At 61.5% G+C, this 230686-nt stretch carries 193 protein-coding genes and 15 pseudogenes (1 of these 208 running past the window's edge); 88 read left to right on the top strand and 120 right to left on the bottom strand.

Going from position 1 to position 230686, the window contains the following annotated elements; all coding sequences use genetic code 11:
- From IVA88_RS28080 to IVA88_RS28155, 16 genes are all read left to right on the top strand, one after another.
- On the top strand, positions 1–44 hold the end of the coding sequence (locus IVA88_RS28080; RefSeq protein ID WP_247500464.1) for a thioesterase domain-containing protein. The gene continues 808 nt to the left of window position 1, outside the view; only the last 44 of its 852 coding nucleotides appear in the window; its start codon lies beyond the left edge, outside the window; it ends in the stop codon at positions 42–44.
- Positions 45–48: 4 nt separating this feature from the next.
- Positions 49–1053 carry an NAD(+) synthase gene (gene nadE, locus IVA88_RS28085; RefSeq protein WP_247500465.1) on the top strand — a complete coding sequence of 335 codons (1005 nt, stop codon included), beginning with the start codon at positions 49–51 and terminating at the stop codon, positions 1051–1053.
- A gap of 5 nt (positions 1054–1058) precedes the next feature.
- Positions 1059–3083, top strand: coding sequence for an asparagine synthase (glutamine-hydrolyzing) (gene asnB / locus IVA88_RS28090; protein ID WP_247500466.1), 2025 nt, complete (start codon positions 1059–1061; stop codon positions 3081–3083).
- Positions 3077–4639 (top strand): class I adenylate-forming enzyme family protein, encoded by a 1563-nt coding sequence (locus tag IVA88_RS28095; protein ID WP_247500467.1) that lies wholly within the window; start codon positions 3077–3079, stop codon positions 4637–4639. The genes asnB (IVA88_RS28090) and IVA88_RS28095 overlap by 7 nt, the downstream gene beginning before the upstream one ends.
- Before the next feature lie 50 nt (positions 4640–4689).
- On the top strand, positions 4690–4968 hold the full coding sequence (locus IVA88_RS28100) for an acyl carrier protein (protein ID WP_247501209.1): 279 nt from the start codon (positions 4690–4692) through the stop codon (positions 4966–4968).
- A gap of 238 nt (positions 4969–5206) precedes the next feature.
- The gene (locus tag IVA88_RS28105) at positions 5207–6016 is read left to right on the top strand and encodes a sugar phosphate nucleotidyltransferase (protein WP_247500468.1); all 810 of its coding nucleotides are present in this window, start codon (positions 5207–5209) and stop codon (positions 6014–6016) included.
- A gap of 45 nt (positions 6017–6061) precedes the next feature.
- Positions 6062–7201 carry a DegT/DnrJ/EryC1/StrS family aminotransferase gene (locus IVA88_RS28110; RefSeq protein WP_247500469.1) on the top strand — a complete coding sequence of 380 codons (1140 nt, stop codon included), beginning with the start codon at positions 6062–6064 and terminating at the stop codon, positions 7199–7201.
- Positions 7198–7935, top strand: a complete 738-nt coding sequence (locus tag IVA88_RS28115) for a sugar transferase (RefSeq protein WP_247500470.1) — start codon at positions 7198–7200, stop codon at positions 7933–7935. The genes IVA88_RS28110 and IVA88_RS28115 overlap by 4 nt, the downstream gene beginning before the upstream one ends.
- A 12-nt stretch (positions 7936–7947) precedes the next feature.
- Positions 7948–8988 (top strand): NAD(P)-dependent oxidoreductase, encoded by a 1041-nt coding sequence (locus IVA88_RS28120; protein ID WP_247500471.1) that lies wholly within the window; start codon positions 7948–7950, stop codon positions 8986–8988.
- A 67-nt stretch (positions 8989–9055) separates the two neighbouring features.
- Entirely contained in the window at positions 9056–10327 is a 1272-nt protein-coding gene (locus IVA88_RS28125; protein WP_247500472.1) for a polysaccharide biosynthesis/export family protein, read from the top strand.
- A 426-nt stretch (positions 10328–10753) separates the two neighbouring features.
- Positions 10754–11284 carry a helix-turn-helix transcriptional regulator gene (locus IVA88_RS28130; protein ID WP_247500473.1) on the top strand — a complete coding sequence of 177 codons (531 nt, stop codon included), beginning with the start codon at positions 10754–10756 and terminating at the stop codon, positions 11282–11284.
- A 266-nt stretch (positions 11285–11550) separates the two neighbouring features.
- A complete protein-coding gene (locus IVA88_RS28135) occupies positions 11551–12738 on the top strand; it encodes a glycosyltransferase (protein WP_247500474.1) in 1188 nt (395 codons plus the stop codon).
- Entirely contained in the window at positions 12735–13991 is a 1257-nt protein-coding gene (locus IVA88_RS28140; RefSeq protein ID WP_247500475.1) for an O-antigen ligase family protein, read from the top strand. The genes IVA88_RS28135 and IVA88_RS28140 overlap by 4 nt, the downstream gene beginning before the upstream one ends.
- Positions 13992–13994: 3 nt before the next feature.
- Positions 13995–15983 (top strand): asparagine synthase (glutamine-hydrolyzing), encoded by a 1989-nt coding sequence (asnB, locus tag IVA88_RS28145; RefSeq protein ID WP_247500476.1) that lies wholly within the window; start codon positions 13995–13997, stop codon positions 15981–15983.
- Positions 15984–15994: 11 nt separating this feature from the next.
- Positions 15995–17860 carry a hypothetical protein gene (locus IVA88_RS28150; protein WP_247500477.1) on the top strand — a complete coding sequence of 622 codons (1866 nt, stop codon included), beginning with the start codon at positions 15995–15997 and terminating at the stop codon, positions 17858–17860.
- Between the two features lie 146 nt (positions 17861–18006).
- Positions 18007–20739: a non-ribosomal peptide synthetase gene (locus tag IVA88_RS28155; RefSeq protein WP_247500478.1), complete on the top strand. Its 2733-nt coding sequence runs from the start codon at positions 18007–18009 to the stop codon at positions 20737–20739.
- A 142-nt stretch (positions 20740–20881) separates the two neighbouring features.
- Here IVA88_RS28155 and IVA88_RS28160 read toward each other — a convergent pair whose 3' ends face one another.
- Positions 20882–21418, bottom strand: a complete 537-nt coding sequence (locus IVA88_RS28160) for a DsrE family protein (protein WP_247500479.1) — start codon at positions 21416–21418, stop codon at positions 20882–20884.
- 194 nt (positions 21419–21612) lie between these two features.
- Between IVA88_RS28160 and IVA88_RS28165 the strand changes: the two genes are divergently transcribed.
- The 4 genes from IVA88_RS28165 to IVA88_RS28180 all read left to right on the top strand — a co-directional run bounded on the left by IVA88_RS28165 (position 21613) and on the right by IVA88_RS28180 (position 26014).
- Positions 21613–23583 (top strand): hypothetical protein, encoded by a 1971-nt coding sequence (locus IVA88_RS28165; RefSeq protein ID WP_247500480.1) that lies wholly within the window; start codon positions 21613–21615, stop codon positions 23581–23583.
- Between the two features lie 46 nt (positions 23584–23629).
- Positions 23630–24652, top strand: coding sequence for a TAXI family TRAP transporter solute-binding subunit (locus tag IVA88_RS28170; protein ID WP_247501210.1), 1023 nt, complete (start codon positions 23630–23632; stop codon positions 24650–24652).
- A complete protein-coding gene (locus tag IVA88_RS28175; RefSeq protein WP_247500481.1) occupies positions 24649–25266 on the top strand; it encodes a hypothetical protein in 618 nt (205 codons plus the stop codon). Before IVA88_RS28170 ends, IVA88_RS28175 begins: the two co-directional genes overlap by 4 nt.
- A gap of 61 nt (positions 25267–25327) precedes the next feature.
- Entirely contained in the window at positions 25328–26014 is a 687-nt protein-coding gene (locus tag IVA88_RS28180; protein WP_247500482.1) for a class I SAM-dependent methyltransferase, read from the top strand.
- A gap of 97 nt (positions 26015–26111) precedes the next feature.
- Here IVA88_RS28180 and IVA88_RS28185 read toward each other — a convergent pair whose 3' ends face one another.
- The 3 genes from IVA88_RS28185 to IVA88_RS28195 all read right to left on the bottom strand — a co-directional run bounded on the left by IVA88_RS28185 (position 26112) and on the right by IVA88_RS28195 (position 30947).
- Positions 26112–27614: an HlyD family type I secretion periplasmic adaptor subunit gene (locus tag IVA88_RS28185; protein ID WP_247500483.1), complete on the bottom strand. Its 1503-nt coding sequence runs from the start codon at positions 27612–27614 to the stop codon at positions 26112–26114.
- Positions 27614–29455 carry a type I secretion system permease/ATPase gene (locus IVA88_RS28190; protein WP_247501211.1) on the bottom strand — a complete coding sequence of 614 codons (1842 nt, stop codon included), beginning with the start codon at positions 29453–29455 and terminating at the stop codon, positions 27614–27616. Before IVA88_RS28190 ends, IVA88_RS28185 begins: the two co-directional genes overlap by 1 nt.
- 208 nt (positions 29456–29663) lie before the next feature.
- A complete protein-coding gene (locus IVA88_RS28195; protein ID WP_247500484.1) occupies positions 29664–30947 on the bottom strand; it encodes a calcium-binding protein in 1284 nt (427 codons plus the stop codon).
- A 2547-nt stretch (positions 30948–33494) separates the two neighbouring features.
- On the opposite strand from IVA88_RS28195, the pseudogene IVA88_RS28205 reads away from it, so the two are divergent.
- From IVA88_RS28205 to IVA88_RS28230, 6 genes and pseudogenes are all read left to right on the top strand, one after another.
- Positions 33495–33731 (top strand): annotated as a pseudogene (locus IVA88_RS28205) (IS5/IS1182 family transposase); the annotation flags it as partial.
- A gap of 1251 nt (positions 33732–34982) precedes the next feature.
- Positions 34983–35207 (top strand): hypothetical protein, encoded by a 225-nt coding sequence (locus IVA88_RS28210; protein ID WP_247500486.1) that lies wholly within the window; start codon positions 34983–34985, stop codon positions 35205–35207.
- A gap of 813 nt (positions 35208–36020) precedes the next feature.
- Positions 36021–36163, top strand: a pseudogene (locus tag IVA88_RS28215) (SOS response-associated peptidase); the annotation flags it as partial.
- A gap of 2036 nt (positions 36164–38199) precedes the next feature.
- A complete protein-coding gene (locus IVA88_RS28220; protein WP_247500487.1) occupies positions 38200–39264 on the top strand; it encodes an IS110 family transposase in 1065 nt (354 codons plus the stop codon).
- A gap of 2096 nt (positions 39265–41360) precedes the next feature.
- On the top strand, positions 41361–41978 hold the full coding sequence (locus IVA88_RS28225; RefSeq protein WP_247500488.1) for an NYN domain-containing protein: 618 nt from the start codon (positions 41361–41363) through the stop codon (positions 41976–41978).
- A gap of 2634 nt (positions 41979–44612) precedes the next feature.
- Entirely contained in the window at positions 44613–45068 is a 456-nt protein-coding gene (locus IVA88_RS28230; protein WP_346657653.1) for a hypothetical protein, read from the top strand.
- 35 nt (positions 45069–45103) lie between these two features.
- Here the strand turns inward: IVA88_RS28230 and IVA88_RS28235 are convergent.
- From IVA88_RS28235 to IVA88_RS28275, 9 genes and pseudogenes are all read right to left on the bottom strand, one after another.
- Positions 45104–45316, bottom strand: a pseudogene (locus IVA88_RS28235) (integrase core domain-containing protein); the annotation flags it as partial.
- 255 nt (positions 45317–45571) lie between these two features.
- Positions 45572–46450, bottom strand: a pseudogene (locus IVA88_RS28240) (Ku protein).
- A 79-nt stretch (positions 46451–46529) separates the two neighbouring features.
- Complete coding sequence (locus tag IVA88_RS28245; RefSeq protein WP_247500490.1) at positions 46530–47540, bottom strand: M23 family metallopeptidase; 1011 nt, start codon at positions 47538–47540, stop codon at positions 46530–46532.
- Between the two features lie 51 nt (positions 47541–47591).
- Positions 47592–48638: a helix-turn-helix transcriptional regulator gene (locus IVA88_RS28250; protein ID WP_247500491.1), complete on the bottom strand. Its 1047-nt coding sequence runs from the start codon at positions 48636–48638 to the stop codon at positions 47592–47594.
- Positions 48639–48816: 178 nt separating this feature from the next.
- Positions 48817–50163 carry an HlyD family type I secretion periplasmic adaptor subunit gene (locus tag IVA88_RS28255; RefSeq protein WP_247500492.1) on the bottom strand — a complete coding sequence of 449 codons (1347 nt, stop codon included), beginning with the start codon at positions 50161–50163 and terminating at the stop codon, positions 48817–48819.
- Positions 50160–51875, bottom strand: a complete 1716-nt coding sequence (locus IVA88_RS28260) for a type I secretion system permease/ATPase (RefSeq protein ID WP_247501212.1) — start codon at positions 51873–51875, stop codon at positions 50160–50162. Before IVA88_RS28260 ends, IVA88_RS28255 begins: the two co-directional genes overlap by 4 nt.
- Before the next feature lie 128 nt (positions 51876–52003).
- On the bottom strand, positions 52004–53305 hold the full coding sequence (locus IVA88_RS28265) for a calcium-binding protein (RefSeq protein WP_247500493.1): 1302 nt from the start codon (positions 53303–53305) through the stop codon (positions 52004–52006).
- Positions 53306–53715: 410 nt separating this feature from the next.
- A complete protein-coding gene (locus IVA88_RS28270; RefSeq protein WP_247500494.1) occupies positions 53716–53940 on the bottom strand; it encodes a hypothetical protein in 225 nt (74 codons plus the stop codon).
- A 928-nt stretch (positions 53941–54868) separates the two neighbouring features.
- Positions 54869–55063, bottom strand: a pseudogene (locus tag IVA88_RS28275) (H-NS histone family protein); the annotation flags it as partial.
- Between the two features lie 3210 nt (positions 55064–58273).
- On the opposite strand from IVA88_RS28275, the gene IVA88_RS28280 reads away from it, so the two are divergent.
- Positions 58274–58453 (top strand): hypothetical protein, encoded by a 180-nt coding sequence (locus IVA88_RS28280; RefSeq protein ID WP_247500495.1) that lies wholly within the window; start codon positions 58274–58276, stop codon positions 58451–58453.
- Positions 58454–59722: 1269 nt separating this feature from the next.
- On the opposite strand, the gene IVA88_RS28285 is transcribed toward IVA88_RS28280, so the two are convergent.
- The gene (locus IVA88_RS28285; protein WP_247500496.1) at positions 59723–60028 is read right to left on the bottom strand and encodes a hypothetical protein; all 306 of its coding nucleotides are present in this window, start codon (positions 60026–60028) and stop codon (positions 59723–59725) included.
- 354 nt (positions 60029–60382) lie between these two features.
- On the opposite strand from IVA88_RS28285, the gene IVA88_RS28290 reads away from it, so the two are divergent.
- The 6 genes and pseudogenes from IVA88_RS28290 to IVA88_RS28315 all read left to right on the top strand — a co-directional run bounded on the left by IVA88_RS28290 (position 60383) and on the right by IVA88_RS28315 (position 67669).
- Positions 60383–60595 carry a hypothetical protein gene (locus IVA88_RS28290; RefSeq protein WP_247500497.1) on the top strand — a complete coding sequence of 71 codons (213 nt, stop codon included), beginning with the start codon at positions 60383–60385 and terminating at the stop codon, positions 60593–60595.
- A gap of 218 nt (positions 60596–60813) precedes the next feature.
- The gene (locus IVA88_RS28295) at positions 60814–61992 is read left to right on the top strand and encodes an IS481 family transposase (protein WP_247500498.1); all 1179 of its coding nucleotides are present in this window, start codon (positions 60814–60816) and stop codon (positions 61990–61992) included.
- A gap of 845 nt (positions 61993–62837) precedes the next feature.
- Positions 62838–63153, top strand: a pseudogene (locus IVA88_RS28300) (CopG family transcriptional regulator); the annotation flags it as partial.
- Positions 63154–64212: 1059 nt separating this feature from the next.
- Positions 64213–64524, top strand: a complete 312-nt coding sequence (locus IVA88_RS28305) for a hypothetical protein (RefSeq protein WP_247500499.1) — start codon at positions 64213–64215, stop codon at positions 64522–64524.
- A gap of 2026 nt (positions 64525–66550) precedes the next feature.
- A complete protein-coding gene (locus tag IVA88_RS28310) occupies positions 66551–66796 on the top strand; it encodes a DUF2939 domain-containing protein (RefSeq protein ID WP_247500500.1) in 246 nt (81 codons plus the stop codon).
- A gap of 567 nt (positions 66797–67363) precedes the next feature.
- Positions 67364–67669, top strand: coding sequence for a hypothetical protein (locus tag IVA88_RS28315; protein ID WP_247500501.1), 306 nt, complete (start codon positions 67364–67366; stop codon positions 67667–67669).
- Here IVA88_RS28315 and IVA88_RS28320 read toward each other — a convergent pair.
- A pseudogene (locus IVA88_RS28320) lies at positions 67670–67902 on the bottom strand (cold shock domain-containing protein).
- Positions 67903–68109: 207 nt separating this feature from the next.
- Here IVA88_RS28320 and IVA88_RS28325 point away from each other — a divergent pair.
- The 3 genes from IVA88_RS28325 (at position 68110) to IVA88_RS28335 (ending at position 68875) form a co-directional block, all read left to right on the top strand.
- Complete coding sequence (locus tag IVA88_RS28325; RefSeq protein ID WP_247500502.1) at positions 68110–68316, top strand: hypothetical protein; 207 nt, start codon at positions 68110–68112, stop codon at positions 68314–68316.
- A gap of 81 nt (positions 68317–68397) precedes the next feature.
- Entirely contained in the window at positions 68398–68610 is a 213-nt protein-coding gene (locus IVA88_RS28330) for a hypothetical protein (RefSeq protein WP_247500503.1), read from the top strand.
- Positions 68611–68692: 82 nt separating this feature from the next.
- A complete protein-coding gene (locus IVA88_RS28335; RefSeq protein WP_247500504.1) occupies positions 68693–68875 on the top strand; it encodes a hypothetical protein in 183 nt (60 codons plus the stop codon).
- 1289 nt (positions 68876–70164) lie between these two features.
- Here the strand turns inward: IVA88_RS28335 and IVA88_RS28340 are convergent.
- The 3 genes from IVA88_RS28340 to ligD all read right to left on the bottom strand — a co-directional run bounded on the left by IVA88_RS28340 (position 70165) and on the right by ligD (position 73232).
- A complete protein-coding gene (locus IVA88_RS28340) occupies positions 70165–70743 on the bottom strand; it encodes a hypothetical protein (RefSeq protein WP_247500505.1) in 579 nt (192 codons plus the stop codon).
- 159 nt (positions 70744–70902) lie between these two features.
- The gene (locus IVA88_RS28345) at positions 70903–71409 is read right to left on the bottom strand and encodes a hypothetical protein (protein ID WP_247500506.1); all 507 of its coding nucleotides are present in this window, start codon (positions 71407–71409) and stop codon (positions 70903–70905) included.
- Between the two features lie 5 nt (positions 71410–71414).
- On the bottom strand, positions 71415–73232 hold the full coding sequence (gene ligD, locus IVA88_RS28350; RefSeq protein ID WP_247500507.1) for a DNA ligase D: 1818 nt from the start codon (positions 73230–73232) through the stop codon (positions 71415–71417).
- Between the two features lie 493 nt (positions 73233–73725).
- Here ligD and IVA88_RS28355 point away from each other — a divergent pair.
- Positions 73726–74194 (top strand): annotated as a pseudogene (locus tag IVA88_RS28355) (hypothetical protein).
- A gap of 13 nt (positions 74195–74207) precedes the next feature.
- Here the strand turns inward: IVA88_RS28355 and IVA88_RS28360 are convergent.
- Both IVA88_RS28360 and IVA88_RS28365 read right to left on the bottom strand, forming a co-directional pair.
- Positions 74208–74485, bottom strand: a pseudogene (locus IVA88_RS28360) (hypothetical protein).
- A 1-nt stretch (position 74486) separates the two neighbouring features.
- Positions 74487–74711 carry a hypothetical protein gene (locus tag IVA88_RS28365; RefSeq protein ID WP_247500508.1) on the bottom strand — a complete coding sequence of 75 codons (225 nt, stop codon included), beginning with the start codon at positions 74709–74711 and terminating at the stop codon, positions 74487–74489.
- Between the two features lie 168 nt (positions 74712–74879).
- Here IVA88_RS28365 and IVA88_RS28370 point away from each other — a divergent pair.
- Positions 74880–75802 (top strand): annotated as a pseudogene (locus IVA88_RS28370) (Ku protein).
- Positions 75803–76058: 256 nt separating this feature from the next.
- Positions 76059–77273: pseudogene (locus IVA88_RS28375) on the top strand (erythromycin esterase family protein); the annotation flags it as partial.
- 291 nt (positions 77274–77564) lie between these two features.
- Here IVA88_RS28375 and IVA88_RS28380 read toward each other — a convergent pair.
- From IVA88_RS28380 to IVA88_RS32375, 3 genes are all read right to left on the bottom strand, one after another.
- Complete coding sequence (locus tag IVA88_RS28380; RefSeq protein WP_247500509.1) at positions 77565–78017, bottom strand: Hsp20 family protein; 453 nt, start codon at positions 78015–78017, stop codon at positions 77565–77567.
- Positions 78018–78498: 481 nt separating this feature from the next.
- Positions 78499–79044 carry an MFS transporter gene (locus IVA88_RS32370; RefSeq protein WP_253075363.1) on the bottom strand — a complete coding sequence of 182 codons (546 nt, stop codon included), beginning with the start codon at positions 79042–79044 and terminating at the stop codon, positions 78499–78501.
- Positions 79001–79615, bottom strand: a complete 615-nt coding sequence (locus IVA88_RS32375) for an MFS transporter (protein ID WP_346657654.1) — start codon at positions 79613–79615, stop codon at positions 79001–79003. Before IVA88_RS32375 ends, IVA88_RS32370 begins: the two co-directional genes overlap by 44 nt.
- Positions 79616–79889: 274 nt before the next feature.
- On the opposite strand from IVA88_RS32375, the gene IVA88_RS28390 reads away from it, so the two are divergent.
- Positions 79890–80156, top strand: a complete 267-nt coding sequence (locus tag IVA88_RS28390; protein WP_247500510.1) for a hypothetical protein — start codon at positions 79890–79892, stop codon at positions 80154–80156.
- A gap of 187 nt (positions 80157–80343) precedes the next feature.
- Here the strand turns inward: IVA88_RS28390 and IVA88_RS28395 are convergent, their stop codons facing one another.
- Complete coding sequence (locus IVA88_RS28395; protein WP_346657655.1) at positions 80344–80997, bottom strand: MarC family protein; 654 nt, start codon at positions 80995–80997, stop codon at positions 80344–80346.
- Positions 80998–81271: 274 nt separating this feature from the next.
- Here IVA88_RS28395 and rpoH point away from each other — a divergent pair, with 274 nt between their 5' ends.
- Entirely contained in the window at positions 81272–82192 is a 921-nt protein-coding gene (rpoH, locus tag IVA88_RS28400; protein ID WP_247500512.1) for an RNA polymerase sigma factor RpoH, read from the top strand.
- 111 nt (positions 82193–82303) lie between these two features.
- Here the strand turns inward: rpoH and IVA88_RS28405 are convergent, their stop codons facing one another.
- The 3 genes from IVA88_RS28405 to IVA88_RS28415 all read right to left on the bottom strand — a co-directional run bounded on the left by IVA88_RS28405 (position 82304) and on the right by IVA88_RS28415 (position 85651).
- Positions 82304–83224, bottom strand: a complete 921-nt coding sequence (locus tag IVA88_RS28405) for a division plane positioning ATPase MipZ (protein WP_247500513.1) — start codon at positions 83222–83224, stop codon at positions 82304–82306.
- A gap of 730 nt (positions 83225–83954) precedes the next feature.
- The gene (locus IVA88_RS28410) at positions 83955–84317 is read right to left on the bottom strand and encodes a response regulator (RefSeq protein WP_247500514.1); all 363 of its coding nucleotides are present in this window, start codon (positions 84315–84317) and stop codon (positions 83955–83957) included.
- The gene (locus IVA88_RS28415; protein ID WP_247500515.1) at positions 84281–85651 is read right to left on the bottom strand and encodes an ATP-binding protein; all 1371 of its coding nucleotides are present in this window, start codon (positions 85649–85651) and stop codon (positions 84281–84283) included. The genes IVA88_RS28410 and IVA88_RS28415 overlap by 37 nt, the downstream gene beginning before the upstream one ends.
- A gap of 16 nt (positions 85652–85667) precedes the next feature.
- On the opposite strand from IVA88_RS28415, the pseudogene dnaK reads away from it, so the two are divergent.
- The 9 genes and pseudogenes from dnaK to IVA88_RS28460 form a co-directional block, all read left to right on the top strand.
- Positions 85668–87170: pseudogene (dnaK, locus tag IVA88_RS28420) on the top strand (molecular chaperone DnaK); the annotation flags it as partial.
- Positions 87171–87229: 59 nt separating this feature from the next.
- Positions 87230–87856, top strand: a complete 627-nt coding sequence (locus tag IVA88_RS28425) for a nucleotide exchange factor GrpE (protein WP_247500516.1) — start codon at positions 87230–87232, stop codon at positions 87854–87856.
- Entirely contained in the window at positions 87823–88728 is a 906-nt protein-coding gene (locus tag IVA88_RS28430; protein ID WP_247500517.1) for a J domain-containing protein, read from the top strand. The genes IVA88_RS28425 and IVA88_RS28430 overlap by 34 nt, the downstream gene beginning before the upstream one ends.
- 16 nt (positions 88729–88744) lie before the next feature.
- On the top strand, positions 88745–89107 hold the full coding sequence (locus IVA88_RS28435; protein ID WP_247500518.1) for a chaperone modulator CbpM: 363 nt from the start codon (positions 88745–88747) through the stop codon (positions 89105–89107).
- A gap of 280 nt (positions 89108–89387) precedes the next feature.
- Complete coding sequence (locus IVA88_RS28440; RefSeq protein ID WP_247500519.1) at positions 89388–90797, top strand: Do family serine endopeptidase; 1410 nt, start codon at positions 89388–89390, stop codon at positions 90795–90797.
- A 1449-nt stretch (positions 90798–92246) separates the two neighbouring features.
- Positions 92247–93380: a glycosyltransferase family 4 protein gene (locus IVA88_RS28445; protein ID WP_247500520.1), complete on the top strand. Its 1134-nt coding sequence runs from the start codon at positions 92247–92249 to the stop codon at positions 93378–93380.
- Positions 93381–94186: 806 nt separating this feature from the next.
- Positions 94187–94462 (top strand): hypothetical protein, encoded by a 276-nt coding sequence (locus IVA88_RS28450; protein ID WP_247500521.1) that lies wholly within the window; start codon positions 94187–94189, stop codon positions 94460–94462.
- Between the two features lie 359 nt (positions 94463–94821).
- Positions 94822–95559 carry a glucose 1-dehydrogenase gene (locus tag IVA88_RS28455; protein ID WP_247500522.1) on the top strand — a complete coding sequence of 246 codons (738 nt, stop codon included), beginning with the start codon at positions 94822–94824 and terminating at the stop codon, positions 95557–95559.
- Positions 95560–95817: 258 nt separating this feature from the next.
- The gene (locus tag IVA88_RS28460; RefSeq protein WP_247500523.1) at positions 95818–95973 is read left to right on the top strand and encodes a hypothetical protein; all 156 of its coding nucleotides are present in this window, start codon (positions 95818–95820) and stop codon (positions 95971–95973) included.
- 1358 nt (positions 95974–97331) lie between these two features.
- Here IVA88_RS28460 and IVA88_RS28465 read toward each other — a convergent pair.
- The 20 genes from IVA88_RS28465 to IVA88_RS28560 all read right to left on the bottom strand — a co-directional run bounded on the left by IVA88_RS28465 (position 97332) and on the right by IVA88_RS28560 (position 117526).
- Entirely contained in the window at positions 97332–98678 is a 1347-nt protein-coding gene (locus tag IVA88_RS28465) for an amidase (protein WP_247500524.1), read from the bottom strand.
- 8 nt (positions 98679–98686) lie between these two features.
- Positions 98687–99067 carry a cupin gene (locus IVA88_RS28470; RefSeq protein WP_247500525.1) on the bottom strand — a complete coding sequence of 127 codons (381 nt, stop codon included), beginning with the start codon at positions 99065–99067 and terminating at the stop codon, positions 98687–98689.
- Positions 99068–99079: 12 nt separating this feature from the next.
- On the bottom strand, positions 99080–100615 hold the full coding sequence (locus IVA88_RS28475) for a 4-hydroxyphenylacetate 3-hydroxylase N-terminal domain-containing protein (RefSeq protein WP_247500526.1): 1536 nt from the start codon (positions 100613–100615) through the stop codon (positions 99080–99082).
- Positions 100591–101079, bottom strand: coding sequence for a flavin reductase family protein (locus IVA88_RS28480; RefSeq protein WP_247500527.1), 489 nt, complete (start codon positions 101077–101079; stop codon positions 100591–100593). The genes IVA88_RS28475 and IVA88_RS28480 overlap by 25 nt, the downstream gene beginning before the upstream one ends.
- 169 nt (positions 101080–101248) lie before the next feature.
- A complete protein-coding gene (locus IVA88_RS28485; RefSeq protein ID WP_247500528.1) occupies positions 101249–103255 on the bottom strand; it encodes a methyl-accepting chemotaxis protein in 2007 nt (668 codons plus the stop codon).
- Between the two features lie 44 nt (positions 103256–103299).
- A complete protein-coding gene (locus tag IVA88_RS28490) occupies positions 103300–103983 on the bottom strand; it encodes a DUF2848 domain-containing protein (RefSeq protein ID WP_247500529.1) in 684 nt (227 codons plus the stop codon).
- Positions 103911–104657, bottom strand: coding sequence for an ATP-binding cassette domain-containing protein (locus IVA88_RS28495; protein WP_247500530.1), 747 nt, complete (start codon positions 104655–104657; stop codon positions 103911–103913). The genes IVA88_RS28490 and IVA88_RS28495 overlap by 73 nt, the downstream gene beginning before the upstream one ends.
- Positions 104657–105406 carry an ABC transporter ATP-binding protein gene (locus IVA88_RS28500; protein WP_247500531.1) on the bottom strand — a complete coding sequence of 250 codons (750 nt, stop codon included), beginning with the start codon at positions 105404–105406 and terminating at the stop codon, positions 104657–104659. The genes IVA88_RS28495 and IVA88_RS28500 overlap by 1 nt, the downstream gene beginning before the upstream one ends.
- A complete protein-coding gene (locus IVA88_RS28505; protein ID WP_247500532.1) occupies positions 105403–106326 on the bottom strand; it encodes a branched-chain amino acid ABC transporter permease in 924 nt (307 codons plus the stop codon). Before IVA88_RS28505 ends, IVA88_RS28500 begins: the two co-directional genes overlap by 4 nt.
- On the bottom strand, positions 106326–107225 hold the full coding sequence (locus IVA88_RS28510; RefSeq protein WP_247500533.1) for a branched-chain amino acid ABC transporter permease: 900 nt from the start codon (positions 107223–107225) through the stop codon (positions 106326–106328). Before IVA88_RS28510 ends, IVA88_RS28505 begins: the two co-directional genes overlap by 1 nt.
- Before the next feature lie 29 nt (positions 107226–107254).
- Positions 107255–108553 (bottom strand): ABC transporter substrate-binding protein, encoded by a 1299-nt coding sequence (locus IVA88_RS28515; RefSeq protein WP_247500534.1) that lies wholly within the window; start codon positions 108551–108553, stop codon positions 107255–107257.
- 261 nt (positions 108554–108814) lie between these two features.
- Positions 108815–109399 carry a MarR family transcriptional regulator gene (locus IVA88_RS28520; protein ID WP_247500535.1) on the bottom strand — a complete coding sequence of 195 codons (585 nt, stop codon included), beginning with the start codon at positions 109397–109399 and terminating at the stop codon, positions 108815–108817.
- A gap of 220 nt (positions 109400–109619) precedes the next feature.
- Complete coding sequence (locus IVA88_RS28525) at positions 109620–110996, bottom strand: amidase family protein (protein ID WP_247500536.1); 1377 nt, start codon at positions 110994–110996, stop codon at positions 109620–109622.
- Positions 110993–111742: an ABC transporter ATP-binding protein gene (locus IVA88_RS28530; protein ID WP_247500537.1), complete on the bottom strand. Its 750-nt coding sequence runs from the start codon at positions 111740–111742 to the stop codon at positions 110993–110995. The genes IVA88_RS28525 and IVA88_RS28530 overlap by 4 nt, the downstream gene beginning before the upstream one ends.
- Positions 111739–112512 (bottom strand): ABC transporter ATP-binding protein, encoded by a 774-nt coding sequence (locus tag IVA88_RS28535; RefSeq protein WP_247500538.1) that lies wholly within the window; start codon positions 112510–112512, stop codon positions 111739–111741. Before IVA88_RS28535 ends, IVA88_RS28530 begins: the two co-directional genes overlap by 4 nt.
- Positions 112513–112516: 4 nt before the next feature.
- Complete coding sequence (locus IVA88_RS28540; protein WP_247500539.1) at positions 112517–113527, bottom strand: branched-chain amino acid ABC transporter permease; 1011 nt, start codon at positions 113525–113527, stop codon at positions 112517–112519.
- 2 nt (positions 113528–113529) lie between these two features.
- Positions 113530–114378 (bottom strand): branched-chain amino acid ABC transporter permease, encoded by an 849-nt coding sequence (locus IVA88_RS28545; RefSeq protein WP_247501213.1) that lies wholly within the window; start codon positions 114376–114378, stop codon positions 113530–113532.
- A 49-nt stretch (positions 114379–114427) separates the two neighbouring features.
- Positions 114428–115627 (bottom strand): ABC transporter substrate-binding protein, encoded by a 1200-nt coding sequence (locus IVA88_RS28550; protein ID WP_247500540.1) that lies wholly within the window; start codon positions 115625–115627, stop codon positions 114428–114430.
- A gap of 24 nt (positions 115628–115651) precedes the next feature.
- The gene (locus IVA88_RS28555; protein WP_247500541.1) at positions 115652–116434 is read right to left on the bottom strand and encodes an FCD domain-containing protein; all 783 of its coding nucleotides are present in this window, start codon (positions 116432–116434) and stop codon (positions 115652–115654) included.
- A 195-nt stretch (positions 116435–116629) separates the two neighbouring features.
- Positions 116630–117526: a LysR family transcriptional regulator gene (locus tag IVA88_RS28560; RefSeq protein WP_346657656.1), complete on the bottom strand. Its 897-nt coding sequence runs from the start codon at positions 117524–117526 to the stop codon at positions 116630–116632.
- Positions 117527–117651: 125 nt separating this feature from the next.
- On the opposite strand from IVA88_RS28560, the gene IVA88_RS28565 reads away from it, so the two are divergent.
- From IVA88_RS28565 to IVA88_RS28580, 4 genes are all read left to right on the top strand, one after another.
- Positions 117652–119073, top strand: coding sequence for a P1 family peptidase (locus IVA88_RS28565; RefSeq protein ID WP_247500542.1), 1422 nt, complete (start codon positions 117652–117654; stop codon positions 119071–119073).
- A gap of 113 nt (positions 119074–119186) precedes the next feature.
- Positions 119187–119933, top strand: coding sequence for a LuxR family transcriptional regulator (locus IVA88_RS28570; RefSeq protein WP_247500543.1), 747 nt, complete (start codon positions 119187–119189; stop codon positions 119931–119933).
- Positions 119934–120000: 67 nt separating this feature from the next.
- Positions 120001–120633, top strand: a complete 633-nt coding sequence (locus IVA88_RS28575) for an acyl-homoserine-lactone synthase (RefSeq protein ID WP_247500544.1) — start codon at positions 120001–120003, stop codon at positions 120631–120633.
- Between the two features lie 90 nt (positions 120634–120723).
- Entirely contained in the window at positions 120724–121644 is a 921-nt protein-coding gene (locus IVA88_RS28580; protein WP_247500545.1) for a LysR family transcriptional regulator, read from the top strand.
- Here the strand turns inward: IVA88_RS28580 and IVA88_RS28585 are convergent.
- The 11 genes from IVA88_RS28585 to trbB all read right to left on the bottom strand — a co-directional run bounded on the left by IVA88_RS28585 (position 121614) and on the right by trbB (position 131146).
- Complete coding sequence (locus tag IVA88_RS28585; protein WP_247500546.1) at positions 121614–121856, bottom strand: DUF2274 domain-containing protein; 243 nt, start codon at positions 121854–121856, stop codon at positions 121614–121616. The two genes, IVA88_RS28580 and IVA88_RS28585, sit on opposite strands and share 31 nt — an antisense overlap.
- A gap of 4 nt (positions 121857–121860) precedes the next feature.
- On the bottom strand, positions 121861–123069 hold the full coding sequence (locus tag IVA88_RS28590) for a TrbI/VirB10 family protein (RefSeq protein ID WP_247500547.1): 1209 nt from the start codon (positions 123067–123069) through the stop codon (positions 121861–121863).
- A complete protein-coding gene (trbG, locus tag IVA88_RS28595) occupies positions 123066–124100 on the bottom strand; it encodes a P-type conjugative transfer protein TrbG (RefSeq protein ID WP_247500548.1) in 1035 nt (344 codons plus the stop codon). The genes IVA88_RS28590 and trbG overlap by 4 nt, the downstream gene beginning before the upstream one ends.
- The gene (trbF, locus tag IVA88_RS28600; protein ID WP_247500549.1) at positions 124097–124780 is read right to left on the bottom strand and encodes a conjugal transfer protein TrbF; all 684 of its coding nucleotides are present in this window, start codon (positions 124778–124780) and stop codon (positions 124097–124099) included. The genes trbG and trbF overlap by 4 nt, the downstream gene beginning before the upstream one ends.
- Positions 124781–124878: 98 nt before the next feature.
- Positions 124879–126108 carry a P-type conjugative transfer protein TrbL gene (gene trbL, locus IVA88_RS28605; RefSeq protein WP_247500550.1) on the bottom strand — a complete coding sequence of 410 codons (1230 nt, stop codon included), beginning with the start codon at positions 126106–126108 and terminating at the stop codon, positions 124879–124881.
- Positions 126105–126461 (bottom strand): putative entry exclusion protein TrbK-alt, encoded by a 357-nt coding sequence (gene trbK-alt, locus IVA88_RS28610; protein ID WP_247500551.1) that lies wholly within the window; start codon positions 126459–126461, stop codon positions 126105–126107. The genes trbL and trbK-alt overlap by 4 nt, the downstream gene beginning before the upstream one ends.
- Positions 126461–127192: a P-type conjugative transfer protein TrbJ gene (gene trbJ / locus IVA88_RS28615; protein ID WP_247500552.1), complete on the bottom strand. Its 732-nt coding sequence runs from the start codon at positions 127190–127192 to the stop codon at positions 126461–126463. The genes trbK-alt and trbJ overlap by 1 nt, the downstream gene beginning before the upstream one ends.
- Positions 127189–129630 carry a conjugal transfer protein TrbE gene (trbE, locus tag IVA88_RS28620; RefSeq protein ID WP_247500553.1) on the bottom strand — a complete coding sequence of 814 codons (2442 nt, stop codon included), beginning with the start codon at positions 129628–129630 and terminating at the stop codon, positions 127189–127191. Before trbE ends, trbJ begins: the two co-directional genes overlap by 4 nt.
- A gap of 10 nt (positions 129631–129640) precedes the next feature.
- A complete protein-coding gene (locus IVA88_RS28625; protein WP_247500554.1) occupies positions 129641–129904 on the bottom strand; it encodes a VirB3 family type IV secretion system protein in 264 nt (87 codons plus the stop codon).
- Positions 129904–130230: a TrbC/VirB2 family protein gene (locus IVA88_RS28630; RefSeq protein ID WP_247500555.1), complete on the bottom strand. Its 327-nt coding sequence runs from the start codon at positions 130228–130230 to the stop codon at positions 129904–129906. The genes IVA88_RS28625 and IVA88_RS28630 overlap by 1 nt, the downstream gene beginning before the upstream one ends.
- Position 130231: 1 nt before the next feature.
- Positions 130232–131146 carry a P-type conjugative transfer ATPase TrbB gene (gene trbB, locus IVA88_RS28635; RefSeq protein ID WP_247501215.1) on the bottom strand — a complete coding sequence of 305 codons (915 nt, stop codon included), beginning with the start codon at positions 131144–131146 and terminating at the stop codon, positions 130232–130234.
- A 433-nt stretch (positions 131147–131579) separates the two neighbouring features.
- On the opposite strand from trbB, the gene IVA88_RS28640 reads away from it, so the two are divergent.
- Together IVA88_RS28640 and IVA88_RS28645 are read left to right on the top strand one after the other, a co-directional pair.
- Entirely contained in the window at positions 131580–131831 is a 252-nt protein-coding gene (locus tag IVA88_RS28640) for a helix-turn-helix domain-containing protein (RefSeq protein WP_247500556.1), read from the top strand.
- Positions 131831–133150, top strand: coding sequence for a type II toxin-antitoxin system HipA family toxin (locus IVA88_RS28645; RefSeq protein ID WP_247500557.1), 1320 nt, complete (start codon positions 131831–131833; stop codon positions 133148–133150). The genes IVA88_RS28640 and IVA88_RS28645 overlap by 1 nt, the downstream gene beginning before the upstream one ends.
- A 10-nt stretch (positions 133151–133160) precedes the next feature.
- Here the strand turns inward: IVA88_RS28645 and IVA88_RS28650 are convergent, their stop codons facing one another.
- From IVA88_RS28650 to IVA88_RS28665, 4 genes are all read right to left on the bottom strand, one after another.
- On the bottom strand, positions 133161–134495 hold the full coding sequence (locus IVA88_RS28650) for an MFS transporter (RefSeq protein WP_247500558.1): 1335 nt from the start codon (positions 134493–134495) through the stop codon (positions 133161–133163).
- A gap of 112 nt (positions 134496–134607) precedes the next feature.
- Positions 134608–135036, bottom strand: a complete 429-nt coding sequence (locus IVA88_RS28655; protein ID WP_247500559.1) for a CopG family transcriptional regulator — start codon at positions 135034–135036, stop codon at positions 134608–134610.
- 6 nt (positions 135037–135042) lie between these two features.
- On the bottom strand, positions 135043–137028 hold the full coding sequence (locus tag IVA88_RS28660) for a conjugal transfer protein TraG (protein ID WP_247500560.1): 1986 nt from the start codon (positions 137026–137028) through the stop codon (positions 135043–135045).
- A 36-nt stretch (positions 137029–137064) separates the two neighbouring features.
- Positions 137065–138828, bottom strand: a complete 1764-nt coding sequence (locus tag IVA88_RS28665; protein ID WP_247500561.1) for a DUF3363 domain-containing protein — start codon at positions 138826–138828, stop codon at positions 137065–137067.
- A gap of 573 nt (positions 138829–139401) precedes the next feature.
- Here IVA88_RS28665 and IVA88_RS28670 point away from each other — a divergent pair.
- From IVA88_RS28670 to IVA88_RS28680, 3 genes and pseudogenes are all read left to right on the top strand, one after another.
- Positions 139402–139965 (top strand): transposase, encoded by a 564-nt coding sequence (locus tag IVA88_RS28670; RefSeq protein ID WP_247500562.1) that lies wholly within the window; start codon positions 139402–139404, stop codon positions 139963–139965.
- The gene (gene tnpB, locus IVA88_RS28675) at positions 139962–140315 is read left to right on the top strand and encodes an IS66 family insertion sequence element accessory protein TnpB (protein WP_247500563.1); all 354 of its coding nucleotides are present in this window, start codon (positions 139962–139964) and stop codon (positions 140313–140315) included. Before IVA88_RS28670 ends, tnpB begins: the two co-directional genes overlap by 4 nt.
- A 69-nt stretch (positions 140316–140384) precedes the next feature.
- Positions 140385–141914 (top strand): annotated as a pseudogene (locus IVA88_RS28680) (IS66 family transposase).
- Between the two features lie 106 nt (positions 141915–142020).
- On the opposite strand, the gene IVA88_RS28685 reads toward IVA88_RS28680, so the two are convergent.
- From IVA88_RS28685 to IVA88_RS28720, 8 genes are all read right to left on the bottom strand, one after another.
- Positions 142021–142920, bottom strand: a complete 900-nt coding sequence (locus IVA88_RS28685; RefSeq protein WP_247500564.1) for a lytic transglycosylase domain-containing protein — start codon at positions 142918–142920, stop codon at positions 142021–142023.
- Positions 142917–143429: a S26 family signal peptidase gene (locus IVA88_RS28690; protein ID WP_247500565.1), complete on the bottom strand. Its 513-nt coding sequence runs from the start codon at positions 143427–143429 to the stop codon at positions 142917–142919. The genes IVA88_RS28685 and IVA88_RS28690 overlap by 4 nt, the downstream gene beginning before the upstream one ends.
- The gene (locus tag IVA88_RS28695) at positions 143426–143890 is read right to left on the bottom strand and encodes a DUF2840 domain-containing protein (RefSeq protein WP_247500566.1); all 465 of its coding nucleotides are present in this window, start codon (positions 143888–143890) and stop codon (positions 143426–143428) included. The genes IVA88_RS28690 and IVA88_RS28695 overlap by 4 nt, the downstream gene beginning before the upstream one ends.
- Entirely contained in the window at positions 143887–145068 is a 1182-nt protein-coding gene (locus IVA88_RS28700) for a replication initiator protein A (RefSeq protein ID WP_247500567.1), read from the bottom strand. Before IVA88_RS28700 ends, IVA88_RS28695 begins: the two co-directional genes overlap by 4 nt.
- Positions 145069–145084: 16 nt before the next feature.
- Positions 145085–145366 (bottom strand): helix-turn-helix domain-containing protein, encoded by a 282-nt coding sequence (locus IVA88_RS28705; RefSeq protein ID WP_247500568.1) that lies wholly within the window; start codon positions 145364–145366, stop codon positions 145085–145087.
- Between the two features lie 133 nt (positions 145367–145499).
- Complete coding sequence (locus tag IVA88_RS28710) at positions 145500–145859, bottom strand: DUF2285 domain-containing protein (RefSeq protein WP_247500569.1); 360 nt, start codon at positions 145857–145859, stop codon at positions 145500–145502.
- Between the two features lie 218 nt (positions 145860–146077).
- Complete coding sequence (locus tag IVA88_RS28715) at positions 146078–146272, bottom strand: DUF6499 domain-containing protein (RefSeq protein ID WP_247500570.1); 195 nt, start codon at positions 146270–146272, stop codon at positions 146078–146080.
- A 168-nt stretch (positions 146273–146440) separates the two neighbouring features.
- On the bottom strand, positions 146441–146710 hold the full coding sequence (locus tag IVA88_RS28720) for a DUF2285 domain-containing protein (protein WP_247500571.1): 270 nt from the start codon (positions 146708–146710) through the stop codon (positions 146441–146443).
- Between the two features lie 229 nt (positions 146711–146939).
- Between IVA88_RS28720 and IVA88_RS28725 the strand changes: the two genes are divergently transcribed.
- Positions 146940–147167, top strand: coding sequence for a helix-turn-helix transcriptional regulator (locus IVA88_RS28725; protein ID WP_247501216.1), 228 nt, complete (start codon positions 146940–146942; stop codon positions 147165–147167).
- Between the two features lie 246 nt (positions 147168–147413).
- Here IVA88_RS28725 and IVA88_RS28730 read toward each other — a convergent pair whose 3' ends face one another.
- The 6 genes from IVA88_RS28730 to IVA88_RS28755 all read right to left on the bottom strand — a co-directional run bounded on the left by IVA88_RS28730 (position 147414) and on the right by IVA88_RS28755 (position 152528).
- The gene (locus IVA88_RS28730) at positions 147414–147734 is read right to left on the bottom strand and encodes a DUF736 domain-containing protein (protein WP_247500572.1); all 321 of its coding nucleotides are present in this window, start codon (positions 147732–147734) and stop codon (positions 147414–147416) included.
- 739 nt (positions 147735–148473) lie between these two features.
- Entirely contained in the window at positions 148474–148779 is a 306-nt protein-coding gene (locus IVA88_RS28735) for a hypothetical protein (protein ID WP_247500573.1), read from the bottom strand.
- Between the two features lie 134 nt (positions 148780–148913).
- Positions 148914–149834 carry a DUF2493 domain-containing protein gene (locus IVA88_RS28740; RefSeq protein WP_247500574.1) on the bottom strand — a complete coding sequence of 307 codons (921 nt, stop codon included), beginning with the start codon at positions 149832–149834 and terminating at the stop codon, positions 148914–148916.
- A gap of 334 nt (positions 149835–150168) precedes the next feature.
- Complete coding sequence (locus IVA88_RS28745) at positions 150169–151230, bottom strand: toprim domain-containing protein (RefSeq protein WP_247500575.1); 1062 nt, start codon at positions 151228–151230, stop codon at positions 150169–150171.
- Positions 151230–151469 carry a hypothetical protein gene (locus IVA88_RS28750; RefSeq protein ID WP_247500576.1) on the bottom strand — a complete coding sequence of 80 codons (240 nt, stop codon included), beginning with the start codon at positions 151467–151469 and terminating at the stop codon, positions 151230–151232. The genes IVA88_RS28745 and IVA88_RS28750 overlap by 1 nt, the downstream gene beginning before the upstream one ends.
- Positions 151470–151592: 123 nt before the next feature.
- Complete coding sequence (locus tag IVA88_RS28755) at positions 151593–152528, bottom strand: zincin-like metallopeptidase domain-containing protein (protein WP_247500577.1); 936 nt, start codon at positions 152526–152528, stop codon at positions 151593–151595.
- Positions 152529–154240: 1712 nt separating this feature from the next.
- Here IVA88_RS28755 and IVA88_RS28760 point away from each other — a divergent pair.
- Positions 154241–155308, top strand: coding sequence for a hypothetical protein (locus IVA88_RS28760; RefSeq protein ID WP_247500578.1), 1068 nt, complete (start codon positions 154241–154243; stop codon positions 155306–155308).
- A 45-nt stretch (positions 155309–155353) separates the two neighbouring features.
- Here the strand turns inward: IVA88_RS28760 and IVA88_RS28765 are convergent, their stop codons facing one another.
- Both IVA88_RS28765 and IVA88_RS28770 read right to left on the bottom strand, forming a co-directional pair.
- On the bottom strand, positions 155354–156136 hold the full coding sequence (locus IVA88_RS28765) for an enoyl-CoA hydratase/isomerase family protein (protein ID WP_247500579.1): 783 nt from the start codon (positions 156134–156136) through the stop codon (positions 155354–155356).
- 133 nt (positions 156137–156269) lie between these two features.
- A complete protein-coding gene (locus IVA88_RS28770; RefSeq protein WP_247500580.1) occupies positions 156270–158360 on the bottom strand; it encodes a molybdopterin-dependent oxidoreductase in 2091 nt (696 codons plus the stop codon).
- A gap of 249 nt (positions 158361–158609) precedes the next feature.
- Between IVA88_RS28770 and IVA88_RS28775 the strand changes: the two genes are divergently transcribed.
- The 4 genes from IVA88_RS28775 to IVA88_RS28790 are packed head-to-tail and all read left to right on the top strand — an operon-like array spanning position 158610 to position 162876.
- Complete coding sequence (locus IVA88_RS28775; protein ID WP_247501217.1) at positions 158610–159566, top strand: tripartite tricarboxylate transporter substrate binding protein; 957 nt, start codon at positions 158610–158612, stop codon at positions 159564–159566.
- 15 nt (positions 159567–159581) lie between these two features.
- On the top strand, positions 159582–160052 hold the full coding sequence (locus IVA88_RS28780; RefSeq protein ID WP_247500581.1) for a (2Fe-2S)-binding protein: 471 nt from the start codon (positions 159582–159584) through the stop codon (positions 160050–160052).
- Positions 160049–162181: a molybdopterin cofactor-binding domain-containing protein gene (locus IVA88_RS28785; RefSeq protein ID WP_247500582.1), complete on the top strand. Its 2133-nt coding sequence runs from the start codon at positions 160049–160051 to the stop codon at positions 162179–162181. The genes IVA88_RS28780 and IVA88_RS28785 overlap by 4 nt, the downstream gene beginning before the upstream one ends.
- Positions 162178–162876: a substrate-binding domain-containing protein gene (locus IVA88_RS28790; protein ID WP_247500583.1), complete on the top strand. Its 699-nt coding sequence runs from the start codon at positions 162178–162180 to the stop codon at positions 162874–162876. The genes IVA88_RS28785 and IVA88_RS28790 overlap by 4 nt, the downstream gene beginning before the upstream one ends.
- 9 nt (positions 162877–162885) lie before the next feature.
- On the opposite strand, the gene IVA88_RS28795 is transcribed toward IVA88_RS28790, so the two are convergent.
- The 4 genes from IVA88_RS28795 to IVA88_RS28810 form a co-directional block, all read right to left on the bottom strand.
- Positions 162886–163692 carry an SDR family oxidoreductase gene (locus IVA88_RS28795; protein ID WP_247500584.1) on the bottom strand — a complete coding sequence of 269 codons (807 nt, stop codon included), beginning with the start codon at positions 163690–163692 and terminating at the stop codon, positions 162886–162888.
- A 22-nt stretch (positions 163693–163714) separates the two neighbouring features.
- Positions 163715–165007 carry a TRAP transporter large permease gene (locus IVA88_RS28800; protein WP_247500585.1) on the bottom strand — a complete coding sequence of 431 codons (1293 nt, stop codon included), beginning with the start codon at positions 165005–165007 and terminating at the stop codon, positions 163715–163717.
- Complete coding sequence (locus IVA88_RS28805; RefSeq protein ID WP_247500586.1) at positions 164998–165546, bottom strand: TRAP transporter small permease; 549 nt, start codon at positions 165544–165546, stop codon at positions 164998–165000. The genes IVA88_RS28800 and IVA88_RS28805 overlap by 10 nt, the downstream gene beginning before the upstream one ends.
- Before the next feature lie 70 nt (positions 165547–165616).
- The gene (locus IVA88_RS28810; protein WP_247500587.1) at positions 165617–166588 is read right to left on the bottom strand and encodes a TRAP transporter substrate-binding protein; all 972 of its coding nucleotides are present in this window, start codon (positions 166586–166588) and stop codon (positions 165617–165619) included.
- Positions 166589–166909: 321 nt separating this feature from the next.
- On the opposite strand from IVA88_RS28810, the pseudogene IVA88_RS28815 reads away from it, so the two are divergent.
- Positions 166910–167685: pseudogene (locus IVA88_RS28815) on the top strand (cyclase family protein).
- Here the strand turns inward: IVA88_RS28815 and IVA88_RS28820 are convergent.
- The 3 genes from IVA88_RS28820 to IVA88_RS28830 all read right to left on the bottom strand — a co-directional run bounded on the left by IVA88_RS28820 (position 167682) and on the right by IVA88_RS28830 (position 172327).
- Positions 167682–168410, bottom strand: coding sequence for a Crp/Fnr family transcriptional regulator (locus tag IVA88_RS28820; protein WP_247500588.1), 729 nt, complete (start codon positions 168408–168410; stop codon positions 167682–167684). The pseudogene IVA88_RS28815 and the gene IVA88_RS28820 sit on opposite strands and share 4 nt — an antisense overlap.
- Before the next feature lie 314 nt (positions 168411–168724).
- Entirely contained in the window at positions 168725–171418 is a 2694-nt protein-coding gene (locus tag IVA88_RS28825; protein ID WP_247500589.1) for a bifunctional acetate--CoA ligase family protein/GNAT family N-acetyltransferase, read from the bottom strand.
- A 69-nt stretch (positions 171419–171487) separates the two neighbouring features.
- Complete coding sequence (locus IVA88_RS28830; protein ID WP_247500590.1) at positions 171488–172327, bottom strand: universal stress protein; 840 nt, start codon at positions 172325–172327, stop codon at positions 171488–171490.
- 191 nt (positions 172328–172518) lie between these two features.
- Between IVA88_RS28830 and IVA88_RS28835 the strand changes: the two genes are divergently transcribed.
- Positions 172519–174081 (top strand): bifunctional aminoglycoside phosphotransferase/ATP-binding protein, encoded by a 1563-nt coding sequence (locus IVA88_RS28835; protein ID WP_247500591.1) that lies wholly within the window; start codon positions 172519–172521, stop codon positions 174079–174081.
- Positions 174082–174092: 11 nt separating this feature from the next.
- The gene (locus tag IVA88_RS28840) at positions 174093–175064 is read left to right on the top strand and encodes a CHAD domain-containing protein (RefSeq protein ID WP_247500592.1); all 972 of its coding nucleotides are present in this window, start codon (positions 174093–174095) and stop codon (positions 175062–175064) included.
- A gap of 75 nt (positions 175065–175139) precedes the next feature.
- On the opposite strand, the gene IVA88_RS28845 is transcribed toward IVA88_RS28840, so the two are convergent.
- From IVA88_RS28845 to IVA88_RS28855, 3 genes are all read right to left on the bottom strand, one after another.
- Complete coding sequence (locus tag IVA88_RS28845; protein ID WP_247500593.1) at positions 175140–175604, bottom strand: RidA family protein; 465 nt, start codon at positions 175602–175604, stop codon at positions 175140–175142.
- Between the two features lie 15 nt (positions 175605–175619).
- Positions 175620–177311: a benzoate-CoA ligase family protein gene (locus tag IVA88_RS28850; protein WP_247500594.1), complete on the bottom strand. Its 1692-nt coding sequence runs from the start codon at positions 177309–177311 to the stop codon at positions 175620–175622.
- Positions 177312–177458: 147 nt separating this feature from the next.
- On the bottom strand, positions 177459–177980 hold the full coding sequence (locus IVA88_RS28855) for a MarR family transcriptional regulator (RefSeq protein WP_247500595.1): 522 nt from the start codon (positions 177978–177980) through the stop codon (positions 177459–177461).
- A gap of 249 nt (positions 177981–178229) precedes the next feature.
- Here IVA88_RS28855 and IVA88_RS28860 point away from each other — a divergent pair, with 249 nt between their 5' ends.
- Together IVA88_RS28860 and IVA88_RS28865 are read left to right on the top strand one after the other, a co-directional pair.
- Complete coding sequence (locus IVA88_RS28860; protein WP_247500596.1) at positions 178230–179405, top strand: ABC transporter substrate-binding protein; 1176 nt, start codon at positions 178230–178232, stop codon at positions 179403–179405.
- 28 nt (positions 179406–179433) lie between these two features.
- Positions 179434–179889 (top strand): cupin domain-containing protein, encoded by a 456-nt coding sequence (locus IVA88_RS28865; RefSeq protein WP_094891387.1) that lies wholly within the window; start codon positions 179434–179436, stop codon positions 179887–179889.
- 2 nt (positions 179890–179891) lie between these two features.
- On the opposite strand, the gene IVA88_RS28870 is transcribed toward IVA88_RS28865, so the two are convergent.
- The 4 genes from IVA88_RS28870 to IVA88_RS28885 form a co-directional block, all read right to left on the bottom strand.
- The gene (locus IVA88_RS28870; RefSeq protein WP_028156622.1) at positions 179892–181142 is read right to left on the bottom strand and encodes a flavin-dependent oxidoreductase; all 1251 of its coding nucleotides are present in this window, start codon (positions 181140–181142) and stop codon (positions 179892–179894) included.
- 55 nt (positions 181143–181197) lie between these two features.
- Positions 181198–183549, bottom strand: coding sequence for a bifunctional salicylyl-CoA 5-hydroxylase/oxidoreductase (locus IVA88_RS28875; RefSeq protein ID WP_247500597.1), 2352 nt, complete (start codon positions 183547–183549; stop codon positions 181198–181200).
- A gap of 94 nt (positions 183550–183643) precedes the next feature.
- The gene (locus IVA88_RS28880) at positions 183644–184480 is read right to left on the bottom strand and encodes an enoyl-CoA hydratase family protein (RefSeq protein ID WP_247500598.1); all 837 of its coding nucleotides are present in this window, start codon (positions 184478–184480) and stop codon (positions 183644–183646) included.
- A 43-nt stretch (positions 184481–184523) separates the two neighbouring features.
- A complete protein-coding gene (locus tag IVA88_RS28885) occupies positions 184524–185285 on the bottom strand; it encodes an SDR family oxidoreductase (RefSeq protein ID WP_247500599.1) in 762 nt (253 codons plus the stop codon).
- Positions 185286–185500: 215 nt separating this feature from the next.
- On the opposite strand from IVA88_RS28885, the gene IVA88_RS28890 reads away from it, so the two are divergent.
- From IVA88_RS28890 to IVA88_RS28910, 5 genes are read left to right on the top strand one after another with little or no spacing between them, the layout of a single operon-like run.
- Positions 185501–186298 carry an alpha/beta hydrolase gene (locus tag IVA88_RS28890; protein WP_247500600.1) on the top strand — a complete coding sequence of 266 codons (798 nt, stop codon included), beginning with the start codon at positions 185501–185503 and terminating at the stop codon, positions 186296–186298.
- Between the two features lie 12 nt (positions 186299–186310).
- A complete protein-coding gene (locus IVA88_RS28895; RefSeq protein WP_247500601.1) occupies positions 186311–187600 on the top strand; it encodes an acyl-CoA dehydrogenase family protein in 1290 nt (429 codons plus the stop codon).
- Between the two features lie 2 nt (positions 187601–187602).
- Positions 187603–189126 (top strand): long-chain fatty acid--CoA ligase, encoded by a 1524-nt coding sequence (locus IVA88_RS28900; RefSeq protein ID WP_247500602.1) that lies wholly within the window; start codon positions 187603–187605, stop codon positions 189124–189126.
- Positions 189123–190211, top strand: coding sequence for an NAD/NADP-dependent octopine/nopaline dehydrogenase family protein (locus IVA88_RS28905; RefSeq protein WP_247500603.1), 1089 nt, complete (start codon positions 189123–189125; stop codon positions 190209–190211). The genes IVA88_RS28900 and IVA88_RS28905 overlap by 4 nt, the downstream gene beginning before the upstream one ends.
- A 3-nt stretch (positions 190212–190214) precedes the next feature.
- The gene (locus IVA88_RS28910; RefSeq protein ID WP_247500604.1) at positions 190215–191207 is read left to right on the top strand and encodes a 3-hydroxybutyryl-CoA dehydrogenase; all 993 of its coding nucleotides are present in this window, start codon (positions 190215–190217) and stop codon (positions 191205–191207) included.
- On the opposite strand, the gene IVA88_RS28915 is transcribed toward IVA88_RS28910, so the two are convergent.
- The 6 genes from IVA88_RS28915 to IVA88_RS28940 all read right to left on the bottom strand — a co-directional run bounded on the left by IVA88_RS28915 (position 191204) and on the right by IVA88_RS28940 (position 197553).
- The gene (locus IVA88_RS28915; RefSeq protein ID WP_247500605.1) at positions 191204–192250 is read right to left on the bottom strand and encodes a peptidase M29; all 1047 of its coding nucleotides are present in this window, start codon (positions 192248–192250) and stop codon (positions 191204–191206) included. The two genes, IVA88_RS28910 and IVA88_RS28915, sit on opposite strands and share 4 nt — an antisense overlap.
- Before the next feature lie 37 nt (positions 192251–192287).
- Entirely contained in the window at positions 192288–193055 is a 768-nt protein-coding gene (locus IVA88_RS28920; RefSeq protein WP_247500606.1) for an ABC transporter permease, read from the bottom strand.
- A complete protein-coding gene (locus tag IVA88_RS28925) occupies positions 193052–193837 on the bottom strand; it encodes an ABC transporter permease (protein WP_247500607.1) in 786 nt (261 codons plus the stop codon). Before IVA88_RS28925 ends, IVA88_RS28920 begins: the two co-directional genes overlap by 4 nt.
- Positions 193834–194634: an ABC transporter ATP-binding protein gene (locus IVA88_RS28930; protein WP_247501218.1), complete on the bottom strand. Its 801-nt coding sequence runs from the start codon at positions 194632–194634 to the stop codon at positions 193834–193836. Before IVA88_RS28930 ends, IVA88_RS28925 begins: the two co-directional genes overlap by 4 nt.
- A gap of 168 nt (positions 194635–194802) precedes the next feature.
- Positions 194803–196497 (bottom strand): dihydroxy-acid dehydratase, encoded by a 1695-nt coding sequence (gene ilvD / locus IVA88_RS28935; RefSeq protein ID WP_247500608.1) that lies wholly within the window; start codon positions 196495–196497, stop codon positions 194803–194805.
- 69 nt (positions 196498–196566) lie between these two features.
- The gene (locus IVA88_RS28940; protein ID WP_247500609.1) at positions 196567–197553 is read right to left on the bottom strand and encodes an ABC transporter substrate-binding protein; all 987 of its coding nucleotides are present in this window, start codon (positions 197551–197553) and stop codon (positions 196567–196569) included.
- A 122-nt stretch (positions 197554–197675) separates the two neighbouring features.
- Here IVA88_RS28940 and IVA88_RS28945 point away from each other — a divergent pair, with 122 nt between their 5' ends.
- Entirely contained in the window at positions 197676–198653 is a 978-nt protein-coding gene (locus IVA88_RS28945) for an NAD(P)-dependent oxidoreductase (protein ID WP_256466859.1), read from the top strand.
- Between the two features lie 25 nt (positions 198654–198678).
- On the opposite strand, the gene IVA88_RS28950 is transcribed toward IVA88_RS28945, so the two are convergent.
- The 8 genes and pseudogenes from IVA88_RS28950 to IVA88_RS28985 form a co-directional block, all read right to left on the bottom strand.
- Positions 198679–199224 carry a flavin reductase family protein gene (locus tag IVA88_RS28950; RefSeq protein WP_247500611.1) on the bottom strand — a complete coding sequence of 182 codons (546 nt, stop codon included), beginning with the start codon at positions 199222–199224 and terminating at the stop codon, positions 198679–198681.
- Positions 199225–199233: 9 nt separating this feature from the next.
- Positions 199234–200439 carry an acyl-CoA dehydrogenase family protein gene (locus tag IVA88_RS28955; protein ID WP_247500612.1) on the bottom strand — a complete coding sequence of 402 codons (1206 nt, stop codon included), beginning with the start codon at positions 200437–200439 and terminating at the stop codon, positions 199234–199236.
- Between the two features lie 129 nt (positions 200440–200568).
- On the bottom strand, positions 200569–201837 hold the full coding sequence (locus tag IVA88_RS28960; protein WP_247501219.1) for a CoA transferase: 1269 nt from the start codon (positions 201835–201837) through the stop codon (positions 200569–200571).
- Between the two features lie 234 nt (positions 201838–202071).
- Positions 202072–202498, bottom strand: a pseudogene (locus IVA88_RS28965) (GNAT family N-acetyltransferase).
- 64 nt (positions 202499–202562) lie between these two features.
- Positions 202563–202862, bottom strand: a complete 300-nt coding sequence (locus tag IVA88_RS28970; RefSeq protein WP_247500613.1) for a hypothetical protein — start codon at positions 202860–202862, stop codon at positions 202563–202565.
- The gene (locus IVA88_RS28975; protein ID WP_247500614.1) at positions 202859–203242 is read right to left on the bottom strand and encodes a phage terminase large subunit; all 384 of its coding nucleotides are present in this window, start codon (positions 203240–203242) and stop codon (positions 202859–202861) included. Before IVA88_RS28975 ends, IVA88_RS28970 begins: the two co-directional genes overlap by 4 nt.
- Before the next feature lie 18 nt (positions 203243–203260).
- Positions 203261–203545, bottom strand: coding sequence for a hypothetical protein (locus IVA88_RS28980; protein ID WP_247500615.1), 285 nt, complete (start codon positions 203543–203545; stop codon positions 203261–203263).
- Positions 203523–203894: a hypothetical protein gene (locus IVA88_RS28985; RefSeq protein ID WP_247500616.1), complete on the bottom strand. Its 372-nt coding sequence runs from the start codon at positions 203892–203894 to the stop codon at positions 203523–203525. The genes IVA88_RS28980 and IVA88_RS28985 overlap by 23 nt, the downstream gene beginning before the upstream one ends.
- A gap of 525 nt (positions 203895–204419) precedes the next feature.
- Between IVA88_RS28985 and IVA88_RS32495 the strand changes: the two genes are divergently transcribed.
- Both IVA88_RS32495 and IVA88_RS28990 read left to right on the top strand, forming a co-directional pair.
- On the top strand, positions 204420–204542 hold the full coding sequence (locus IVA88_RS32495; RefSeq protein ID WP_256466860.1) for a hypothetical protein: 123 nt from the start codon (positions 204420–204422) through the stop codon (positions 204540–204542).
- A 295-nt stretch (positions 204543–204837) separates the two neighbouring features.
- Positions 204838–206376: an FAD-dependent monooxygenase gene (locus tag IVA88_RS28990; RefSeq protein WP_247500617.1), complete on the top strand. Its 1539-nt coding sequence runs from the start codon at positions 204838–204840 to the stop codon at positions 206374–206376.
- Positions 206377–208051: 1675 nt separating this feature from the next.
- Here the strand turns inward: IVA88_RS28990 and IVA88_RS28995 are convergent.
- Both IVA88_RS28995 and IVA88_RS29000 read right to left on the bottom strand, forming a co-directional pair.
- Positions 208052–208483: a DUF1629 domain-containing protein gene (locus IVA88_RS28995; RefSeq protein WP_247500618.1), complete on the bottom strand. Its 432-nt coding sequence runs from the start codon at positions 208481–208483 to the stop codon at positions 208052–208054.
- 396 nt (positions 208484–208879) lie between these two features.
- Positions 208880–209656: a DUF4261 domain-containing protein gene (locus IVA88_RS29000; RefSeq protein WP_247500619.1), complete on the bottom strand. Its 777-nt coding sequence runs from the start codon at positions 209654–209656 to the stop codon at positions 208880–208882.
- A gap of 400 nt (positions 209657–210056) precedes the next feature.
- Between IVA88_RS29000 and IVA88_RS29005 the strand changes: the two genes are divergently transcribed.
- The 3 genes from IVA88_RS29005 (at position 210057) to IVA88_RS29015 (ending at position 210785) form a co-directional block, all read left to right on the top strand.
- A complete protein-coding gene (locus IVA88_RS29005; RefSeq protein ID WP_247500620.1) occupies positions 210057–210200 on the top strand; it encodes a hypothetical protein in 144 nt (47 codons plus the stop codon).
- Between the two features lie 181 nt (positions 210201–210381).
- A complete protein-coding gene (locus IVA88_RS29010; RefSeq protein ID WP_247500621.1) occupies positions 210382–210582 on the top strand; it encodes a hypothetical protein in 201 nt (66 codons plus the stop codon).
- A complete protein-coding gene (locus tag IVA88_RS29015) occupies positions 210579–210785 on the top strand; it encodes a hypothetical protein (RefSeq protein WP_247500622.1) in 207 nt (68 codons plus the stop codon). Before IVA88_RS29010 ends, IVA88_RS29015 begins: the two co-directional genes overlap by 4 nt.
- Here the strand turns inward: IVA88_RS29015 and IVA88_RS29020 are convergent.
- The 5 genes from IVA88_RS29020 to IVA88_RS29040 all read right to left on the bottom strand — a co-directional run bounded on the left by IVA88_RS29020 (position 210779) and on the right by IVA88_RS29040 (position 213540).
- Positions 210779–211048, bottom strand: a complete 270-nt coding sequence (locus IVA88_RS29020; protein WP_247500623.1) for a hypothetical protein — start codon at positions 211046–211048, stop codon at positions 210779–210781. The two genes, IVA88_RS29015 and IVA88_RS29020, sit on opposite strands and share 7 nt — an antisense overlap.
- A 430-nt stretch (positions 211049–211478) precedes the next feature.
- On the bottom strand, positions 211479–211727 hold the full coding sequence (locus tag IVA88_RS29025) for a hypothetical protein (RefSeq protein ID WP_247500624.1): 249 nt from the start codon (positions 211725–211727) through the stop codon (positions 211479–211481).
- 675 nt (positions 211728–212402) lie between these two features.
- Positions 212403–212579 carry a hypothetical protein gene (locus tag IVA88_RS29030; protein WP_247500625.1) on the bottom strand — a complete coding sequence of 59 codons (177 nt, stop codon included), beginning with the start codon at positions 212577–212579 and terminating at the stop codon, positions 212403–212405.
- A 478-nt stretch (positions 212580–213057) separates the two neighbouring features.
- Positions 213058–213237 carry a hypothetical protein gene (locus IVA88_RS29035; protein ID WP_247500626.1) on the bottom strand — a complete coding sequence of 60 codons (180 nt, stop codon included), beginning with the start codon at positions 213235–213237 and terminating at the stop codon, positions 213058–213060.
- Between the two features lie 84 nt (positions 213238–213321).
- On the bottom strand, positions 213322–213540 hold the full coding sequence (locus IVA88_RS29040; RefSeq protein WP_247500627.1) for a hypothetical protein: 219 nt from the start codon (positions 213538–213540) through the stop codon (positions 213322–213324).
- Positions 213541–213796: 256 nt separating this feature from the next.
- On the opposite strand from IVA88_RS29040, the gene IVA88_RS29045 reads away from it, so the two are divergent.
- From IVA88_RS29045 to IVA88_RS29055, 3 genes are all read left to right on the top strand, one after another.
- A complete protein-coding gene (locus IVA88_RS29045) occupies positions 213797–213982 on the top strand; it encodes a hypothetical protein (RefSeq protein ID WP_247500628.1) in 186 nt (61 codons plus the stop codon).
- Between the two features lie 216 nt (positions 213983–214198).
- Positions 214199–215485, top strand: a complete 1287-nt coding sequence (locus IVA88_RS29050) for a divalent metal cation transporter (RefSeq protein WP_247500629.1) — start codon at positions 214199–214201, stop codon at positions 215483–215485.
- 160 nt (positions 215486–215645) lie between these two features.
- The gene (locus IVA88_RS29055) at positions 215646–216860 is read left to right on the top strand and encodes a mandelate racemase/muconate lactonizing enzyme family protein (RefSeq protein WP_247500630.1); all 1215 of its coding nucleotides are present in this window, start codon (positions 215646–215648) and stop codon (positions 216858–216860) included.
- On the opposite strand, the gene IVA88_RS29060 is transcribed toward IVA88_RS29055, so the two are convergent.
- Positions 216857–217153 carry a hypothetical protein gene (locus IVA88_RS29060; protein ID WP_247500631.1) on the bottom strand — a complete coding sequence of 99 codons (297 nt, stop codon included), beginning with the start codon at positions 217151–217153 and terminating at the stop codon, positions 216857–216859. The genes IVA88_RS29055 and IVA88_RS29060 overlap by 4 nt on opposite strands.
- 156 nt (positions 217154–217309) lie before the next feature.
- Positions 217310–220594, bottom strand: coding sequence for a response regulator transcription factor (locus IVA88_RS29065; RefSeq protein ID WP_247500632.1), 3285 nt, complete (start codon positions 220592–220594; stop codon positions 217310–217312).
- A gap of 129 nt (positions 220595–220723) precedes the next feature.
- Here IVA88_RS29065 and IVA88_RS29070 point away from each other — a divergent pair, with 129 nt between their 5' ends.
- A complete protein-coding gene (locus IVA88_RS29070) occupies positions 220724–221044 on the top strand; it encodes a nuclear transport factor 2 family protein (RefSeq protein ID WP_247501220.1) in 321 nt (106 codons plus the stop codon).
- 194 nt (positions 221045–221238) lie between these two features.
- Here IVA88_RS29070 and IVA88_RS29075 read toward each other — a convergent pair whose 3' ends face one another.
- Positions 221239–221445 (bottom strand): hypothetical protein, encoded by a 207-nt coding sequence (locus tag IVA88_RS29075; RefSeq protein WP_247500633.1) that lies wholly within the window; start codon positions 221443–221445, stop codon positions 221239–221241.
- Positions 221446–221671: 226 nt separating this feature from the next.
- Between IVA88_RS29075 and IVA88_RS29080 the strand changes: the two genes are divergently transcribed.
- Entirely contained in the window at positions 221672–222076 is a 405-nt protein-coding gene (locus IVA88_RS29080) for a hypothetical protein (RefSeq protein WP_247500634.1), read from the top strand.
- 189 nt (positions 222077–222265) lie between these two features.
- Here the strand turns inward: IVA88_RS29080 and IVA88_RS29085 are convergent, their stop codons facing one another.
- Complete coding sequence (locus tag IVA88_RS29085; RefSeq protein WP_247500635.1) at positions 222266–222604, bottom strand: hypothetical protein; 339 nt, start codon at positions 222602–222604, stop codon at positions 222266–222268.
- A 526-nt stretch (positions 222605–223130) separates the two neighbouring features.
- The gene (rocF, locus tag IVA88_RS29090; protein WP_247500636.1) at positions 223131–224108 is read right to left on the bottom strand and encodes an arginase; all 978 of its coding nucleotides are present in this window, start codon (positions 224106–224108) and stop codon (positions 223131–223133) included.
- A gap of 243 nt (positions 224109–224351) precedes the next feature.
- Here rocF and IVA88_RS29095 point away from each other — a divergent pair, with 243 nt between their 5' ends.
- Positions 224352–224636 (top strand): hypothetical protein, encoded by a 285-nt coding sequence (locus IVA88_RS29095; RefSeq protein ID WP_247500637.1) that lies wholly within the window; start codon positions 224352–224354, stop codon positions 224634–224636.
- A 98-nt stretch (positions 224637–224734) separates the two neighbouring features.
- Here IVA88_RS29095 and IVA88_RS29100 read toward each other — a convergent pair whose 3' ends face one another.
- Positions 224735–227476 (bottom strand): EAL domain-containing protein, encoded by a 2742-nt coding sequence (locus IVA88_RS29100; protein ID WP_247500638.1) that lies wholly within the window; start codon positions 227474–227476, stop codon positions 224735–224737.
- 56 nt (positions 227477–227532) lie between these two features.
- Positions 227533–228759: a FecR family protein gene (locus tag IVA88_RS29105; RefSeq protein WP_247500639.1), complete on the bottom strand. Its 1227-nt coding sequence runs from the start codon at positions 228757–228759 to the stop codon at positions 227533–227535.
- Positions 228760–228889: 130 nt separating this feature from the next.
- On the opposite strand from IVA88_RS29105, the gene IVA88_RS29110 reads away from it, so the two are divergent.
- Positions 228890–230686, top strand: coding sequence for a POTRA domain-containing protein (locus IVA88_RS29110; RefSeq protein WP_247500640.1), 1797 nt, complete (start codon positions 228890–228892; stop codon positions 230684–230686).

The following is a 230686-nucleotide window of genomic DNA, read 5'->3' on the forward strand; positions in this document are numbered from 1 at the left end:
AAACCTACTCCACTGCCGAATTTCCCGAGCGAGAGGCGGACTGATCCCGTGACATTGCAAGCAGCTCACAGCCCAACTGAACCCGCGTTTGACGCACTGGTCCTGGACGCGCCAGCGGAGGTCGCGCGCATCGTCGCGTTCTTGCGCGACCGTGTCCTCGGCGTGCTTGGCCGACGGGGAGCCATCGTCGGACTTTCTGGCGGCATCGACAGCTCCGTAGTCGCAGCGCTCTGTGCACGCGCATTTGGGAGTACGAAGGTCCTCGGTCTGCTGATGCCCGAACGGGATTCGTCTGCCGATTCGCTGAGGCTCGGGCGGGCCGTTGCCGCGCAACTGCGCCTCACGACGGTCGTCGAAGACATTGCACCGGCTCTCGAAGCATTGGGCGCATACCGCAGGCAGCAAGACGCGATTCAAGCCGTCGTACCCAAATACGGAAAGGATTGGAAATGCAAGCTGGTACTCGGCTCGGGTTCGGGGAGCGCTGGCATGAATATCACTCGTCTCACCGTCCAAGATCCGGACGGCGAAACCTCCACCGTGCGTCTTCAGCCCGAAGTCTACCTGCAGATAGTTGCTGCCACCAACTACAAGCAACGCGTCCGCAAGATGACCGAGTACTATCACGCCGACCGTCTGAAATACGCGGTAGTAGGTACGCCGAACCGGCTTGAACACGATCAGGGCTTCTTCGTGAAGCAGGGGGACGGGGATGCGGACGTCATGCCGATCGCGCATCTCTACAAAAGCCAGGTCTATCAACTGGCCGAATACCTTGGCATTGACGACGAGATTAGGCGACGGCCGCCGACGTCTGACACATTCTCGCTGCCGCAGAGCCAGGAGGAGTTCTATTTCGCTGCCCCCTATCGGTTGACTGATGTTTGCATGTACGCCGTCAACCACGGCATTTCTGCCGACAAAGTGGCCGAGGCCCTGGGTATGGCCACAGCGCAGGTTCAGAAGGTCTTCAAGGACATCACTTCCAAACGTCGGGCGACGCGCTATCTTCACACCCGGCCTCTACTCGTTGATGCGGTAATTGAGGACTAAACGACATGTGCGGCATCGCCGGCATCGTGGCGCTGAGTGCCAACGCTCCGAGTCCTTCGCGGAAAGCGCTCTTGCGGATGGTCGGGGCGCTTGCACATCGCGGGCCGGACGAGCGGGGTCTCTACCGCGACCAACGCGCGGGCCTGGCGCACGCCCGGCTCTCGATCATCGACGTAGAGGGCGGACAACAACCACTCTCCGATGCCGGCGGAACCTCCTGGATCGTGTTCAATGGCGAGATCTTTAACTATATCGAACTTCGCGAGCAGCTGATCTCGCTCGGCCATCGCTTCCGCAGCCGCAGTGACACGGAGGTCGTCATTCAGGCCTATCGCGCCTGGGGCGAAGCAGCATTCGAACGGATGAACGGGCAATGGGCCCTTGCCATCTGGGATACCTCCGCCAACCGCCTCGTTTTGTCCCGAGATCGGACCGGAATCTGTCCTCTCTATATCTGCGACCATCAAGGTCAACTTTACTTCGCCAGTGAGATCAAGGCGATCTTCGCAGCAAACCTGGCAATTTCTCGGGCGTTCAATCCAGCAGGCATCGACCAGACTTTCACATTCTGGAGTAGTGTGCCGCCTCAAACCGTGTTTCACGGGATCACGGAACTTGAACCGGGACACGTACGCAGTTACGGGCGCGGCGCTATTCGGGACCGCGCATTCTGGACTCCGTGCTACGCTACCCGGTTCGAAGAGCATCGCATTGTGTCCGCCGGCTGCAATGACGTCGTGATCGATGCTGTGCGTACGGCATTGGAGCGGGCTACGGCGCTCCGAATGGTGCGGTCCGACGTCCCCGTGGGAAGTTATCTCTCCGGTGGTCTCGACAGTTCGCTTATTGCGACAATGGGAAGCCGGTTTGCAGGCAGGCGCTTGCAGACGTTTTCCGTTCGCTTTACCGACGCTGAGTATGACGAGACCTCCTATCAACGTCTAATGGCGCGCACGATCGCGAGCGAGCACCACGAACTCTTGGTCTCACGGCAGGATATCGCCAAGGCATTTCCGAAGGTCATCTATCACACTGAGCGTCCAATTCTGAGAACCGCCCCTGCACCGCTCTACCTGCTATCAAACTTCGTGCGCGAGCGCGGCATCAAGGTCGTCCTGACCGGCGAAGGCGCAGATGAGATGTTCGCCGGCTATGATGTGTTTCGGGAAGGCAAGATCCGACGCTTTTGGAGCCGCCAGCCGGCCTCAACGCGGCGAGCCGCCCTCCTGAGCCGGCTCTATCCCTACATCTCGCGATCGCCGGTCCACATGCAGGCCATCGCGATAAAGTTCTTCGGGCACGGAATTTCTGTCCCTGATATGCCCGGCTTTGCTCATTCGCCGCGTTGGCGCAGCACTAGCGCGATCAAGCGTCTGTTCTCAGACGACATGCGAGCGGCCACTTCAAGATCCGACCCGGTAACCGAATTACTCGATCGTCTGCCATCGGATTTCTCCCGCTGGACGCCGCTTGCACAAGATCAGTACCTGGAGACCAAAACGCTCCTCTCCGGCTACCTGCTCTCCTCACAGGGAGACAGGATGCTGATGGCGCACTCCGTCGAGGGACGTTTTCCATTCCTCGATGACGATGTCGTCCAGCTGGCGAACTCACTTCCCGATGCCTGCAAACTGCGCATCCTTGACGAGAAACACGTCCTTAAGCGTTTGGCGCAGTCGCAGGTTCCACCAGAGATCGTCACACGGAAGAAGCAGCCCTACCGGACCCCCAATGCGCTCTGTTTCGCCGACAAGAATGCTCCCTCTTACGTCGACGAAGCCCTCTCAGGCATGAGCATCCGCACCGCGAACATTTTCGATCCGCTGGCGGTCGAACGGCTGCGCGCGAAGTGCCAAGCTCATGCCCACGCTGGCGACCTGTCCAATTTCGACAACATGGCGCTGGTCGGCGTCTTGTCCACCCAGCTGCTGTTCCAGCAGTTCGTCGCGGGCGAGCCGCGGACCCAGCACGACCTGGAGCTTACCGTTGACGTCGACCACCAAGCCGTGCCGGGAGTTGAGGCATGGTAAACGATCCTGTGCCCCTCCTGCATGACTACCTAATCCATGCGGCCCGTCGAAAGGGCGCCAAGGTTGCGCTCGTATGCGACGGTCATCGGGTCACCTACGACCAGCTCGAGGTGTGGTCGAATGCGGTCGCGCACCACCTGGTCGAGGCCGGCGTCCAGCGGGGCGACCGTGTGATGATCTTTGCTGACAACGCCGTCGAGGCGGCCGTAAGTTTCTGGGCCATCCTTAAGGCCAACGCGATCGTGTGTCTTATCAATCCTCTCACGAAAGCCGACAAACTCGGTTATCTCCTCAACGACTGCGAGCCAACTGCGCTCGTTACGCAAATGCGCCTCTACGCGACGTTCCGCGAACCTGCGCGACATTGCCCATCCTTACGCCGTGTGATCGTGTCCGGCCCCATCAACGACGCCGATTTGAACGCGCTGCCACATGCCGCGCGATGGAACTCCGCAACGGCCACCGAGCACCACGGAGCACCCGCGCGCCGCGGAATCGACATCGATCTCGCCGCCATTATTTACACCTCGGGCTCGACTGGGGAACCGAAAGGGGTGATGCTTACGCACCGGAACATGATGACAGCGTGTACGTCAGTTGCCTCATATCTGGACGTGCGTGATGATGAGGTGATCCTAAACGCTCTACCGCTCGCCTTCGACTACGGCCTGTATCAGATGATCATGGCCATACGCGCCGGCGCTCGCCTTGTTCTCGAACGCTCGTTTGCTTTCCCCGCCGATACGCTTCGTCGTGTTGGTGAAGAGAGCGTTACGGGTTTTCCCGGCGTGCCTACGATGTTCTCGACTCTGCTGCAGCTTGGGTCGTTGACGAGTTACGATCTGAGCAGCATTCGCTACGTGACAAGCACTGGTGCGGCACTGCCGGTACGGCACCTGCTCCAGCTGAGAAACACCTTCTCCGGCGCACGCATTTACTCCATGTACGGTCTTACGGAATGCCAACGCTGCACCTATCTGCCGCCGGAGGACCTCGACCGGAAGCCATCGAGTGTAGGAATTGCCATCCCGAATACAGAAATGTGGATCGTCGACGAGCGCGATCAACGAGTCGGCGCCGGCATCGCCGGGCAGCTTGTGATCCGCGGCGCGACCGTCATGAAGGGGTATTGGCGAAAGCCGGAAGCTACTGCGAGGAAACTCAAGCCCGGACCGCTTCCTGGCGAGCAGGTGCTTTACACCGGCGACCACTGCCAAATGGACGCCGATGGATATCTGTATTTTGTCGGCCGGAGCGACGAAGTCATCAAATCACGTGGTGAGAAGGTCGCGCCCAAGGAAGTGGAGAGCGCTTTGCTGGACATTCCCGGTGTCAGCGAAGCGGCAGTGGTTGGTGTTCCGGACGATGTGCTCGGCCACGCGATCAAGGCGTTCGTAGTCGTCGACCAGGTGCGACCGCTCGACGCTCAGCAGATTCAGCGGGAGTGTCAGAAGCGCCTCGAGAGCTTCATGGTCCCGAAGTACATCGTTATCGTGCCGGAACTGGCGCGTACGGATACGGGCAAGATCAACAAGAGAGAGCTCATCAACGAATAGCTGTGGACCACCAATTGACGCACTGCTTTTTCAAATGGAGCACCAACGCAATGACACTGGTCTTGGCACCCGCCCGCTGCAAGGAGCAGATCCGCGCTTTTCTGACATCGAATTTCTACATCAGCGATATCGCGGCGCTGAACGACGATGCTTCCCTGCTCGACCAGGGGATCATCGATTCGACAGGAGTGCTCGAGGTGGTTGGGTTCATCGAGATGACATTCGGCATCGCCATCGACGACAACGAGATCCTGCCCGAGAATCTCGATTCCATTCAGGGCATGGCACGTTACATCGCCAGCAAGGTCAACTCGGCCGCCGATACCTGACCTGCCGGCGAGCTTGGCAGCGAAAGGAAGCAAGCTATCCTGCGGCCCGATTGCGGCCTGGCGCTCGGACTCACTGGGGCCGAGTGCGGCGCTTTCGCTGTTCCCGAACCTGCCCCTTCCGGATTAGTACCTCACTCACGGCGGAGCCCGGTTCCGGTTCTTCCGGAGAGTACGCCTCACTGCACGACTGTGTGGACGACCCGGCAGCATTTTTCTGCCGTTCGATTCCAACGCTCTCATGCAAACGAACGAAGACGCAGGCATGATTTGCTCCTACTTTTTTCCTGAGGAGCATATTCGAGCGCATTTTCTTGAGTACATGGAGGTTCAGATGAAAGCGGTAGTTCAGTGCGGCGGCAGAGGAACTCGACTTCGTCCACATACGTCCATTTTGCCAAAACCTCTCATGCCCATCGGCGCCCGTCCCGTCCTCGAGCTCGTTCTCAAATGGTTGAGACGAAACGGGATCGGAGAAGTCTTCGTCACCACCGGCTATCTCGGCCATCTGATCCGTAGCGTCTGTGGTGACGGCAGCCAGTGGAACATGCAGATCACCTACACGCAGGAGCTCGAGCCGCTCGGCACGATCGGTCCGCTGTCATTGCTGCGAGAGCAACTCAATGAGCCTTTCCTGGTCCTCAACGGCGACGTCCTGACAGACTTGAACCTGAACCAGCTGATTCACAATCACCGAAAATCCGATGGCAACATCACTATCGCGACCTCCGTTCGGAGCACGAAGATGGACTTCGGTGTGATTGATGAAACCGATGGACGAGTGATTGGATTTCGCGAGAAGCCAGAGCTGACAAACCTCGTCAGCATGGGAATCTACTGCATGAATCCGGTCGTCCTTGAACGCATTCCGTCAGGCGTCCCCTTCGGATTCGACGACCTGATGTTCCAGATGCTCGAGGAAGAGGCCCGCGTCAACGTCTTCAAGCACACTGGTCTGTGGCTCGACATTGGCCGGGTCGAGGATTTCTTGAAAGCCCAGGACATTGCGTGGGACGAGCAATCGTCTGCATTCGCGACTGCAGCTGCGTGACGGAGCGCCGCCCTTCGCATCGGGAATGAACGGGAAGAGGAACACATGCTGTTGGTATCAGAACCGGCCCTTGGAATTGACGAAAAGGAAGCTCTTGCTGCCGTGATCAATAGCGGCTGGATCACCATGGGGGATCGCGTACGGGAGTTCGAACAAACGTTTGCACGCATGCATGGCGCCGAGGACGCGGTCGCAGTCGGATCATGCACGGCCGCACTTCACCTCATCCTGCATGCGCTCGGAGTCGGCCCCGGCGATGAAGTCCTCGTTCCATCTCTCACGTTCGTTGCCACGGCCAATGCCGTGCTCTACGTCGGAGCACGACCCGTATTCGTCGATGTCCAGTCGGGGGGAGTTCCTCTCATGTCCGCGGCCGACGCGCTCCGCAAGTGCACCTCGCGGACGAAAGCGGTGATCCTGATGCATTTTGGGGGCTACATCGCTGACCGAGAGGAGTGGCAGGCCTTCGCTCGCAGCAAGGGTCTGCTCCTGATCGAGGACGCCGCGCATGCGCCCGGCGTCAAGGGGGTCGGCACGTTTGGCGATGCAGCCGCGTTTTCCTTCTACGGCAACAAGAACATGACGACTGCTGAAGGCGGCGCAATCATAACGCGTCACCGGATCTTGAACGACATGATCAAGCGCGCCAGGTCGCATGGTATGACCACCAACACGCGCCAGCGCCTCGTCAGCCGCAGCCCCGAATACGACGTGACGCTTCTTGGATTCAACTACCGCATGGACGAATTGCGCGCCGCGGTCGGCCTGGTGCAGCTCCGTAAGTTGCCGGGTTGGAACGACATCAGGCGGCATCTGTCGCTGCACTATCGGCTGCGGCTCGCCGAGCGTTGCCCTTCGATCGTGGTGCCATTCAACGCGTCGTGGGTATCGGCCCACCATCTGATGCCCGTCGTTCTCCCTGTGGCAAGCGCGCGACAGCCCCTGATCGAGCACCTGAGCAAGCGCGGCATTCAGACGACCATTCACTATCCCCCGGTGCATCGGTTGACGTTCTACCAAGATCAATATCCCGGCATCAGCCTACCCAACACTGAGGATTTTTGCGGACGTGAGCTCACCTTGCCTCTCCATCCCGCGATGACTCCCGCCGACGTCGATCACGTGGCAAACAGCCTCGCTGATGGACTTCGGGCAACCTGTCCCGCGGAGGTCGTACAGGCATGAGCGAAACGGTCAATACGGGATGCGTTCGGCCGGCAGCTCCGGCCCTGCGTTTGCGGCGCCTCGTCGATGTCCTCTGTGCTGGGATGGCCATAATGGCCTCGCTGCCAGTCCTGTTAGTTATTGCGCTTGCAGTCTGGATCGAAGGCGGGCGACCGATACTGTTTTCGCAACTTCGTCTCGGGCTGAACGGGTCGCCGTTCCGCATGTACAAGTTCAGGAAGTTCAGAGCCGATTGCGACGATCGCGGAAGTCCGCTCACGATGGTGAATGACCACCGCATGACGACGATCGGGGGGCTGCTGGCTTCATTCAAGCTGGATGAGCTACCTCAGCTTTGGAACATCCTGCGGGGTGACATGTCTTTTGTCGGCCCCCGACCTGAGACCCTGGTATTTGCCGACTGTTTCAGGGACGGGTTCGAAAAGATTCTGGAGCACCGGCCAGGCCTCGTCGGGCCATGCCAGGTTCTCTTCCGGCATGAAAATACGCTGTTCCCGCCGGACGGCAATGTGGCGGAATTCTATCGGGAGGTTCTGTTTCCCGCCAAGGCGAAAATCGACCTGGCATACTATACCAATCGGACCATCACGTCCGATCTCCGATGGATCGTTCAGGCCGCCTGGATCGCCGTGGGGGAGCCGCTTCTCAACCGCATGCGAAGACCCCGACCGGACGCCCAGAGCGGCATAGCGCCAACTGGCGCATCTGTCGGTGCGAACTTATTTCAAAAGTAGACGGGTGCTCAAATGGCGAATGAAAAACGAACTGTGCTTCTGGTAGGTGGTGCTGGTTACGTAGGCTCCGTGATCACGGGCCATCTCCTGAAAAAGGGTTGGCACGTCCGCTGCCTGGATCAGCTCATCTATAAGAACGAGAGCTGTGCATGGCCCTATCTGAGCGTTCCGCAATACGAGTTCATGCAAGGCGATATTCGCGATCCGCGTTTCGCCGCTGAAGCATTGAAGGGCGTGGATGACGTCGTTATCCTGGCTGGGCTGGTGGGCGACCCGATCACGAGCAAGTACCCGGGCGAAAGTCACGCCATCAATCGGAATGGCGTCGCGTCTTTCATCGATGCGATGCAGCACCATCCGGTCGATCGGCTCATCTTTGTGTCCACCTGCTCGAACTATGGGCTAGTGGAAGAAGACAAGGCCGTCGACGAGAATTACCCGCTCGCGCCACTTTCCCTCTACGCCAAGCACAAGGTGGAGATGGAGCAGAAGATCCTGGGTCTCAAGGGAAAGGCCGGATTCCATCCAACGGTTCTCCGCTTTGCAACCGCTTTTGGTCTTTCCTCGCGAATGCGCTTCGATCTCACGGTGAACGAATTTGTGCGTGAACTCCATCTGGGAAAAGAGCTGCTGGTATTCGATCCCAAGACTTGGCGTCCCTACTGCCATGTTCGTGATTTTGCCCGCGCGATCGAGCAAGTGCTCCGCGCGCCCGTCGACAAGGTCGCCTTCGAAGTCTTCAATGTGGGCTGCGAGGAAAACAACTTCACCAAGCTGATGGTCGTCGAGGAGATCATGAGGTACATTCCGCGATCGAAAGTGACGTATCAGGAGCGTGGTGCCGATCCCCGGAATTACCGCGTGAATTTCGACAAGATCCGTCGGGTACTCAATTTCACCCCTGAAATCAGCGTTCAGCAAGGGATCAGCGAAATCCTCGCTGCCCTGAGCCAAGGCTTGTTCGACCACGTCGAAGAGCAGAGGCACTTCTTCGGAAACTACGAGATCTTTCTTCCAGCGGCCCGGGTGGCGGATTTGAAGCGGGCCGGCTGAGAAGGATCCTCCAGCGGTATCCCTAAATCGCGAGCGGCGAAGGCTCGGTTGTATCGGGAGTTCGTCCATGAAGCGCAAGAAGCAAGGCCGGTCCTGTTCCCACCACCTGCTGGGTCGATGCGCGGCAGTTCTGTTTTTCGCGACAAGCGGGCTATCCATTGCCGCGCCATACAAGCTCGGACCGGGTGATACCATCGAGATTTCCATCGGCGGCCTCCCCGATCAACGCAACCGCACGCAGATCCAGATCGACGGCACGATCCCGCTTCCGGGAGGTGGGACGGTAGAGGTTGCGGGCCTGACCCCGGCGCAGATGCAGAACCGCATCGAGACGCTGCTACAGGCACGGATACTGCGCCAACGCCTGACCGACGGACGCGACCAGGCATTTGTGGTCAAGCCCGGCGACGTCATGGCAAGCGTCGTGGAGTATCGGCCGGTCTATGTTTCCGGCGATGTGCTCACCCCCGGACAGCAGACCTATCGGGCTTCAATGACCGTGCGCCAGGCCGTGGCAGTAGCCGGCGGCTTCAGCCTGTTACGATCGCGTGGCATGCAACCCGGCGCCACCGACCCTGTGGATCTTGTACGGGACTACCAGTCTCTCGCCACCGAATACACCAAGGAGTATTTCCATATCGTCCGAGCCGGCGCGGAGCTTGATGGCCGCGACACGTTCGACGCGACACCTCCAAGCGACATTTCGCTGCCTGCGAGCGTGATCGGTTCGGTCGTTCAGTCTGAGAGGGACTCTCTGAAGACCTCGCAAAGCGACTACCGCACAGAACAACGCTTTCTGGACGACGCCGTAAAGCAGACGGACGCGCAGTTCGCTACGCTCAAGAAGCAACAGGAAGGTGAAGAGAAGGGAGTGCAGGCCGACGAGGAGGAGCTCGAGCGGGTCATGAAGGCGTTCGGCTCCGGCCTGCTGGCAAGTCCTCGCGTCAGCGAAAGCCGGCGCGCCCTGCTGCTGTCGTCGACGCGACGCCTCCAGACGAGCGTCGAACTCATGCGACTCCAGCGTCAGCGTGAGGACTTCCTGCGGCAGGCGGGACGTGTCAGCAGCCAGCGCACGATCAATCTGCTCAGGGAGCAGAAGGACTCGAATGTTCGATTGGCGGATTTGCGCGTGAGAATGCAGGCGCTCAGTCAAAAACTGCAGCCGATCGGCGGCTCCGGTGCCATCCCCGTCAATTCAGGCGAGCTCAATCCCGACGTGGTCGTCGTGCGGCGGCTCGGTCAACAGTGGGACAGGATACCCGCATCCGTCGACTTCGACGTGGAGCCCGGCGACGTGATCGAAGTCACATTGCGTCCCGCGGCGACCTTCTCGAACTGACCCCGGGCAGAGGTACCCCCTTCAGAGTAAACAGGGCGCTCCTTCCGGAGTAGCTTCGGCGTACCACCATGGCTGCTCCCGCGAGGCTTAAACCCGCCTTGCTACCCCTTCAACCCGCCTTGCTACCTCTTCGTTGATCACGCCGGGCCGATACCCGGAAGACTCGGCGACTTTTAAGCCCTCTGACCGCTGCGGGGTTACCCCCCATTCAACGTTTACAGGCTCGGCAGAAGTTTGGAATCTTTGCGGCTCGTTCACTCCATCGGGTCAGCGCGGCCGGGGGATAAAATGTTGAACTCAAGCCAAGCATTGCCACGGACTACCATTGCTCTGCAGCCTCATTCTTCTTCTTCCGAATCGATATTCAATCTTTCTAATCCTGTGTCATCTGCTCACTCTGAAGCCCAGCCCCCCAAGCAGGACGGCTTGCGCGGGGTGCTCGCGCGGATCGGCTGCGGACAGGTCTTGCTCAGACGTGGCAAGGTCATCGAACTCAGTCCGGCCGGCCGCGCAATATTGGAACGCGAAGCGCGCGTCGATGCGAGCCACGAAACGCTCTATGGCGCCGTCAAGCAACTGGTCCACCGCGCAGGCGCGCAGTTTCCGGCGGGCTCGACATCCTGGTTGGCGACATCCACCAAGGACGGCTTTACCGCGCTGATCAACCAAGTCGCGAACGCATGGTCCGACGAGACCATCGCATTGATCCTGCTGGATCTCGACGCGCATCCGGAGCCTTCGCCGCGGACGCTGCAGCGGCTGTTTGGATTCACCGCTGCCGAAACCCAGCTTGCTCTTGAGCTGGCGCGAGGCAACAACGTGATCGACATTGCTCGTGCGCGACGATTAAGTCGAACGACAGTACGCTCCCAATTGGCTTCCCTGTTTGTCAAGACACAGACACGCCGGCAAGCCGACCTGATCGCGTTGCTGGGCCGCCTCGCTGTCCTGCCCTAGCGCGAACGGGGGACACGGTGTCGCGCAATCTCGAACACTCTTACACCGACGTGGTTCGGCGTTCGACAAAATGCACTCACGCCGCGTCGTCTCTTCAGCCCTGTTCGAGCTCCTCCGCCCACCGCTCACTTCCGCTGTCATGCGAATGAATGAAGACAGGCCGCGGCCACGTCTTAACCTGATCCTGTCAAACTTTCGCCGGGAAGACCGAGGGCTTACAAGATTAACATCTTGGCGGGATTGCTCAAAGGCTGGGAGGAACCAACATGGCGCTGCGCCTGCTTTGCGTAGGAGGCGAGGATCACGCTCTGCGCATTCCGTTCCTGGCGGCTCTGCAGAGCCGCGGCCTGCGGGTGAGCGCGGCAGGCACTGGTGCAGGATCGGCATTCGCGAAGGCCGGGATCCCGTATCATCAATATCAGTTCGACAGATTTGGCGTGGGCTTTGCCGATCACGCAGCCATGGGCCAGCTGGCGCGGCTCGTGAAGAGCGCCTCGCCCGATGTGATCCAGACGTTTGATACCAAGCCCAACCTTTTTGCGCCGCTGGCGCTTCGCGGCTCCGTCCCCGTCGTGCGCACGATCAACGGAATGGGATGGGTATTCTCATCGACAGAACTGAAAGCCTTGGCCTTCCGCCCCGTCTATCTAGCGATGCAACGCCTGGCTGCTTGCTGGACCGCAGCGACGGTTTTCCAGAACAAGGCCGACAGCAGTTTCTTTCAACGGCACCGCCTGCTTGGAAAGAGCTCATCTGTCATCATCGGAAGCTCGGGGATCGATGTCGGCGCCTTCGAGGCCGCGCAAGCGCGGACGACCTCGCCTGCCGAGCTACGCGCCGAATTCGGGTTGGGCGACGCCGAGATTGTCCTTACCGTAAGCCGATTAACTTTACAAAAGGGAATCACAACGCTCCTCGAAGCAGCGAAGCTCGTGCATGAGGTCCGCCCGAAGGTCCGCTTTTTGCTCGTCGGCCCGCGCGAAAGCGAGGGCCCGTTCGCTGTAGCTCAGGCGCTGATCGAGGCGCACGCACCATACGTGATTGCGACCGGCGCAAGATCCGATATTCCCGCACTTCTGCGTGTCGCGAAGCTCTTTGCTTTTCCGACCGAATATCGCGAAGGCATTCCCCGTGTTCTATTGGAAGCCGGATTGGCCGGCGTGCCAATCGTAGCCTCCCGCATGCCAGGGTGTGATGACGTGGTCCGCGAGGAGTGGAACGGCAAACTTGTACCCCCGCGCGACCCGCGCGCGCTCGCGGCCTCAATTCTCGAGCTTCTTCAGGATTCCGCGCGTGCAGAGATGATGGGGCAACGCTCGATCAATGTTGTGCGCAAGGAGTTCGACCTAAACGTCGTCGCCGATCGCTATGAAGAGCTTTACACGCGGCTGCATTCCCACAGCCATGCCAGTGGCTGGCAGGCTGCGGCGCACAGCATCAGTGAGATACGATGATTAGCAGTGCCCTTCTTGCGCTAGGCCTCGTGCTTGGGACGGCCTCGCAGCTGCGCCTTCCCAACTTCCCCTTGGGAATAGGAGAAGCCTGCCTCGTCGTGTGGCTCGGTCTTGCATCCCTGCATCTCTTGGCGGGTTCAAGAATTTGCAATCCGCGAGCTCTGCTCTGGCTTTCTGCATTCTGGAGCTGCTTTATCTTGATCCAGAGTTTCGGAGCCTTCCTTGCATTGCTGCGCCCGGAGATCGTCGACCCACAGCTCGTCGTGCATGACATCTTCGCATATCTCCTAGTGGCGACCCTCACTTGCCTGGTGGCTGCAACGTTGAGACCCGAGGGTACCCTACGCCAGTCGCTATGGTTCCTGATCGGATTTTGGATCGTCGCCGTGGCGGTGCAACTTGCATTGGGTTGGGGCTACCTTGGCATCTCGTCGGTCAATCCTTGGTACTGGGACCGGTTTCGCGGGTGGTCGGAGAATCCAAACCAGCTTGCAATCTACTGTGCGGTCTTGACACCGCTTTCGCTTCACATGGCCCTTACCGCGAAGCCGTTTGGCCGGCTCATTGCAGTGTTGAGCTGCATCGCAACGTTCGTCGTGGGCCGGCTGACGAAGAGCGATACCTTTCTTATCTCGATGTCGCTTTCGATACCGTTACTCATTGCGCTGCGCTTCCGAGGCTGGCTAACATCACCCGAACATCGATGGAGTCTGCGTTTCGCAGCTGCAGCGATCGCCGTTCTAGCCATAGTTCCCCTTTTGCTCTCACTACTCCCCTACGGGGTGGCAACCGCGAATGATGTCGAGGGGCTGGCCGCCGGCATGATGAAGGACCGCGGCGGTGAGGCAACGAAGGCAACTACCAATCTGCGGCTAAGTCTTTGGAAGGATGCTTTGCATGCCGGACTGGAGTCTGGTTCGCTTGGCCTTGGGCCCGGGCCGCATTTGGAGAAGCCAACCGGCATCACGGACAAGGGCGTACCACTCCCGGTGGAAGCTCACAGTACCCTGCTGGACGTATTCACCCAAGGCGGATTGCTTGGCGTGATTGCCATTTTCAGCCTGCTTGCCGGCACGTTTGTGCTCCTGCTCCGCGCGCGGCTCGACGCCTTGGCTGTCTTGATCTTTGCACTCGCCGTCTTCAGCATCAGCCATTTCATTCTGCGGCACCCCACCGTGTGGTTTGCCGTCACGCTGGGCCTTATCCTGGGCTCGGATCGGCGCTCAGTGGCGCAAGCGCGAGTTGGAAATTAAGTCATGTGCGGAATTACAGGAATACTTCAGGCGCCGGATGCTTCTCGATCCGCCGACCTAGCGGCGATCGGGCCGATGACGGCTCGCCTGCGCCAGCGCGGTCCTGATGCGGACGGGTTCTGGAGCGATCGTGACGCCGGCGTTGCGTTCGGACATCGCAGGCTGTCCATCATCGATCTCTCCGATGCGGGCCGGCAGCCAATGCTTTCGAGCGACGGCCGCTTCGTCATCACGTTCAACGGCGAGATCTACAACTACAAGCCGTTGCGGCGAGAGCTCGAGTGCGCAGGCAAGCACTTCACCGGCAATAGCGATACGGAGGTCCTGCTGGCCCTGATCGAGAGATGCGGCCTGGAGAAGGCCCTCCAACGCTGCAATGGCATGTTTGCAATCGGCTTGTGGGATCGCCGGAACCGCACGCTGCACCTGGCCCGCGATCGAATGGGAAAAAAGCCGCTCTACGTCGCGCGGACGTCGAATGCGGTGGTGTTCGCGTCGGAGTTGAAGGCGATCGCGGCATTCCCCGGCTTTCATCAGGAGATCGCCCCAGGGGCGGTTGCGGAGTTTCTAACGCGCGGATGGCTGCCGGAAGACCAGTGCATATGGCGCGGCGTCTTCAAGATTCCACCCGGGGGCGCTCTAACGATCCGTGCCGATGACCTCTCGGTTTGCCGGGATGCCGCAGCGCTGCAAGAACGCGTGCGCTCCTGGTGGTCATTGACCGATGTGGCACACGCGGGCCGCGCAGCGCTGTCCACTGCGGATGACCAGCAGCTCGTTTCCCACGCTTGCGATCTGCTCAAGGCCGCGGTTGCCGACCGGATGGTTGCCGACGTTCCGGTCGGGTTGTTCCTCTCGGGCGGAATAGACAGTTCGGCCGTCGTGGCCCTGATGCAGGCCCAATCGGCGAGCCCGGTACGGACGTTTACGATTGGATTCGGTGAGCGCGCCTTTGATGAAACGGCTAACGCTGCGGCCGTGGCGCGGCACCTCGGCACCAGCCATACCGAACTACGTCTCACCTCCGCGGACGCCAGAGCGGTCATACCCGAACTTCCAACCATCTGGGACGAGCCGTTTGCGGATGAATCGCAGGTCCCGACACTGCTTCTATCTCGACTTGCACGGCAGGAAGTCACCGTTGCACTTTCGGGCGACGGAGGTGACGAGTGCTTCGGAGGGTATTCCAGGCACGTCCTTTCCGCCCGTTTAGCCCCTCTGCTGAATTCCAACCGGTCGATACGGACCATGGCCGCGAGCGGTGTGGCGCTGCTCGGGCGCGGCATGCGCGAAAGCGTTGTCGAAAAACTTCGTCTTCCGGGTTGGTTGCAGCGGATGACACACGGCGATCGGATCAACCGCCTGGCAGACCTTATTGGCAGCAACGACATCTGCGAGATGTACCGTCGGTCGACGAGGCTCTCCGAACTCCAGTTAACGCGGAACCAAGCTGGCTCGGCGCCTGACTCCATCCCGCCGCTCAACGATCTGCTGTCTGATTTTATCGTTCGGGATATGCTTGGATATCTTCCGGGCGATATTCTCGTGAAGCTCGATCGCGCTAGCATGGCCACGAGCCTGGAGGCTCGCTGCCCGCTTCTGGATCATCGGGTGGTTGAGTTCAGCTGGACACTACCGAATTCGGCGAAGGTGCGTCATGGTCAGGGAAAATGGCTCCTGCGCCAGGTCCTCCGCCGGTACCTACCGCGCCCCCTCTTCGAGCGGCCAAAACAGGGCTTTGACGTACCGATCGGCTCCTGGCTGAAGGGACCTCTTCGCTCGTGGGCGTCAGACCTCCTTTCGGAGTCGCGCCTTCGCAACCAGAATCTTCTGGACGTTTCCCGCGTGCAGGAGTGCTGGCTTCAACATCTTAGCGGTCGCCGCGATTTCTCACGACCGTTGTGGGCCGTCTTGATGCTGCAGTCCTGGCTCGACTCAGCAGTTGCCTCCGGGCCTTCCCGTACAGCGGGCGTGATGGAGCCGGCGCAGTAGAGGAGCGTGTGATGGAAGCGTTCACAAGTAAGCGGATTCTGCCGGTGACTGTCCTGTCCCAGGACCGGTCGAAACGCGACGAGTCACCTCCCGACGACGCCATCGCGGCATTCAAGCATGTCTTCGAGAGCATCAGGCGATACAAGCTCTTCATCGTCAAAATGATCAGCGCGGGCGCGCTGCTCGCAGTGCTCGGTAGTCTTTTTATGTCCCCGACCTACCTCGCGACGGCACAGCTTGTCCTGAGCGCTCGAAGCGGGGGAGCAGCCGACACTGCCGGCGCGCCCGGCAATGCTGCGCCGACTGGCGGTTCGGACGACCCGACAATCGATACGCACGTGACGGTCATGTCATCCGATGCCTATCTGCGGCGTCTGCTGCCGGCACTGAGGTTGATCGATAACCCTGCCCACGAGAGCGGCTCGGCTGCGCTGCTCGGCACTGCCTTGTCAAAGATAAAGGGGTTCCTCTCATTCCGGAAAGACCAACCGAGCGACGGCGCGGCGGTGGCAGCATTGAAAGGGCGTCTCAAGGTCAGCCAGGAGCGCCGGTCCAGAGTTATCAGCGTAATTGCCAGCGACTTCAATCCGCAACGGGCCGCAGATGTCGCGAATCTGGTCGCCCGATCCTACGCTGACGAGCTAGTCAGGCAAAAGCGAGCTGTGGAGCTCCAAGCTCTGGACGCCATCGCAGCACAATCGGCTAACGTTCAGCGCGAATTGTCAACGGCGAAAGCGGAATGGGACGCCAGTCACTCAGGTCAGCCTTCATCACAGACAGCTGCGGCCTTGGAGTGGAAAATCACCACGCTGGCGCAGCAATATGAGACACTCATACGAAAGCGGCAGGATCTTACCACGAAAGGCGTCGTCGCTGAGCCAGACGTGACCGTCATCGCGGACGCCTCGCCGCCTGACCTTCCGAGCTCGTTGAACCCGTTCCTCCTCGTCCCGCCAATCACGATCGTCTTCGCTCTACTAGCATGTCTCCTCGCGATCATCCTGAAGCACTTCGATCGGAGTCTGCACACAGAGGCAGAAGCTGCAGAGGCATTGGACATCCCGTGCCTTGGATTGATCCCGTCGATCCCGCCGGAGCTGAGCATCTCGCCGCAGCGGTTTGTAAAGCAATCGGCTCTCTCACATAACAGGGCCGTTCGATCGACCGTCGTATCTCTCATGACCGCCGATCCAGACTCGCCACTGCCGCCGTATGTTGTCTTGGTGACATCCAGCTTGCAGGGTGAAGGCAAGAGCGCGATCGCCTGGAGTTTTAGCTTTTGCGCGGCTCAGCTCGGGCAGCGCGTTCTGTTCGTGGACTTCTCCCAAGTACCGCGGCGGGTCGGTGGTGAGGCTGCGGACCTGTTCAAGCTGCTGGCGCACGACGGAGCGGCAGCCAAGGCCGTCCAGCACATCCCGGAGCTCGGAATCGACTACATCTCGTCGAGATTGTCCGAGGGCAGTCGCCTTGGGCCGTTGGCCAGTCCGAAAGTCGCCTCGTTGTTCGAGCACTTCAGAAACACCTACGATCTCGTCGTCATCAGCGCACCATCTCTGGATGACGCGCCGGAAGTGCGCCTCCTCGCCTCCTGGGCAGATCACGTTCTGCTCGCTGTCCGCGCCGGGAGCACGAGCCGCGACGTCGTACGGAGCACCCTGAATCGGTTTGCCGGGACGTCGGATCTCGATGCGCGTCTCAAGCTCTGGTGTGTCCTGACGCACGGAGTAGCGTCCGAGCTCGCGCCTTCGACTCTCGAGCCGTCATCAACATCGACTTTTATGCGTTACTGTCGCCGCCTTAAATCAGGGGCGGTACGGTGGACAAGCATCGAACCTGAAATCAATATTTCCGAGCAGGCTGAGTCTGGGCCGAGATGACTGCAATGACCACCAGGCGGACTGGGTTAATAGCCTGGGTCTTTCGATATGGCAGCCAGCCGATCGGCCAGATGGTGGCTGCGAGCCAGCATCCTTCGTTTGAAGTATGCGTCCCCAAGCCTGATTGAATACGTTGGTACAGGAAAATGACGGGTACCGTGATGCGGCTTGAGATATCTGGCGATCCGCCCGGTGGTCCATGCGAGACCCTGGAGGCGTACCTGCCCTCGAATTTTCAGCAACTTCACCGGACGCTGAGCTGGGTAAGCCCGCTGGAAGTGCCTCTCGATCTGAACGGTCCAGTCGATCGACCATTCGATGCCCTCGAAGCCGGCTTTGCCGGCGTCGCCGCCATCGAACACCTGATTGCGGTCACGGCGAAGTTCGCCGACAGGGTCGCAATCAGCGACGGCAATCACAGCTTCACGTACGCGCAGCTGTTGTCCCGAGTCTTGACCCTGGCCCAGGCGATCAGCGCACTTATCCCGGAGCATGAAGCCGTCGGATGGCTATTGCGCAGCTCGGCGTGGCAGCCGATCGCTATGCTAGCGTGCATGGCAGCCGGACGAGTCCTCGTCCCGCTCAATCCCCGCGATCCAGTTCAGCGGCTCACCGCTATCGCCGCGGCGTCCCAGATTTCCGTGCTGATAGGGCAGGACGGCGACAGTTCCGCCGCGTGGATCAAGCAGCACGGCCTACTCTGGCTCGACGTCGCCAGCGCCAGCAACCCTTCCGAAGCAACTTCAACAATCGCCCAGGTTTCGGTCGATGCCCCTGCCGTAGTGCTCTATACCTCGGGCAGCACCGGAGCGCCGAAGGGGGTCGTGAACAGCCAACGCAACCTGCTCCAGCGCGTCCAGCAATATGTGGACGCTTGCCACATAAGTGCGACAGACGTCTTCATGCCCCTGAGCGGCCCCACCACGATCGCGGGTTGCCGGGAAATGTTGTCGGCCTTGTTGACCGGAGCGAAACTGCACATCGTCGACGTCGAGGCGCTCGGATTGCGCGGCGTTCTTCGCCAGATCACCACGCAACGTGTGACTATTACATACGTTGTACCCGCCTTGCTGCGTGCACTGATCAACGCAAGCCGGCCAGGCGATTTCGATTCCCTTCGCACAATTCGGATCGGCGGGGAGAGGGTCCTGTGGACCGATATCGCACTCGTTCGGCGAGCAGTACAACCGGGCTGCTTCATCCAAGTCAGCTATTTGTCGACGGAAACCACCGGCACCCAATGGTTTCTCCCCAAACAATGGCGGGAGGACGGCGTCAGCGTTCCTGTTGGCTACCTGCTCCCCGGCATATCGTACGGCGTGCTCGATGAAAGTGGGAAACCCGTCCTGCAGGGTGAAGTCGGCGAACTGGTGATCAAGAGCAGGTACGTCATGCTCGGATACTGGGAGGATGGACGGCTTTCTCCGGCATCGTCCGCCCCGGATGACCCACAGTCTCGCATCTATCGGACCGGCGACCTCGTCAGCATGGATACGCACGGACTGATGCGGATCGTTGGACGGAAAGGACGCCAGCTTAAGATCAATGGGCAGCGTGTGGAGCCAGCCGAGCTCGAGAGTGCGCTGCGCAAGCTCACCTATGTGAAGGACGCTGTCGCCGTCGTGACGGACGCGAACGAGTTGGTCCTGTTTGCATCGCCCACCGATCCGCTAAGTCCGCACTTCCAGGCCGACGTTCGCAACAGCATCCGGCAGGCTGTTCCTGCGGCTTTGCATCCGACCAGGATCCACGAGATACCGGAGATTTTTCGCCTGCCAGGAGGTAAGATCGATGACGCCAAGCTGAAGCTGCTCGATCTGCAGGTTAAAAGGACGGCGCCGGCGCCTGCGCCGCAGACGAAAGGAATGGCCGAAGCCAACCGGATCGTGCAGCAGGTGTGGAGCAGCATCCTGGGCGTGCCGGAAGCTGTCGGACGATGGGATGAGGCCGGCGGCGATTCCCTAAAGCTCCTGCGCTGTGTCATGGATCTCGAAGACCTCATCGGCCGCGAGGTCAGCATGGAAGCGTTCACGATCGATATGAGCGCCGAAGACATGATCGGGGCAATCGCGACGGTGCCTCCACGGGTGCAGCAGCGTCTAAACGACCAGAGTCTCCCAAGTCTTGTCATACTGCCCGGCTCCATGGGGTATGGCCCCAGCATGGCAGCATTTGGCGCTCAGCTCGGCAAGGTGGCGCGGGTGATACCGATCCGCTATCCGGACCTGACCTGGAGCCTCGCGGGCAGCGATTCCGTGCAGGAAATGGCCGCGGTGGCTCTCGAACAGATCAACGCAGCCCAACCACGCGGCGACGTCCGAATGATCGGCTATTCCCTGGGCGGCGGCGTCGCCTTCGAAGTCGCAAGACGGTTGATCGAACAAGATCGTAAAGTCAAATTCCTGGGCATCCTCGACACTAATGTCGGCCCTCGCAGAGCAAATCACCGAGAAGCCTTCTCTCGCGCGCTACAGCGGATTCGATCCCATCGAGTGACGATCTACCGCATGTTCTGCCGCTCGGTGGCGAAGTTCGCCGCTCGCTTGGGCCAGGAGGTTCGATTCTGCAGGCTCATCGACACCATTACATGGCCTCGCGTGGCAAACACGCGCTTCATGCTGAAGCTCGAGCTCGAGGAAATTCTCCGGATGCGCGCGTTCGGACGCTGGGTCGAAGATACCAAGCCTCGTCTCGCTATCAAGGGTACTGTCTTTGCCTGCCATCGGCCTGGCGTGACGCCGCGCCTTGGATGGGACTCCTTGTTTGAGGAACTGGACGTGATTCCGATCGCCGGTGGACATCTTGACCTGGTGGTCGAGCCCCACCTCTCGATCAATCGGCCCGTCATCGAGCGCGCATTCGGGACGTCCTGCTCCTGAGCCACAACACAAATGCTTGCAACACAATGCTTTTTCAGGGGCCGGTGCTGCGCACCACAGGTCATCACCGAGCACCACGCGGGTTCAGCCCAAACTTAGCTCGAAGCCACTGCTTCGCGCATGGGAGTGCCGCCTGCGATCATCAGGGCCGCAGGTAGCTCCAGCCTTGCTCTTGAAGCTCCATCAGGCGGACAACTCCGGATTTGGTGACCTTCGCTTGCGTGATGAGAGGCACTTCTTTGCCCTCGTTCTTGGTCATGTTCTCACGTGTATTTCCGCAGGCCGAGAACGTCAGCTCAGGCGTTGTCTCGCTCATCATTTTGATGCGCCCTTTCACAGGAGAGGTATCGTCTCGCAGCATGTGCAGTCCTGGCCCGTATGCGACGACTTCGACTTCGACTTTTTGACTGAGGTCGCCGTAGTGCTGAACGACGTTGCTGACGTTGTTGAGAGTGAGATTCATGACGGCCGGATCATTGACGTCAACATGGATGGCAAGTCGATGAGGCGGCTGCCTCTGAAGCGTTGCAACACCCATTTTAGCATTTGCGTTCCTGGCGTTAGTGCCGGGATTCTTGGTGGAGAGGGCGGATTGTGCGGAACCGCGGGTTTCGACGCCGCTCATGAGAACAAGTCCGACGGCCGCCACGCCGGCAAAAATGACAAATGATCTGCTCATTGCTCTGCTTCCTGCGTGTGTGACGAGGTGTGCAACTCACAAGCTATTTAAGCACAACCGTCCGGGCAAGCAGCTTTGGGCAGGGGTCCGCCCAATCTACTTAATTCCCATCGTCGGCGTACTACTCCGTTTTGGCTACCGCAACTGCGACATCGACATCGCGTCGATGAAAGCGCCGTCATAAACGACATGCCATGATCGCTACCAAGAAGTTGAGCGTCGCAATGGGGGTACACGGATTCAATCTGCCGAAACGAACAGCCGTTTTGCTGAGCAGAACTGCGCGCCGGGCCAGGCACCGGCATTTTGCATTCCGCGGACTAGGGTTGTTCGACATAGGGTTGTTCGACATCGGTGACACGTCGCGCGCCAGCGACAGAGCCGGCCAGATCATCGTGGTTGTGATCACCTGCTTTCTGCCGGTTCTGATTGGAACTGCCGATGCTAAATCCTGGGCCGACGGCGATCATGGCGGCACGCCGGCGCTGCTCGATCAATGCAGATGCCCGCGCGAACCAGAGCAGTTCGACGGGATCAAACAAAGGCTGAAGCTCGTCCAGCGCGCGGACGAGGCTCGATCTGTCGCGACACAGCCCGCTGGAAGCCGACCCGCGGCGGCCGGATCACGCGGAGGGAGGACCGGGACCGAGCCGCCCCGCGTGGCTGCGGATGTCGCTGCGCAGGAAATGACGTCTACGCCACCCCCGGTGTCAAATGCGGCTCAAGCTGCTTCCGAGGCGGAACAGCTCAACCAGAACCTGTCGCTGGATCAGGAGCGGCAACGAGCGAACAAGCTTGCGCGCGAACTGGCTGCGGCTCGAGTGGAACTCGACGCGGCGCGTCAGACGCAGACGCATACTGTCCGTGCCATCGAGATTGGTATTCAGCAAACCCAGGCGCTCGAGCAGGAGCGGCAAAAGACTGATAATCTGTCGCGTGAGCTCTCTTTCCTGAAGGCAGAGCTCGACGTCGCAAGGGTTGCGGCTTCAAAGGCGATGCAGGCGCCCGAGCCCGAGCCCGAGCCGAAGCAGGAGCGTCCGGTCGAGCGACGGAACGGAGCCAAGCGCTTTGCCCTTCAGCTTGCCTCGCTTCGCTTGGAGCTGGAGGCGGCGCGGAGCGCAGCATCAGAAGCCACGAACTCCGTCGCGGCGGAGGCCGCACGAAGGCAGGCTCTCGAGCGCGAACTAAAGCAGGGGCAGGACAAGACAGAAGCCCTGACCAACGAACTCGGCACCCTTCGGATCGCGGCCTCCGAGACCGCGAGGCTCGGCACTGCAGATGTCGATCAAAAGCTGATGCTGACCCGCGAGCTAGAGAAGCAGCGGGACAGAGCTGAGAGCGCGGACCGCCAGCTGCAGTCCCTTCAGGCCGAACTCCGCGAATTCAAAGCCGCTAGCTCCGAGCTGGCGGCGGCCCGAGCTGCAGACGCCGAGCAAAAACCGGCCCTGAAACGCGAGATCGAACAGCAGCGCGGACGTGCGGACGCTCTCGCGCGCGAGGCAGCGTCGCTGGAGGATCAACGCGACCTGGCGCGAGCTGAAAAGTCAGAGATTGCACGAGCTGTCGCGGCAGCCGCAAAGGCCGAAGCCAACAAAGGCGAAAAGGAGCGACCGGGTAGCGCCACCGCACTGCTCCCAACGTTCGCATCCGTCGGGAATCAGCTTGCCGCATGGAATGCTTCCGCAGTTGTGACGGCACCATCGCGTGAGCCCCCCGGCCGCGCGTCGAGCCAGAGCAGCCTTCAGCCTGCCGCTTCGCCCGTACCCGCACCTTCGGCCTCCGCCCCAGCTCAACCGAGCCCGCAGATCGCAAAGGGGACTGCTCCAACAGGCGCCGAGTCGACGTCCATGGCCTCCATGGAGCGACAGGCCGCCGCGAGCGGAGCTCCGCGCCCGCTTGCCAACGAGGAGCGCCTGCTCGCGCGCGCCAGCGCATTGTTGCGGCAGGCCGACATCAACGGTGCCCGCGAGTTGCTGGCCTACGTGCTCGGACATGGCAGCGCGCAAGCAGCCTTTATGCTAGCCGAAACTTACGATCCTGATGTGCTGCAATCTTGGGACGCTCGCGGCGTCGCCGGCGATTCCGCGAAGGCGCGCGAGCTGTATGAACGAGCCCAGGCGGGCGGCATTCGAAATGCAGAAGGACGGATCAAGAGGCTCAAATAGCTGCTGGAGCGAGCCCCGGAAGCCAGACCAGAGAGTGGAGAGGCCCATGTCATTGAGTAGGCTCGCGTTCACGGTCGCATTGGCACTGGCCGGCCTGCAGCTTGCTGCCAACGCCCAATCTCGTTCGCCGCGCGACCTGCCGGTGCCGACTGCGCCACGGAATGCTGATACGACCGCAAAGGAACGTATCAATGCATGGACGGTGGGGCTCGCTGGAGGACTTATCGAGGGCGCACCGCTCCGGCTCGCGGCAGAGATTGCACGCATCGTCAATGAGGAGAACAAGCTTCACGTCATTCCGATCGTGACGACCGGTGCGACCGAGAACGTCAACTCGCTACTCTATCTCAGGGGCGTTGATGCCGCGATCATCAACATGGATGCGCTTGACGAATACAAGGCGCAAGTTCCGTCGATCGAACGGCGCATCGTCTATGTTCTCAACCTCTTCCCGGCCGAGCTGCACGTCTTCGTACGTCCAGAGATCAAGTCGCTCGACGACCTCAACGGAAAGAAGGTCAACTTCAACACCCAGGGTACAGCAGCCGCATATTCTGGTCCGCTGATCTTCAGCCGGCTGGGACTCAACGTCGAAAAGATGTTCATTCCCCACCAGGTCGCATTGCAGCAGATGAAGAGCGGCGAAATCGCAGCGGTCGTCTTCATCACATCAAAGCCGGTCGACGCCTTCTTGAAGGGACATTGGGATGATGGATTCAAGTTCTTGCCGATCGAATACGATCCCAAATTTGAAGACTACTATCTGCCGTCGTCCCTCGATTCACAGGACTATCCGAACCTGGTGCCAGCGGGCAAGCGGATCGCGACCATTGCCGTGCCGACGATTCTTGCCGCCTACAATTGGCAGCCGCAGACCGATCGCTATCGACGGATGGTGCGCTTCGTTGATCACCTGTTCGGACGGCTCGACCGGTTGCAATCCGCTGGCTTCGATAGAAAATGGAAGGACGTGAATCTCCGCGCCAGCGTGCCCACTCTGGCCCGCTTTGGTCCGGCGCAGGAATGGCTCGATCGCTCGTCCAGCGCGACGGTCGGATTATCGCGATGAAGCAAACCGGTACCCTTGCCGCCTCCTTGCTCGCGGGTATCGGTCATCTAAGTTGCGCGCAAGCCGGCGACACGCCGGATCGTTCGAGAGCATGTGCGCTGTTTCAGGGAATGGCGCACATGACATGCATCGACGAGCAGGTTGGGGAGGCACCTGAGCAGTCCCTCCAGGCTCCGCCGCAAACTCCGAACTGGATCTTGAGCGAAACGACATCACCCGTGGACTACAAGCCGCAGATCGCCGCCCGGACCACCGCACGAGCCGGATCGAAGGATGGGCCGTCGTCTCTCGCCATCCATTGTCGCGCCAATCGGACCGAGCTGTTGCTCTCCGCGGCGAGTACCTGGACCAGAACCCCGGCGATGGACATTCGGGTCGTGTTCCAGATCAACAATCGACCGCCTGTCGATCACCGCTGGAGGGTTGCTGATGGCGGACGAAGTCTCACCTTTCCGGGCGATGTCATCCGCCTTATCAACTCCATTCCAGGGACAGGCCCGCTTCTGGTCAAAGTGTATGCTGGAATGGCTGCGCCCTACGAGGAAACATTCGAACTGACAGGTCTGGAAGCCGTCCGCCGGCGATTTGCAAAGGTCTGCGTCTGGCCGGGCTGAATAGCCGTAAGTCGGGCTGAACGGCTGACAGCGAAGACGTCACGCGTGAGGTATGGATGCGATGAGCGAGACGATCAATGTAGCCGAAGCTTACGAGCGAGGACGTACTCAGTTCATGGGAATCGAACTGCTGGTTGCTCCCGGGGCGCTGGTGCCCCGGCCCGAGACGGAGCTGCTTGGAAGGACGGCGGTTGAAGCACTGCACCGAGCACATCTCCCCGGCCCGCGCGTCGTCGACATGTGCTGCGGCGCCGGCAATTTGGCATGCGCGATCTCACTCAATCTTCCCGACGCTCGCGTCTGGGCGAGCGACCTGACTGAGGGATGCGTTGAGCTCGCGCGACGCAATGCCGACAGGCAGGGCGCCGAGTCCCGCATCACCGTGCTGCAGGGCGATCTGTTTGAAGCCCTCGCAGGGCTGCAACTCGAGCGTACCATCGATATGATCGTGTGCAACCCGCCCTATATTTCGGAATCCCGGCTCAAAGGCGAGCGCGCTTCTCTGCTCACGGACGAGCCGCGCGAGGCATTCGCCGCCGGGCCCTACGGACTGAACATCCATATGCGCGTTACGAAAGACGCGCCTCGCTACTTGCGGCCGGGAGGACTTCTGCTGTTCGAAGTGGGTCGCGGCCAAGATCGACAAGTGGCAACCCTGCTCGAACGCAACAATGCTTACGAAAATGTCCGCGTGGTCCTGGACGACGCGGGCGCCGGTCGCGTCGTCCAGGCCTGCGCGACGGGATAGCCAGGTTCGTCCAACCCCATGATCATTGGCATTCAGCGTAGCACCCTGGACCCAGCGGCCCATGCACGGGGCCCGCTCAGAGAGAGGCAGCTCGTTCTCAGCTCTCCCGCATCCCGCGCCGGATCGCGTCCGTGATCGGTTGCGTTAGATAAGCAAGAATGGTGCGTTCTCCGGTGGCGATCAGGACGTCGGCCATCATGCCCGGCTTGAGCTTATCGCGGACTTTCTCGGGAAATTGTGTGACCTGGACCGAGACTTTCACCTCGTAATAGGGCTGATGGGTGACCTCGTCGCGCGTGGCGTCGGCCGAGATCGAGAGAACCTCGCCGACAGCGATCGGAGTGGAGCGCGCCTTGAACGAGGGAAGCCGCACCTCTGTCGGAAGGCCGAGCTGAACGTGGTTGATATCAAGCGCGGACACCCTTGCAGCTACCACGAGAACGTCGTTGTCTGGCACGATCTCCATCAACACATCGCCCGCCTTGATCACGGCACCGATCGTGTGAAGCTTGAGGTTCACAATCCGCCCCGACCGCGGCGCGCGTACTTCCATGCGGGCCAGAACGTCGACCGCGACGCGCAGCTTCTCACGCGCATCAGCAAGCTGGGCGCGCGTGTCGGCGAGCTTGCCGGTCGCTTCCTCCAGCACCTTCTGCCCGACCTGATCAATCTGGAGGCGCGACTCGTCGATGATGCGGCCATACCGAGCGATATCCGCTTCATATGCACCGATCTTGCCCTCGAGGTCGGCTCTGGAGCGCTCCAGCGTAGCGACACGCGTGAACGGTACAATGCCCTGATCAACGAGCGGCTTGAGCTTGATGTATTCCTGACTGACGCTGTCGAACTGCGCGCGCGCCCCCTTGTTTTGCGCGGTGTTCCCCTGGATCTGCCGTTCCGCCTGCGCGATGCGCTCCTCGAGGATTGATATCTCGATCTTTCGTGCAGCGCGACGTTCATCGAAGCGCCGCTTTTGGTCACCCATTGCCCGTAGCGCGCCCGGATCAGAGGTCTTCTGGAGCAGCTCGGCCGGAAACGTGATGCTGTCCTTTCCTTCGGCTTCCGCCTGCAGGCGCGCCTCCTCGGCAACCGCCGAGTACACCGCCGAGCGAGCGATCTCTTCCCTAGCCCGCTCCTGGGTCGGATCGAGCCGCAACAGGATCTGACCTTCGGTGACATGAGAGTCGCCTGTGACCAACAGGTTCTGGACGATTCCACCCTCGAGATGCTGCACCACCTTACGGTCGCTTTCCACAACGACGGAGCCGGGAGCCACCACGGCACCGTCGATCGATGCGAGCGCGGTCCAGCCGCCGAATACGCCAAAGGTGAGGAAGACAACCAGGAAGCCCCGCCGCGCGGGTGTCTGCCAATCGCCCGAAGGATCCTCATCGTTGCCCACCGACCCTCGGGGCCACAAGGTCGGCAGTTTCGCCTTGGCAAGGTCGACCAGCGACTTTGTGACCGTCTCGGCCTTTGCAAGGAGTTTGCTGGAAGGTCGCGACTCCTTCGCCGCCTTATCGGTTCTGTTGAATTGCTTCAAAAGCTCCGCCAGTTCATCGTGAAGAGCGTCCGTTCCCGGCCGCAATAGCTTGTCCATTATTGCCTCGTCGCGTGCGCCTGACGCACTTGATGTGAAAGCTGGGGCTGACGGTGAGCGCCGTCAGTACGGTAGCTGCCGTCGGCCTGGCGATGATGATCCGCGCGATGATGTTCAGCAGGCTCGCGCACGTCTCGCCGCATCGGCGCGACCGTTTTTCCGAGCAGCGCGGGCAGCATTTCGTCGCGCGAGCCGATTTGCCTGAGCCGTCCCTCGTGCATGAACACGATCTTGTCTACTGCCGCGAGCAGGTTGGGCCGGTGATTGATGATCACGATCGTCACCTTGCTCTGCCTCAATCGCTGAATTGCATCGGCTAGGGCGCGATCGCCGTCGCCATCGAGACTTGCATTCGGCTCGTCGAGCACAACCAGCACTGGCTTGCCGAACAGAGCGCGCGCGAGCCCAATGCGCTGCCGCTGACCGCCAGAAAGACCCGCGCCATTATCCCCAATAGCGGTGTCGTAGCCATTGGGAAGACGCTGGATCATCATGTGCGCCGACGCCAACTGCGCCGCCTCGACGACCGCCTCGTCGGAAGCGTCGTCGCGGAACCGCGCAATGTTGTCGCGCACCGTACCGGCGAACAGTTCGACGTCCTGCGGAAGGTAGCCGAGGTTTTGTCCAAGGAAATGGGGATCGAAATGCCTGACGTCGTTGCCGTCGATGCGGACGCAGCCGTGCACCAACGGCCAGGCGCCGACCAGGGCCCGTGCCAGCGACGATTTACCGGAGCCGGACTGGCCAACCACGGCGACGACTTCACCAGGAGCTAGCCGGAACGAGACGTCGGCGATCGCTGGCAATTGGGATCCGGGGACGAGCACCGTCACGGCCTCGACGGAGATTTCGCCGATCAGGGGCGGCAGCCGTGTCGGCTGTCGCTCAGGCGCGCGGGTCGCAAGCGCGCGGTCCAGCCGGGCATATGAAGTACGCGCGGCAACCAGCGCCTTCCATTGCGACACCGCAGCCTCGACGGGCGCGAGCGCACGTCCCATGATCAGCGAGGCGGCGAACAGAACGCCGCCGGAAATCTCTTGCTGGATCGCGAGATAAGCGCCCACTCCCATGATGGCCACTTGAATCGCCATCCGCAGGAATTTGGATATGGCGAGCAACGTCCCGCCCCGTTCTCCGGCCGTCGCGCTTTCTAGCAGAGCCTGACCATGAGTTTCCGCCCAGGCGGCGCGGACCGCGGGTCCCATTCCAAGCGCGCGGATCGCTTCTGCGTTGCGCAGCGAGGACGTTAACCGGTCCAGTGCGTAAAGGTTCTTCGAGGCCGCCGCATTCAGCGGCACCTTTGTAACACGCTCGTTGAGGAAGGCGAGCGTCAGGATGATGATCGCACCGATCAGGGCGACCAGGCCGATCAGCGGATGGAGCAGGAAACACATCGCGAGGAAGATCGGCGTCCACGGCACGTCCATCAGCGACGTGATGACGCCCCCCGACAGCACCTCACGCAAGGTGTCGACGTCGCGCAGCAGCTGAACATGATGCGAGCTGCTCGTGCTCAGCGCCTGTCCGAGCGCGGTCTCGAAGGTCTCGCCCGAGAGGGATCGGTCGAAACGCAATCCGGTCTGCACGAGAACCCGGCTGCGAAAATGCTCGAGCGTCGCGTAGCTGACAAAGAGCGCGAGCGCGATGAGCGAAAGCAGTAGCAGCGTCATCCCGTTTCGGCTCGTCAGCACGCGATCGTAGATCTGCATGGTGTAGATCGGCGACACGAACACCAGCAGATTGATAAAGATGGATAGTCCGCCGGCCGCGAGCAGACCGGGGCGTATCCGACGGAAGGCATCCGTGAGCGCAGACTGTTTTGCCGAAGCGTGCATGTGCATATCCGGGCCGCCCTTGGCCGGGCGGCGGTAAACGGTTGAAAAGAATTGCATGCGATCGAGCGTCAAGGCGCCCGCATTTCAACATTCCGCCGTGCGCGGAATGGCACCCCGCCTCTCGACCGACCCGTGGTCGCGAGGAACTCCCCAGAGTGGACATGCGCGCGGCGCGCCGCGCGCATGTCCTTGTCGATGTAGACGAACTACGAGCTTAAGAGTGCCAGGCGTGATGATCGCTGTGGTGAGACATCAGATCAGCCACATGCGCAACGAACGAGCCTGTGTCCGGCGTATCCGTCTGCCTAGAATCGGCATCCGCAGACGTGTTCGACGTTGCAGTTGGACCCCGCCACCACGAGTGATCTCCGGTTGCGGCCGACGACGTTCCGGCATTGAGCCACTGCGAGAAATCGAGTCCACCACGGCCGTGGTTGTGCCCACCATCACCGCCCACCGTGAACGAAGACGAACCGTCCGACCAGCCGCCGTGGTGATGATCACCCCAGCTGCCACTATCCGTCGTTCCGTCCGAGCCCGATACGGAAGGGGTGCTTCCGATGCTACCGCCAGCATCCGCAACAGGCGGCGTGGTGTCGCCCGTGCCGGTGCTACCGCCACTGTCCACCGGCGGCGGAGTTTTGCCGTCCGTCCCACTGCTGCCACCAGCGTCCACCGGCGGCGTGTCGGTCACCGGATCGGTAACGGGCGGAGCCGTCGTGCCACCCGTCGAGGTGCCATCGCTCGTATTGTGCGCAAGGAACACCTGCTGCAGCTCCGGCGAACTCTCGAGCGCAGTATCGCCATTCTGCGAACCCCACGCGTAAGCATAGTCAAAGGCCGGATTGGGAACGAGTTGCGCCCAATGATCGATCATCGCCTGCTCTTGGGCGGCAGTCGGCATCACGACCTTGCTGCCGGTTTCGGTGGACCAGTCGCCGCCCCCGAACGCCTGATAAACCGGAACGATGGACTCGAGCGATATCCCGGCTTGCTCCGCGGCAGAGACGTACTTGTCGATAGTGCTGAGGTCGACGTTCGAACGGTCCGACCACACCGGATACCAATCGAGACCGAAGTAGTCGATGTGTGTGTTCGCCGCGTTGTAGGTGTTCATGTAGTTTGGATCGTCCGATGACCCTGTGTTCATCAGGACCGTGAACGTCTTCGCCCCGAGATCATGCTGATGAATCCAGTCGGATTCAGCCTTTAGATCCGCAGCGCTGGCCTGCGGTCCCCACTCTCCGGTCAGATCGGGCTCGTCCACAAGGTAAAAGCCGAACACTTTTGGATTGTTGAGGAACGGCGTCACCTGGTCGATGAACTCCTGAGTCGCGCCTTGGTACTGGTCGAGCCAGACCAGACCCTGCACGCCGTCTGGCAGTGCGTTTACCTGGTCAACGTACTGGACATCTGCGAGATTGAAGCCAGCTTCCGCTGGTGCGAAGCTACCTTGCGAGTCCAGTCCCCCGCCCGCTGCGTAGTGTAAAGTTGCCAATGATATTCCCCTGTCTGTGTTGAAAACCCCCAGTGACCCGTAGGTCTGAGCGCTCGACAACCGATCGTGCGTCCCACTGCGTTAACGTATGTTTAGATTTAAGGCAGGAATCTCCGTTCCATCAGGCGGAACCAAGGGCTTATTGTGCCCGAATCTTGGACCCCAACTCACAGGCGCTGTCTTCGCCTAATTTCAATGAAGCAGGAGATTCAACTGCATGCGACCGATTAGGGCCCAGAAATACATTGTAGCCCGCGGCAAAAGGCGGGCGGAATCGCTCAATGTGGCAAGCGCCTGCAGTCGGCGGAGACGGACAACCTCGATCCGAAGCTCGCGGGGTACCCCTGACGGAGGATGTTTCCATCAAGGCGCTTCCGGTACTCAGTGAGGGACACCCTTCGGCGAAAGGGAGGAATTTAGTCATAGAGCGCGCTGATGAGGGCTCTCCAGCATGTCCTCCCAGCTCTATTTCCATGGTCGGAAGCGTACGAGCCATTTTTGCCGAACGTGCGCTGTTCGACCAAACTGCGCACCGGTCCTTTGGCTCAAGGACCTGCTAGAGAATTGGTGGCGTGGGCTTATCGTCTTAAGGAAGATCATGTCAGGATCCGCCCAAAGCAACCTCAACTTTCCGCCGGGCTCACGAATTCAGGTGAAGCCCACAGCCGGCCCTCGCCTGGCCGGAAGGACAGGGACTGTGATCGGAGCCGGCCAATATTCGAAGAGTCTCCGCGTGGTGTTGGACGGATCAAAGGGGCCAATCACTCTTCATATGGACTACGTGGCCATGATCGACAGCTGAAGCGAGCGCGCCCTCGCCGAATGCGCGCAAAGGCGCTCCTCAAGCGATCGGCGCGTTGCGAGTTACCCCTGAGGGATAGTCGGCCTCGAATCCAGAATTCGGCCGCTCTTTAAACCCATTTCAGCCAAGTGCCGTCGTTTGTTCTGTGGCCCGGGGCAGGATCCATCAAACCCGGAGTCCTGCGATGTTAAAACAATCCGTTTGTGCGTGTTGCTTCGTTGTAGTCACTTCAGCCTCTTCGGAGGCACGAACATATCGTATGGATCACGCCGCCGAATGCAATGTCACGATGCCGTGCGACTTCTCGTCCTACTCACGAGCGCCGGCCCAGCGTAGCTTGCAACGCTCCTTGTTGACACACCAGTCAAAACAAGTCCCGTTCGTCGCTGCCGCAAGAGCGCCGCTTGATGTTGCTTCTAGCGAGAAGGTCGTCGGGGGCCGACCGGCGGGTTGCCCCTCCTCGTTCTGCGGTTGTGCCGCGGCGTTGCACCTGTTCGGCCGCATCGTGCCGGAATTAAACCTAGCAGCCAATTGGCTACGCTTTCCCCGGACACCGCCAGCGCCCGGAATGGTCGCGGCAAGACGCGGACACGTCTTTGTTCTTGAACACCATATCGGAGGCGACGTGTGGATGACATATGATGGCAACTCTGGCGGGCGGGCAACGAGAATACACGCGCGTTCATTGAAGGGGTACACAATTGTCAACCCGCGAGTTGCGTTTTAAATGCATCATCGAACGGGCGTCGCAGTCGCAGAGCACCTGCGTGCGTCACCCAGACGAATCGTAATCATCCTAACTCGCATCTTGCGGCCCCAAGCGGTCATCGCAATGGTCCTGTGAAATGCCCGGAAGCCGTCGGGAAGCGTCTTTTCTTTCCCCGACGCCACCGCACTGGCCTGGCAGGATCAGCTTGATTCACCAGTTGCGCAGGCTCTCTACCAGATCCTGGTCAACGAGATCGCCGCCCGTGGTAGTGTGAACGACGCCCTTGGGAGCACCGGTTGGGCCCGATGTGTAAAGAAGGAACACGGGTGTGCCGGCGTATCCTCCACCGCGCGCAGTGCCGTTCCGCTCGAAGGCGATCGATGGGCTCTTCTTCGCTCGCTACCGGTGCACTGATCGGCTGGAAGCTGCTTCAGCGCGAGGCTCACATTTTCATTCGTTTCACGACCGATTACACCGTCCCCCCAGCCGGCCGAGCCACCTCTACGTTATCAACTAGGAGACCAGAACTGGATCTTGGGAGCCCCTGTTCAACGCCAACCGCAAAGCACTTTGCTCGCTACTCAAGGAACTGCGTCCCACAGGAGGTCTGATGTTACGGCGTGATGGCAGCAGTCTTCCTTGGTCTGGCAAGGGCGAGATGCTGACTCAAGCCCAGCGCATTACGAAAACGATTCTCTCGGCTGCAGGTTTACGGCCCGAGCTGACTTTCACCTCATTTGGTCGCCACGGCGGCACCACCGAAGCAAGCACATCCGAGCTAACGGCACACAGCTGATGAAGAGGGTCAGTGGTCGTCGACAATCGCGATGGCGCACTATCTGCACGACCATGACGAAGCCAAGCAGCAAATGAAACGCATCAAGCGGCGTGCAAAACAAGGGGAAGGGAAAGTGAAGGTTCAGAATGGGAATGCGCGACTTGTCAGAATGAAAAGGTCTGGATGCGCTAAGCTATTGAAACCATTGGAGCGGGTGAAGGCAATCGAACCCTCGTATTCAGCTTGGAAGGGTGGCCGCGCTCGATCTACGAAGGCGCTCGCGACATGGCGCGCGAGATCGCAAGATCGTGGGCAGGCCACACTTCACCTCGACTCCGGAAGAAGATCGAGATGCTGTTCGCGCACCTCAAACGCATTCTCAAGCTCGATCCTTTGCGTTTGCGAGGACCAAACGGCCTGCCCGACGAGTTCACGCTCGCAGCCACCGCCCAGCCCCTCCGCAAGATGGCCAAGCTGATCCCAATGCCCAACTAAGAACGGCGGAGCCCTTCGACTGCTTCGGGGGGGACGCCAATACTCGGGATTACTTCAACGGAATCGGCCCTTACTGGGAAAGGCAGTAGCGGTCTAGTGCCTCGACGCGCCGAAGATGTATTTGCGGTCGCGGGTACCTCTGAAGTGGCAGGAGGGGTGCATGGGTAACTGGCTCGTTGTTACCAAAGGGACAAGCTTGGCAAGGCGGACCCGAGCGCGGCGCCCTGCGCAGTACGTTCGAATATCATTGTCGGGATTACAAAATTGAGCGGCGTCGAGGCGGGCGTGCCTGATTGCCAGCGCTCGCACAAACCGGACCAAGCACTCGGAAGGGGTCCGCCTCAAGCAGGAAATGGAGCGGCTGAGGAAACATGAAGACGAACAACAGTTCTTCCGCAAAGAGCTGCGTGCGCGCCAGGGTGGGTTCGAATGTTCTCAGGAGGTTGGCTTCTCAATGGCATCTATCAATTGTCGAGTGGTTACAGCGATAGCATCTGGCTTCCGACGGTTTGGTTGATTCGGCTCTTCGCCGCAGGCATCGCGGTGTTCGCACATGCACCTTTGTGCGCAGGCAAGCCAATGCTGCTCCAGCTCGCCGTTCGCCTCGGTTTGCTTTCTTTCTGCCTGATAAACGCGAGATAGTTGCGATTTCAGAGATGGCAGCATGTCTCTCAAACTGGACGGATGGCGTCAGCACTGCTCAATCCCTGTCCGGCGTGGTGCTGCTTGTTTTTGCTCGGCTTGGCGAGGCGTTAACCGGCACCAAATGAAATGAACCTGGAAGCCGCCTTGGCGGGTGCCGCCCTCAAACCATCCTTCATCAATGCGGAAGCCGCAATGCATCGGAGGCATCAATTGTCATCGCGGTAACTTCGGGACAGCTCGGCGGAATTCGATTTCCATGCACCGGACGCAAATCAGCTCGCCGTCCCCGTGCGGCGGTGGAGGATGGTTAGCTCTTCTGGGGCGAACTCGTCTTTGCAGTGATCACAGCGGGGGATTTCGAACATTTGCGGAATCGCCCACGCAGTCGTGGCGGAAATTCGGTAAGGCTCTTCAAATCGAGCGACCTGCAGAGTTTGGTCACCCCATGGCCGAGCTTGCACCAGGTCGTTCCTAAACCGGAACACGCTGAAGAAGTCTCGAACGTTGCACATTTACAACCCGCAAAGCCATTCGAGACACTAAGCTGGTCGAGAGACCACTAAAAATATTTCGTGCTTACTTCTACATTATTGACGGGGGCAAAAGGTGTTTGACGTTTATCGCAATGACAAGCGCGACTTCCTCGTTCTAAGTACAGGCTCTGCCATACCCGTGCTTTACTCTGCGCATAAATGGCGCAAGAGCAGAAAACGAGTTCTCAAGGTCAGCGACGAAATCAAATCAGCGGTTCAGGCGCGAGGCTATTACCTCCGCAGCCTGCGGGCCAGCAAGGAGCGGATGATCGACGTGCGTAAGGTCGGACGCCGGTGACGGCATCATTACCAGCCGAGCCGCCATCCTCGCGCTCAACCGAGTTGTGCGCCTATTTTGGTCGCACCCTTACTTAGGGTTTCGTTCGAGGAGGTTGCGTCCCGTTGAACGTTTTCCTCTGCCGCCGCCTGCGAGGTTCTGGTTGTGGGGCCTCAAACACCGCAATGCGCCGATCAAGCTGCCACAGCTCGATGTCGTTGGCACTAACTAGCTCCTGAACACGTTCCGGTGCTTCCTGCTCGTCGGCGCAGTGCAAATTGGCAACGCTTATAACGTGGCCGTCGTGATCCAAAAAGTAAGCTCGTTAGTGCGCCATCCCACCCCTCATCCATCAGTGTCCGGCCGATGTGCTCGGCTCATGCCCTGTCGAATTGATCCCCGCCAGATCCTGGCGGGCTTGATCCATCGGACCATCACCTCAATATTTCAATGAGCGTTCTCCAGCTGAACGCATCGTTCGCCGTCAGAAGCGAACTGCCAATCCCTGCCAAGTAGTTTGGCAACTCGCAATGGGACGCGCGTTCATATTCCCGACAAACGACGGCGATCGAGTTCTTTAGGGTCACCTCGGTCGAGATGATCGAAAGCTCGCTGCTTGCACGGCTCGACATATTGTCGCGCGTCATCTCAATTAACAGGAACGGTCCATTCTGCCTCCCCAACCGATGACTGCTTCCACTGGTGAAGTTGGAGCGGAGTGGATGTGGCCCGTTGTTCGAAAGGCGACAAACGGATGCGCTTTTGGTCGCAACCGTGGGAATTAGACACAGACACACATCGCACAGCCTGTCGGCACCGGGCGGATCACGGCACAAGTTCAAGCCGATCTCAGGCCCGCACCTTGTCTATAGTTCCTGATGACTACGCCGAACGCCATGGTTGAACCGACCCATCCGAAGCCGATGCCGGTGAATCTCACGACGGATGAAGAGCGCGATATCGGGATGCGAGCGCCACGGACGGGGAATAGCCATTTTGTCGCAAGCGGCGGTCCGTTGGTAGAAGGCGCCAATCCAGTTGGCTCGATGGCTGCAACTGGAACCGACCTATGGTTTTGCCGGGGCAACGTTCAGAAGCTGAGCGACGGCGGTGACAACCTGAACTGGTGCGAGCGGTTTGGTGAGAAGGATGTTGCCCGGCCCGCCGTGGGAAGGCCACTCGCCGCCGAGACACCAGTCCCTGTAGATCACCGGCATGTCGGGCTTGATCTCGCGCACGCGCTTGGCGACCCTTCAACCGCTCAATCGACCGCCCAGATTGACATCTGTCAGCAGAGCGCGAAACGCTTCCGCGATAGAACGACGGCCTACACGCGAAACGCGGCTGATCTCGCGCACAAGCCTAAGCGCAGCCTCAGTATTGCGCCATAGACGAGCGTCTGATCGAACTGAGATAAAATGCCCAGTGCAAATAGCGCGATAGCAATGCCCTTAATCATAGTTGTGGACAGGGTGAACAATGCTGCGCAAGTTCAAAGCGGCCCCAGCCGCAGGTTGGGAGACAGCCGGGGCCGGCATTCCCATTCCATGAGCCGCAATCAGCGGTAATCGGCACGCTGCCAGTTAGCCACATGAACGCTAACGAACTCTAAGTTCGAGGTCGCGCACGGTGGCGAGGTACGCCTGCTTGAATTGGGCCTTTGCCTCATCGAGGCAGCCGCGCTGCCGAACCGCGAGCCCGGGTTGGCGATAGGGATATGCCAGACCCAAACTGCCGGTGTGGGCTCAGTGGCACAGCAAAGCGACAAGTTCCCAGTGCGGAACGAAGGTCCGGCCGGCAGCGCACCGCGCGTGAACCAATGCGAAGCTGAACCGAAAGTCTTCCGCAGCAAGCGCGCCATCAACCGACTGGACGACGATCGAACGAACGTAAATATACTTCTAGATCATAATTATAATGACTCTGACGCAAAAACAGAAAATAAGGTGGGGAAAAGTTAGAAAACGAAGGGAGGAAGGCATGAAAGCTGTACGCCGGTTGCGCGCAATGGCCTCGTTGTGCCGACAGAGCGCCGCATATCATCCTGACAGAAGCTGGAACCTACTCGCCGAGGCGGAGTACTGGGACCACCTAGCCGATGGTAAGCTTCTTGAGCTCTACAAAGAATGCACGGGCAGCTCAATACAAGATGGCTGCCTAAGGAGACATGCATCCAATATCCCGCCTCCCAACCTTTGATCCCAAAGAGGCTTTCAGAATGTGAGTATGCTGCTCGTTGGAGGTGAGGCAAGGCTCCGTCGTCGCGCTGTTTGCGGGCGAATGCCGCGAGTGGCGCTGAACCGAAAGAGCCCCCGCAAAGAGGGAATCCTACGCCTTGTCCTCCGTCCAAATGTGCTCGCCGCAGGCGCATTTGAACATACGGACTATTTTGCCATTTTTGGGATTCAACAGCCTCAAAGCCAGCGCCGGCTTTGCGCCGCAACCGCTGCACCGTGGTAGCGGGTTAGGCTCAACGGCAGAAGAAGACCTCGTCCTTGAAATCGTCATTCACGCAGCCACCTCGCCATTACGAATGCCGAGTACAGTGAACACATTGAGGAAATACTTCCTGGCAGATGACCTGGCGAAGGCGCTTCGGAGCAGGTCGACTGCTTCCCGTGCTGCCCTGATCATCCGCACCCGCTCATATGTCCCGAGCGTATGTTTACCGATTTGGATTTCTCGGTGCACGCCAAATCCGACTAAGAACTACATACGAAGGTCTACACGCTACGAGTATCGCCTGTAACGCTACCTAGCGTCCGACTGGATCGCCTCCACCAGTCGCTGGATGGCTCATCCCCTATGTCACTCACGCCCGGGTGGTGAATGCGCTTTCTGAGGGTCAATGTCGCCGGAAGGTCGAGACGCTCAGCTGCGGTCTCTCTAACTAGACCAAACCTGATCACTATCGATTCCCGAAGCGAGGGTCTGCTAATGGGATGGTCCGGCCGTGCTCCTGCCCCGCCAGTAAGCGAAGCTGGCAAGGGGCGCCAAAGACAAGGAGCACGCCATGTCTCAGACACCCAATACCGCGATCGCCGTGATCGGCATCGATATCGGCAAGAACTCGTTCCACGTCGTGGGCCACGATGCGCGCGGCGCCATCGTGCTGCGGCAAAAGTGGTCGCGTGGCCAAGTGGAAGCGCGGCTCGCCAATATACCGCCTTGCTTGATCGGCATGGAAGCCTGCGTCGGCGCACATCATCTGAGCCGCAAACTCGCATCGCTTGGTCACGATGCCAGATTGATGCCGGCCAAATATGTCCGCCCCTATAGCAAGGGACAGAAGAACGACTTCAATGATGCCGAAGCGATTGCCGAAGCCGTGCAGCGCCCGACGATGAAGTTCGTGGCGACCAAGACCGCGGAGCAATTGGATCTGCAGGCGCTGCACCGGGTGCGCGAGCGGCTGGTGTCGCAACGCACCGGCATCATCAACCAGATTCGTGCCTTCATGCTGGAACGCGGGATCGCCGTGCGCCAGGGTATCGGCTTCTTGCGCATGGAACTGCCCACCATTCTTGCGACGCGCACCGATGCCATGTCGCCACGCATGTTGCGTGTCATCGAGGAGTTGGCAGGCGACTGGCGCCGGCTCGACCAGCGCATCGATGGCCTATCCTGCGAGATCGAAGCACTGGCCCGTCAAGATCAGGCATGCTCGCGCCTGATGACGGTGCCTGGCATCGGGCCAATCATTTCGAGCGCCATGGTGGCCGCGATCGGCACTGGAGACGTATTCTCCAAAGGCCGCGACTTCGGCGCTTGGCTCGGACTGGTGCCCAAGCAGATCTCGACGGGAGACCGCACGATCCTCGGCAAAATCTCGAGGCGCGGCAACCGCTACCTGCGCGTTCTGTTCGTGCAGGCGGCATGGGTTGTGCTGGTCAGGATAAAGAACTGGGAACGCTACGGGCTCAAGTCCTGGATCGAAGCCGCCAAAAGGCGGTTGCACCACAACGTGCTTGCGATCGCGCTCGCCAACAAGCTTGCCCGCATCGCCTGGGCGGTGCTGGCCAAAGGACGCGCCTTCGAGCTGACGAGGACCGACGATGCAGGCGTCCGACCCGCTTGATCCTCGCGCCGTGCTCGGCGCGGTCAAGGCGCAGCCTGGCAACGCCCGAGCCAGCCGCAAGCCAAACGCGACGGCTGGCCTTGACCGCCCTTGCGCGCGACGCGATGGACGTTCTGCGGGCCGGGACGAAGGAACGGCCCTTGGCTCGAACAAAGGAACTGAGCGATATGAGGAGCAAGCGATGACGTAGCCCTATGAACTATTTCCAGCCGAGGTCTGCGAGAGGATGACACGAGATGGAGGTTCGGTCTTCCCGGCGCATGCGAACACTGGTGACCCAAATGGCCCAATCGAGGCCTGTCCGCTAACGAGAACGCACGCGCGCTGATATCCATGATGGCCCGGAGCATATGCTCCAATCGGAGGCCGGATACATTGATGCAAGACCGCTCACCACTAACCCGACGAATTCTTCTTGCGACGCGCGGCCGGACCATACATTTGGGGTCAAAAAGGCGGTGGTCCGGCGCTCGCATATGGCAGGTCTGATGTATCCTTGATAGCGGACCTACGCAAAACCAGGGCGCCCGCCATCCCTGCGCCGATCCGATCTCCAATAGAGTTTCGCGCAATAACCGGGACGTTGCGCACGCCCATCTCGCGAGCGCCACAGCCGCCGCACCGATGAGCGTCGTAGCGGGCACCACCACCCGTAAATAGCCGAAGTGTTGGCAACCAGGCGTACTGGTTTGTGGTTTCCGGCAGGTTGTGAGCGCCGCACAATGAAAACACCGAAGCCAAAGCAATGGGCCGAGCGCGAGATTCAGCAATCGTTCAAGCTGGCCCAGGCAGGAGCTGGCGTATAGAGATAGCTGCCGAACTCGGCCGGTACGCTGGGCCAGTGAGGCGAATGGCCGCGAAGGAAGGGCTACTGTTGAAGAAGTAGTCGTCGAGCGACCTTGAGCAGCGCCGACGATCTACAGCCCAAACCCTCAGCTCATGTCCGCTTGTTGAGCCCGGGTGGAGATAAACCGCCCGGGCTCGTTGCTGGGACCGCGCAGATTTAGTGTGGCTGAAGTTCATTAGGCACTACCAAAGCGGGGTTCGCATCCGACATTGGGAATGCTAGGGGAGGCTCGCAAGTTCGTGGCAAGTTACCGACCAATCGGATGCAAAGCAGCACGTTCAGGTGCCGGTCAGTCAGATCTCGCCCGCGCAGCAATCTCGTTGACCTTCGTCAGCGTTCGTTCGAATTCCGATCGAAGATACTGCTCGTGCGCGAGGTCTGTTGGCTGTGCCAGAAATGCGACTTTCACGAGGAAGCGGTTCAACAGCGATGTAATTGGAAGGTTGCCCGAGTGTTTCGAACGGAGCGCCGTAAGTTGGCGGCGCATCTCGATGAGATCAAGCGTTTCGCGGTCCGGCTGCTCTCTCAAATGAAGCTCTCGCGACTATCCCGAAACGAAGTCGTTGCACCGACTATGATGGTGCGGCGACTTCGCTGGGTGGACCGGACAAGGGCAATGTCCGTGTGCCCAAACCTAATCCTCTGGAGCGCGGCCGCAATCACGGTCTGGAATTAAGCTTGATGTTCGTGTTGCAAGTTAATTCTGGAACTGTGCGCCAAGGCGAGCGGTAGGATTACTGTTGAACTTCCGATTGAGCGGATGCAATTGGATGCGCTGCCCAGCGCGGTGCCTTCAATGTCTGCGCAGCGCCGACACTGCCCGTCCGCCGCTGCGCTGCGCTTCCTTGCGACGGCGTACACGCCGAACTCGTCAGGAGCAGGCTGACTCAAAACCAGTCGCGATGTTTCAAATAGTCGCTTCCAGCGCGGTGACGCCCCGAAGCCGCCATCCGACAGCGCGGTTGGCCTCAGAGGAGGCTTGACCACAGTGGCGGCGCCGGGTGGCGCGAGCGCCCTGAAATAAAGCACCTGGAAATAGACAAGACACATTACAACTCTGACAGCCCAACTTTCGGCTAGTGTCAGGATTCCTAGGCGTGATACCATTTGAAACAAGTAGAAGGTTGAACCGTCCGTCTACTCGACGTCTTCGGTAGTGATCTATATAGAATGCGACCGCCCATGCGCATCGCGTATCGGAGATGCTTCCAAGCTTGCTCCGAGCTGCTCCACTGAAGGCGTGAATCGAATGTCAGCTTCCTCTACGGACAAGATCGCGCTCTTCATCGATGGAGCCAATCTCTATGCGACCGCGAAAACTCTCGGCTTTGACATCGATTACAAGCGCCTGCTGAAGGAATTTCAGAGCCGCGGGACGCTGCTTAGGGCCTTCTACTACACCGCCATCATCGAGGATCAGGAGTACTCCTCGATCCGGCCCCTGATCGACTGGCTCGACTACAACGGCTACACCGTCGTCACCAAGGCGACCAAGGAGTTCATCGACGCCTCCGGCCGCCGCAAGGTCAAGGGCAACATGGACATCGAGCTCGCCGTGAATGCCATGGAGCTCGCCGAGCATATCGACCAGATGGTGCTGTTCTCGGGCGACGGCGACTTCCGCTCGCTGGTCGAGGCCGTTCAGCGGCGCGGCGTGCGGGTCACCGTGATTTCCACGATCGCCAGCCAGCCGCCGATGATCGCCGACGAGTTGCGCCGCCAGGCCGACGTCTTCACCGACCTCCTTGAGCTGCAGTCCAAGCTCGGCCGCGACCCGTCCGAACGCCCGGCTCCGCGCGATCGCGAAGCGCGTGCACACCTGCCAAAATTCTTGCAAGAGCCGAAAGGAAACGACCCACTCGATTAGACTGCTAAGGCGGCGCACGCTTCGATCAATTTGGGCAGGTTAATCATCATTCATTTCAGAAGAAAAGAAACGCAGCCCGCTTAATAATCTGCGGCCGGCAGCTTCCCAGCCCCGGGGAATGAGCAAAATCCCGGTGGCAAATCCGGGGCATAAGCCGTGCCAAGATTTAGCGTCGGTTCTGGCCTTCTATGTCGGCGTCCCTGGCACCTCTCTTGCTTCGTCGCCCATCAACAAACAGGCGCGCAAGCGCGCCTGTTTGTTGATCGAGCGATCACATGCACCCACAATCCCATTTCGACGCAACCACATCATTCACGTCCACACTCTTATCTTGCGACTTGGATCGACAGGTCCGCATGCTCGAGAGCGATCCCAAGAGGAGGAGCGAAAGGCAGGAAATCCCGACCCAGCCAACCTCTCCTAACCCATGCTCGCGCTGAACCTCCGAGCTCGGTGCGCCAATCTTCAGGATACGATCGCGATGCCCGAACGCAACTTTAAGCGTCGTCCCGAGTTGGCGCGTGCGGCATAGGGGCCGGCAACCAGCATTTGGCCTCTCTCGATTATCGCTTATGAAGGTGCTAAGAATGTCGGACGGTCTTCTTAGATGAGGTCGATCCATGCGTCGCCTAGTAACACGCCGCGCTTTGCTGACCAGCGACATTGCAGGTCTGTTCCAACGATCTCGAATGCCGAGACATTGCGCCAGCGGTGCGTAGGTTACCTTGACTCCGGAAGGTCCGCGATTGGCGTCAGTACCCTGAGAGCCGCGCTGCGCAAACTGGAGTATGTGGAAAGAAGGAACCTGGTTATTGACGTTAGTGAAGCGAACGGGAAGTACGCCCTCCAGCGGGCTCTAGCAGAGGATGGTCGCGCTGAATCCTGATGTTATCGTGGCAAACGCAACGCCTGCCATCGCAGCAGCCCAGAAGTCCACGTCAACAATCCCGATCGTCATGGCCCCGGCGACGAATCCCCTCGAATCTGGTTTCGTCCGTACCTTCACCCAGCCAGGCAGAAGCATAACTGGATGTGGGGTAGTAGTCGAGCTGCGCCCGCGGCCGACGTATCCGGCATGATACAGGCGACGTAGTCGATCATTGGCGCGATCGAGTGAGCGGCCAATGAGCGCTGCAACATGAGTGGATGGCAAGAAGCGATAGCGCGCCAGTCGCCGCAAGATAAGCGTGTCACCGTCCGTGATCCGAAACGGAACGGGCTCTGACGAACGTCGGAAGCGAGCCCGACGTTTCGTAGCTGACGCTAAGGTCAAATGCAAATGTATCAGATGCCCGTGCATGCGGACGGTCCATCGCGCGCCCAACAAACCGGTGAAGCCGTTACTGTGACTCGCCCAGCAACATATCGGTACATAGCACAACAACGCGCCGAAGCGCCTAGCGCTGAAATGGGCAGCCGAACGACGCCGCAGCGGCTATCTATTGCGGTTGGTGCACATGGAACTGGACAGCAAGATCGCGCGAGTTAATGAGCTTATCGCGAGACGCGAAGAATTGGATCCCAAACTCGGCGAGCCTCTTGGCGGCGCGGTTCGCGAGCCCCGTGTTGCCAAGTGCTCGATGTGCAACGGACCCGGACACCGGGCGAGCACGTGCTCGTTGCAACCTGCAGCCGCAGCGGACTAATCGGAAGGCCCAGCATCGGCGGGTTCTTTTTTGTTGAACGCACCACCACACGCAGAGCTTGGCGCCAATCCCTAGTGGGTTCGATCTTGCATCCCGCTCCCTGCTAAGAAGCGCGATTCTCGATCGCGGCGCAGAGAGCCGTACATTCGGTCACAGCACCCCTGAGATCGGGTTCAACTTGACGACTCGACCGTTCCGGCAAGAAACGGAGACATACTTCTATGAAGGAGAGACGACAACGGCTCAACTGGTTGTCTCTCCGCCCTGTACGCTCACAATCCAGCGCGTGAGGCGCAGCTTCCTGCAAGCGAGCCTGTCATTCAGCCGCTCTCATCAATCACGGCGGCTATCGCGCTCGTAAGAGTTGCAGCCTACCTCGAAATAGGTACGTCAGTCATGGCTAGGCGGCATAGGATAGCGCGCAGACGAACGACCGACACTGCTGTGCAAGAGCAGGCGTTTTCCTCGGAGCTCTCCATCACAAGCAAAACGAGCGACTTAGAAGCGGGTCTCTCAACCAATTGTGCTGGCGGACACACCGAACCGACAATCGAAGGCGGCGACGATGATCATCAACGAGGCGCGGATCCGGCAGCCGGATGAGAAAGGAAGTCGGCGGCGGGTTCGACGGCTTCTTCGCTCACATACCCTCTCAGTTGGATGATACCGGCCCGCGTGCGATGTCGCGGAAAGCGGGGCGAACCGCCTCCCTATTTGACTATTTGATGGTCCAGCAAAATTGCGACGGAGAAATACGATGTGCATCTTTCAACAAATTGCGAAGGTCGCGAGTATGGGAGCCTTCGCAGTCCTGCTTGCCGTCCCGACGGCAGCGGCGGAGCAAGGCGGACGATACTGGGTAACGAAGACGACAAGCGCCGGCCCATCCTGGAGACCGTCAGCCCAGGATTCCCAGCCAACAACAATGACGCCTGCAGCTCCATCCTCTGAATTGATGACGCATCCATCCCCGCATGGGCGATGGCTGGTGAAGAACTCGACCAAACGGCTTGCTGCTAAACAGTCGCGGACGCGATCCTCTCTCGCTGCGACGGCTCGGATCGCTCCCGTTTCCGAAACGCACCGTTTGATCCTGCAGGTCAACACCAATGACGCGGCCGCGATGAATCTCGCGTTGAATAACGCGACGAACGTTACGGAACATTATAGGGAACTCAGGGAGGAAGTGAAAATCGAGGTGATCACGTTCGGGCCTGGTCTGCATATGCTCCGCGATGACACGTCGCCTGTGAAAGCTCGAATTGAGCAGATGGCGCTGAGCACGCCGGAGATATCATTCAAGGCATGCGGTAACACCCAGGACAAAATGCGCCAAGCCGAGCACAAGGACGTACCCATTGTTTCTCAGGCGCAGGTGGTAAAGTCAGGCGTTGTGCGCGTGATGGAACTGCAGGAGACGGGTTGGACCTACGTAAAACCGTGACGAGGTAGGTGTTTAGTCCCGGCATTTTGCTGGAGCGGATTGAGATTGAATCGTTGTGGCTGGGAGGTCCAGCATTTGCAGATGTATTCGTAAGGCGTGAGGCCCTTCAGGGTTTTCAGCGGCCGAGCGTAGTTGTAGGCGGTGATGAAGTCGGCAAGGTGTGCCTTGAGCTGATCGTGTCGGTCGTAATGATAGCGTTGGACGGTCGCTTCCTTGATCGTCCGGTTCATGCGCTCGACCTGGCCATCAAAGCTTGGGACCAAACAGGCGGCTGCGGAGACTTGGTATACCGTCTTGAATGTCGGTGCGGATGCCCCGGTGGATCGAATCAAGTCAGCTTATCGCGAGGGAATGAAGCAATACCACCCCGATCACTTCGAAGGCCGCGGACAGAAAGTCAAAGATCTCGCAAATCAAGAAACACGACGAATAAACGCGGCCTATCACGCTGTCAGAGAAGCACGCCAGTTTTAATCAGAGGAGCATCCCACCTCCCGGATACTTCACGCTGACTTGCGCTGCGGCCTCGCCGGCTTCTTCGCCGCGAGTTGCTTCGTAGGTTTCGTGCCCGCGATTGGCATCAGCATTTCCTTCTGACCCGCTGCAGGCTTTTTCGTGGCCTTGGTCACGGGGGCGGGGCTGCCGACACTCTTGCGCAGCGCATCCATCAAGTCGATGACATTTCCGCCACGGACGCTCTTTGGGCGTGATCGTCTTACCGGCTCGCTTCTGATTGATTAGTTCGATCAGAGCGCTTTCGTACTGGTCTTCGAACTTCTCAGGCTCGAAGCGGCCAGCATTCTGATTGGCGATGTGCCTGGCGAGGTCGAGCATATGTTTGGTTACTTTGACGTCCTGGATTTCGTCAAAATAGCCCTGCTCGTGCGCACCTCGTATAGGAAACCCAGAAAGGTGCCGACCAGACCCTTATCCGTTGGTTCAAGCGCGATGATGTGCTTTCGGCTGGTCAGGACCACCCGCCCGATCGCTACCTTGTTCATCTCTCGGATGGTCTCTCGATGACAGCGAAAGCATCGTGCCCGATCTTGCCGTCGCGACGAAGGTAATACCGTCTAATCAAGTAACGATGTCGGGACTTGTCGACGAACTCGTCAATCCGATTGTGCGCGTAGATTCAAGCGCGACTTCCTCAAGTTCTTCCTTCGTGACGTCTATGAATTGGTCCTTCTCGATCTGGTAGCCTTTGACGATGCCTCGTTCGGCACCTCGTCGCCAGTGTCGGCATCCACCTTGAGATATTGGACCCGTTGGCCGGTCGCGCGGTTGACTTGATTGTAGGAGTTCTTCTCGGATTCGGAGGTGGCCGGGTAAAGCGCCACCGGGCGGGTTGTCAATCGGCTAGCAAATATTGCAGGCCGAATGACAGGAGCGGGCCGTTCCGGCAGCCGATCAGACCTTAAAAGGCCCGTGGAGTCAGGCCCCCCGAGCACAGGCACAGCGCTAGAGCATGAGCTCCAGGTCTTTCCTGAGCACGACCTGGCCATCGCGCTCTACAACGTAAGTGGCCTTGTAGGACCCGCGTTCCCAACCCCCAGGAGGTCGCTTCTTCCCCGCAAAGAGCATGAATTGCGCCTTGTTGGCCTGAAGTGGCGCAGACCGAGTTTCCGCAATGACGTTCTCGAGAGGATCCTTCATGACCAGCCATTGCGCATCGCCTGCCTTGAGCCCGATAGCCCGCACGAATGCGACGATTGCTATCGAACTGGCAGACGGCATTTGCCTCTCGGCACTGCCGTCCTCGATGAGTTCCATCGTGACCGGACCCGTCGTAAAGCCCGCATTGAGGATGGCTCGTTCCTGATACTCGAGTTTCGAGCGCAAGGCAGTAAGCCAGAGGGATTGACCGCCTTGGCAAGACTCAGGACGAACGCCATACGCAAAGGGATCGACGACCACGCCATTGTGCCTCACGGTGAAATGCAGGTGAGGATACTCCGTGAGGCCGGAGAGACCGACACGGCCGATCGGCTGTCCAAGTTCGACCTTGTCTCCAAGTTTGACCAACACACTTCCGGCGGCCAGGTGGCAGTACTGGGTTTCCCACTGCTCCGCGTGTTCGATGACGACGCCATTGCCGCATTCGGCCTCGCGCACCGCTTCGCGCCCCGATTTTGTAAAAGACCCGTCTGGAGCGTCAATGCGGATACGAAGAATGCGGCCGCCTGCCGCTGCGCGCACTTCCACGCCAGCCTTTTGCACTGCCAGTGAGGGCAAGCGAAAGTCGGTGCCGTTGTGTTCGTCATAAGTCAGCGTGCCGCACTTGTAATCTCTCGCCGACCGAGACGGATCGAGATCCGTGTAGTTCTGGATGTAGCAGGTATGGCCAGGCTCGCAGGCAATAGGAAGCGCCAATTGAATCCTCTGGGCATCGGCATGAAAGCCGGCCCCAACCAATACCAGGGCGGCAAACGCCCAGTGGATCAAACCTGCGCAGCTCATGCGACTCGACATCACGGAGACCCCGTACTCAGTCAGGCGAACGCTTGCACGCCCTCCGCAATCTCATTGGACCTCTTTGTCCAATCGCCAGTCGGAGGCCAGCCGGCTGACCGAATTTTCCCGCCTGCCAGCGCCAAAAGGCGACTGGGTGAGATGATACAGAAGAAAGAATTCCGACTGTCGATTGATCCCTAATTTCAGCATGATCCGCTTGGTGTAGGTTCGCACCGTTGCCTCGGTCAGCCGAAGCTCGGCTCCAATATCGCGAGGGCACTGGAATTGAAGAATCCGGGTGACGATTCTTTCCTCAGCCCAGTTCAATCCGAAGGCAGATGCAATGCAGTGCGCACCCTGCACGTCGTCGAATTGCGGCACGACAATGAGGGCCTGTCCCAGCTTGGCATTCGTCGGAACAACGCCGATCTTGGCGAAGGCGAACTGCTGACGATCCATCGAGAGCGGTACCGTAGTATTGAACCGTCCATGAGTCTCGCTCTCGATCAACACCTTCCCGACTGCCTCCCGCAAGCTCTCGGTCACGGAACCGCATGAGCCCGCGAGCCTGCCCCCGTCCACCCTTAGCAGCTGGCGCTTGGCAAGCAGTACTCGTCCACCACGATTGACTGCGTAAATGTGCAGGCTCTGGTCCGCGAGGATGGCGGGAAAGGTCAGCTCTTCGAGCCAGAGTTGCGCATCGACATGCCCCGCCGTTTGCCGGGCAAGTGCATGAGCGGCCTTCCATAACGGGCGCACGGTATGCGCCAAACCAGGAATCTCGGCTGCCGCAAGCGCGGCCGGCCGCCATCCGGCCACGAATACGACTGTGGCTCGCTCATCGGAAGCAAACCTGCCAATGACTGAATGACTCTTTACCGGGGGTTCCGCACCGATCAACTTGCGGACGAACGAGGTCCGGGAATTGATCGGCTCGAGCGAGGCGACGTCCTCGGGGGTGCCCGTGCGCGCAATTCGCTCAACTATCGTCGTGCATGACGGGTCGGTTGGGGCCTCTCCGATTCTGACTTCTTCAAGCCCGGAGGAGGATATCATGGCAACGTAGCAGCTCCGGCAACCGAGCAATTCCGCCATGGCCTTCGCGAAATATTCCATTGCGATCTGTGGCGGGCGCGGCTCCGGACAAGGCCCTGATCGACCACATCCGTCATTGCCTTGCTTCGAGGCGCGCTCGACGCAACCGGAACGAAAATCATCCTGTGCGGACGGTAGTGCCTTACTGCACTCATGCACGGTCGCCTCCCTGGTAGGCCGGCCTACCCCTCACCAGCGCTTAATTCTCCCTGAACGCACGGTTGATCCGTAGCGTCATCGGCTGCAAAAGATATTCCGCAAAGGTTCGTTCCCCCGTCTCGACAAATATCTCGACAGGCATTCCGGGCATCAATGTGGAGATGTAGGAGGCCGTCGGCGCGTTGGGGTCCAGCTCAACCTCGGCCAAATAGGAGCTCTCGCCGGAACGGGTGTCGGTCAGCGCGTCTGCCGCAACGCCGACGACCCTTCCCTCGAGCATCGGCCGGCGACGAACGTTCAGCGCGTGAACCCGCACACGCGTCATCTGTCCGACATAGACCTCTTCCCGATCGGCAGGCTTCAATGTCGCCTCGATGACAAGCCGATCTTGCGTCGGAACGATTTCCAAAAGGGTTTCTCGAGGTCCAAGCACGGCATTGAGGTCCCTGCTGTTGAGGCCGACGATCCTTCCACTTTCCGGGGCACGCAATTCGGACCGGACAAGCTGGGCACGCAACGCGGCAATTCGATGTCTGAGGTCACCGATTTCCTCGCTCGTCGCATGCCGCTGTTTGGCGATATCCTGATTTTGGTTGAACCCTAGCTGCCGGCGTCTGTCCTGCAACTCCGAGATCTTGCCCTGCATCTCCGAAATCGATGCGGCATTGCGATCGACCTGGCCGGCAGCCTCGGCTTCCGCGCGTTGTAACGCCAACACGCGTGGTTTGCGGGCGAGGCCCTTTGCGAGGAGATAGCTCGTGTCGGCTATCTCTTCTCGCAGCAGTTTGAGTTGCTGTTCAAGTCCTTGAGTGTTGCTCTCCAGGCCGCGGATGGCGTCCGCGTTTTGGAGCATCTGCTGATCGATCACCTTGCGCTCGTTTTCAATCGCGGCCAGTCGCGCGGCAAATTCAGCCTCCTGGGTTTGAATGGCGATACGTGCGGAGAGACGGGTCGCACTTTCCCGCAATTCGGCCGGAAACCGGATTGACTTTGCGGCGTCTTGCTCCGCCGCCAGCCGGGCCTCCATCGCTAGGTCAGCAAAGAACTTTGTTTCGAGGGAACCAAGGGTCGCTTCGATCTGCGCGGTGTCGAGCCGTGCAATGAGTTGACCGGCTTCGACGTGATCGTTCTCCCGAACATAGATCGATTTGATGATTCCGCCTTCCAGATGTTGCACCGCCTTGCGCTTTGAATGGACCTTGATGAATCCTGGTGCTACGACGGCGCCGCGGAGCGGAACCGTGGTTGCCCACAAGCCGAAGCCGCAAAATTGCAGGACGAGCAGCACACAACCCCATGCGATGATCCGTCGCATGTCAGATCGCGGCTGCTCCGTCGGCCACGTCTTCGAGCCGAGGCCGGCAACAGCATGACCGGTCTGCGTCATGGAAGGATCCTCCTGCCTGGCAGCTTCTGAGGTTCGACATTGCGAGGGAGCCCAGCCGAACCCGGTACCGGTGCCGGCCGCTGGGCGCGAAGAACTTCAAATGGCGGTCCGAAGGTGATCTGGTTGCCGTCCCTCAACAGCAGCACAGCATCGGCGATGGTCAACAGCCGCGGCCGGTGGGTGACGATGACCGATGCTGCGCCGCGTGCTTTGGCTGATTGAATGGCGGAGCACAACGCTTCTTCGCCGTCCGGGTCGAGATTGGCATTGGGCTCATCCAACAGGATCAATTTGCGATCGCCGAAGAAAGCGCGTGCAAGACCAATGCGCTGACGCTGGCCGCCAGATAGCCTGCTGCCGTCGCGGCCGATCTCGGTCTGATAGCCGGCCGGAAGGGACAGGATCATTTCATGCGCCTGCGCGAGCATGGCCGCGGCGACGATAGCCTCGTCCCTTGCGCATTCATCAAACCCGGCAATGGCTTCGGCCACCGTTCCACCCAAGAGCTGCACGTCCTGGGGAAGGTAGCCGATGAATTGCCCAAGCTGGTCGGCATCCCAGGTATGGAGTGCTGCGTGGTCCAGCCGGATTGTACCGCTGCTCGGCCGCTCGAGGCCTGCCATCAAGCGCAGCAATGTGGATTTTCCAGCGCCGGTCGGTCCGATCACGACGACAAGTTCGGATGGCCGGCATTGAAATGATATGCCCGCGAGAATGGGACGCTGCGTCCCGCCAATCCGGAATGTCACCCGTTCGACCTGGAGAATGCCGGATGGCGGCGGAAGCAACGTCTTCTGCGCACGTGCAAGAACCGGCATCGCAGCGTTGCTGACTTGCGTCCAGGCGTCCTGCGCAGATGCCAACGCGCGCCAAGCCGAGACCAACCCTTCCATGGGCTGCAATGTGCGAGCTATCAGGATTGAACTCGCGATCAGACTGCCGGAGAGCACCTCGTTCCGGAGCACGAGCCAGGCACCGGCGCCGATCGCGGCAATCTGCAGAATCGTCCTGACCATTCGCGCGGCGGCCGCAATCGTGTAGATGCGTTCGCTGGCCCGCACGACCGGAGATAGGGCTTCGTCATTGAGGCTCATGAAGGCGCGGATGGCGCCTCGGGTCCAGCCCATCGCCCGCACCACGCTGGAGTGACGGACGATTCCATCGAGCATCGCCTGCGTCTTCAACGCGGCTTGCGAAGCCTGCGCAATTTCCCCGCGCGCGATCCAGTGGCTTGCAACACCCATCGCCAACAAGACCCCCACCCCAATCAGTACTATGACGCCATACCAGGGGTGCAGGAAAAACAGGATGAGAATGAACACCGGGAGGAATGGAGCATCTATCAGCGATGTGACGGTCCCGCTCGACAGGAAAGTTCTCAACTCGCGAAGCTTGACGAGATCAAGCTGCCGGCCGTCGCCCGGCGCCGTGCCGATAATGCTGCCCTCAAGGATGATCGGAGCGAGGCAATGCTCAAACCCAACCGCGAACCGGCTCAACAGTCGGTTACGAAACGTGTCGAAGGCGGCGCTGAAGGCGAGAGCGCCCACGGCGATGACGGTGAGGCCGACAAGCGTCTCAACGCTACCGCTGCTGAGCACACGGTCGAACACTTCGATGGAATAGAAAGGTACGACCAGCAGCAGCATGTTTACGCACACGCTGAAACACACGATCCACATCAACGCGAATCGTCCCGGAATCAAGGTCACCAGCAATCTTTGGCCAGATGCTGGGATCGCCCCACGGTTACGCGAATACATAACTGGCCGACACTATCACTGACTCAAAACATGCAGACGGCGGGGCGGCCTGATAGCCGCCCCGCTGCTAGTCGGCGCTAAACAACCTCGATCGCCGTATAACCGGCGGCATTGTTGATGTCATCGATGGACTCGAACGGTGTCGCACCGCCCGAGACGCCGTCGAGCTGGATAGTGCCGAAGCCGAAATCAAGCACGGTGTTGGTGCCGTCGTCGTCCACGACGACCGTGGCCGGGTCAAAGCTTGGCGGAGCATCGACGTGAACGACATCGCCGTCAGCAGCACTGAGATCGGTGACCTCATCATTGCCGAAGTTGGTCGCCGTGCCGTCACCGAAATTGTGCGTATCGGTGCCTGCGCCGCCCGTCAGGACATCGTCGCCAAGCCCGCCGCTGAGGACATCGGCGCCGTTGCCGCCGCTCAACTCGTCATCGCCGGCATCGCCATTCAGGGTGTCGTTGCCGGCCTCTCCCGACAGTGAGTCGGCCCCATCTCCACCATTCAGGACGTCGGTGCCGTCGCCGCCGGCCAGGGTATCGTCTCCGGCGTCGCCGTTGAGCGTATCGTTGCCGGCTCCGCCGCTGAGTTCGTCATCGCCGTCACCGCCGCTCATGGTGTCGTTGCCCGCACCGCCGGCCATGAGGTCGTCTCCGGCATCACCGAACATCGTATCGTTGCCCGCGCCGCCGTCCATGAGATCATCGCCGGCACCGCCGTGCATGGTGTCGTTGCCGTCGCCACCGTTCAGCGTATCGGCGCCGGCACCACCGTTCAGGATGTCGACCCCCGCACCGCCATTCAGCAGGTCATTGCCAAGTCCGCCGTTCAGCGTGTCGTTGCCGGCGTCGCCATTCAGAGTGTCATCCCCGAGGCCGCCGTTGAGTACGTCGTTACCGCCGCCGCCGTTCAATACGTCATTACCGGCGTCGCCGCTCAAGGTATCCTCGCCGGCGTCGCCCCACAGGGCGTCGGCACCCGCGCCGCCATGGACATCATCGTTGCCGTCCCCGCCGTGGATGCTGTCGTCGCCGGCGTCACCAAACAGGTGATCGTCGCCGGTTCCACCATCGATTGCATCAATGCCCGCGTTTCCATGGATGGTGTCCACGCCGGCATTTCCGTTCAGCGTATCGTCGCCCGCGCCGCCATTGATCGTGTCATCGCCATCGCCACCGGTAATCGTATCGACACCGGCATTTCCATCCAGGGTATCATTGCCGGCACCGCCATCTATGACATCGTTGCCCGGGCCGCCGCTTACGGTATCGTTTCCGTCGAGAGCGCTGATGCTGTCGTTGCCTTGCAGGCCGTTGATCTGATCGTCCGCAGCCGTGCCAACCAGCGGATCGTCGCCTGCTGTTCCATTGATGAGTGCCATAGTCTCCGCTCCCTTTGCATGGAAATGCGCGACGCGGGTCGCATTGCGACTCGTCATGGACGTCGCAGATTTCGGGTTTGGCTTGATGCCCATCACCGATCGATGTGGGCTCCGATCAAGCAACCTTGGATGAAAAGAGAGCGATGCCGCAATCCCCATTTGGGGACAAAAGAATACGGCAAGCTGGTGGACCCAATGACGGCGACAGTCTTCGTCTCAGGCCCGAACTCGTTTACGCGTTGGTCCTCCGCGCAAATGCTCGCGACTATGAGAGCCTGATCCGATCTCGCATTCTTGGTTCAATGTTCGACAGCCGCATGTCGTCGGGCCTGCGATCAAACCGATTATCAATCTAGGTCGACCAAATATACGGGCAGACCAGCATCTGCAGATCGCGCGGAGGTCCGCTCTCAGTAGCGGTTCTTTTCGTCCGGATTGGCTAATCGAACGCGCAAGGTTGCCAGTTCGTCGCAAAGAGGTTTGCCGCCCGATTGCGCCGAACTGAGCTTGTCGCGTATTCTTTGGTCCGCACAGAGCGTCTCGGCTTCGGAATATTTTCTGGCCGCGAATGCGACGACCGGCTTTCGATCGACCTCAATCGTAAAGACAGAGAGGGAAAGCTCCTCCGCCATCATCGCGTGCCCTTCGGTCCTTTTTTGTCGGTGTCCGGTTGAACCTTCGGCTAATCCATTCACACTAGTCTATACCGGGATCTTTGCCATCCCACCCGCGGCTGGAATGCCGCGGTCCGCGATAGATTTAAGCGGGCGGCGTTTTTGCTCCTGCAACAGCCCCCAACCTCCGTGGCCGGCGGGGCCGCCTGCGGGTCACTCGATCTGCCGCGACAGCGCGACTACTTGAGGCCGGGGGGGCCGAGTATCAAGGGCATCCGTGCTGACAAGGGCGCCATCGTCGCACCTGAACAGCCCGCATTCGGGGTGCTCACCCAAGAGCCTCATGGCTGTAAGCAAAGCTCGCAGCCCCGCATACGCGTGGAACTGCGACCGGTCGCGCTCGACGCGCAGGCGATGATAGCCGTCATGTTTGATTCGTGAATCCAGTCGGGGCCGACAGGCACGGCTTTCGCTGCCGTGTCAGGCAGAACTCGAACACCTTCAACATGGCAAAGAGATAGGGGGCGCCGCTTTCTTGGAGTCCTCCGTGTACCCTACTCTAGAAGGAAAATTACCGCTTCTTCCCGAGCGATTCACATGCTTGAATGCATGCCGGGGTGGTTCAGTGATGCGTGTTGATCTGGCAGCCGATGGAGCTCGTGATGTTGGCTAACCAAGCGGTCCGGGAGAGCAGATTTTTCGTTCGGATGGGTGGCATCGGGTGGATGATCTACGACAGGGAGCGCAAGGCCCCCGCGCTGATCGGAACAGAGCTCGCGGCCAGATTGACGAGGGAACAGGCCGAACAACTGCTGCATAAGCTTCTGCCTGAGCGAACTACTGAGCCGAAGGCCCCACGCGACTTGCAAATTCCAAATTCGGCGGCCAGGCTAAGATCCTTCAATGCTGGATTAGAGTTCCGCCGACTTCGCGGGCAACCGGCTTCCGATCAGACGAAGGTCGGATCTACAAGTCCTTGAACTTTTCCAGATTTGAGTTGAGCAGTTACCCACCGCGGCTGCTTACCGCGGCCGGCCCAAGTCTCCGACGGTCTATCGGGGTTTTGGTACTTTGGGAGAACCCGCGGATAGGCGCGCGGCTCTCGCCCAATTTTTTCCTCTGATGCACCCAGCTTCAGTTGTTGGCCTGACTTGCCCGCGAGTGTCATGCCAGTTCAGGCCGATATGCACAGATCCTGCGGCGCCGCATGCCGAGCAGACCATACGCAAGCCGATGCGCGACTACGGCTGATCCTGCGGGAGAACATCGAGCCGCACGTCGGCCCTTCGACGGCAGCGGCAGTTGGGGCACTGAATGCTGCATGTCACATGGCCGTCGGCCAGCCATTCAGCAGGGCTGCGGGGCGGATAATGGCCGGCCCATTTTGCGTATCGACGGCGAGCGCGCATGCCGCATCAAAGCGGCCCGCAAATAATCCCTTCCTAGTATGTCTCGACGACCTGCACTAACAACTGCGCGTCGCGGGTGCCGATCCGTAATCGCAACGATAAACTAGGAGCTGAAGCTCAGGCCGTCCCTGTTCGGACGTCGCACACCCGAGCGACCTTTCTGGTACGCTTGGACCCCAGCTCCGACCTCACTCGGATCTCGGGTCTTTGCGTTCCCCCGGAAATGCTCGAGCGCGATGAACAGATTGCGAGATGGGCGGAGCTAGCCGCTACAGAAGGTGCGGAAAGTTGTCGCAACCCTCAAAAGCCCCCAAAGCCCGGCTCTCGAATGCTCCTTTCGTCCTAGTGCGCCCGCCCGGCAACGTAGCGCATTATGACGCCGGTCTGCTCGGGGTGAGCAGCCCACTCGGCCCTGTGCTGCGGATTGGGTGCGGACCTCCCGGCGGCACAGGGCCGATTTGGCACGGGCGAAGCGGCTATTCTACCGCACGTGGACCGGCTCAGCGCGCCCGCTTTTCCATTACCCGTTTTCTGACTGGAAACAGAACACTTGTAGGTGCATATTGGGCGAATGCAGGTGCCGTGCCCCAGATGCAAAGTAATCGTCGCCATTGGCTCGACCAGGTGGTTCTTTGACGTCGGCGAATGCAGCGAGCTTCGCGGTACTATTGCGGGCGATGCTAAGGAATATAAAAGTGTCCGGTCCTGATCGAAGCGGTTTCCAAGGTCGGGAAGAATGGCACTACCTAGCCGAGGGCCATAGCCTCCGACGTGGGTTGCCGATGAGCGATGCGCCTTGCCTTATCTTCACCTCGGCTGCTACGGGCTGACCATGTGGCTCACCATTGCCAACAAGGCAATTTCCGGCATCTGACGAGAAGGCCACCCCAGGTACGACTCTGGTAAGTAATCTTGGCGGTCAGTGCCCGCCGACCGCCAACATCATCGTCAAAACTCCCGCCGGCTCACAAAGTCGGCGGGAGTTTCTCTCGATTTCCGACCTTAGTTGAGTCTGGTAAGGAGCGTCGGAGCGTCATCGAAGGTAATGATACTGAGCGTGACCCATCCGGCGATCAAGCCGAGTATTATGAGTAGGGTGCGTGTCGAACGTCCCATTGTGCTATTTTTCGTTCGGCTGGCCCATCCAAGGTCGGCGGTTTTCTTTGGCGCTGCCGATGACAGAATGATCATGGTCAGGATCGGGCGCCATGTCCAATCGGAGCTCCTAAAATTTTCCGGCGAGTGCATCTGCTCGTGTTGAGCTCCTGGCCTGCTGCGTTCTGGCGTCAGCCCTCAGGAGTACGGTCGAGCGGATACCTCTTGGCCGGCCGGCCCAGCGGCTCGTCAGCCTTAGCATCCGTGAGTTCGCGAAAGCCTGGGAGTTTGACCTCAGCTCGGCGGCGGTAAACGTCAACGTTGTGCCGCAACACCTCGTTGGACCCCGCAAGCCGCGAAGCCAAACGAAATACGCCATCGTCACAGCTCGTCATTTCCAGTCCGGTCGATGGAACCTGCTTGCCGGTGGTCGCCGGGCAAGTTCACCGTCGAAAGCATCTGCGAAAAGATAGACGGTGCGTCGTATTTTACGAATTGGGGAACAACCGGCAATCCGAGGGCGTTCGTTTCTAGCTCCGGCACCGGAGCAGCGTAGCGTAAACTCCGGCCTCAAGGGCTTCATCCCCTGCGGGCCGGTTTTTGGACTCCGCCGGGGCGCGTGCGGCCGGTTCACGCGGGCGGTCCTCCCCGCTACTTCACCAAGCGGGGGGCCAGATTGCCTCGCAAAAAATTTCTTGAGCCGATCGCATTAGAGGCCACCGAAGAACGGAGCATTCTGCTTCACCGCGGCGATGATCACGTCGACAGATCACCAACGTCCTGCAGGACAGACCCTGTGGGCGGCGGCCCCGCCAAGTCGGCGGCAATGGCGAGGCCGCCTGCGCTCCGGACAGGGGGCCGGTCGTGGAGCCCGGATGCAGCTCCATCATACGCCTGACGAGTGAGAATGATGAATGCGCGAAAGAGGCACCCCTTCAGAGTATCGCAACTGCCTGCAAATATTTTCATCCCCTAAATGCCCCGTCCCCAAGCTGGGAAGAATGCCACTAGCTAAAGGAGTGCCGGAGCCCGCCTCGCATGATAAGTTCCCACTCAACAATCCCTAACGATTCGGGGGCGCCGTGGGTACTTTCTTGCTCTTGCTCGCGGCGTGCGTTGTTGGTGTCTCTCCTGCTAGCATTCCGCCTATAGGGCCGACAGCGGACGCAACAGTTGCGTTGAAACCTCACCCCAGCGCCGAACTGAGGTTTCCGGCTGGTTGTTTTTGACTGTGCGCGGTTGTGCGCGTTCAGCTCCATGCCTGGACGAACGTAATCACTTGGCTGCTGGTAATCGTAATCGCCGTCAGCGTTGCAATCCTCATTGCCCACGCGATTGACCCCATACGTTCCCGATGCTCACCGCAGTGGCGCGAGCTACTGCGCGTGGTGGGCGTGGAATAGAAGACCGCCGGCTTTCGTGCTAGCCTTGGCTGTGCCGCGGCGATGGTCCGGAACTTCGCGCCACCGGCACCCGTAATGTTCCACCACATGCCGCTTCAGCCTCCTCGACGCAAATGCCCGTGCTCTCGTCCTTCACGGATCGGAGAGAGAAAGGAACCATGTCCTTTTGCTAGTTATCGATACTCGGCAAGATGCTGGCGTTCGCGCCACTTGGCGGGCAAATGACTCAGCGGCCCTCTTGCCTCCGTTTTTACTTTTTCCCACTCGGCCTTGCGCAGCCATTGGGCGTGCTGAATGAGCAGATGCTCCGTGACCTCCACTCAAGTCCCACGGTCCATTGCCTTGCGAAATGATAGAGCCGATCAATAAGCGTGACTATGGTCGATTTCGCTTGCCGAATTCCACGGGTCGCCTCGATCGCATCGAAGCGGCCGCAGGCGTCAGGCAATGCACGACGGCGCCATTCTTCTGCTCGACGAACGCCTGATCGTTCTTCTTGTAGGCGCGGAGCGTGGTTCGAGCTTCTATTCGCGACACCATCGCACGACGACATCGTTCATGAAGGCGCTGTCGTTGTCGAAGTCCGCCGGCGCAAGAACCCAGGGAAGAGGCTCTGTGCCGGATTGACGGCCTCGACAACGAGCGAACGTTCCCCAGTCACCAGCGGCAGGCACTCCGTCCGGCCTGTGGCGACATCGACCATCGTCAGGGTCTGACTGAACGGCCAGCGACCGACGTGCCGCCATGTTCGACCATGTCAACCTCGTAGAACCCGGGCACCGGGCTGTCCAGTCATTGAACTTGCGGATCGAGACCTCGCGCCGGGTCGCCGAATAGAATCCGGCACGGCGCCGTCGCTCGCCGCGCTCTTCACATCGACGAGCAGGCGATCGATGGTTGCGGCGCTGATGACCAGAACACGACCACGGTCCGCTTGGCCAAGCTGCAATCGGCCATGTTGCTCGAGGCCGGCAGCAGGTCGGGATCATCAACTTGAGCCGCTTGCCGCACACCCGATCCGACGCCTCCCACAGCGCCATCACCGGGTCCTCCACATCTAGGGTGCGCTCTCGAGGTGCCTCGACTGAGCCGGGTCCAGCCGTTGCGCGTCGCCGGAGTGCGCGCACCGGATGCTTGCGATGCCGACCGGTCGTCGCGCACAGCTCGTCGCGCATGCGCCCCTTCTTCGCCCGGTCGGCCGACGGGTAACGCTACATCACCGCCGACAACACCTCGCGTCGCGCGGCCATGCTGATCTTTCCCGCCATAGAGGCCACCGAACCAAGTGGTGGCGCTGCTGCAGTCATCGGCGAGAAGTTGTCCAGTAACATTCTGCGTGAAGCGATGGACACCGTGTGCACTTGAGCCGAACAGTCTAGGCAAGTCCAAGCCGGCCCACCAACCTCCGAGCAAAACAGTGAACTTCATAACAGGACGAGAAGGTTGTGCAGCTCCGCAAGGATCGTCCGACAATTCGCTTCAAAGTTAGAAAACCTGCCGAATATTTCGATCAACTTCATGGAAGCCAAAGAATAGAGCTTGCTTGTCTCCAATGCTCTCGTGTGAGAGTGAACGGTCGGCATTTCGCAGGAGGAAATATGTCTCTAGCGGACCGCTTCGCATGGTTAGCCACAACAGCGGCGATCACCATGCTAGGCCTTACTTCAGCGATGGCACAGGCCGAGAGGCGACAGCTGATTGACCGAGATCAACAGCACCTTCCCGAGCAGCACCGTACGCATATTGATCTGAACGAGCCGAGGGCCTTAGCGGAGCGCGCCGACTGATCGAGCTTGACTGAGGGCCAGAACTATTTTCCCTGCGCATTTGATCGACAGCATAGGATACCTATCTGCGCGTCTGATGACTGCAGCGACAGTGGTGCGGCGATTCGATTCACTGCAGTTTCTGCCCCAGGTCTCTCAGCAGCGTGTGGAGAAAGTCGCTCGCATGATCGTATTGGGCGTTGCCGTTCGTGATTGGGCGGACGCGTGGATCCAATAAGCGACCAAAGGTTTCGGAGCCGAGCAACTCAACTCTGTCCGACCACTGCTGCAGTAACGTATCGGGTATATCGTCCGCAGATCCGAACATCTTCAAAACGGAGCGTTCACCCTCGGGCTTGTGGTCGTGATGAGCCTTCGCCGCATAGAAAGCGAACAACCCACGAAAGGCATCACGGGAAACGGCAGGTTTTCCCATCGCAATGTCCCTGAAAAACGTTACGTCCTCAATGGAAGCAAGTTTGACGCCTCAGCGCGGGAAAAGCTAGAAAAAGATCACTCATCCGTTATCGGAGGGTTTGCCGTTGGACGGTGAAAAGCCAAACTCGGTCAACGATCGTGATTCATTTTCCCGCGGCCCTGGTGGGCATTCGCCCCGAAATTTCGAGGTTCAAGGCGCTCTCTACCTCTAGTGCTCACCGGCGGGTCCATAACTGAAGCGCGCCCCTGCGAGGGCGCTAGCGTCGAGACGCCCGTGTAGAAGTTGCGTCGACCTCGCGGCTTGCACTAAGCTCATCCGACTAGGCCCAAATTGTTTTTTGTGGAGTATGTTATGTCGAGTGCGATTGAATTGATTGTGGACGGCTACGCGAGGCTCAAAGACCGCCAGTCGCTTGAGGATCTGAGGATGCATCGCCGGCGCCTTGCCGGAGACCTGAAAGCCTGGGCGGGCTTTGACTGCAGGTTGTCGATCGCGCAAATCGAGCACGACATAGCGGCAATAGAGGCGGGTCTGGAGACGTTGTCGGGGCCGGTCGGCGGCTAGGCTAACGCGCCAACTCGATGGCCGCGAGGGCGCAAGCGGGGAAGTCACTCGTCGTAGCTGCCCGCGCACTGGTTTGGGGGTGCTCGTCCGGGCTCGGGCTGAAATCGGAGGAGATTCTCGCCAAGCTTCTGTTTAGACCGGACAGATCACTGACAGGTGTTCGGAGACATAGCTGACACATCAAACTGGGCTGGAATGGTCGATTCGGGAGGCCTTCCATGCCCTGGAACGAGGTGTCGGTGATGGATCAGCGGCGGGAGTTTGTTCGGCTTGCGTTGCAGGAAGGGGCGAACCGGCGGGAGTTGTGCCGACGGTTCGGAATCAGTCCTGATGTGGGCTACAAATGGCTGAAGCGTTGGCAGGCTGGAGATCACGAACTGGCGGATAAGTCTCGCCGGCCCAAGAGCATGCCCAAGCGGAGCGAGCCTGAGGTCGAGGCGCGGGTTCTGGCGATGCGAGACAAGCATCCGGCTTGGGGAGCTCGCAAGATTGCCCATTGCCTGAAGCGCGGCGGCGAGAGCGTGCCGGTGCCCTCCACAGTGCATCAGATCCTGTGCCGCAACGAACGGATCAAGCCGAGCGAGAAAGCCGCGCCGAGCCCTTCAGGCCACCGGTTCGAGAAGGACGCGCCCAACCAGCTCTGGCAGATGGACTTCAAGGGTCACATGCCGCTTGCCGACGGAAGGCGTTGCCATCCGCTAACCATGGTCGATGACCACTCCCGCTATGCCCTGTGTTTGAAGGCGTGCGCCAACGAGCAGCGTCCCGACGTGCAGAGGCATCTGACTGACACCTTCCGACGCTATGGGCTGCCGGAAGCCTTTTACCTCGACAACGGTTCTCCCTGGGGCGACACGTCCGGCGTTCGCTGGACTGCGCTGAAAGTGTGGCTGCTCAAGCTCGGCGTCAGGGTGGTTCATGCCCGGCCGCGTCATCCGCAGGGCCGAGGCAAGAACGAACGCTTCCATCGCAGCTTGAAAGCGGAAGTGTTCGCTCTGCGCACGTTCCGCACTTTGGGGGAAGTCCAGCGTGCCCTTGATAGCTGGCGAACGGTCTACAATCTGGAGCGGCCCCACGAGAGCTTGGGCATGGGCATCCCGGCCGATCGCTACCGGCCCAGTTTACGCGCCATGCCGGATCGTGTGCCGAAGGTCCAATACGACGCCGGGGAGATCGTTCGTACCGTCTCCTCCACCCGGAGCTACATCGCCTTCAAAGGGCAAATGTGGAAAGTCTCTCAAGCCTTCTGCGGCGAGCGGCTGGCCATCAGGCCGCTCGCCCGCGATGGCCATTACGGAATCTTCTTTGCCAGCTGGCAGTTCGGATCGATCGACTTGACCCGCGGCCAAACTGTCAGTGATGTGTCCGAACAGGCGTCAGCTATGTCTCCGGTCTAAACACTTCGAGGCCAGCTACTCGCGGATCCAGCAACCACCGGCCGAAAAGATAAAGACCTACAACGCCGTCAAGCAAGGCACCGCGCGCTCCCTAATTGTCGACAGCACCGGCCCCATCGCAGAGGTGCCGACTAGCTAGACGGGCAGACGAAGCCAGACGTCTTTACTGGATAGCGTGCCGGTTGGCGTCGCGATCTCCATGTCGACCACTCGAAACGAGCCATGATTTTGGTAAACGTAGCGAAGGTGCCAGACCGGGCCGCGTTCCGGCGAGATGGCGAAGTCGTCCAAAGGCAGTCGCGACGTATCGAGCGGGGGTCGCGTCGCTCGACCGGTGCGCAGAACATCGCCTCTACTAGCACGGCCAGGCTCATGCCGCTGACCAGCATAGTTCGTGCAGCTTCATCGCCATGAGCAAGCCGGAGGGCGCTCACGACTACCGCAATAGAATCAGGGTTCTTCAGAACCACGGCAGGTTCGCTTCGCCCAGCAAAAGCATAATGCGGACGCCGACCCTTTCGTGCAAGCGGCATCGTTTTGCCGCCAAGATTTTCGAGCGACAAATGCCCATGGCAGCCGCGCTTGCGAGCTTCGATCGGCAGTATTGATGACACTTTCCTGAAAGCGGGGGCACGGCTTGAGGCGTTCTCACTGCCTCTACAACGGGGCGCTAGCTTTTGAGCCTCGGATATTGTGGATGGCCGCCGGTTAACGAAGGCCGCAGGGACGTTAAATCGCTGCGGCCGCGCGTGGTCAAATGAAGCCGGATAAAAAGGATCAAGTGAAATATGCAGCCAGCCCCGGTGACAAAAATTCTGCGCTAGATTTGACTCGTTTGCAAACGCAAGGAACGGTTCTACTCGAATGGCACAGATTTCATCCGGACGGCGATCCGCAACCAGCTCGAGCGGCACGCGGATGTGGTCAAACAGTCGACCGCCCGGAAAAGTCTGGACCTAGGGCTGCGGAATTATGCCCGCGTCGATCTCGAAAGGGCGCGGCAAGGGCAAGATGCTGCACATCAACGTTTTCGGCCCGGCGACCATCGATCAAGTCATTAGGCCCGAGCTGGCCCGCGCCACAATTGCCTAGGTCTCGGTGCTCGGAGCCCTTCATACCACTCCCGCGGTCAAGGCCGCTCTAGCCGACACAACGAGGTGAAACGATGCTGAATCCAGACATGTTCGCGAAGCGGCTCGCCTCACACATGCCGGCCAACTCGTCGAGGCCAGGGCCCTCCCGCAGCGGATGCTGTGCGGCGATGGTGGCCCGGCAGCGACAAGGGGCGGTGCTGTGCGTGTCCGGCCAGCGGGGCTGGAACCGCCGACACCGGACCTGAAGGCCAAGGTGTGCGAGGAGAGGGAGAGCGGCCCTGACGCAAGCCACGTAGGTCAAACGACACAAGGGCCGCGCCCCCTTCGGCGGCATGAAAGATCTTTCGGTGCAGCCTGCCAAGTCCGGTCGGGCGCGCCCCACTGTCCGAGGCGGTATTGCACCCGACTGCACAAGGTTCGTCTCTGTCACCTTCACCAACGCGGCGGGAAGCCGGACCTACAAGCTGTTCATCCCGAGCCGCGCTGATGGAGGACCGCGTCCCTCATCGTCATGCTTCTCGGCTGCGCACAGTCAACCGGCGATTTCGCTGCCAGTACCCGAATGAATTTGTTGGCGGACGAGCGGAATTGCTTCGTTGTCTATCCGGAGCAGCCACGCGGAGAGGCCACCACTGCGCAAAGAGATCGCCATGCGCTCTGGTCCTGGGAGCCGCCTGCGTAGTCGCATTCAGCATGACAGCTTGGTTGCGCCTCATTAGAGGAGAGGACCCGAACCTCGGCAGAAGGGGGCAGTCCGGAGCCCCTTACTCGATCTCGCTTCGGCTTGTCCCGCAACAGTTTTGCTGCAGCCGGAGCACCGAAACCTAGCAATCGCTCCGGTCCGTCGAACCACCTGCATCCATAACGACCAAGCCTTGTTGCACGCTGCACAGATCGGCAGCTGCTGGGTTTCTTGTTTCGCCATTCCGGCTCAGCGCCAGAGCTATTGTTCCGAAAGCTCAGGGCGCCAGATATTCGGACCTTGTGCTGAAGCACTGCCTTTGCCGATCTGCTCCCGAGAACGGCGGAGCATCTCTCGTGTCTTTTGGCTTGCGTCGTTAACATGGCCTGTGCACTGCTATTGCGATGGTACCGGAAGGCTGTTGCGATTTAGGAGCAGAATTTAGTGGGCTGGATCGCGAATTTGCTCCGCCGGCCGGATGTCGGCCTGCGGCCTCGGAAAGGCGCACAGGTAGACCTACAACCGCTATCCGAGCGCGGCGGCCGATGGCTGAAGCACAACCTGTTTCGCTTCCCTGGCGCGGTGTGGTCTCGCAAGCGCGGTTGCGTGGAGCTGGCAGATGGCGACGTGATCGCACTGCATCTGGTGGTCGAGCGGCTGAAACAAGCCGGGGTTCGGGTGCGGTTCTACGGGCGGCTTCGGCGCTGGGACGGCACGTCACCGGTCTGGACGTTGCTGGCACGCGGGAAGCAATGATCCGGAGGTTGTCGAAACCACACCGTCACCGCGCGACGCTGCGGCCGGCCCGCTGTTTGGCAGTTTGTGCCTAATACATAAGGCAGATTAATCCTTTCTGCTCTGCCCAATGCTGCTGTTAGAATACCTTCAAGCGTTTCCCAGTGTCAGTCCATCTAGCTTGTTGTCGCCTACGCGGGGCGCGAGGCCCCAGTCCCGCCTGCGTCCGCGCGCTACACCATCGGTTTCGGCGGCGAGCTTCATCCGCCGCCACTGCCTCTTGCTCAGGTCGCGATAAGCCCTCTCGCCGGAGAAACAAGCCGCGGCGCCAGCCAACCCGCCAGCAAGAGCAAATCGATATCATCGGCCGCAAACGCATTCGAGCGAGCGCGCATCAATCCTGCGGCGTGGGCACGCCGGCCACATTATGGATAGTGGGCGACTCGAGTATCGATGCCCCGATAGGCAACCTTGCGCTTCCCCAGATTACTCCCACCAAATAAGATGCGCTTGCGGGAATTCTCGGCGTCGGCGCCTCCGTGCAACGGAAATTGCGGCAGTCCTCGGCCGGTATACCGGGCGGTGAAGCGGATGGCGCGGAAGATGGGATTGCTCCTGAAGAAGTAGATAGCGGCTTTCTCACGCCCGTGACGTGCAGTAGCTCGCGCGCGTCCCGAGCCCGAGGGATTTGTAATTTGCGATGTGGTGACGATACCGCGTTGAATGCGGAATGCGGCCTCAAAAGATCACCTTCGGCGAGATGCGGGAGATGAGCGTGCGCGACGTCGTGGTTCATTGCTAGGCACTAGCGATGCAGCCAAAACGTCGCGATGCCGGCCGGTAGCTGGCCGGACTACGTGCGGTTTTCGGACATCGAGCGGGTTATCTGCGAAGGCTGCGGTCGCCGTGGCGCCGAGATCCGATCTGATTTCGAACGAGGCGCGCCTGCGGGCCCCGCCCTTGGCTATCGAAATACTTGCTAGGGAGCTACGACACTCTGAAGGGGTGCCTCTTCCGCGCAATCATCATTCTCACTCGTCAGGCGTAGGATGGAGCGGCGTCCGGGCTCCAAGCCCCAGCCCCCCTGTCCGGAGCGCAGGCGGCCTCGCCATTTGTAGCCGCGTTGGCGGGGCCGCCGCCCCACTCCGTCCGTCCTGCAGGACGTTGATGGTCTGGTGGACGTGATCTTCGAAAGCGGAATTCCCTGCTCTTCTTCAGTAGTTGCGCGCGATTACGCCCTCGCGGCCCGACGCGCCGCTGTCCGGTAAGACGCGCCGGGCCTAACCATTCCCTGCTTTCCCCGTAAGGTCTGGCTGAGCCATCATAGAGCGATTCTAGAAGCGCCTTATACGTCCACGTCTATGTGCAGCGCCCCTCCCGCTTCGCAGCAAAACGCCCGTCTTCGGCTTTCGTGCGACCCATCGTAGTTTCGAGTTCTGCCCTCGCGCCGACAGCTTGCGACCACTGGAGATCCGAACAAGAAGCAATTGAGTCGACGGCAAAAGGCTGCCGAGTTTTGAACACCAGTTTGCAACATGGGAAAACTGCTTTAGGTCAGCCGGTCTGCTTTTTCCGAATCGCCGAACGTGCTCGGTCACGGCTATATCTCGGGTTGCGGAGTTGAGGCATGAGCCACTTTTTATCCGTGCTGCTGTTGGTGACGGCCGTATTTCTGACCGTCTGTCTCGGAGTGTCAGCCTGGCGGATCTCGGACGAGAGGGGCGTCGAAATCACCGGTCAAATCCCGCACCAGTCCTTTGGCTTGAAGCCGGCCGCTCAATAGGAACATTTCGAGATCCAGAGAGTCGGAGGGCCACAAAGCCGCGATCACACCGATGGACAAAGCGGTTGCTTATGCGATTTCGATATTCATCGTCGTTGTAGGCGTCGGGATCCTTGTTGCCAGTATCACTTCCAGCTCGCCAGCCTTATGGACGTGCGTTGCCGTCGTTCTCATTTCGATTGGTCTCGTGAGCGCCTTTGGCGATTGCTAACGATTAGCTAGCCTCGGCCAGCCTCGGAACAAAGCTCACCTGCCTACATTTCCATGAAGTGGCTCATCGGTATCCTCCTGGTTGTGCTGGTCTGCGTAGGAGTTTATGCCGGGTCGGCCTTCGTGTCGCTGGTAGGTTTGGTTTCCGCCGTCCGAGGTGCCGATGTCGCGCAAGTCATTGCTCCGACCGATATGCTCCGCGTCCGCCATTCCGTCGACCAGGTGATGACGACTATGACGCTTTCCGCAGTGGGTACGCGCAGAGCTGCGCGGGGGGTGGAGCATGTTTCGTGCAGATGAAGAGCACAGTGGCGCGGCTCAGCCGAAACATCACGAGGCGGGATCTTGCGCTTGGGCGCCGCAGCTTCAAGCTCCGGCAGTCTGGGCTGGAGGTACCCAGAAGCGGCAGCGTTGAAGGCCGCGACGTGGGAGATCGCTTAGCGTGCTCTCGCAGCATTTGCATTCTCCTATGTGAATCAGGGCTCGAATTCTGCCAAATACGTCGCGAGCGGAGCCATCTAAGTTCAAGCTGAGAAACTTGCATCGCAGATTAGATTGCGCTTTTTCCCGAACTTCTGTTAGAATTGGCCGGGCAACGGGTAAGCCACCTTGGCATGCTTCCGCGACCGAGGCTGGCACCGGTTCATCTCGCATCTATTTTCACCCGGGTCTGGAGCGGCAGCCCTGCTAGGCTAGTCAATTTCAAGCAACGATCCTTAATCGGCGCTTTACACAACTGATGCCGCGTTCGGGCGGCCTCTTTGCCTGACATCGACTGCGAATGAATCGCTTTTTTGCTGGATTTTCCCGCTCAACGGCTTCATACTCGTCCTCATTGAAAACTCAATTGTTTCCGGGGACATTGTGATGGCAAAACCTGCCGTTTCCCGTGATGCATTTCGTGGGTTGTTCGCCTTCTATGCTGCGAAAGCTCATCACGACCACAAACACGAGGGCGAACATTGCCTTTTGAAGCTGTTCGGATCTGCTGAAGACATTCCTGGAAGCTTATTGCAGCAATGGTCGAACAGAGTTGACCTGCTCGGCTTCGAGACCGTTGGCCGCATAATGGAGCCGCGCGCCCGTCAAATCACCGATGGTAACGCGCGTTATGACCATGCCAGCGACTTTCTCCACGCACTCTTAAGAGACCTCGGCCAAAAAGTGCAGTGATCAAGCCGCCGCGCTCATGCTGCGGCAGTCGTCAAACGCGCGATTTTTTTGCGAACTCTTGCCGCGCTTACGATCAAGTTGGACTTCATAAGGGACCTTCTGGCCTCAGCCAAACCTGACAAGCCGGCGCGTTCCACCGAGCTAATATGCACAACAACATCCTTGTCGCCGTCTTCGGGGCCGGATGAAGATCGCCTTGAGCCTAACAGCGCGCGAACCGGCGTGCTTTTCAAGCACTCAGCTGGTCTAAGCAGCGAGCAAACGATCACAGCCGACGACCGCTGGGCTTGTGAAGTATTTCACACGCGCGAACAGAAAAGCTTATTACCCTCGCGCGGACCGGAGATACTCCGATCCAGCAACGTTTTGGAATGGCCCCTCACCGGTCTCACCGTGAAGCAAAAGGGAAATGCATTGCTATCCTTCACAGGAACACGACGATGATCGCCGACAATTCGGCGCGTGCACATCACATCAATATTCAACGCTACCACCTCTTATTGCAAACCACTCTGACGGAGTTCGAGCGCCAGTTCGTCGAAAGGCGCCTGCGCGAGGAGCAATCGAAGCTGAAGATGCTGGTCAGTTCGCGCTCAAGCAACCTACACCACGATCAATCAAGCGGCCCAGATGACCCCGCAGGCTAGCTGCGCTTACCCCGTTCCATTCATGCTGCAGAAGGTACGCATTTCATCGGCACAACTTCTAATCTCGACAGGAGAGCATTCATGGGGAAGGATCATTGCTTGATCGTTCAAGCAGCCGGGAGACAGTTGGATCTGCTACGCGATGAAGCGTCTCGCATTGCAAAAGGGAGGAAGATCGACTGGTGGATCGATCGTGCAGACGTGGGCACGCTCTTTTGCTTCGAAGATACTGCGGCAAAAGAGGCGTTCGCGAGTAGCTGCGACAGCTTCGGTATTCCACGCCGAGAGAGCTAGCCGGAGCGCCAGGAAAACCGCCCAACCACTTGCGCTCACCCTTCGGTTGCGGTTGGATTATCGTTTTAGGACTGTTGATCCAATGGCCATCCAAGTGATTGTGGCGAAGGTTCTCAGAGACGAACTTGCCTTGCGGGGCATTCGATCCTTGACCGCGGAGGAGCCGGAGGCGATTGCTGCTCGCATCTTTGAGCGGATCACTGAACTCGAGCTGGAGCTTGCCGCCCGGGATTTCAACATTCCCGGAAGCGGCCGGCCAACGTGACGGGCTGAGTGTAGGTCCGTTTACGACCCCCTACTAAGGGAGCTGGAGCGCACGATGGCGCAAACCGTCCGGCTCACATTCTCGGAAATCGAGAAGGTTCGCGAGACCCTTACCTGCGTCAGCGTACAAGTTCAGCGCCTGGTGGCAAATGAGAGCTCGCGCAAAGCTGGTCACGTGCAGGCGATCGTGGCTCCACACTGCGTTCGTGGCTGGGCTTTCTCTGAAACAGCGCACGGTGGAATTCATCGGCCAGAAGAACTTGCCCACTCGCGCTATCCCTCCGGTTGCGGCGGGTTTTTCCGGGCTGGTCGAAGGCCATTCCACAAACGTTCAGATTCACTATTGAAGCAGCGTAGGCCCTCTGGACGCCCCCCAAATGCAGGCCGCACGTAAGGTCTGTTGCAGGCGATCACATGCAGCCGAGGTCGCGTTTCGATGCTTATCGGATGCTTGCGATCTCAGGAGCAACAGGACGGCGGCTTATAGCTGTGGGGCTGATGTAGTCAGCGGCGATAGTGCGTCACGGCTGTTCCTGGATGACCTTGGAATACTGCGCACCGCCGACCGTGGCGCTTGGTGCGCGCGCCAGCCGGATCAGGCAATCTTACGATTTGGCCCCAAGGTGGAGATTGTCTTGGGCGCGGGCTCCCCGGTTTATTTTCACTAAAATGGAAGCTCCTGACGAACAATTCTCTGTTCTGCTCATAGCTAACTGGTCTGGTCGTAGCTTATGACCGTAGCTTCTTCCTGCTGCCTAAGAGCGACCTTCCAAAAACGCTAAGGGTCCTACGTCATAGGCAATTCGGTTGGGAGGAGTGGATATCCTCTGATCTACGACAAATTGAGGATTGTAGGCAGATGCCATTGGTCGCGCTTCGTGAGGCTCGTCAGGGCGGCATAGAGCGCCGTTCTCCCGGCAGATGCGCTCCATGGCGCCTCGCGAGGTGCTTGCAATCGACCTTTGATGCGACACACCCGCCCTCGCCCGCCGCCGCAACTTTTCAAAGGCGCGCGGCACAGACCGAAGCGGTGGTATTTGCCGCACGGCCCGATCTGCCGGCGCCAGATATCGCCCAAGCCGCATTCTGAGCTCCTGAGTTCGAGGATCGGCAAACACGTAAGAAAAGGGGCGACCCGCCTGGGCGGGCCGCCGCATAATTCATCGCCCACAACATGCGCTGGGCTGAGAAGTTCCAGGTTTCCGTTCCGGAGGGGGGTCGCTAGCCGGCCGATCACCGTCAATCGGCGTGACTTCCGGTTTGGCTTGCAGAGCCGGCGGTTATGCGACGCTATGTCAGAAGCTGTGGCAGTCGCGTCGCCTCCAAGTGCACCTGATCGACACATCGCTGCACCGGACCCGGGTAGTCTTGCTCGATCCAAGGCTCATCGGCAAAGCGAACATCGTCGATCTTCGAAAGCCGAAGGCAGATCCACTTGGCTTGTGCCGGACGCGTCGTCCGCTCACTCGCGTGCACAAGGAGGACGAATGCGCGCTCCTCTCCGGTGGTATGGCCCAGGATATAGGGGCAGACCGTCTGGCACTTGCCGTCGCGGCTGACGTGAACGGGCCGGCGTTCAAGAAGCGCTTGTCTGAGCGTGATGAAGACTTTGCTGTGGCCTGCGCTAAGGATCTGGAATGGCCGCTTCTGAGCGCGGCTGGGTCGGTACGCTGCGAAGTCCGGATTGAAGGTCGCTGCTCGCGTGATCCCCATGCGCTCCATCAGGGCAAAACTCGTCCGGTCGACGAAGGAAAAGCTCTCGTCCGGGAAGCGCGCTCCTATCTCCGAAGCCGCATCCAGATCGGCGCGGACGATGGGTTCGATCCGAACTCCGCTGTCGCGCAGCCGCTCCCAGAAGACTTCCGCCACACCGCGGCCAATCGGGCTCTTAGAAGCTGGCACGTCTCGACCAGCACCAAGTCCGTCGTGAGGTATTGGCCGACGCTCTGAAGGATCGACTTGGCGCGCTCATTCTGAGCATCTTGCTTGGCCGCTGCAGCGAACCAGACGGAGCTGTCAACGAACCACTCATTCGTGTAACTCCTGAACCGGGTACTGCCAAATGTCGCGCTTTGGCTCGTTGCCCTCAAGCCATTTTTGCGCGCGCTCTTTCGAGGCAAAGAGCTTGATCCAGTCGGGCTCACCGAACGCTCTGGACGCCGGATCGGGCAAGCAGAGCCACACCGAGGCTTGAGCTGGACCGCCTTCCACTTCGTACTCCCAGGCAACGCCTTCGGGGTCGTTGTCGTGGAGCCAGGCGTCGGCGGCACCCCAAGCTGCAAATATCTTGACCCACTCCGGATGCCCCGCCGCGCGCACCTCGCCGTTCTCGTAGTCATCAAGGTAGAGCCATACGGTTCTGCCCTCTCGGCGAGCCGTGTCATGACTGCGCACCACCTCGTTGACCCTCTGCCGGTTGGAACGATCGGTTTCAGGCAGCGACGTCACCGCCGCATAGAGTTCGGCGGGAATGCTGCGCCTGTCGCCGGGAGGCTTGGAGCGCCATTCCACCCATTGATCGAATGCGTCCGACATCTTGTTCACCTCCTTGGTTTCGCACGGAACGGACTGTCGATGGTGAAGGCGTCCGGCGCGATCCCGCTCTCGATCCGCTTCCAGGTCACGGGCGCTGCGATCGGAAATCCCTCTCGGGCTCGCGGGGAATAGGTGCCGATGGCGGTGGTGCCGCGACCATTGCGCAGATAGTCGAGGAAGATGCGATCGCGGCGCTTTGCCTGAGCAGACAGCAGGTAGCGGTCTGGATGGCGCGCTGCGAGGGCGGAGACCAGCTGATGCGCAACCCGATGCGCCTTGTCGTGCAGCATCGGCTGATCCAGTAGCGCCATCAGATGAATACCTTTGCCCCCGGTGAGCTTGGGCCAGGTCTCAAAACCCTCGCGCTTCATCAGCGTGCGTAGATCGAGCGCGGTCTCCACCACGGCATTCCAGTCGACGCCCTCGCCGGGATCGAGGTCGATCACGATGCGGTCGGCATGTTCGAAGTCCTCGGCGGTCGCATTCCACGGGTGAAGCTCGACCGCGCCGATCTCGACGAGCCCAAGCAAACCATCAAGGCTGTCGACCCACAGGCGCGTTCCTTGGCCGCCCTCGCGCTTCTGAATACGAAGCTGATGCACGGCGGCCGGAATGTCCTTCGGCAGCGGCCCCTTGTGATAAAAGGTCGTGCCGTGCACGTGACGCACGAGCTTCAGCGGACGATGGCCGAGGTGCGGCAGCGCCTTCTTCCACACCCGGGTCCAATAATCGGCGAGTTCTTCTTTGGACGGAGCAACGGCCTCGGGCAGAAGCTGCAGGATGTTCTCCCGGGGGACGCCCAGCTTCGGCCGGCCGGCGACGGACGGCACCAGCCGCGGCGCCTTGACCTTGCGCACCGCAAGATCATCGCGAAACCCCTTCAACACGGCTTCGCGGAGCAGGCCATCATCGGTCAGCGCACCATATTGCACCTCGATCCCAAGGGTCGGCTCGACCCAGGTCGCCTTCGGCTTTTTGACCGCCGCATCGAGCGGAGAATTCTTGCGGATCAACGGATCCAGCCGCTCGCGCAATTCGCGTGCAGTCGTCTCGGTGTAACCGGTACGCACCTTGCCGGCGTAGAGCAGCTTGCCGTTCTGGCGCCGGCCGACGTAGAGCGAGGCGACCTTGCGCGGGCGCGCCCCAAGCTTCTCCACGAAGGCGACGATCGGAAGGGTCTCGCTCTTCTTGCACTTGAGCTTGATCCAGCTCTCCTGCCGACCCGAGCGGTACGGCTGGCCCAGCCGCTTGGCGACCAGACCTTCGAGGCCCAGCTTGCACCCGTTGTCGAATATCACGTTGCCGTCCGCCGCAAGCGCCTCGACATAGATGAAAGTCTCTGGCGCGTCCTTCAGAAGCCGCTGCAGCAGGCGCTTGCGATCCTCATACGCGACAGCACGCAAGTCATAGCCGTCCAGGTACAGGAGATCGAAAGCGTGGTAGCGCACGCGCTCGCTGCGCTTCGGACCGAGCTCCCGCCTCAGCTGCTGGAAGTCCGGCAGGCCGGCACTGCCGTACACCACGGCCTCACCGTCCATGATCGCACTGTTTGCCTTGAGTAGGTCGGCGCTCGCGGCGATCGAGGAGAATTGTTCGGTCCAGTCCAGGCCCGTGCGTGAATAGACCTTGGCATCACCATCTCGCAGGTGCAGCTGCGCGCGGTAGCCGTCGGCCTTGATCTCGTAGACCCAGTCTTTGCCGCGCGGCGGCTTCTCGCGCAACGTGGGATCACACGGCTCGATGTAACCAGGAATAGCAACTTTGATGGCGCCGTGGACACGCGATACTCCCGAACGAGACTGACGCAACTCCACAGCACACATTGCGATTCAACGTCGTCACGCCGATTCGTTCCTTGTCTCATCTGCGGATCCCCGGAACGTGGGTTGCCTCCGGGCGTTGGCGAGCGGTGGTGCAGGGGAGGAGCGAGTGCGATGATAGAAACGGAGAGCCTGCTCGAAAAATGTCGCCGGTGCGGCGCATGGCCTATGGCGGCGAACATCCAAAAGACCGCTTCCGTGCGACGCGAAATCCAGTTCAGGTGTCCGAGGTGCCGGGCGGAAGAGGTCGGCTGGCTCCGTCGTCCGCAGTCCCCGCTGCGCGCTGCCTGATATCACCGCCCCAGAGCCAAGGAACTGACGCCATTGCGTTCTCCAAGGGGCGGCAGATGCTCGTGCGGGTTTCTCGCCAAGAATTCTCGATGCTAATGATCCTGTCGAGGAAGGTGAGTAGCTCGCGTGCTTCAATCGGCAGCATCAGACATCTTGGAACGTAGTGACCTTCTCCGCTTTTCTCTATGATCGCCGGAGGAACGCGATGAAATCGACGTGGGCAGCTCTCACATTGACACTTGCTGCCTCGACATTGGCGGCTTCGGCCCAGCCGGTCAGATGGACCAGATACAACATTCCGGAGAGCGGCACCTCCGTTGACTTTCCGTCCGCGATCTTTACCGAGGCAGCCGGCCGACCCGACGGTTACGGTCAACGGTTCCGCACCGCCGACGGACGCGCAGACCTCACGATCCAGGCCGCGCCGAGCGTCGGGAACGACTCTCCCGCTACCTTTCTAGCAAAGAAGCATCCGCCTTCACGCATTCAATACAAGCGAATGACGCCACGGTTCGTTGCGGTGTCCAGCTACAGGGGGGGACAAGGTTTGGTACAACCGCTGCAACTTCTCCGGGCGGCTGGTCCATTGCATCCTGATCAACTATCCCGCGGACGAAGAGCACGACTGGGACAAGATCGTCACTCGCATCAGTCTGTCGCTCAGCGGCAAATAGATTCTCTATTGGCTCAGGCTGACATTTTCGCGGTCCCGCCGTTCAAAGCGCTCAGGTCGTCCGGGACTTCGCCGAACTTGCGAATGACGGTGACGTCTCCGAACTCGCCGGTCGCAGGATCTCCAGTACGGCTGAATGCGACTGAGCCTAGGATCCCGGGCTTGCGAGACAGCGCCTCGGCACGCATCACCGCAGCATTGGCCGAGAAGCACTCCGACGCCTCGCCGGCGGCGGTGCCATCGTCCGCGCGGCAACAAAGGGCAACGCGACGCAGTAGGTGATCTCGGCCATGTCAGTCGTACCAATCCTTGCGATCGCGCGGGATGTCGAGCCGGCGGCGCGAGTAGCCGGCGGAAACCGAGGCGCGTAGCTCCACGACCTGTGCCTCCAGGAAGCCGTTGGCGACAAGCAGCGATTTGACAGCTTCGCGCGCATCTCCGCCGCAGGCAGCGATCGTCTGGTCGGCGGCGGCCTCCAGCTCGAAGCTGGCCGGTTCAGATGGCTGGGGTCGGTTCATAGGTGAATGTTCTCATTATGTTCGCAAAAGTCAAGCGTGCGCGCCATGTGCCGTAGCGCCTCTCTCGGCGGTCAGGCCCAATATGCGTCGACGGCGGCGGCAGTGTCGGAACCGTGTCGGGCCGTTCGTCTTGAGTCCAAGTCCTCGTACCTGGAGTTTTGCGTACCCATGGCCCCCCGCGCGAACTGGAAAGGCTTTCTGCGCCTGTCCCTCGTCACCTGTCCGGTGGCGCTGTACCCGGCCACTTCCGAGAGCGAGAAGATCTCGTTCAACCAGCTGAATCGGCAGACCGGTCACCGCATCAAGTACCTCAAGGTCGACGCCGACACAGGCGAGGAGGTCCCGAACGAGGACATCGTCAAGGGCGTCAAGGGCTGCCAGCTCGAGAAGGATCAGTTCATCGAGGTCTCCAAGGAAGAGCTCGAGGAGCTCGCGCTTGAGTCAACGCGAACCACCGAGATCGACGAGTTCGTCGACAAGACCGATATTGACCCGCGATACCTGATCCGCCCCTATTACATCCGCCGCGACGGCAAGGTCGGTCACGACGCGTTCACGGTGATCCGGGAGACCATCCGCGAGATGGACAAGGTCGCCATCGGGCGTGTGGTGTTGACCAACCGCGAGCACATCATCGCCCTCGAGCCAATGGATAAGGGCCGCTGCGCTACCCCTATGAAGTGCGCAGCGAACAGGAGTATTTCGACGAGATCCAGGACGTCAAAGTCACCAAGGATATGCTCGATCTCGCCAGGCACATCGTGAACCAGAAGGCGGGGCGCTTCGATCCGGAGAAATTCGAGGATCACCATGAAAGCGTGCTGATCGAGCTCATCAACCAGAAGCGCGCCGGCAAGCCGATTACCCCGAAGGAGCGTCCGCGCGGTGAGAACGTCGTCGATCTAATGGACGCGCTACGCAAGAGCGTCGGCAGTGCAGCAGCCGAGAGTAAGACAGCGAAGAAGCTCACGAAGAAAGTGAAGAAGGCGGCGGCTGGCCAGAAGGAAATGCTGCCGATCGCCGGCAAGAAGCCGGCAAAGGAAGTCACCCCGAAGAAGCAGGCGGCCGGGACGCGGCGGAAGTCTGCCTGACGTTGAAACAGGGGTCGCATGGAGGCGAAACTCGTGCTTGGAGAGCACGGTTTGGGTGGAAGACGCTGCGCCCGACCCTAACGGGTACGCCCTACAGAATACTTAGTAGGCCGATCGGTACGCCAAAACTAAGCGGCGACCTTCAGTGCGCCCAACCGCTTACGGAGAAACGCCAGGACATAATCTCGTCGGCGGTGAGCTTCGACGAACGCGCTCCAGATCTCGACAATGTCGCCGGCCGTATTTGAAGGGATGCTTTGATCGCTTCGCGTCCTCTCGGATTGTCCTGCTTGGGGAAGCCAGCCACGGCACGTCTGAGTTCTACCAGGCGCGAGCCGCGATCACGCGCCGCCTGATTGAGAAGCACGGCTTTACGGCCGTTGCCGTCGAAGCAGATTGGCCTGACGCCGCGGCGATCGACCGATACGTTCGCCAGCGAGCGTCCCGCAGCTCGAGCGGGAAGCCGTTCCAGCGTTTCCCAAGCTGGATGTGGCGCAATACGGATGTCGCCGCTTTCGTCGAGTGGATGCGCGAACATAACGACAGAAAGCCCGCGGCGAGCGGGCCGCATTCTTCGGTCTCGATATCTACAACATGCGAAGCTCCATCGTTGCCGTCCTCACCTATCTCGATAGGGTAGATCCTGCAGCAGCAATTGCGCGCGAGCGTTATGGGTGCCTGACCCCTTGGCAGCGCGAACCATCGACCTACGGTCGTGCCGTCCTGACTGAAGGTTATCGAAAATGCGAAGCGGAGGTGGTCCGACAGTGCCAGGAGATCCTCGGAAAGCACCTCGACTACGCCGCGAACGACCCGGACAGCTTCCTGGACGCGGCGCAGAACGCGCGTCTTGTCGCATCCGCCGAACGCTACTATCGGATCATGTATTACGGAGGCGCCGAATCCTGGAATCTGCGCGATACGCACATGTTCGAGACCTTGGGGCATATCCTCGAGGCGCAAGGTCCCCAATCGAAGGCAGTGGTCTGGGCGCACAACTCTCATATCGGCGATGCCCGCTTCACGGAGATGGGTGTTGTCCGGGAGGAGCTGAACCTTGGGCAGCTTTGTCGAAACAAGTTCGCCGGCGCAGCATGCTTGGTCGGATTTGGCACCCGGGGTACCGTGGCCGCCGCGTCGGACTGGGACGGCGAGATGGAAGTGATGCAGGTGCGGGCCTCTCGGCCGGACAGCTACGAGCGCCAGTTTCACGATTCCGGTGTGGCGCGCGGCCTCCTTGAGTTTCGTCGCGATGAGAGCCTTCGCCGTCGCTTGATCGAGCCGCGGCTCGAACGCTTTATCGGAGTTATCTACCGACCCGACACCGAACTGCAAAGAATTACGCGGAAGCCTCCTTGGCCCAGCAGTTTGACGCCTTCTTGTGGTTCGACGAGTCTCACGCAGTCCGGCCTCTAGGGCCCGAACAATCGCCGTGCCGGCGTCCCCCGACACCTATCCATTCGGCCTGTGATGCGAGCTGGCGCGATTGCAACCATCGAAGCTGCAGTCCTGCTACCGAGCCCGTTTGACTTGAACGGGGCGATATCAAACGCACGAAACGCATTGTCGAACAGCCGGTTCATTTCGCTGTGCAGCGCGAAGAACGGATTGGCCTCATTGCGTTGGAAGGACATCTCCCGTGAGCCATTTCCGAATGGAATGAGATCTCGCAGTGCCATGGTATTCTCTCCTTTGTTTGCTTTTTGCCGGACGGGCGCGCGGCAACGCCGCGCACCACCCGCAGCTCTGACCGGTAGACCGGTCAGGCTACTTGCTTCTGCTCGATTTGCTGGTTGTCATTGCCGGCCAAGCCGATCTCGATGTGACGCGGTTTCACTGACTCCGGCACTTCCCGGACCAGATCGATCATCAGCATACCGCTTTCGAACGTCGCATTCTTCACCTGGACGTGGTCGGCCAGGTTGAACACGCGGCGGAACGGCGGCATGGAGATGCCCTGGAACAGGAAGTTGTGATCACCTTTGTCGGCCTTGCGGCCCTCCACGGTGAGCTTGGATTGCTCCGCAGTGATCGTGATCTCATCCGGGGTGAAGCCGGCCAACGCCAGCGAGATTCGGTACTGGTCCTCGCCAGTCCGCTCGATGTCGTACAGCGGATAATTGTCCCTGTCGTTCATCGCGTCGTTGGCCAGGTCAAGCATTCGGTCGAAGCCGATGCTCGAACGCCAGAATGGGGACAGATCATAGGTCCTCATAGCCATATCCTCCTTTGAGCAACATGGATAAGAGCGCGCCGGGATCTTCCGGCGGTTTCTGCCGGACCGTAGAACGCGTCCGGCGCCACACCGGTGGCAAGCAACCATTTAGAAGCACGTTTTTCGACGTCAAGAGATCCCGCCCGCTCTTCTGCTGAATTTTCGAAGTCACGGGTGTGCTGCTCGGCACCCGGCACGCCGGCGGCGGGGTTCCTAGGAGGACCGTCTGCCGGCCGTTGCATGGGCCCGCGTCTGCACCTCACAGAGAGGCCGTTCCGATCCGAGAGCAGAGCGGGACGAGGGCTGTCGGGCAAGCGCTCAGCCGCGCGCCATCATCTTCCGTCTGCTGGTCGGACGCGGAGGGCACCCGACGAGGAACAAGGAGACAGACGACACGCGCTCTAGTGGCAACTCCAAACTATTCGCCAGGGCGGCGGTTTAGTTTTAGGTGCATTCAATGCGCGTATGTCGCCTGGTTCCTTCAGCCAAAGGATCCAGACCGGGCCGTCCGTCGCGCGAACCCGTGCCACGCAAGCGGGACGGCGACTATGCAGAGAGCTGCCATCGGAATGAATGCTGCCCCGGCATAGGCCTCGTAGAGAGCGCCGGAAACGAGAGTCAGCAGCGTGCTCACCAGTCCGGAGCCGAACGCGTACACCGCCTGGGCTGTCGCCGCGATGGTTATGGGCACTACGGCCCGCATGAGGCGCATGCAAGCGAGATGAAGCAGAGCAAAAGTCAGTCCGTGCAACGGCTGTATCATCGCAAGGAGCAAAACCGAGCTCGTCAGTCCCGCAACGCACCAACGCACGACGCCGGCGGCGGCCGCGAGAACAGCGGCGGCACGGGCGCCAAACCGATCAAGCATGGCCGGACCGACCAGCAAAAAGACGAAGACCTCTGCCAGGACCGCTTCGGCCCATAGGAAGCTGATTGTCGACGGGGCAAAGCCAGAATCGCTCCATCGGATGACCGCGAAGGCGTCATGCATTGCGTGACTGCCGTAGACCAAAGCTGAAGCCGCCATAACCGATCGGAACCCCGGAATCTTGAGAACTGCGAACACTTCGTCCACAGCGGAGCCCGCCGCACGATGAGGCTTGAGCGACCGGACGGGGAACCCATGCCGTTGCGCCGGCGGCCGCGATCAGGAGGATCGCATTCACCCAGGCGACCGGCGCGAGATCCGTGGAAGTTATGAGCTGCCCAACTGCCAACGTTCCCAGCACAAAAGCGACCGAACCCGCACCTCGTATCCAGCCGTACTCGAGGGGCCTCCCTGCCGTCTGCGGCCGCGCGGCATTGACCGACAACGCATCGGCAATCGCCGTCGTAGGAGCAAGAGCCGCCGCCTGGACCAGTGCGGCAAGGAGCAACAGCACGAATGTATCCGTCCCGAGCAAAGCAGCGGCGGCGCCTGCGGCAACGATCGCACAGCCGGCGAGCACAAGGCGCAACGATCCGATTAGGTCGGCGAAGGCTGCGACAACTGGTCCGGAGACGAGCCGCATCAGCATCGCGGCGGCGAGTAGCCCCCCGATCTGCTGGGCGCTCAGCGCCTTCGCTTCGAAGAACTTCGGCCAGAACGGTGATGCCACGCCAAATGCTGCGTATAGCGCGCCATACAACATAACATACGCGAACGGTCCGGTTACACGCACGACTCTGCGCCCTGGCCCGAATGCATAGCTGGCGCAAGTAGGGCCAGATAGTCGCGCCCCCACTTGCCCCAGCAACTCCGCACTTTCGAACGGATCATCGCCATTCGCAACGGCTCCATTCGGTCTTGTCGATCCAAGGCGCGAACCAGCATGTCGCAAACTGGTTATGGCGTAGCAGCGAACGCGGACCTTCGGAAACGGAACAGCCAGCATGCCGAACAACGAGGAACAGAGCTATCTCGAGTCGCTCGTGCGCGCCGAATTCGAGCGTTGCCACCCCGACGACACTTTCGAGCATCTCAAGCGGCGGGCGGCATTCTCGAAGGAAGACAAGGGGCTGCTGCGGGACTGGATGGCCATTGCCAAGGCTCGTGCCGCAGCGCAGCGCGCCAAGCCTTCACCGGTGGACCCCGCGATAGAGGCAGGAGAGCCTGCGGCAACTCGGCGCCACCACGGCACAGGGGGGCGGGCGACTTGACGCTGATCGCCAGCCTTGTCGCTTTTGGCCGTTACTCTGCTTCGCCGCGCAGACAAGATCCAGCACCAGCAAAGCCGAACGATGTTAGACACCTTCATCAATTCGCTCCACAGCTGATGCTGCGCTTCCAGCCAGCTCTCTCTTGAGGCGCTGCACGTCGCCCGCGGGGCGGTCATGCCGTGGTAGGCTATGGGCTTGCCAATCCCGGCAGCTCACTTCGAATGCCCGTCATAATGAAATTCACGCCGATCGCGGCGACGATAAGGGCCATCACGCGGGTCATGACACTGATGCCGGTACGACCCAGCACGCGCTGGACCGCCGCCGCCATCCACAAGGTCAGTCCGATCAGGAAAGTAGCCACGAGTGCGGCGGCCCCCAGGAATGCCTTGGCAAGCCACCCCGGATTGTCATTGGAAAGAGTGATCAGGATGCCCATCTCGGCCGGCCCGACCAGCAGCGGAAAGGCAAAAGGGGTAATGGCGAGCCCGTGGACGTCGACTTCGCTGCGGCTCGCCTCGTCGGAGCGCGGTATCAGTTTGCCATGTTGCGCCTGAAACATTTCAAGCGCGATGACCAGCGCGAGCAGCCCGCCCGCAATGCGGAAATCGTCCAGTCCGACATTGAAGAACTTCAGGATCTCCTTGCCAAGGAGCACCGCGCCGAAGAAGAAGGTACCTACCGCTGTGCAAGCCAGGAGTATCACCCGGTGCGCCTTTCCGGCGCCTGCGTGTCGAGTGAGCGCCAAGAAAATCGGAATGGCGCCGATAGGGTTGCTCAATGCGTACAGGAGCATGGTAATTCCGACAAATTGATTCCAAGCCATGGCTCGTCCCCACATTGCTTCTGCGATGACCGCTGCCGATTCGCCTATATGGACGCATGAGTTCGGAATGGCAGCGACAAGCCGTCACCTCAGGACTCTCTGCCACCGCGGCACCTGTCGGGTATCGCCAGCCGAGCCCCTCTCAACAGATGCTCTTTCCAAGGCGCGACGGGAACAATGCGACTGGTCGTGGATTTTCTGGGCGCGACCGATGCGCTTGGGTGCCGCTCCCGGGCCCAAGCCGCACCCTCGGTGCTCCAACCCACTTTGCTCTCAGGAGGAATTGGATATGAGCTCCCTGTCACTTCCATCAACCATGCCCACGGTCTATTCTGAAGGCGGACTCTCCCGGTACCTAGCGGCAATTCGCAATTTCCCGCTGCTCAATCCCGCCGAAGAAGCCATGTACGCCGAACGATGGCGCGAACACGGCGATCGCGAGGCCGCATACCGTCTGGTCACAAGTCACTTGCGGTTGGCTGCGAAGATAGCCCTGCGCTATCGCGGCTACGGTCTGCCGGTCGCCGACCTGATCTCAGAAGCGAACGTCGGGCTGATGCTCGCCGTGAAACGGTTCGAGCCCAAGAAGGGCTTCCGTCTCGCCACCTATGCGATGTGGTGGATCAAGGCAACCGTCCAAGAGTACATCCTGCGATCCTGGTCGTTGGTCAAGATCGGCACGACGGCAGCGCAAAAGAAGCTGTTCTTCAACTTGCGCAAGCTCAAGAACCGAATAGGAGCGGGCGAGGAAGGCGAGCTGTCAGCGGAGCAAGCCGCGTACATCGCCAGGCAATTAAAGGTTGAGCCCGGCGAAGTGGTCGAGATGAACGGAAGGATCCGAGGAGACGTTTCGCTCAACGTCCCCATGGCGCAGGCGGACACCTCCGAGGAGATGCAAGACCGCCTGGTCGATCCCTCGCCTGATCCTGAAACGCTGGTCTCCGACGCACAAGATCGCGAGCGGATAAGGGACGCCTTGAAGAATGCGCTCGCAGCCCTGACTTCGCGAGAGCGCAGCATCATCGAAGCGCGATTCCTGACGGAACAACCGAAGACATTCGACGAGCTTGCTGTCACGTTTGGCGTGTCGCGCGAGCGCATTCGCCAGATTGAGGCGCGCGCGCTGCAGAAGATCAAAAGCGCAGTCGGCACTCGCTTGGACGCGGCTCCGTTGCCTCCAACCCGCCTGCATGCCGAACTTCGGGCCTGACCAGCCAACCCTCCGACTCAGCTTCCAAGCCTGACCTGCCCCTGGCGCCGAGGCCGTTTGGCAGGTCGGGTTCTCGGGACGACCGGCTAAACAACAGAAGTGCCCCGCGGCTCAGCGGGGCAGTTCGGCGAGCAAGTCGTCAAGCTTAAGGGGCTCGCCTCGCGCCGCGAACCACTCCCGTCGCGCAGCCGCACGGCGGCGACCGCGTCCGTCTACCGGTAGCCTCAATGCATCCAGGACGCTCTGCACCTCGCGCTCAGCCACGGAATGCGCTGCATCGGCATCAATACCGGGCACATCGCCGTCCAGCCCCGAAAGGCCACGGGGAAAGAGATTCCGGTAAACCGGACGCTCAGGTAGCCCAGCGCCGGTTCGAAAGCCCAGCGCCAATCCCAGTTCGTTCAAGCTTTCAGATAGCACCGATTTACTTGAGGCCGGATCAGGGGAAAACCGGTTGCGCAGCACGATCCAATCGATCAGGGTGCCGTCGACAGACCGGCGATGGCGACGCATTTCGCGCACCAATTCCCCGTAGTGGCTGACGCCAATGATGCCCAGCGTCACGGCATCGAGGCTCGCCAGCACGTCCAGATCGACAAAACTGTCGTTGAGCGGTGTCACAACTGTGTCCGCGATGGAATGCGCCAGCCGCATCAAATAGCTATCGTGCGGTGGGGTATCGATCACGACGAAGTCGTGGCGGCGCCCGATGGATGCGATGGCTTGCTCGAACTCTTGCAGCTCGGCGACCTCGTTTTCGTCCACCTTGAGACCGTCGGCACGCGTGACGGTGAAATGAGTCGGCAGCTCGAGCTCGATATGACATCTGCGAGCCCAGTTGCGCCGGTTCTGAATATAGCGGGTAAGGGTGCGCTGGCGGCCATCGAGATCGATGGTCGCCAACCGCTGGCCGACCTTCAACAGCGCGACGGCGATATGCATCGCGACCGTCGTCTTTCCCGTACCTCCCTTTTCGTTTCCAACCACAATGACGTGGGGCGCGGCGTCCGCTTGTATGTCGACGTCCAGCATGATCCGGCCTCTGAAACGGACGGCGCCACAATGTGCCGACCGAGTCAGTATTTCTCTCGGGCAGTTTCTCCGTCGCGACCGTCGAGTGGCTCAATCGAGGCGGACATCGCGAACAACCAAGAGGAAGCTGCGTGGTTTCAAACTAGATGGCAAAGTTTAACTCGACTGAAGTTCGTGGCGAGGCGGCAGCTCGCGGGCGACCGTGCTTCACGTACAGAATGCCTGCGCCTGTCCCCGCGCGTGCTCAGCTCGAGCCACTCGCTCAAGCAACGCATTTGCGAGCGGTCAAAGGAACTTTGATGAGCCGTGCCCGTTCGACCGCTAGGCGCTTGAATTTGAGGGCGAAGAGATGAGAGCTGTACCGAGATTACTCGTGGTCATGGGCTTGGCCGTCACCGGATGGCTTGGCCCCGGCCTGGGCACTGCGTTTGCGCAGACAATCTATCTGGATCCGTACCCCGCGATCTTACCACCGGCGACGACGTACGTGGTCAGGCGGCCGATCGTGGAGCCGCCCGCCGCAATCGTCCGCGAACGGACCGTCGTGGTGAGGCGCCCCGTCTATGTGCCCGCGCCGGTATATCGTACGCCGCTGCCGCCCTACGGGTATGTTGCCGAGCTCGACTACGTGGCACCGGGTTGGTGATGGACGCCCAAGCCGTTCTGCGGTGAACCTAGGCTCTGGCTCGTGGTCTCGCGATGGCTAAACGGCTGAGTGTAGCCCTGCAGGTCAGCCGTTCATGACGGCCGGGGACGGATCGACAGCAACCGGCTTTGCGCCTGAGATCGCCTCAATTGTTGCCGCGAGCTCCGCAAGGGAATAAGGCTTGCTGAGAAATGCCTCCTTGCTGATGCGCTTTCTATTCTCCTCGATCAGGTCTGGAAAGCCGCTGCAAAACAGAATGGGAAGGCGCGGCGAGCGTTCCCGTAGTTGTCGCCCTACATCCACTCCGGAAATCTTCGGCATGGCCAAATCAACCAGCGCCAGGTCAACGCTCTCGCGGTCGAGAGCTGCCAAGGCGGCTTCAAGGTCATCAGTGGCAACGACCCGGTAACCTAATGCCTCCAACATGCCGCCGGTCGTTTCGCGCACGTCAGCATCATCGTCGATAACCAGAGCGTCCCCCTCGCAGACGCCGTCAGCTCGCTGGATCCCTGGCCGGCAACGACGGCCTCAGTAGAACGAGGCAGGAAGATGCGGACCACGGTGCCTCGACCGAGCTCGGTTTCGATCTTGACCGTCCCACCGGATTGGCGGGCGAAGCCGTAGACCTGTGACAGGCCGAGGCCCGTGCCTTTGCCGGGAGCCTTGGTGGTGAAGAACGGATCGAAGGCACGGGCCAGAACATCCGGCGGCATGCCCGTGCCGGTGTCCTTGACGGAGATGCACACATATTGCCCTGCTTTGAGCTCGCTCGCCAGTTGGTCGGGGACGCGGTTCAGAGCGGTAGTTTCGATGACGATGGTGCCACCCGTCGGCATGGCATCGCGTGCATTGAACGCAAGGTTGAGAAGCATGAGTTCAAGTTGGGTCGGGTCGACCAGCGCCGGCCACAAGCCCTCTTGGGTGGCGACTTCAAGGCGGATGCCGGTCCCGATCGTCCGCGACAGGAGCTCGGCGACCACTCCGGCAAGCTCGTTGATGTCGATGGGCTCTGGCGCGAGGTGCTGCTTACGCGAAAATGCCATGAGCTGCTTCACCAGCTTGGCGCCGCGTTCCGCCCCGTGCATGGCATTGCGCAGGTAACGCTGGAGGCGCTCGTCCTCGATGCGCAAGCCAAGCAGCTGCAGATTGCCCATGATGGTCGTCAACAGGTTATTGAAGTCATGTGCGATGCCACCAGTGAGTTGTCCCACGGCCTCCATTTTGTGGGCGTGGCGAAGCGCGACTTCGGTCCGCTCGCGCTCAACCATTTCGGCCATCAACCGCCGATTTGCATTCGCCAATTCGTGGGTACGATTCTCGATGCGCCGTTCCAGCGTGTCGGTCAGATGTGTCAACTGATCCAGATAGCTTTCAGTCTGTCGCTGCTTTACCCGCGCCCGGACGGCCGCTTTGACCGCGCTCTTGAGCGAAGCCGCAGCGAGGGGCCGTTCGAGCACGGTCACGTTTCCGAGCAACTCGACGAGATCTGGCTGCGGATTGCGCGCTGCCCTCAGCGTCAGCAGGACAAAAGGAAAATCCGACCATGGCGGCTGGTTGAGAATCCACCGCGCAAGGCTGCCGCGATCCTCGTGGGTCAAGGCCTCTTCTGCAATCACGGCGGCTGCCGCCTCGCCCAGATTGCCCACCAGCTCGATAAGGCTCCGCTGCTCACGAGCAAAAGTGCCGTCAGCCTGCAGCATCGAACAGATTACTGCCGCATCCCTACCGACCGGCGCCAGTACAAGCGCAGGCCCATTTTCAACATGCTCAGGCCGCGCCATTCGGGCTTTTTCCAAGCAGGCGGTCATAACGGTGCCGGCCTACTTCAACGACGCCCAGCGCCAGGCCACGAAGGACGCAGGCCGCATCGCCGGCCTGGAGGTCATGCGCATCATCAATGAGCCCACTGCGGCGGCACTCGCTTACGGACTGGAGAAGAAGGCCACCGGCAAGATCGCGGTGTACGATCTGGGCGGCGGCACGTTTGACATTTCGATCCTCGAGGTGGGCGACGGCGTCTTCGAGGTCAAGGCGACGAACGGCGACACTTTCCTAGGGGGCGAAGACTTCGACAAGCGCATTATCGACTATCTGGCGGATGAATTCAGGAGAGAAAGCGGCATCGAGCTGCGGAACGACCGCCTGGCGCTACAGCGTCTCAAGGACGCTGCGGAGAAGGCCAAGATCGAGCTGTCCAGCAGCACACAGACCGACGTCAATCTGCCGTTCATCACCGCGGATCAGCACGGACCCAAGCACCTCAACATCCGGTTGACCCGAGCCAAACTGGAAGCGATCGTCGACGACCTCATCCAGAAAACCATCCCACCATGCCAGGCTGCCCTGAAGGACGCCGGTCTGGAGCCTGGTCAGATCGATGAAGTCGTACTGGTCGGCGGCCAGACCCGCATGCCCAAGGTGCAGGAGACCGTCCAGGCCTTGTTCGGGCGCGAGCCCCATAAGGGCGTCAACCCCGATGAGGTCGTGGCCATCGGGGCCGCCATTCAAGCCGGCGTGCTGCAGGGCGACGTGAAGGACGTGCTCCTGCTCGACGTCACTCCCCTGTCCTTGGGAATCGAGACGCTCGGCGGCGTGATGACCAAGCTGATCGACCGTAACACCACCATTCCCGCGAAACGCAGCCAGGTCTTCTCGACCGCAGAGGACAATCAGAGTGCCGTCACAGTGCGCGTGTTCCAAGGGGAACGCGAGCTGGCCGCCGACAACAAGCTGCTCGGCCAATTCGACCTGGTGGGAATTCCACCCGCTCCCCGTGGCATGCCGCAGATCGAGGTCACTTTCGATATCGATGCCAACGGCATCGTGCATGTTTCCGCGAAGGACAAAGCGAGCGGCAAGGAGCAGTCCATCCGCATCCAGGCATCCGGCGGACTGAGTGAAGCGGACATTCAGCGGATGGTTCGCGAGGCCGAAGCGAACGCCGAGCAGGATCGCCGGCGGAAAGAGCTGGTGGAGACGCGCAACCAGGCCGATGCCGCAGTCTACCGGATCGAGAAGACCATGCAGGAGTTGGGCGTGCGCATACCAGCCGCCCTGAAGGATGAAGTCGGGCAACTCATCACCCGGGTCAAGGACGCCATGCAGGGCGACGATATCGGCCGGGTTCGGGAAGCTGTCGCCCAGCTGGAGAAAGCTGCGCAGCGTCTTGCGGAAATCCAGCAGCACGGTAGCGGAGCAGGCAGCTCGCAATCCTCCGGAACATCCGGCGATCGGGGAGACGCCGACGTGATTGATGCCGAATTCGAGGAGCTGGATGACAAAGATCGCAAGACGGGATGAGGCACTGCGGCTCTCAAAGCTCCTCTAGCCGCTCAACAGATCCGCGATAGGAGGTCCGGATGCAGGAGAACGTCACGGGCGAGCAGGCGCCGCCTGTCGAAGAAGCCAAAGAGCGCGATTCTCTTCAGGCGGAAAATGCCGCCCTACGTGATCGGCTGCTGCGCGCGCTGGCGGATGCCGAGAACACTCGCCAGCGCGGCGAGCGCATGGCGAAGGATGCCCGCCAGTACGCCATCGCCGACTTCGCTCGCGAGCTCCTGACGGTGCTCGATAATCTGCATCGTGCCATTGCTGCCGCCGAGCAGCGACGCGCCGATATGACCGACGACTCTTCCCTGCTCGAAGGAATTAAAGCCACCGAGAGGATTCTGACCTCAACGCTTGAGCGGTTTGCTGTCCGCCGGGTCGAGGCGCTCGGAGCAAAGTTCGATCCTGCCCTGCACGAAGCCGTAATGCAGGTGGAGGATGACGAACACGATCCGGGCACCGTCGTGCAAGTTCTCGAGGAGGCTACATCATCCACGAGCGGCTGCTGCTTCCGGCCCGGGTCACCGTTGCGAGGCGACGGCAGGAACGAGCCTCGCATTCCGAAGCTGTCAAACCTCGAGACCGCGACGAATTCCACCATTTCGAGACATGAGAGGAGAAGGCGTTGGCCACCGACCCCTACGAAACACTGGGCCTGAAGAAGGACGCGTCGCAGGAGGAGGTCCAAAAGACCTATCGCCGGTTGGCAAAAAAGCTGCACCCTGACCTTAATCCAAGCAACAAGCGGGCAGAGGAACAATTCAAGGAGGTTTCGGCCGCCTACGACCTGCTCAGCGATCCCGACAAGCGAGCGCGTTTCGACCGAGGAGAAATCGATGCCTCGGGAGCCGAGCGACCGCGGTACCGTTCCTATCGGGACTTTGCCGAAGGTGCCGGAGCCTCGGCCTATAGCAGCGACGCCGGCTTTTCCGATCTTGACGACGAAGGGGATTTGTTTGGCGAACTGTTCCGCCGGCGCGGACGATCCGGAGCCGCCGGCGCGACTTTCCGGATGAGAGGAGAGGACGTCTATTATCGCATGGAAGTCGACTTCCTTGATGCGGTGAACGGCGCAAAGCGCCAGATCACGCTCCCGGATGGCTCTGCCCTCGAAGTCACCATTCCGCCCGGGAGTCGCGACGGCCAAATACTGAGGCTTCGCGACAAGGGACGGCCGGGTCACGGTGGCGGACCCGCCGGGGATGCCCTGATAGAATTAGAGGTGCACGGACACCCGCTGTTCACGCGCAACGGCGACGACATCCATGTCGAATTGGCGATCCCGCTTAAAACAGCGGTGCTCGGCGGCAAGATCGAGGTGCCGACTCCGACAGGAATTGTCACCATGACCGTGCCGAAATGGTCCAACACCGGAACGGTCCTGCGGCTCAAGCAAAAAGGCGTTCGGCGCTCCAACGGCACGCGAGGAGATCAATACGTCACGTTGAAGATCATGTTGCCCGAAAAGCGCGACCTGGAACTTGAAAGGCTGATATCGAGCTGGACCGCCGGGGCAAGTCATGCAGCGTGAACCGATGAGGCCCGGCATGGAGATCAATGAATTTCTCGTTCACGCGCGGCTCGACCGCGAGCACCTCCACAGCTGGGTCGAGGCCGGCTGGCTTACCCCCAGCAGCGAAGGTGAGGAATGGCTGTTTGCCGAGATCGACGTCGCCCGTGCCCAGCTGATCCGAGACCTGAAGAGCGACATGGGTGTCAACGACGACGGCGTTGCGATCATCCTGGACCTATTGGATCAGCTGTATGGCTTGCGCGGAACGTTGCGCGACATCGCGTCGGCCATTGCCGCACAGGATGAGCCGGTACGTCGACGTGTCCTGGCGCAAATCCGGGGTGCCCCGCCCAAGGCGTGGTCCCGGGAAAGCATGGACAGCGAACGCCTCGTTTAGCGGAATTCCCGGGCGGCCTATGCGGCGATAGGCCCGGTGCCGTCCGGCCGCAACCGCAACCGCAACGCGGGCCAGCTCGCCTGCACCTTATTGCCGACCTGGAAAGAGGCCTTGCCACTGCGGACGTACGGCGCCGCGACAGAGCTTTTCTGCCGGAATGCCGGCCCACATAGCAACCCTGCACTCGAAGCGACGTTACTGCCCGCAAACCGCCCGACCCCGAGGCGCCCGGCGCAACCGGAAAGGCGGGCTCGTTTGCCTTGACGGAAAGGACTGTCTTATGGCCGGCAATCTTAAAGCGCGACTATTCTGCACCTTGTTCGCGAGTACTCTTGGTGCCGCAATCTGCTCGACGGCGCTGCCGGCTCACTCACAGCAGGCGGCAGTTCCGACCGACTTTACCGCCGTCGTGAAACAGAAAGCCCCCGCGGTGGTCGCGATTCTGACGAAACAGATGATCGAAGACGAAGCGCGCCAGGCTCCGGACGATCTGCCCCTTGGCGAGCTATTTCGGCGGCGGTTCGGCGAACCTCGCGCACGCGAGCGGACCGCGCTAGGTTCGGGTTTCATCGTCAGCCCCGAGGGGCACATCGTCACGAACAATCACGTCGTGGATAACGCCAGCGAGATCCACGTCCGCTTCGCGGACAAAACCGACGTGGCGGCGAAGCTGGTCGGTCGTGATCCATCGACGGATATCGCGGTGCTCAAGATCGAGCCGCGGCCCAACATGGCTGTAGCGGCGTGGGGTGATTCCGACAAGATGGAGCCGGGGGCGTGGACGATCGCGATCGGCAGCCCCTTCGGACTCGGTGGCACGGTGACCGTCGGGGTCCTCTCGGCGCGGGCACGCGACATTCAAGCTGGGCCCTACGATAATTTCCTGCAGACGGACGCGTCAATCAATCAGGGCAATTCCGGAGGTCCGCTGTTCAACGCGGCAGGCGAGGTCATCGGTGTCAATACGGCGATCCTTTCGCCGCTTGGAGTTAACGTGGGCATCGGATTTGCTGTGCCGTCGCGGACGGCGCAGACCGTCGCGGATCAGATCATCCGCACGGGAAAAGTCGAACGCGGCTACCTCGGCGTCCGACTGCAGGAAGTGACGACCGGAATCGCACAGGCGTTAGGCCGTTCCGATACGAAGGGCGCCCTCGTTGCATCCGTGGAGCCGGGTAGTCCCGCGGAGAAGGCCGGGATCAAAATCGGGGACGTCGTCACCCGCGCTGATGGTCAAACCATCGCCGGACCGCGCGACCTGTCGCGCGCCGTCGCGCGGACCAAACCGGGATCGCCGTTGAATCTAACGGTGGTCCGAAACGGCAACACGGAGGAACTCACCGTCGCGCTCGGCCGGCCTCAAGAGGACCGGCGGAGCGGAATGAGCGATTTGCAGGACTCGGGTAGGACGAGCAAACGACTTGGATTGAGTCTCGTGCCGATCCCGGAGGCGGCTCGGAAGCAGCTGGGCACGGACACGGCGGGTTTGATGGTCGGCGATGTGGAGCCCGGTAGTCCGGCTGCCGAGAGCGGGATCCAGCCGGGGGACGTCATCACGAGCGTCAACAACCGCGAGGTCAATCAGCCGTCCGACGTGGCCGAGGCGTGGGCGAACGCTCGGCGGGAGAACAGGCCGGTCCTCCTGCGCGTCAAACGCGAGGGCCAGTCTCTTTTCGTCGCGGTCTCTTGAACCAAGAGTAGCATTCTGTGTTGCCGAGAGCGGAACGCCGGGCTGGGCACCCCCGCTCCTCCAGCACCGGCTCGCGCCACGCCTGACCTCGCAAGAAACTTAGTGCTCGTAGCTCCAAGAGCAGCCGCGCTGGCCACAAGGACTGAGACTAGCGCGACTTACAACCAGCAACCGTCAGCCATTCTTCCCGTCGGCGGCCGATATGCTTTGCTTCCGTTCGGAATTCAGTCGAGATGCTTGAGGCGTCGCCGGAGATTTCCTAGATTTTTTGTTGCCAATGCCTCGGCAGGATTGGCGCGATCACCAGGCAAGAAGCTTGGATCCACGTTGCTTCTAGGAGGATGTGGTTATGAAAAGTACGTGTCATCTCACAACCGGCGCTTCGTTAGAGCGCATTATGGGCCGCACTCTGCGGCGCTCAGCCCGGCGCATCGCTGCGCAATCCAGGATTCGCAGCGTCGGGCCACTTTCCGCGATGGCTGAAGCTGGCGCGCGAGCGTGGTGCCCCTTGGTTTCAGCTTTACTAGCACTGGCACTGCTGCTGAGCGCGACAGAATTGGCCGGCGCAGAGCAAAAGCCTTCGAAGCGGCCGGACGGTGCGAACGCAGTCGTTCAGACCTCATCGCCCGAACGAACGATGCATGGCCGGAGTACCAGAACCAAGCGTAACATCAGTATGGACACGTTCCGGGCGGAGGAGATTGTCCCCGATATCTGTAGGGGCTGCTCCTCTTGAAAACGGGGATGGCGATCGAATGGGTCGACCTGCGTGCGGCGCGAACCGCACGCACCCTCGCCCAAGAAGCAGACTACAACGGCCACCACTTAAGCAGCCTTACAGAGGACGGCAGAGGCATTGTCTCCGGGACCGACGGCTGCCGAGTTGTCCTCGCGACGGGTTCATGCCTGAAGTCGTGCACCAGATCCTTTGAATCGAATCGATCTGGCGCGCTTGGACACACATGGCCGGCCGAGACATCAGTCACTCTCGAGCGACCACCTTCAAACAACCTCTTCGGACCCTTGCGAAATCCTGGGCTGCAATCCCATTTTCTTGCTGTAGGCGGCATCCAGCGCCGCGCAATGAATTCCAATCGGAGCAAGCGAGAGCTACCATGACCTCCTGGCAAGACGACCTGGTCGATACAGCGCTTCTGGAGTCCTTCCCAGCCAGCGACCCGCCGAGTTTCGTCGCCCGCGGGGTGGCGATTGGCTCGCCACAGCGAGGCGACGCCACTCCGGATGGAGTGCTCGGAGCCAAGCGCCGGGGCATCCCAATGCCAGATAGAACGAAACCAGCGCCCCATACCGATGTCTCAAAGCGGCGCTGGCCAGCTACCAGGTGCATTGGGTCGAAGGCGTTTGCCGGAACGGATGCAGCGGTTTGACGTGCGCATCCGGAGCTTGTCAGGACGGCTTGGGCCAATTGTGCATACACGGAGGATGGAGATGAGGATTGCGCAGATTGCACCACTGTTTGAAAGCGTCCCACCGCGACTTTATGGCGGCACGGAGCGGGTCGTCCATTACCTCACCGAGGAGCTCGTCAAGCAAGGACGCCAGGTCACTTTGTTTGCGAGCGGAGATTCTATCACGTCCGCCGAGTTGGTCCCGTGCACGCCGAGAGCCTTGCGGCTCGACCCTGATGTCCGGGATTCGGTCCCTCACCAGATGCTGCAGCTCGACAAAGTTCGCGAGCGCGCCGCCGAATTCGACGTCCTCCACTTCCATACCGACTATCTGCACTTCCCGTTGTTCCGAGCGGAAGCCGGCCGCACGTTGACCACCCTGCACGGCCGCCAGGACCTAGCCGACCACCTGCCGTTCTATGCGCACTTCGCGAAGATGCCGCTCGTCTCAATCTCGAATGCCCAACGCGCGCCGCTTCCGCGCGCAAACTTCGTGGCGACGGTCTATCATGGCCTGCCGCTTGATCTTCACAGGCCGACATTCGAAGCCCACGGTCGCTACCTAGCATTTCTGGGGCGGATCTCGCCGGAGAAGGGGCCCGAGCGAGCGATCGCCATTGCTCGCGCGGCGGGGATACCACTCAAGATCGCAGCGAAAGTCGACAAGGCCGACGAAGCCTATTTCCGCGAAGTCGTCGCGCCGATGCTGAATGGACCGGGAGTGGAATTTATGGGTGAGATTAGCGAGAGCGAGAAGACTGAATTCCTCGGCCAAGCCGCTGCCCTGCTCTTTCCTATCGACTGGCCTGAGCCGTTCGGGCTGGTCCTGATCGAAGCGATGGCCTGCGCCACCCCGGTACTCGCCTTCCGACGCGGCTCGGTTCCGGAGATCGTCGAAGATTGGCGTACGGGGCGGGTTGTCTCGACTATGGAGGAGGCTGTGCGGGCGATTCCGGACGTACTGGCCCTGGACCGACGAAGCGTTCGCGCCCGGTTTGAGGAGCGCTTTTCCGCTTCACGGATGGCCACCGATTATCTGAGGCTCTACCAGAAGATTGCCCGCCGGCGTCCAGGCCCGGAAGCCGGGTTCTCGGCGCTCGCCGCGCGCTCGCTCTCGATCGCCGAGCCTGTCGGTCGTGTGACGGCGCCCCGACCGCAGTCCGAGGCGAATTGAGGATCGTCCATCTGTTGGCAGCGTCGGAGCCTTCTATGACAATGCTCTCCAACCAACAACGGTCTCTGCAAGGCCGAGGTGATCCATCAGCGCGGGCCATTGCGCAACTGAGGCCGTCAAGTTCACGGGGTGGAATGGTAGATTGGTTCAACAACCGGCGGCTCCTGAAGCCTATCGGCAAGGCCCTGCCGCCGAAGCCGAGCAACGCTACTATGCCATGCTGGACAACCGCCATTGGCGGCATCACTTCGACCAAATGGCCTCCGGCAAAGCCGGGGCGTTCACACGTGCGTTTCTGCCGTGACCTGCATCCATGTTGCGCTCGGTCAGTAAAAATGGGTTCCACCGCAATGTACCGGGCAAAGCAGGGCAAGAAGTCGAAGGTTCCACTTTGATGCGCCAGCGGTTGTGCTCGCCTACAGACCGTTCTGCCAGATGTCCCAGGGCGCCTCGGGACCAAAGCTTTCAACCATCCAATCAATGAAACTGCGCAGCTTCGGAGGCGGATGCCGCCCGGGCGGATGCACCGCAAAGATGCTCGAGGACTCTGCCTCGTAATGCTGAAGGAGCGGGCACCAAACGACCTTCCCTCAGATCGTCTCCCACGATAAAGGTGGGTGCCAAGGTGATACCGAGGCCGCTGATAGCGGCGCTACGCAGCAAATCTCCATTCGTGGCCTTGAGGCGTCCCTTGATCGGTACAGCCAGTTTCTTGCCGTCACGATCTGCAAAGTGCCATCTGGCAGACCGCAGCAGTACTCCAGGCAATGGTGCTTTGCTAGGTCGGACGGTTGCTTGGGTGCACCGTGTCGTTCGAGGTAGACAGGCGAGGCGCAAACAACGAATCTGCAGGGCGCGATCCGGCGAGCCATGAGCCGCGAATCCGGAAGATCGCCGATCCGGACGGCAAGATCGAACCCTTCTTCGATGAGGTCCACAATCCTATCGCTGAGGACCGCATCTATCTGCATCTGTGCGTACCGATCGAGAAAGCCAGCAATCACCGGGCCCAAGTGCCTTATCGCAAACGTGGTAGGGACACTCAGCCGGAGGATGCCACGCGGCGTGGCTTGAAGAGATAGTGCTGCCGCTTCCGCCTCGCTCACTTCCGATAGAATGACCTCGCAGCGCTTCCGGAATTCCTCGCCGGCCTCGGTCAATGTTAATTGGCGGGCTGTCCGGTTGAGGAGCCGCGCGCCCAGCAATCCTCGAGGGCGCGGATATGGTTGCTCACGGCCGCCGGGGAGAGCGACAGCTCCCGTGCCGCCGCAGAGAGGCTGCCCCGCTCCGTCACCCGGAGGAAAACATTCATGCTGCTCAGCCGATCCATCACCCACCTTTAAGCAAAGGTAAAAACTGTTTTCACAATCCGGACGATTATATCCTCTACACGCAACATCCATCTTCCGTTCCGAAGGCACCATCCGACGGAGTCGAGAAGATGAATCTCAGAGACAGAGTAGCAGTCGTTACTGGCGGCTCGCGAGGCATCGGCGCTGCGACTGCCAACAGGCTTGCGGGGCTTGGAGCCCAAGTCGCGCTGACCTATTACCAGCATCGCGAGGCGGCGGATGCAATCGTCGAGCAAATCCGCCGCAGCGGTGGCGATGCCGCGGCCTTTGAAGCCGCCATCGAGGACGGCGCCTCGGTTAAGGCCATGACTGAAGGCGTGGTTTCCAAATTCGGGCGAGTTGACATCCTCGTCAACAATGCGGGCGTTTTCGCAACAAAGCCCGTCACCGAGGCTGACCTCGCCTTTTACGCCCGCCAGTTTAATGCGAACGTCTGGGGGACCATTCAGGTCACGCAAGCCGCTCTTCCTTTCTTTCCTCCACGCGGGGGCCGCATCATCAACATCGCCTCGGCGCGGGTGTTCGCCCCGCGTGACGGGACTGGCATCTACGCAGCGAGCAAGGCGGCGGTATCCGTGCTCACGCACGCGCTCGCGATCGAGCTGGGGCCGCGGCAGATCACCGTAAACGCCGTCTCGCCCGCGGTGACCAACACCGACATGACGGCGAAAATGCCCCAGGAGAAGAAGGCATTGTTCGCCCAGGCCACTCCGCTCGGTCGCCTCGGCGAACCCCACGACGTTGCCGACGTCATCGCTTTTCTGGCGTCTGACGAAGCCCGCTGGATCAACGGTCGCACGATTCGCGTAGACGGCGGCTTGACCTGACGGCGGACTGAGGTGCAGCGATGCCTCTTGCGGTCTACGTCCTGGGCCTGAGCATTTTCTGCCTCGGCACCACCGAGTTCATGATCTCAGGCCTTCTGCCGCGCACCTAGCGCACGAATTTCACGTGTCGCTTTCCGCGGTCGGGCTCTTGATCTCCGCCTTTGCGCTGGCGGTGGCGCTTGGCACGCCACCCCTGAGTGTTTTCGGGTGCGGCAGCCCCGCAGGACAGTCCTGCTGGTCCTCCTTAGCGTCTTCACGTTGGGCCAGATTCTTGCTGCCCTCGCGCCGACCTACGGCTGGCTGCTGGGCGCCCGGATCACCACGGCGCTGACCTTCGGACCGTTCTTCGCGATCGGAGCGGTTGCGGCCGTCGAGCTGGTGGAGCAGGAAAGCGGGCTCGCGCAATTGCGGTGATGTTCGGGGGCCTCACCATAGCCAATATCGCCGGCGTCCCGGCGGGCGCTTTCATTGGCGAGTATTGGGGATGGCGGGGCGCGTTCTGGACTGTCGCGGCTCTGTCGGCGCTGGCAGTGTTTGATGTCGGGCGATGTCTTCCGGCTGGTTCAACCGACCCAAAAAGCTGGCATCATCTACGTGCCGAATTTGCGCCCTTCACCATCTGATATGGCGCAACAGCGCCCCGGTGATAGCACAGGATTCAGACACGATCGTCGAACTGAGGGAAGTCGTCGCACATCCAGCGGACGATACGGCTGCGCCGGCCCGGTTGGTGCCTTCGAGCAGCGCGCGTAGCGCTTCCACCTGCACGTTGTCCCACGCGAAGTTCCGTTGGGCCGTCCCCATCTGGCGGCGATGGTCTGCAGGATGATCGCCAGCGCCTTGCCGGATTCAATGGCCTCCAATTTCGCTTCGATCGAAGAGGCGCCGTAAAGGTTCGCAATCACGAGGTCGTCGACGAATGGCACACGTTGCTTAATCCGCAACGTTCGATCCCGGCCAAAATCGTTCAATTGACCGGCATCACCAATGAGATGTGCGGGACGCGCCCGTGTTCGCGGACGTGGCAGGAGTTTCATGGATTTCATGGGTGACGGGATCTTCGTCGCCCACAATGTCAACTTCGACTACGGCTTCATCGCGTATGAGTACGAACCGCTGGAGCGACGCTTCCGGTTTCCCAAACTTTGCACATGCGCGGGAATGCGGCGGCGCTATCCCGTCATAAATCCTACGGGCTCGGGAGACTCTGCGAAGTCTACGGAATCGAGCTGGACAATCATCATCGGGCGCTCTGCGACGCGCGCGCTTCCGTCCACCTGCTGAACCTGATCAACCGGAAACGCCACGCGGAAGTGGCGCAGGGCGCAGAGGCTAGGGTAGGCTGCCGAAACTCCCGGGCCATGACATGCAAACTTGCTCTGCCTTCTCTGACTTTGTCCGATGAAGGCATCGGCGCAGGACCAATCGCCGCCCGGCGATCGAGACCCCGCTGGTGCCACATCGGCCCTGTCGAGAGCGCGACAGTGATATGGCCCCGGAACAGCTCCACGCCAGGCCCATGAAGCTGCAGAAAAGGAAATCAACTTTCTCGTCGTCCAGCGCTCCCCCCAAAAAAAATGGCCGCCCCTTCGAAAGAAAGGGCGGCCAAGTCTGGGAGGAGACCCCTTGCGGGGTCAACGGGCGAGTGTTCGCCCGCTACAGCGGAGCCGCGGGACTGCCGCGCTCACAAGTCGGGACTGGCACTGCTCTAAGACGTCTCAAGTTCGTGTCCCTTCTCCGGGGAGCTTCTTGCGATCGATGCGTTCGCGCCGTCAGTCCGAGGTCGATGCAAGCTTCTCGATGCCTGCCGAGATGGCCAATATTCTCCGGTCATCACCGGCCAGACCCGCGATCGTGACGCCGACGGGGGGCCCATAGGGGCTACCTGCAGGCAAGGACACGGCGCATCCGTCAATCAGGTTCACCAATGAGCTGTTCCGCAAGACGAGAGCATTGAGCCGGCCAAACTCCTCGTCCACCTCGAGTACGCGCAGGAGCGGAGGAATGATCGGGACCGTGGGCATCAGCACCGCATCGAACCCGGAAAGCTGCAAGCTTGCCCGCTCGATCACAGCGGAACGCGCCTTTCCGAGATCTATGTAATCCGCGGCAGAGAGGTTCGCCCCGCGTCCGATGCGCGCCAGGACCCGCGGATCGAACATGTCGGATTTTTCACGGAGGTCCCCACGATGGAACGCGTAACTCTCCGCTGCCGCGAATCCCCCGTTCGCCTGAAGCGCGAGAGCATCCGAAAACGCGGAGATCCTGACCTCGACGATATCAGCTCCCGCTCGTGAAAGCGTCTGCAACAGCGTTTCAAATCCACTGGCGACCTCTGGCTCAAGGTTATCAAGAGCAACCGTCGCGGGTACGGCGATTCGCAGATGCTCAACGGATCGAGCTTCCGGCGTTAACGGATCAAACCCCGCGAGGATCGAGTCGAGCGCCGCACAGCAGCCAACCGAGCGCGCGAGCGGCCCCACGGAATCCAGAGTTGTCGAAAGCGGAACGACCCCGTCACGTGGTATGCGTTCGGCGGTTGGTTTGAACCCGACCAGTCGATTGAAGGCCGCCGGGATTCTGCAGGAGCCTCCCGTGTCGGTCCCCAGGGCAGCGTGCGCCATACCGTCGGCGACAGAAACAGCTGCCCCGGAGGATGATCCTCCAGGCGCTCGCCCCTTGTTTCGCTCGAAAACGCTTTTCGGCGTCCCGTAGTGCGGGTTCAGACCGAGCCCGGAGTAAGCGAACTCGGACATGTTCGTGCGTCCGATCAGGATGAAGCCCATCCGGCGCAACCTCGAGATAACGGTCGCGTCCTTTCCGGCAGGAGCGACACTGGACCGGACAATGGATCCTGCTCGTGTCACTTCCCCCGCCGCGTCAAACAGGTCCTTCACCGACACCGGAATGCCCGCAAAGCGGGATGGCGCATTTCCTGCGCGCCGCAGCCCATCCATCGCGTGCGCTACATCCAGCGCCCGTTCATTGACCTGCACGAACGCGGCCCGTCCCTCGCCGCCTTCCTTGCGGATGGCGGCAAGGCACGTCTCCACCAGCTCGACCGCTGTTGTGCGCCCGGCCTCCAGATCCTGCGCGAGTGACGCAAGCGTAGCAGTCATGGCGGGTCCTATACCGGGTCGAAGTAATGGATCTCCAGCAGCAGGCACCCTTTCTCCGACCTGAAGGGACCATGATAGGCGCCGGGGGGCCGGCAGGCGTAGGTGTATGGGCTGAACGGCTCGCCACCCTCGCCGCTTTCATCGTTGCCGACGGTCAGATCGCCCGATACGAGGAAGACCTCTTCCCAGTACTCATGCACGAAAGGTTTCGTCGTGTAGACACCCGGCTCGAACCTGAGCAGTCGCGTACGGCTGCCGCCGCGTCTGGCCTCGTCGAGCGCTCCAGCCAGGATCTTCTGCTTGATGCCGGCCGGATACCCGGGCGGTGTCTCCCAGCCCTCGTTCATATCGAGCGTGTGAAATTCGTCGTGCGCCTTGTTCATCGCCATTGTACGTACTCCTCAGGCTGCAGCCTGCTGTTTTCCAACCTCGTCGGCCAACGCGTAGCCTCCGAGAATCCCGTCGACGAGCGCGCTCGCGGCCGACCAGTCATAGGTGCGGAACGAGTGTCCCTTTGTCACGAAGGTCGCGCCGGCATAGAACATCTCGTACTGCAGATGCCGCGAGGCGAATTCTGAACCGACCGCATCCCATGCCAGCTTGAAGAACTTGACCCGTTCCGTGGCGCTGGCGGCTGGTGACTGCTGCGTCCGCTCAATCAGTTCGGCGATCTCCGGATTTGCAAAGTCCTTGACCGACGACGGCAACATGATCAGACCGCCGCCGGCGAGATCGCGAAGCGTGTTGATGATCTTCGGATACAGTTGTTGAGTGAGCGCCTGGGCAGCATACAGGGTGTGACGATCCGGGATGAAATAGCCGTTGTACAACGTTCCTTTCGCTTCCATGGCGGCGACCATCGCGTCGATCATGCCGCCTTCGGCGGCCAGCTGACCGAGCGTCTCCCGGACTTGCGGAAAGCCGATCACCCCGTTCACCTCGGCGATCCGCTTTGCGATACCGAGCAGGAAGCGAACCTTTACCGAGAGCCGGATCATCGCCTGATAGTTCTGGTAGACATGCGCAGGCGTCGCATGGAACTGCTTCTGGCACATCTCCAGGTTCTTGAAGACGAAGATCCGGTCCCACGGCACCTTTACATCATCGAAATAGAGCACCGCATCGTTCTCGTCGAAGCGGCTTCCAAGCGGGTTGTCGAACACGGAGGGAGATGCCGCTTCGTAGGATTTCCTGGACAGGAGCGTGAGCCCCCTTGTGTTCATCGGAATGGCGAATGAGAGCGCATAGGGTTCGTCGCCGGGCTGGAGCGGCTGGATGCAGGTGACAAAGACTTCGTTCGCGACGACCCCCCCGGTGGCAAGCATCTTTGCGCCACGCACGGTGATGCCCGAGGCATCCTGATCGACCACCCCGGCCGTCAGGAATGCGTCCTTTTGCTGGGCCGCCGGCTTCGAGCGGTCCGCCTGGGGATTGATGATCACGTATGTGAGGTACAGATCGCGGTCGCGGGCGAACGTGTAGTAGTCCGCCAGTGCCCCAGCCCTCGCGGGATCGTAGGCCTGGAACACGTCCAGTCCCATGTACATACCCGCGATGCAGGATGCCACATGATCGGGCGCGCGTCCGAGAAAGCCGCCGTGCAATGCTCCCCAGGCTTCCAGCCCGCGCCGGCGCTCAACGAGATCCCCGGCGGTGTGCGGCAACTGCCAGATCCGATTGGCACGGTCGCCGCTCTTCGTCGGATAGGTCATAAGTTCGCGGTTTCCCGGATCCGCGACGAAGTCGTAGAGGCTGCCCACTGAATGCACCAGCCGCTCGAATGCCGGATGGCTCGTCGGATCCTCGATCCTGCAACCGTCAATGACAATCGCCCGCTTGTCACGGAGCGACGCTACGTGTTGTTCGCCTGTCTTGATCATTTCGTCCCTTCCTTTGTTGAGGCGACCGCCGGTCAGTAGTGGATCGGCAATGGCCATGTTGGCTCGCGCTGGCCGGCCTCGGCGAGCGCACAGTATTTTCCCCTGAAGAACACAAGCGGCGCCTCATCCTCGCGCGAGCTGAAACGGACAACCCTGCCCACGAAAATCAGATGATCTCCCCCGTCGTATTGCGCGTAGGGCTCGCATTCGAAGTGCGCCAGCGCGCCCTCGAGGAGAGGTGCTTCGGCGTGCCCCAGCGAATGCGCGACATCGCGCCACTTGTCGCCCAGTGCTTTTGCGAACTGGTTCGAAAGAGCCTCCTGCTGCCCGCTGAGAATGTTGACCGCAAATCCGGCGGCCGCACTCATGGCGGGCAGGCTCAACGCCCGACGATCCACACTGAACAGCACGAGAGGCGGATCCAGCGACACGGAGTTGAACGAACTCATCGTCATTCCGATCGCCTCGCCCGCACCGCTGCGCGCCGTAATGATCGCGACACCGGTGGCGAACTGGGACAACGCACGTCGAAATGATCGATCAGATGACATAGGTCCTTGTCGCTTTGTATAATAGCTTTATTTCAAAGCTATTATGACGTTGTCGTCAAGTCAAAACTGCGAGTTCGTCAGGATTTCTCTGCTGCACCGCATCGATGGAGACAGCGAGCTCCCGACCGGAAGGCCCGGGTCATGTCGCGCGAACGCTCCCGATGAACCGACGGACCTCGCCGTCGAGAACACCGGCCTGGGTTGTCAGTTGACGTGCTGCATGCAGGACGTCGTTGGCGACGGCATCTCCCCTCATTGCAGCCTCATTCACCACGGTGATATTGGAGGAAACCTTGCTCGTGCCCGCCGCTGCTTGCTGGATATTTCGACTGATCTCCTGTGTAGCGGCGCCCTGCTCTTCCACGGCGGATGCAATCAGCGCGGAGTAGCTGCTGATGGTTGCGATGATCTCCGAAACCTTCCTCAGTTCATGAGCAGCCTCGTCCGTGACGGACTGGATGCCCTGCACCTGGGACGCGATCTCCTCAGTGGCCCTGGCCGTCTGTCCAGCAAGGGCCTTCACCTCGGTCGCCACGACCGCGAAGCCCTTGCCAAGTTCGCCGGCACGCGCCGACTCTATGGTCGCGTTCAAAGCCAGCAAATCGGTCTGGTTGGCGATCGAACTGATCAGGTCGACCACTGCACCAATGCGTCCCACGGCGGAAAGAAGTCCGGATACCTTTTCGTTTGTCCTGTTTGCCGCTGAAACCGCCTGATCGGCCGTGCTTGAGGACAGATGCACCTGCCGGCTGATCTCCCCGATCGCGCTGGACAGCGCCTCGGTCGCCGCTGCCACCGACTGTACATTTATCGCGGTTTCCTTCGTGACGTTATTGACTGCCCCGGTCAGACTCCCGGTCTTGCTTGCCGCAGCGGCCATTTCCCGAGCGCGAAGTTCGATCTGGCCGGCCTCCTCCGAAACGGAGCTGATCACGTTTCCGACGGTAGCCTCAAAGGCATCCGCAAGCTGGTTCATCGCCTGGACCTTTTCCTGCTCGGCGCGAGCCTTCAGGCTGTTTTGTTCCGCAGCAAGTCTGGCGTTCTCGACCATGCTGTGTCTGAAAATAACCAGTGCGTCCGCCATCTCGCCAATTTCGTCCGAGCGCCCCTGGGCCGGCACTTCAGCGTCAAGATTGCCCTTTGCGAGCTCTCTCATTGAGCTGGATATTGCGGCGATCGGCCTCGCGACCAGTCTGGAGATGATGAGGCCAAGGCAGAGCACGAGGACAAGAACAGTAATGACGACCACGAGCACGAGCATCCGCCGGAACGCATGGACCGGCTCAAGGACCTTGCCGCGATCAAGCGAGATCCCCACGAACCACCTGGCCGAGGGCACGCTGCTTATCGGGAAGAAGCCGGCGAGCCGGCCAGAGCCAGCCCCCGATGTCTCCCGCATGGCTCCGTCGGCCGCGCCCGGATCGAATCCTCCATCCAGTGGCTTGAGCACTTTTTGCTGCTCGGGATGCACCAGCACCGTGCCCTCCGAATCCACGAGGAACGCGTAACCCTTTCCCTCCAGCGGCAGTCCTCTCAGAAAATCGCGAATGGCGGAGAGTTCGACGTTGCCACCAGCCACACCAGCCACACCGTTTGGCCCCTGTACGGCGCGAGCAATCGTGATGCCAAGGCTCCCGTCAGCGGCCGCGCTGACAAACGGCTTTGTCACAATCGTCTGCTTCTCCACCGCCGCAGCCTGGTACCAGCCACGCGTTCGGGGATCGTAGCCGACGGGCATCTGCAGGTTCGGCTCCCTGATGTGGACGCCATCGGGTAGACCGAAGTGGACCGGATAAAAAGTATCTGTCAGGGTCTTTGCGTGGAGAAGCTGACGGAGGCTCGCTTCGGATTCTGCCGCTCCCGTGAGCTCGATTCCGTCCGCGAGAGCTTCAAGGAGACGCCGCCGCGCCTCGAGCCATGCAGTGATCCGGTCCGCCGCCCCCTGGCCCATCAGCCTGCTTTCGGACCGGGCATCCTGATCCAGGGTCCTTTCAGCGACCGACGCGCTCACGAATGCCAGCACACCGAGCCCCGCTACGGTGAGCAGCGAGGCCGCCATCATGATCCTGTACACGAACCGGCTACGCTTTCGTGGCTCCTGTCGCTTCGCCTCCAGAAACACGCTCTGATCGATCGGCAATTCCATGTTTCCGTCCCCCTCGACTTGACGATCCGGCTTGCGAACCTGGATCAGGAAATCACCTCAAGAGCCTCGACGTCGTAGTGATGCGTCAGCGATCTCTTGAGCACCGGATCGTGCAGCTCGATCTCGAAACGGCTTGCTGGCCTGATTCCGCCGATGGCGCCGGGGGTCCCGCAGAACATCAGTGTCGAGGCATCGAGCGCTTTCAGGCCTGTATATCGGGCGATGAGATCGGTTGGAGCCCTCAGGGCCGAAACGGAGCTGTCCTGATAGAGCACACGCCTGCCCTCGATGACCGCCCACGAGCGCAACAACAGGCTGTCCCAATGCTTCTCGACGTCAGAATATGACCACAACGATCGGCCAACCGGCTTGCCGCAGAGCTGCTTCGAGAGCGCGATACCTGAAGCCTCAGCCTTGCGATCGGTGTGATCAGAACCGACGCCGACCCACAGGCCGTCAGCCATGGCGATCACAACGGGCTCGACCTCTCCTGAAGTGTCGGCGCCGAGCACAGTCAGCCGGTTCGATTGCGTCAGAATCTGTGGCGCGCCCCTGTAAAACAGCGGCGTGCTGGACGGCCGCGGAACGCCAAGAGCGGCAAGCTCCTCGACATGATGCTCGATCGCAGCGATGTCCCGGCCCGCCCAGCCTGCGATTACGAGCGCATCGATTTCGACCCCGATACGATCGTTTCTGTTTCCCGCGCTACGGTCGAACTGGAGATACATGTTTGAACCTCATGGTTTGATGAATCCGTTATTTCCCCGCGCTCGATCTGCAACGTACGATCGGCGATCCGGTCCAGAAGCGCGGGTGTGGATTCAGTGATCAGGATGGCCAGATCAGGACGGTGCTTGCGGAGCTGCCCGAGCGTCCGGGCGTATTCGAGAGCAAGGGCTGGCGCGAGGCCCTGAAACGGTTCGTCAAGCAACAGCACCTTGCGCGCAACGGTAAGCGCACGTCCCAGCGCGACCATCTTGCCCTGCCCGCCTGAAATGCTGCCTGCGGCCCGTGCCCGCATCACATGGAGCTCGGGCAACATGGCGTAGATTTCGTCCAGCCGATCCGTCGTCTCCCGCTTCGGCAGATTGAGCGCCAGCATCGGAAGACGCATGTTCTCTTCAACGCTCATGTCCGGAATCAGCCGGCGATCCTCGGGCGCATAGCCAATTCCCAGCCGGGCGCGCTGATATCCGGGTAAAGCCTCGAGGTGCTCGCCGTCCAGCCAGATCGTTCCGCTGTCGCACGCCACGAGCCCCATGATCGCCCTCAGCGTCGTCGTCTTTCCGGCGCCGTTGCGACCAATCAGGATGGTGGTTTTGCCGTCCTGAAGCTCGAAGCCTACGTTGCGAAGCACGCGAACGCCTTCGATCGAGACGGTCAGATCGACAATTCCCAGCATCACGCGACCCCGACTACGCGCTTCAACACTTCATCATTGCTGAACACTTCGGCCGGAGTTCCCTCGGCCATGATCTGACCGGCATTCCAGACGACGACACGGTCGGCATAGCGCGCGACCACATCCATGTCGTGCTCGACGAACAGCGCGCTGATCCGACGTTGCCGGATCGCCCCCATGATCGCTTCCATCAGCGGAAAACGATCAAGTGCGCTCACCCCGCTGGTCGGCTCGTCCAGCAGAAGGAGGCGCGGTTCGAGCGCAAGCGCGACGGCAATGTCCAGCAGCTTGCGATGGCCTTCGGGCAGCGTACTGCTGATCCTGTTGGCGTCCTCGCCGAGACCGACAAGCTCAAGCAGATCCTGCGCCTCCTTCCGCCGCGCGGGCGTCTCGAGCGGTCGAAGCGCAGTCCAGAGACCATGCCGCGCAGCGAGGCCCAGCATGATGTTATTGATAACGCTTTGGTCGGAGAAGAGCTGGGGAATCTGGAAGGCACGCGCGATTCCAAGTCTCGCGATCTTGCGGGGAGCCAGACCCGTGATCTCTGCTCCCTCCAGATGCACGCTTCCCGATCCGGGGGTGATATACCCCGTGCAGATGTTGAGGAGAGTCGTTTTTCCCGAGCCGTTCGGGCCGATAACAGCGACGAACTCGCCCCTGTTGACCTGAATGTTGACGCCGTCCGCGGCCTTGATGCCGGCGAATGAGACGCGAAGATCGGTCGCCTTCAGGATGACATCGCTGGTCATAGGGACGGCGCCTTTTCTTGCTTCATAAGGCCGTAGAAGCCGCTCGGCAGGAACACGATGACCAGGATCAGGGCGGCGCCGACGATGAGATTCCATGCATCCGTCACGCTGACAGCGGCGCTGTGGAGTAGCTCCAGGAAAACCGCTCCGATAAACGCCCCTGGTACACCTCCGATGCCGCCGAGAACGGCTATGAGGATCAAATGACCTGAAGCGGTCCAGAACGCGAAATCGGGGACAACTCGCCCGACGGCAAATCCGGCGATCGCACCTCCCATCCCGGCCAGGCCGGCGGACGCCGCATACGCAATCAGAAGCACCGCCCAGACCGGCACTCCCAGATACTCAAGCCGTATCTCGTTGCTGTGAACGGCAGACAGCGCCTGCCCCAGGGGGCTGTTCAGATAATGGTGAAGGGCGAAGCCCACGACCACCATGAGGATCAGGGAGAAATAGTAGAGCAGTGACTTGAAGGCAGGATCCGGAAGCGAGACACCAAAGACGGTCGGTATGGGAACGGCCATTCCGTCCGTTCCACCGGTAAGACCATAAAGCTTGGAGCAGAGCGCGTAGAACACCATCGAGACGGCCAGATTGAGCATCGCGAAGAAGATCGCGCGATATCTGACAAGAAACGTTCCGACGATCACACCAAGGGATGCTGCAAGCAACACCGATGCGAGCATGGCCAGCGCGAAGTCCGCGACACCGGCCCGGGACAGAAAGGCCACTCCGTATGCGCTGGCGGCGAAGAACATCGCATGCCCGATCGAGATCAAACCTGCGCGCAGCAGCACTGCGACACCAAGCGCCGCGAATCCCTTGGCGATTGCCAGCGTGAGAACAAACTCAAGCCAGGGCATCAGAATGGGCAGAACAGCAAGCCCGAGAAGGGAAGCGGCCGCGGTCTGGAAGCGCATCAGACTTTCCTGATTTTCATGGTACCAAGCAGCCCGTATGGCCGAACCAGAAGTACGACCAGCATGGCTGCATAGGGTGCAACTGCATCAAACTCGGGAGCGACGTAGACTGCCGTTACGCGGGCTACACCGACGATCAGCGACGCAAGCGCCGCCCCCTCGATCTGCCCAAGACCGCCGATCGCAGCGACAGCGAACGCGAGCACCATTGTGTCTGCACCAAGTCCCGGCGCGATGCCCGAGGTGGGGGTGGAAAGCGCACCGCCCAGCGCGGCGAGAAATACGCCCAGCGAAAATGCAAGCAGGAATATCCTGTCGGTATTGATCCCGATTGACTGAGCCATTTCGCGATCGGCCACGACCGCGGCCATCAATCGTCCGAGCCGGGTGTGGCGTATCAGGAAACGCAGGCCGAAGATGACGGCCAGCGCCACACCTATCAGCACTAGCTGATAGTTCAGGTACACGACACCACCTAATGTTGTCGTGCCCATGAGGCGCATCGGGGTGTCTTCGTAGTAGGACTGCACACCGAAAATGATGCGCTGCAGGTCCTCCAGGATCAGGAAGAGGCCGAAGGTTGCGAGTATCTGTACAGCCTCCGACTTTCCGCAGACCCACCGGATCAGCGTGGCTTCGAGCAGCGGCCCTAGAACAGCGGCCACCAGTGCTGCGCTGAGGAGGAGCGCAACGAACGAGAAGTATGGATTGAGACCACGGCTTGCGACGAACAGGCTCAATGAGGCGGCGAGATACCCTCCGATCGAATAGAGGCTGCCGTGCGCGACGTTCAGCACCTTCAACACGCTGAATACGAGCGTCAACCCGACTGCCGCGAAAAAGATCAATGCAGCACTCGCGAGGCTGTCCAGGAGTAGCGGAATGAATGCACTCGACATGGCTCTCTCAAACTCTGACCTGCTGCGTGCTATTTGTAGCTGCCGGGCTTTGGCAGGCTGCTGGCGAATTCAGGAGTCAGCGTCGAGATCCAGGCGATCGGATCGGTGCCCGCCTTCGGCATCAGCTCGTCCCCCCTGTAGCGCACCATGTCGGAGATCGTGACGCCGGGCTGCCCCGACGATCTGGCGGTGACGCCCACGATCTGATCGACAACGCCGTCATTGTCGGCTCGGGTTACGGTAGTCCCCGTAAGCGTCGCCACGCGGCTGCCTTTCATGGCATCTGCCAGCTCCGGACGGCTCGGCCACTTCCCGCCGTTCCTGCGCATGGCAGCTTCGTAAGCGGCCTGAATGTAAATCAGTGAGTTGGCCATCTTCAGCGACGGGAAGACCGGGTATTCACCGAAGCGGTCCTTGTACGCTCTGCTGAAGTCTGCCGCGGCCGGATTGGCCCTGGCATCCGGTGACATCCACCATCCGTCGCCCAGAACGCCGACGATGACCCCGTCGGGCAGATCGACGCGCTGCAGCACCGTTTCCCCGAGTGCGAGGATCACCTGGCTCGAACGGAACAGACCGCGGGGCTCCGCCTGCCTGACGAAGTTCTCCAGATCGGCCCCCCAGAGATTCGAAAACACAACGTCCGGCCTTGTCGTGGTCAGCCGCGAAATTTCCGTCTGGTAGTTCGGGGATCCAAGCTTGGGGTAGAGCTCGGCGACGATCTGGATGTCCGGTTTGAGCGCCTTGAGTGCCGCCTTGAAGATCACCGCGCCGTCGTGACCGAAGGCATAGTCGGGGTTGATGATTGCTACCGATTTTGCTCCTGGATTTCGCTGCAGGAGGTAGATTGCGTACGCAACAAACTCGGGCACTGTATTGCCGTTCGGGCGGAAGACATATTTGCCCTTGCCGTCGGCAAGCAGCTGGTGGGTATCGCAATTCCAACCGACAGTTGGAATCTGAAGCTGTTCCGCGATCGGCGCCAGAGCCAGACAATTGGCACTCGACAATGCCGCAATCATCACCTGATTGTTCGGGTCCGCCGCAAGCCGCCTGTATTCGGCGATGACCCCCTGGGCACCCTGCGCTTCATCGACGTAGGTCGCCTTGAGCGGGACGCCTGCGATGCCGCCTTTCGCGTTGATCCTGTCGATCATCAGATCGGCGGCATTCTTGCCGGGCATGCCATACGCCGCCGCAGCACCGGACGTGAACGTGAAGATCCCGAAATTGAGACTGCCCGGCTTCTCCTGCGCCGAACAAGCCGCAGCCAGCCCGACCGCAACTGCAAAGGCGACTGAAGCCAAACCTCCGGTGACGTTGACCACGGCTATTCCCTCCAGCATTTCATTGGCCGCGTCGGGCCAGTTCGGTGAACAGTCGAGAGACTGCAAACCGGCCGAGCTGACGACCTTGCTTTGTCTACTAGCTTTATAACAAAGCTATTTATCAAAGCCGGTCAAGATGAAAAACATCGCGGATTGCAGCCTTTTTGTGCTGCAGCGCAATCGGTCGGCAGGGAATGAAGAGATGCTGCCGGCTTTTGTGGGCCAGCTGCTTCCGCTTTCCATGATAAAAATGGAGCGCCTCTAACGGGCGCGAACGGACTTTCTGGAGCGACCCGACGTCGCGGAAGCAGGCTTTCGGGCAGCCTCCTGCGGCGCCCGGGCGCTCATGTACGCCAGCATGGCCACCGCCCGATCCCCGCAATCAACCAGACGAGCCATCATGGCAGAAAGCCTGTTGAAGTCGTCGGCCGACAGGCAATCGAACAGTGCGTCGTTGACGGGAGCCTGGATCGAGACAAGATCATCGAGCATCTTGCGTCCCTTTGGCGTGACCGTCAGAAGGACGCGGCGGCGGTCGAGGTCGTTGGTCCGCTTCCTGACCAGTCCCGCCTTCACAAGCTTGGCGACCTCTATGGTCACGAAAGCTCCCGAGAGATGCAGATGTTCGGCAATCCGGCTGACACCGACCCCCTCTTCACTCTCCAGATGAGCAATGGAAATCAGGGTGGTGTAGGCGATTCCTGAAATTCCGAGCCGTTGGCCAAAGAAGCTGCGGCACTGGTCGACCCGGGCGCTGAAGGCGAGAAAGTCGTGAACGAACTGGCGAAAACGGTTGTCGTTACCGCCCGACATCAGCTCCGGTTTCGAGACAGTTAAACGCGGCACTCCGTTTCCTTTGCGATGCCGGGCAAACGGGAAACGGGGCAAAACCGGGAGCGGTTCTGCCCTCCGCTTTATCCAGGGCAGGGTCAGACAGTGCTTGTATACCGATTTTGGACGCGCGCGCCAACGCTCCCGGGCAGGTCAAAACTGCTAGCCCGGGGTAAAGACCTGAAACCGGCCGCCGCTCCCGGCAGGATCGCCGGTGAACGGTCGGATCGTCTTCTCAGCGCTGGCTCTCGATGACCCGCGCCGCTTCCAGACAAAGGTCTTCCCTGAACCGTCCTGCCACAAGCTGGACGCCCAGCGGGATCCTGTCCCGGGTGCTCGTGGGAACGGAAAGGCAGGGTAAACCCAGGACCGCAAATGCGAACAGCGGCTCCTGCGCTCTCATGATGCGGCCCATGGCGTCAGCTCCCTCCTGATCGAGGCCCCGGGCGAACGGGCGTTCCATTGAAACGGGCAGCAGGGCGACGGGATAGCTTTCCATAAACAGCGTCCACTCCCGCAGGATGGTGGTGCGCCGCTCGAGCGCATCGAGGTAGCTCTCGATATCCACCTCCGGCGTATGTTCGAGCATTCCCAGGAACGAGTTCTTGAATGCGGGTCCGGCATGATCCAGCCCGAACTTCATCATGGATCGGCGGGCATCGTTCATCGCAAGGAGCCGCCAGAGATCAGCCGCCTCGGCAATTCGGGGCAGCCGTACCTCTTCAACCTCATACCCTGCGTTCATCAGGCGCTTCGCGGCTTCCTTGACCGCATTTTCAACGAGAGGATCAACGCCCTGTCCGAAGGGATCGATTGACATTGCCACGCGAACCGGCCTGCCCTCCCTGGTCTCGCGGAGTTCGGCGCCTGCCCACCACGGATCTCGCGGGTCTCCCTGTGCCATTACCGAAAGCGCAAGCTCCAGATCCCTTACGGTACGCGCCAGAGGTCCCTGCACCGACATCAGCTGCGCCGTTATCGGTCGCTCCTGCCCGGCAGTGCCGTTGAAGGCGGGCACCCGTCCGAAGGACGGCCGCAGGCCCGCCACCCCGCAGGCATATGCAGGATAGCGAATGGAGCCACCATAGTCGTTTCCATGCCCGATCGCACCAAGCCCCGTCGCCACAGCAGCCGCAGCTCCGCCGCTGGACCCTCCGGGAGTGATATCGGGATTTACCGGATTGAGAGTCTCGCCATGAAGGTCGTTATCGGTAAACCAGCGAAAGGAAAGTGCCGGAGTGTTTGTCCGCCCCAGGAGGATCGCACCGGCATTCCGCAAATTCCTGACGACGGGACTGTCATCCGCGGCGATGGTCTTCTGCAATGCCGGGACGCCGTTCGTCGTGGCGTAGCCCCGCTGATCCACATTGACCTTCGTGGTCACCGGTACGCCGTGGAGCGGGCCAATATCATCCCCGCGTCGAACAGCCTGGTCCGCCGATTCTGCGTCCTTGAGAACTTCTTCAGGGCGACAGTCGACAATTGCGTTTATTGACGGGTTTGTCGACTGGATACGGTCGAGGCAAGCGACCGCGACCTCACGGCAGGACACTTCCTTCGTCCGGATCGCGCGGGCCAGATCGACGGCATCCCGGCGCCAAAGCTCATTCATTGATTTATCCCTTGCCTGATTGTTTGTGCGTCTCCGGCGGACTTGCCCGGTGATCCCAGAGCGAGATAGGTCTCGCGAGCATCGCTAGCCCGCCCGAACTCGTCGGACGTACCCTCGAATACGATTTTTCCCTGACTGAGAATGTAATGTCTGGAGGCGACCGCTTCGCAGAACCTGATGTTCTGCTCGACCACGAGCACGGCGATGCCTTCCTGCGCGAGTCCTCTCACGATCCTGATCAGCTCATCGACAATGACCGGCGCCAGGCCTTCGGTCGGCTCGTCCAGAAGCAGGACCTTCGGCGAGCACAGCACAGCCCGGCCAATCGCGAGCATCTGCTGCTCGCCTCCCGAGATCGCGTCGCCCCTGTTGCACCGTCGTTCGGCCAGGCGAGGAAACAGGTCATAGACCGCCGAGCGCGTTCGTCCGCTTCCCCGCCGCTCGGCTATGGCCAGGTTTTCCTCCACGGTCAGTTCGGCGAAGATTCCCCGGTGTTCGGGAACGAGGACCACACCCTGCCGCGCAATCGCGCAGGTCCGGTTACCATCGATCCGCCTGCCGTCGAGTTCTACCCTGCCCTCTGAGCCGGACACGAGGCCGACGAGTGATTTCAGCGTCGTCGTCTTTCCTGCACCGTTTCGGCCAAGCAGGCTCACGATCTCTCCGGCGCCTATGTCAAGATCCACTCCCTGCACGATGTGGCTCTTGCCATAATAGCTGTGCAGATCCCTGACGCTCAGCATCATGCGGCTCCAAGATAGCGTTCACGCACCTTCTCGTCGGCGGTAACCATCGAGGGCGGCCCCTGCGTCAGAACCTCGCCATAGTTCATTACAGTCACGACATCGCTCACCGAAAGTATGAGTGGAATGTTGTGCTCGACAAGGACGACAGTGATTTCTGCAGCGAGAGAGCGGATCAATTGCGCCATATGTTCAATATCGTCGACGCCCATGCCGGCGGTGGGCTCATCAAGAAGCAGGATGGAAGGGTCGCCCGCAAGCGCCATCGCGACTTCCAGCCGACGTTGCTGGCCGTGCGACAAGGTACCGGCGATGTCTCCCGAACTGCCCTGCAGATTGAGCTTCACAAGAAGCTCCTCCGTCTTGCTGGAGGACTTGTGAAGACGGGAAACATCGCTCAGGAAGTCAAACGCTCGCAGCCACGAACGGGCCTGCGCTGCGAGACGCACGTTCTCGAAAACACTCAGTGCGGGAAAGATGCTCGTAATCTGGAAGGATCTGCCGAGCCCCATCCGGGACCTGAGATTTGCCTGCAGATGGGTGATCTCGCTGCCGTTCAGGGTAATGCTTCCGCTCGTAGGCCGAAGTATGCCGGTAATGCAGTGGAAAAGAGTGGTCTTGCCGGCGCCATTGGGCCCGATGAAGGCATGCACCGTCGACTTGTGGACTGCAAAGGATACGTTCTTGATAGCCGCGAACTGGCCGTATCTTTTCGACAGACCATCAACGCGAAGCACGACGTCCCGGGGAGCGGCGCTGGATTCAGTTGTCATCGAACTACTTCTCCAGCGGCAAGTGAGCTCGACGAGGCGACATGCCGATCACGCCCCGCCGCAGCGCCGTCGCGATCCATTGAAGGGCCGACCACAGGCCGCCCGGCAGACAGACGGCGACGACGATCAGGACGAGACCCAGCAGCAAAATCCAGCGGGACCACAGATCCGACAGCAGATGACTGAGAACGACCACCGTCACGGCGCCAATCACGCCTCCGAACAGCGAGCCGACACCGCCAAGCATGGTCATGATGAGAATCCGCTCACTCATCGAGATATCGATGTTGCTGAGTGGTACGAACCTGAGAAACATGGCGTAGAGTCCGCCGGCTACGGCCGTCACCATGCCGGAGAGGACGAAAGCAAGGATCTTGTAGGCGAGCGGATTGTAGCCGACCGCGAACGTCCTGCTCTCGTTCTCCCGAATGGCGACGAGGACCGCGCCGAATGGCGATCCGGTCACGCGCGCGAGAAGCGCGTAAACCGCAACGCAGATGATCGAGCACAGCGCGTAGAACGAGAGATCGGAATCGAGCGGCAACAATGTGGTGCCGAGGAAGCTCAATGGCGGGCGGGAAACGCCGAGAAGTCCGTTGTCACCCCCCGTGACGCCCGACATGCCGAAGGCCAGGAAGTAGCACATCTGGGTAAAAGCCAGTGTCAACATGATGAAGTAGACGCCGCGCCGCCTTGCTGCAAGGGAGCCGATGAGAGCGGCAACCATCGATCCGAGCAACAGGGCCGCCGAGAGGCTGAAGACAGGTCCCGCGCCCAGGCGAACGATGGCGAGACCGGTCGCGTAGGATCCCGCTCCGAAGAAAATGCCCTGTCCGAACGAAAGGAGACCGACACGGCCTAGCAGGAGATTGCACCCCAGCGTGGCGATCACGAAGATCACGCATTCGGTGGCAAGCGAGACGGATGGAAGCACCGCGGGAAGGAGCGCCACGGTTGCGATCAAGCCGAGGATCTCGCGGGTGGACTGGGCGCAGTTCGTGCCATACCGGCTCACAATCACGCCCTCCCCAGAAGGCCGCGCGGCCGAATGAGCATGATGGCAGCCATTCCCACGTACATCGCAACGCCTGATGCCGCGGGCCAGAAAACAGAAGTGGTGCTCTGGATTATGCCAATCAGCAGCCCTCCGGCCAGTGCACCGAAGAAGCTCCCCAGCCCCCCTACAACCACAACCACGAACGCGATCGCAAGCGCTTCCGGCCCCATAAATGGCTCAACGCCACGTATGGGAGCAGCCAGAACGCCGGCAAGGCCGGCCAGGCCTGCGCCCAGGCCGAAGGTCGCCGCGAACACACGGCGAATATCGATGCCAAGCAATTCGATGTCGTCCGTCGATTGCGTCCCCGCGCGAAGGACCGCACCGTAGTTCGTCCGCTCGAGCAGCAACCAGAGACCCGCAGCCAGAACCACTCCGACGCAAATCACGAACAACCGGTAACGTGGGTAGACGAAATCGCCGAAGGCCACGGCTCCGACCAGTCCACCGGGAGCCGCGACGTGCTTGCCCACCGTGTCCCATACCAGAACGACCGTCTCCTGGATGACCAGCGCGAGGCCGAGCGTCGCCAGAATCTGCATGTTGTGAGACAGTCGATATAGTACGCTGAAGGCGGGCTCCGAAAGCCAGGCTACGAGGCCGATGCAGATCGGCGCTCCCACCAGTGCGAACCAGAAACTGCCGGTCTGCTGCACCAGTTCGAAGCCGACATAGGCACCTAAGAGATAGAAGCCACCATGTGCGATGTTCAGGAAGCGCATCATCCCGAACGTGATCGACATTCCGACCGCTATCATAAAATAAATGATTCCGATCCCGACGCCATTGGCGACCTGGGACAACAACATGGACGCCAAGGCAGCGGCTCCTTCCGAGTGCTAAATGTCTACGCTCGAGCTACGTCATCCTGCATTGGGATATGGCCTGCTCGACGAACGAGCGCCCCGAGCTCACGATGTCGACGAAGTCTGCGTCGTTCTTCTTCTTCGAGGCCGGCTTCGCCAGAGCGAGATAGTATTCCTTGACACACTGGTGATCGAACGGCCGAATATTCTCCTCGCCGGTCGGCCCTTCGTAGGTCAGTCCCTCCAGGGCCTTGATCACCTCCTGGGGGTCGTCCGATTTCGCCTTTTTGAGCCCTTGAAGTAACAGGTCATTGCATGTGAACAGATTGACCATGCTCCAGCTCGGCAGGGTGTTGGCTTCGTTCCTGAACAACTCGACGATCGCCTTGTTCTTGGGCGTGTCCACGTCGTGCCAGTATTGCAAGCCGAAATAGACGCCATCCAGCACGTCAGAGCCGATTTCGGAGAACTGCTCCAGTCCGGCACCCCATGCGACCAGGATCTTCATCTTGTCCTTCAAACCGAATTCGGCAGCCTGGCGAAGGAAGTTGGTTGTCTGCGGCCCGAAGTTCAGAACAAGGATGACATCCGGCTTTGCTGCCAGAATGTTGGTGATGTGACCCGAGAATTCGGTTTCGGTCAGGGAATGATCAATGTTGCCGACGTGCTCGACGCCGAGCTCCTTGAAAATGGCTTTGGAGTTTCGGAGCAGCGCTTCTCCAAAGACATAGCTTGGGGTGACCGTGAACCAGCGCCTGGCCGAGGGAAGCATCCCGATCAGTGGACGGACAGTCTGCTGGATCGCGCCATAACTCGGCACCGGCCATCGGAAGGTGCTCTTTCGACACTCGGATCCGGTCACCTCGTCTGCGCCAATCGAGCTCACGTAGACACCACCGAGATTTGCGACGGCCTGTGACATTGCCAGTCCGACCGACGAGAGAACCGGGCCGCTGAAGAACCTGATCTTTTCCCGCTGAGCGGCGGTGATGATCTTCGGCATCGCTCGTCCAGGATTGCCTTCGTCATCCAGGGCAACGTATTCCGCGGAGAGACCATATTTGCTTGCGAGCGCCCGGACAGCGAGACGGGCCCCCAGGTCTGCAGGCTTTCCGGCGCTCGAGAACGGACCGGACAAGGACAGGACAGAGCAGATCCTGGTGGCATCAGCTGCGAACGCATTCTTCAGTAGCGCAGGGCAAAAGATTCCCGCAGCCGCTCCTGCGAGCAGCTCCCGACGTGTCGTCTTCATGTGATACTACTCCGGTTTGGTAGACTATCCCCGCGACTGGCGAATGACGTGACGTACATCCCGCACGTCGATTCGCTCGTCCACCGTCAGCACGTAAGGCTCGGCGCTGATCACATGCTCGCGCATGATCTCACGGGCCGCGCCTCCGTCGCGGGCACGAAATGCTTCAAGCAGCTTCTGGTGAAACGCGATGTTGTCGTCGGTGAATGACTGGGCATTCTCATCGAGATGGGCGCGACGAATGGTCGAGCGTATGGCCGAATTGATGAAGCGCGCAGCAAGGGCGAGGATCGGATTGTCGCAGGCCTCCACGAGGATGTCGTGGAAATCCATTTCGATGTGCCGCAACCGCTCCCAGTTTTTCGCAGACCCGGAAAGCTCGTGCTGCAACGAAATCGTCCTCTCCAGTTGCCCGAGATGATCTTCCGTCAGCACGGACGCAACCGTTCCGGCAAGTTCAGGCTCGATGATTTTCCGGACCTGGTAGATCTGGAGAGAAGAGACCGGCTCGAAATAGAAATAATTGCTTAGAAGATCGATGGAGCGTTGCAGCGAGACGGCTGCGACGCGGGCTCCGCCGGTGGGTCCTGTCGAGTTATGGATGACCCCCTGAACCTCGAGTGATCTGAGCGCTTCCCGAACGGTGGAACGAGCGCTCTCGAACATCTCGATGAGCTGCCCCTCCTGAGGAAGCCGCTCCCCGGGTTTCAGCTCCATCCGAAAAATGTAGTCTTTGATCTGCTCGGCGATTGCGTCCGAACGCTTTTGCCGAACGGAATCCAACTTGGGGCGGATTTCCAGTACCATTATTGAACGTTTCCTCTTTCCTGCTATTTATGATCATGAATTATCGCCTGTCAAGCATCGACGTCAGAATCTCTCGTCGATGTCCTTCCTCATGATTCACGTCACGCCGGGTCCGCCAGACAGGATCAGCAAGGCGAAGCCTGCTTCCCGGACGCCAGCTGCGCGACGTCGCGGCCGCGCAACAACATTCAGTCATCAGCCCCGCCCATCAAATTCGCCCCTTGCGCCGCGGACCGCGGTGGCGATGTGCGAACAGAGCGCCGCCACTGCTGGCGTTCGATGAGTGTCGGCGTGCGACACCAGCCAGTAGGTGCGCTGGAAACGAATCGCGGGCAATACGCGCTTCAGCTCGGGAAAGCGCCTTGCGACAAAATCGTGCAGGATGCCGATGCCGTGGCCCGCTTTGACAGCCTCTATCTGGGCGATGATGCTCCCGCATTGATATTGCCTCGTCATGAATTTTCCGAGTGAAGAGGCGTAGTCCAGCGCGCGACTGTAGGCGATATCTTCCACTTGCGTGACCAGCAAGCGATCGGCCAGATCTTCCAGCGAGCGAACCTGTCCGCTTCGTTGCAGATAGCTCTCCGTCCCGTAAACGCTGAGCGTGTAGTCGGTGAGCTTTGTGACCAGCAACCTGCCGTGCATCGGCCGTTCGAGCATGACCGCGATGTCCACTTCGCGCTTCGATAGCGAAAAGGTTCTCGGCAACGGAACGAGCTGGACGACAAGATCGCGATTCCGGGCAGCCAGTGACGCCAGCTCGCTTGCAAGAAAGTAGTTTCCGAGACCTTCAGGGGCACCAATTCGCACTGTGCCGCAGAGCGTTTTCGAGGAACGGCCAAGGCGAGCGCCAGCTCTGAGAAACTCCGCCTCCGCACACTCTGCGGCGGCGAATACCTCTTCGCCCGCCAAGGTCAGGCGGGTGCCGGTTCTTCGTCGATCAACAAGCTTCACCTTGAGTTCGCCTTCGAGCGCGGTGAGCTGCCTCGCGACTGTCGTGTGATTCAACCGGAGGCGGCGTGCCGCACCGTGAATCTGGCCTGCGCGGGCGACTGCCAGGAAAACACGGAGATGGTCCCAGTTCATCGTCATTCGACAGCTCACCCCTCTACAGACCCTTCCCTCGCCCGCCGAACGGCGAGCCAAAGCCGAGCACTTGACGAGCTTCGTATCATTTATGATTATAAACAGTACTAACAACAAGTGGAGGGACTCTCATGCGGCGAATTCGAGCTCGGAATTTCATCAGGGATTCCATCACCTTAGCGGCCATCGGAATGGCTGCGACCGGTGCTGTCTGCGAGGCTGCCGCGGATCAGAATCTTGCGCCCGCGGTCAACGTGGCGGGAGACAAGGTGCTCAAATTCGATTGGCCCGAGGTACAGATCGGCACCGGCGAATATGCCGAAGGCCCGACCGGGGTGACCGTTTTCCGCTTCCCCAGGAAGGCGATGGGGGTGGTCGACGTCAGGGGCGGTGCACCTGGCACGGTCATGACCGACTATCTGCGCCTGGGTTACGAGTCCCCCGATATCGACGCCATCGTTTTCTCGGGAGGCTCTGCGTACGGACTTGAGACGACAACGGCTGTCGCGACGGCACTGAAGGACGATAACATCCGCAACGGGTTCTGGAACAACACTGCGGTCACTGCAGGTGCCATCATCTACGACTTCGGCGACCGAAGATTGAACGAGGTCTATCCCGACAAGAAACTTGCCCAGGCCGCTCTCCGCGCGGCACAGCCCGGCGTCTTCCCGCAGGGCGCCCAGGGCGCGGGCCGATTTGCGCGAACCGGAGGCTTCTTCAACTGCGGCAGCTACTCCGGTCAGGGCGGAGCTTTCCGGCAAATCGGCAACATCAAGATCGCGACATTCGTCGTCCTGAACGCCGGCGGCCTGATCACGACACGTGATGGCAAAATAGCCGCCTGCTATGATGACGCCAGTTGGCCAAAAGCCCTGAAGACGACGGACTTGCTTGCAGCCATTCCCCTCAGCCGCAAAGCGGGCTGGAATGGTGTTCCTCGAGGCGGCGACAACAAGAACACCACCATCAGCCTCGTCGTCACCAACCAAAAGCTGAGCAACGCCGAACTCCAGCGCCTGGCCGTCCAGGTGCATACTTCAATGGCGCGGGCCATTCAGCCCTTCGCAACAGTCAGCGACGGCGATGTTCTGTACGCAATCTCCACGGCAGAGACAGGCAACGAGCGCGGGGCCGGTGGGCGTTCTGCCTCGGACCTCAACAACGAACTCGGCACGGCAGACCTGGGAGCAATCGCTTCCGAGATGATGTGGGATTCCATCCTCGCATCGATCCCGGATCAACCAAAGGCGGTCGCACCGTCCAGGGACTACAAACCCCAGGGACGGGACATTGCCGCATTCGCGGGGAAATATGTGTTCAGCCCGTTCGTCACGCTTGAGATCAAGGTCGATGGCGATCGCCTGTTCGCCCTGGCTACAGGTGAGCGTCCTGCGTATGCGATTGGAAAAGACAAGCCAGTGGAATTGCTGCCCGTCAGTCCCGGCTACTTCACTGTCCCCGATCGATATCCCCTGACGCTCAGGTTCGACGGTCCAGGCCGGTTGATCGTCAATCCGGGTCATTGGCAGCAACTGGGGTTGCGAGGCTAGCTGCAGATCGATCCTCATCCCCCGGGATCCTGAGCAGATAGATCGAAGGTTTCGCCCTGGGCGAAACCTTCGACAGTCTTCCTTCCGCCATTCGGCGCGACACAGGGCAGGAAATGCACCGCGTCTTCCAGCAGTTCATCGATCATCTGGCTGCGGCGGAAAGCCCGGAGGATTTCTCCAGGGCACTTGCGGATGCCGCAGCAGAGCTCGATCTTCCGTGCTTTGCTTATCTGGGACTATGGTCCAGGTCGCAGGACAGTCCACGGCTGATCTCCACATATCCATCACGGTGGACGACACACTACCTGCGGAGCAACTACCAATCCATCGATCCCGTTCTCATCTCCGCGACTCACAGCCCCGAGCCATTTTGCTGGGGAGTTGACTTGCCGTCGCAATCCCTGTCGATCGCGCAGAAGCAGCTATTTGACGAGGCTTCTCAATCCGGAATCCGCTTCGGCTTCACGGTACCCGTGCATCGTGGCCGCCGCGCCATTGCTGCATTGACTTTCGCAACCGACGAGCGACGTGCCACTTTCGAAAGCAGCGTCAACTCCCAAGGGCGCGTGCTGCAGCTCATGAGCCTGCTATTCCACACCCAGGTTCAGATGAAACTGGCGACAACGGCCACAGCAAACGGAATCAGGCTGTCTCGCCGCGAACACCAGTGTCTCGAATGGGCAGCACGAGGAAAGTCCGCGTGGGAAATAGGGCGCATACTTGGTATCTCGCAGCATACAGCCGCTTCCTACCTCAATAATGTCAAGAAAAAGCTCGGCGTGCGAACCCTCGTGCAGGCCGCGATACGGATGGCCGCTGACAAAAAAGAAGAGCAGAATTTTGACGAATACTACCTGTAATTGCGGGTGGTGCATTTAGTCCGGGAAACCGCTCCAAGAAGGGATCAATCGCCTTCTGGAGGGGACCATGATCCAGCTCATTACCCCGGCGTCGTACCAGGACTTCTCCAATGTCCTCGCAGACATGTACCGGCTGCGTTACAGGACTTTCAAGGTTCGTCTGGACTGGGACGTGGTGACGAGCGGCGACCTTGAAGTCGATGAATTTGATGCGCTCAGCCCCGTCTACCTCGTCCAGTTTTCCAGCACAGGGCAGGTGCGCGGTTCAGTTCGTCTCCTGCCCACGCTTGGTCCCACGATGCTACGCGACACGTTCCCTGTGCTGCTCGGAGGTCAGCCGGCCCCGTCGAGTCCTCTTATTTGGGAAAGCAGCCGGTTTGCTATCGATGTGACGAGCGACGAACCCAAAGGCCAGCACGGGCTTGCCCGATCAACATACGAGCTGTTTGCAGGCATGATCGAATTTGGACTGTCGCGGCGTCTGGCAGAGATTGTTACCGTCACCGATACCCGAATGGAGCGCATCCTGCGTCGGGCAGGTTGGCCATTACGGCCACTCGGGTCCCCCTGCCGTATAGATAACACTTTGGCCATTGCAGGTGCCCTTCAGGTTTCTCACGAGAGCCTCCTCGCGATCCGTACCGCAGGTCATCTGGCAGGACCGGCCCTCTGGACACCTGTAGTGGCTGCCGTGGCCTAGAAGGCCTTGGCGCCAAACTGGCCAGGCACGCCCTTCCCCATTCAAGGAAACCCGCACTCAGCAGCGCAACCAGGCTTTTGGCGGTCAGCTATGGTCCATGGAATTGATCTCCAGCAGCTTCGCTATGCGGTGGCCGCGGACGATTGCCGTAGCTTCCGGCGGGCTGCTGATCTCCTGTCTGTCAGACACTCGGTGCTAAGCCGTTCAATCAACCAGTTCGAGCACATCGTCGGCGTCCCGCTGTTCCGGCGCTCGACCAGCGGCGTAACGCCCACCGCAGCGGGCCTCAACATACTAGACAGGTCGCGAACAATTCTGGAGCATGTTGATGCGCTCGTCGCTGCGGGACAGTCGATCGCAAGGGGACACGCGGGCCGGCTCGCAGTCGGCTTCTGCACTTCAATCTCGGCTGGCAATCTGCGCGCAAGCCTCATCGAATTCAGAAAGCGGGCCCCGTCGGTTGAACTCGCAGTTGTCGAACTGTCACCGCTCCAGTTGCGGAATGCCATTCACAGCGGCACAATTGACCTCGCGGTGGTACCGGAACAGAGCACGCCGGCGGATCTGGAAGGTCTGCCGGTCTGGAGCGAGCGCTTCCTGCTTGTGCTGCCCGGGGACCACCCTCTGGCTTCACGGAAACTCGTCCACTGGAGCGATCTTCGCAACGAGACCCTGCTACTAAGTCAACGCGATCCGGATGCAGACCTGGAACTGCGCCTGGTTTCAGGACTTCTGGCAGATCACGAATGCCCCAGGATCGAGCGGCACAACGTCAGCCGGGGACTCGTGAAGAGCCTCGTCAGCATGGGTCTGGGATTCAGCGTAGGCATGGAATCCGACCTCGGGGCAACATTCGCGGGGGTTGTGTATCGAGAACTGGAAGGTGAGATCGGTCACGCGCGCATACAGTTTTATGCGCAATGGCGGGCAGACAACAAGAGCCCCGTCCTGAAGCGTTATGTCGAGCTGCTGACTGAACGTCATCGTTCTGTGTCTTCTCCGGGCGGATGACGGACACGCCGCAGCTTCGCAAATGCGCGGTCAGTCGCCATGAACCGCGCCAGCATCGGCGCAATGAGCTTCAACGGGTTCACAGGACCGCCGGTCTGGCGAGCAACCGCCTCCGCGTATGCAAGGAGATCCCGATGGACGGCCGCTGGCAACTCGGCCGAAACCTTCACCGGCTTTTCGTCGGCAACTGCAGCTATCCTGAGCTTGGGCACTGAGCTATCCCCTGTAAGGCTGAAGCACCAGATCGCGATTGACGATGACGCGGACCGGAAAGCCCGGCCGGACCGTGAGCGTAGGCTGGATGTTCAGACTTCGCCGGATTACCTGCTGGCCAGTCTGGTTCAGCGAGTCGGCCGCACCGTGGCGCAATGCCTGAATGATTGCGCTGTTATTGCTGTTGGTGTCCGAACCCTCACCCAGTTCGGTCCCGACCGCGAGAAAGGTCGATAGTGCCGCAGCCTTGAACAGCTCACCCCAGTGATTGTCGACCTGGTCCTCAAGGCCTGCATACCCCGCGGTGTCAGCGCCAGGCTGCCGCTCGAGAACGATTGAACGTCCGTTCGGCATGATCAGCCGGGTCCAGACGAGCAGGACGCGGGACTGGCCGAAAGTGACCTGGCTATCGTAGATCCCGATCAGGCGCGCTCCCTGAGGCACAAGCAGAAAGCGGCCGGTCGGCGTGTCAAAGACATTCTCTGTGACCTGCGCCGTAATCTGGCCCGTCAAATCCGACCGGATGCCGGTGATCAACGCTCCCGGAATGACCGTCCCGGCCTGCACAATGTATGGTGAAGCGGGCCTGCTGACGCGGTCGGGGCTTACCGTGCGACGGTCAACAGAAGCGTTCACAAAGGCAAGTTTTCGGTCCTGCGCGTTTTGCGCAGATCCATCCTCGCCGGTGCTGGTTGCGTTCGGCGGCAGGAGGCGCTCGCCTCCAGCAGCCGCAGCGGCGGCCGGCCGCACTTCTCTCCCACTGGTCGGAGCGAACAAATGGCTGACACGGGCTGCCTCGCTCTCCTGATCCCGGCGTTGCTGTTGCGGATCTCCGCCGGTCGTCGGCGACTGGCCTTGAGCGGCCAGGATCGGTCGACCGAGGTCGCCTGGGAGCGGCGGACCAAGCTGCGGCACGGTCTGGCGTGAGACCCCAGTGTAATCCTTCGGCAGCGCCTCAATACCGTCAGCCAGATTGTGATGATCAGTGCTATAGAGCTCGTCCGCGGCCTGGTTGCGGGAGCTTTTGCTCTGGAGCGACCACAACACGGCTCCGCCAGCGACAAGCAAGGCGACAGCGCTGCCGCCGGCGAGAACTTTACGGGACAGTCGCGTGACCCGCGGAGGTTCGGCTCGGAGGCGGAAGCTCGCGGATTGCTCCTCCGGTGTTTGCGGCGGAATCGCCTCCGCGCGATGTTCGTTCTGCGTGTTCATGACGACGGCCTCCCGTCAGTCCTGACAATTCTGACCTTCTGCTGGTGCTCACCACCCAGCCGCAGTTCTGCGGCTGCAAACAGCCGGTCCACGATCAGCACATTGCCGTAGGCGCGATAATTGACGAGCTCGGTCTTGCCGTCAGGCGCGATGACAAAAAGCGGTGGCATTTCGCCCTGGACGATCCCTTGCGGGAATTCGATGTAAACTTTCCGGCCGTCATCATAGGCCGCGAGCGGCCGCCAGGGCGGGCTGTCGCCCTCGACCGCGTAACGAAAGACACGTTGCGTGGGATCTGGAATGAAGGGTCTGAGAGTGACAGAGCGCGATCGTTCGCGAACCGTTTCCGGATAGTACCAGGCAACGGAAGGCATGTACGGCTGCTCGCGGGCGCGGAGTTCGATCAGGTAGGTGCGCCGGTCGGTATTGACGACAAGATTGGTCTCGATCGAAGCCCGCGTCGGTTTGACCAGGATGTGGACGCGACGCGTGTCCCCGCTCCCGCTCTCGGTATCTCCCACGACCCAGCGCACGGTATCTCCGGCTGCGATCGGTCCAGATCCCGTCAATTGCTCTCCTTCTTCCAGCGCAATGTCCGTGATCTGTCCGGGAGCAGCGTAGACCTGGTAGAGCGCACCGGGGCTGAAGGCGTAGATCTGCGCGGCGTTGAAATATCCTCTTTTCCGCGGTTCGACGCGCGCGGCGCTGTTTGCGGCCTCAACCCGCCTCACGGGTTCGGCGTCTTCCTTCGCCCCCGGCTTGCCGCCCAGAACAGGTTTCCAGAGTGGTGGAACATGAAGCGGCCGAGGTCGGTCGTCGAGAGACACTTGAGGCGGAGGCAACGGCGGGACCTCGGCGTCATAGCTGATTTCCGGGGGAACGTAGCTGGCGCATCCAGCGAGGGCACATGTGCCAAGCAGCAGAGCTGGTAAGAGGGCGCGCCTCAAAGGGGCGAGCTTGCACCTGCTCGAGCTGAACCTGCGGTATTGGATCGGACCCTTTGAGCACATGTCACGCGTCGTCTTGATCACTGACCCAACTCCTTCGACCAGTTGATGGCGCGGACGTAGACGCCAAGGGGATTCTTGCGCAGGCGTTCGGCATCTCGCGGCGTCTCGATTGCCACCGTGAGAATCGCGGTCCAGCGCTCGGTCGCACTCAGCGAGCCATTCTCGTAGATGCGTTGGGTCCAGGCGACCCGGAAGCTCTCTGAAGACGCTCGGATGACGCTCGACACATCGACCGAGATCTGCGCCTTGCCTAGCTTGGCAAACGGATCGTTGTTGCGCGCAAAATCGTTGAGCGCGGCCGCACCACGATCCGTCGTAAAGTCATAGGCTCGCAGCCAGTTCTGGCGCAGAACGATGCCGTCGGCCGGCAAGCCCCTAACGTCCTCGATAAAGCGCGCCAAATGGAAGGTGATCTGAGCATCTGTCGGCTGATAATCGATGTTGGCTGGCGCAACCCGCTGGGCTTGGCCCAGGCGATCCACCTCAACGACCCATGGCGTGATCGATCCTTGTGCTGACTGCCAAACAAGCCCACCGGCCAGGCCGCCCGAGAGCATGAGGCAAGCAAAGGCCATCAAGCGCCAATTCTTGGCCTGCACGCGCGCAGATCCAATGCGTTCGTCCCAGACTTGCGCTGCCTTTTGGTACGGCGTGACCGGTTCGGGCATACGCCCGTAGTGAACGGAAGGTCGTTTGAACATCGATAGTTGCCCCTGACGTCGAGTGATTGGTTACGAGTGGCGCGGTGCGTCGTTTGATTCCGTTGCTGACCGGCGGAATATTGGCGGTTGGCGGGCTGTCAGCGCTCTCCTTCCGAGAGATCGACAGAAGAGCCGCTGCCGCCATGATCGCCGGAGCGCACGGCGTGGCCGGCCGCCGACGCGCCGTGCCGAACGGTCTGGGCCCGCTTCATGCGCCGCGCCCAATCGGGTTGCCCCTCTGTGGACGTACTCGCAGCCGGCTCACTCGCCTGCCCGCTGCCGGCCAATGCGGCCGCGGCCCGACGTAACGGACTCACGGCAGCCGAGCCACCCGCCTCCGCGATGCCAGCAAGGCCGCCACTTCGATACGCCGCGGATGTGCCACTCACCATGGCAGCCCCACCGCGCCCCGCACCTGCGAGCGCACCACCAGCAAGACCAGCGCCGCCGGCGGCAAGGCCGGCACCCGCCGCAACAACGCCGCCGGCAGCAAGGCCCGTCCCAATCGCGGCGCCGGCGCCGAGCTGGGGTCCGCCCGATACCAGGCCGTTTGCAATTCCGGGACCGAAGATACCGAGCCCCAGCAAGGAGAGGGCCGCGAGCACCAGGGTCATCGCATCTTCGATCGTAGGCTGCGCGCCGCCAAAACCGGTCGTGAACTGTGAGAAGAGGGTTGAGCCAATGCCCACGATGACGGCTAGGACCAAAACCTTGATCCCGGACGATATGACGTTGCCGAGGACCCGCTCCGCCGCGAAGGCCGTCTTTCCAAACAGGCCAAAGGGAATTAGCACAAAGCCGGCCAGCGTCGTGAGCTTGAACTCGATCAATGTGACGAAGAGCTGGATCGCCAGAATGAAGAAGGCGAGCAGCACCACGACCCACGCGAACAGGAGAACGACGATCTGCACGAAATTCTCGAAGAAGCTGATGTAGCCCATCAGGTTCGAGATCGAATCCAGCATCGGCCTTCCGGCATCGAGCCCCACCTGGGCGATCTTTCCCGGCCGCAAGAAGTCTGACGCGGAAAGGCTTGAACCGGACGCTCTCAGACCAAGCCCGGCAAAGCTCTCGAAGACGATCCGTGCGAGGTTGTTCCAATTGCCGATCAGATAGGCAAAGACCCCAACGAACAGCGTTTTCTTGATGAGACGCGCGATGATGTCCTCATCCGTGCCCCAACTCCAGAATAACGCGGCAAGCGTGATGTCGACGGCCGCAAGCGTTGTCGCGAGATACCCGACCTCGCCACCCAGCAGGCCGAAGCCGTTATCGATGTAGCGGGTGAATGTCTCAAGGAACTGATCGATGACGCCGGTGCCGGTCATGGCTTATCCTCCTCGGGCACCCCGACGGACGGATATCCTTGCGGCATCCGACTCTGATCTTTTGGCACGGGTGTCACGGCGGTTTCTCCCGCGGCAACACCGTCCCGCCTGCCAAAGAAGCGACGACGATTTTCGGCCCAGACCTTCTGGCAATGCTGATGGTCCGCGGCATCTTCCGAAGAGACGGTGCGGCAGCGCGCAAGCTCGGAACGGTCAACGTCCTTGGCCTGCTCTGCCTTTGGCGGCGCAGAGGTATTCTTCCCGCCACGAAGCTGGATCGCGCAGCCTGCGACGATCACCACCCCGACCGACACGAGCAGCGATAGTGCCTTGAATGGGCCCGGCTCAGTCATCAGTGGAACATCCGCACGTCCTGGGATTGGTAGCCCTGCCCTGGCGTCAGAAATCGCCGCAGCTGTTCGCGACCCTGGTCCTGGGCTGCGGCGCGCTGCGCCGCTTCAAGGCTCTGCGCCCTGCCCTGTGCCGCGACAGCGGCGGTGAGGTCGGCAAGCTGCTGCGCCTGAAGCGCGAGGATCTGATTGCCGGCCTGGGTCGCCTGCAGGGCGCCGCTGGCACCCTGGCTTGAGGTCACGAGCGCTGATGTTTGGACGCGATTGGTGTCGAGGTTCCCAACAACACCAGCCTGAACCCGGAGCGCGTCCTGCAACGCGGCGACAGAATTCTGCCAACGTGATTGAGCATTGGTGATCAGCAGCTGGCTGGATTGGCTGCCGCTGGCTGGCGCATAGCTGGTCGAGAACGCGCGATCGATCTGCTGGACGTCGTAGGCGATGCGTTGGGCTTGGCTCAGCAGCTGCTGGGTCCGCTGGACCGATGATTGCAGTTGTTGGAGGGAGGAATACGGCAGACTCGCCAGATTCCTGGCCTGATTGATCAGCATCTGCGCTTCGTTTTGCAACGAGGTGATCTGGTTGCTGATCTGCTGCAGCTCGCGCGCCGCAGTCAGCACGTTCTGGACGTAGTTGTTGGGATCAAAGACGACCCACTGCGCCTGTGCAGGCGCCGTGACGCAAAGCGTCAGGGCGATCGTGCCAGCGGCGGCAAATAGACCAAGGCGCCTCATTGCGATTTCTCCAGATTGACGAGACTGGGAATCAGGTCCGTGGCCCAGGCGACGCCGCGATGCTGGAGCCAGGCAGGGACGAAGCCGTCAGTTCCATGCTCAGCAAGAAGCCGCTCGATCGCTGCCTGGTCTGTCTTGGATGAGGCTGCGGTGAATGCGAGCGCAACTTCGCCTAGGCCCAGTTCAAACATCCTGTTGCCTCGGCGGGACTGGCAGTAATAGTCACGCTTGGGTGTTGCCCGGCTCAGAAGTTCGATCTGGCGGTCATTCAGGCCGAAGCGGCGATAGATGGCCATAATCTTCGGTTCAATCGCCCGCTCGTTCGGCAGCAACAGGCGTGTTGGGCAGCTCTCAATGATCGCCGGCGCGATTGCCGAGCCGTCGATGTCCGAAAGCGACTGGGTGGCGAAGATGACGGACGCATTCTTCTTGCGAAGCGTCTTTAGCCACTCGCGAAGCTGGCCGGCAAAATCATCGTCATCTAGCGCAAGCCAACCTTCATCGACGATGAGGAGTGTGGGCCGGCCATCGAGACGGTCTCCGATCCGATGGAACAGGTAAGCCAGCACGGCTGGCGCCGCGCTCGTTCCGATCAACCCTTCGGTCTCGAACGCTTGGACCGAAGCTTCGCCGAGGCGCTCGAATTCAGCGTCAAGCAGGCGTCCGGACGAACCGCCCAGGCAATAGGGTTGCAGAGCGCGTTTCAGGGAGTTCGATTGCAAGAGGACTGACAGGCCCGTCAGCGTACGTTCCTCCCTCGGCGCGGACGCGAGAGACGTCAGTGCCGACCACAGATGATCCTTGACCTCCGGGGTGATCTCGACTTTTTCGCGTGCCAGGATTGCACCGACCCATTCGGCGGCCCATCCGCGCTCGGAAGCGTCGTCGATCCAGGCCAGCGGCTGCAATGCGACGGGTCGGTCGCCTCCGTCAGACAAGGCACCGCCGAGATCATGCCAGTCGCCGCCCATGGCGAGCGCGGCCGCCCGGATCGAACCACCGAAGTCAAACGCAAATACCTGGGAGTTCGCGTAGCGGCGGAATTGCATTGCCATGAGGGCAAGCAGGACCGACTTGCCAGCTCCCGTAGGCCCTACCACCAGGGTATGGCCGACGTCACCGACGTGAAGCGAAAACCGGAACGGTGTCGAACCCTCGGTCTTGCCGAACAGGAGCGGCGGACCGCCCAAATGCAGATCCCTCGCCTCGCCCGCCCAAACCGCCGACATCGGAATCATATGAGCAAGGTTGAGGGTCGAAACCGGCGGCTGCCGCACATTGGCATAGACATGCCCGGGCAGACTGCCGAGCCAGGCTTCCACGGCGTTCACCGTCTCGATCATGCAGGTGAAATCGTGGCCCTGAATGACCTTCTCGACCAGGCGGAGCTTTTCATCGGCAGCATTGGGATCGCCGTCCCAGACGGTTACGGTCGCCGTGACGAAGGCCTGCCCAATCTGGTCCGATCCCAGTTCCTGCAAAGCCGCGTCGGCATCAAGCGCCTTGTTGTGGGCGTCGGTATCGAGCAGCGTCGAGGCCTCATTGGTCATGACTTCCTTGAGAATGGCCCCGATCGACTTCCGCTTGGCGAACCACTGGCGGCGGATCTTGGTCAAAAGCTTGGTGGCATCGCTCTTGTCCAGCATGATCGCCCGCGTCGACCAGCGGTACGAGAATGGCAGGCGATTGAGATCATCCAGGATCCCCGGAGTGGTCGCTCCCGGGAAGCCGACGATCGTGAGAACCCGCAGATTGGCTGAGCCCAGCATCGGCTCGAGCCCGCCGGTCAGCGGTTGGTCTGCGAGCAGCGCATCGATGTACATCGGAATCTCGGGCAAACGCACGCGATGACGCTTGGTCGAAATCGTCGAGTGCAGATAGGTCAGCGTGGCCTGATCATCGAGCCAGGCGCATTCCGGCATGAACCCTTCAAGAAGCCCGAGCACCCTGCTGGTTTGGTCAACGAAACCGCGCAGCACCTCGCGAGCATCTGCGCCAGCGGTGCGATCGCGCCCTTCATAGAGCAGTCGCTCTGCCTTGGCTGCGCCCTCCTCCGGCGGCAGATAGAGGAAGGTCAGGAAATAGCTGGACTCATAGTGCGCGCCGGCTTCCTCGAACTGAGCTCTGCGCTCGGCGTCGACCAATGCAGATGCGACATCTGGGAAGGTGCTCGGGGGATAGCTGCCGGCAAAATGACGCTGCGCCTCGACGAATACGGCCCAGCCAGAACCCAGGCGGCGAAGGGCGTTGTTCAGACGACCTGCGATACCGACAAGTTCAGCCGGCACCGCACTGTCAAGGTCGGGTCCCCGGAACTTTGCAGTCCGCTGGAACGAACCATCCTTGTTGAGGATGATCCCCTCCTCGACGAGGGCTGCCCAGGGCAGGAAATCTGCAAGACGGGCATTTGAATGGCGATATTCGGCAAGGTTCATCATGATCGAGGGCTCAGATGTTGAGATGACCGGGAATGCGCAGATGGCGGCGCACCACGTCGACGAAGGCGGGATCGCGCCTGGCGGCCCAGACGGCGGCCATGTGGCCGATGAACCAGAGGACAAGACCTGCGATCCAGAGCCGCAGTCCGAGTCCAAGGGCAGCCGCTAACGTGCCGTTGACGATCGCAACCGCCCGCGGCGCACCGCCCATCAGGATCGGCTCGGTAAGCGCACGGTGAACCGGCACGACAAAACCTGCGACCGCCTCGTCCATCAGATCACCACGCCGCCGCCGAAGGAGAAGAACGACAGAAAGAAGCTCGAGGCCGCAAATGCAATCGACAGCCCGAATACGATCTGGATCAGCCTGCGAAAACCGCCTGACGAGTCCCCGAACGCGAGGGTGAGCCCCGTCACGACTATGATGATGACTGCGATGATCTTTGCGACCGGCCCCTCGACCGACTGCAGAATCTGATTGAGCGGCTGCTCCCACGGCATGTTCGAGCCGGCAGCCCATGCTGGCGCCGACGCCATAAGAAGCGTGCCGGAGGCGGCGAGTAGAACGGCATCTCGAAGAAAACGAAATTGCTGACGCATGTCAGTCTCCTGCTGGTGAAAGGCTGTAGTCGCCGGCGGCACCAAGCCCTGTCACTAGAGCGAGTTCTGCAAGGCGACGGTCGGCGCCGCGCCCCGCAAGCACGGCGACGAGGTTGATGGTCTCGGCGATCAGGGCGCGGGGGACCGTGATAACCGCTTCCTGGATGAGCTGCTCGAGACGCCGCAGAGCGCCGAGCGCACTGCCCGCATGAATGGTGCCGATGCCGCCGGGGTGACCTGTGCCCCACGCCTTGAGAAGGTCGAGAGCTTCGGCACCGCGGACCTCGCCGATCGGGATGCGGTCAGGACGCAGTCGAAGCGAGGAGCGGACAAGGTCGGATAACGTGGCTACGCCGTCCTTGGTCCTTAGCGCGACGAGATTGGGCGCCTTGCACTGGAGTTCGCGCGTATCTTCGATCAGGACGACGCGGTCAGCGGTCTTCGCTACCTCTGCCAGAAGCGCGTTGGTCAAGGTGGTCTTGCCGGTCGAGGTACCACCGGCCACCAGGATATTCTTGCGAGTGGCGACCGCACTCCTCAGGGCCTCGGCTTGCCCGAAGGTCATGGTCCCGGCGGCCACGTAATCGTCGAGCGTGAAGACAGCGACAGCTGGCTTGCGGATGGCGAAAGCAGGGGCAGCGACGACCGGAGGCAATAGGCCTTCGAAGCGCTCGCCGGTCCCGGGAAGTTCGGCCGACACGCGTGGTGAACTGGCGTGCACCTCGGCGCCAACGTGGTGAGCCACCAGGCGAACGATGCGCTCGCCGTCGGCCGCTGACAAAGTCTCGCCTGTGTCAACCAAGCCACTCGACAACCGATCAATCCACAACCGCCCGTCCGGGTTGAGCATCACCTCGATGATCGCTTCATCCTCGAGGTAGCCCGCAATCGCCGCGCCAAGCGCGCTACGCAGCATTCGCGCACCGCGCGAATTCGCTTCCGATTGAAAGGAATGGATTGCCACCGACGCCCCCACCCAATGAGGACCTCCACAGCGGGCCTCAGGTGGGGATGATTAGAAAAGGCACCAATGGGCTTAGCGCAACAAGCGCTTTCGGTGATCGTAGACTGGCGTAGAAAAAGAAAGACTGAGAACCGACGTTTGAGGCTTACTCAATCGCATCGGGTCGCGGCGAGTTGCTGCTCACTACTGCGCCTCATCGTCCGCGGTCATGAGTATTACCGTGGCGCCAGCGCTATTCATTCAATCATGCCGCCTGCCGGTGTGATCGGGCCAAATCGATATACGCGATTGCGTATATTGCATTAATATACGCAATACCGTATATTTTCTCTATATACGCACCGCGTATATTGACGTTTTATACGCGCTTGCGTATCCTATCCCAATGGATACGATCGCCCGCACCCCGCAGCAGCTCGGCGCCGCCATTAAGCGGCACCGCCGGCAAAAAAAACTCACCCAAGGCAGCTTGGGCGACAAGATGCACGCGCGCCAAGCGACTGTCTCGAAGCTGGAGGCCGGCGAACCAGCGACGCAACTGCGCATCCTCATGGATGCGCTGGCCGCGCTCAACCTGGAACTGGTCCTCCGGCCACGCACGAAGGTGCCGGCCAAAGCCATCGAGGATTTGTTCTGATGGGACGCCGTCCTCTCCGAAAGCCTCTCAACGTCTACCTGAACGCTCGTTTGGTCGGGCGGCTGCGGCGGGAGGGCAGCGGCGCTATCGACTTCCAATACGACGAAGCTTGGCTGGGATGGGAGAACGCCATCCCTGTCTCGGTATCGATGCCTCTACGCGAAGACCGCTATATCGGTGACCCCGTCATCGCGGTCTTCGATAACCTGCTTCCCGATAACGACGACATCCGCCGGCGTGTCGCCGAACGCGCGCATGCCGGCGGAGCCGATGCTTACAGCCTGCTTTCCGCGATCGGCCGCGACTGTGTCGGCGCCCTGCAATTCCTTCCGGATGGAACGGCACCCGGAGCGGCGGGCGCAATTGACGCTCGCGTCGCGAGCGATCAGGACATCGCGGCGATCCTTGCCAATCTCGCCAACAATCCGCTCGGCATCGGTCCCGATCAGGAGTTTCGTATCTCTCTTGCTGGAGCCCAGGAAAAAACCGCCCTTCTCTACTGGGAGGACAAGTGGCATGTGCCGCACGGCACGACCGCCACCACGCACATCATCAAACCGCAGATCGGCAGGTTACCGAACGGCGTCGACCTGACCCACAGCGTTGAAAACGAGCATCTTTGCCTGAAGCTCGTCGCCGCACTCGACTTGCCCGTCGCCAAGTCGCGCATCGTTGATTTCGCGGGCCGGCGCGTGCTCGCCATTGAACGCTTTGACCGCACATGGACACGCGACGGACGGCTTTTGCGCCTACCACAGGAAGATTGCTGTCAGGCGCTTTCCGTCCCGCCCGGGCGCAAATACGAATCCGACGGCGGCCCGGGCATCCGAAATATCTCTGATCTCCTCAAAGGCAGCGATACGCCGGCGACCGACCAAGCGACCTTCTTCAAGGCACAAATTATCCTTTGGCTTCTGGCGGCCACCGACGGCCACGCCAAGAACTTCAGCATCCGCCTCTCGCCCGGCGGACGGTTCGTCCTCGCGCCGTTGTACGACATCATCTCGACGCAACCGAGCCTCGATGCCAAGCAGATCACACAAAACCAAATGAAGCTCGCCATGGCGATCGGCAATAGTCGCCACTATGTGGTGCACACGGTTCTCGGTCGACATTTCATGCAAACCGCAAAGACTTGCGGCCTGCCCGACAGCGTGGTTCGCGGTATCATCGAAGAGCTCGCGGATACAGCTGGCACGAAGATCGACACAACGATTGCGAAGCTGCCGAAGGATTTCCCGCAGGCGATGGCAGAATCCATCGCGACCGGCGCCAAGCGACGCCTCAAAAGCCTCGTCACGACGGAGAGCGGCGCTTAGGTCGCGCGGGTCACCACTCCACCTCGCCGTCCGATCGCTCGCAAAAAATACTTGCTTCAACCACGTCGAAAGCACTGACCGGCACGGTGGAAGCGACTGAATTCATCCAGGAAGCAAAGGATTGGATCCAAGGTAGCGCGAACCAAACCAAAGCCGCGATCTGTAGTGCTACGTTGAGACTGAACGCGACTTGATAAGCCGTGATCGAGCTATGGTCATCGTTCGTAGACCATTGCTCCAGGATCAGGCCGGTCGCATATTGTGCCAGAAATGCCCAACCAAAGTGCAAGACGTTCAAGGCGCCATTGGCACGGCCGGCAAGCTCCGACGGAAAGTAATCAGCCATCACGGCAAAGCTGACCACAGTTGCCGTTCCGATGATTGCGACAACCGACCACGGCAAGATGGACGGCAGAGGTACTCGCAGGATCAGGGCTAGCTCGGCTGCGATAAACAGCACGGCCACCATCGCGAATATCGTCTCAGCCGTGAGGCTTGTTCGCTTGACGTGATGGATCGTCATACCGAACACCCAGCCACCGCCGCTGAGAACGATCGACATGATGAACAGCTGTCTGACGAGGCCTGCGCGATCGAGCCCCTCCACGTCTGCAAGCCACGGTGATGCCCACAATCCCTGCAGTGACCAAGCTGAACCAACGCAAGTCGCCGACAACGGAGCTATCCGCCAGAACCGCCTGTCGCTGAAAACGGATCCCAGGGTGGCGGAGACTGTTGCTTTCGATGGAATAACGCGTTTTTCTGGAACTACGACATAGATGAGGATCGCTGTGGCACCGGTCGCAACCGCCAGGACCTCAAAGAGCTGCCGCCAGCCCATCCAACCGAGCAAGTGTTCGACCGGAACTGTGGCGGTCACCGCTCCTAGTGATCCCAGCGTGATCATATAGCCGTTCAGCAAGGCGACTCGTTCCTTGGGGAACCAAAGTATGATGGACTTAAGTCCTGCCGTCAGCGCCCCCGCCACGCCAAGCCCGATCATCGCACGCGCGATCAAAAATGACAGGAAGCCGGTCGATACGGCGAACAGTCCGGCGCCCAGTGCTGCGAACCAGAGCAGCGCGCTCTGGACCCGACGCGGACCAAAGCGGTCCAACAATATACCGACCGGGATCTGAGCGGCCGCGAAGACCAGGAAATAGACTGACGTAAGTAGTCCGAGGTTCGCTGACCCAGGCCCGGCATCCGAGCTGAGATGACTCACGATCAAAGCGTTGATCGTCCGAAACAGATACGAAAGATAGTAGCCAGCAGCAAACGGTAGAAATACGCGCACGGTGAGACGCCACGTCCTTGTAACTTGCATGCCGACCTTCTTGCTCATCAATTCATTCGAGCCGATAGCGCGTCCAGCTTTTTATAGGCTCGGCTGAATTGCTGTGGTCGTAGGCTGGCGTACAAAAAGAAGGGTCCGCGCGATGGCGCATTGAGAGCGATCAGTCAGGTTCGTCGGCGGGCTCCTGACGGATGATATCTTCCGGTATTTCACGCAGAAAGCTCTGCCCCTTTTGCAAACGACGCCCGAGCGCCTCGACAAATCCTTCAAACCGCTCCCGGCCTTTCGCCTGCGCAGCCGCCTGCGCGTCGTTGGGTAGCGGTGGCGTAACCGTCAGCCAGAAACGGACGAAGAGGGCCAGGCTCTCGGCTGTCAAACCAACGTCACGTTCCAGTCTCTGCATCTGACGCGACAGCCGATCCAGGCGACGGGTAAACGCCGCCTCCCGCCTGTCCGATCCATCCGGCGACAGAAACGAAGCAACGGCCGCCTCCACGATCGCAGACCGGGAGAGCTTCTGGCGATCGGCCAGATCCGAGATCTGCTTCAGAAGCTCAGGCGGGAAATACACGTTCATGCGGTCGCGCATATTGCTTCAGAGCTCCATGCCGTCATTCGGGTCCATGGCGGCTTGACGGGCAACGCCACGCATTTGCTGACGGCGAAGCCGGGACTGGCGGATCGCGTCCTCGTCGTCATCAAGAACGGCGGCAAATTCCTCGACCGGCGTCGGTTCGGCTGTCTCCTTGACGATCGCGACATGATCGGGGAGTTCGGGCTCACGACGAAGGCCACTGTTCGCCGCGTCTTCCTCCGCTTGCCCCCTTTCGGTTGGAAGCGACGCCGGCTTGGGCGTGCCCAATGTAGACCATCCGTCCGTTCGCGATGACCGGCCGGATGCCGCTGGGTCGGGCGGCGGCAAGACCCGCTCGGCAAACCGCCGGTCTTCATAATAGCGAGCCTTCTGAGCTCGAATCGGCGGCGTACCCGCCACCATGACGATCTCGTCCGTCGCCGGAAGTTGCATGACTTCACCTGGAGTCAGAAGCGCGCGCGCCGTCTCCTGCCGCGAGACCATCAGATGCCCGAGCCACGGGTTTAGCCTGTGCCCAGCATAGTTCTTCATCGCCCTCATCTCGGTCGCCGTACCAAGCGCATCGGATACTCGCCTCGCGGTCCGCTCGTCATTCGTCGCAAAGCTGACCCGGACGTGGCAGTTGTCGAGGATGGCGTTGTTGGGCCCATAGGCCTTCTCGATCTGATTGAGCGACTGCGCGATCAGGAAACTCTTGATCCCGTACCCCGCCATGAAAGCGAGGGCGGATTCGAAGAAATCAAGCCGCCCAAGCGCCGGAAATTCGTCGAGCATCATCAGGATGCGATGCCGGCGGTCGCGGGCGTGCAGATCCTCGGTCAGGCGACGACCAATCTGGTTCAACACCAAACGGATCAGCGGCTTGGTCCGTGAGATATCGGAGGGCGGCACCACGAGATAAAGCGTCGTCGGGAATTGATCAGCGATCAGATCGGCGATTCGCCAGTCGCAACGGCAAGTGACCCGGGCCACGACGGGGTCGCGGTAGAGGCCGAGGAACGACATCGCGGTGGACAGGACACCGGAGCGCTCATTCTCGGATTTGTTGAGGAGCTCACGCGCGGTCGAGGCGACAACGGGATGGGCCCCCTTCACGCCAAGGTGCGGCGTGGTCATCATGGCCTTCAATGTCGCCTCGATTGGCCACTTCGGGTTGGACAGGAAGGCGGCCACGCCAGCCAGAGTCTTGTCTGCCTCGGCATAGAGGACGTGGAGAATGGCTCCGACCAGGAGTGAATGGCCGGTCTTTTCCCAGTGGTTCCGCTTGTCGAGCGAGCCTTCGGGATCGACCAGGACATCCGCCACATTCTGAACGTCGCGAACCTCCCATTCTCCGCGCCGAACCTCAAGCAGCGGATTGTAGGCTGAGGACTTCGGGTTCGTCGGATCGAACAACAGGACGCGGCCATGCCGCGAGCGGAAGCCTGCGGTCAGTTGCCAGTTCTCACCCTTAATGTCGTGCACGATGGCCGAGCCGGGCCAAGCCAATAGCGAAGGGACGACAAGTCCGACGCCCTTGCCCGACCGGGTGGGTGCAAAACACAACACGTGCTCCGGCCCGTCATGGCGGAGGTAGTCGCGATCGAGCTTGCCCAGCACCACGCCATCCGGACCAAGAAGTCCGGCCGCACGAACTTCTTCTGCATCAGCCCAGCGCGCCGAACCATAGGTCTCGACGTTCTTGACCTCGCGCGCCCGCCAAACCGACATGCCGATCGCCGCCGCGATCGAGACGAAGGTCCCAGACGCCGCGATGAAGGCGCCCTCGACAAAGACCTGGGGCGCATAGGCATCAAAGACGAACCACCACCAGAAGAAGACCGGCGGGTAGTAGATCTTGAAGCCCGCCAGTTCGAACCAGGGCCGCCCAAGCGCAGGCTGCCAGGCGAGCCGCCAGGCCGTCCACTCAGTCGCGCCCCAGATGGCCAGCAAGACGATCAGGCCGACAACGATCACCTGTCCCCAGAGGATCTTGGTTCCAGACATCCCGAACGTCCTTCCGCATCTGAATTGGAGAGATTGCTAGAGACCCAGGTCGCGCTTGCGGCCAAAGCCCCATTCGATGCCTCCGCCGTCCTTCGCGACGCCGGTGACGTGTTGGCCGAGCTTCTTCTCGAGTTCGCGAGACCAGGGTACGAGCTGAAAGCCGAGTCCGTTATCGATCATGGCGAAACGCCCCGACGCCAGCGTCAGCCGCTGGCGATACGTGCCTGCCACGTGCTCCCCGGGGGCGGCCTTCACGTGAGGCAGGCCGGTATCGGCAGACACTCTTGCCCCCACCTCGTCCAGCTCACGTCGGCGCAGCGTGTTCAGCAGGCCGCGCTGCATGATGACGCGCCGACCCTGCCGGCGGGCGAGCCCCTCGCCTGCGAGATGTTCGGCACGGGCCTGCATGGCGTCGCGCGCCTCGCGACCAAACCCGCCCATGGAGAGCGGCATGAGATCGCTCTCAACGAGGCGATGGTCGATCCAGGTCGCGCCAGGAGCGGTGATCTGCTGGTTGAGGTCGAGATCGGAGCGGTTGGCGAGCACCAACGTCGGGCGCCGGTCGTCCGGCCCCCAAAAGCGGCGGACCTCGACGATCCCTCCGATCGGCGGGGCGTGATCAAATGCCTCGATGCCTCGGAAGCGAACGTGGTGAACGCGTCCGTCCGTGCCATCGATCACGGCATAGGCCTCGCCGGTCAGTTCATCATGAAGTCCTTTATCGACCAGCCGGCCGATAATCGACGACCCCGGCTTCTCACCATCGATCACATAATCGGTGACGCCACGCGCCTCTCCGCGGTCGGTGAAGACGCGGTGCATAGTCTTGATGACGTCGCCACGCATGCCGAGGTCGCGAAGGTTGCGCTCGGCCTCCAGCCCGACCATCCATTCGCCAGGGCCCGCAGACGCAGCGAAGCCCATCTTCTCCAGGTGCTGGAGCCGTCCGATCATTAAACGACGGATTTTCGGATCGGCCGCACCGGGATTTTCGGGACGCAGGTCGATGGCCCCGGTTTCATCGGCGACCATGCGAATCTCAACGTCGAGCCGCGTCCAACGTTCAGCCGCGATCTCCTTTTTCAGGGCGTTGCTGATCTCGTGCTCGGGCTTCGGACCAAGCTCGATAGACGCCAACTCCTCGGTGCGCGAGCGCAGTCCCCGGCTGATGTAATCTCGCGAGATCACGAGGTCGGCACCCGTCTGATCGACACCGCGCACGAGCAGATGAACGTGCGGATTGTCCGTGTTCCAGTGATCGACGGCGACCCAATCGAGCCGAGTACCGAGATCGACTTCCATTTGCCTGGCGAGATCGCGCGCAAGAGCTCTGAGATCGGTCATCTCAGCGGCATCCTCGGGCGAGACGATGAAACGGAAATGATGCCGGTCGTCCTTGCAGCGATCCGCGAAGGCTGCGTCGTCGGTGCGGTCGCTGCCGGCATCGAACATCACCGCCTTCTCGCTGTCACGCGTGACGCCGTCGCGCTTCAGATAGGAGAGATGGGCCGCCAGCGGCGCGGAACGGAAGGATCGTCCCTGGTGACGAACGACGCGCGCCTTCACCACTACGCGCCGCGCCGGGCTGAACAGGCGGTTGCGGCTAAAGCTGATCCGGCCGCGCCCGAAGGTCGAGCGTCCGTAGCTCGAGGAGCGCTTAGCCGCAGCCGCGTGCGAAGGGCTGTGACCGGCCTTCTTCGCCGCGCGCAGCACCTGGCTGATGAAGCTCTTGGGCTTTGGCGCTCGCGTACCGCGGATGCGGCCAGGCCGGACGCGTAAATCGCTGTCGCCTACGCTCACGGCAACGGCTCCAGGGACATGAAATCGCGGACAGTGCCGAAAGCACGGTTGAAATCATTGGCGAAAGCATCCGGCGCGGCACGCGCCCCAACCGAGGGGCACGGTAGAACCCCAGCCATGTCAATGGCTTGTGTTTCGAGCGGCGAGCCCCTTTTATCTCGCCGTCCTGATGTCGTACCGTAAGCGTCCGAATCCTGCACGACTTTCCGAGAGTGCATAGTCGTTCCATATCGGGTTCCTTGCTGCATTGGAGGATCTCCGGTGGGTACGGAATATTTCAAGAACGAAGCGCGTCGCTCTTTTTGGTCGGTACACGTTGAGGCGTGGCGGCGAAGCGGTCTCAGCAAGCGCAAATATTGTCGTCAGCATCGTCTCTCCGGAGGCACATTCGATCGCTGGCTGCGACATCTGATTGACGCCGAAGCTCTGAAAACGCGTGCGGAATTGCGTCGAGAGGAACGTCGGGAGCGGCTCCGCAGGAAGCGAAGTCCAGTGTCGAAGGACCAACGCTGCAGAGCCGTCCAAGCATTCTGGACAATGCACGTTGAAGCGATGAGGTGGTGCGGACTGAGCATGCAAGCCTATGCCCGGGCACATGGCATATCGCAGCACAGCCGGAGGCGGTGGCGCGATCTGATCGACGCCAATGAAGTGGAAATCGACTGGCGTACTCACCTTCATCCGAGTGCCCGTCCGCTAATAAGCACTAGTGCTAGCAGCGCTGCTAAGGAGTCCGTCGCCGAAACGCGCTTGACAGATGCGCCGACAGGTGATCCGCCGAGCGATGGATTTGCCAACCGACGTCGCTTTAGTGACGAGGAAAAGCTGGAGATCGTGCGCGAGTGCGAACACCCCGGCGCCACCGCCGCCGAGGTTTGCCGGCGCCACGGCATCGTCAGCAGCATGCTGTTCCGGTGGCGGGTACAGTTCGGGTTCGGCAAGCGAGCGCGGGCGAAGTTGGTGGCCGTGCAAGTGACCGGAGCGCACCCGGGAACGCTCGTCCTGAACGATCTGTTGCAGCCCCCCGACGGCATGACGGTTGTCCAGTTGGACGACGGGCGACTTGTCTTTGCACCAATGGGCAGCGATCCGGATGCAGTCCGTCGACACGTCAACGAGCAGGAGATAGCACGATGATGATCGTGCCGGCCGGAGTGAAGGTGCATCTGGCTTTGGGATATACCGACATGCGCAAGGGCCTCGACGGGCTCGCTACGCTGGTTCAGGAACACCTCAAGAAGGATCCGTTCTCCGGCCACCTGTTTGCCTTCCGCGGCAGGAGTGCGAGCAGATTGAAGATCCTGTTCTGGGACGGCAACGGACTCTGCCTGTTCACCAAGCGCGTCGATCAAGGTGGCTTCATCTGGCCTAGAATGAGCGATCCAGGTGGCACCGTGACGCTGTCTCCAGCGCAACTTGCGATGCTGATCGAAGGCATCGATTGGCGCACACCCGAGCGTCGATGGCGCCCCGCCGTCGCGGGTTGAATCGCAGAAACCCGCATAGAATAAAGCGAACTTACTTCTTCGAATCAGCGTGTTCGAGTAGACTCGGGCATGCAGCTTGATCTCAGCAATCTGCCGTCTGATACGACACTTCTGCATCGCTTGGTGCGCGACATCGCCGCGACAATTGAGCATCGAGACAGCGAGATCGAGCGTCTTCAGGCAATCATCAAGCAGCTTCAGCGCGCGCAGTTCGGGCGTCGCTCCGAACGCCTTGATCCCGACCAGCTTGCGCTCACTCTGGAAGATAGCGACAGCGATATCGGCCGCATTAAGGAAAGCCGGCCGGCCATTGTAACGGAGCCGCCCGAGGCACCATCGCGGCGCAAGGCGCTTCCCGACCACCTGCCGCGCGAGGACATTCTGCTTGACGTCGATGGTGAGGCTTGTAGCTGCTGCGGTGGCGCACTGCATGCTATCGGCGAGAGCGTCAGCGAGATGCTGGACTGGGTGCCGGCGCAGCTTCGCGTGATACGCATCACGCGCCCTAAATACGGCTGCCGGGCCTGCGGTAAGGTTGCCTAGGTACCTGCGCCAGAGCGGCCGATCGCCGGTGGATTGGCGACTCCGAATCTGCTCGCCCACGTGCTGGTCGGCAAGTATTGCGATCACACGCCGCTTTATCGGCAGTCGCAAATCTTCGCCCGGCATGGCGTCGATCTCGGCCGTTCGACGCTGGCTGGATGGGTCGGCGGCGCATGCTGGTGGCTCGAGGCGCTGCACGAGCGATTGTGCAAGAACGTGTTTGCCTCCGACCATCTGTTCGCCGACGATACGCCGATCCCGGTGCTCGATCCGGGAAGAGGACGCACCAAGACCGGACGCCTGTGGGTCTACGTCCGCGAGCAGCGGCTCTGGAGCGGACCAGAACCGCCGGCAGCCGTCTATTTGTTCGCACCCGACCGGAAGGCCGAACGTCCGGTATCGCACCTGGCGGGCTTCAAAGGTGTCCTGCATGTCGACGGCTATGCGGGCTTCGAGCAGCTGACCGGCAACGGCAAAGTCATGCTCGCGGCATGTTGGGCCCATGCAAGACGCAAGTTCTACGAAGTTGCCGAAGCCACCGGTTCGCCAATTGCGACGGAAGCCTTGCGCCGGATAAGTGAACTCTATGCAATTGAAGCCCGCGTCCGTGGGCAGTCGTCTGCCCATCGGCTCGCTGAGCGGCGGTCCTTCTCGAAGCCGGCCGTGCAGGCCCTGCAAACCTGGTTTGAGGCGCAGCTTGCACGCGTGCCCGGCAGCAGCACGCTTGCGGAAGCGATCCGGTACGCGCTCTCCCGTTGGGAAGGTCTGAAGCGCTTCTTGCTCGATGGCCGCGTTGAACTGGACACCAATCCGGTCGAACGGGCAATCCGCCCGGTGGCGCTCGGCCGGAAGAACCATCTCTTCGCCGGCAGCGACGGCGGAGGGACTCGTTGGGCAGTCGTCTGCTCGCTGATCACGACGTGCAAGCTCAATGACGTCGAACCCTACGCCTACCTGCGCGACGTGCTGCAGCGGATGGTCGACGGACATCCCGTCAACCGCCTCGACGAACTGCTGCCCTGGAGCTGGAAACCAGTCGATCATGTCAAGACCTGACCTCACGTGCATCGGCCGGACGCTTACGTCGTACCTGCCCATCGCGCTCGCCTTTCCGCCCATTCATCTCCAACGTACGCCACTGCATGCCAGCTTGCGCATTCGCTCATCGCGAGCCCCCTGCATTAGATCTCGCGACGAACAACCCTGTTGCCGGTGGCACGATGGCCGAGATCTCGTGAAAGGAGGTCGCCGCCGGAGCCCGATTTGACGAGCGCCCGGACTGCTGCGGGTCAGCGGTGTTCGTACTTTCAAATCTAGCAACAAAGAGCGCCGCTGCTGGTGGCCGCAGACCCGCGACGGCACCAGAAGCTGCGATGTCGCTACCGATGAGAGGCACAAGCTTCTGCAAATAGGCCTGGGTCTCAGCCGGCAATGGACGACCGGCGAGATGTTCTTTATAGCGACCAGGTCCCGCGTTGTAGGCTGCAACGAAGCCCGGAGAGCCGTAACGGTCGTGCAGTTCGCGAAGGTACGCAGTCCCCGCAAGAATGTTATCGCGGGGATCGTAGGGATTATTGCCGAGGTCGTACCGCAGGCGTAGTTCTGCCCACGTCTCCGGCATGATCTGCATCAGCCCCGTGGCGCCTTTCCGTGACCTGGCACGCGCGTCTCCGGCACTTTCGACGTCTATGACTGTGCGTATCCAACGCTCCGGCACGCCGAAGCGACGTGAGGCTTGCTCGACGAAATCCGCAAATGGCTCGCCAGTTGCATACCTTGCTGTGGGGTCCGCGGGTTGCGTCTCCGCGACAGCAGGAACGTTGCTCACGGTCAGCGCAGCGAACAACGATACAACAGCGAGCAGGCTCCTCTCGAACAAACGCAAGCGTGCCGCCGTGCTCGCGCCCGCCCAGGGTAAAGCCGCTTCGCGCCGGCCTTTCGGCCGCCCTGGACCGCCGCTGCGCGCATCGGCCTTGCAAGCTTTGGTCGGGACGGAGGAATGGTCCTGCACTGGGTCGAACAGAGGAATGGCAGGACGGGAACGAAGAAAACGCACGATCATTCCTCCCACGTCCACATCGGGAGCGCACGGCCGATCACGGCCGACGCCGGAAGTACTCCAAAATATCGGCCGTCAAGGGAGTCGTCCGACTGCCAGTTCATGAGGAACAGCTCACCGTCGCCGACCACGCGGCAACCCTGCCATTTCGGCAGCGGCCGGCCCCGCCCATCGCGATCTCGCGCCTCGCCCACTACAATTTCATCGACGGAAATCGTGAGCGCGTTTCTGCAGACCGTCTGCCCTGGCAGTGCCAACACCCGCTTGAGCATGGGGACGCCGAGCGGCAGATAGCCGTTCAGGTCGAGAAAGGTCGCAAGCGGCCCCGGCGGTTGAACGGCGACCAGCTCGGTGACATGCAAGTGTTCGACTGGTTGCAAGCTATAGAGACCGATTGGCACGCTTGCCGATGCATTCCAAATGTAGCGTGGAAGCGGCTCCAAGGCCATTGTGGAGACGAGCGCAGCAGAAACCGCAAACGTGGTTATCAGCATTATCAGGCGGCTTGTCATCGCGTCACCCTTTGACGATGAAGCCAGACCTGGTGGCGCGCTTTGGTGTATGGACGGGGGTTCTCGTTGACGGACAGACGGTTGTGGACGTGATGCCAATGATCAGGCGCGACGTCCGCGGGATTGATGCCAAGCGCCTCTATGGCATCAACCATTTGCAGCACCCGTTCGACCTTCGGCCAACCGGAGAGCCGCAGCAAAATCTCTCCGCCGGGTGTCACATAAGGTACGGTCGAGCAGCGCTGTCCAGGCGCGACCGCGCGCAAGACGTCAATCCGCGAAATGATCGTGCCAAAGTCGTTGGATGTCCAACGGACGAAGGCAAAGATGCTGCCGGGTGCAAATGACAGAACACGCCGGTGACGATCAAGCTTCCGTTCCTTCACAATGCGACCGAACCGAATGCGGTTTTCGATACGCTTCTCGAGCCACAGCACCTCCACTTCGGTGAGATCACTCATGCCGCCGCTCCCGAAGACTGAAATCGGGAGTCGTAAGCATTGGCGGCGGTGAAGCACCTGTAGGGCTTCTGCCGACAAGGAGGATTAACGGCCCGCGGTTGCCAGTCGCCTGCGATGCGGTTTCCGGCTTGGCCCGTTAGAAGAAATCCAAAGGATTTCTGGTTAGTAAAGCTAGAGCGGCTGGAAAGCGCAGAGAAACAAGCTCTTAAGCTCGATTCCGGTCCCCGATAGCACGAGGATTGCGTCCTCGATAGCACGAGGGTTGCGGTCCCCGATAGCACGAGCTGATTCACAGGTTGTCCTCCGAATTTGGAACGAGACCGCGGCGGCGCAGGCCGTGCCGTTAAGGGATCAACAGGCGCGGGCGCGAAGTTCAACCGCTCGGCACCGTTCGGGTCGCGCGTGAGCACGAGCTGATAACCGGGCAATGTCTGGCGCTGGACGATCTGACGCACGTCGTAAGCAAAGTGCTTGAGCGGCGAGAGGATGCCGGACTTGGCATGGAGGTGTACAAGGTCAAAGCTCCAGCCGCCGTCCTGACGCCCGCCATGCTTGCGCACGAGCCGGTAGAGCCAGCGCTCAAGTCCGCCCGTCAGATCGAAGTAGGCGCGGTCTATCATCAGCACGAGCGCGTCATCGATGACGCCCGCATAGAACCAATCCGGCAGACAAAGCTCGAGGCCAAACGGGCGGCCATTTGCATCGGCCGTCTCCTTCCACTCGTTGATCCAGGAGAAGCGATGCCGCCGCCATTCTGCCGGCTGCCGGATCGACTTCAGCACCGTCGTTGACTGAAGTCTGTCGAGACCCGCCTTCAGCCGGTCATAGTCACGCGCGCTGGTGCCGCGGCCGACAAACGTCAAAATCTCGTAAGGCGTTGCAGCCATCAGGCGCGACGTCTTCAGGCCAGCGTCACGCGCTTCGACGATCTGGGACGCGGCCCAGATCAGAACATCTGCATCCCAGATGGTCGCCACGCCGTGTTCAGGCACGGCTTCGACACGAATTGCGATTGCACCGGCCCGGAAATTGATCGGCACAATCCGCTTTGTCTTCGCGAGCGAGAAGAAGGGATAAGCCATCAGATCCCGCGCATCGCGCGGTGCGAGATCGCCGGGCAACGCCCGAAAGAGCTCCAGCTGGTCGCGCTCGGAATGGGGTTTACGCCGCATGGTCACTGCTCTTGCGCGGCGATCAGCGACGTTCCTGGCCCGCATAGGGACGCAGGACCGGATGTTTCTTGGCGGGCAGTACAGTGCCCTTGCCGGGATCCGACGTTGACGTCTTGGCGCCGAGATCAGCCCATGCTTTCAGGTCGTCTACGGCGTAGACGACACGCCCGCCGATCTTCCGATAGGTCGGCCCGGTGCCGTACGTGCGGTGCTTCTCGAGCGTGCGACCGGAGAGGCCAAGGTAACGCGCGGCTTCCGGTGTCCGCAGGAAGCGCGGGGGCATTCCGGCCGTGGGATCGGGCATTTGAGAACTCCAAGGTGACAGCGCACCGCGCATGGCGGCGTCGGCGTGTATGCGGTCATCATGGAGAAGCGCGATCTCGGAGGGGGATGCCGAATATGGGGGACATGATTTTCGATACCCCTCGGCCGAGGGGCTATTCGTCGCTGCGGCCGGGCCGCAGAAGTTTGCGGTAACCTCCGCGTACCAGCGCGAGGCCGCCTTTCACTAGGCGGACCGTTCGATTGCGCAAATCGTGCGTCTTCCAGGCGCGATCAGGGATGCGCTTTTTACCGAACAGCGCTTCGGCGACAGCGCGATAACTACCGCCGGCGCTGCGAGCATCGAGCGCACGGATCGCGGCGCTCAGACGCTCGCGCCGCTGTTTAGATAGTTTGTAAAATGCAGGACCTGGCGCACGTCCATTCATCGCGCGCCACAGCCGTCGGGCAGCATACGCGCGAGCTTCCAAATCGCCGTCAAACGGCAATTCGGCTGCGTATGACGCGCCGAGCACGGGGGGGGTCTTTGGACCAGACACGGTGATCCATCGCCCCGATGCGAAGCACGATATGCCAGCCGTCGGCTGCGCGGCGCACCTGCCCCGCTGTAAGGTCGTGCAGTGGCCGAGAGGCCGAACTGCGATCGGCGGTCGACGCGACCGTGACTGGAACAACGGTCGTTAGAACCTCAGGCGCCCAAAAGATTATCTGCTCGTCGAAGGACCACTGGGGGTCATGGGCGAAAGCAGATGCCCCACCTCCTCCTGAATTTCGCGGTCGCTTCGCCATCTGGGCTGCTAGCGATCATCGCTTCGTAATCACGTCGATAGTCCGCGTTACGACGAAGACATTCCCAGGCGATGTCGGTGATTTCGGCGTCTTGTAGGCTCTTATAGGAATCCGGCGACCGCCAGTCGAATTCAGGCATTGCTTCCGTCCCATTGCACTCAGCTAACAACGATTGCGGCGCAATAGGTATGAACGAAACGGTTGTAGGAAGCCCCTAGTTTGGCACCACGTGGTGCACTGGAATGACCACCCGATAGCGGAAGAAAATCGTTCTGCATGCAAGTCGCCAGTCGGCGATTTTCTTCTATTATGAGCCGGACCCGCGTAACAGACGACCCTGCTCCGTAACCCATTTAGCGCGCGCAAGATGACTCTGGTATGCGCTCCGCGCACGGTCCGGCTCTCGCTCTGGGTCTATATGCAGCACGACACGAGCGACTTCCATCCAGTCAGCCCCCTCGCTCTCAGCCTGCAGAAGGCGAACGTACGTGACGACGTGCTGTTCGTCATAGGCTGTCAGCGCCGGCTCGTTCGGCGCGACATCCGCGACGTCAGGATCTAGCGGTGGCTTCGACATCAGAGGCTACAATATGCGCTGGATTGAAAATCAAATCGCGAGACGCAAGCCTTGCCGGCTCGAACAGTTCCCTGCTGTAGCATATGGCATGCCAGGTGCTCGGGCGAGCGTTCAAGAAGCCGCGTTTCCCACATTTTCAGCAATCGAAGCTCCGTCCGAACCTGCAACACCCGGCTCCGCGTATTATAACACGTAGCGCCAAAATACGCGATTGCTTCCTATCCTGCGGATGGATATTCGCAAGGTCTTTGGAGCGAACGCGCGTCGATTTCGACTGGCCCTTGGCTTGAGCCAAGAGGCCGTGGCGGAACGCATGGGCGTCGACCGGGCCTTTGTAAGCAGCATGGAGCGAGGGCTGCAAAACGCGACATTGATAACAATCTGGCAGATTGCTCAAGCTTTAGGGGTCCGGCCTGCAGACCTGCTTGAGGAGAAGGTGTCCAAATTTCGATCATGAACTTCCGCGAGCCGGGCCGGCGGTCCGGGAGCGCCCGACGTGGACAGGCGTCACGGCCACCGATCCGGCTTGCTGGATCGCATCAGGCCTCGAACAGGCGCCCAGAGGTATGCGCCGAGCGCGACCCATCAAACGAAATCTCCCTTAAATGGGCGCAACGTCCTAAAAACAATCAGTCGGTATCATCGACCGAGGTACGATTTGAGAAGCCCCGCCCGGCGGACCGGACGGGGTTTGGCGGAGCGTCTACTCGCCGTTCTTGCGGGGCCGCGACCAGAGCAGCGTGTAGCCCTCGCCGCCTTCGTCGTCGAGCAGGTTCGCGTAGATCGGTGCGTTGAATGAGGGATCATCGAGCTTGAGCGAGAGGTAATCCCGGCCCTCTTCGGAGCGCTTCGACCAGGCTGCCCCAATCTCGGCCCGGCCCACGTAGATGCGGTGGCTCGGAGCGTTGTCGTTGGATCGGTTGGTCTCGGCGACGATACGGACGCCCTTGGCTAGCAGGCTCAGGGTGACGATCTCGCCCTGGAAATCGTTGCCGACCTTCTTGAAAGAACCGATGTTAGCCATGTCACTTCTCCTGTTGTGTTTCGAGTCCGCGACCACCGCGGCCTCGATGGTGATCTAGAGGCCGAGGACGATTGGCGACGCACCCGCTTGCCGGCCGGAGCGCAGCGGAGGACGCTGTTAGAGCGACTTTCTTGCCTCGCGAGGAACGGGCGTAAGCCCAGGGGAAGAAAGTCGCATCAACGGCGTTGCGGCTCAGACGATCGAGGCGCAGCCGGTCTTCGGCCACATCAAGCCATCAAAGAGGCCACGTGCGTCCGCGTGCTGAACCGCAATCTTAAGGAGAAGACTTGGCGAAGCTCGGTTGAACTGCACAAGAGGTTGGTACGGTTCGGCGCAGAAGAGAAACAATCTGCCACAAAGGGCGGTATCGTCCCGGAAGGAATGATCAAGCGCGGCGCGTCGCTCCACCGTAACTATGTGAACCAGACAGAGATTGGCACGGCTCCCTTAAAGGCGCTCCGAGGAGAAGTGCGGTTACCTCACCTCTCGCTCACGCTGGACGACTCCTCCTTCTACGTAACGCGCCCTGCGGTCTTGTTCGATCGATGACGGCGACGAAGTGTCATCGCTCGTGCGTGGCGGCCGTAAGAACTGGTCGAGGCAAATTCGCCACCCCTCCGGTCGACTCCAACGGGCGGGGCTCCGCGAAAACCGTCAAGCGCGTCCATGCCGTTCCGCCGATGCAAACCGCACCCAGGCGAGCGAAGGCCTCGCGCCAAGCCAGCGAAGGCACCCCGATCTACGACAGGGCGAATATCACATGATAGCCAGCGATAGCCGCTGGCACCGCGAAAGCGGCTGCAATCGCGATGCGCAGGGTCAAGGAGCGACGAAGGGCGACGGCAACCTGACCAGCGGCAAGCGTCAGCGCGCCAGAAGCAATTCCGATAAGCAGTGCGCCGAAGACGCCCGCGCCATCACGAAATGCCAACATCCCGACACTAAGTGCGACGAAAAACGGCAACGCATACACCGCCAGCGTAAAGATCAGCCAGCAGAATATGCTTAAGCCAACGGCGTAGAGAACAAGCTGAAGGGCGAGCATGGTGGTGGCTCCATGTACATAGACGTACCAGTCGCGCCTTCCGCCACCACCGCGGCGCGGCTTCGGACGCAAAATCGAAACGAGGCGGAGTTGCAGCGTGCAACTCCACCTGGGCGTGTTCAAGGCGACGGCGCTTACGCGCCGAACTTCCAGACGGGAATGCTGAGCCGCTTTGCCTTGTCGGCAAGGTTGTCCTGAATTCCCGTGCCTGGGAAATGCACGACGCCGATCGGCAGCAGTTCGAGCATCGCATCGTTGCGCTTGAACGGCGCCGCCTTGGCGTGCTTCGTCCAGTCTGGCTTGAAGGCGATCTGTGGCACCTTGCGACTGGTCGCCCATTTCGAGGCGATCAGTTCAGCGCCTTTCGGGGAGCCGCCGTGGAGCAGGACCATGTCGGGATGCTTGGCGTGAACCTTGTCGAGGCGATCCCAAATGAGGTTGTGGTCATTGAAGTCGAGTCCACCGGTGAGTGCAATTTTCGGACCTGGCGGGAGCATGACCTCAGTCTCGGAGCGGCGCTTGGCCGCGATGAAGTCGCGGGAGTCGATCACTGCCGCGGTGAGCGTGCGGTGATTGACCAATGATCCTGATCGCGGGCGCCACGCTGAACCGGAGTGGACCTCAAATCGCTCGATGGCCTGATCCCGGAACAGTTCCAGGCAATTGCGCCGCTCGATAAGCGTTATGCCTTCGGCCGTCAGGCGTTCGAGTTCGACCGATCGCACCTCCGAGCCGTTCTGCTCGCGTTGGCTCTTCAGCTGCGCCTGTTCGTTGTCGTCGAGCTGGCGTTCGATACGGTCGACGGCCCGATGGAACAGGTTGACGGTTGACCAGAGCAGGTCGTCAAGGTCCGGTTCAAGCCGCGTGTCGCTCAAGGTGGCAACCAAGGCGTCGAAGATATTGGCCACAGAGCCGACGATCATCTTGCCCTCGGGCAGCGGTCTCGGATCGGGCTGGTCGTCGAAGGGACGGTAGCTGAAGAGCTGCAGTTCGGTGAGCACGTGGTCGGTCGGAGATGTGGCGTACGGCGGTTCGATGTCGTCATGGTCGGTCATGGGAAGAGGTCCTTTGCCGGATCGGCCGCGACCATCGCGGCCTTCAGGGCGATCCTCTGACGGCAGGAGGAACGGGCCAGAACCCGAAAGGGCCGAAGCGGCAGCGGAGGATGGCGGAAGCCGGCTATTTTGGTTCGCGGTGCAAAGCGCGCTGGCCAACCATATGATGTGTCTTCACATCACCGGCGCGCGGCGGAAAATAGCCGGACGCAGCCATTGCCGGCCCGGGCCGTTTGCCGTCCGATCGCCCTTTAGAAGGCCGCGATGGTCGCGTCCTCTTCCGGTATTGGCGTCGCCCATGAGCGGCCTATCAACTTCGATCGAAGACTGGGAGCTATTCCGCGGGCGCCATCGACGAATGCAGGAAGCGAGCGATGTCCTCCGGCACGAGTTGAATCCGCAACGCCGCTTGGAGGGCCTCGATACTAAGGATATGCAGATCTTCGTTGAAGTCGCCCAGCCGGGGCGACAGCACGACCGCTTCAATGCCGGCGTCTGCTGCGCGCTGGCTGAGAGTTGCCAGTGCTGCATCACCGGCGGCATCGGCATCGCGCGCAATGTAGAGCCGGCGCAGGCTAGACGGCAGCGTCATGGCGGATAGGTGATTAGCCGAAAGCGCAGCCGCCATCGGCATAGTCGGCAGCAGGTAACGTAGCGAAAGCATGGTCTCGATACCCTCGCCGGCAGCGAGCACGTCATCCACCACGCCGAACCGAACGGCGTTGCGGAGCAGATCGCCCATGGCGCGTCGTGGGGTATCGATCGGAGCCTTGCCGAGCCGAACAAGATCAAAGCCGTCCGGATCGAGCCAGGTCCGGTGCACGCCGGTGATCCGACCATCGAGATCCGTGACGCAGGCAATCATCGCCGGCCAGGTCTCGGTCGGCAGATGGTCGTCCGCCCGATAGTAGCAGCGTGGATGGAAGCGCAGACTGCCGCCATGATAGATGCGAGTTATGCCGCGGCCCTGCAAATATGCCTCGGCAATGGTCCCCTCGATCGGGCTGGATATCGCAAAGAGCCGACGGGCACCTTCCTGCGATCCGGGCGTTACGACTGCGGGAATAGGTCTTGGGGCGGGTTTCTGCTCAGAACGAGGCAGGTTCAAAAAGCGCCTCGCCTCCTCGGCGACCTCACGAAAGTCTCGCAAAGCCAGAGTTTCGCGGATGATGTCGAGGAGATCACCATGCGCACCGGTTGCGGCATCGGTCCACTTGCCCGCCGCTCCCTTCGGCGATTCCTGGAGCCGCACAAATAGTGAGCGGCCCGGGTTGTTGTGGACGTCGCCGACTACCCAGTACCGCCCCGTCCGCTTGCCATTGGAGAGATAGTGTCGGCACACCGCCTCCGCCTCGCGCGCGAGGCGGCGTGCCAGTTCACAAGGTTGGCGGGACATCAGGCCGCCTCCTGCCAACTGGCACCTCTAACTGTATACTGGACGCGTGCCTTCGACAGCATCTCTATGCCACTTGCGTCCATCCGCACGAACATGCGGAGCTTACAAAAGATGATCTCTCCAAAGAGGCCGTAGCCTCGCAAGCTATTGCGCATCTTGGCATCGGCCGACACTTCGATGCGCTTTCCACGCGTCACTCTGACATTAGCCGACGTGATCTTTTGGACAGCTTTTGGCATGTTGATTCTCCACGACGGCCAGCCCGGAGCCTCTCTCTCGGCCTGCAACCCGTCACGGAAGCGACCCTGCCCCTCTTACTCTTGTGCCCGCGCCCCCCGAGCAGAAGCTCACGCCGCCCGCTGCTACTCCGTCGACATGTCGCCGACGGGTTCTGGGAGAAAGCCAAGAAGATAATCGGCAACCTTGCCGGCCTGGGAAGCAGCCCGGATAATGGCACGATTGTCCTCGCGCAAGACTTCAAGCCATGAGCCGATATAGGCGGCATGCCGCACCGTCGGCACGATGCCGAGCGAGGCGCAACTGAACGCAGACGAGATTTCTGCAACCAACTCCTCGAAGGCGTACTTCCTGGTACCGTAGTTGCCTGACAGGTCGCGGTTCAGACGTGACGGATGACCGCTGGCATGCGCCAGCTCGTGGAGGGCCGTTCGATGCCAATTTATTGGTTCAAAATAGGCCTGCGGTGGCGGCACCTGCACATAATCTTCAGTCGGCGCATAAAAGGCGCGGTTGCCGCCGATGCGGAAGTCGATGCCGCTTGCCTTGATCAGGTACTCGACGTGCGGCTCGATCGGGCCTGGCGGCGGAGATGGCGCCGTTGTTGCGATCTCTGGAGGCAGGCCGGCACATTGATCGGTGTTGAAGACCGTGAAGCGCTTGAGGAAAGGAACAACTTGTGCCTCCTCACCGGCCTCATGTGCGCGGCACTTTTCGTCGACCGGCACAAAGCGGTCGGCATAGACGACAGTCGTGCCGCGCTCGCCCTTGCGGACGTGACCACCGAGCGACAGCGCCTGGCGGAAGGTAAGCCAGCTCTCCCCTTTAAATCCGTGTTCGGTCGCGGCACCCCATAGAACTAGAATGTTTATGCCGCTGTATTGGCGACCGGACGCCGCGCTCTTCGGCAAGGCCGGCGGCCCCTCCGCCGCCGCGGTGCCCCAAGGCTGCACCCACGGCACTCGGCCAGCCTCCAACTCGGCGATGATCTTGTTGGTGATGTGGTCATAAAGACTTGCCCGGTCCTCACCGGCGCGCGCCCGAGGATGATGTCTGGACATCGCGGATCTCCGCGACGAGCGCTGCGAGCCTCTCTCGCAGCCTATAACCCGTCACGACAAAACCGCGCGACACTCTTACTCTCAGCCTCTAATTCAGAATGCGACGTCTGCGACCCGGTCGGCCGTCCGTCCAAGCCTTCATGAGAATAGGCGCTGAGATGCCCTGGGGCTGAGGGTCTCGACCAGGCGTGCGCCAACGGCGCATCGCCTCCACGCGAAATGGCACCCGAGAGCGTGAGCATAGCGATCCGAAGGGGCACGCGGGTCCGAGTGCAGCGACGAGACCGGTTAAGAGGGCACCCGGGAACGGGGCAGTGATAGCGATCGCCGAAGGCGAGCCCCTTTCACGAGTGCCCCCGGCGAGGAGCTCCGCAGAGTTTGCGCGAGGGATCGAAGCCGGATGGCCGAGACGCAACGCGGCTCGGTACAAAAGAGCCCGATGCGGCGAAAGCCGCACGCGCGGAGGCGGAAGAACTCCACCAAGGCGTCAAGTGGAGGACACAAATTCCTAGCGCGCATTCGTCTGCGCCTCGATTCTGATCTAGATGGATAGCAGACCGTTTGTCCGATTTTACACCATCTGCGGTGAGGGCATTTCTGATTGCATTCGGTCTTGGATCGGCCAGCCGTCCAAGCGCGTCATCCGAGGCCGGCAGCTCACGGACAACTGGAGCCGTTAGTTCCACTATGCGGCGGCCGTCGGAAATGACTAGACCAGACGAAGCGAGACCTGCCGAGCAGGTGCTCGAATCGGCGTCGCCGCGAGAAGAAGCCCCTGGTGCAGCGCGCACCAAAATTCCGACTTTGGATGCCGATCCGATGGCTTCAATGCAGATCTACCGTCAATTTTGTCGAATAGGCCATTGATCATACATCCAAAGCAGCTGGCTGCCCGCTAACGGCTGTGCCGACCTGGCCCCCCATAGAAATGTTGCCGCTTCTTGAATTTCCCCGATGGGAATTAGCTCTGCACAAGAACTGCCAGCCAAGACCCACCTTTTTGCGCGCTACTCTGGCCTATCGTCGCGCGGCCGCGCCGGGCGGTAGAGCCGAAATTCCTTTTACCGTAGAACACCGCTTGATGAGCCATCCTAACTCCCGCTCACCGATCCCGAGCACAGAGCAATCTAGATCTTCTAGATCGGACGTCGTTCTTCAGTGAATTCAGCTCTTGTTAAATCGAGCGGACCCCCAGCTGTGAAACCAGAACGCCCAACGTCCCCGCGCACCCCGCTGCCTGCCCGCTACCCACCCGCTGGAACTTGGCCCGGGATGATGAGAGCGGACATGGCTGCCGCCTATCTCGACTTTGAGGACACAGGCGAACTCGCGCGCGCGATTGGTCGAGGTGACGCACCGCCGCCGCGTGGCTATCGCGGCACAGGACGACTGCGGGAGCCAGTTTGGTCAAAGGCGGCTATGGACCGCTTCGCAGCGTCTACCGGAAAAAGAGACCTTAATGAAGCAGAGGACCTCTTATGCCTCGTATAACATCACTTGATAGGGCACTGCGACTTCCACGATATTGTCGCCAAACGAAATTAGCGAACAACAGGGTGGCCTATTATTTTGAACCGCCATCCTGGGCCCGTCGACAGGGCTGTAGTTTAAACCCTGAAGCTTTAGGAAGCGACTACGCAAGCGCAGTCGAGCGGGTCGAGCAAGTCCTGTTGCCCGCATTCGACAGTTGGCGCTCACGAGGTTTGACTGACATGACGCCGGCCTCTCCCGAACCCGGCACGTTCGATTGGCTCGTCGGCATCTTTCAAGCTCATCCGAAGTGGAACGAAATCGAAAGCGCTACTCAGCGGCATTACACGAAAAGTCTTGCAATGTTCGCCAACCACGAGCTGAAGGATGGAAGTCGCGTTGGGTCGAAGCATTTGTCCGACTTCACCAAAGCCTTCGTCGACGCAGTTTATGGAAAGCTGCTGGTGGTCACAAGAGTAAGTAGCAGTGGGGAGGTGACGGTTCGCGAGCGTCGTCGCTATGTAAATATGGTTATGGCGGCGTGCCGCCGCGCCTGGTTCGTTGGTCAGCGTGCTCAAGAAAAGATCGTGCCAGCGAGCAATCCATTTTCCCGGATGGGGTTAAGATCTCATGCGCCTGGACGGTCGATACGGCCCACGCCGACCGCAACTTGGGATGAACTCGTCGCATTCAGAGCTGCGGCGACAAGACTTGATTACCGCTCCATCGCAACAGCTGCCTTGTTGTCGTGGGAGTGGTTGCAACGAGAGCAGCACGTGTTCGGCGCGTTCGACATTTCGCATTACCGCCCGAGCGAGCGGCCAAATAGCGTCAGAATCGTGCATCCAAAGAATGGCGAGGAAGCCTGGTGGCCACTGTTAGACGAAACGGCGGCCCCTCTCTTTCCCGAACTTATGGAGGAGCTCGACGAGATCAAAAAGACCACCCTCTCTGGCTTGGTATTCCGGCGTGACCATGCGCATCGTCAGTCTACAATCCCGCTTCCATGGATTACCCCACGCAAGGATCTGCGCTATCTACGCAGCGTGGTAAAGCAGATAATCGCCGAGGCGGGCCTTCGTAAGGAACTTTCTTTTAGGTCCTTCCGACATGGGGGATTCACTGAGGGCGCCGACAGTGACCTCACGGATGCAGAGTTGCGCGCCGCCGGCCGCCATAGATCAAATCGCCAACTGCCGACCTACGCCAAGCGTACCGGCAAGCAGTTGATCACGGCTACGAAGAAGCGCCGCGAGGAGCGAATAAGATCACTCCTCGTTCGACAAAACGCCAATTATGCCCCGGAATGAGGTGCGTCCGCGAGCTGCAGCACCCACATAGCGTTGAATGATCGCCTATTTTCCTGTCCACACCGGCTTGCGCTTCTCGCTGAACGCCTTCAGCCCTTCCTTGGCGTCCTCGGTCATGGCGAGCAGCGCGATCTGGCTTTCTGTGTAGGCGATGCTCTCGTCGAACGACATCGAGGCTATGGCGCGCATCGCGTATTTGCCGCGGCGGATCGCGGTCGGCGATTTGTCGACGATGCGCCCGATCAGCCAGCCGACCTTGGCGTCCAGCTCGGCCGCGGGCACGACGTAGTTCAGCAGGCCCGCTGCTTGAGCGGCCATCGCGTCGAACGGCTCGCCGGTCAGCGCCCATTCGTTGACGAGCCGGGGCGGCGCGATGGACTGCAACAGGCTCAACACCTGCATCGGGAACACGCCGACCTTCACCTCCGGCAGGCCGAAGATGACGTGATCAGCCGCAATCGCCATGTCGGTCATGCAGAGCAGGCCCATGCCGCCGGCCATGCAGACGCCACTGAGGCGCGCAATCGCGGGCTTGGTCGCGTTCTGCGACAAACGTAGCAGATCGGCATAGTCGACATTCGGCCTGGAATGATCCATCGCGAACGCCGCGCCGGAGTTCTGCAGATCGGCGCCGGCGCAGAACGCCTTGTCGCCCGCGCCGGTCAGCACGATGACCCGGACGTCCTTGTCCTCATGCGCGTCGCGATAGCCCTTGCTGATGCCGGCGATGACCTCGCCATTCAGCGCGTTGCGTTTCTCGGGCCGGTTGATGGTGATCCAGAGCGCCTGCCCGCGCTTTTCGGTGATCACGGCGGTGGTGTCGGTCATGGCACGCTCGCTTCCTTGATGTCCGTTTTGCCACCATTTGCGGCAGCTCGGGCGGAAGGTTCAAGGGCAATCTGTGGCGCGGCGCCGCTTTAGCGTCTCGACACAAACTTGCGGACGATCGAAGCGCGCGCGATTAGGCCGCGACCGCTTTCCTGATCCAGACCTTGTTGTCGTGGAAAGCGGCTCCGCCGATCGGCGCGATCGTGTCCGCGCCCGTCAACATATTGATGCCGCGGTCACCGATATGGTTCTTGTTGGGATGAACGGACTCCGCGATCAGCACGCCGCGCCGCACGCCCTCGAACAGCTTGGCGATCAGCGTGGTCTCACCGCGCGTATTGCCGAGCGTCACGGCGTCGCCATGGGCGATGTCGAGCGCGGCCGCATCCAGGGGATGGATCATCACGCTCGCCTTGCCCTCGCGCGCCTGGGAGGACGGCGTCTCGTTGAAGGTGGTGTTGAGGAAGCTGCGCGACGGACTCGTGGCGAGCCGGAACGGATGAGCCTGGTCGGAATGCTCGATCACCGCCCAATGATCCGGCAGCGACGGCATCGTGTCGAAGTCGCCCATGGTCTGGCCGAACGGCGGATGCGCCCAATCGGCCTTGAAATGGAATTTCCTGTCGGCGTGGGCAAAGCCGTCGAGATAATGCGAGGTGCGGAAGTCCGGCTGCAGGTCGCGCCAGAGGTCGGCTTCGAGGCCGCCAATGTCGCCGTGGTCGCTCAGCTTCAGCGTCGCATCGATCAATTCGCGCGGCGTCAGCTCGAAGCCCGGATGGCTGGCGCCAAGCCGCGGCGCCAGCGCCTGCAGCACTTCGTGGTTGGAGCGGCATTCGCCGGGCGGGTCGATCAGCTTCGGCCCGACCGAGATGTGCTGGTGGCCGCCGCCATAATAGAGATCGTCGTGCTCCATGAACATCGTCGCCGGAAGCACGATGTCGGCCATCTCGGCCGTCTCGGTCATGAACTGCTCGTGCACCGCGACGAACAGATCCTCGCGCGCAAAACCCTGTCGCACCAGCGCCTGCTCCGGCGCCACCGTCATCGGATTGGTGTTCTGGATCAGCATTGCCTTGACCGGCCCCTTGCCGTGCAGGGCCTTGGAATCGCCGGTGAGGATACGGCCGATCTGCGACTGGTCGAGCGCGCGGATTGTTTGGTCGATGGCGTCGTGGCCTTCGATGATGGATTCGTTGAAGTGCCACAGCGCGTAATTGTTGAAAAAGGCGCCGCCGCCTTCATATTGCCAGGCGCCCGTCACGGCGGGAATGCAGTTCGCGGCATGCATCTGCGCCGCGCCGTTGCGCGAGCGGGTGAAGCCGTAGCCGAGCCGGAAGAAAGTCCGCTTGGTCTCGCCCACCAATTTGGCAAAGGCCTCGATCTCCGCCACCGGCACGCCTGAGATCGCGGACGCCCATTCCGGCGTGCGCGTCTTCAGATGCGCCTCGAGTTCGGCAGGGCAATCGGTGTATTTGTCTATATAGGCGCGGTCGGCATAGCCGTCGCGGAACAGGACGTGCATCACGCCGCAGGCGAACGCGCCGTCGGTGCCGGGCCGCAGGATGATCTTGATGTCAGCCTGCTTCATGGTTTCGTTGTCGTAGATATCGACAGCCGCAATCTTGGCGCCGCGCTCCTTGCGGGCGCGCGCAGCGTGCGTCATCACGTTGACCTGCGTGTTGACGGGGTTGGTGCCCCAGATCACGACGAGATCGGAGAGCGCCATCTCGCGCGGATCGACGCCGGCGATCTTGCCGGTGCCGATCGCGAACCCGATGCGCCCGACATTGGCGCAGATGGTCTGATAGAAGCGCGAATATTTCTTCACATGCGTGAGCCGGTTGAGGCCGTCGCGCATCACCAGTCCCATCGTGCCGGCGTAATAATAAGGCCAGACCGATTCCGCGCCGTGCTCGCGCTCCGCGTCGTTGAAGCGATCGGCAATCTCGTCCAGCGCGTCGTCCCAGGTGATCCGCGCGAATTGGCCGGAGCCCTTCGGCCCGGTGCGGCGCAGCGGGTACATCAGCCGTTCAGGATGATGGATGCGCTCGGCATAACGGGCGACCTTGGCGCAGACCACGCCGGCCGTATAGGTCTGCTTTTTCGAACCGCGGACGCGGCCAATGCTGCGTCCCTCGACCACCTCGACATCGAGGGCACAGGCCGACGGACAATCATGCGGGCAGGTCGAATGGCGGATTTCGATCTTGGCGTGCTGGTTCATGTCCAATTTGGTAACACCAAAATACCTGTGAGCCGAGGGCATTTATCCGGCAACGCCCATGCGATTTGCTCAGAGCGCATGCGCCGCCGGTTCCTGCCGCGACCGCGAAGAGCGGCGCGGCCACACCGAAAAGCGCCGGATATTCCCGGCACGATCGGCTTTGTGAGGCGTCGACAGCCCGCATTCCCTGCCGCTACAGTACCTACCAACAAGAACGACATCAGGGAGGTGGGCGTGGCCCGAAGATGGATGCTGGCGCTGGTCGCCGGCCTGCTCGGCGCATTCGCCGCAGTCCCCTCATTCGCACAGGATTACCCGACCCACCCGGTCCGGATCGTCGTGCCCTTCGGCGCCGGCGGGCCGGCCGACGTCGCGGCCCGGCTGATCGGCAATGCGCTCCAGGAGAGTTTTGGCCAGCCCTTCGTGATCGAGAACCGCACCGGCGCGGGCGGCGTCATCGGCACGGCCGAAGCGGCGAAGTCGCCCGCCGACGGCTACACGCTGTTGATGATGTCCAACACCCAGACCGCGAACGAATCCCTGCTGACGCCGGACAAGCGCAAATACGAGCTGATGCGCGACCTCGCGCCGATCGCACCGGTGAACTCTTCCGATCTCGTCATCGTGGTGAACCCGCAAGTCGCAGCGAAGACGCTGCCGGACTTCATCGCGCTCGCGAAGTCGCAGCCGGGCAAGCTGAACTACGCCTCCTCCGGCCAGGGCACGCCCTACCACATGGCCGGCGAGTTGTTCAAAGCCATGGCTGGCATCGACCTCGTCCACGTGCCCTACCGCAACAGTGGCGAGGCACGCAGCGGCGTAATCGGCGGGCAGGTGCAGATGATGATCGACGCGGTGCCGGCAATGGCGCCGAATATCGGCGAGAACCAGGTCCGCGCGCTCGCAACTACCGGCAAGCAGCGCTCGGCGGTGCTGCCGAATGTTCCGACAGCGATCGAGGCGGGCGTAGCAGGCTATGAAGCCACGATCTGGCTCGGCCTGATGGCGCCGGCCGGCACGCCGAAACCTGTTATCGACAAGCTCAATGCCGCCGTGAACGCAATGGTGAAGCGGCCCGATATCATCAAGCTCTGGACCGAGCAGGGTGCCGTACCCATGTCGATGACGCCGGAAGCGTTCGACAAGTTCCTGCGCGGCGACATCGAGAAATGGGCCGATGTCGTCAAGAAATTCGACAAGTCCTGAGGCCGTAGAGCGACAATGCCTACCATTCAATTCCAGCTCAACGGCACGGCGGCGGCCGTGGATACCGATCCGGATCAGCCGCTGCTCGACGTGCTGCGCAGCCGGCTCGGCGTCACCAGTCCGCATTTCGGCTGCGGGGCGGGTGAGTGCGGCGCCTGCCATGTCATGGTCGGCGACCGCGCGATGGCCTCCTGCGAGATTCCGATGTGGTCGGTCGCGGACAAGGACGTTGTCACAGTCGAGGGCCTCGGCACGGCGGAGCAACCGCATCCGCTGCAACGCGCCTTTATCGCCGAGCAGGCGATGCAATGCGGCTATTGCGTATCGGGGATCCTGATCAGCTCGGCGGCGTTGCTGAAGCGCAATCCGTCGCCGACGGAGGCGGAGGTGAAAGCGGCGCTGGATCGCAATCTGTGCCGCTGCGGATCGCATAATCGCATGGTCCGCGCAGTGCTGCGGGCGGCGTCGGAGATGGCGGCGTCATGACTACGGCGTTCCCTGCCCCGACCCTGCCGGTCAGCCTTGCGGCCAATCCAAAGCTGTCCAGTTGGGTGAAGTTCATCGGCGAATGCCGTGTGGTGGTCTCGCCCGGCAAGGTCGAGATCGGCCAGGGCATCGTTACGGCCCTGGCCCAGATCGCGGCGGACGAGCTCGACGTCGACATTGGCCGCATCGAGATGATCCGCGCCTCCACGGCGGCCAGCCCGAACGAGGGCGTCACCTCGGGCAGCCTTTCGGTCCAGCAATCCGGCCGCGCGTTGCGGCAGGTCTGCGCCGAGGTGCGCCAGCGCTTCCTCACCGCGGCATCGGAGCGTCTCGGTGTCGATGCGTCGCTGCTCGAGATCCAGGACGGCACGATCTCGGGTCCCGGAAATGTCAGGACCAGCTATTGGGAGCTCGCCGGTGATGTGTCGCTCGACCACGACGCCAATGCGGGCGCGACAGCGAAGATCGCCGCCAAACGCGCCGTCGCCGGACATTCGGTCCAGCGCGTCGATATTCCCGACAAGGTGTTTGCAGGGCGGCGTTTCATTCACGACTGCGCACTGCCGGGCCTGCTGCACGGACGCGTGCTGCGACCGGACATCTCGGGCGCCAGGCTGATCGCGCTCGACGAGACGGCTGCGCGTGCTGTTCCCGGCCTCGTCACGATCATCCGCGACGGCAACTTTTCCGGCGTGATTACCGACAGCGAGGCAGCGGCGGAAGCCGCGCTGAAAGCCTTGCGCAAGGGCGCGACATGGACGGCCGGTGAGCCGCTGCCCGATGAAGATGATCTGGCGGGCTTCCTCAAGAGCCAACCGGTCGAGACTGATGTCATCGACACCAGGACCAATGCGACGACGCGCCGGCATGCTCGTACCCTCCGCCGGCAATACACCCGCCCCTACATCGCGCATGCCTCGATCGCTCCATCCTGCGCCATGGCGCAATGGAACGGCGATCGCGTCCATGTCTGGACGCACAGCCAGGGCGTCTACCTGCTGCGCGCCGATCTCGCGATCGTGCTCAAGCTGCCGGCAGAAAACATTGTCCTCGAGCACATGGAGGGCGCGGGCTGCTACGGCCACAATGCCGCCGACGACGTCGCGCTCGATGCCGTGCTGCTGGCGAAAGCGGCGGGCGGCCGTCCGGTGCGGGTGCAGTGGTCGCGCCATGACGAGATGGCTCACGCGCCGTTCGGCGCGGCGATGGTGATCGAGATCGAGGCCGATCTCGATGCCGACAACGAAATCATCGGTTGGCGTCATGCGATCTGGAGCAACGGTCACGCAGCGCGGCCGGGGCGCGCGGCACAGCCCGCGCTGCTTGCCGCAACCGAGATTGCGAACCCCTACCCGCGCATGATCTCGACCAACCCGCCCGCCGCCAACGGCGGCGGCGGCGATCGCAACTCCGTTCCGCTCTACGACCTCCCGGCCTGGACGGTCACGAGCCACCGGCTGCTGACCATGCCGGTGCGGACCTCGGCACTGCGGACCCTCGGCGCGCAAGGCAATGTCTTCGCCATCGAGTCCCTGCTCGACGAGATCGCCGCCCTGCGCGGGGAAGACTCGATCGCGTTCCGCCTGCGTCATCTGCGCGACGAACGGGCGAAGGACGTCATCCGCGCCGCGGCACGACGCGCGCAGTGGAAACCGCCGAAGCAACCCGGCATCGGTCATGGCGTCGGCCTCGCCCGCTACAAGAACACGGGGGCCTATTGCGCCGCGATTGCGGAGATCGAAGGCACCGATGACATCCGCGTCAAACGGCTGACGCTTGCGGTCGATGTCGGCGAGGCCATCAACCCGGACGGCGTCATCAACCAGATCGAGGGCGGCGCGATCCAGGCAACGAGCTGGGTGCTGAAGGAACGCGTCCGCTTCGACCGCACACGCATCATTTCGACCTCCTGGACCGACTATCCGATCCTGACCTTCAGCGAGGTGCCGGCGGTGGATGTCGAGGTCATCCAGCGACCGGAAATCGAGCCGGTCGGCGCCGGCGAAGCTGCCCATGGCCCGGTGACGGCGGCGATCGCGAATGCCGTTTACGATTGCCTCGGCGTGCGCGTGCGCGACCTGCCGATCACCCGCGAGAAGATCATTGCAGCCATGGAGCCGGCGTCGTGACGACAGTGAACATTTTGAGTGGAGGCGCGGCGCAAGGCCTGGTGCGGGGTCTCAGCGATCCCTTCAAGACGCAGACCGGCTTCGGCATCGACGGCGAGTTCGGCGCGGTCGGCATCATGGCCGACAAGCTGCGCGCGGGAACGGCGGCTGATCTCGTCATCCTGACGCAGGCGCTGCTTGCAAAGCTTGCCGAAGAGAAGCTCGTCAGTCCCACCTCGATTTCGGATGTCGGGCGGGTCGAGACCGCGCTGGCGGTCCGTAGCCGCGATCCCAAGGTGACCGTGAAGACCGAGGCCGATTTGCGCGAGGTGCTGCGCAGCGCCGACGCGATCTTCGTCCCGGACACCAGGGCATCGACCGCGGGCCAGCATGTCGCAAAGATCCTGGATCAGCTCGGCATCGCCTACGAGGTAGCCTCGCGTCTCAAGATCTTTCCCAACGGCGCGGCCGCGATGCGGGAGCTTGCGTCGTCCAGTGCAACGCGTCCGATCGGCTGCACCCAGGCGACCGAGATCATCGCGACCGACGGCATCGCGCTATCAGGAGCGCTGCCGCCGGGCTGCGAGCTCGTGACGATGTACAGCGCCGGCGTGACCACGCGGGCCGCGCATCCGCAACAGGCGGCCGCGCTGATCGCGTTGCTGACCGGCGCGGACCGCAAGGAACTGCGCCAGCGCGCAGGCTTCACCGGCTAGATAACCGCCCTATGTGTGCAACTGGGTGAGGCCGGTCGGCGGACCGTCGACGGCGGTCCAGCCGCCATCGACAAACAGCGTGCTGCCGCTGACATAGCTTGCGGCGTCCGAGGCGAGATAGGCGACGGCTGTCGCGACCTCGTCGGCGCTGCTCCAGCGGTTGAACACGGTGTGACCGGCGTAGAGATTGTAGATGTCGGGACGCTGCTTGAACGGGCCGGTCAGCGCGGTCTCGGCGATGCTCGGCGCAATCGCGTTGACGCGCACGCCGGAGCGGCCGACCTCGGACGCAAAGCCCTTCACCAGCAGGCCGATGGCCGCCTTGGTCGAGCCGTAGACACCGAGGCCCGGCTCGATGGTCACCGCCCGCACCGAAGAGCAGGCGATGATGCTGCCGCCCTTCTGCTCGACCATGATGCGCCCGAAGGCCTGGAAGAACCAGACCGTGCCCTTGATATTAAGGTTGACGACGCGGTCGAGATCCTCCTCGGTGTAGTCGAGGATGGTCTTGCGGATATTGAGCCCGGGCGTCGTCACCGCGATGTCGAGCCGCGGGAATTTCTGCATCACGGTCTTGGCCAGCGCATTGACGTCCGCAGCGCTCGCGGCGTCACACGCAGCAGCTTCCGCCCAGCCGCCCTTTTCGCGAATGCCGGCGGCTGCCGCTTCGGCGGCGTCAAGCGCGCGATCGGCGCAGACGACCCGGGCGCCGAGCCCGGCCAGCACCTCGGCCGACGATTTGCCGATGCCCGATGCGGCGCCCAGCACCACGGCGGTCTTGCCGGTGAGATCGAAGAGCTTGCGATAGTCAGTCACGGATAGTTCTCCTGTACTGCTGCTATCCCTTGTAGCCCATCAGCAGGCGGGGCAGCCACAGCGAGAAGGCGGGGACGTAGGTCACGAACATCAGAGCGGCGATGAGGGCGGCGTAGAACGGCAGGATGGTGCGCATCACCGCCCCGACCGAGATGCCGCCGATGGCGCAGCCCACGAACTGTGTCGTCCCGACCGGCGGCGTGTTCAGCCCCAGCGCGCAGTTGATCAGCATCAGCATGCCGAACTGCACCGGATCCATGCCCGCCTTCATCGCGATCGGCAGGAAGATGGGGGTGCAGATCAGGATGGTCGCAGCCATGTCCATAAACGTACCCAGCACGAACAGGATGACGTTGATGAGCAGGAAGATGACCCAGGGCTGCGTCGAGACCCTGCTCATCATGTCGCCGGCGAAGTCGGCCACCTCGTAAAGCCCCATCAGATACTGGAACATGGTGGAGACGCCGATCAGCAGCAGCACCACGCCCGTGGTCTTCACCGCCTTGGCCGCAGCGCGCAGGAAGTTCGGCAAGGTCATGGTGCGATAGATGAAGAACGTCAGCAGGATCGTGTAGGTGACCGCGACGGCCGCGGATTCGGTTGCCGTGAACACGCCGGACAGGATGCCCGCCAGGATGATACCGACGATCAGAAGGCCGGGCAGCGCGGCCGCAAGCGAGCGAAAAACCGCGGGCCAGCCCGGGAACTTGCCGGCCGGATAGCCTCGCTTCACCGCGACCGCGTAAGCCGCGACCAGCATGCACACCATCAGCACGAGCGCCGGCAACAGGCCGGCAGCTATCAGCGCGCCGATCGAGACCTTGCCGCCGGCGGCGAGCGCATAGATGATCATGTTGTGACTGGTCGGCATCAGCGCTCCGACCAGCGAAGCATGGGTGGTGACGTTGACGGCGTAGTCGGTGTCGAAACCTTCCTTCTTCATCATGGGGATCATCACGGCCCCCATCGCCGACACGTCGGCCACGGGCGAGCCGGATACGCCGCCGAACAGCGTGCAGGCGACCACGTTGGACATGCCGAGCCCGCCGCGGATGTGTCCGACGAGGTTCTTGGCGAGCTGCACGATTTTATCGGCGACGCCGCCATGCAGCATCAGCTCACCGCTGAAGACGAAGAACGGGATGGCCAGGAAGGAGAAGATGTTCATCCCCGACATCATCTGCTGGAAGATGACGGCGACCGGGAGGCCTTCGTAGAGGATGGTGCAAATCGCCGAGAGGCCGATCGCGAAGGCGACCGGTACGCCGAGGACGAGGAAGCCGAAGAAAGTGGCGCCGAGAATGATCAGTTCCATGAGGGGACGACCTCTTCGCCGCGCAGGAGAGCGATGATGTGCTCGATTGAAAAGGAGACGATCAGGACGCCCGAGGCGATCAGCGGCACGTAGCGGATGACCTCAGGCAGGCCGAGGTTGGGGATCTTCACCGTTCCGACCGACGCTCCGAGGATCCAGCCGTTATAGGCCATCGCGAGGCCGAACCCAGCCACCAGGACGTGGATGACAAGCTCGATCTTCTCCCGCGCGTGATCCGGCAGCATCACCAGCAAGCTGTCCATGCCGATGTGCCCGGCATCGCGCACGCCGACAGCGGCGCCGATCAGCGTGACATACAGGATCAGAACCAGCGCAAGGTTCTCCGTCCAGGTCGGGCTGGAATTGAGCACGTAACGCCCGAACACCTGGTAAAAGACGATGGTGACGATGACGAGCAGCCCGGTCACCGACAGATACATCCCCGCGCGAGCAACCGGTGCATTGATCCGGGACAGCAAGCCGGTGGACGGGCGTGCGGCAACGTCCAGCTCGTGGTCTGCGACGTGAGGGTCTGTCATCCGGGTCTCCTTGCGCGCCTCCAACGCGTCCGGCATCGCCATTCGGCGACGCCGGACCGACGCTATGGTCTTACTTCGTGTCCTGGATCCGCTTGACGAGGCCCTTCAGCTTCTCGTCACCGGCGAACTTGTCGTACACCGGCTTCATCGCGTCGACGAATTCCGCCTTGTTGGCGATCGTCACGACCTGAACGCCGGCCGCTTCGACGGTCTTGCGGGACGCCTGCTCACGCTCGTCCCAGAGCTTGCGCATGACAGGCACCGATTCCTTGGCCGCCTTGCGGACCATCGCCTGATCTTCCTTGCTCAGGGTATCCCAGACGGTCTTGGACATCACGAGAACTTCGGGCGCCAGGGAGTGCTCGGTGACGTTGTAGAACTTGGCGGCCTCGAAATGGCGCGAGGACTCGTAAGACGGCCAGTTGTTCTCGGCAGCATCCACCAGACCGGTCTTGAGAGCGGTATAGACCTCGCCATACGGCATCGGCGTCGGATTGGCCCCGAGGCTCTGGATCATACCGACCCACAGGTCGGATTGCTGGACGCGAATTTTCAGACCCTTGAGATCCGCGAGCGACTTGATCGGTGCCTTGACGGTGTAAATGGACCGGGCGCCGCTGTCATAATAAGCGAGACCGACCAGGCCTGCGGGCGCCATGGCCGCCAGGATCTCGTCGCCGATCGGCCCGTCAAGGACGGTGCGCATGTGCTGCGTGTCCCGGAACATGAAGGGCAGGCACAACGCGATGGTTTCCGGCACGAAGTTGTTCAAGGGCGATGCGTTGATCCGCATCATGTCGAGGGCGCCGATCTTCAGCTGCTCGATGGTGTCCTTCTCGGAGCCCAGGGCTCCGTTGGGAAACACCTTCACACCAAGCTTGCCGCCGCTTGCTGCCGCGAGCTGCTTGCCCATGAACTTGACGGCTTCGACGGTCGGATAATCGGCGGGGTGGATGTCGGCGGAACGGAAATCGCGTGCGGTCGCCAAGGGGGCTGAGACCGCCAGCAGAGCGGCTGCGATGATGCCGGTGAGTGTCTTCATCTGGGCTTCCTCCTGAGGTGATTATGTCGTTGGGCAGATGCTGCGGGCCGCCTTGGGTCGCTCCACTTCAGCGGTGAAGTCAAGCGCCAATGTCGTCCGTAGGGCGGGCGGCATTCTGAGTCCAAGCCAAATCCGGCATCGATCAATGCTAGAGTCGCATCAATGGATCACGCCGACCTCGGGGAGGCAATCTGCGAATAGTCCGTTTTTCCGAAACCATCTGGCCGTTGGCCGCTGGAAACGCATGCCCGTCGCTTGACGCCGCCGGCGTGGCCCCCTCAAGATGCTCCGAAACAAGACGGACCATCGCGAGGAATGCCCATGCCACGGAAGCTGATCGACATTTCCGTGCCGCTCAGAAACGACGTGACGGCCGATCCGCCGGACAATCATCCGACGATCCAGTACATCGATCACCAGCAGGGCCTGCCGCGGATGCTGCAGTTCTTCGACGGCCTCACGGCGCAGGACCTGCCGGATGGCCAAGGCTGGGCCGTCGAGCAGGTCTCGCTGTCGACCCATAACGGCACCCATCTCGATGCGCCATGGCACTTCCATCCCACGATGAATCGCGGCGAGCGGTCATGGACGATCGACGAGGTGCCGCTGGAATGGTGCTTCCAGCCGGGGTGAAGCTCGACTTGAGGCATCTGCCCGACGGCTACGTGGCGAGCGCCGACGACATCGAGAAGGAGTTGAGGCGGATCGGGCATGCGCTGTCGCCGCTGGAGATCGTCGTCGTCAACACCGGCGCCGGCGCCAAATTCGGCCAGGCCGACTATGTCAGCTCAGGCTGCGGCATGGGCTATGAGGCGACCATGTATCTGCTCAAACGCGGCGTACGGCTGACCGGCACCGACGGCTGGAGCTGGGACGCGCCATTCGTCCACACCGCGAAAAAATATGCCGAAACGAAAGATGCCGGCCTGATCTGGGAGGGCCACAAGGCGGGACGGCACATCGGTTATTGCCATCTCGAGAAGCTGCACAATCTCGACCAGCTGCCTTCGACCGGGTTCACTGTCTCGTGCTTTCCGGTGAAGATCGAGCGTGCCTCCGCGGGCTGGACCCGCGCCGTCGCGATCATCGACAGCTAGTTGCTGCCGAGCCGGCTCTCGGCAAGTTCGCGCAACGCATCGATGTCGAGCACGACGATGGCGCCGTGCTCGAGGCGAACCCAGTTGCGGCCCGCCCAGGCGCGCAATTGCTTGTTGATGCTCTCGCGTGTCATCCCCACCATCTCGCTGATCTCCTGCTGCGTGATGGCGAGCGTGCCGCTGCCGGAGTCAAACTTGCGCTCTTCGGTGAGGCCGAGCAGCGCACTCGCGAGCCGGCCCGGCAGATTTTGCAGGATCACCTGCTCGACCTGCTGGCTGGTCCAGCGCAGGCGCGCGCAGAGTAGCTCGATGAATTTCATTGCGAGTGCCGGCTGGCTCTTCACGAACGGCAGGAAGTCCCGGCGATCGATGATGTAGAGCTCGCAATTGGTGTTGGCGGTCGCATCGGCCGACCTGGGGGCGCCGTCGAGCACCGCGATTTCGCCGAAGATCTCTCCGGGACCGATCAGATTGAGAATGGCGTTACGGCCGTCGGGCGACGAAGAGGAAATCTTCACGGTCCCTGTGATTACCGCGAACAGATTGTTACCGGGATCGCCCTTGGCGGCGATCGTCGCGCCGCGCTTCACCGTGGTGTGCTTGGCGTAACGGCAGAGCTGATCCAGCGCGTCCGGCTCGAGATCCGCAAAGATCGGGTGCTTGCGCAGGACCGATAGTTTATTCCCCGCCACTTGTCGGGGGTCGCCGGTCTTGTCCTGAGGCACGCCACTGGGCTCCTAAGACTGCGAGGCACTAAAGTTTCTGCGTAGTGAACGTTATCAGGCTTTTCAACCAGAAAGCACGCGCGCATCCGCAGGCAAATGCCGCGAAAATGCGGCGGTCGAGCCCGGATTTCGCACCCGAAGGATGTACCGGTGCATTGGGGTAGATACAGAGTTGCAGGTAATGCAAGTCGTATTGTGTTGAGGCGCTGCCAGGGCCGAGGCCACCGCGCAGGCTGCAATTTACTGCACTGCGCCAAAGTCGGTTGATCCAGGTCAATTTCGGCAGAGATCGCTTGCTCCAAAAGATGGCGCGCTCAGAGTTTCAGCCTGACATCGCAAATATCCGGCTCGGCCGGATCCGGCTTCACCTCGAACCCGAGCTGCCGGCACATCTCGAGCATCACGGTGTTCTCCCCGAGCACGTCGCCCGAGATGGCCTTCAAGCCTTCCGATCTCGCGTAGTCGATGATCAGCTGCATCAGGGCCCATCCCAGCCCCCTGCCCTTGAGGTCGGACCGCAGCAGGATCGCGTATTCGCCACTCTCGTAGATCGAGTCCGAATGGAGCCGAACCACGCCGACCATCTCGCCGGTGGCCTCGTCGAATGCAATGAAGGCCATCGCGCGGGCGTAGTCGAGCTGGGTCAGACGGGCGATGAACTCGTGGGTGAACTCCTTCATCGGCGCGAAGAAGCGCAGGCGAAGGTCGTGCGCCGTGACGTGACGCAGGAATTCGTGGATGGTGGGCTCGTCCTCCGGACGCAGGGGCCGCGCGAAAATACGCCAGCCCTCCTTGAGCTCGAGGTGGCGCTCCCATTGCGACGGATAGGCCCGAACGGCGAAGTTGGCAGGGCCTGAGCCGGCGAATTTCCGTTGCGGCGGCCCCACTGCAACGCGAGCGTCGACCGCGGTCACGCCGGTTTCGTCCGCGAGCAGCGGATTGATGTCGAATTCGCGGATCCCGGGAATGTCGGCGGCCATCTGCGCCAGCTTGACCAGGACCATGGCGACGGCGTCGGGCTTCACGGCCGGCACGTCCCGGTAAGCGCGAAGCAGCCGTGACACGCGCGTGCGGTCGATCAGGTCGCGGGCCAGTTGCAGATCGAGCGGCGGCAGCGCAAGCGCCTTGTCGTTGATGATCTCGACAGCGGTGCCGCCGCGGCCGAACACGACGACGGTGCCGAAGGTCGGATCGTCGGCGAGGCCCAAAATCAACTCGCGCGCCTTCGCCTTCACGACCATCGCCTGCACGATGATGCCCTCAATGCGGGCTTGCGGACGCAGCTTCCTCGCCCGTGCGAGAATGTCGGTGGCCGCGGCGCGCACCGCCTCGGGCGTCGTCAGATTGAGCACGACCCCGCCGACATCGGATTTGTGGACGATGTCGCGCGACATGATCTTCAGCACGACGGTGGCGCCTTGCGCGAAGATTTCTTTCGCGTAGGCCACCGCCTGCTCGACATCGGTCGCAGCGTAGGTCGGCACCATCGCGATGTGGTAGGCTTCGAGCAGGTGCTTGATCTCGACGGGTTCGAGCCATTGGCGGCCGTCCGCGATGGCAGCAGCGACGATCTGCTTCGCAGCACGAGCGTCCGGCACGAAGCTATCGGGCATTGCGGGCGGAACCTGGCTCAGCTCCTCCACCACTTCGCGGTGCCGGACCAGGTGCATGAAACCGCGCACGGCGTCATCCTCGGTCGGATAGTTCGGAATGCCCGCGCCAGAGAGTGCCTGGATGATGTTCTGATCGGCTCCGACCCATGCTGCCAGCACGGGCTTCGCCCATCTGCGGTGCTGCTCTCGATATTTGCCGACGAGCTCCGTCACGGCCGTGGCAATGTCGGCAGCCGAGGCGATCGCCGTCTGCACATTGAGGACGAGGACTGCGTCGTTGTCGGGATCGGCGAGCAACACCTCCAGCGCCGCCGCATAGCGCGAGGCATCGGCGTCGCCGACGATGTCAACGGGATTTGCGCCGGACCAGGTCGGCGGTAGCGCGTCATCGAGTTTCTTGCGGGCGTCCGCCGAAATGGTTGCCGGAATGCCGCCGAACTCGACCAACCGATCGATGGCAAGGACGCCGATGCCGCCGCCATTGGTCAGGATGGCGAGGCGCTTTCCGGCCGGCGACTCGACGCGGCCGAGCGTCTCGGCGCAATCGAACAGCTCGCGCAGATCGGAGACCCGCAGGACGCCTGCGCGGCGGAACGCCGCGTCGTAGGCGGCATCGGCACCCGCGAGCGCACCGGTATGGGTGGCGGCCGCCTTCGCGCCCTGCGCCATGCGGCCGGACTTGACCACGACGACCGGCTTCACGCGCGCCGCGGCACGCGCTGCCGACATGAACTTGCGCGCGTCCTTGATGGCTTCGATATAGAGCAGGATCGCGCGGGTCTTATGATCCATCGCGAAATAGTCGAGCAGGTCGGCAATATCGACATCGATCTGATCGCCGATCGAGACGATGCCGGAGAAGCCCACGCCCCGCTGCGCGGCCCAATCGACCATGCCGGCCGCGATCGCGCCCGATTGCGAAATCAGCGCAAGGTTTCCCGTCCCCGGCATGTGCGCGGCAAAACTCGCATTCAGGCTCACGCCGGGCATCATGATGCCGAGGCAGTTCGGCCCGATCAGCCGCATGCCGTATTTGCGGGCCGCGGCGATGGCCGCCTCGTGCAGGGAGCCCGGTCCGTGACCGAGCCCGGCCGAGACGATCAGGGCACCCGCCGACCCGCGTCGCCCGGCTTGATCGATAATGCCGGGAACCGCGTGCGCCGGCGCGGTGATGACCACGAGCTCGGGCACAAACGGCAACTTGTCGAGGCTGCTCACCGCCGCGACGCCGCCGATCTCGGCATGGCGCGGATTGACGAGGCCGAACTGCCCCGTGAATCCGGCGTTCTGAATGTTCTCCAGAACGGCACGTCCGAGGGAGACCGGGCGGGCGCTCGCACCAACGAGCGCAACCGAACGCGGCGACAGCAGGTTCTTCAGACGATAGGTTGACATGAAAGCAAATGCGCCCGGTCGGTGGCGGTTCCGATGGTTGACGATCAGGCCAGTAAACTGGCTACCCGCCTAGTACGAGATCATAACCCAGCACGGTGGCTCGCCAATGACGGTCTTTGTCACACCGCCCCAAACGATCTCGTTCAGGCGCGAATGATGGTAGGCACCCATCACGATCGCGTCGATCGCATGGGAATTCGCCCAGCTTCCGAGCACCTTGCCAATCGAGCTGCCGCTGCCCGTCGCGGTTTCGAACGAGGCGTCGACCCCGTGTTCCCTCAAGTGGTCGACGAGAGCCGTGCCGGATTGAACGATCGCGTCGGACTTGTCGTCCGCCACCGTCACCACGCGGACCGAGGCGGCTGCCTGAAGCATCGGCAGCGCGTCGCCGACCGCCCGCGCCGCACGTGCGGAATTATCCCAGGCAATCATGACGTTCTCGAATTCCGGTCGCAGCGCATCCACATGCTGCTCCGGGCAGAGCAGCACTGGCCGCCCGGATTCGAACAGGAGCGTCTCGATGATGTGCTCGGTTCGGCTGTCGTGCGGCTTCACCGGAACCAGCGTGAGATCGCTGAAGCGCGCATGCTCGGCCAGGATCGACGCGATCTGGTCTGGCGGCACCTTGGCCGATCGGCTTTGAGCGCGGATGCTGGCGCGGGAGGTTGCACCCGTGAACGCATTCAGGAGATGCTGCATGTCGCTCGCCCCAAGCGACCCTTTTGCCTCGACCGCATCGGAATCATCGGGGAGCACCAACTTTGGCCGCACGAAAACGTCCTCTTCGAGCGCAAGCGCGGTAATCCTGGCGCCGAGGCCGGCGGCAACGGCCACGCATTTCTCGATCGCAGCAAGGGCCGGCCCGCGCGGCTGGCCGACGAGCGGTAGAAAGACGTCCTTGATGGGCATCGGGATTCTCCTAGGCGGCCAGAATAGACCGGCTTTCGTCGGGACGCTTGATCCTCGTCAAGCGCGGGGAACTCCGACCGGTCGGACGGAGACAGGCGCTGACCGAGGTCAAGGACTGGCCGCGATCTGCTTCTAAGGGTTACCTTGGCCGCCGGGCGGCCTTCCGGACACATCTGGATGTACCAGCTGGAATGACGGACGATTCTGCGACCCAGGACCGGATCTTTGCGGCGCTCGCCGATTCCGCGGGGCATCCGGACGTGATGCGGATCGATACGCACGCAGCTTCGGTCTTTCTCAAAGGCAGGCGCGCGCTGAAAATCAAGCGCGCTGTGCAGTTTCCATTCCTCGATTATTCGACGCTTGAGAAGCGCAAGGCGGCCTGCGAGGAGGAGCTCAGGGTCAACCGGCCGCTGGCGCCGCAGATCTATCACCGCGTCGTGGCGATCACGGAAGAGGCCGATGGATCGGTGAAGGTCGACGGACGCGGCCGGCCGATCGAGTATGCGGTCGACATGTCGCGCTTCGACGAAAGCCGGACGCTGGATCATCTGGCCAAGGCTGGCCCGCTGGACACCAATTTTGCCTCGGCTGTCGCCGACGCGATCGTGGCTTCGCATGCGCAGGCTGCTCGCGCTGATGGCAAGGCATGGGTTTCCTCCATTCCCGGCCTGATCGACGGCAACTGCAATGGCCTGAGGGCCGGCGATCATCTCGAAGCCGAAGAGATCGGACAGCTCGGCAGAGACTCGCACGCGATGTTCCTCCGCCTCCGGCCTTTGCTCGAGGAGCGCGGCTGTCAAGGCTTCGTGCGCCGCTGCCACGGCGACCTGCATCTTGCGAATGTCGTGTCGATCGACGAACAGCCGGTGCTGTTCGATGCCATCGAGTTCGACGCCGAGATGGCAACCATCGACGTGCTCTACGATCTCGCATTCACATTGATGGACCTGCTGCGCCACGATCAACCAGGCGCGGCCAACACCGTGCTGAACCGCTATCTCGCCGCGACTTCGGTCGAAAATCTCGACGCGCTCTCCGCACTGCCGCTGTTCATGTCCATCCGGGCGGCGATCCGCGCCCAGGTGGCGCTGGCAAGGCTGAAGCCGCCGCATTCCGATGATCCGGCCATTCTCGACGACGCACGGCACTATTTTGGCCTCGCCCGCGCGCTGATCCGCCCTCCCGCTCCCCGGCTGATCGTGGTCGGCGGACTGTCAGGCACCGGAAAGACGGTTTTGGCACGCGCGCTCGCGCCGGACGTTACACCGCAGCCGGGGGCCGTCGTGCTGCGCAGCGATGTCGCCCGCAAGCAAATGTTCGGGGCCGAGGAAACGCACCGGCTGCCGGCATCCGCATACACGCCGGACGTTACGGCCCGCGTCTACGACATGTTGGTTCGGCACGCCGGGCGGGTGCTGGCGCAAGGCCATTCAGCGATCATCGACGGCGTGTTCGCCCGTGAAGACGAACGAGAGGCGGTCGCCGCACTGGCGCACGTGCGCAACGTGCCGCTGAGCGGCCTATTTCTGGTTGCGGACCTCGCGACCCGGCAGGCGCGGATCGGAGGCCGCCAGGGCGACGCATCCGACGCCACGCAAGAGGTTGCCGCACTGCAAGAGCACTATAAGATCGGCCATGTCGGTTGGTCGACCATCGACGCATCCGGGACACAAGAGCAGACGCTCCAGAACTGCCGGGACGCCATCGCCGAGAGCAAGCAAGGCAATCTGCAAATAAGGCAAACTGATTGACGCGGGCAAGGATGGCGCGACCCAGCACGAGTTCGACGGCCGCGCGCGCGAGGCCTGCGGCGAGGCGCAATGCCCTGCCCGGCCGCCTCAGCCCCGGCATGGTCTGCGACACCGCCTTCCGGATCATCGCCCGCCGTCACCTCGACGCCGTTCTCGCCCAGCATGACGGCACCTGCCGCGGCGATCCCGAGGCGTTGCACCAGATCCGGATCGCACTGACGCATCTGCGCACCGCCATCCGCTTCTTCTCGCCGATGGTCGACGACGCCCTGCGGCCGGGCGTCTGGACCGAACTGAAATGGCTGAACAGCCAGCTCGGCATGGTGCGGGACCTCGACGTGGCGATCGATCGGGTCATCGCCGAGAGCGGAGGCGAGTTGACCGTAATTGCCGAGCTCCAGCACTGGGACGAGAAGCGGGCCGAGAGCCATCGCCTGCTGGCGCGCGCGCTGCAATCCGCGCGGTATCGCCGTCTGGTCGAGCAGACGTCGGCCTGGATCGAGAGTGGTCCCTGGTCGACCCGGCGCAGCAAGGAGGCCATCAGATTGCGCCGCTGCTCGCTTGGCGACCACGCAACAGCGAAACTCACGGCATGGGAGACGACGCTACTCCGGAAGGCGCGAAAACTCCGCGAGCTCGACGTCGAGAAACGTCACAAGCTGCGACTTCTCAACAAGCGGCTGACTTATTCGATCGAGTCCCTGGAAGACCTGTTCTCCGACGAGAAGCTGGCGAAGCAGAAGTCGATCCTCAAGCAATTGCGCAAGGCGCAAAAGTCGCTGGGACAGTTGAACGACGATGCCCGAGGGCAAGCCCTTGCGGCGTCGTTGAACGGAGCGGTGCCCGAGGCGGGCATTCGCTTCCTCAATCGCAAGCGGGAAAACGAGCTGTTGCGAACCGCTTCGAAAGCCTACCGGAAGCTGGACGAGGCCAAGCCGTTCCGCTCCACCGACCTTGCGCCGAATGCGGAGCCCGAGGATTAGGTGTGGACCAACCCTGCCTGACTTGCGTCAAGTCAAATTCCTACCGGTGGATCCATGCTCCGCACATTGCTATTTCTAGCGCGGAATGACGGCGGTGGCTTCGATCTCGACGCGCGCCGCCTTCTCGACGAGGCGGACGACCTGAACCAGCGCCATCGCCGGATAGTGCGCGCCGAAGATGGTGCGGTAGACCTTGCCGAGCTCTTTGAGGTTCGCCAGGTACTCGTCCATGTCGACGACGTACCAGGTCAGGCGCACGAGGTGCTCGGGCTGCGCACCGGCCTCCGCGAGGATCGCGGCGATGTTGCCGAGGGTTTGGCGCACCTGCGCGACAAAACCCTCCGCGAGACGCTCCTCGGCATCCCAGCCGATCACGCCGCCGGTGACGACGATGCGTCCCTCGGCGGCCATGCCGTTGGCGTAGCCTTTCGGCACCGGCCAACCAGACGGCTGGAGCACCTGCGCCCTGGATCGGGTTTCGTCCTCGGCTGCTGTCGGCTGCACCGCGAGGTGCGGGCCTTTCGGCGTCGTCACGGACAATTCTCTATCCTTCTCTCATTCCGGCGCGACGCCAGAGGACGTCACTGCGGCCTGCGCCAGTTGCCGCAGGGCAAAGCGCTTTAGTTTGCCAGTCTCGGTCTTCGGTAGTTGGGTCACGAACTCGATCGCGCGCGGATATTTGTATGGCGCGATCTCGCGTTTGACGTGCTCCTGCAAGGCGGCCACGAGCTCGGCGTCCGCCGTTACGCCTGGCGCGGCAATGACATAGGCCTTGACGATCATGCCGCGCGCCTCGTCCGGCGCACCGACGACCCCGCACTCGACGACGGAGGGATGCGTGAGCAGCGCCGCCTCGACGTCCGTGCCTGCGATGTTGTAGCCGGCCGACACGATCATGTCGTCCGAGCGTGACTGGTACCAGAAATAACCGTCGCTATCCATCAGATAGGTATCGCCGGTGATGTTCCAGCCGTTCTGGACGTATTTGCGTTGCCGCTCGTCGGCGAGATAGCGGCATCCGGTCGGCCCGCGTACCGCGAGCCGGCCCATCGTGCCCGGCGGCAAGTCATTGCCGGAATCGTCGACGATCTTCGCTTCATACCCCGGCACCGCCTTGCCCGTCGCACCGGGGCGGATCTCGTCCTCGGTCGCGCTGATGAAGATGTGCAGCAGCTCGGTCGAGCCAATGCCGTCCATCAGCTTGATGCCGGTCGCCTTCAGCCAGGCATCGAATGTCGGCTTCGGCAGCGTCTCGCCGGCGGACACGCATTTGCGGAGCGAGGAAATATCGCGGCCCGGCAGCTTGCCAATCATCGCCCGGTACGCGGTCGGCGCGGTGAAACAGACCGTGGTCTTGTACTGCTCGATCGCATTCAGAATGTCGTCGGGGGCCGTCTTCTCCAGAACGACGAAGGAGGCGCCGATGTGCATCGGAAACAGCACGCCGCCGAAGCCGAACGTGAAGGCCAGCGGTGCCGAGCCCACGAAGCGATCCCTCTGCTCCGCGCGCAAGATGTTGCGCGCATAGCCATCGCAGACCGCCAGCATGTCACGGTGGAAATGCATGGTGCCCTTGGGATCGCCGGTCGTACCCGACGTGAACGCGATCAGGCAGACGTCGTCGGAGGCGGTATCGACAGCTCTGAACTCCGGACTTGCATCCGCCATCAGAGCCTCGAGTGAGTCGCCGGCACCGTTGCCCCAATAGACCACCTGCTTGAGGCCGGGGGCTGCGGCTTTCGCCTTCACCATTTCCTCGGCGAGTTTTCCATCGCAGAGCGCGAGTGTGATCTCCGCCTTCTGGATCGGATACGACAGCTCCTTGGCGCGCAACAGCGGCATGGTCGCCACGACGATGCCGCCGGCCTTGATCACCGCCAGATAAGTCGCGACCATCATCGGATTGTTGGCCGAGCGTAGCAGCACGCGCCCGCCGGTGACGAGACCTAGCTTGCCGACCAGCACATTGGCGATGCGGTTCACGAGCGTTTGCAGCTCGCGATAGGTGTAGCTGATGGCGGGGCTGATGACGCAAGGAGCGTCGCCATGTCCCTGCTCGACCCAGCGGTCGAGGAAATAGCTGACGCAGTTCAATCGCGCCGGATATTGCAGTTCCGGCCGCGCGAAGATGAATTCAGGCCAAAGCTCACGCGGCGGAAGATGCTCCCGCGCGAACGTATCGACATGGGCCGTCGCAGCATTGTCGTCACACGAGCCCGAGACTTGAACCTTGGCGGCGTTGGCCATCGCACGCTCCTTTCAGCATGGATTGCACCCGGCAGCACTATCTGGGAAACATTTTAGGCTTAAAGCAATTTGGTGCAATAGCGGATTTTAGGCATCCCGTGCATTTTCCGGCGGCAATGGGACTGGCAGGTGCGTCAGCCTGCCGAGCTAGGCCCTGCGGCGACCGGCCGATTTCTGCGCCGACGCCTTGGTCTTGGCGAGAAGCCGCATCAATTCGCGGACATCCTTCGGCGTCAGATCGGCGAAGAGATCGGCGATCCAGATCTCGTGTTCCGCAGCCATTCTGCGAAATTCGGCGCGACCGAGTTTGGTGAGGCGGATCACCTGGACGCGGCGGTCCGTCTCCGAAGTGCGGCGGTCGAGGTGACCGGATTCCACGAGGCGTTCGACGAGGCCGGTCACGTTGCCGTTCGACACCATCATGCGCTTGGACACGTCGGACAGCGTCATGCCGTCGGGTGCCTTGTCGAGTTGCGCCATCAGGTCAAAACGCGGCAATGTGACGTCGAAACGCTGCCGCAACCGTCCGCGAACCTCGCCCTCGATCAGGGTCGTGCAGGTCAAGAGGCGCAGCCACAGCCGAAGCTCTTCGGCGTGATCCTCCGGAGTTTCGACGGCCTTGGTCTCGGAATCGAGCATGTTGATGCAGTCACTCACGGTCGCCGGCATAGGCGCCCGGCACGGATTCCCAACGTTTTGAGCTTCAAATAAATCGAAGCCGGCTGCAAGCCTAAAGCCGCAACAATCGACCGCACGCCGATTTGTTTAGGCTTAAAATAATTGGCGCGCCGCTTGCATGCGCCGCAGCCGCAGGATGACGGCGCCTTGAGCTCGCTTGCCGCGGCAGCAATCATCGGCATAAACTTGGATGTGAGTAGCGGCTTGCAGCGCAAGACCTGATGTCACGGGGGACAGATCATGAAGACGCAAATGACGTTGGCCGCAGCCGCCATGCTGCTTGGCACCGCGGTGAGCCCTTCCCTCGCCCAGGAGAAGATCAAGCTGGGTGTGATCGTGACCCTCTCGGGACCCGCCGCAGCGCTCGGCCAACAGGTGCGCGACGGCTTTGCGCTCGGGGTCAAGGATCTCGGCGGCAAGATGGGCGGCCGCGATATCGAGATTGTCGTGGTCGACGACGAATTGAAGCCGGACGCAGCGGTCACCAAGGTCAAGGGCCTTCTGGAACGCGACAAGGTCGACTTCGTGGTCGGCCCGATCTTCTCCAACATCCTCCAGGCGATCCACCGACCGGTGACGGAATCGAAAACCTTCCTGATCAGCCCCAATGCCGGACCGTCTACTTTCGCCGGCAAGGACTGCAACCCGTTCTTCTATGTGACCTCGTATCAGAACGATCAGGTGCACGAGATCCTCGGCAAGGTCGCGCAGGATCGCGGCTACAAGCGCATGTATCTGATGGTGCCGAACTATCAGGCGGGCAAGGACTCGGTGGCCGGCTTCAAGCTCGACTACAAGGGTGAGATCGTCGAAGAATCCTACATGCCGCTCAACACGCTGGACTTCCAGCCGGAGCTTTCCAAGATTTCGTCGCAGAAGCCCGATGCTCTCTTCACGTTCATGCCCGGCGGCCTCGGCGTCAATCTCGTCAAGCAATACAAGCAGGCGGGCCTCGCCGACAGCATTCCGGTGCTCTCGGCTTTCACGGTGGATGAATCGACCTTGCCGGCGCAGCAGGACGCGGCGGTCGGCATGTTCGGCGGCGCGAACTGGGCGCCCAATCTCGACAATCCCCAAAACAAGAAGTTCGTCGCCGCCTACGAGGCCGCCTACAACAGCGTGCCCGGCACCTACGCCTTCCAGGCGTATGATGCCGCGATGCTGATCGACAGCGCCGTCAAGGCCGTGAAGGGCGATCTCTCGAACAAGGATGCTGTCGGGGCCGCGCTGAAGAAGGCCGACTTCACCTCGCTGCGCGGCGCCTTCAAGTTCAACACCAACGGCTATCCGATCCAGGATTTCTACCTGACCAAGGTCGCCAAGCGCGCGGACGGCAAGTTCCAGACCGAGATCGTCCAGAAAGTCTTCGAGAATTACGGCGACCGCTATGCGAAGGACTGCAAGGCGGCGAACTAAGCCCACGTCGCGTTGAGGGAGGATCACAATGACAAGCGAAATCACCGGCATCACGCGGGCCAATGAGGGGATCCAGGGCATCTCCTGGAACATCCTCGGCCAGACCTATGTGCCGAAGAGCAAAACCGAGCATAGCTTCTCCTGGCATGCGACGCTGCCGCCGGGCACGTTCGTGCCGCCGCACATTCATCCCGACCAGGATGAGTATCTCTACATGCTGGAGGGCAAGCTCGATTTCATGCTCGGCAATTCCGAGTCGCAGGCGACCGCGGGCGACCTGATCCGGCTCGGCATGGGCGTGCCGCACGGCATCTTCAACAAGTCGGAGCAGACCGCGAAGGTGTTGTTCTGGGTGTCACCGACCAAAAAGCTGTTCGACCTGTTCTGGGGCCTTCACAATATGAAGGAACAGAAGCCTGAGGACGTGGTGGCCATGGCCGCCGAGTTCAACATCCACTTCCTGCCGCCGCCTCCCGGCGGTTAGCTTCAAGCCCGCACCGCCGCAAGTCCCGGCACTGCGGCGAAGCCGGCCTTGGTGGCATAGCCGCGCACGATCGCCTCGCGCTGGGAATAGCTCAGCACGTTGTCGACATTGTCGAAGCCGTCGGGCGCGAGCTGCTCGACGGCGTCGATGACGCCCTCAGGGCCGCCGCGCCGGTTGGAGCGGACGATGTCCGCGGTCATGGGCAGGCGCTTCTTCTCGTATTCGAGCAACGCCTGGCGCGGATGCTCGGCGCGCACCAGCGCGTCGGCGAGGCAGCGTGCATCGAGGATCGCCTGCGAGGCGCCATTGGAGCCGACCGGATACATCGGATGCGCGGCATCGCCGAGCAGCGTGACGCGCCCGGACGACCAATAGGGCAACGGATCGCGGTCGCAGGTCGGATATTCGTAGAACTCGGGCGTGGCCGAGATCAGACTCTTCACGTCGATGTAAGGCACCGAGAAGCGCGCCACATGCGGCATCAGCTCCTCGCGCCGGCCCGGCCGGGACCAGTCTTCCTTTCGCGGCGGCGGCGCATTGCCCTCACCGACCTTCACCAGCACCGCCCAGTTGGTGAGACGGCTCGCCGGGCTCGATCCCTCCGCGATCGGATAGATCACCACCTTGGCGTTGAGGCCACCGGCGACGATCATCGACTTGCCGGTCAGGAACAGCGGCCAATCCCGCGCACCGCGCCACAGCATCAGGCCGTTCCAGCACGGCGGCCCCTCGTTCGGGAAGAGCGTGTCACGGACCCGCGAATGGATGCCGTCGGCACCAATCAGAATGTCGCCCCGCGCGGTATGGATGTGCGCGCCCGAGCGGTCGAAAAAGTAAGCGGTGACGCCGCCCTCGTCCTGCGTGAAGGCGCCGAGGCGGCAGCCGGTGTGGATGGCCTCCGGCCCGAGCCGCTCCTCGACGGCGCGATGGATCACGCCCTGAAGGCGCCCGCGGTGGATCGAGAATTGCGGCACATCATGGCCGGCGTCGATGCCGCGGGCCTCGCGCCAGACTTCCTGGCCGTGACGGTTGAGGTAGTAGAGCTGGTCGGTGCGGATCGCGACATCGTCGAGCTGCTGCAGCAGACCGAGGCCCGCCAGCTCGCGCATGGCATGGGGCAGCGTATTGATGCCAACGCCAAGCTCGCGGATCGTATCGGCCTGCTCGAAGATTTCGCAACCGATGCCCCGCGAGCGCAGCATCAATGCGGTGGTGAGACCACCGATACCGCCACCGACGATAATCGCCTTCATCACCCCTACTCCACTCGATACACACCAGGCAATGCGGCTAAATTCGCACGGGCGGTCACTCCGCCGCAAGCGGCTTTGTCGCCTCCGCCTTGAGCTCGGCCCGGGTCTTGGGCTTAGCCTTAATTCTCAGCTCCTCGAGATCCTGCCGGTCGCGTACGCTGTTGCGGAAAATCTGGTCTTTTCCGGGAAGGTATTGCGGCGGACAGAACGCGTCGCGCGCTCCATACCAGGCCGCCGCCCTCATGGTGAAAGAGGGATCGACCAGATGCGGCCGCCCGAGCGCGACCAGGTCCGCCCGGCCGGCAGCCAGGATGGTGTTGGCCTGGTCCGCGGTCGTGATGTTGCCGACGCACATCGTGGCCACGCGCGCCTCGTTGCGGACCTGGTCGGAGAACGGTGTCTGGAACATGCGGCCATAGATCGGCTGCGCATCGCGCACGGTCTGCCCGGTTGAGACGTCGACGAGATCGACGCCGGCTTCGGCAAAAGCCCGCGCGATCGCCACCGCATCGTCGCCGCCGATACCACCCTCGGCCCAGTCGGTCGCGGAAATGCGCACCGACATCGGCTTGTGCGATGGCCACGCAGCCCGCAGCGCTTCGAAGATTTCGAGCGGAAAGCGCAGGCGGTTTTCGAGCGAGCCGCCGTAGTCGTCAGTCCGTGTATTCGTCAGCGGCGAGATGAAGCTCGCAAGCAGATAGCCATGGGCGCAATGCAATTCGAGCATGTCGAAGCCGCAGCGTTCGCCGCGCTCGGCCGCCGCGACGAACGCGGCCCTCACCGCATTCATGCCGGCGCGATCGAGCTGGCGCGGAACCTGGCTGTCGGGGAAATAGGGCAGCGGCGATGCCGAGAACACCTCCCAGCCGCCCTCATCCAGCGGACGATCCATGCCGTCCCACATCAGCTTGGTCGCGCCCTTGCGCCCGGCGTGGCCCAATTGCAGGCAAATTTTTGCAGCTGAATTGGCATGGACGAAATCGACGATGCGCCGCCAGGACGTCTCCTGCTCGTCATTCCACAGTCCTGCGCAGCCGGGCGTGATACGAGCGTCGCGGGCAACGCAGGTCATCTCGGTGAAGATCAGGCCGGCGCCGCCGATCGCGCGCGATCCGTAATGCACCAGATGGAAATCGGTCGGCACGCCCTCCTTCGCCGAATACATGCACATCGGCGACACCACGGCGCGGTTGGCGATCTCCATCTCGCGCAACCGGAATGGCTGGAACAGCGGCACCATCGGCTTGCCGGCGTCGACGTCGAAGCCGGCGTTGCGAACCTGCCTGGCAAAGGACTTATCGACTTCAGCGACGAAGTCAGGGGCGCGGAGTTTCAGATTGTCATAGGTGATCGCCTTCGAGCGCGTCATCACGCCGAAGGCGAACTGCACGGGATCGAAATCCCAGAAGCGGTCGACATGCTCAAACCAGACCAGCGAGACGTCAGCGGCGTGCTGCGTCTTCTCGACCTCTTCGCGGCGGCCGTGCTCATAGACGTCCAGCGCCGCCTCGATGCTGGGCGCCTTCTCCATGGCGTCGGCCAGCGCGATCGCGTCTTCCATTGCGAGCTTGGTGCCCGAGCCGATCGAGAAATGCGCGCTCGCCTTGGCGTCGCCGAGCAGAACCATGTTGCCCTTGACCCAGCGCTTGCTGCGGATCATCGGGAAATTGCGCCACGTCGAGCGGTTGGTGAGCAGCTGGTGCCCTTCGAGGAACCAGCCGAATATCTCGGCCATCCGCGCGGCGGATTGGGCCTCGTTCAGCCCTGTCAGCCCCGCCCGCTCGAACGTCTTCGGATCGGTCTCAAAAATCCAGGTCGAGTGCCCGGCTTCGTATTGATAGGCATGGGCGATGAACGGGCCCCACTCCGTCTCCTGGAAGATGAAGGTGAAGGCATCCAGCGGCCTTGTCGAGCCCATCCAGGCGAACTTGTTGGTACGGAGGTCGACTTCCGGTTCGAAATGATCGACGTATTTGTCACGGAAGCGGCTGTTGATGCCGTCCGCGACCAGGATGAGATCGGCGTCGGCGAAACGGGACTCGTCCTCGACGTCCGCTTCGAAATTCAGGACGACGCCCAGTTCGCGCGCGCGCGCCTGGAGGATCAGGAGCAGCTTCTGCCGCGAGCAGCCACAAAAGCCGTTGCCGCCGACCCGATGGACCGTTCCGCGGAAGTGCACGGCGATGTCGTCCCAGTAGGCGAATTCCTGGGTGATACGGCGATAGCTCGGAAGATCGTGCTTCTCGAAATTGTCGAGCGTGGCGTCTGAGAACACCACGCCGAAGCCGAAGGTGTCATCGGCGCGGTTGCGCTCGTACACCGTGATCTCGGCGCCCGGCCGCTGCTTCTTGAGCAGGATTGCAGCGTAGAGACCCGCAGGTCCGCCACCGATGATCGCGACTTTCATGGGAGCCTCGCCAATTCAACCCGCCGAAACTATTTTAAGCCTAAAATAATCTCGCGCAAGCCCCCATTGCGGCGGGCTGCCGGCACAGCCCGGCTTAGTCGCCCCTGAAGACCGGCTTGACCTTGTTGGCGAAGGCCTCGAAGGCCCGCTCGAAATCGGCCGTCGTCATGCACAGCGCTTGAGCAACAGCTTCCGCCTCGATCGCCTCCTCCACCGACATCGCCCATTCCATGGCCAGCATCCGCTTGGTCATGGTGTTGGCGAAGGTCGGTCCTTCCGCGATCTGCCTGGCCAGCAGCTGTGCCTGGGGTAGCACCTGTTCCGGCGTGACGAGGCGGCTGAAGAAGCCCCAGCGCTCCCCCTCCTCCGCGGTCATGAACCGGCCGGTGTAGAGCAACTCGGAGGCGCGGGACTGTCCGATGATCCGCGGCAGGATCGCGCAGGCGCCCATGTCACAACCGGCCAGGCCCACCTTGTTGAAGAGGAATGCGACCTTGGCCCCGCTCGCCGCAAGCCGCATGTCCGACGCCATGGCGATGATCGCGCCCGCGCCGGCGCAGATGCCTTCGACCGCGGCAACGATCGGCTGCGGGCAGGCCCGCATCGCCTTGACGAGGTCGCCGGTCATCCGCGTAAACGCCGTCAGCCCTTTGGTGTCCATCTTCACGAGCGGACCGATGATCTCGAACACATCGCCGCCGGAGGAGAAATTGGCACCAGCGCCGGTCACAACGATGGACTTGACAGCGTCGTCGAACGCGCAAGCGCGAAAGAAATCGGTGAGCTCGCGATAGCTCTCGAAGGTCAGCGGATTCTTCCGTTCCGGACGGTTGAGCGTAACCGTTGCAACACCGTCGACCACGCCCAGGAGGAAGTGCTGCGGCGAGTAGTCCGCAAGCGGTAAGGTCACGGGATTGGCTGGTCTGCTCATGCGATCTCCTTAGCTTCCATGTTCCGCGCCTGCGACATGCGCGCTAGATCTCACCACCGGCAATAGCGATCGCCTGGCCGGTGATTGCGCCGGCGCCCTCGCCGCACAGCCAGAGCACGGCATCCGCGACCTGCTGCGGCGAGATCAACCGTCCCTGCGGATTATGTTTCGCGAGCTCGGCAATCGCCTGCTCGCGGCTACGCCCCGTCTTTTTCATGATGTTCTCGATGCTGCCGGCAACCAGATCGGTGTCGGTGAAGCCGGGACACACCGCGTTGACGGTCACGCCGCTGCCCGCCATCTCGATAGCAAGGGAGCGCACGAGACCGACCACGGCGTGCTTCGCCGCAGTGTACGCGCTGACATAGGCATAGCCCTTGAGCCCCGCCGTCGACGCGATCGCGACGATACGGCCATAGGGACGATCCTTCATCCCGGGCAGCACAGCGCTGATAGCATGAACCACGCCCATGAAATTGACGTCCATCATGCGCGCGAACAGGGCGCTGTCGGATTTGGAGAACGGCGCGGACTCGGCACTTCCCGCGTTGGCGATCAGGATGTCGATCGGCTGCCGCGCACTCGCTTCAGCGATGGCGGCTTTCAATGAGGCTTCGTCCGAGACGTCGGCGATGGCCACAAAATGCGCGGCCCCCGCACTGACGGTCTCTTCAAGCGTCGCAGCGTTCCGGCCAAGGACGGTCACCGTCGCACCGGCCTGGACGAGCGCTGCTGCGATGGCGCGACCGATGCCGCGACCGCCACCGGTCACCAGCGCGTGCGGCGAATGCGGTAATCCGGACATGCGCTGGCTTCCTTGCATTCTGCTGATCGCTCCCTCGATATATTTTAACCTTCAAACTTTTGCAAACAAAGCTCATTCGGCACCGCGAACGGCCGCACGTGGAGAGGCCGGCCCGAAAATTGCTTTAAGTATAAAATTATCTCTTCCCATCCCTCACAGGCCTGTTAGCATCGAAGGGCCAAGCAAAAGGATGTCGCGTGTCGCAGCCTGCGCCAATGATAACAAAGGACGGCCGCTTCGCCTATGAAGCCGCGGGCGATCCGGGCGCGACACCTCTGATTTTCCTGCATGGCATCGGCGGTGCGGCACGGGCCTGGCGGCAGCAGCTTGCCACATTCAGCGACCGCTTCCACGCGATTGCATGGGACATGCCGGGCTATGGCGGATCGGCGCCGCTCGCCAGCGTCAGCATCGCTGCTCTGGCGGATGCGCTTCAGCAATTCATCGAGCAGCTTGGTGCGAGCAAGCCAATTCTGGTGGGCCATTCCATCGGCGGCATGATCGTCCAGAAATGGCTGGTGCAATCCCCAAACCTGGCGCGCGCGGTCGTGCTGGCGCAGACCAGCCCGGCCTTCGGCAAGGCCGACGGCGATTGGCAGAAATCGTTTATCGCCGCGCGGCTCGGGCCACTCGATCGCGGGGAAACGATGAAGTCGCTGGCGCCCGCTCTGGTGAAGGAACTCGTGGGCGACGATCCTGATCCCAGGGGAATGGAGCTTGCACGCGAGTGCATGGCAAGCGTGCCCGAAGCGAGCTATCGCGCCATGATGCTGGCCTTGATCGGCTTCGACCAACGCAGCACCCTGAAGGACATTTTCATCCCGACGCTGCTGCTGTCCGGCTCCAAGGACAACAATGCGCCTGCCCCCATGATGGCGAAGACGGCGACCTACATTCCCTCGGCTGAATATGTCGAGCTCGACTCTGTCGGCCATCTCGCCAACCTTGAACGCCCCGATGCCTTCGACGAGGCTCTCGGCCGGTTCCTGACCTCCGTCGCGACCAAAAATTAGGGTGACTGCGCAATGACCATGCAAGTCAGCAAGACCATCGGCGCAACTGACAAGGTCGCGTTGGATGCGCCGATCTTCGATCCCGTCGCGTTCCGTTTGAGCGACGAGCAGGCCCGCATCATTTCGCGTGCGCGGGAGATCGGCCAAAGCGTGTTCGCTGGCCGTGCCGCGACTTACGACCGCGAGGCGATCTTCCCATCCGAGAATTATCGCGACCTGCATCGCGTCGGCTTGCTCGGTATTGCCGTGCCCAAGAAGCATGGCGGGCTCGGGGCGAACTACCAGACCTACGCTTTGGCGGCAGCCGAAATCGGCCGCTATTGCGGCGCGACTGCACTCACCTGGAACATGCATGTCTGCTCGACGCTGTGGTCGGGCCCGCTCGCCGACGATCTCGACATGGATGCAGAGACCCGCGCCGAGCACGAAGGGCGACGTGCAGTCCACTACAAGCGCATCGTCGAGGACGGCGCGATCTATTCGCAGCCCTTCTCGGAGGGCGGCGCGGCAGCGGCAGGCGGCGTCGCCTTCGGCACGGAAGCGCGGCCGGTCGAGGGCGGCTGGATCGTCACCGGCAAGAAGATCTTTGCATCGCTCTCCGGCCATGCGGACTATTATGGCGTGCTCTGCACGGAGATCGAGCAAGGCGAGAAGGCTTCGCGCCGCAATACGCTTTACCTCGCCATCCCCGCGAAATCGGAAGGCGTTTCCGTCGTCGGCGACTGGGATCCACTCGGCATGCGCGGAACGGTCTCGCGCACGCTGCTGTTCAAGGACGTGTACGTGCCGGCAGATTCGGCGCTGATGCCGCGCGGCGTCTATTTCCAGGCCGCGATGCGCTGGCCGCACATGTTCCTGACGCTGTCACCGACCTATATGGGCCTCGCGCAAGCCGCCTATGACTTCACTGTCCGATATCTGCGCGGCGAAGTACCGGGCATGCCGCCGGTCAAGCGCAGGATGTATCCGACCAAGCAGATTGCGGTCGCGCAGATGCAGATCAAGCTCGAGCAGATCAAGGCGATCTGGTTCCAGGCCGTTACCGAGGCCCGCGCCAATCCGAGCAAGGAGCAGGTGCTGCGCGCCTATGCCGCGCAATATTCGGTGATGGAGGGCGCCAATGAGCTCGCCGCGCTGGCGATCCGCACCTGCGGCGGTCAGGCCATGCTCCGCTCGCTGCCGCTCGAACGGATCTATCGCGACAGCCGCTGCGGCTCGCTGATGCTGCCCTGGACCGCCGAGCTCTGCCTCGACCGGATCGGGCGCGAGGCGCTGTACGAGGCCGGCGAGACGGACGACTGACCGTGGACCTCTGTAGTCTGATCGATCGCAACGCGGCGTTCGCGCCAGACAAGACAGCCATTGCCTTCGAAGGCGAACGGTTGAGCTATGCAGCGTTCGCCGCACGCATCGAGCGGACGGCGGCGACATTGAAGCAGGAGCTCGGTGTCGGCCGGGGCGACCGCGTCGCGATCCTCAGCCTGAACCGGCCGGACTATCTGGTTCTGCTCTATGCCTGCGCGCGGCTCGGCGCGATGCTGGTGCCCCTGAACTGGCGGCTGGCTATCGCCGAGCAGCTTTTCATCCTCACCGATGCCGGCGCCAAGGTCCTGGTGCTCGAGCAGGCATTTGAGGGGGTTCTTGCCGAACTTGAGGGGACTGCAATCGTCGGGCTCGACTTCGAGCCGCCTCGCGGCACGACGTTCGAAAACCTGTTGGCGCGAAGCCGGGGCACCGGCCGCAACCCGCACACCGATCTCTCCTGCCCGCTCCTCATTGTCTACACATCAGGAACGACCGGACGGCCCAAAGGCGCGGTGCTGCGCCAGGAGGCGTTGTTCTGGAACGGCGTCATGAGCCAGCACATGCACAACATGACGTCCGATGACCATGTGCTGACGCTGCTGCCGTTCTTCCACGTCGGTGGCCTCAACATCCAGACCACGGCGGCGCTCCAGCTGGGCGCGACGGTCACGGTTCACGCGCGCTTCACGCCGGACAGCGCGCTTGCTGCCATCGAACGGGAACGGCCGACCTTGACCGTGATGGTCCCGGCGATCATCCAGGCCGTCAGCGAGCATCCCGCCTGGGCCACGACCGACCTTTCGTCACTCAAAGCCGTCGCGACCGGCTCGACCATCGTGCCGCCGTATCTGATCGACCGCTTCCTGGCGCGCGGCGTCCCGGTGCTTCAGGTCTACGGCTCGACGGAGACTTGCCCCATTGCAGTCTACACCCGGCTTGGTGGCGATCTCTCGCGCACGGGATCGACCGGACTTGCCGGCCTGTGCTGCGAAGCGAAAGTGATTGATCAGGCCGGCCGCGAGGTGCCGGCGGGAGCGCCGGGCGAGATCGCGGTGCGCGGTCCCAACGTGTTCTTCGAATATTGGGGCAACGCGGACGCCACGCGCGATGCGCTGCACGACGGCTGGTATCGCACCGGAGACATCGGCCTGTGCGACGCGGACGGCTATTTCTGGGTCCGCGACCGCAAGAAGAACATGATCATTTCCGGCGGCGAGAACATCTATCCGGCGGAGGTCGAACGGGTCCTGCTCGAACATCCCGATGTCAGCGAATGCGCCGTGATCGGCCGGCCCGATCCACGCTGGGACGAGGTGCCCATCGCCTACGTGATCCCGCGATCCGGCAGTCTGCTCGAAGCAGATGCGTTGAAAGTGCATCTTCAGGCACAACTCGCCCGCTACAAAATTCCGCGCGAGATCGTTTTCGTCACCGACCTGCCGCGGACGGCGCTCGGCAAGGTCCAGCACTTCCTGCTGAAGCAGCTTGATGCGCAATCGCGCGCGCAAGGAGAAGCATCTTGAAGATTGCGGTTCTGGGTGGGGGAAACGGCTCTTTCGCGGCCGCGGGCGATTTTGCGCTGTCGGGACATGAGGTCCGACTCTGGCGCCGCGACGCGGAACAGGTCGCAGCACATCGCGCCGCCGGCTCGCGCATCCTGGTGAAGGATCATAACGGCCGTCACGACGTCAAGCTCGCGCTGGTCACGACCGGCATCGCCGAAGCGGTCAACGGCGCAGAGCTGATCCTGTGCCCCGCCCCCGCCTTCGCGCAGCCTGATGTTGCGCGGCTGCTCGTGCCACATCTGCGGGATGGACAGGTCGTGTTTCTGCCGCCGGCCACGTTCGGCTCGATGATCTTCGCCCAGGCCGCGCGGGATGCCGGCAACCACGCCAGGGCGAGCTTTGCCGAGACCGGGACCTTGCCCTGGCTGACCCGCAAGCACGGGCCATTCGAGGTCGCGATCACCATCCGCGCCAAGCGACTGCCGGTCGGCGTTTTCCCGCTCGATCAGGCGCCGCGTGCACTTGAGGTGATTGGACAGGCTTTCCCCGGCGCGGTCGAGCCGTGCGGAGATGCTCTCTCCGGTGCGCTGATGAACGCAGGCCCGATCATTCATCCGCCGCTGATCGTGATGAATGCAGGTCCGATCGAGCATTTCGAGAAGTGGGACATTCACAAGGAAGGAACGCAAGCCGCGATTCGCCGGGTCACCGACGCGCTCGACGCCGAACGGATCGCCGTGCGTGAGGCGCTCGGATATGGCGCACCGCATTTTCCGCTCGCCCATCACTACGCCAGGGAAGGCGAGATCTGGATGTATGGCCGCGGCTCGCATGACCGGCTGACCGATTCCGGTGACTGGCGCGAGCAGATCGTGCTGACCGAGCACCGTTATATGAGAGAAGATTTGCGGCTTGGGCTATCGCTGCTGGTCTCCGTCGCCGACTTGGCAGGCATGGCCACGCCGCTGGCCAAAGCATTCCTGGCCATCGGTGGCGCAGTCTGCGGCGAAGATTTTGCGCAAGGCGGCCGAACCCTCGAGACGCTGGGGCTCGGCAATCTCGGCAAGGCGGCTTTGCAGACGCTTCTTCGCAAGGGATTTTGACCGATGACCAGCCGAGCCACGATCGCTTGTCTCGGGGCCGGCCGCATGGGGCGCGGCATCGCCGTCGCGTTCGCCTACGCGGGGCATACGGTCACGATGATCGACATCAAGGCCCGTTCGGCGGAAGATTTCGCCAGGCTGGAGGCAGATGCGCTCGGCGAAATCAGGAAGACCTTTGCCAGCCTGTCGAAGCTGGGGCTACTGACCGAGGCGGATGTCGATCCGCTGATCGCACGGGTCTCCGTGGTGCCGGCCGCCCAGAGCAATGCGGCACTGTCCGATGCGGGAATTGTTTTCGAAGGGGTCCCCGAGGTCGTCGAACTCAAGCGCGAGGTGCTCGGGGCCGCCTCAAGACAGGTCGGCCCCGATACGATCATCGCATCGACGACATCGACCATTCTCGTCGACGATCTCTCAGGCGCGATCGTGAATCCTCGCCGCTTCCTCAATGTGCACTGGCTCAATCCGGCCTATCTGATCCCCCTGGTCGAGGTTTCGCCCGGCCAGGCCACCGATCCCGCCATCGTCGACGAGGTCAAGGCGCTACTCGAAGGCATCGGCAAGGTGCCGGTGGTCTGCGCGGCGACGCCCGGCTTCATCGTTCCGCGCATCCAGGCGCTGGCCATGAACGAGGCCGCACGCATGGTCGAGGAAGGCGTCGCCAGCGCCGAGGAGATCGACAAGGCGATCCGCTACGGCTTCGGCTTCCGCTACGCCGTGCTTGGGCTGCTCGAATTCATCGACTGGGGAGGCGGCGACATCCTCTATTACGCCAGCCGTTATCTCGAAGGCGCACTCGGCAGCGACCGCTATCGCGCGCCGGAGGTCATTTCACGGAACATGCAGGAGGGCCGGATTGGCCTGCGCACAGGCGCAGGCTTTCTCGACTATTCAGGCATGGACGTCGACGCTTATCGGACAAAACGGCTTCAGGCCATGGTCGACCTGCTCCGGCATTTCGAGCTGGCGCGGCCACCGGTGCTCGATCGCGATTAGCCGAAGACGTCCTGCAGAACGCCTTCACGCACCACCGCGACGCCGTCGAGCTCGATCGTCGTCCCCATCATCGGCAGATCGAAATGGCCCGCCGTGTAACGGCCGGCGAATTCGTTGGCACCGGTCGAGAACAGGAAATTGCCGGAGACGGCGCGGATTTCCGTGCCGTTGGTGTCGCGCTGGTCATACATCGACAGCGCCTCGTAGCGCGCGCCCGGATTCATGCCGAAGCCGACATGGGATACTGCATAGGCTTCCCGATCGCCCCAGGCGGCAAGATAGGCGCGCATCATCGCGGCATCCGTGCCCTCGCCTTCCAGCTCGACCACGTAATCGTCCTTCAGTGTCATCTTCACCGGAGATGTCAGGTAACGCTTGAAGGTCAGGTTGATGTCGCCGGGCGCCATCACCAGCGTGCCATTGATCGTGCCGCTCTTGGGGAAGCTGACGACGATGCCCCCAGGCCAATGCGCCAGCGTACCGGGCTTGTCGGTCCATCCCCACACGCCGACCGTGGACGCTCCGATCATGTCGACGTCGAGCGCCGTGCCGGCTTTTGAAGTCACCCGCATCCGCTTGGTCCCGCGGAGCATCTTTGCCGCCGCACGGACGCGCTTTTCGAGCGCGGAATCCGGCACCATCCGCTCCAGCGCCTCGGGATGCTCGTTGGAGATCACCAGGATGCGCGCGCCGGCTTTCAGGATCTCCGGCGTTTCCACGGCATGCATCAGGCCCTCGATGGTGCAATCCACCACAAAGCCGGCCTGTTGAAGCGCGGTGATGACCGGGCCAAGCCGCTGGATCGCCTCGCTTGCGCCGGTTGAGCGAACCGGAACGATATTCCGGTTACGCGGGGTCGGCATAACCACGTGAAACGGCCGCGCGCCCATCCGTAGCAGCGCGAGCTCGGCCAGATGAACATTCAACGCACGCGACTGGGTTTCCGAGAGGATCGCCGCGGTATCGCCGGCCTTGACGGCGCATCGCTCAAAAATCTCGCAAAACGCGTCGATCCATTTTGCCTCGATGCGATCAGCCAGCATGGTCTACTCCCGGTCTTCTGGTTTCTTCTGCGTCAGTTCACGCTTCGGGAAAACCCCGCAGCAGGTAGGAGCGCACGGCCCCCAGCAGGACATTCAGGATCAAGCCCAGCAGCGAGATCGTGATCAGCGGCACGAACATATCGACGGCCTGAAAGGTCCGGGCCGCCGTGACGAGGACATGTCCGAGCCCGTCGGTCGAGGTGATCATCTCGGCCAGAAACACCACGATGCAGGAAATGACAAGGCCGATCCGGCAACCCGTCAGGATCGAGGGCATCGCCGCCGGCAGCACCACCTTGAACAGTATCTCGTAGCGCGGCGTTCCCGCCGCCATGGCCGACCAGATCAGCTTCTGCTCCACCGTTGAAGCGCCGTAATAAGTAGAGAGCAAAATGGGAAAGAGCGCATCCGCCGCGACCAGCGTGATCTTCGATCCGTGACCGAAGCCGAGCAGCAGCAGCAATGCCGGATAGAGCGCGACCTTGGGCAAGGGCGCGAGCACGCGCACGATCGGCCGAACCACGGCGTTGATACCCGGACTGGCGGCAGCGGCGATGCCGATGCTGACACCGAGCACGACCGCAATCGCGAAGCCGGCAAACAGCCGGATCAGGGTCGCCGCGATCTCCTGCTGAAACGTCCAGGTCATGAGCTGCTGCAGCAACCTGCTGAAGACGTATCCCGGCGGCGGCAGCAGGACCGCAGGCGCAAAACCAAATGAGACGAGGCTCTGCCACAGCGCGATCACCAGCACGATTGGCGCGAGCCCGAGCATGATGCTTGTGGAGCGAAGCTGCGATGTCATGAGAAGCTCAGCGGCATGTCGAACTGAGGCTCGGACCAGCGCACCAGCCTTGCGCGGACCCGCTCGAAGATCGCATCGAGGCAAATTCCCATCGCCCCCACGATGATGATCATCGCAAAGACGGTGTCGTATTGGCCCATATCGAGCGCGTTGAACAAAATATTGCCGGCGCCGGACTGACGGGCGATCATCTCGCTGGTAATCATCGTGATCAGCGCCAATACGAGTCCAGTCCGGCATCCGGTCAGAATTTCCGGAAGCGCCGCCGGCAGTACGATCCGGACCAGCCGTTGCCCAGGCGAAAGCCCCATCGCGGCGCCCGACCACAGCATCTTCTCCTCCACCGCCTTGGCGCCCTCGAAGCTGTGATAGATCACGGGCAGGCTGACGCCGAGGAAGATCACCAGCGTCTTCGTGATGTCGCCGACGCCCAGCCACAGCATGATGATCGGCATCAAGGCCGCCTTCGGCACCGGGTAGATCACCATCAGGAGCGGATTAAAGAAGGCCGCGACGGCCCGGCTGCGGCCCATCAACAGGCCGAGCGGAATCGAAACCAGCACGGCGACGCCGAACCCGAGCGCCATGCGGCGGAGCGAGGCCAGGATGTTGATCAGCGACTCCTTGTCGCCGAGGATATCCGGAATCGCCCGGATCGCCTCGATCGCCGTGGGGAAGCTGTCGTTCTTCAGAACGAGCGACGCGACCTGCCATACCGCCAGCAGCCCGATGCAGGCGAACACCGGGGCAGCGCGTCTGGCCAGGGCCGCCGGCGCCGTCATAATAGCGCCCCTGTCTCGTCGACCTCGTCGAACATCCGCTCGATATCGACGACGTATTTTTGATAGCGCGGATCGAGCAGCAGCTCGCTGCGTCGGCGGGGCCGCGGCAGATCGATGTCGATGACCTCGCGGATGCGGCCGGGAGATTTCGACATCATCACGACCTTGTCCGACAGAAAAACGGCTTCGTCGACCGAATGAGTGACGAACAGCACCGTCTTGCGATCACGCTCCCAGATATTCAACAGATCGTTCTGCAGGCGCGTCCGGGTGTGAGCATCGAGCGCGCCGAACGGCTCATCCATCAACAGAACCTCAGGATGGTAGGCCAGCGTCCGAGCCAGCGCTACGCGTTGCTTCATGCCGCCGGACAGCTCCTTGGGATAGAAGTTCTCATAGCCCTTGAGCCCGACCATTTCGATCAGGGCCCGGCTCTGTGCTTCCGCCTCGGTGGTGCGCACGCCCTGCTGACGCGGGCCATACATCACGTTGCCCAGCACGGTCTTCCACGGAAACAACGCGAATTCCTGGAATACCGGACCGCGGTCCGGCCCTGGTCCCGTGATCGTCCGTCCCTTGATCTTTGCTGAGCCGCTGGTCGGGTTGACGAAGCCGCCGACGACGTAAAGCAGCGTCGACTTGCCACAGCCGGACGGACCAAGGATGGAGACGAAGGCTCCCTCCTCGATCGTCAGCGAGATATCCGATAGCGCCACATGATCCTTGCGCGCCGAGGTCTGAAATACCTGCGAGACGCGCTCGATCTCGATGATTGCAGAAGCCGGCTTTTTCGGCATCACCGGTTTCACCCATTCGCTCGATCTTGAAGGCACTACCTTCATCCCGTCTCACTTCATTTCGCGCGCGAACCCCGCGCAACAGACTAGCTGAATGTCCTCCATCAGCGGCACTAGCTTAGCAAGAAACCTGCCAGATCATTGGCTGTTTTCGGCAGGTTCGCCGCGTCATCCGAACCAGGGCCATTCTGCGGGCCCCTCATGTGTGACGGCCCCGCCCGGTGCCTGGCCAACCAACCGCGCATATTTCGCCAGCGCGCCGGCACGATGACGAGGCGGACGCGGCTTCCAATCGTGTCGGCGAGCGGCGAGTTCCTGCTCGTCGACCAGCATATCCATTCGCCGGTTTGCGGCATCAATCCGGATCCTGTCGCCATCGCGAACCAGCGCCAGCGGACCGCCGACGAAGGCCTCGGGAGACACATAGCCAATGCACATTCCGCGGGTGGCGCCGGAGAACCGTCCATCCGTGATCAGGGCCACTTTCTCGCCCATGCCCTGTCCGTAGATCAGCGCTGTGACACCGAGCATCTCGCGCATGCCGGGGCCGCCCACCGGCCCCTCGTTGCGGATCACAAGCACCTCGCCCGCGTGATAGGTGCGATCACGAACAGCCGCGACGCAGGCTTCCTCGTCTTCGAAAACGCGCGCCACGCCTTCAAAGAACTGGCTCTTCAGGCCCGCGACCTTGATGACCGCGCCATCAGGACAGAGGTTTCCCTTCAGCACCGCGACGCCGCCATCGGGCATGATCGGTGCGCGGGCCGCGTAAACGACCTCTCCATCAGGCGCGTTGGCGTCGCCATATTCTTCGGCAAGTGTACGGCCCGTGATGGATAAGCTGGTGCCATCAATATGCCCGCTCTGGATCAGCTCCCGGATCACCACGGCGGCGCCGCCGATGTCGTAAACATCCTTGGCCGTATATTTCCCTCCAGGCCGCAAGTTCCCGATCAGCGGCGTTCTGGCAAAAACCTCGCCGACATCATCGATCGTGAATGCGATGCCAGCCTCGTTCGCGATCGCCGGCAGATGCAGCGCGGCATTGGTCGAACCGCCCGTTGCGGCTACGATTGCCGCGCCGTTTTCCAGAGATTTCCGCGTCACGACGTCGCGCGGCAGCGGCCCGCGGCGCTCCAGCATCTCCATGATGAGGCGCCCGGCCCGCCTGGATATCTGCGCACGCTCGGCATAGACCCCTGGCACCGTGGACACGTTGGGAATGGTGAGGCCCATCGCCTCCGACACCATCCCCATGGTGTTGGCGGTGAACTGGCCGGCGCACGCGCCGATGGTGGGCAGGCAGGCTCGCTCGATCCGCTCGAGCGTGGCGCCGTCGATCTCTCCGGTCATGAAGCTGCCGACCGCCTCATAGGAATCGAGCACGGTCAGGGTCCGCCCGTCCACGCGGCCCGGCAGCGAGCTGCCGCCGTAAATGAAAATCGACGGCACGTTGCAGCGGACCATGCCCATCATCACGCCGGGAAGCGTCTTGTCGCATCCGCCATATCCGATCAGTGCATCGTAGGCGAGACCATGGACGACGGCTTCGATCGAATCGGCAATCAGCTCACGCGAAAACAGGGAGAACTTCATCCCCTCGTGATTCATGCTGATACCGTCGGAAACCGACACGGTCGAAAACTCGCGCGGCGTGCCGCCGGCCTCCTCGATTCCGGTCTTGGCCGCCGCGACCTGAAAGTCGTGAGTCATGTTGCAGGGCGTCTGTTCGCCCTTCATGCTGACGACGCCGACCATCGGCTTGGCAATCGCAGCGTCGTCGAGCCCCATGGCGCGCATGAACGCGCGATGCGGAGCCCGGTCGAGGCCGTCCGTCGTGATCCGAGATCGCAACTTCTTCATACGTGCATCTTCTTCATGCAACGTCCCTGGACGCCGCGACCTCCTCGCCCGGATCAGTCGCCCGATCGCCTATTGCAGCGGAGCGACAATCGTCGAATGCTTGAATTGCGCGACATCCAACGTTGGCAGCATTCCTGTCTCCGCGTAGATGTCCAGCATCTTCTGGATCGCGGGGAAATTCGGGGCCGCACCCGGATCGCGGCCGAAGTCGTTGTCCTTGAGCAGATAGGTCTCGAGAACCGGAATAGGTGCCTTCAGGACTTCGTTGACGACCTTCAACGTCTCTTCGCGGTTGGCCAGCGCTTTCTTCATGCCAGAGGTGATGTCACGCACATAAGCGGTCACCAACTCCGGGTTCTTGTCGACGAAATCGGCACGGCAGGCTTCCAGGATGTGCACGATGTTCGGCATCGCCTGCGACAGCGAGAACAGTTTGCGGGTGCCTCCCTTTGCCTCCGCGCGCGCGGCAAACGGCTGGTTCATGTTGACGGCATCGACGCGGCCCTGCCGCAACGCATCCTCGGAGACGGCAAAGCCGACCTCGACCAGCTTGATGTCCTTGGCCGGATCGATGCCATTCTGCTTGAGGAGCAGATTGAACGGGCCTTGCGTGCCGCCGCCGATCACGGAGATTCCGACCGTCTTGCCCTTGAGATCGGCAATCGTCTTGATCGGGGAGTCCTCCATGACAGCCCAGTAAACCGAGAAACCGCGGGGCTTCTCGAAGACATGCTGCGCCACGATGTAGGCCTTGAGGTTGCCGCCCACCACGCCGTTGGCGAGCGACAGCGGCGCCTGCGTCGCGCAATCCAGCGCGCCGGCCGCCAATGCCTGTGTCATCGGAGCGGTGCCCTGAAACTGGGTCCATTCGACGTTGTAGGTCTTGCCGAGATTGGGAAACTCAGCCGGGCGGCGCATCATCCAATATTTGGATTCCTCTGCCGGAATCGTCCAGCCGACCCGAATCGTCTGCTGCGCCAACGATGAGCCTGCGCTCGCGCTCACGGCCGCTGCCGCCCCCAAAGCCAGGATCCACTTCGAAACGGTTCGCATCATGCCCACTCCGCTGCCCAGGCGCCGGCCGGCGCCATCCAATCCGGCCGCGGCAAATGTTTCATGGTTCAAACAATCAAGCAAGCCATGCGGGCCGGGCGGTTTCGTCGTGGGATCGGCCATGTATGGTAGTGCAGCGTCGCGTGGCATCGCGGAGCGACAGATGGAGGCAACCTATGGCTGAAGCGAGCAAGACAAACCCGCAAGGCGTCGAGCGGCTCGGCTATCTCGGCCTTGGACTGATGGGGACACCCATGACCCGGCGCCTGCTCGCGTCCGGCTACCAGGTCGCCGTCTGGAACCGTTCGGAAGGGAAGATGGCTGCGCTCGTCGAGGCCGGTGCCAGACGCGCAGCCACACCCCGCGACTTGATGGCGAGCTCGGACATCGTCTTCATGTGCGTGACGGATGCGGCCGCCGTGGAAGAGGTGATCTTCGGGCCCGCGGGCATCTCAACAGCGCCCGGCGCGGGTAAGCTCGTGGTCGACTTCTCGTCGATCCATCCTGACGCCGCACGGGACCTTGCAACGCGATTGTTTGCTGCGAACGGCGCGGGCTGGATCGATGCGCCGGTGTCGGGTGGCACCAAGGGCGCCGAGGAAGGCACGCTTGCCATCATGGCCGGCGGAAAGGCCAGCGACGTCGAGCGGGTCCGCCCCTACGTGCTCGCCATGGCACGCAGGTTCACCCACATGGGCCCGACCGGCGCCGGCCAGACCACCAAGCTATGCAATCAGGTGATCGTCGGATGCGCGATGGCTGTTCTTGCGGAAGCAACGCGCCTTGCCGTGAACGCCGGAATCGACGCCAACCGGTTGCCCGAAGCACTCGCCGGCGGCTTCGCGGATTCCATTCCGCTTCAGCTGTTTGTGCCGCGGATGGTCCAAGGCATTCACTCACCGCCGCTCGGTCACATCGCGACGATGCTCAAGGACCTCGATACGGTCGCCGATGTCGCGCGGACGACGTCGACGCCGGTGCCCATGGCCTCGCTCGCAGGACAACTTTTCCGGCTCGCCAAAGCCGCCCGAGGCGCGGACGCGGATGCGCTCGAAATCTACAAGCTTTCGGCCGGGAACGCTGAACCGTCGAGCGCGAGCTGAAGCAGGCCTAGAGTGACTGCTTGCGCTAGCCGTCGGCAAGAAATCGGCCAAACGCGCCCCGCGCGAAGAGCAGCGGCTCCCTGGCATTGTAAGTATAGGCCTCGACGGCACCGAGAAAGATCACGTGGTCGCCGCCGTAATAGCGATTGACCGAGCGGCATTGAAAATTGGCGACGCTCTCGGCGAGCACCGGCGCGTTGCCGAGACCCGGCGTCCAGTCCACGCCCGTGAACTTGTCATCCGACGACTTGGCGAATTTGTTCGCAAGCGCCTGTTGCGAGGCGCCAAGCACATTGACGGTGAAATGGCTGGCGTTCTGGAAGATGGTCAAACTGGAGGAATAGACGACGAGGCTCCAAAGGACCAGCGGAGGATTCAGCGACACTGAGGCGAATGAATTGCACGTCAGGCCATAAGGCCTGCCGTCGGGAGCCGCGGCTGTGATGATCGTCACGCCGGTGGCGTAGGTGCCAAGCGCACTGCGAAAATCACGGGGATCGATCGGCGAGCTGTCGCTCGCGAGTTCGTTGGCCGGATCGGGAATGCCCGGCTGTTTCGGCAGATCATTCATCGGCCGGCCTCACAGCGTGAGATTCTCGGACGGCAGGCCCAGCGCCACACGTCCATAATTGGTCCCGGCCGCATCGAAATTGAACGCGAGATGCGAGTTGATCGCGTGCGCATCGCGGAACTGCCGCTGCAACACGCCCGTCGTGAACAGGCCCCGTGCTCCGCTCGCGGCAAACAGCATCGAGACCGCATCCGTGCACAAGTTCACCGAAAAAGCTCCGTCGCGCCGATATCTGGTCTTGGTCGCCATGTCGGGAATATGACCGCGCCGTGCATCCTCCATGGCATTCAGACAGGCCGAGCGCATGATCAAGCGTGCAGCGTCGATCTTCGCCGACGCCTCGGCGATCTTGATCTGAGTACTTTGATAATCGCTCAGCCTGGCGTGGTTGTAGGTGGAAATGCGATGGCGGACGACCTCCGCATAATCGTCGAGACATGCCTGCGCGTTCCCCAGCGCAACGCCGGAGAGGACGTAAGGAAACAGCGAAAACACGGGAAGCGCATACAGCGGGTTGGGATTGAGCTTGCTTCCCGGAGTCGGTCCGCCGGCAAGATCGCCGACTGCGACCGTCATGTCGTCCGGCACGAAAGCGTCCCTGACCTCCACGTCGCAAGACCCTGTCCCGCGCAGTCCCGCGACATTCCAGGTGTCGAGGACCTTGTAGTCGGCTTTCGGCAGCAAGAATATCCGATACTCGATGCCGTCTGCCTCATCGTCGGAGTAAACCACGCTTGCAAGCATGTTCCATGCGCAGGAGGCAACGCCCGAGGAGAACGGCCAGCTGCCGTGGAGCCGGTATCCGCCCTCAACTCTCGCGGCGCGTCCGGCGGGAAAAATGAACGAGGACGCGATCAGCGCGTCCGGATCACGGCCCCAGACCAGATCCTGCGCCGTCTGTCCGAACATGCCGAGCATCCAATGATGGCTTGCCAAATTGGCGAGATTCCACGCCACCGACGCGTCCGCTTGTCCGAGAAGCTCCGCGCAGTCGACAAGAGCGACATAGTCAAGCTCGGCACCGCCAAGGCGCTTCGGCTGAAGCATTCGGAACAGGCCGGCGTCGTGCAGATCCTTCTCGGTTTCCGGCGGCAGATGCCGCAACTCTTCCGTCCGCGCCGCTCGCTCTCGCAGCCGCGGCAGAAGGGACCGGGCCTTCGCGATCATTGCTGCATAGGTGCCTTCGCCGGCTTCCTCTCCCGCCGGCTGGCCCATGCTTGGCTCTTGAGCAGGCGCCATTCGTCTCCCTCGCGTTCACGCATTTATGCGGCGGGAACATCGCCAAAGCAAGCGATGCAGCGCTAGGACGCGATCCCAGCCCTCAAGGGGAACGACCGCCCGGGTTCAAACCGGCGCCGATGGCTTGCCCGATCCAAAGGCCCCCTTTTGGGTGAACTCCGAGATCCGACGCTCGTCGTATCCGAGCGTATCACGCAGGACGTCGATGGTATGCTCGCCTAACAAGGGGGCAGCCACGGGATCGATCGCTCCCGTCAAGCTCATATTGATCGGAGGCTCGATGTTCGGGACCCATTCCGCCGTGGGATGCGGAATCCGGTTCAGGCGATGGCGCTCTCGCGCCTCCGGCGCATTGAACCCCTCCTCGACCGTCCGGAGATAGCCGACCGGAATATTGGCCAGCTTCATCTTCGCCATCCAGTTCTCGAGGGTATCGCTTGCAAAGACCTCCGCGATGGCTGCTCGCAACAGCTCCTTGTGCTCGGAGCGGGCTTTGCGCGTTGCAAACTGCGGATCGGTGATGAGATCGGGCCTGTTCAGCACCTCGACGACCAGCCTGCGATAGAGCCGATCGTTGGCACACGCGATGTAGAGCGGCCCATCGGAGGCCTCGTAGACGCCGACGGTGGGAGACCCGCTCGGCGAATTACCGAACCGCCCAGGGTTCTCGCCGTTGATCAGATAAGCCATGCCGTAGAAGCCCGTCATGCCCATCGCAACGTCGAACAGGGCCACCTCGACATGCTGGCCGCGGCCGAGCCGATCCCGCGCCAGCAGCGCCATCAGGATGGCATTGCAGGCAGACATCCCCGTCGCCATGTCCACGATGGGCGGACCGGTGCGAACCGCAGGCCCATCGGCAAATCCGTTGAGCGACATGAAGCCGCTTTCCGCCTGCGTGATCGGATCAAAACCGGGACGCGAGGCAAACGGTCCGGTGCGCCCATAGGCGGAGATCGAGCAATAGACCAGCCGCGGATTGAGCGGCGCAACAGCTTCATAGTCGAGACCGAATTTCTTCATGACCCCGCTGGAAAAGTTCTCGACGACCACGTCGGCCTTGCGAATCAAATCCAGCGCAATCTCACGCGCCTCCGGCACGGTTAGGTCGAGCGCGATATCGCGCTTGTTGCGATTCAGGCTGAGATAAGCAGCACTCTCTCCACCGATTTCGGCGTGTTCATACGCGCGCGTATCGTCGCCGCCGTCTGGATTCTCGATCTTGATGACGTGCGCGCCGAAATCAGCAAGCGTCTGCGTACAGGCCGGACCGGCAACCACGCGCGTAAAATCGACGACCAGCAGACCATCGAGCGCGCTAGGCGTGTCCGTCGCCCGCGACGAACGTTCCGGCAATTGAGGCTTGGTGGGCATCGGCGGCTCCCTTACATCGGCTTGTGGTCGCCGAATTTCCTGCGAGAGCAAACTTAAAGCCCGGCACCACTGAATTCGCAAGAGCTCCGCCCGCATCGCTTCAATACGCAAAAAGGGCCCGGCAGCTGTCAAGCTGCCGGGCCCTTGGACGTTTCGTGCAGCGCTTCGTCTCGCGCGAACCATTTTACGTTGCGGGAATTACGTTCCGCACCGCGGGAAACCTGGCTCCATTGCTCAGCGAAGCCGCTTTCGCCAGTAGAGCGTATGCGACCGAGCCCAGGGCACATGGGGCTCAAAGAGCCGGTAACCCGCCCGGATGAAATTATTGGCAGACACCGAATTGTCTGTCGTATCCGAGACGATGCTGTCCCATCCAATACGCCGCCCCCTCGCCTCGATCGCCCGCATCAGCCTGCACTGAAGATCACGTCCCCGATGCCGCTGCAACACACCAACTCTGGAGAAATAGCCGCCATTTCGAATGTGCGTTGACGGTACGACACCGGCGAAGGCTACCGGCTCATGACCATGATAGGCAAGCCACCACGCACCTAACTCGAATTGCGGCAGGGCAGCCGCATCGAAGAACGTCAACTGATGCAGATCGGCCAATGTGCCGGCGATCGTCATCGGACGCATCGACAATGCGAATTCTGTACATGAGACGGTCCATCGGCGAGGAATAACATGAGTGGAAGTGCGGGGATGTCGTCGCGGTTGAGGGCTCACTTGCCCAGCACCACCTTGACGCCAAGCCAAACCGCGCCCATGAGCCCGGTGGCGATCACCGTGATGACGGCCTTGAAGGTGTAACTCTGCGCCTGCTCCACGCTCGTTCGCCACCTCCGCAGGTGCTGGAAATCAGCCCTCAGCTCCTTTCGGTCGTCATCTTCGATTCCGAAAGATGCCAGCACCGACGCGACCGTCGTCAATACGATCGCATCGATATTCGCCTGCTGGAGCCGGTGTTGCTCGGCGAGCGTCTCGGCCACGATCGCCCTGATTTCGTCATCTGGCATCTTCACCGCTTGATGATCCTCGCAACGTTCTCGAAGCCGCGCTTGGCGAAGTAGAAGGAGACAACCAGATTGGCCTGAAGCCCGCGAAAGATGATCAGCCCGTCGCCGGGCGTCTCGATCTTGTCGCTGAAGGGCCTGAAGCCGTGGCCGAGCCCGAGGCTTGCGATCTTGCCCTCGATCAGCCGCTTGGAAGATTGCGCCAGCGTCCGCTGCGCCTCGCGGATGCAGACCGCGAGCGTGCCACGTTCGGCCTGGCAGGTCTCGACCAGCAGCTCGCCGAAGAAATGCGATTTGCCCGAGCCGCGCCCGCCATAGACGCCCTTGTAGCGCGCAGGTTTCAACAGCGGCTCAAAGATCTTGGCCGTCGGAATTTTCAGGATGGACAATGGATGCGCTCGCTCGCCTTACGGCTGCCCGGTACGCCTTCGCCACATTGCGTACCAGTCTTCGTTGTTCGGAATGTCGGGTTGTTCCAGCGGAGTTTGATCGACGTCAGCAAGGATGCCGGGCAACGCCAGAGCAGCAACCAGAGCATCAGTTAGCGAGAGGATCGTCGAAACAAAAACCCGCGGCCAATTGCTCGGCGCGGGCTGAACCAACGAAATCTCGATGATGCCATTCTGCCGGTGTTTTGCCCGACGAGTCAAACGGCAAATCCGCACGATTTCAAATCGGGTTTGTCTCGCCACTCACACATCGCGCAGCATCATCCTCGCTCGATCCATTCGGCTGCACGATGATGCGCTCGACCCGGTGAACCGCATCAGGCGCTCCGTCGTCGCCGTTCTCCATCGGCTGCGCGGCCTTGCCCCAGCCGCGATCGAGGATGGCGCTGGCCGCCGAGACGCGGGCCGCCGGCGTTGCCTCATTGCTGCGCATGATGCCAACGAGGACGCGGATTGCGGTTCGGGTGTGGCTGCGCGCCAGCGAGCGGATTTCGGTCAGCGTCCGCGCCTTGGATGTCTTCCTGATCGTCTTCCCGGTCCTGGGCGAGCGGACCGGCTCGCCCGCGCCCTCACATTCGACCGCCTCGCTCAAGAAAAAATCTCCCATAACAGGATTGCAACCAGACCCACGAGCGCGAGCGATATCAGGTAAGCGGTCATCATCTCTCCAGGACAAAAGAAATGCGCGGCAGATCGCGCAACGCGGCGCGATCGTTTCGGGCGCGAACCCTATCTCCGTTCCCGGAGGCCGCAGCGGCGCGGGCAAATGGCCCGGCGCCGCGGACCGGCACGTTCGCGCGTGCACGGCCAGCAATGGTACGGACGACGGCGCGCCGATCGGCGCTCCAAATTTGACGAGTGCGTGGCCGCAATGCGCCGCCGCCGTCCGATCTCGACATCGAGACGAAAAAACCCGCGGCGGATGCTTTCCGCGCGGGTCAACCAAACTTGTCTCGATGATGCCATTCTGCCGGTGTTTTGCCCGACGTGTCAAACGAACGAATCCGTTCAAGCCGCGTTAGGCGATCAGGAGGACCGGCGGATGACACGCGAGACATCACAAGAGACTTCGAAAAATTGTCCAGGAGCAAAGCCGCGCGTCGACAAGGAGCGCGACATGCAAGAGGCGATCATCGAAGACACCGGCGAGACCGAGGACAGGGGCCGCGATCTCGTGCGCGGCGAGGGCGGCGCCATCGACCTTCCCACAAGGCCCGGCGATTTGTCGAAGGACGATTAAGCCGCTCCGTTTTCGTTCGAGGAACGCGCCGACGCGATGCAGCGAACCGCCTTGTTGATTAGCGCGGCGCTCAAAACAAAACCCGCGGCGGATCGCGTCCGCGCGGGTTGAACCAAACTCTTTTCGATGATGGCATTATGCCGGTGTTTTGCCCGACGTGTCAACGCGGCGAACGCGGAAGAACAATTCCGTCCTCCCCACTCAGATATGTGGTGCGCGACGGGCTTGCTTCAAGCCCCCGACCCTGCCGTAGAACCCTCGACCCGAACAACATGCAGATCACGAGGGGTCATCCATGCCTGTATTGCTTCCGACGTCCCGGACGCGCGGCCACACCAGAGCGGCCGGCGCCGGCCGCGCCCAAGATCACGCAAATGACCACGCCGTGGTGATCGCCGGCGGCGGCCCGACCGGGTTGATGCTGGCCGCCGAGCTCGCGCTCGCGAAGGTCGACGTCGCCATTGTCGAGCGGCGCCCCGACCAGGCGATCGTCGAGACGCGCGCCGGCGGCCTGCACGCGCGCACCATCGAGATCCTCGATCAGCGCGGCGTCGCGGACCGCTTGCTGCGCGAAGGGCAGATCGTCCAGCTCGCGGGCTTCGCCTGGACCCCGCTCGACATCAGCGACCTCCCCACCCGGCACGCCTACGGCCTCAAGCTGCGGCAGACCCGCATCGAGCGCATTCTGGCTGATCGGCTCGAAGAGCTCGCGGTGCCGATCTATCGCAAGCGCGAGGTGACGGGGTTCGCGCAGGACGAAACCGGCATCGACGTCACGCTCTCCGGCGGCGAGAATTTGCGCGCAGACTATCTGGTCGGCTGTGATGGCGGTCGCAGCCTGGTGCGCAAGGCCGCCGGCATCGACTTCGCCGGCTCAGATCCGACGTTGAGCAACCTGATGGCCGAGGTCGAGATGCGTGATGAGCCCGCATGGGGCCTGCGTCACGACGCGCTCGGCTTTCACGGACTCAGCAAGACCGAGAGCGGACGCGTGCTGGTCGTCGTGACGGAAGCGACGCTCGACCGCACCGGCGAACCCGGCCCCCGCGATCTCAGCGAGGCGCTCCTCGCCGTCTACGGCACCGATTTCGGGCTGCACAATCCGGCCTGGATCTCCCGCTTCACCGATGCGGCACGGCAGGCCGTGTCCTATCGCAGGGGACGCGTGCTGCTCGCCGGCGATGCCGCGCATATCCATCACTCCGTGGGCGGGCAAGGCCTCAACATTGGCGTGCAGGACGCCGTCAATCTCGGCTGGAAGCTGGCGCAGGTGGTCAAGGGCATCTCGCCGGACAGCCTGCTCGACACCTATCACGCCGAGCGCCATCCCGTCGCCGCGCGGGTGCTGCGCAACACCATGGCGCAAATCGCCCTGCTCCGCCGCGGCGAGGACGGCCTCAAGGCCGCGCGCGAAATCGTCTGCGAACTGCTCGCGATGGACGAGCCGCGAAAACGCTTTGGCGCGATGATGAGCGGGCTCGACGTGCATTATGATCTCGGCGAAGGCCACGCGCTGCTCGGGCGCCGCATGCCCGACCTCGACCTGATGGTCGAGGGACGTCCGCTAAAACTGTTCACCCTGCTGCACGACGCGCGGGGCGTGCTGCTCAATTTTTACGAGAGGAACAGCTTCGATATCGCACCGTGGGCGGATCGCATCAAGATGGTGGATGCCGAATACGACGGCGCCTGGGAGCTTCCGGCCATCGGACAGGTCGCAGCGCCCAAAGCCGTCCTGGTGCGGCCCGACGGGCATGTGGCCTGGGTGGGCGATGAAAGCCGTCGCGGATTTGCGGAGGCGCTGACGAGTTGGTTCGGACTGGCTGCGGCTTAGCGCACGCGTTCTCACGCGCGTCGAAACAAACAAAGCCCGCGGCACGCCGCGGGCTCGATCCGAACTCTTTCGATGATATCATTCTACCAGTGTTTTGCCCGACGTGTCAAACGACCGAAACGGCATACGCACCGCTCCGTAACTCGGTCTTCACTCCTGCCGGAGTAGCGGTCGTATCCAGCGCGAGAACCACTCCTCTGCGTCATTGTGCGGGTTGCCTGGACCATCCACTCCGAAGATAGGGGGTGGAATGAGGAAGCTCGTCTCATCCGCGAGCGTACGGATCGGCTTGCTCGGCTGTCGTGGCCCGCCGTTGGCAGCTGGCATACTCCAGCTGCCAAACCGATCGTAGAATTCCGTGGAAGGCAGATAGGGGACGGGCGCGCTCCCTGACGTAAACACGCTGCCTGCGTTCGATGCGTTCAAACGGGTGAGACGCCGGACGTCTTCAGGCGCGATTGCGATCTGCAAAGGTGGTAGCCGGAGCTGCTCCTGGCTCAAGTGCCGGGCTCTCAATCAATGATGGTCCGGATGGAAGTCCAGGCAAGTTGCCCAGACGATTGCCATGGCGAGGCGTGGAGTAGTCGGGATTGAATGGATCGTAAGGAGCCGCCCCTTTGGAGAAGACGCTTCCGTCGGCAACTTTGGTGCCACTTGAGGTATTTGCTGAGAAAGCAGGTCGAGTCGCAGCGGCAGCAGTCGCGCCCGCGAGCAACGCAGCACCGAGCCCCTGTGCTCCAGGTACCATCATCACTCCTGTACCGAGCACACCCGCGCCCATCAGCAAGGCAGAGCCGTCGTCGACAGGTGCTGGCGGCCCGAGCACCTGTGATCTATCAGAGAACGTGTGCGGTTGGCCCGTCTCTGGATGGAATTGCAAGACTTGTGGCTCTGACGGCGTGGCCGTGGTCGGAGGCAATTGCATGGCACGTTGCCATTCGGGGGGTGGCAACGGGAAACCAATTCGTCGAGCGCACGTGCATCGCCCGCGAGAGCCGCATCGAATCTCGGAGACGCTTCGACCTTCTTCAAATACTCGCAAAATCCCTTGTAGTACGCTCCTAGATGTCCCCCAGTATGTGGGCTCGAACTGAAATTGGTTGCGAGCCCCTGCCTGGACGGCAAGGCCATACGATTTCCAGTCGCGTCGGGATTGAAACGGTCCGCCATGAACTTGACGACGGGATGAGTTGCGAAACGCTGGGGCAAGATGTGATGGAATTGAAACATACGACCGCTACTTTCTGACGCATGCTGGCACCCGAGCTGCTCGTAATCACAGCCGGAGGTACTGATCTGAAATGTTTGTTGATGGCCAGCACAGAGAGCCGGCGCTGTATTTGCGCGCTACGTATTGATGCAGCCGCAACGGGCGGGCGTCGCCCTTCGGCACACGACCGTTTTCAACGCCGACATCTTAGGTCGGCGTTACGACGGCGGCGATCTGCGCTTTTGAAAACGGAAATGTGACGCATTCGGCCTCTGCTGGCAGAGCGAAGATAGCTTCAAGAGCGAGCTATTTGCACATCGACCTACCAATGACCGAAGCCAACCAGGTGTTCGACGAACTTCAATGCAGAAACAATATGCGCGAACAAGCTAGTAATTGCCGTAGGCATTTCCAAAGCTTATGCCCCTCAAACCGGCGGCTTTACAGGCATCCTTCATTGCCTGATCACAAATGATCGTTGGATGCAGAAAGCGCAGCCGGAAAATATGAGCAGAGCCGATAGCCTCCTCTCTGAAGACAAATCTGGATACGAAAGATATGCGCTTCGCCGATTGCAGTCTCTCTAAAGACCAGTTTGGAGCCCGGCAGGGCCAAGTAGATCTTCTTTCCGAACTTGAGAGAGCGAGCATCGTCTTCAATTCGAATGATCAAACGCGATTGCGATTCATCCAGCGCGTCGAGAACGCGAACTACATCGCAGAGCCAATAGTTCGGCCCATGGTAGCTACCTTGCGGTACTCGCACATCGCACGGCACGAACACAAAGGCCTCCGGGTCAAGCCCCTCGAATACCACCTTTGTCCGATCCGAAATAAGCCACCAGCCGTGGTAGGGCTCCAAGTCGTAGGGCAAATCGCCTGCCGATTTGTCAAACACGAAAGCTGCAGGCGCGGTAGAAGCCGGCAGACGGAAAACCTCGTAGGGAGGAAGGACACTCTCGTCTTCTAGCCAATAGCCCGGCTTGCCTCCCACCCGGAAGTCGGGACCATTTCGTGGTAGCGGCGCTTTCGCGCTCTGGGTCGTTTTGCGATCGAAGCCGCCCTTTCGCTACCCATGACCGAGTCCCATTGAACGTCGTGCCCACAATGGCGCCGTGCAGAGAACCAATATTAACTGCCCACAATAAAGCCCGCGGCATCCCGCGGGCTTTATCCAAACTCCTTCGATAATGCCATTCTGCCAGTGTTTTGCCCGACGAGTCAAACGACGGATCTCGAACGGCATTGTGCGGATTGCCTGGCCCATCTAATGACGCTCCAAAATATTGTGCGGCTATGCGAAGTCATCAACACAGGAAAACACAGGCAAACCACCGAAGACCTCGGAGTTCTTATAACGAACCTCGATGCGCTCGCGCTCGTCTTTGCCAATCGTGTCGCCATCCTTGATTACGTTTCCGTGCTCGATCAGATAAGCGGAAAGTCCGTTCACTTTATCGATCAGCGCCGGAAGCGTGAGCTTGCCCGTGTCGAACTGGATCTCGCGCCCGACGAAAGCCGACAGCCCCATCGTGATCGCGCCGATCTTCCCATCTGACTGGAATGGAAGAATGTCGACCCAGAGCGTGAAAGGATAATCAGGAAACGGCACAAACGACCGACTCGACATCTCCAGCCAGAGCTTGGCGGGCCGCGCCACCTGCCCGGCCCACACGACGCCGCTGCATTCCTGCATGGTGGCAATCAATGCACCAATCACAGCCGTGGTGATGCGCGCGGCGATGAGCGGTCTCTGACCCTGCCCAAGCATCGAAACGATCAGATGACCTCGATGTCGTGCCGCAACCGTCTTGCTCTCCGGCCATGACCAGCCGGCGCGCGACCACAGGCCGGGATCGTCAGGAATACGCGCCGGCATCGACATGACGGCAACAAACTCGTTGCCGCAGCGAATGAGCGGAGAGTTTGGTTGGACCTGTGGCAGAGTCCCGTTCTCCCCCACCTCCGTCCCCAATTCCGGATGTCGCGCGCGAAGGACCTTGGCAATCGCTGACATGTCCGGCGTTGCCGGACTGTCCAAAAGGACCAAAGCGAGAAGCGAGTTACTCATCCACTGCCCCGCAGAAATTTGAGGCGAGACACAACTTCGTTCTCGCCCAAAGGTTGAAACTTTACTTTTCTAGAACAAAACAAGAACAACGTCAACGAAAATTCCTTGCCTCGTGGGAGCACAAAACAAGTGTCGGCTTCTAGCCGAACAGGGTCGGTTTAGCTGGTCGGCGACACGCACATTCGTTCTGACAAAAATGCTTCTCGCGCCTGGTGCTTCAGTCGTACGAAATATCGATGCAGATCGCACACAACCCGTGCATGTTCTCGATCGATCTCGGTGAGCTCCGGCGACCCCGCCTACGGTCTGGTGCCGCATCTCGCCGGAACGCGTGCGAGTTCGCCGCCGGCACCATGGCGCGCTGAAGCAGCCGGGCGACGGCAGCGCGGAGGTGAGATCGATGCGCCCCATCCCGATCATCTGCACCGCGGCGCTGCTGCTCGAGGACATCATGCCCGAGCGAGAGCGCGTGAGCCAACGCGCAGACACACATCACCCCTTCCGTTCAAAAGTGAACATTGCAATCTCCTGCACCACAAAATGAGCAAGCCGCTCAAACTTCGCGTCCGCACGCCCGAAAGATTCTTCGAAACAAACTAGCAAATGACAGAGACGGTCCGAAACCGGCGGCCTAGGCTTGAGGCATCACCGCGCCTCACTCGGCATCGATCGGCAACGACAACGCCGGGGTTGCGCTCCCACCCTGCTCGCAATGGACATGCGCCATGCAGATGCGACGACGTTTCAAGCAGACCACGACACTCACCGAACGGCTCGCCGAAGAGGCCATGCGGCTGCGCGAAGAGGCGCGCGCGCTGGCGCCGGGGCGCCGCCGCGAGATGCTGCTGCGCAAGGCGCGGCAGGACGAGACCGCCATGCAGATCGACGCCTGGCTGCATTCGCCCGGCCTGAGGCCGCCGACATGACCCAGCAATATCGCGCCTATCTCGTCGGCGAAAACGGCGTGTTCCGCTCCGCCGAAGCTTTCGAGGCCACGTCGGATGCGTCCGCCCTCATTTTCGCGCAGCAGTTCACGCGGCACGGCAAGGTCGAGGTCTGGCAGCTCGGCCGCAAGATCGCCGTGCTGGAGTCCTGCTCATCCCAGCCGGGAGTGCTCACGCGTCAATGATCGCGTGATGTCGAAGGCGTCCTGAAGGTCTCGATCGCGAACGAGAAGTTCACCTGCATCACGGGACCCGCGGCATCGCGAACGTCGATCGCCATCGACTGCCTGCGGCCCGCGGGCGGCGCGGAGACGATGGCATCTCGCGCCATATCCGCGACCGACTTGGCGGCCTCCGCCTGAACGGCGCGTGGGCTGGCCAGCTCCAGCCCTTCCTCGTCGAGCGCTACACCGGTCTCATCGCGCAGGTCGAAATAATATCGGGGCATTGCAGCATCCTTTGCCGGTATAGGTCCGAAGCGGACAAAGGGTTTCGGGGCGGCGCGAAAAATTCTGTGAGGGATCAATGGGTTCCGGGAACTCCAACCGGCACCGGCTGACGATCCCGCGCCTGCACTTCGCCAGCGTGCGGCCCGGTGCGAGCGTCCATCCAATCGGGGCACGAGCGCCGGCCGCGCGGCGCCTCGCCTTTTTTCTCGGTCCCATCGAAGCAGGTTTTCGCCGGCTGTGCGCGCGGCGTCACGGATGCACGCGCCGTGTCCGCCTATCACTCATCCCACGACGACGTTCCCAAACAAAACAAACGCGCGGGTCGGGCCGCGAAATTGATCAAAGACGCGAAGCGGCAGCAGCAGTTGCCGCGTTCGTGGCGGTTTCCGTCAGGGGCGAAAGCGCCAAGCGCGACGAAACTTCGCGCCCTCACTCCTCCGCAAGCTTCCGCTCGATATAGGCATCCACCGTCTCGGCGAACGAGCGCTGCACGCCGACCGCGGCACCATGCTGGTCGAGCGCATCGCTCTGGAGTACGCGCAAGCCCCTCCCGCGCATGCAGACCGGCGCCGTGTTCAGATATCCATCGATGGCGCCTTTCGCGAGCGGGATCGCCTTCGGGTCGCCCCTTGCGATCAGAAGGCGCAAGAGGCTCTGGCATTCGGCCAAACCTGGCATGGGATCAGCGCCTCACGCCTGCCGCGATGTCGATTTCGGCCGCTTCACCGGCTGGGTGTGCGTGCCGAACAGCGCCAGCAGAAACGCGACTTCTTCTTTCGAACCGACCTGGATCATGATGATCTCCTCTTCGCTTGGTTGGTCGGGCGCAGCGGGCGGCAAGTTCGAGACGATCTGGTTTCAGCACTGTTTCAGGCGTGTTTCGTCGGGAACGCGCCATGTCCAAATGTGCACAGAAACGGCCGAGGCACGACTCAGGCGGCAACACGAGAAAACGAAAACACGCCACCTGATTAGGAACAGCTTTAACAGCCAAAGGGTTATCCGGGTGTCGGTCCGGATGCACGACCGACAACCCGCACGGCCTCAGCTCGGTCTGCCGCGCTGGGGCCGTTTCTTTCCACTCGCAGGTCAAAGCAGGCCAGAGATTTCAGGCGCTATGGAAGCAGACCTGGAGGCGCCGACCGAGGCGGCCTTACTTTTGCTTTTGGTCTGCCTTCGGCTTTTCCCAGAACAGCTTGTTGCAGTCGGAGCACCGAAAGATGGCAATCGCCCCGTCCGGTGAACCAACCGCGTCGATGAATGTCATGGGCTTGTTGCACGCAGCACAAATTGGCTGCTGCCTGGTGTCTCGGTTCGCCATTCCGCGCAACGCGGGAACGACGGACGAGGTTTCTATTGTTCTGGAGCCTCAGGGTGCCAGATCTTCGGAACCTGTTGCCGAAGCAGTGCCATTGACACCGCGATCTGCTCCCGAGAACGGCGCAGCATTTGTCGCGTCGTTTGGCTTGCATCAAGCTGGTGCGTTTTCTGCCAGTCGAAATACGCCTCGAATTCCTTGCTGGTGAGCATGACAAGCTCCCGTCCTTGTTCCATTCGCAAGGTACGTCACGAAAGGGTTTAGGACAGTCCAAAAGTGAACACGCGCGGGAAACCCGCCTGCAGCCATCCGGTGCGCTCTTGCCCTCCAATCCGAACCCGCGCGCCTTTCACCTCACATTCATGACCCCGCCCCTACACGACGGGCGACAAAACGGCACGTAGGCGGGATCATGTCCTTTGACCCGATGGCCGCTGCGGTTGACTGGCTGGATGTCTACCGCGACGGCGATCTCGAAATCATTCTGGCAATGTGCTGACGACGCGGCGGTCCATTGCGGCTGCGGCGGCATGAAGACGATTTCGGGCCGGGAAGGCCTGCGCGCCTGTTGGGTCGATCGTCTGAAGACCTCCCCCCCGCGTCGGGCCTCGACAATCTCCAGCCGACCAACGGCGGAACCATCATCTTGTATGCCTGCGCTCCGGCACCCGGACGGCAGAGCGGCCCCGCCTAAATCCAGACGTCCTCGCGGCAAGCGTCGCACCGGTAGATCAGGATCGAGCGATCGCGCCTCACGTCGAAGACCGAGGTCAGGCAACGCGTGGCCGTCTCGCATTTCGGGCACGCCGGCCCCGGCTGGTAGTGACGACCTGGACTCGTGGCCGGCCATGCTTGCTGTTCGTTGCTCATCTCACCCTCTTGGGAGGAATGAGTTCCTAAGTACCAAAGTGGACATTCGTTCCATTGGCACGGCAGCGCTGCTAATTGATCGGCCTAATCCTGAACGACATGGCGGGCTTCCTGCCCGCGCCGATCGTCCAGACTCTGGACGGTGCAGATGCGCGCGGCACGGCGCGCCAGTTCGTCGTAGTTTTCCGCCACCTTGCGCAGCACGTCCCGCGTCTCGGGGTACTCGCAATTATCCGCCTTGGTGCGGAATTCTTCCGCCCGCATCCGCCAGTACCGCGGAGGGTGCATCCGTTCGGCGCCCATGGGCCACTCCCCTAGGTTGGTCCAGCTGTCATGTTCCTTAATGGAAAGCGCGTCCAAGAGTTCCCCTGTGAGTGTTCCCGTCCCGATAACGTAGACCGCGCAGAAGACTGCAACCAAAGGCGACAATGTCTCGCGGGACAGGTCGATTTTAGTTCAAATGCAGCAAGGCGAATTCGGCAGGATGCAAGTCGTTCGCGCCATGCTGGGACATGTCCCTTGCGAAAGACGCAACCGGGAAAGCTCGGAGAGATCGTCGATGTATTACGTGGCCGCTGCGTTGCTGGTGCTGTCCGGACTGTTCTACTCCGCGAGCCATCACGAGATCGGCTCGTTCGGCGCCACCATGTGCACCTATGGAAGTGCGTTTTGCGACAACCCGCTGATCGTTTTTTCCGGCGCTGCGCTGGCCGGCGCCTGGGGCATGTTCGTCAGCATCAAATAGTCCCGATTGCATGGACCCCAGCGAGTTATTTGTCCCCTGAGCAAGTGCGGGAGCGACTATTCTTGCGATAATGCACTTATACAGGTGTTTTGCCCGACGAGTCAAAAGCGATTAGTAAAATCAGAAATCGGATCTAAGGCCGCGCGCACGCCCGGGGAACCTTGTTCCCAGATTAGCATTTGCTAAGGACGCGCCCCGACCGAGGTCCCTCCTGCCATGACCGACAGTGCCGTCACCCCCGCGAAATCCGCGCCGACGCTGTTGCAAAGGCTGGGGCCGGGTCTCGTCACCGGGGCGGCCGACGACGATCCGTCCGGCATCGCCACCTATTCGCAGGCCGGCGCGCAATTCGGCTACGGATTGCTGTGGACGGTGTTTCTGACCACACCGTTCATGATCGCCATCCAACTCGTCAGCGCCCGGATCGGCCGCGTCACCGGCAAGGGGCTGGCCGCCAACGTCATGCGGATTGCGCCGCGATGGGCGGTGCTGACGCTCGTCGCCATGCTCGTCGCCGCCAACACCTTCAACATCGCGGCCGACATCGCCGCGATGGCGGAGGCGCTCTCGCTGGTCATCGGCGGCCTCAACCACGAGCACGCGCTGATCTTCGCGGCGGGCTCGACGCTGCTGCAGGTGTTCCTGCCGTATCGCCGCTATTCGCCGGTGCTGAAATTCCTCACTTTGGCGCTGTTCGCCTATGTCGCGACGGCCTTTACCGTGAATATCCCGTGGAGCACGGCGCTGCTCGCTGCGGTCTGGCCGAAGGCCAATGTCGGCGCCGACTACCTCATGATGGTCGTCGCCGTGCTCGGCACCACCATCAGCCCCTATCTGTTCTTCTGGCAGGCCTCGCAGGAGGTCGAGGAGATGAACCAGGGCAGGCGCGACAAGCCGCTGCGCGAGCTGAAGCGCGGCGGCAATCCGGAGCTCGCGCGCATCAGGACCGACACCATCTCCGGCATGTTGCTGTCCAACGGCATCGCCTTCTTCATCATCCTCACCACCGCCTCGGTGCTGCACGCACATGGCGTCACCAACATCAATTCGGCGACGGAAGCCGCCGAAGCGCTGCGGCCGCTCGCCGGCGACTTCACCTTCGCCCTGTTCGCGATCGGCATCATCGGCACGGGCCTGCTCGCCATTCCGGTGCTGGCGGGCTCGGCCGCTTACGGCGTGGCGGAGATCTTCGGCTGGCGCGCGACGCTGGAGGCAAAGCCCGACGAAGCGGTCGGCTTCTACACCATCATCGCGGTGGCAACCATCATGGGCTTCGGGCTTGGTTTCACCGGCATCGACTCCATTCACATGCTGGTCTGGAGCGCCGTGCTCAACGGCATCGTCGCTGTCCCGGTCATGGCGATGATGATGCTGATCGTCTCGAGCAGGACCATCATGGGCCGCTTCAAGGCCCGGCCATGGCTCGTTGTGCTGGGCTGGCTCGGCACCGCCCTGATGGCGCTGGCCGTGCTCGCCCTGCTGGGCTCATCCGCGATCGGCTGACCAACCTTGCGACAGCGGACTTCACGCCGATCCCTGGTTGCCCTAACAATTGCGGCCAGGGCGATTGCGGCCAAGTCAATTGCGGCGAAGCCCATTGCGGTCAGGTCTGCCTTGCGACCAGACCACAAGAAAAAAGCCCGGCCGGGCCACAGGGAGCGACATGACCAGATCATCCAAAGCAACGAGCCTCGAAATTCTCGCCTGCGATGCCGGTTGGAGAAACTATCACTTCGTCAAGCTGACAACCGGAGACGGTGTCGTCGGCTGGAGCGAGTTCGACGAAGGCTTTGGCTCGCCCGGCGTCGGCGCTGCAATCCAGCGCCTCTCGGCCCGCGTCATCGGGCAGAATGTCTTCCAGCACGAGCGCATCTACGCCGAACTGTTCGCGGCCACACGTCCCGCGGCTGGCGGTGTGGTGGCGCAGGCGCTCGGCGCGATCGAGAACGCGCTGCTCGATGCCAAAGCGAAGTGTCTCGGTGTGCCCTGCTACGAACTGCTCGGCGGCAAGATCCGCGACCGTGTCAGGGTCTATTGGTCGCATTGCGCGACGTGGCGGATCAATCATCCGTCCTGGTACAAGCCGCCGATCGAGAACCTCGACGGCGTCAAGGCAATGGGGCGCGAAGTGCGCGAGAAGAAATTCACCGCGCTCAAGACCAACATTTTTTCCTACGACGATGGCAAGCCGACCGGCTGGCGACCGGGCTTCGGCTCTCCCTTCGCCCCCGAGATCAACGTCGATCGCAAAATCCTGCGCGACCTGCGCATGCATCTGGAAGCGATCCGCGACGGTGCAGGCCCCGACGTCGATATCCTGCTTGACTGCAACTTCAACGCCAAGACCGAGGGCTATCTGAAGATCCTGCGCACCATTGCGGACCTCGACATGTTCTGGATCGAGATCGACAGCTTCAACCCGGAAGCGCTCGGTTACATCCGCAGGCAAAGCCCGCATCCGATCTCGTCCTGCGAGACACTATTGGGGCTGCGCGAATTCCTGCCCTATTTCCACCAGCAGGCGATGGATGTCGCAATCATCGACACGCCCTGGAACGGCGTCTGGCAATCGATGAAGATCGCAGCCGCCGCGGAGGCCTTCGAAGTCAACGTCGCGCCGCATAATTTCTACGGGCATCTTTGCTCGATGATGAATGCGCATTTCTGCGCCGCCGTGCCGAATCTGCGTATCATGGAAATCGATATCGATCGCTTGGCATGGGACCGCGAGCTGTTCACCCATGAGCCGGACATCCAGAACGGGCATTTGGTCATTCCGGACCGGCCCGGCTGGGGCACCGAGCCGAACGAGGAAGCCCTTCGTGCGCATCCGCCAAAGACCAGCGGCGGGCTTCTCAACTACGGTCGCAAGAACTAAGGCGTCACCGGATTGACGGTCGGGGAGGTCTTCGGCCCCGGCCGCTCCGGCTCGATTGGCGACTTGTGTTCCGTCGGGAGCACTGCGGCACCTGCAGCGCGTGCTGCTTCTCCCGTGGTCGCATACATCGCAACATGGGCCGGCTGTGTCTTCGCGCGATTCCAGGGTCCATGATCCACGATGAGCATCGCAGCAATCGCAATGCCGGCCACAATCAACGCAATCACGCCGGGATGGCGGAGCGCCGAGGACATCGAGTTTGCGAAGCGATCGCTTACCATCGGAGAACCCATGCGTTTTTCCCATCGCAGGTTAATGCAAAGGCGCCCCTCCGGGTTCCAGCTTCCGCCATGCAGGTTCCAAATGCCTGAGCAAGCCTGGGGTCTGCGGCGTAGCGCTCATGGCTACTTCTCAGCCAATGGACCTCGACGTTTCAAAATCAGCCAGCTTCAAATCAGCCAGTCATGGGCCGCAGGTCCAAGGCCGTGATGCGGAGCATGACCATCTTGATGGGCCGCATGTTCGTCCAGGGTACCGGGGACCATGTCGACGATCAGCTGGACGTCGTTTTTCTGAGCTTGCGGAACGTAGGGATCATCGAGCTTTTTAGGCTCGATGACCGCGGCGGGAGTGGAAGGACCAGCCCCGCCATCGAAGCGGAACGCCGGTTCGTGATCTACGCCGCCACTCTGCGATGCAGCTTTCGCCGGCTGTACTAGTTCTGATGCGGGCGCATGGGCATGCGCAGCCTGCTGCGCGTTTCCGCCGCCCGCTTGCCCCGGATTGCCGTGTTCGACGCCAATTGGGTCTGTCGTTTTCACTTCGCCTCGGGAATTGTTCGAAGCCGAGGAATGATGCTCATTGTGATTGCCCTCGGTGCCATTGCCGACACCGTTGTCCGGCATGGACTTAGCTTCCGCCTTTTCTCCGGCCGCCTTCGCAGAATCCGGGTGCGAAGCGTGCTGCGAGCTGTCGCGGCCTACACCGTGGGCGGTTGCGTCGCTCGGTTCTGCTTCCGGTGCGTTTGCAGAAGTTGAGTGTCCCGGGTTGCTGTGTTCGACGCCGCCTTTTTCTGCCGCTTTCGCCGACGCTCGCGAATCGTCCGAGGCCGAGGAATGATGCCCATTGTCATTGCCCGGGCCTTTGTCCGGTGTGGACTTGGCTTCGGCCGTTTCCTTGGACGCCACCTTTGCAGAGCCTGGCTCCGAACCATGATGCGAGTGACCGCCGTCCGCGCTGTCGGCGTTTGCGGCGGCTTCCGGTGCATTTGCAGAGCTTGGGTGTTTATCGTGTCCCGCGTTGCCGTGCTCCACGGCCGCCGGCTCTGGCATCTTCTCTGCCGCAGACCCATTCGCTGCCTCCGATGCCGGAGCGTGATGCTCGGCGTCCTTACCGATGCCGTTGCCGCGGGTTTCATCGCTGCCATGGTCGGCTTTGCCGACCCCCGTCTCCGAAGCGTGATCGGAATTCCGGTGGCTCGTATTGTCGGCCGTAGCGAGGCCTGGCGGGATCATCTCGTTCTGCTGTGTCGAAAGAGCGTCGGTGTCCGCCTTCATCGCCTCACTGTTCGAGGTCAGCTTTTCACCTGCCGGAGCCGCCGCGCCCTGACCAGCGCCGTTCGATGATCCGTGAGCCGACACACCGGATACATCCCCGCTCTCGTCGGCTCTATCCGACGAATCGCGCGTGAAGGTCTTGAACTTCGTCGACGTCCCGAAACCGCTCCGGGCCTGTGCGAATTGGAAGCTGAAGCCTTCGTCGGCAAAAGCGCTCCAAACTCCGGACTCTCCAAGTGCGCCCTCGGCCGAATGGGTGCCCGGCGTACTCAGAACGGTGTCATCGGCTGCGGTTCCCGATGGCAGCGCTTGTTCGAGCTGCTCCAAGGTGGATGCCACAACCGTGCCTTCTGCCTGGTGAACGAAATCCGACTCCGCAACGGATACAATCCCCTGCAGATGGATTTCCAGCAGGCCTCGATCCCCGATATCGAGGCTACGGTCGGTCGAATTCACATAGACGATCGTTTGATTGCTTGCGGGGTCGTAGACCCACGCGAGAGTATGTGGCGGTATTGATTTGGCTGCTGCCGTCAGATGCAGCCAGGCAAGCCCTCCGAACGCCGCAAGATTGAGCCTGCCCGGCCCGGATGCGAAATCCAGCACCGAGTCGGAAGAGACCGAGTCGGAAGACGCAGAGTCGGAAGAGGCAGAGTCTGAAGACCGAGATTTGGAATCGATCGGAGCGCGATGAACAACGTTTTCAAAATTGCCGCCCATCAACTGATCGCGGCTATGTCCGCCGGGACCGAAATCGAGATCCAAACCAACAGCCTTTTGGAGGTTGTCACCCGCAACGTCTGGGGCCGCTTGGCTCCCAACGCCTTCCTTCGCGATGTCGATTGCAGTCTTCACAAAGGTAGAGGGGCGGCCCGACTCGTGCGAAGGGAAATCCGGAGCTGAGTTGTCTGCGTGATTGGCGGGAACATGGGTGGTCGCGGCCAGTTTCGTGCTCGCATTCCCTCCGAGGGTAGCCAAGAAGCTGTCGATCGATGCTTGCCCCGGATCATGCGACTGCGCGGCGGCTTCAGACTCGCTCAGCGCGTAGATCAACGCCCCGGCGAGCGCGGCGAAGGTGCCATAACCACCATGGATCATCGGATCGGAAGCAAGCCGTGGCAATTGATGCTGCGGGAATAGCTCACGTCCAATCTGCGTGTTGCTGGTTTCCTGCAGGAAGAGCGCAGGGAAATTCGAGGCGCTCGATCCAGCAGGACCGTAGTCTGCCCACGGCTTCGAGCCGATGAATTGCTCGGCCGCGCGCAGCGCTTCCATTGCCGCCGCCGGGTTGGTGACCTGGATCGTCTTGGCAACAAAGTCCCTCTCGGTGAACCGAGGCGTCTCGCCAGATTCCGAGACGACGAGGCGCTGGAGAATGGCCTTTTTGAAGACCTCATAGACGGCGTGCTCGCCCGCGAGGCCGATGCTGTTGTCATCCGGCCAGTTGTCGTTGACTTCGGACGCCTTGAGTTCGTCCGCAATTGCGAACGCCAGAAAGGCCAGAGCAAGCGCGCCGAAGCCAGAGGTGCGTTGCAACAAGGCAATGGTCGCAAGCACGGTTCTGTTGGTGATCTCAAGCTTCTGAAAAATATTGTACAGGTGGACTTTGACTGTCCCTTGGGAAACGTCGAGGTGGCGCGCGATCTCCTTGTTCGACATTCCCTCCGACACGAGCCGCGCAATCTGACGTTCCCGATCCGTCAATAGCTCCAGCTTTTTTTCAATTTGGCCGCCGTTCGCTTCCTTGTCAATTGAATCGCGCTGCTGCAGTGACACGCCGCTCGTCGTCATCAGCCTCAGTGATTGCAGCATGATGGCAGGAGCGGCATATTTCGAAATTACGCTGCAGGCACCAGCCGCAATCGCTGCGGTCAGACCGTGGTCGATGTCGCAGTCCGTAAAGAACACGAGGCGCGTCGAGAGCTTCTCGGCTTTTGCGATCGCGAGGATTTCGGATGCCCTCAGATCCGGCAGGGCGTCGGCAATAAGCGCGACGTCCGGCGTCAAATTCCGAATGGCCTCGAGGCAGCTTGTCCCGTCGCTGGACGATGCGACAACATCAAAATCCTGCTGGGCCCCAAGTACCGACTTCAGCCCCTGCAGAACGATGGGTTGGCGATCGACGATCACAAGCCGGACGGGCTTGAGTATCCCCTGCCTCGCGGACGCGTCCAACATCGACCTTGCCCTCGGCCCGGTCCTCTATGTCCTTCGGCATATGGCCGTGGCCGGGTGAGATATTAAAATCAAAAGAGGCTCGGCGGTTCCCCGGCCTGAACCAGAAATGGACGCATGTGAGTGAAAAATATGTCCTTTGACCCTATGGCCGTTGCGGTCGATTGGCTTGATGCGTACCGCGCGGGCGATATCGACGCCATCCTGGACCTCTACGCCCAAGATGCCGTGGTGCACTGCGGCTGCTGCGGCGTCCAAACCATTACCGGCCGCGAGGCGCTCCGTGCCTATTGGATCGAGCGTCTCCAAAAATATCCGGCAGGTACGTTGGATGACCTCAATCCCTCAGGCGAGGGCACCATCATCTCATACGTCACCAGCACTGGTGTCATGAGTGCACTTTTGGCGTTCGACACTGCCGGTCGGATCAAGGAACTGAACTGCCTGCATTAGGTCCGATCCGGGCCTGCACTGCGGCGTAAGGCTGGCCGTAGCCCGAGCGTTCTGGTGTGCCCGCAACTAACTCTCGATCATGATGCGCAAGGCGATCACGATGACCGCCGAGACGAGAAACGAAATCGCGAGCAGCGTCCAGCTGGGCCTTGTTGTTCCGCGGGCCACGCGCGCGAGAAGCATTTTCATGCTCGTCAACATTCGCCGCCGGGAAGCCGGTACAGGTAGGCTATCCCGAAGCTGGCGAGTTCTTCGGCATCGCTCTCGCGCTCTTCCCTTCTCCTGAGCAAATGGCGTTCCAGCAGGCATCGCCGACTGTCGAATAAGTCGACATCGGGATGCCGGGCCCGGTAGACCGTCCTGGCGGTTTCGGTGGCATTCTTCAAGACGGCGTGGTCCACGATGCTTGCTCTCCGAACATCGCATCCATCGCGGCCAACTCAAGGCATCCCTGAATGTTTCCAGTTTTTCCCGGTTATCTTTAGTCGAACGGTTCAAATCACGGAGGGACGGTTTGTCGCGCGCTGTCGAGGCAGCCGCTTCGACCAACGGTCTAGAGCTAGCAACCATTGCCTATTTTTCCCGTTACCTCCGGGGCGGAAGCAATGCGATGTGAAAGGTATCTCGATGAAGAAAATCGCAATGTCGGCCCTGATGGCCGGCGCTCTTGGCTTAAGCTCGATCGCTGCGACGTCTCCAGCTGAAGCCCATTGGCGAGGCTGGGGACCGGGCATCGCCGGCGGCCTCGTCGCAGGTGCCGTGATCGGCGGGCTTGCCTCCTCGGCGTATGGATGGGGGCCCGGCTATGGCTATGGTCCAGGCTACTACGGCGCCGGTTACTATGATGGCCCATACGCTTACGACACGTACGATGCACCGTATCGTTGGGGCGGCGGATACACCACAACCACCTATTACACGCAGCCCGTTTCCTACGGCTATCGCTATCGCCGCGTCGTGCGCCCCGCCTACGCCTATTACCGTGGATCGTATCCCGTCGTGCGGCACCGTTGGCATCATCACCACCGGTGAGCGCTTCGCTCGTCATCACGAATGCGGCCGCGCTCCGATGAGTGCGGCCTTTTCGATAAGATGCGGCGTTTCGCTCACCCGCTGCGAAGAAGGGATCGCGCCGGTCGAAAGTCGTGTCGGCGCTTCTCCTGACCCGGCAGCGGCGAATGACCGACATCTCTCGGCCGCCGCTATGGCCTTACGCTACCGCTAAGTTCGCGGCGACGGCTGCGAGGGCGCAGCAGGTTGCGGCGAGGATGCAGCGGGCGGCTTGGGCTGCTCCGCGGGCGCGACAACGTCTCCACCACCGTGTGGTACACAGGTGCCTACGTTGCTCAGCAGTCTTTTCGCCTCGAGATCGCGGGCCTTCTTGTAGTCCCCACGCCGGCCAATTCGTGCTGCGGCCAAACGATCCCAGGCATCGAACGCATCAGAGTAATGTTGTCGCATTTGCTCCTCGGCGGACAGGCAGTCACTGAACTTGTCGAACACGAGATCGGTATTGACGGGCGCGACGCCACCCACGAGGACCACAAGCATCCATTTCATGGTTTCCGCCTATGTTCGCGCCTGCTCATCGGGAACGGCAAAGTTCCGGCGGCTTCCAGCCGATCTCGCTGACAAGACATGCTCGAGCCAGATCCTCTAACCCCGACAGAGCGGGATTTGCGTGCACGATCGATGTCCAGTCTCCCCGGATGGAAAAAAGGCCCCAGCTCGCGGGGGATAGTGGGGGGCATTGGAGCTGGGGCCCGCGGGGTCACCCTTGGGGAAGGGCACCGGGAAAACTTGGCAATCGCGCGAATGTTCCTGTCCAATTTTGAAAACGCGAGGACCCGAGTCTGGCCCAAGCAGCTCGACGCGATTCCCAGCGAAAAGCCGCCTAACTTGAACGCCTGAATGCAGGCTATCTGTTCCGCCGCTGGACAAAGGCCGCTATGGGCACTTTGTCGCGCAGCGGGGTGCGTGCTGGCAGAACTGCATTCCGCCATCGATACGGCACTGTCGCAGCTGCCAGGCAGCAATCTGCGACCCACCTAGCTGATTGAAGCCCACGTCTTCGTCAGTCGCTGGCTTACTCGCCCGGCGCGATCGCATTACTCGGGGTCGGCCGATCGGCGATCTGCTGGCCGAACAGGCTGCCGATCAGTTCGACCGCGGTGCGCGCGGTGCGGCCACGCTCGTCGAGGAACGGATTGAGCTCGACGATGTCGACTGATCCGACCACGCCGGAATCGTGCAGGAGCTCCATGATCAGGTGCGCTTCGCGATAGGTCGCTCCGCCCGGCACCGTCGTGCCCACGCCGGGTGCGACGCAGGGGTCGAGAAAATCGACATCGAAGCTGACATGCAGCACGCCGTTGCTGGCCTTGACGCGCTCGATGACGCGGCGGATCAGCACGGCGACGCCGAACTCGTCGATCTGGCGCATGTCGACAACCCTGATCCGGCGCGTGCGCATCAACTCCTTTTCGAGCTTGTCGATTGAGCGCGCGCCGAACAGGTCGAGCCTGTCGGGACCGATCGAGGCGCGCGGATCATCGCCGAGCAACCCGTCGAGGCCGGGTTCGCCGCACAGGAATGCCGCCGACATGCCGTGCATGTTGGCGGTGATTGTCGTCTCCGGCGTGTTGTAGTCGGCATGGGCATCGAGCCAGAGCACGAACAGCTCGCGTCCGCGCTCCTGCCAGTGACGGGCCATGGCATTCACCGATCCCATCGACAGCGTGTGATCGCCGCCGAGGAAGATCGGCAGCGCACCGGTTTTCGCGATCTCGTAGCCTCTGCGGCTCAGCAGGCGCGTCCAGCGCTGGATTTCGCGGTAGTGATTGGCTTTATCCGGGGGACTGTCTGCGAGGTCGCGAACCTCGGCCACCGAGAGATCGCCGTAATCGACGACCTCGAAATCCAGGCTCTCGAGCAATGTCGCAAGGCCGGCGGTGCGAAGCGCCGCAGGGCCCATCAGGGTACCGCGCTGCGAAGCCCCCATGTCGATGGGAGCGCCGAGCAAGGCGATGCGCCGGGCTCGATCCGTCGTGGTCCGGTCGGTCACAGCTGTCTCCCGAGATCAACAAGATTGAGCCAGCCTAACAGAGATTCGCATCCGTCGTTTCACGGGGGAGGTCCGCGCAGAGGCGTATCAGCCCGGAACAAAATCCCGCGCGCCGAATTGCTCATCCAAGGCCGGTACCCGCCGTAAACACCACGGCGCCTGTCGCGGATAGCCAAAGGTCATCTGACCCGCTGTTCAGAACGAGCGCTCGCGCGGATAGCCAAAGGTATCGGCCTCCGTCACATGATCAGTCTGGAGGTCGCGCGCTTGAGCACGGAGATCCCGCAGTCCACGTCCCATCCCGGCATGGCCGAGCGTGCCATCGACGCCGCAACGGACATATCCCGCACCGTCGGTGAAGTCGCAGGTGGCCTGCACGCAGCCGTCGACCGCTTGACTTCCGCCATCGAGGAAGCGCGAAAGCCCGGCCGGCCCCTCGCGACCGTCGCCGCGATCACGCGCGAAGCACCGCTTGCCAGCCTGATCGTTGCTTTCCTGTTCGGCGTCGCGATAGCGCGTCGGCGCTAGAGCATGATCCGGAAAAGTGCGAAGCGGTTTTCCGGATAAGATCATGCTCAAACAATGACCTGAAGCGCATCGCGCTTTAGAGATCCAAGCGAGCCCGTTCAGGCGGCACTGACTGCGGCGCGCTCGGAGGCGACGAATTGCCGCTCGAATGCTTCCGCCGGCATCGGCCGGCCGAAGAAATAGCCCTGGCCTTGCTCGCATCCCATGCTCACCAGGAAATCGGCCGTCGCGCGGTTCTCGATGCCTTCGGCCACGACCGTGAGACCGAGCTGCTTGCTGAGACCGATGGTCGACCCGACGATCGCGGCATCGTCGGAATCCGCGAGCAGATCGAGCACGAACGACCGGTCGATCTTGAGCCCGTCGAGCGGAAACTTCTTCAAATAGCTCAGGCTCGCATAGCCAGTGCCGAAATCGTCGAACACGACGTGGACGCCGAGCTGCTGGATGCGCTTGAACATGTCGAGCACGCGGGCTTCGTCGTGAAGCAGGATGTCCTCGGTGACCTCGAGCTCGAGCAGCGACGGCGTGAGCCCCGTCGCTTCGAGCATCCCCGCAACCGAATGCGCAAGATCGCCTGACTGGAGCTGCGAGGGCGACAGGTTGATTGCGACGCGCACGCTGTCGCCGGACAATTCCCAGGCGCGTGCCTGCCGGCAGGCGGTCTCCATCACCCAGTTTCCGATCCGCTCGGACAGGGCCGAGCTATTGACCACCGGCATGAACTCCCCGGGCGAAACGTAGCCGCGCACGGGGTGCCGCCAACGGATCAGCGCTTCCGCTCCGACCAAGCTGGCGTCGATCAGGCGAACCTGGGGCTGGTAGAACAGCTCGAACTCTCCGCGATCGGCGGCAAGCGCCAATTCACTCTCCAGCGTCAGCCGATTCTCCAGCTCCTGCCTGATCGCGCTCTCGAAGATCACATGGCTGCCCCGGCGCGTCAGCTTTGCCTTGCTCAGCGCGAGATGGCCGTTGCTCAGGAGCTCGTCCGTGTTGCACCCGCCTGCCGGATAGACGGCGACGCCGATGCTGATCCTGACGCGATGCTGCCGCGCCCCGGTCGCAAGCGGCGCTTCGAACGCGCGCGCAATTCGTTCGGCAAACTCCGCGATCGGCTCGGCACCATCTGAGCCTTCGCGTGCAATGGCGAATTCGTCGCCGCTAAGCCGGGCAACGATAGCGCCGTCGCCCGCTTGGCCTTTCAGGCGAGTAGCCACCGCCTGCAGCACGAGGTCGCCGGCGGAATGGCCCAGCATGTCGTTGATGCTCTGGAAGCCGTCGAGCCCGATCACCAGCAGCGCGACCTCGCAAGGGTGCTGCCTCGCATCCGCGATCATGCCGGCCAGGCCGGCATGCAGCGTGTTGCGGTTGGCAAGACCGGTCAGCGCGTCGTATTCGGCGAGATATCTGACGCGTTCGGCCTCGCGCTTGCGGACCGAGATGTCGCGCAGGATGGCTCCGTACTGGAAGCCGTCCGTTCCCTGCCAGCCCGAGAAGCTGGCCTCGACCGGGAAAGTTTCACCGTTCTTGCGCCGCCCTTCGAACTCGACGACGACCGCCCCGCCGGGGACCAGGAGTGCCTGGCGTGCGGCGTCGCGCATGGACGGCCTCGCGTCACCGTCCACGGAGACAGCGCACAGCGTTTCGAACGGGCGGCCGATGATCTCTGCGGGCATATAGCCGAAGATCGCGCTGGCGCCGGGATTCCACACGGTGATCGACTGATCTTCGTCGGTGCAGACCAGGCCATCGCCGAGCGACATCGCGATACGATGAAAGCGGCTTTCGGCGATGCGCCCCAGGAGACCACGGAAGTCGATCTCGTCGAGTGCGATCGCCGTCAGATAAGCGACAATCGCGATATGGAACAGCGATGTGTCGATGATGAAGGGCCATTTTGCCTGCACGAGCACCGCAACCAGCTCGGAAAGCGCCCCGGCTGAGATCAGGATTGCGACGCGAACACCGGGTCCGAAGCGGCGCCACGAATACACCATCAGCAGGCAGATCACAGCCAGACCCAGGATCATGCCGGTATCGGAGGTCCAGCGCAGCATCCGGTTCTGGAGGATCGATTCCGCTGCCAGCGCCTGGAGGATGGGTCCGGAGATGATGCGGCCATTTGGAACGCTGAACCGGTCGCCGAGTTCGAGCGCCGTCGCACCAATGATGATCTTCTTGTCTCTCAGCTTGTCGAGCGTGGCGGTTTCGCCGCGGAGCACGTCGGCATAGGAGACCGTCGGAACGGAGGTCGCCCGAATGCTGAAATCGATCAGGAACGGCGGCCGTCGATTGGCGTCCTGCCCGGCCAGCACGACCGCCATCGACGGCATCAGGGCATCGCCGAGCTTCTCGCCGAACGGATAGCGGCGAACCAGCCCGTCGGATTCGATCGCGACATTGACGAGTGCCGGCCACGACTGGTTGCTGAACGGCTTCTGCGGCCGATTGATGTGAGCCGCGCCGCCATTCGGCGCCGGCTGCTTGAAGGACGGCAGGATCGTCGAGCCGCCGGCCTCGCGTAGCGCCTTCACGAACGCCTCGTCGGAGGCAGGATCCGATGGCGAGCTGAAATCGACGTCGAAGGCGATGTCCTGCGCCCTCGCCGCCTCGAGCCTGTGCAACAGTTCGGCATGCAGGCGGCGCGGCCAAGGCCATACCCCGATCTGGTCGATCGAGGGCGCGTCGATGGCGACCACGACGACATTGCCGCTGGCGTCACGCGACTGCCAGGCGAACCTGAGGTCGGTCAGCGCGTTGCGAAGCGTACTGTGCCACCCCGTGGACAGCACCACCGCGAGTGCAGTCACGACAAGAATATGCGGCCGATAGCGTTTCACCCGATCCTCCTGCACCCGCTTCTGCAGGTGCGCCCCTCATCCCCTAGGCAACAGCCTCAATGCTTGTTGTGGCCGTATCCGTTGCCGTGACCGTTGCTGCCGTTGCCGCCACCATTGCCGTTGCCGTTACCATTGTTGCCCTTGCCGTTACCGGTGGCACTACTGTTGCCGTTGCCGTTGCCGTTGCCGGAATTTCCGTTGCCGGAGTTGCCGTTGTTGCCAGCGTTTCCGTTGTTGGCGGCAGCGGCGATCGTGGCGCCTGGATTTGACGAGCTGCTGCTGCCAGCCGTTACGACGCCACTTGTCGTCACCGCGCTCTGGGCGGTGCTGTTGGATGCCGTCGTGCTCGCTTTGCTGTCGCTCCAGACGGTTTCGGTGCTGCTGTTCGCGTTGCGCACCTGCCCGGGCGCAACGGCGCCGTGGGCGAGACCATTCGTGACCTTGTGGACGTTCAGCTTGACCTCGCCGAGCGAGTTCGAGATGCGCACGACGCCGGCCTTGGCCCCACCAGACTTGCCCGCGTGACCTCCGGCCGCCTGATGCGATTGCTTGGGCGCGCCCGCCGCCTTGGTGCCCTTGTCGGTCGCACCAAGCGCATGGATCGCATGGCCGTTCGCGGCATTGCGCGGGGCGGACAGGCCCGATTTCGGCACGGGGATCCGCTCGATGCTCGAGGCGCGCGGCTTGCCTTGCTCGATCGTATTGAAGGTCCCGGAGCCGCTCAGAGAGAGGCCGGGCTTGCCGTGCTCGAAGACGGTGGCGGCCTGCCCCGGCAGGACCTGAGCGATCTGTCCCGTCTTGAAGTCGGAGACCTCAACCTGGCCGCGGAGCACGCCGACCTTGGTGCTGCCTGCATCCACGGTGACGCTGAACTGCGTTCCCTTGACCACGGCGGCGAGATAGGGCGTCTCGACCTCGAAATGCTTGACGTTGCGCTTCTCGACCTCGAGCAGGATCGAACCTGCCTGCTGGATGATGGTGGTCGAGAGACCCTCCTTCTTCTCCGTCGGCAAGCCGACCACCGAATTGGGAGAGATCAGTATGGTTTCCTCGCCGCGGACGAGCAGCACGCGCCCGTTCCGTCCGGTACGAATGGTATCGCCGGGCTTGAGCGCCTCCTGCTGGTTCAATGATACCTGCTGCGCGCCGCTGGTGGCGACCCAGACCTCGCCCGTGGCCCTGCCGACCGACCAGACGCCATCGTCCGCGGCGGATGCGCCGGAGACCGTTCCCAGGATCAGCGCAGCCGCGAAGGCGCACCGCATTCCAATTTTGACCAGCATGACAATCCTCAGTCCGCGTTACAGCCGGTCCTGAGGGGTATCCGAAATGCCTCAACATAGAATTATCAGGAAGCGGCGAGCGGAGCGGTCGCGTTAACGGTTCATTGACCATAAAAAACTATGAAAAATCATGTCGCTAACGAGCTCTTACCGTCGCACGGGCACTTCTCCGTCAAACTACGGGGACAGGCGCGCTGCGCGCGTCGAGAAGCGGTATCTCCTTGCCACACTGGTGCTGTTGGCGCCGATCTTTGCGGGAGTTCCTCAGGCTTTCGCACAACAGGCGAACCAGCCGGGCTTCGATCCGCGCCAACCCGAGAAATATTTTGAAAACCAAACCGAGCGGGAATCGCTGAGCCGCCCTCCGGTCAGGCTGCCGACAGTCGGCCAGCCCAACACCGGCGGCGATACCAAGCCTCAATTCGTGCTGCGCGGCGTCGATGTCACTGGAGCCCGGGCCGTATCCCCCGATCGCATCGCCGCTGTCTACCAGCCCTATGTCGGCAAGAAGGTTTCGCAGGCCGATCTCGCCGCGATCGCCGGCGCGATCAGCGATCTCTACCGCGCCGATGGTTTTCACTTGAGCCGTGCGATCGTGCCGCCGCAGGATATTGCGGACGGACGCGTCCGGATCCAGGTGGTCGAAGGCGCCATCTTGGAGGCCGAGCTGAAAGGCGACGGCGCCGAGCAGTTCGGCGTGAGACCGATGCTTGGGCCGGTTCTGGCCGAGCAACCGTCGCGCCTGGTAACGCTGGAACGTCAGCTGTTTCTCGTCAACGGCAGACCTGGCGTCCGGATCACCGATATCGCACTGGAGGAGATCGGCACTGCAACGGGCCGATTCCGCCTCATTGTCCATTTGAAGACCTGGCACGTCTTCTCGTCGTTCGGTCTGGACAATCTCGGCTCATCATCAGTCGGTCCGTGGCAGACCTATGCGACCGGCGCGTTCAACTCCTATCTCACGCCCGGCGACACGCTGGCGGTCAATCTGTCGACCATCGCCAACGACCCCCGCCAGCTTGGCTTCGCACGGCTGTCCTACGATGCACCGGTCGGTGCCGACGGTGTGCGTCTCGGCGGGTCCGTCCTGTACAGCGCGGTTAGACCGGGCGATGCACGCCGCCTCGACAGCGACATCACCACGACCGAGGCATTCGAGCTGCGTGCCAGCATCGTCCCATTGCAGTCGCAATCCTCCTCGCTGACCCTGACCGCGGCGACGACCTTCAGCAACGTGTCCGAGCATGACCTTTACGGCGCCTGGTACAACGACCACATCAGGACCGCGAGCCTGACCGCTGATTACCGGCTTCAGGACCATTTCGGTGGCACCAATTTCGCGACGCTGACCTACCGCCAGGGCCTCGACATCTTCGGTGCCTCGCATTTCGACGACGATCTTTTGTCGCGCGATGGCGCGTCATCGAACTTCTCGGTGCTAAACCTCTGGTTCACGCGCTACCAGACGCTCAACGACGTCTGGTCGCTCAAGCTTTCCGCTGCGAGCCAGACGGCGTCACGGCCGCTGTTCACCTCGCAGCAATTCTATCTCGGTGGCGCTGCCTTCGGGCGCGGCTATGGCGCAGCAGAGATCAGCGGGGACAACGGTCTTGCCGGCTCTCTCGAACTGCGCTTCGACCAGAAACTCAACTACCGCTACTGGACCGGCTATCAGCTCTATGCCTTCGGCGACGCCGGCGCCGTCTGGAACGACCGTTACCGCCTGAGCGACGGCCTGTCGCTGACCTCGGCCGGAGCTGGCGTGCGGTTCTTCCTGCCGGACGATTTCCAGGCCGATCTCGGCGTGGCCGTCCCCCTGAGCTACCGGGCGCCCGACAACGACCGCCGCAGCCCCCGCTTCCTGTTTACTCTGTCCAGCGCGCTGCGGCTCTGCTCCGAACGCGGCAAGGGCGGCTGTCTGTAA

This window comes from Bradyrhizobium sp. 149, assembly GCF_023073915.1.
Taxonomy (GTDB): Bacteria; Pseudomonadota; Alphaproteobacteria; order Rhizobiales; family Xanthobacteraceae; genus Bradyrhizobium.

Coding starts and splice junctions, on each gene's coding strand:
- IVA88_RS29020 (WP_247500623.1), bottom strand. CDS start 211,048: ATGCCCCGATATTATTTCGACCTGCGCGATGAGACCGGTGTAGCGCTC.
- IVA88_RS28715 (WP_247500570.1), bottom strand. CDS start 146,272: ATGCCTGAATTCGACTGGCGGTCGCCGGATTCCTATAAGAGCCTACAA.
- IVA88_RS28670 (WP_247500562.1), top strand. CDS start 139,402: ATGCAAGCCTATGCCCGGGCACATGGCATATCGCAGCACAGCCGGAGG.
- IVA88_RS28445 (WP_247500520.1), top strand. CDS start 92,247: ATGAGGATTGCGCAGATTGCACCACTGTTTGAAAGCGTCCCACCGCGA.
- IVA88_RS28525 (WP_247500536.1), bottom strand. CDS start 110,996: ATGAATGAGCTTTGGCGCCGGGATGCCGTCGATCTGGCCCGCGCGATC.
- IVA88_RS28580 (WP_247500545.1), top strand. CDS start 120,724: ATGGTCCATGGAATTGATCTCCAGCAGCTTCGCTATGCGGTGGCCGCG.
- IVA88_RS28160 (WP_247500479.1), bottom strand. CDS start 21,418: ATGAGCAGATCATTTGTCATTTTTGCCGGCGTGGCGGCCGTCGGACTT.
- IVA88_RS32495 (WP_256466860.1), top strand. CDS start 204,420: ATGCAAGAGGCGATCATCGAAGACACCGGCGAGACCGAGGACAGGGGC.
- IVA88_RS28110 (WP_247500469.1), top strand. CDS start 6,062: ATGCTGTTGGTATCAGAACCGGCCCTTGGAATTGACGAAAAGGAAGCT.
- IVA88_RS28770 (WP_247500580.1), bottom strand. CDS start 158,360: ATGAACCAGCACGCCAAGATCGAAATCCGCCATTCGACCTGCCCGCAT.
- IVA88_RS28120 (WP_247500471.1), top strand. CDS start 7,948: ATGGCGAATGAAAAACGAACTGTGCTTCTGGTAGGTGGTGCTGGTTAC.
- IVA88_RS29030 (WP_247500625.1), bottom strand. CDS start 212,579: ATGCTCACCAGCAAGGAATTCGAGGCGTATTTCGACTGGCAGAAAACG.
- IVA88_RS28650 (WP_247500558.1), bottom strand. CDS start 134,495: ATGAGCAAGAAGGTCGGCATGCAAGTTACAAGGACGTGGCGTCTCACC.
- IVA88_RS28535 (WP_247500538.1), bottom strand. CDS start 112,512: ATGACAACTGAATCCAGCGCCGCTCCCCGGGACGTCGTGCTTCGCGTT.
- IVA88_RS28640 (WP_247500556.1), top strand. CDS start 131,580: ATGGATACGATCGCCCGCACCCCGCAGCAGCTCGGCGCCGCCATTAAG.
- IVA88_RS28500 (WP_247500531.1), bottom strand. CDS start 105,406: ATGACCAGCGATGTCATCCTGAAGGCGACCGATCTTCGCGTCTCATTC.
- IVA88_RS28485 (WP_247500528.1), bottom strand. CDS start 103,255: ATGGAATTGCCGATCGATCAGAGCGTGTTTCTGGAGGCGAAGCGACAG.
- ligD (WP_247500507.1), bottom strand. CDS start 73,232: ATGTGTGCTGTGGAGTTGCGTCAGTCTCGTTCGGGAGTATCGCGTGTC.
- IVA88_RS28750 (WP_247500576.1), bottom strand. CDS start 151,469: ATGCCAAAAGCTGTCCAAAAGATCACGTCGGCTAATGTCAGAGTGACG.
- IVA88_RS28765 (WP_247500579.1), bottom strand. CDS start 156,136: ATGACCGACACCACCGCCGTGATCACCGAAAAGCGCGGGCAGGCGCTC.
- IVA88_RS28755 (WP_247500577.1), bottom strand. CDS start 152,528: ATGTCCAGACATCATCCTCGGGCGCGCGCCGGTGAGGACCGGGCAAGT.
- IVA88_RS28930 (WP_247501218.1), bottom strand. CDS start 194,634: ATGCCGAAAAAGCCGGCTTCTGCAATCATCGAGATCGAGCGCGTCTCG.
- IVA88_RS28915 (WP_247500605.1), bottom strand. CDS start 192,250: ATGCTGGCTGATCGCATCGAGGCAAAATGGATCGACGCGTTTTGCGAG.
- IVA88_RS28125 (WP_247500472.1), top strand. CDS start 9,056: ATGAAGCGCAAGAAGCAAGGCCGGTCCTGTTCCCACCACCTGCTGGGT.
- IVA88_RS29095 (WP_247500637.1), top strand. CDS start 224,352: ATGATCAGTCTGGAGGTCGCGCGCTTGAGCACGGAGATCCCGCAGTCC.
- IVA88_RS28920 (WP_247500606.1), bottom strand. CDS start 193,055: ATGACATCGCAGCTTCGCTCCACAAGCATCATGCTCGGGCTCGCGCCA.
- IVA88_RS28695 (WP_247500566.1), bottom strand. CDS start 143,890: ATGAGTGATCTCACCGAAGTGGAGGTGCTGTGGCTCGAGAAGCGTATC.
- IVA88_RS28115 (WP_247500470.1), top strand. CDS start 7,198: ATGAGCGAAACGGTCAATACGGGATGCGTTCGGCCGGCAGCTCCGGCC.
- IVA88_RS28505 (WP_247500532.1), bottom strand. CDS start 106,326: ATGCGCTTCCAGACCGCGGCCGCTTCCCTTCTCGGGCTTGCTGTTCTG.
- IVA88_RS28280 (WP_247500495.1), top strand. CDS start 58,274: ATGCACGACGGCGCCATTCTTCTGCTCGACGAACGCCTGATCGTTCTT.
- IVA88_RS28330 (WP_247500503.1), top strand. CDS start 68,398: ATGGGGAAGGATCATTGCTTGATCGTTCAAGCAGCCGGGAGACAGTTG.
- IVA88_RS29065 (WP_247500632.1), bottom strand. CDS start 220,594: ATGTTGGACGCGTCCGCGAGGCAGGGGATACTCAAGCCCGTCCGGCTT.
- IVA88_RS28855 (WP_247500595.1), bottom strand. CDS start 177,980: ATGCCGGCGACCGTGAGTGACTGCATCAACATGCTCGATTCCGAGACC.
- IVA88_RS28705 (WP_247500568.1), bottom strand. CDS start 145,366: ATGCCCGATCCCACGGCCGGAATGCCCCCGCGCTTCCTGCGGACACCG.
- IVA88_RS28740 (WP_247500574.1), bottom strand. CDS start 149,834: ATGACCGACCATGACGACATCGAACCGCCGTACGCCACATCTCCGACC.
- IVA88_RS29070 (WP_247501220.1), top strand. CDS start 220,724: ATGTCCTTTGACCCTATGGCCGTTGCGGTCGATTGGCTTGATGCGTAC.
- IVA88_RS28955 (WP_247500612.1), bottom strand. CDS start 200,439: ATGGGCCAGCCGGCGGGAGAGGAAGCCGGCGAAGGCACCTATGCAGCA.
- trbE (WP_247500553.1), bottom strand. CDS start 129,630: ATGATGAACCTTGCCGAATATCGCCATTCAAATGCCCGTCTTGCAGAT.
- IVA88_RS28780 (WP_247500581.1), top strand. CDS start 159,582: ATGCCTACCATTCAATTCCAGCTCAACGGCACGGCGGCGGCCGTGGAT.
- IVA88_RS28945 (WP_256466859.1), top strand. CDS start 197,676: ATGGTAGTGCAGCGTCGCGTGGCATCGCGGAGCGACAGATGGAGGCAA.
- IVA88_RS28860 (WP_247500596.1), top strand. CDS start 178,230: ATGAAGACGCAAATGACGTTGGCCGCAGCCGCCATGCTGCTTGGCACC.
- IVA88_RS28135 (WP_247500474.1), top strand. CDS start 11,551: ATGGCGCTGCGCCTGCTTTGCGTAGGAGGCGAGGATCACGCTCTGCGC.
- IVA88_RS28890 (WP_247500600.1), top strand. CDS start 185,501: ATGATAACAAAGGACGGCCGCTTCGCCTATGAAGCCGCGGGCGATCCG.
- IVA88_RS28745 (WP_247500575.1), bottom strand. CDS start 151,230: ATGTCCCGCCAACCTTGTGAACTGGCACGCCGCCTCGCGCGCGAGGCG.
- IVA88_RS29045 (WP_247500628.1), top strand. CDS start 213,797: ATGTATTACGTGGCCGCTGCGTTGCTGGTGCTGTCCGGACTGTTCTAC.
- IVA88_RS28465 (WP_247500524.1), bottom strand. CDS start 98,678: ATGACTGCTACGCTTGCGTCACTCGCGCAGGATCTGGAGGCCGGGCGC.
- IVA88_RS29035 (WP_247500626.1), bottom strand. CDS start 213,237: ATGAGCAACGAACAGCAAGCATGGCCGGCCACGAGTCCAGGTCGTCAC.
- IVA88_RS28495 (WP_247500530.1), bottom strand. CDS start 104,657: ATGCTGGGAATTGTCGATCTGACCGTCTCGATCGAAGGCGTTCGCGTG.
- IVA88_RS28730 (WP_247500572.1), bottom strand. CDS start 147,734: ATGGCTAACATCGGTTCTTTCAAGAAGGTCGGCAACGATTTCCAGGGC.
- IVA88_RS28105 (WP_247500468.1), top strand. CDS start 5,207: ATGCAAACGAACGAAGACGCAGGCATGATTTGCTCCTACTTTTTTCCT.
- IVA88_RS29050 (WP_247500629.1), top strand. CDS start 214,199: ATGACCGACAGTGCCGTCACCCCCGCGAAATCCGCGCCGACGCTGTTG.
- IVA88_RS28760 (WP_247500578.1), top strand. CDS start 154,241: ATGACGCCGGCCTCTCCCGAACCCGGCACGTTCGATTGGCTCGTCGGC.
- IVA88_RS28810 (WP_247500587.1), bottom strand. CDS start 166,588: ATGAAGACACTCACCGGCATCATCGCAGCCGCTCTGCTGGCGGTCTCA.
- IVA88_RS28185 (WP_247500483.1), bottom strand. CDS start 27,614: ATGGACAAGCTATTGCGGCCGGGAACGGACGCTCTTCACGATGAACTG.
- IVA88_RS28190 (WP_247501211.1), bottom strand. CDS start 29,455: ATGCACATGCACGCTTCGGCAAAACAGTCTGCGCTCACGGATGCCTTC.
- IVA88_RS28265 (WP_247500493.1), bottom strand. CDS start 53,305: ATGGCACTCATCAATGGAACAGCAGGCGACGATCCGCTGGTTGGCACG.
- IVA88_RS28530 (WP_247500537.1), bottom strand. CDS start 111,742: ATGATGCTGAGCGTCAGGGATCTGCACAGCTATTATGGCAAGAGCCAC.
- IVA88_RS28865 (WP_094891387.1), top strand. CDS start 179,434: ATGACAAGCGAAATCACCGGCATCACGCGGGCCAATGAGGGGATCCAG.
- IVA88_RS28880 (WP_247500598.1), bottom strand. CDS start 184,480: ATGAGCAGACCAGCCAATCCCGTGACCTTACCGCTTGCGGACTACTCG.
- IVA88_RS28910 (WP_247500604.1), top strand. CDS start 190,215: ATGACCAGCCGAGCCACGATCGCTTGTCTCGGGGCCGGCCGCATGGGG.
- IVA88_RS28325 (WP_247500502.1), top strand. CDS start 68,110: ATGATCGCCGACAATTCGGCGCGTGCACATCACATCAATATTCAACGC.
- IVA88_RS28310 (WP_247500500.1), top strand. CDS start 66,551: ATGAAGTGGCTCATCGGTATCCTCCTGGTTGTGCTGGTCTGCGTAGGA.
- IVA88_RS29110 (WP_247500640.1), top strand. CDS start 228,890: ATGTCGCTAACGAGCTCTTACCGTCGCACGGGCACTTCTCCGTCAAAC.
- IVA88_RS28550 (WP_247500540.1), bottom strand. CDS start 115,627: ATGAAGACGACACGTCGGGAGCTGCTCGCAGGAGCGGCTGCGGGAATC.
- IVA88_RS28735 (WP_247500573.1), bottom strand. CDS start 148,779: ATGCTCGCCCTTCAGCTTGTTCTCTACGCCGTTGGCTTAAGCATATTC.
- IVA88_RS28180 (WP_247500482.1), top strand. CDS start 25,328: ATGAGCGAGACGATCAATGTAGCCGAAGCTTACGAGCGAGGACGTACT.
- IVA88_RS29085 (WP_247500635.1), bottom strand. CDS start 222,604: ATGAAATGGATGCTTGTGGTCCTCGTGGGTGGCGTCGCGCCCGTCAAT.
- IVA88_RS28490 (WP_247500529.1), bottom strand. CDS start 103,983: ATGTATCTCCAGTTCGACCGTAGCGCGGGAAACAGAAACGATCGTATC.
- IVA88_RS28140 (WP_247500475.1), top strand. CDS start 12,735: ATGATTAGCAGTGCCCTTCTTGCGCTAGGCCTCGTGCTTGGGACGGCC.
- IVA88_RS28545 (WP_247501213.1), bottom strand. CDS start 114,378: ATGTTGTTGTCCCAGGTCGCCAATGGCGTCGGGATCGGAATCATTTAT.
- IVA88_RS28825 (WP_247500589.1), bottom strand. CDS start 171,418: ATGTCAACCTATCGTCTGAAGAACCTGCTGTCGCCGCGTTCGGTTGCG.
- IVA88_RS28625 (WP_247500554.1), bottom strand. CDS start 129,904: ATGGACGAGGCGGTCGCAGGTTTTGTCGTGCCGGTTCACCGTGCGCTT.
- IVA88_RS28575 (WP_247500544.1), top strand. CDS start 120,001: ATGATCCAGCTCATTACCCCGGCGTCGTACCAGGACTTCTCCAATGTC.
- IVA88_RS28560 (WP_346657656.1), bottom strand. CDS start 117,526: ATGACGATGAACTGGGACCATCTCCGTGTTTTCCTGGCAGTCGCCCGC.
- IVA88_RS28555 (WP_247500541.1), bottom strand. CDS start 116,434: ATGGTACTGGAAATCCGCCCCAAGTTGGATTCCGTTCGGCAAAAGCGT.
- ilvD (WP_247500608.1), bottom strand. CDS start 196,497: ATGAAGAAGTTGCGATCTCGGATCACGACGGACGGCCTCGACCGGGCT.
- IVA88_RS29105 (WP_247500639.1), bottom strand. CDS start 228,759: ATGCTGGTCAAAATTGGAATGCGGTGCGCCTTCGCGGCTGCGCTGATC.
- IVA88_RS28395 (WP_346657655.1), bottom strand. CDS start 80,997: ATGTGGGGACGAGCCATGGCTTGGAATCAATTTGTCGGAATTACCATG.
- IVA88_RS28805 (WP_247500586.1), bottom strand. CDS start 165,546: ATGACAGACCCTCACGTCGCAGACCACGAGCTGGACGTTGCCGCACGC.
- IVA88_RS28925 (WP_247500607.1), bottom strand. CDS start 193,837: ATGACGGCGCCGGCGGCCCTGGCCAGACGCGCTGCCCCGGTGTTCGCC.
- IVA88_RS28335 (WP_247500504.1), top strand. CDS start 68,693: ATGGCCATCCAAGTGATTGTGGCGAAGGTTCTCAGAGACGAACTTGCC.
- IVA88_RS28590 (WP_247500547.1), bottom strand. CDS start 123,069: ATGAACACGCAGAACGAACATCGCGCGGAGGCGATTCCGCCGCAAACA.
- IVA88_RS28150 (WP_247500477.1), top strand. CDS start 15,995: ATGGAAGCGTTCACAAGTAAGCGGATTCTGCCGGTGACTGTCCTGTCC.
- IVA88_RS28510 (WP_247500533.1), bottom strand. CDS start 107,225: ATGTCGAGTGCATTCATTCCGCTACTCCTGGACAGCCTCGCGAGTGCT.
- IVA88_RS29040 (WP_247500627.1), bottom strand. CDS start 213,540: ATGGGCGCCGAACGGATGCACCCTCCGCGGTACTGGCGGATGCGGGCG.
- IVA88_RS28390 (WP_247500510.1), top strand. CDS start 79,890: ATGCCGAACAACGAGGAACAGAGCTATCTCGAGTCGCTCGTGCGCGCC.
- IVA88_RS28785 (WP_247500582.1), top strand. CDS start 160,049: ATGACTACGGCGTTCCCTGCCCCGACCCTGCCGGTCAGCCTTGCGGCC.
- IVA88_RS28455 (WP_247500522.1), top strand. CDS start 94,822: ATGAATCTCAGAGACAGAGTAGCAGTCGTTACTGGCGGCTCGCGAGGC.
- IVA88_RS28895 (WP_247500601.1), top strand. CDS start 186,311: ATGACCATGCAAGTCAGCAAGACCATCGGCGCAACTGACAAGGTCGCG.
- trbF (WP_247500549.1), bottom strand. CDS start 124,780: ATGTTCAAACGACCTTCCGTTCACTACGGGCGTATGCCCGAACCGGTC.
- IVA88_RS28990 (WP_247500617.1), top strand. CDS start 204,838: ATGCCTGTATTGCTTCCGACGTCCCGGACGCGCGGCCACACCAGAGCG.
- asnB (WP_247500476.1), top strand. CDS start 13,995: ATGTGCGGAATTACAGGAATACTTCAGGCGCCGGATGCTTCTCGATCC.
- IVA88_RS28270 (WP_247500494.1), bottom strand. CDS start 53,940: ATGATGGCGGAGGAGCTTTCCCTCTCTGTCTTTACGATTGAGGTCGAT.
- IVA88_RS29060 (WP_247500631.1), bottom strand. CDS start 217,153: ATGGGTTCTCCGATGGTAAGCGATCGCTTCGCAAACTCGATGTCCTCG.
- IVA88_RS32370 (WP_253075363.1), bottom strand. CDS start 79,044: ATGGCGGCTTCAGCTTTGGTCTACGGCAGTCACGCAATGCATGACGCC.
- tnpB (WP_247500563.1), top strand. CDS start 139,962: ATGATGATCGTGCCGGCCGGAGTGAAGGTGCATCTGGCTTTGGGATAT.
- trbB (WP_247501215.1), bottom strand. CDS start 131,146: ATGCTGCGTAGCGCGCTTGGCGCGGCGATTGCGGGCTACCTCGAGGAT.
- trbJ (WP_247500552.1), bottom strand. CDS start 127,192: ATGAGGCGCCTTGGTCTATTTGCCGCCGCTGGCACGATCGCCCTGACG.
- IVA88_RS28475 (WP_247500526.1), bottom strand. CDS start 100,615: ATGGCCATTGCCGATCCACTACTGACCGGCGGTCGCCTCAACAAAGGA.
- IVA88_RS28840 (WP_247500592.1), top strand. CDS start 174,093: ATGGCGCGACCCAGCACGAGTTCGACGGCCGCGCGCGCGAGGCCTGCG.
- IVA88_RS28470 (WP_247500525.1), bottom strand. CDS start 99,067: ATGGCGATGAACAAGGCGCACGACGAATTTCACACGCTCGATATGAAC.
- IVA88_RS28365 (WP_247500508.1), bottom strand. CDS start 74,711: ATGAACCGACCCCAGCCATCTGAACCGGCCAGCTTCGAGCTGGAGGCC.
- IVA88_RS28570 (WP_247500543.1), top strand. CDS start 119,187: ATGCACCGCGTCTTCCAGCAGTTCATCGATCATCTGGCTGCGGCGGAA.
- IVA88_RS28225 (WP_247500488.1), top strand. CDS start 41,361: ATGTCAGCTTCCTCTACGGACAAGATCGCGCTCTTCATCGATGGAGCC.
- IVA88_RS28095 (WP_247500467.1), top strand. CDS start 3,077: ATGGTAAACGATCCTGTGCCCCTCCTGCATGACTACCTAATCCATGCG.
- IVA88_RS28565 (WP_247500542.1), top strand. CDS start 117,652: ATGCGGCGAATTCGAGCTCGGAATTTCATCAGGGATTCCATCACCTTA.
- IVA88_RS28435 (WP_247500518.1), top strand. CDS start 88,745: ATGGAGATCAATGAATTTCTCGTTCACGCGCGGCTCGACCGCGAGCAC.
- IVA88_RS28685 (WP_247500564.1), bottom strand. CDS start 142,920: ATGATCGTGCGTTTTCTTCGTTCCCGTCCTGCCATTCCTCTGTTCGAC.
- IVA88_RS28775 (WP_247501217.1), top strand. CDS start 158,610: ATGCTGGCGCTGGTCGCCGGCCTGCTCGGCGCATTCGCCGCAGTCCCC.
- IVA88_RS29055 (WP_247500630.1), top strand. CDS start 215,646: ATGACCAGATCATCCAAAGCAACGAGCCTCGAAATTCTCGCCTGCGAT.
- IVA88_RS28720 (WP_247500571.1), bottom strand. CDS start 146,710: ATGTCGAAGCCACCGCTAGATCCTGACGTCGCGGATGTCGCGCCGAAC.
- IVA88_RS28255 (WP_247500492.1), bottom strand. CDS start 50,163: ATGACGCAGACCGGTCATGCTGTTGCCGGCCTCGGCTCGAAGACGTGG.
- trbL (WP_247500550.1), bottom strand. CDS start 126,108: ATGACCGGCACCGGCGTCATCGATCAGTTCCTTGAGACATTCACCCGC.
- IVA88_RS28660 (WP_247500560.1), bottom strand. CDS start 137,028: ATGTCTGGAACCAAGATCCTCTGGGGACAGGTGATCGTTGTCGGCCTG.
- IVA88_RS28175 (WP_247500481.1), top strand. CDS start 24,649: ATGAAGCAAACCGGTACCCTTGCCGCCTCCTTGCTCGCGGGTATCGGT.
- IVA88_RS28870 (WP_028156622.1), bottom strand. CDS start 181,142: ATGAAGGCGATTATCGTCGGTGGCGGTATCGGTGGTCTCACCACCGCA.
- IVA88_RS29025 (WP_247500624.1), bottom strand. CDS start 211,727: ATGCCAGGTTTGGCCGAATGCCAGAGCCTCTTGCGCCTTCTGATCGCA.
- IVA88_RS28440 (WP_247500519.1), top strand. CDS start 89,388: ATGGCCGGCAATCTTAAAGCGCGACTATTCTGCACCTTGTTCGCGAGT.
- IVA88_RS28425 (WP_247500516.1), top strand. CDS start 87,230: ATGCAGGAGAACGTCACGGGCGAGCAGGCGCCGCCTGTCGAAGAAGCC.
- IVA88_RS28165 (WP_247500480.1), top strand. CDS start 21,613: ATGATCGCTACCAAGAAGTTGAGCGTCGCAATGGGGGTACACGGATTC.
- IVA88_RS28645 (WP_247500557.1), top strand. CDS start 131,831: ATGGGACGCCGTCCTCTCCGAAAGCCTCTCAACGTCTACCTGAACGCT.
- IVA88_RS28875 (WP_247500597.1), bottom strand. CDS start 183,549: ATGAAAGTCGCGATCATCGGTGGCGGACCTGCGGGTCTCTACGCTGCA.
- IVA88_RS28850 (WP_247500594.1), bottom strand. CDS start 177,311: ATGGCCAACGCCGCCAAGGTTCAAGTCTCGGGCTCGTGTGACGACAAT.
- IVA88_RS28380 (WP_247500509.1), bottom strand. CDS start 78,017: ATGAGGACCTATGATCTGTCCCCATTCTGGCGTTCGAGCATCGGCTTC.
- trbK-alt (WP_247500551.1), bottom strand. CDS start 126,461: ATGACTGAGCCGGGCCCATTCAAGGCACTATCGCTGCTCGTGTCGGTC.
- IVA88_RS28950 (WP_247500611.1), bottom strand. CDS start 199,224: ATGAATGATCTGCCGAAACAGCCGGGCATTCCCGATCCGGCCAACGAA.
- IVA88_RS28315 (WP_247500501.1), top strand. CDS start 67,364: ATGGCAAAACCTGCCGTTTCCCGTGATGCATTTCGTGGGTTGTTCGCC.
- IVA88_RS28245 (WP_247500490.1), bottom strand. CDS start 47,540: ATGTCGAGTCGCATGAGCTGCGCAGGTTTGATCCACTGGGCGTTTGCC.
- IVA88_RS28155 (WP_247500478.1), top strand. CDS start 18,007: ATGACGGGTACCGTGATGCGGCTTGAGATATCTGGCGATCCGCCCGGT.
- IVA88_RS28100 (WP_247501209.1), top strand. CDS start 4,690: ATGACACTGGTCTTGGCACCCGCCCGCTGCAAGGAGCAGATCCGCGCT.
- IVA88_RS28290 (WP_247500497.1), top strand. CDS start 60,383: ATGTCGAGTGCGATTGAATTGATTGTGGACGGCTACGCGAGGCTCAAA.
- IVA88_RS29010 (WP_247500621.1), top strand. CDS start 210,382: ATGCAGATGCGACGACGTTTCAAGCAGACCACGACACTCACCGAACGG.
- IVA88_RS29000 (WP_247500619.1), bottom strand. CDS start 209,656: ATGAGTAACTCGCTTCTCGCTTTGGTCCTTTTGGACAGTCCGGCAACG.
- IVA88_RS28885 (WP_247500599.1), bottom strand. CDS start 185,285: ATGTCCGGATTACCGCATTCGCCGCACGCGCTGGTGACCGGTGGCGGT.
- asnB (WP_247500466.1), top strand. CDS start 1,059: ATGTGCGGCATCGCCGGCATCGTGGCGCTGAGTGCCAACGCTCCGAGT.
- IVA88_RS28830 (WP_247500590.1), bottom strand. CDS start 172,327: ATGCCCATCAAGGACGTCTTTCTACCGCTCGTCGGCCAGCCGCGCGGG.
- IVA88_RS28655 (WP_247500559.1), bottom strand. CDS start 135,036: ATGCGCGACCGCATGAACGTGTATTTCCCGCCTGAGCTTCTGAAGCAG.
- IVA88_RS29005 (WP_247500620.1), top strand. CDS start 210,057: ATGCGCCCCATCCCGATCATCTGCACCGCGGCGCTGCTGCTCGAGGAC.
- IVA88_RS28725 (WP_247501216.1), top strand. CDS start 146,940: ATGGATATTCGCAAGGTCTTTGGAGCGAACGCGCGTCGATTTCGACTG.
- IVA88_RS29015 (WP_247500622.1), top strand. CDS start 210,579: ATGACCCAGCAATATCGCGCCTATCTCGTCGGCGAAAACGGCGTGTTC.
- IVA88_RS28960 (WP_247501219.1), bottom strand. CDS start 201,837: ATGCCCACCAAGCCTCAATTGCCGGAACGTTCGTCGCGGGCGACGGAC.
- IVA88_RS28295 (WP_247500498.1), top strand. CDS start 60,814: ATGCCCTGGAACGAGGTGTCGGTGATGGATCAGCGGCGGGAGTTTGTT.
- IVA88_RS28690 (WP_247500565.1), bottom strand. CDS start 143,429: ATGACAAGCCGCCTGATAATGCTGATAACCACGTTTGCGGTTTCTGCT.
- IVA88_RS28345 (WP_247500506.1), bottom strand. CDS start 71,409: ATGTCGGACGCATTCGATCAATGGGTGGAATGGCGCTCCAAGCCTCCC.
- rpoH (WP_247500512.1), top strand. CDS start 81,272: ATGAGCTCCCTGTCACTTCCATCAACCATGCCCACGGTCTATTCTGAA.
- IVA88_RS28940 (WP_247500609.1), bottom strand. CDS start 197,553: ATGATGCGAACCGTTTCGAAGTGGATCCTGGCTTTGGGGGCGGCAGCG.
- IVA88_RS28405 (WP_247500513.1), bottom strand. CDS start 83,224: ATGCTGGACGTCGACATACAAGCGGACGCCGCGCCCCACGTCATTGTG.
- IVA88_RS28285 (WP_247500496.1), bottom strand. CDS start 60,028: ATGGGAAAACCTGCCGTTTCCCGTGATGCCTTTCGTGGGTTGTTCGCT.
- IVA88_RS29080 (WP_247500634.1), top strand. CDS start 221,672: ATGAAGAAAATCGCAATGTCGGCCCTGATGGCCGGCGCTCTTGGCTTA.
- IVA88_RS28220 (WP_247500487.1), top strand. CDS start 38,200: ATGTCTCAGACACCCAATACCGCGATCGCCGTGATCGGCATCGATATC.
- IVA88_RS28170 (WP_247501210.1), top strand. CDS start 23,630: ATGTCATTGAGTAGGCTCGCGTTCACGGTCGCATTGGCACTGGCCGGC.
- IVA88_RS28800 (WP_247500585.1), bottom strand. CDS start 165,007: ATGGAACTGATCATTCTCGGCGCCACTTTCTTCGGCTTCCTCGTCCTC.
- IVA88_RS28415 (WP_247500515.1), bottom strand. CDS start 85,651: ATGGCGCGGCCTGAGCATGTTGAAAATGGGCCTGCGCTTGTACTGGCG.
- IVA88_RS28630 (WP_247500555.1), bottom strand. CDS start 130,230: ATGCGTCAGCAATTTCGTTTTCTTCGAGATGCCGTTCTACTCGCCGCC.
- IVA88_RS28250 (WP_247500491.1), bottom strand. CDS start 48,638: ATGGAATATTTCGCGAAGGCCATGGCGGAATTGCTCGGTTGCCGGAGC.
- IVA88_RS28835 (WP_247500591.1), top strand. CDS start 172,519: ATGACGGACGATTCTGCGACCCAGGACCGGATCTTTGCGGCGCTCGCC.